The organism is Novosphingobium resinovorum, assembly GCF_001742225.1.
Taxonomy (GTDB): domain Bacteria; phylum Pseudomonadota; class Alphaproteobacteria; order Sphingomonadales; family Sphingomonadaceae; genus Novosphingobium; species Novosphingobium resinovorum_A.
This window is the reverse complement of record NZ_CP017076.1, coordinates 1,472,501-1,701,980: the sequence shown is the minus strand read 5'-3', so window position 1 is coordinate 1,701,980 and position 229,480 is coordinate 1,472,501. Positions and strand designations below refer to the sequence as shown.

The following is a 229,480-nucleotide window of genomic DNA, read 5'->3' as shown; positions in this document are numbered from 1 at the left end:
GGAGAGATCGTCTCACCCTTGGTGTAGGAATCCTTGCCGAAGGCGACGTATTCCCATTCCGGCCGCTGGGTGCTGACGCGCGTGTTGCCCGAATAGACGTACTGGTCGGACTGCAGTTTGGTCTTCTGATACAGCACGCCCAGCATCATGTTGACCGGGCCGTCGTAGTTGGTCTGCGCGCGCAGTTCCTCCGAGAACGCCCACCACTTCTCACGCGAGCCGACGTAGATCTGCACGGCGCGCTGCTGGTAGTCGCTGTCGGTCAGCCAGCGGTTGTTCTGGTTCTGGTAGTTGGTGGCCGACGTCAGCGTGACATCGCCCAGGTTCCATTCCAGATTGTTGGTCGCCTGCCAGGAGCGGTACTTCGTGTAGAGTTCGCCATCTGCGCGCGCGAAGGGGAAGTTCGCAGCAATCTCGGTCGGCATCTGGTTGTGGTAGTATTTCCAGTCCCGCTTGCAGGGCACGCCGGGTTGCAGCGTGCTGAACCCGGTGGCGCAGGAGAACACGATGTTGTTCCAGGCGCCGTCGTTGGTGGTCGTCTCGTTGGCGGACACCTTGAAGGTGTTGGTGATGGTGTCGGTCGGCTCCCACTTGAGCGTGAGGCGGCCGACAAGTTCCTTCTCCTTGGGTCCGCGGCGGTCGCCCGGAGGCGCAACCAGGTTCTGTACCGGGCCGCCGGCCTGGTCGGTGACGGTGAAGGGCTGCGCCGTGGCGTAATTGCGCGAATAGCCGCCGAACATCTTCGATGCCCGCAGCGCCACGCGCAGCCCGAGCGTGTCGGTGAGCGGCGTGGAGATCATCTGCTCGATGTAGGGCCGCTTGGCCCGGAACTCGTAGCCCACACGGGTCGAGCCCTCGAAGCTGGAGCCGGGATCGGCGGTGGTGATCGAAATCACGCCCGCCGTCGCGTTCTTGCCGAAGAACAGCGCCTGCGGGCCTTTCAGCACCTCGATCCGCGACAGGTCGAAGAAGCCTTCGTTGAGGATGCGGCCGCTGGCGTAATAGATGCCGTCGACGATGATCGCGGTGGAGGATTCGATGCCCAGCGCGCTCGCCGGGGTGCCGATGCCGCGCAGCGAGATCTGCGCGCCCGAACCCGTCGTCGCGCGGCCGACCGTGAGGTTCGGCGTCGTCGCGGCGATGCGCTCGATGTTGGAGATGTCCTGACGGGCGATCTGCGCGGGCGAATAGGCGGTCACCGCGACGGGAATGTCCTGCAGCGATTCCGAACGCTTGCGCGCGGTGACGACGATTTCTTCGAGGCCGCCCGCAGCCGCCTGAGGGGCGGCGTCCTGAGCCATCGCGGGGCTGGCGAGGCCGATCGCGGAAGCCGACGCCATGAGCCCGGCTAGCAGGCAGGCGCGATGAAAGTTCGGTAGGTCCTTCATTCTCTTCTCCCCGTTCATCTCTTCGCTGCGAAGGATGACTTATTTAGAAAATCGAAGGCATGACCACAGCCCCCGGACATGCCGGAGTGCGCGGTTGAGCCAGTCTTCATCCCGTTCCCTGGAGCACCCGGCGATTCGTCGCCGTGGTGATCCAACCTCTTTTCTGCCCGGCTTTATGCGCAGGATGATTCGCCGTGACAATAAAAAAGTCGATCATGATTGCTTTTTTATGGCGCGCGCAAGCCCGCAACCCCGCCAAACCTGCGGGTTTCAGCGATAGGCCGCATTCAAAGTGCGGCCAGATAGCAACAATTGAGCTAGACTTATTACCCGTCGCTCGCCATGCTTCGGGTCATCGGCCGCGAGCGTGACCGCCTTCGTGCGGAGGCGCTGCGGCCCAACGACAATCATGGATGGAGAGGCGCCCGATGCCGGTCATGGCTGAGAGGATTTCCGTTGTGTCGCCCGTCGCGGGAGTGGAAGCGGCGATGAGTGAGGCTCTCGATTACGACGTCATCGTCATTGGCACCGGGGCGGCGGGGCTCAGCGCCGCGGCGCTTGCAGCACAGGGCGGCGCCAGCGTCCTGATGGTCGAGGCAGCCGACCGCACCGGCGGGTCTAGCGCCTTGTCCGGCGGCGTGTTCTACGCGGCGGGCACATCGCTCCAGCGCGAGGCCGGGCTGGAGGACGACACGGCCGAGGCGATGTTCCACTATTATATGACGCTCAACCAGTACAAGCTGGAGCCCGCGCTCGTGCGCACGCTTTGCGAACGCTCGGCCGAGGCGTTCGAGTGGCTGCGCGGGCTTGGCATCGGGTTCACGGTGGACAACCTCTATTCATCGGGTGTCGACAAGATTCGGCGCGGCCACCGTGCCACCGACGGCGGCGCGGGCATCGTCGAGGGCCTCGAAGGCTTCCTGTCCGGCAGGAACATCGACACCGTCCTCGATACCCGCGTCGAAACCCTGCTGGTCGAGAACGGCCGGGTCTGCGGCATCGTCGCCGACGGCGCGCCGGTGCTCAGCGCCGCAACGGTGATCGCCACCGGCGGCTTCGGCGCCAATCCCGAGATGCTGGCGCAACTCTATCCCGATGCCTCGCGTTACGGCGACCTCCACTGGTATATCGGCGCCCCTACCTGCCGGGGCGATGGCCTCGGCCTTGCCGCGCAAGTGGAGGGGCAGTTGAGCAAGGCCAATCGCGGCCTGCTCCTGATCACTCCGGGCTTCGTCAAGGACCTCGAAAGCTACCTCCCCGGCTGGCTGATGATGGTGAACCGCGACGGGCGCCGGTTCATCGACGAAACGATAGAATATTCGGTCCTCGCCGCCGTCCTCGACGAACAGCCGGGACGGGACTGCTTCGCGGTGTTCGACGAGGCATCGCGCCTCGCCTCGAAGACCACCAAATACCGGCCTGCCCCCAACTGGACGGCGGACCGGCTGCTGGACCATGTGGAGGCCGGAACGCTGATCAGCGCACCGACGCTGGAGGACCTTGCCGGGAAACTCGGCGTGCCCGCCGCCCGTCTTGCGACGACGGCAGAGCGCTACAATTCGCTGGTACAAATAGGGAACGACGAGGACTACTTCAAGCCCTCGGCGATGCTGCGGCCGGTCGCGCAAGGGCCGTTCTACGCCGCGCATATCCGCCCGGCCGTGATCTGCTGGACGGGCACCGGCATCCGTATCGACACCGAAGCCCGCGTGCTCGGCGCCGACGATCGCCCGGTGCCGGGCCTCTACGCCGCCGGGGAGACGACCGGCGGCATGTTCGGCCAATGCTACGCGGCGGGCGGCGCCTCGATCGGCAACGCGGTCGTCTTCGGCCGCATCGCCGGCGCCAACGCCGCGAAAGAGAAGGTGAACGCATGACCATGGGAGACAGGACCGTCGACGTCCTCATCGCCGGGACCGGCGCGGCGGGCCTCACCGCCGCCGTCACCGCGCGGCGCGCCGGGCTGGACGTTCTGGTGGTGGAGAAGGAAGCCGTCTTCGGCGGCACCACCGCGACCTCCGGCGGCGTGCTGTGGGTGCCCGGCAACCACCACTCCCCGGCCATGCAGCGCGCCACCGGCCAGAGCGATGACATCGCCAGCGCCCGCGCCTATCTGGTCGAGGAAACCGGCAACTACATCGAGCCCGACCGGGTCGAGGCCTATCTCGACACCGCGCCGCGCATGGTGCGCTTTCTCGAGGAAAACAGCCACGTCCGGTTCTACGGCATGGACTATCCCGACTATCATTCGGAGAGCGCGCATAGCTCCATCGTCCGCTCGATCGGCACCGTCGATTACGAGGCGCGCGAACTCGGGCCGCACCTGAAGAACCTCAAACAGCAATTGCCGCAGACGCTGTTCCTCGGCTTCGCCGTGGGTTCGGGCGTGGAGATGATCCAGTTCATGAAGGCTGGCCGATCGGTCAAGGCGCTGGGCTTCGTCGCGAAGAAACTGGCCCGGCACTTCGCCGACGTGCTGCGCTATGGCGAGGGGCAGCAGGTGGTGCGCGGGCGGGCGCTGGTGGCGCGGCTGGCGCGCACGTTGTTCGACCTCGACGTGCCGATCTGGCTGTCCTCCCCCGTTGCCGGGCTGACCCGCGCGGACGGGCGCGTCACCGGGGCCGAGATCGACACCCCGCAGGGCCGGGTGCGGATCACCGCACGCCGGGGCGTCGTCCTCGCCTGCGGGGGCTATCCCAACGACCCGGAGCGCCGCGCCGCCTCGTTCCCGGCACCTGCGAACAACCACGAGCAGCGCAACCCGACCAACCCCGGCAATACCGGCGACGGCATCCGCCTGGCCGAGAGCGTCGGCGGTGTCTTCAACGGCAATGTCGCCCATGCCGCGCCGTGGATGCCGGTCTCGGTGCTGCCGGGCTCGACGGACTTCACCGGCGTCTGGCCGCACCTGATCGACCGTCAGAAGCCCGGCTTCATCGCCGTGCGCCCGGATGGCCGCCGCTTCGGGGACGAGTCCAGCGCCTACCACGACCTCGTCCCCCAGATGACCCGCGCCAGCGAGGGCGACGCCAGCGCATGGTGCTGGCTGATCGGCGACGCGGCGGCGGTGAAGAAATGGGGCATCGGCATGGTCCGCCCCTTCCCCATTCCCCACGGCGAGCACTTGCGCAGCGGCTACCTCAAGCGCGCCGCGACGCTGCAGGAACTCGCCGCCCAGTGCGGCATCGACGCCGCCGCGCTGGAACGTACGGTCGCGACCTTCAACGCCAATGCCGAGGCCGGAGTGGACCCCGAGTTCGGACGCGGCGGGCGGGTCTACGACGTCTATCAGGGCGACCCGGAGCACCGGCCCAACACCTGCCTCGGCCCGCTGACCAAGGGGCCGTACTACGCCATCCGCATGGAGGCCGGGATCATCGGCACCTTCGCGGGGCTCAAGACCGACCGCCACGCCCGCGTCCTCGACGGCGAGGGCGCGCCGGTGCAGGGCCTCTACGCAGTGGGCAACGACCAGGCCAACGTCTTCGCCGGAGCCTATCCGGGCGCGGGGGCGACGATCGGCCCTGCCATGACCTTCGCCTATATCGCGGGCAGACACCTTGCGGGGCAGGCGGCGTAAATGGAGGAGTTCGATTTCATCGTCAGCGGCGCGGGCTCGGCAGGCTGCGTCGTCGCGGCGCGGCTCAGCGAGAACGGGCGTTACTCGGTGCTGCTGCTGGAGGCCGGGCCGGAGGACAAGGCGTTCTGGATCAGGCCGCCGATGGGTTACCCGATGCTGTTCGCCGATCCCAGGGTCAACTGGATGTTCGAGAGCGAGCCCGAGGCCGAACTCGGCGGCCGCCGCATGTACCAGCCTCGCGGCAAGGTGCTGGGCGGGACCAGTTCGATCAACGGCATGCTCTATATCCGGGGCAACGCGCGCGACTACGACGACTGGCGCCAGCGCGGCTGCGAGGGATGGAGCTTCGCCGACGTCCTGCCCTACTTCCGCAAAGCCGAGGACCAGCAGCGCGGGCCCAATGCCTATCACGGCGTCGGCGGGCCGCTGACGGTGTCCGACCAGCCTGGCCGCTCCGAGATCGCCGTCGCCATCGTCGAGGCGGCGCAGGAGGCGGGCATTCCCTACAACCCAGACTTCAACGGCGCGGAGCAGGAAGGCACCGGCTTCTTCCAGACGACCACCCGCAACAACCGGCGCTGGAATACCTCGCAGGCGTACCTCACCCCGGCGCGGGGGCGGGCCAACCTGAAGATCGAGACCGGCGCCCATGCTACCCGGGTGCTCGTCGAAGGGGGCCGCGCCACCGGGATCGAGTACCGCACCAAAGCGGGCCTGGTCACCGCGAAGGCGCGGCGCGAGGTGGTGGTCTGCGGCGGCGCCTTCGGGTCGCCGCAGCTTCTGCAGCTTTCCGGCATCGGCCCCGCCGCGCACTTGCGCGAAAGCGGCATCGCGCCGGTGCTCGACCTGCCGGGGGTCGGCGCCAACCTCATGGACCACTTCTACATCTCGCTGATGTTCCGCTGCACCCGGCCGATCACCATCAACGAACTGGCCAACAGCCCGCTGCGCAAGCTGAAGGCGGGGATCGACTACGTCCTGTTCAACAAGGGGCCGCTCGCCAGCAACGGCATCTATGCGGGCATCTTCACCCGCACCGACGAGCGGCAGGACCGGCCCAACCTGCAGGTCAACACCAACATCTGGACCGTCCAGAGCCGCACGGCGGCGGGCATGAAGGCCCACCCCTTCCCCGGCTTCACGATGAGCCCGGTCCACCTCAACCCGCGCGCAAGCGGCACGGTGCGGCTGCGCGGGCCGGACCCGCTGGCCGACCCGGTGATCCGCCAAAACTTCTTGACCGACCGCATCGACGTGGACGCGATGATTGCGGCGGTGAAGGTGGTGCGCGGCGTGGCCGCCCAGCCCGCGCTCGCGCCCTACAATGCTGGCGAGATATCGCCCGGCGCGGATGCCCGCAGCGACGCGGAGATCGAGGCTTACGTGCGCGCCGCCGCCATCGCCAACCTGCACCCGGTCGGTTCGTGCCGGATGGGTGTCAGCGCCGACGCGGTGGTCGATCCGCGCCTGCGCGTCCACGGCATCGCCGGGCTTCGCGTCGCCGACGCCTCGATCATGCCGAGCCTGCCGTCCGGCAACACCAACGCCCCCTCGATCATGATCGGCGAGAAGTGCGCCGACATGATCCTGGAAGACGCCCGATAAAAGAGGAGAGAGACATGCCGACACTGGAACAGCGCATCGCCCGGCTGGAAGCGGAATCGCAGATCCGCCAGCTCGTCGCCCGCTACTGCTTCACCATCGACGACCGCGACATCGACGGCATCCGCGCCCTCTTCGCGCCCGATGCGGTGCTGAAATCGGCGGACGGGGTGATGAACGCCACCGGCGTCGATGCGATCATGACGCAGTACGACGGGCGCTTCGACGTGCTCGGCCCGGGGCACCACTTCATGCACGACGTCCAGATCGACTTCGTCGACGACGGCTCGCAGGAAGCGACCGGCCGCGTGATCGGCCATGCGGAACTGTGGCGCGGTGGCAGGATGATGGTCACCGCCATCCGCTACGACGACAAATACCGCAACACCGACGCCGGCTGGAAGTTCGCCGAGCGGACGATCGGCTTCCTCTACTACGTGCCGATCGAGGAGTATCCCGGCATCCTCTCCACGCCCTTGCGCAACCACGCCTATCCCGAGCCCATGCCGGCGGATTTCCCCGAGCGCCTGCCGACGTGGATCGCCTACGAGAAATCACGCGGGAGGGGTTGAATCCTCCCCCTGGGGGAGGATGCGCGTGTCGTACGTCATCCCAGCGAAGGCTGGGACCGCTGGCCGCGCAAAGCCCAACCCTCTGCTAGGCGTCCTGACGACAGTTGGCCGTAACAGGCCAGCGGTCCCAGCCTTCGCTGGGATGACGGGGGGTGTGCTTGCAGTCAGCGCACGCAAAAACACCCGCTGGCGAGTGCGGGCCATTACGCCGGGGAACTCAACGCAACCGAAGTGAACATCGGGTCGGCGTCGGGAGCGTCCTCACCGGGACGCTGGGTTTTGTGTTCCGTGAAGCTCTGGCGAGCGGCCGGGTAACTCACGGTGCAGCCCGGCTCGACCTGTATTCCATCGGAAAGTCCCATGTGGCCGTCGTTAGGGTTCGCATCGTTATCGGCCGAAGGCTATCCGGGATGGCCGTCCCATGCCCAACGACGTGTCGAAGGATCGTATGGACGGCGTTTTCGGTAGCGCAGAGACAGTCCGGGTCTTCGAACGGACGCGTGGTTTGCGCGATCGCGGCTGAAACCGCATCCCGGCCCACGACGCCGACCCGATACACCTCTCCAGCGTGATCATCGCCGGATCGGATGCTGGGTCATATAACCTATTTGGCTATAAATGTCAACCTGCCTCATCCGATCATCGCCTCCACTTCCTCGCGGATGATCTTGCCGCTGGCGCTGCGGGGGAAGGCTTCCATCGCGATGAAGCGTACCGCCTTGGGCTGCTTGTATCCGGCCAGCGCATCGCGGCACATCTGCATCACCACCTGCTCGTCAAGCGAGGGATCGTTGCGCGCGATCACCGCCACCGGCACTTCGCCCCATTGCGGGTCCGGGCGGCGCACGACGATGGCATCGTTGACCCGCGCATCGGCGAACAGCACGCGCTCGATCTCGGCCGGGTAGATGTTCTCGCCGCCCGACTTGATCAGGTACTTCGAGCGGCCGACGAAGTCGTAGCCCGAAGGCGTCCGGCGGAACAGGTCGCCCATGTGGAACCAGCCTCCGGCGAAGCACTCGGCATTGGTGGCCTCGGCATTCCAGTAGCCGCTGAACAGCGTCGGCCCGCGCACGCAAGCCTCGCCGGTCGCGCCGTCGGGCACCTCGTTGCCGTCCGCACCCAGCAGGCGCAAGTCGCACAGCAGGCTCAGCCGCTTGGGGAAAGCCGAAGGCATCGTGCCGACCGGGATCAGATCGGCCGATAGCGGCGGCATTCCCGTCTCGGTCGCACCGAAGGAGTTGAGGTAAGGCGCGCCCAGCGCCCGGGTGATCGCCGCGATCGTGGCGGAGGGGACGAGATCCGCCATGCAGCCCGCCGCCTTGACCCCGCGCACCCTGGCATCCCGCGCCTCGAGCCGTTCGAGCAGCGGCTCGATCGTCGCGGGCACCAGCATCAGCCAGCCTATGGGAAATTCCTCAAGCGCATCAACCAGCGCATCGGCGTCGAAACCGTCGACGATGATCCCGGTGCCGCCGCACATCAGCGTCGCCAGCAGGTGCTCGGTCCCGCCCATGTGGAACATCGGCGCCCACGAGACGTAGGCGTCGGTCATCGCCATGCCCATGTCGAGCCGCATGGCGCACATCCGCGCGACTTCGGCGCGGTGGCTGATCACGGCAGCCTTGGGCAGCCCCGTCGTGCCGCTGGTGTAGATGATGAGCAGGCCGTCTTCCGGTTCGGCCACGCTGGCGGTCTCTCCCGCCGCGCCGAGACGATCGATGGCGGCGAAGGGACGACCGTTCGTCACTGTCTCCCCCAGGGCCAGATGGCGGGGCGAGGCGACCAGCAGGGACGGGTCCACCAGTTCGACGCAGTGGCGCATCTCGGCATCGGAGAGCCGCCAGTTGAGGCAGGCCGCGATCAGCCCCAGCTTCGCGCAGGCAAGCTGGACGGCGGTGTACTCGAAGCGGTTTTCCGACAGGATCGCCACGCGCTGCCCGCGCACGAGCCCGCGCGCGGCAAAATCGGCGGCCACCGCATCGACGCAGGCAAGCACCTCGGCATAGCCGAGGCGCATCCCGCCCTGCACGATCGCCAGCGCCTGGGGGGTCGCCCGCGCGCGCATGGCGACAAGGTCATAGACGCTGGCTGCGAAAGCCTTCTCCATCATCGCTGTCTCTCCCGTCCGTTTCTATTCTTGCCCTGAGCACGACGTTGTCCGGTGCGACCACGAGTTCCGCGTCGCAGGTGTCCTGGTCCCAGGTCCCGCGCGCCAGCACGCCGTCGCCCGCCAGCACGTTGCCCAGCAGCGCCGCCTCGATCGAGCATATCTCCCGGTCGGGCCGCGCTTCCATCACCATGTTGAGCAGATAGGCGAGGTTCGTCGGCCCCGGATTGACCGTGCGCGGGCCGAAGCCCAGCGCCTCGGCCGCGGCGGGGTCGACGTGGATCGCATTGTCGTCGCCCAGCGCCTCGCACCACAGCGCCATCGCCTCGGCGGGCACGGCGCCAAGTTCCCACGCGCTCATGCGGGTGCCTGCACGGCCGGTCCGGGCGCGGGCATGATCGTGGTGAGGCTGACCCGCGCGTGCGGCCGCCCAGCGGCGCTGACCGTCATGCCCAGGGTCAGGTGGTCGGCCGCGCCGAACCTGCGGCTTGCCTTGCGCTCCAGCGAGACGACGCGGGCGGCCACGTCGTACCCGGTATCGACCGTCAGCGGCGCGTCGTAGTCGATCCGGCAGCGACCCAGCACCGCCCCCTCGTCGAACGCGAGGCCGAGCGCACGGCACACGTCGCCCACCCGCGCACCCATGCCGCCCAGCGCCGCGACGAAGGCGAAGACGGGGTGCGCCTCCTTGGCCCGGCGCTGCGGCGCTGCGCAGGAGCGCCGGATCGCATCGTCGAGCCCGGCAGACAGCAGGAAGCGCCCCGGCGGTATCGCGAAATGGTCCATGCCTCTCCCGGAATGGCTGCTTGGTAAGTCCGCGCCCACGTGTTGCATGTCGCGCGATTGGGCGTAAAGCTGACCTCGGGCTTCGCCGGAGTCAACCGCAATCGAGGCCAGTAATGAGGATGGTTCAATTATTATGGCGAACCCGGTGAAGACCACGGAGGCCGAACCCCTCGCTTGGCGGCGTCGCAAGGACTATCGCCCGCAGGAAATCCTCGCCGCCGCGCGCCGGCTGATCGAGGAGGAAGGCACCACAGCCACCTCGATGGCGCGGATCGCCAAGCTGGCGGGCGTGTCCGAGGCTACGGTCTACAAATACTACGACAGCAAGCAGGAACTGGTGAACCAGGTGCTGGTCGACTGGGCGACGCCTTTCGTCGAGCGCCTGATCGCAGAGCTGCGGCACATCACCGACCTGCGTTCGCAGCTGACGCTGATCGCCGCGCGCTTCATGCGCTCGATCGAGGAGACGCCGCGCTTCCACCGCGTGTTCTACCAGGAACTGCGCTGGGCGGACTATCGCGGGTCGGCGCTGCACAAGCTCAACCACGTCTTCGCGCATAGCGTGGTCGAGGCGGTGCAGCAGGCGCAGCACGAGGGCAAAGTCCGCGCCGACGTCGATCCGGTGATGATCCGCGACATGATGTTCGGCGGGCTGGAGCACGTCGCCATGCGCACCAGCTTCATCGGCCGCCCGCTCGACATCGACGCGGAGGCGAAGCGGTATGTCGACGTGCTGCTCTGCGGCGTGCTGTCCGAGCCGGGCGAACCGCGCGGACCGTCGGAAACGGAGCGGCTGTCGGCGCTGATCGACCGGATGGAAGCGGCGCTGAAAGACCCGTCGTCCCGGACCTGATCCGGGACCGCTGGCCGTCTTTAGGAAACGGTCGCCGGCAAGGCGCCCTGATGCGAGGTGGGCTGTTCACGGCCAGCGGTCCCGGATCAAGTCCGGGATGACGAAATGCGCGCAACTGACGTCCGTATAATTATAAAAGACGTTCATGAATGTCTTTTTTTATCGACCGGATTGCGCTACCGATCAGGTTGGCGAGGCCGGAACCCACCGGCCCGCACGGCGTGGGAGAGCGCGATCCAGTGAGACGACCCGGCGCGGACGAACCGACGATGCAGGCGCTCAAGAGCGCCCAGACCCGCGCGCGGCTGATCGACGCGACGATCCGGGTGCTCGTCCGCAGCGGCTATTCGCGCACCACGACGCCGCAGGTGGCGATCGAGGCCGGGCTGTCACGCGGCGCGATGCTGCACCACTTCGACAACGGCGTATCGCTCATCAAGGCGACCATCATGCACCTGCACGAGCGCCGCCTGCGCGCCTTCCGCCGCGCGGCGGAGCGCAGTGCGCTGGATCACGGAGCGATGGTGCGCACGTACTGGAAGCAGATCCAGAAGCCCGCCTTCATCGCCTTCCACGAACTGGCGGTGGCGGCACGTACCAGTCCCGACCTCGCCGCCGTGCTGATGCCGCTGCAGGTGGAGTTCCGCGAGCGGTTCAACCAGCTCGCCGTCCAGCTCTATCCCGAATGGCAGGCCAGCCCGGAGAAGTTCGCGCTGGCCATGGCGATCTCGCAGGCGACGATGGAAGGCATGGCGATCAACCTGCTGACGGGCGCCATGGACGCCGGGCTGGTGGAGCCGGTGCTCGAAGCGCTCGAAACCCAGCTCCACGCCCTCAGGCCGCAGGATCAGGCCGCATGAGCAAGACCCCAGCGAATGCCCCGCCGCAGCAGTTCGTGGAACACCGGGTAATTCCACGAGCAGCGCTGCGGATGGGGCCAGAACGGGCTTACCGGCAGCAGGTCGTAGTGACCCCGGCAATGGCCGAGCGTCAGGTAGAGGATCGCACCCTCGCCGACCTTGCGCTCGTAGAGCACGGGCACTTCCGCCTCGTCCCAGTCGGCATCGCGGAACTCGTCGCAGCGACCGGTGAAGCTGGTGTGCAGCAGCACGTCGATGTCTGCGGTGCGGTGCGTCAGGTAAAGCTCGTCCTCGACCCGGAAGTCGCGCAGCCCTTGCGTCATCTCGTGATCGCCCCGGGTGACGAAGACCTTGAACGGCGCGATCGGCGGATGGCCGGCGAAACGCGTGCCGAGCAGGCCGGTGAAGGTGGGCACCTCGTCCGGGGTATCGACCACGCCGTCCGCGCCGAAGCGCAGCACCGCGTTGGTCCCGTGCAGCGCCAGCCAGCGCCCACCGCGCGCCAGGAACGCCTCCAGCGCGGCGACTTCCTCGCCGCGCGTCGGCACCAGATCGCAGGTGTAGGTGATCAGCAGGTCCGCCGCCGCAAGGCTCGCCAGATCGGCGTAGTCGGAGGCCACCGAGGCGCGGATGCGCGGGGTTTCCGCCAGCAGTTTGAGCAATTCGAGGCGGGCATAATCGATGTCGTGGAACTTCCCCGCGGCGATCAGGTGGACCTTCATTCCGGCAAACTCCCCTCACGTGTGTGCGTGTATGCGCCCGAGCGTAAGGCTCGCCGCAGCCGCGTCCAAGCATCGAAATTCAGGCCGCAGCGCGGTCGCTTCATCATCGGAGAATACGAATGAGCGGTAAGGGCAAAGGCCCCCTCGCAGGTGTCAGGGTGCTCGATCTCACCAGCGTGCTGATGGGGCCTTACGCGACGCAGATCTTCGCCGATCTGGGCGCGGACGTGATCAAGGTGGAGAGCCCCTCGGGCGACACCACGCGCTTCATCCCGCCGGGGCCGGACGCCTCGCGCGGGGCGATGTTCCTCAACGTCAATCGCGGCAAGCGCTCGATCGTGCTCGACCTCAAGCAGGGCGAGGCGCGCGCCGCGCTGCTGAAGATGGCGGAAAGCGCCGACGTGTTCATCCACTCGATGCGTTCCAGCGCGATCGGGCGGCTCGGGCTGGACTATGCGGCGCTGAAGGCCGTGAACCCGAAGATCATCTACGCCAATCTCTACGGTTTCGCGCGGAGCGGCCCGTACCGCGACTATCCCGCCTACGACGACATCGTGCAGGCCGCCTCGGGCATCGTCGACCTGCAGGCGCGCCTCTCGGGCGGCGAGCCGACTTATGCCGCGACGGTGATCGCCGACAAGGTGGCGGGCCTCACCGGCGCCTACTCGGTGATCGCAGCGCTCTATGCGCGCGAGAAGACCGGGATCGGGCAGGAGATCGAGGTCCCGATGTTCGAGACGCTGGTGTCCTTCGCCATGGTCGAGCACTTGTGCGGCTCGCTCTTCGTGCCGCCCCAGGGGCCGCCCGAATACCCCCGCGCCACCTCGGAAGCGCGGCGCCCCTACCGCACGGCGGACGGCTACATCGGCGTGATGATCTACAACGACAAGCACTGGCGCGCCTTCTTCGATGCGCTGGGCAACCCGAAGTGGTCGCAGAACCCCATGTTCGCCTCGATGCGATCGCGCACGCAGAACATCGGCACCGTGCTGGCGAAGGTGGCCGAAGTGATCGAGACGCGAACGACCGAGGATTGGGTGGAGCTGTTCCGTCAGGCGCACATACCCGCCACCGCGATCAAGAGCCTGACCGACCTGCTCGACGATCCGCATCTGGTCGAAACCGGCTTCTGGCAGGAGCGCGAAACGCTCGAGGGCACGCTGCGCTTCCCCGGCATCCCCACGACCTTCTCCGAAACCCCCGGCGCCATCGGCGATCCCGGCCCGGCGCTGGGCGGCGAAAGCCTCGACGTCCTGCGCGAAGCGGGTTTCTCGGCCGAGGAGATCGCCGATCTCCAAGCGCGCGGCGCGGTAAGGACGGCGGCATGAGCCCCGAAACCCATTGGCGCACGGCGCTGGCGGAAGGTCGCCTGCTGCTCCAGCGCGCGCCGGACGGCAGCGCGGTATTCCCCCCGCGCCTCGCCGCGCCGGGCAGCGGCGGGCCGCTCGAATGGTTCGAAGCCTCCGGGCGCGGCCGGGTCTACACGCTCTCGTGGATCAACCGGAAGCCGCCCGCCGAGCCCTATCACGTCGCGCTGATAGACCTCGACGAAGGCGCGCGGCTGATGAGCCGGGTGGAGGGCGTGACGCCCGAAACGCTGGCCATCGGGATGCGTGTGGAAGCGTTCGTCGATCACGACGGGGATGCACCGCTGCTGCTGTTTCGGCCGGTGGAGGAGGCGTGATGGCCCACCCCGCTGTGGCCCACCCCGCTGCGACTAAGGCCTGCGGCCCAAGTCTCGCTCCCCTGCCGCAAGCGGGAGGGGGAGGACAGTACGACGAACGCCCTCCCGCAAGCGGGAGGGCCGTGAGGCTTGGCGGTTTACCGCCTAGCCGGACGGGGTGGGCACAGCGCCACTCCCCAAACCTCAAGGCATACGCATGACCGACACCTTCCCTCGCGCCCGCACCGCCATCGCCGGCCTCGCCACCTTCGGCATCGGCGAGACGCCCGGATACAGTTCGATGGAACTGACCGCGCAGGCCGCCCTCCTCGCCGTCGCCGATGCCGGGCTGACGCTGGCTGACGTCGATGCGCTGTTCATCTGCCAGCCCGATGACTTCTTCGCAGGGCTCTCCTTCGCCGAATACCTCGGCCTGCAGCCGCGCTATACCGACAACAACCGTACCGGCGGCTCGGCCTTCATGAGCCACATGGCAGTGGCGGCGATGATGCTGGAGGCGGGCTACATCGACTGCGCGCTGATCGCCTACGGCTCCAACCAGCGCAGCAACGGCGGCAAGCTGGCGACGAAGATCACCAATAATCAGTGGGATGCGCCTTATGCGCCCATATTCCCGCTAACCGGCTATGCGCTGGCGGCAGCGCGTCACATGCACGAATACGGCACCACCCGCGAAGACCTCGCCGCCGTGGCGCTGGCCGCAAGGGCCTGGGCGCAGACCAACCCCGAGGCTTTCGCCAAAGGCCCGCTCACACTGGAGGAGTGCCTCTCCGCCCGCATGATCAGCACCCCGATCTCGGTGCGCGACTGCTGCCTCGTCACCGACGGCGCCGCGGCGATCGTGATGACCCGCACGTCCCGCGCCCGCGATCTTGCGAAACCGGCCGTGCCGCTGCTGGGCGCGGCTGCTGCGACGTGGTGGAACTCGATCGCGCAGGCCAAGGACGTGACCGTCACCGCCGCCAGGGAGTCCGGCGCGCGGGCGATGGCGATGGCGGGGGTCAGCCCTTCCGACATCCGCACGGCGCAGCTTTACGACGCGTTCACGATCAACACGATCCTGTTCCTCGAGGACCTCGGTTTCTGCCCCAAGGGCGAAGGCGGCCGCTTCGTCAGCAGCGGCGCCATCGCACCGGGCGGCAGTCTGCCGGTGAACACCAACGGCGGCGGCCTCTCGTGCTGCCACCCGGGGATGTACGGCCTCTTCGCGGTGATCGAGGCCGCGCGCCAGATCCGGGGCGAGGCGGCGAACCAGCTTTCCGGCGTGGACGTGGCGCTGGCGCACGGCAACGGCGGCACCCTGTCGAGTCAGGCGACGGTGGTGCTGGGAAGCCTGGCTACCTTATAAGTCGGAATGCGTCGTCGTCCCGGACTTGATCCGGGACCGCTGGCAATTCTTGAGGCGAATGCTGGCCGTGAGCCGCCCTGACGCTAGGTGGGCTGTTCACGGCCAGCGGTCCCGGATCAAGTCCGGGACGACGGTTCACTGCAGCGCCAGCACCCGCCGATAGCCCTTGAGCGCGCGGCCCACGAAGAACGCCGAAACCCCCGCCGCAACCGCGCACGTCACCGAAAGCGAAAGCCCAACGCTGCGCTCGTCGGCGAAGACATGATCGGTCAGCAGCGCCACGATCGTCGGCGCGGCGCCAAGCCCCATGACGCTCGCCACGAAGACGTAGACCGACGAGGAAATCCCCCGCATCCGGTTCGGCGTCGCCATCTGCAGGCCCGAAGACGCCAGCGCCTGCGGGAGCGAATAGGTGAAGCTCGCAAGCGTCGCCACCACCATCGCGAATTCGTAACTGGGCGCGAAGGCGAGCGCGAGCGAGATCGGGATCAGCGCCAGCGCGGCGAAGAACGGCACCCGCATCAGCGCGTCGATCCGCCCGCGCCGCTGCAACCAGCCCGCGATCACCGGCCCCGCCAGCACGCCGATCGAGCCGGTGACGAGCACCGCCACGCCGTACTGCACGCCCACCGTGGCCGCGCTCGCCCCGAAACGGCGCATCAGCATCGCCGGCATCCACGCCGGGAAGGCGTAGAGCACGATCACCAGCGAGGCCATGCCCGCATAGAAGTTGCCGTAGAAATCGCGGCGCTCCGCGAACGTGCGCCAGACTTGCGCGAACGGCATGCGCTGGCCGCTGTCCTGCGCCGCCAGCTTGCGGGCAGGCTCGCGGATGCGCAGCATGAGCAACAGGATCGCGAAGCCCGGCAGTCCGGCGACGAGGAACACCACCTGCCACGGCTGCAGCGCGCCCAGATAGGGCACCGCACCGAGGTCCCAGCCCTGCGCCGCCTCCAGCAGCAGCCCGCCGAATATCAGGGCGAGGCCGCCGCCGATATACGGCCCCATCAGGAAGATGCTGAAGGCACGCGGGATCATGCGCGTCGGGAAGCTGTCGGCGATGATCGACCATGCGGCGGGCGTCAGGCTGGCCTCCGCACCGCCCACGGCGGCGCGAGCGAAGAACAGCTGCCAGTATCCGCGCGCGAGGCCGCACAGGCCGGTGCCCAGGCTCCACAGGCCGATGCCGCCGATCAGGAGGCGGCGCCTGCTGCCGGTATCCGCCAGTCTCCCGAACAGCGGGCTGAACAGGATATACGCGGTCGTGAACGCCAGCCCCTGCAACAGGCTGAGCCGCGTGTCGGACAGCCCGAAATCCGCCTTCAAGGGCGCCACCAGCAGGTTGAGCACCTGTCGATCGATAAAGCTGACGGTATAGGCCAGCGTGAGCACGAAGATCAGATACCACGCGGCCGCACTCGGCGCGGACTCGGTATCGACCGGGAGCGGTGCTGCCTGCTCCCCGGGTTCGGCCAGGGCGATCGCTGCGCCGCTCATGCCCCCGCTCATGACCCTATCCATTCTTCGATCATCGGCCGGATCGGCTCGCCCACGAGTTCCAGCACCGGGCCGTCGCCGCGCGCCATATAGGCCATCTGGCCGTAGCGATGCTTGGGGGACGCGCCTGCCGCGATGAGGCGCCAGCCCTCCGTCAGCAGCGCTTCCACCTCCGCGCCGACATCGTCCACCCAGGCCCCGACATGCGCGGGCGAAACCGCGCGCAAGGCCTCGTAGGCGCCACCGGGCACCATCTGGATCAGTTCGATATGGATCGGCCCCTGCCGCGAATAAGTGACGGTAAGATGCGCCTCGGACCAGCCCGCATCAGGCAACCAGACCCGCAAAGGATCGAACTTGCGGACAGGACACCAATTTACTCCAAGTCCACACCCCAATTCGTCCATGGATCTATGGATATCTTCTACTATCAATCCATGATGATGCAGTTTTTCGAAAGATTTCAATTTATCCTCATCCCATATTATCGATCAGCTTATATGCTGCCGTGATTCGAAAAGCGGATAACACCACCTGAAATTGGCGGATGACTTTGGGAGAATAACGCAATGACCGGACTGATCGTGGAACACCGCGGCGCCGTGTGCCTGCTGACGATCGACCGCGAGGACGCGCGAAACGCGCTCGACGCGGCAACCTCGCGGGCGATGGACGAGGCGATCTCGGCGGCCGAGGCGGACCCGGCGGTCGGCGCGATCATCGTCACCGGCACCGGCAACCGCGCCTTCTGCGCCGGCATGGACCTCAAGGAAGCTGAGCGCATCGGCGCCGGTCACGGGTTGATCCCCGGCCGCGGCTTCGGCGGCATCACCGAGCGCCGCCGCACCAAGCCGCTGATCGCCGCGATCAACGGCACCGCCGTCGCGGGCGGATTCGAGATCATGATGGCCTGCGACATGGTCTTCGCCGCCGACCACGCGCTGATGGGCGTGAGCGAAGTGAAGCGCGGCCTCTTCGCCTTCGCGGGCGGCATCCAGCGCCTTGCCGCACAAGTCCCCCGCGCCACGGCGCTGGCGATGATCATGACCGGCGAACTGCTCCCCGCCCGCCGCCTCTACGACCTTGGCGTCGTCACCGAAGTCGTGCCCGGCGACCGCCTGCTGGACCGCGCGCTGGAGGTTACGCAGGCGATGCTGGCGAACAGTTGGCAGGCGATCGCCAACGGGCGCGAACTCTACGAGCTTTCCACCGGCATGGACACCGCACAGGCGCTCGCGGTGGGCAATGCCTGGGGCAAGGCCACGCTCGCCAGCGCCGACAGCCGCGAAGGCATCGCCGCCTATGCACAGAAGCGCGATGCGCAGTTCGGCCAGCGCTGACGCGTCCGCTCGTCGAGATGGTGAAATTACAATCACTGTTGACTGTTTTATCGTGCAGGAGGTAGGATCGCAAGCATCACATCGGCAGAATCAAACATTCATGTCTGTTTTTTGATTCTGCTGCGGCCCACTCCGCCCAACCGGAGTGCAAGGCAAGGGAGAGAAGGCCGATGCTCGATCTGGTCGCAGATCAAAGCCCCGAGAACGATTTCGCGCGGATGGACTACGAGCGGGATCGCAAGGGGCCGCCCGAGGGCTTTCCCAAGCTGCCCGACATTCCCGGCAGCCGCTATACCGACCCCGAATTCCTGCAACTCGAAAAGGAGATGATGTGGGACAAGGCGTGGCTCTATGCGGGCCACACCGATCAGGTGCCAAATCCGGGCTCCTGGTTCCTGACCCGCAATTCGGGCGTGCCGATCATCGTCGCGCGCAACCTACAGGGCGAGGTCAAGGCGTTCTACAACACCTGCCAGCATCGCGGCGCCCCCCTCGTCACCGAGGAATCGGGCGAAGGGCGCGGCTTCGTCTGCGGCTATCACGGCTGGAGCTATACCCTCGACGGCAAGCTGACGGCGGTGCGCGACAAGCGCGACTTCGTCGATTTCGACATGTCCTGCCGCTCGCTGGTACAGGTGCGCTGCGAACTGCTGGGCTCGCTGATCTTCATCAACCGCGATCCCGATGCGCAGCCGCTGATGGAACACATCGGCCCGATGGCGGAGCAGCTGGAGCAGTTCGAGCTTGAGAAGCTGCGCCTCGTCGACAGCCGCAGCTACGAGGTGGACTGCAACGTCAAGGTCCTGCTCGACGCCTTCCTCGAGGTCTACCACATCAAGTCGATCCACGTGAACACGGTGGACCGCTTCCTCGATCACCGCGCGATGATCATCACGCTCTGGCCGAACGGCCACAGCCGCATGGCGACGCCGAACCGGCGCCCCGACTGGGTCGATCCCGGCACCGTGGGCATGCCGGAAATCGCATCGATCACCGAGTTCCCGGCCAAGAACAACGTCAGCTACCAGATCTACCCCAACTTCATCATGCCCCCTGCCCCCACCGGCATCCCGATTCTGCAGTTCTGGCCGATCGGCACGAAGCGCACGCGCGTGGTGTCCAGCTGGCTGGCACCGGACCACGATCCCGAGAACCCGCACCCGCTCTGGCCCACGCGCCTGAGCAACTGGGAGCGTATTCTCTACGAGGACCTGCAATACGCGCCGCAAATCCAGGAATCGCTGGAAAGCCCGGGCTTCAGGGCGATGCCGCTCAACTATCAGGAGCGCCGCATCTATCACTGGCACGAGGAACTCGACCGCCGCATCGGCCTCAACCGGGTGCCGGAGCACACGCGCGTCGAGCAGGTGCTGGGCGACTGGGTACAGCGGGACTGACTTTGCCCCGCTCCCACGCGGGACGAGAAAACAGGATAACGGGAGAACACGCATGGCCGATCTGGCAGGAAAGGTCGCCGTCGTCGTCGGCGCGGCCAACCGGGACAACATGGCGCAAGTGATCGCGCGCCGCCTTGCCGCCGATGGCGCGACGGTGATCGTCGCCGGGCGCAAGGCGGAGGAACTGGAACGCCTCGCCACCGAGATCGGCGGGCTGGCGGTGACCGGCTGCGATCTCACCAGCGAGGAAGACCTCGCCCGCCTCGGCGACACCGCGAAGGCGACTTACGGCGGCATCGACATCGCCGTGAACGCCACCGGCTGGGGTCTGCTCAAACCCTTCCTCGACACCACCAAGGCCGAGATCGAGAAGATGACCGCGCTGCAGTTCACCGGCGCGATCCTGTTCTATCAGGCGATGCTGCGGGTGATGCGCGACGGCGGCTCGCTGATCCAGATCAGTTCCGCCACCGCCTCGATCATGCTGGAGGACCATGCCGCCTACATGGGCACCAAGGCGGGCGCCGACCACGTGATCCGCTGTGTGGCCAACGAATTCGGCCATCGCGGCATCCGCGCCAACTCGGTCGCGCCCGGCTTCACGGCCACGCCGATGACCGAGAAAGCGGCGAAGAATACGGCGATCACCGATACCTTCGCCAGGGAATATCCCCTGGGCCGCGTCGGCACCAGCGAGGACATCGCCGAAGCCGTCTCGTGGCTGGCGGGCGACGCCTGCTTCATGAGCGGGCAGGTGCTGCAGGTGAACGGCGGCCTGACCCTGCGCCGCAATCCCACCAACGCCGAGATCGTCTCGGCCGTGAAAGCCGCCAGATCCGCAGTGGGTCAGTCCGCCGTGGGTCAGGCGGCATGATCCGGGGCGTCCACCACCTCGCCATCTCGACGCCGGACCTCGAACGGTTCGTCGATCACTACCAGCGCTGGTTCGGCTTCGAGCGCGCCGGCAAGGAGGGCGGCTGGCAGCCCGGCAACGCCCGCATCGACACGATGGTCGGCCTCACGGACAGCAGCGCCCGCTACGAGATGATCCGGCTGGGCAACCTGCATATCGAAGTCTTCGAATATACCAGCAATGATCCGCAGGTGGTCCATCCGCGCATGTGCGACCGGGGCATCACCCATATCTGCCTCTACTGCGACGACGTCTTCGCCGAATACGAGCGGCTCACCGCGCTGGGCATGGAGTTCAACTGCGAGCCCGGCGGCTCGGCGGCGACCCGTGCCACTTACGGCAAGGACTGCGACGGCAACGTGGTGGAACTGCTGCAGATCGTCGATCCGGACTGCGGGTTCGGGTTCGAAAAACTGGCGGTAACTGAGGCTGCGGCGTGATCGCCACGTCGTCCCGGACTTGATCCGGGACCGCTGGCGGTCTTTAGATCAGTGCTGGCAGAGGGGGCTTCGACAAGCTCAGCTGAGACCCTTCGACAAGCTCAGGGTGAGCGGAGGTCGTGTAATAACCTATAATTCCGCTCAGGCTGAGCCTGTCGAAGCCCCCGCGTCACACGCCCACGGTCCCCGAACAAGTCCGGGACGACGAAATTGGATGCACTGCTTGCCCGATACCAATCCCTACATCGATGACCCGGAACTCGAACGCCGCCTCGCCTATGCTTTCGAGAAAATCGCCCCCGACCACTACCGCGTGGCGCCGGTCCCGAGCGATCTCCTGCGCCTCTACGGCGGCATGGCGCTGTCGCAATGCCTTGCCGCCGCGCGACTGACGGTGCCGCAGGACAAGGTCGCGCACAGCCTCCACGCCTATTTTCTCCAGCCCGGCCTGATCGACCGTCCGGTGGAATTCGCCGTAACGCGCGAAAGCGATGGGCGCACGTTCGCCAACCGCACCGTACGCATGACGCAGGACGGCGCGCCGATCCTCAACCTGATGGCCTCCTTCAAGGCGCCCGAGCCTTCCGGCCGCCACGGCTTCCCGATGCCCGACGTGCCGGAGCCCGAAGGCTTGACCAGCCTCGCCGAACTGGTGGCGCAATACGGCGATCGCCTGCCCGAACGCCACCGTCCCTTCTGGCGTCGCCGCCAGCAGATCGACTGGCGCCCGATCGGCATGTTCCCGTTCGACGAGCGCGACGTTCGCCCGGCGACGCGCAGCTTCTGGTTCCGCCTGAACGACACGATCGACGGCCCGCTCGACGTCCACCAGCGCCTGCTCGCCTATGCCTCGGACCTGCACATCTTCCACACGGCGCTGGGGCCGCTGGGCATCGGCTGGGCCAACGACTTCCTGCAGAGCAGCAGCCTCGACCACGCGATCTGGTTTCATGATGACTTCCGCGTGGACGAATGGATGCTCTACGCGATGGACAGCCCCGCCGCGACCGACGCGCTGGCGCTCGGCCGGGGCAACATCTTCCGCCGCGACGGCACCCTCGTCGCCACCGTCAGCCAGCAGGGCCTCGCGCGGATGCTAGACCAGAAACGCGAAGGAAAGTTGTGACCGAGCTGTTCACTCCCGCAAAACCGCACCGCACCTTCGAGGATCTGGAACTCGGCGAGTTCCGCCGCTCCTCCTCGCGCACGGTGACGCAGGAAGAAATGCTGGAGTTCGCACGCAAGTACGATCCGCAATGGTTCCACACCGACCCGGAAAGCGCCGCGCAGTCGGTCTTCGGCGAAGTGGTGGCGAGCGGCATCCACGTCCTCGCGCTGTGGCGGCAGATGGACCACGAGATAAACTGGGACATCGACTGGGTCTGCGGCGTGGGCTGGGACGAACTGCGCCTGAAGCGCGCGATCCGGGCCGGGGACACGATCCACGTCACCAGCGAGATCGTGAGCCTCGAACCCTCCAAGACCCGCACCGATCGCGGCACGGCGATGACACGCTACGCCGTCGTGCTGGAAGACGGGACCGAGGCGGTGACGTTCACCAGCATCAACCTGGTGTACACGCGCGGCGCGAGGGAGCGGATGGCCGGCACCGCGCGCTAGAAACGCGGGTGCCGGGCCACCCCCTCATGGCTCTGTAACCGAGGGGGCTTCGACAAGCTCAGCCTGAGCGGTGTGGAGAGCAGTTTTTCAGGTCCCGCTCAGGCTGAGCTTGTCGAAGCCCCCTCCGCCACCTACCGCCGCTGATCGAACCGCCGCCCGAGCATGGCCCCGGCGATATTGACCTTCTGGATATCGATCGCCCCGCCCGCGATGCCCCAACCCCACGAGTCCCGCAGGCGGCGCTCCATCGGGAACTCCTTCGAGTAGCCGTAAGCCCCCATCAGCTGCATCGCATCGCCCGTCACCTCGCGCGCGATGGTGTTGGCGAAGCACTTGCCGGTGGAGCTGTGCAGCACCGAAGGCAGGCCATCCTCGGCCAGCGAGGCGGCGCGCCAGATCAGCAGGCGGGCGGCCTCGATCTTCATCTGCATCTCGGCGAGCTTGATCTGCACCGCCTGGAATTCGGCGATGGGCTTGCCGAACTGCTTGCGCTCCTGAACGTAGACGCTGACGTCCTCCAGCGCGCCCGAGGCCTGCGCCAGCGACATCGTGGCATTGCCGCAGCGTTCGAGGTCGAAGGCTTCCATCAGCTTCTTGAAGCCGCCGCCGGCCTGCACGATGATATTGTCGAGCGGCACTTCGCAATCGTCGAAATTGATGTCCGACGACGGCACGCCGCGGAACCCCATCAGCTCCTCGTTCGGGCCGAACGAGATGCCCGGCGCGTCCTTTTCCACCAGCACCGCACCGATGCCCTTGGCGCCCGGATCGTCCGAAAGACGGCAGTAGACGACATAGGCGTCCGAGTGGCCGCCGCCCGAGCACCAGCGCTTGGTGCCGTTGATGATGAGCTTGTCGCCCTTGACCACGCCCTTGGTCTTGAGGTCGGTCAGCGCGCTGCCCGCGTCCGGTTCGGACATGGAGACCGCCACCACCATGTCACCCGAGCAGACGGCGGGAACCACGCGCTTCTTCAGCGTGTCGGACGCAAAGTGCTCGATCGCGCGCACCGGTCCGACCGAGCTTTCGAAGATCGGAAAGCCGACCGCCGAGGAAATCTTGCCGAATTCCTCCAGCACGATCAGCGCCTCGATGTTGCCGAGGCCGAGGCCACCGAGATCGCTCGACACGTTGATGCCCAGGAAGCCCATCTCGGCATAGCGCTTGACCAGTGCGCGGCTCGGCGGCTTGTTGTCGCGCTCCAGCTCGGCAGCGATGGCGGGCAGTTCGGCGCGGGCGAAGGTGCGGGCGGCTTCCTGCAGTTGGAGCTGGTCTTCGGTCAGCTTGAAGTTCATCGTTTCTTTTCCGTCAGAGCAAATGGGGCTGTTCGATGAGGTTCGCGAGCGCGGCCATGAAGCGGCCGCCGTCGGCCCCGTCGATCGCGCGGTGGTCGCACGAGAGCGAAAGGTGCAGCACCGGCACGATGCGGATCGCGCCGTCGTCGTCGATGGGCTCGGGTCGGGCAGTGCCGACCGCCAGTATCGCGCCCTGCGGCGGATTGATGATGGCGTCGAACTGTTCGACCCCGAACCCGCCGAGGTTGGAAAGCGAGAAGCTGCCGCCGGTGAATTCCTCCGGCTTCAGCTTGCCGCTGCGGGCGCGCTGGGCCAAGCCCTTCATCACCGCGCCGATTGCGGCCACCGAAAGGTCGTCGGCCCCGAAGACGATCGGGGTGACGAGGCCCTTGTCGGTCGCCACCGCCACCGCAACATCGGCCGAACCGAAGCGGTGGATGTCGTTGCCGTGGACCTGCACGTTGACGGCCGGGATTTCCATCAATGCCAGAGCGCAGGCCTTGACGATGAAGTCGTTGACGCTGGGCTTGTCCGGGCCGAGCGAGGCGCGCAGGGCCAGCAGCCGGTCAGCGCGGACGCGGCGGCGCACGTAGAAGTGCGGGATCTGCTGCTTGGCCTCGGTCAGCCTGCGCGCGATGGTCCGGCGCATCGAGGACATCGGCATGACATCGACATTGCCCGATGCCGGACGCGGTGCGGGCGCTGCTGCGACAGGTGCCGGGGCCGCGCTGGCGGGCGCGGGTGTCGGGGCGGCCTGCTGGACGATCGCCAGCACGTCGTCACGCCGCACTTTGCCGCGCGCGCCGGAGCCCTTGATCGTGGCGAGGTCCAACCCGTGCAGCGCGCCGAGACGCCGCGCGACGGGGGTGGAGAGGACCGGGCTGTCCGGCGTCGCCGCGAACACGCCGACAAGCTGCGGCTTCGCTTCGGGCCGCGCGGCCTGATGCACGTCCTGCGCGAAGATGCGGCGGCCCCTGCCAGTGCCGGTGACGGTGGCGAGATCGACGCCGAGGCGCTGCGCCTCCGCCAGCGCGGCGGGGCTGATGGCAAGGCCCTCGGGGACCGGCGGTGCAGCGGGCTTTTCCGGTTCGACGGCAGGCGCGGCCGGGGCCGGACCTGACGCATCGTCTCCGTCCGGGCCGAAGCCGCTCTCGGACGGCCTGAACGCCGCGATCACCGCGTCGATCTCGGCCGCGCTGGCTTCGCCACCGTCGCTCAGCACCGCCAGCAGCGCGCCGACCGGATAAGTCTGCCCGGCTTCGGCAAGGATACGCACGAAGCGGCCGTCCTTGTCCGCCTCGATCTCGTTGGTGATCTTGTCGGTCTCGACGAGCGTGAGCACGGCGCCGCGTTCGAACGGGGCATTCTCGGCCACCATCCAGTCGGCGATCGTGCCTTCGGCCATTTCGATGCCCCACTTGGGCATCGTGAAGGGCGTGAGCTTTGCCATGTGCCCTCCCCTCAGCGGAAGGCGAGGACGCGGCGAACCGCTTCCTCGATCTTCTGCGGCGAAGGCACCCAGGCACGCTCCAGATTGCGGGCGAAGGGGATCGGGCTATGCGGCGCGGTCACCATCGCGGGCGGGGCTTTCAGGCTCGTGAAGGCGCGCTCGGTCACCATCGCGGCGATATCGGCCGCCAGGCTGCAACGCGGCGGGCTTTCGTCCACCACGACGAGGCGGCCGGTCTGCTCCACCGATTCCAGGATCGCGTCCTCGTCGAGCGGACTGGTGGTGCGCAGGTCCAGCAGGTCGATACCGACGCCGTCCTTCGCCACTGCATCCGCCGCTTTTTCGGAAAAGTTCACCATGCGCCCGCAGGCGACCACGGTGACGTCGCCACCCTCGCGCACCACGCGCGCTTCGCCGAAGCGCTGGCGGTGGTCGCCCTCGGGCACTTCGCCCTTCACGCCGTAAAGCGTCTTGTGTTCGAAGAACATCACCGGATCGTCGCCGCGCAGGGCTTCGGTCAGCAGGCCCTTGGCGTCGGCCGGGGTGGTGGGCAGCACCACCTTGAGGCCGGGCATCGCCGTCAGCATCGCATAGACCGACTGGCTGTGCTGCGCCGCCGTCTGCATCCCGGCGCCATAGACCAGCCGCACCACGGCGGGGCACTTGGTCTTGCCGCCGAACATGTAGCGGAACTTGGCCATCTGGTTCCAGATCTGGTCGAGGCTGACGCCCACGAAGTCCGCGAACATCAGTTCAGCCACCGGCCGCTTGCCCGAAAGCGCCGCGCCCGCCGCCGCGCCGATGATGGCGCTTTCGCTGATGGGCGTGTCGATCACGCGCTCGGGGCCGAATTTCTTCCAGAGGCCCGGGCTGGTGCCCCAGATGCCGCCGATCGCCTCGGGGCCGCCGGCGGTGCCGTTGCCGCCCACCACGTCCTCGCCCAGCAGAATGATGTCGGAATCGCGTTCCATTTCCGCGTTCAGCGTCGAGACGATTGCCTCGCGGATGTTCATGATGGCCATTCGCTGGTCCTCAGTAATATTCGACGTAGACGTCGTCGGCGACGGTGGCGGGATCGGGCTGCTCGTCGGCACGCGCCTCGGCCACGGCTTCCTCGATCAGGGCGAGCACTTCGGCGTCGACCGCATCGAGATCCTCATCGGTCAGCAGCGCGGCGCCGGTCACGCGCGCGCGGAAGGCCCTGAGGCAGTCCCGCTCGGCACGGATGCGATCGAGTTCGCCCTTGCCGCGATAGCGCTGCGGATCGCCTTCGAAGTGGCCGTAGTAGCGCTCGGTATCCAGCTCGATCGCGGCGGGGCCGTTACCGGCGCGGACATATTCGAGCAGCTCGGTGAAGGCCGCATAAGTCTCGAAGAAGTCGCAGCCATTGGCCCGCCAGGCCTTCATCCCGAAGCCCTCGGCACGGCTGGCGATGTCCTTGCTGGTGCCCACGGCGTAGGCATCGCCGGTATGCTCGGAATAGTGGTTGTTCTCGAAGACGAAGATCGCCGGAACCTTGGTAACGACGGCCAGGTTCATCGCCTCGAAAGTGGTGCCCTGGTTGCAGGCGCCGTCGCCCGAGAAAGTCACGCCCACCCTGCCCTTGCCGTCGATGCGCGCGGCGATCGCGGCGCCCACCGCCTGCGGTGCACCGCCGCCGACGATGCCGTTGGCGCCCAGCATCCCGACGTCGAGGTCGGCGATGTGCATCGAGCCCGCGCGGCCCTTGCAGAGCCCTCCGGCGCGGCCGTAGATCTCCTTCATCATGCCCTTCACGTCGCAACCCTTGGCGATGCAGTGGCCATGGCCGCGATGGGTGGAGACGATCTTGTCGTCCACGGTCAGCTGATCGCAGATGCCCACGGCAACCGCTTCCTGCCCGGCGTAGAGGTGCGTGAAGCCGCCGATCTCGCCGGTCTTGATCTCTTCGTGCAGGCGTTCCTCGAATTCGCGGATGGTCTTCATCCGGCGATAGGCGCCCAGCAGTTCGTCGCGGTTCAGTTGCATCGCCGCTGCTCCCGTTGGTGTTCTTAAATCGTCGTCCCGAACTTGATCCGGGACCGGTGGCTGTCTTTAGGCGCGCTCTGCCGAGGGTTGGGTGACGCTCGGCCAGCGGTCCCGGATCAAGTCCGGGACGACGTCCTTGTCACAAGTCATCCGGCCCCTTCCCGTGCGTGTAGATGTAGTCGTCCAGCACCTTGTGGAAGTGGCGGATGCGCAGTTCCTGATCGCCGATGTGCAGGCCGGGGAAGAAGTCCGACTGCATGCCCGTCTGCACCGTCGGCAGGTTGAAGGCATCCTGATCGAGCACCTGACCGATGGTCTTGTCGCCGTGTTTGAAGCGCTGATGGCGGACCCGCTCCGGCCATTCCTCACCCTCGGGGACGAGGCCGAACATCCAGATGTCGTAGTACATCTTGTTCGGGTCGGTGGCGTGCGGGCGCTGACGGAACAGCATGACGTCGTCCGCGTGGACGTTCACCGACACGTTCGGGAAGATCGTGTAGTGGTAGTCGTCGGTCAGTTGCTCGTCATTGAGTTCGGAATAGTCCTTGCCCTGCGCCGCGCCATGCTCGCGCTTGAACAGTTGCACGTCGCGGCGGATGTCGGAGACGCGGCCTTCGTATTCTGCCGGGTCCATCCCCGCATGCACCATGATCTCGTGGATCGCGGGCGGGATCTGGCTCGGCATCGCCACACGCGGGGATATCGCCGCGAAGGGGATCAGGTAGCGGTTGTGCTTGCCGTAGCAGTCGATCTGGACGTTGACGTCGTCGAGATACCACTTGAGCTGCGGGTGGATGCCCTGGACGTGGTAAGTCTCGCTGAAGGCATCGACCGAAGTTTTCCAGTTGCAGTCCCACTCGACGGTGATGTCGCGCATCCACGCCATCCGCTCGGGATGATAGGGTTCGAGGTGGCGCTTCAGCGGATCGATGAAGTCGTCGAACGGCTCGACCTTCGGATCGAGCGAGAACCATACGAAGCTGTTCCACTCGACACAGGGCAGCGGCGTCAGCTTCATGCCGTCCGGGCCGCCCTGCACGAAGGTGCACAAGTCCGGGATATGCTCGAGCTTGCCGTCGAGGCCGTAAGTCCAGTGGTGATACATGCACTGGAACTTCTCGGCATTGCCGCGCCCCTCGGGACGCAGGCGGTTGCCGCGATGGAGGCACAGGTTCGGGAAGGCGCGGATCGAGCCGTCGGCCTGACGCACGATCAGCACGGATTCCTTGCCGATATCAGTGCAGATATAGTCGCCCGGTTCCTTCAGGTCGTCGGAGCGGCCGCCGAGCAGCCACACCTTGGTCCAGACGCGCTCCCACTCCAGCTTCATGAAATCGGGCGAGTAGTAGCGCGCGGCCGGGATTATGTCGGTGCCCAGCTCCGGATCGGGCGCACGCTCCGTCGGGGTGCCGTTGCCCACGGACTCGGGATCGACGCGAAACACGTCGACGACGCGCTTGACGTCCATCGACGCCCGGTCCCAGCCCATGACATGCGGCTTCATCAGAAGTGCGTCCTGTTGGTGAAGCCCCCGTCGACGACGAGGTGCGACCCGTTGCACCAGCTGGCAGCGTCGCTGGCGAGGAAGGCGATGGCCTTGGCCACTTCCTCCGGTCGGCCGAGGCGGCCCGAAGGCTGCTGGCGAAGCTGGGAAGCGTAGAACTTCTCCATCGTGCCCTTGATCATGTCCCAGTTGCCGCCCTCGAACTCGATCGGACCAGGGGAGACGACGTTGACGCGGATGCCGTTCTTGCCGTGCCACAGCGCCAGCTGCTTGCCCCAGGTGACGAGGCTGGCCTTCATCGCGTTGTAGGCCTGCGGACCGCCCATCGCCTCGCCCACCGAAGTCGAGCCGAGCAGGACGATTGCGCCGCGCTGCTGCTCGGTCATCTTTTCGATCACGCCCTCGACCGCGCGGACCACGCCCATCACGTCGGTCTCGAAGGCGTTGTACCAATACTTCTCGCTGCCCATGCCGCCGCCGGCCGAGGTGAACGGCACGAGGATATCGACGCCGTCGAGCGCTTCGATCGCCCAGTCGATCCAGGCCTTGTATTCCTCGGGCTGCTTGGCGTTGACGGCCTTGCCGACGACTTTGGTGCCGTACTTCGAGAGGTTGGCGACGGCGTCCTTGACGCTATCCTCGCTGCGCGCGGTGAGCGCGATGTCGCAGCCCTCGCGCGCCAGGACTTCGGCCACCGAGTAGCCGATGCCGCGCGCCGCGCCGACGAGGATCGCCTTCTTGCCCGCCAGTCCCAGATCCATTCGCTTCTTCCTTGTTCCGTATGGCCGCGGAGTCGGAGTGCGGCCTTGAAGTCTTGAGAGGACTGTAAGCCCCTCGCCCCGGACGATGCAATAAAAAAGACAATCACGACTGCCTTTTTTATTGCGATAGCTATGCCCCTCTCCCCAACGTCATTGCGAGGCGGCGAAGCCGACGAAGCAATCCAGGGCCGCGTAACCCGCCTTGGATTGCTTCGCTGCGCTCGCAATGACGAGCGGTGGGCTAACGCCCTTCGTCAAACCGCCTGCAACTCCGCGATCAGCCCTTCGCGCAGGCGGAACTTCTGGATCTTGGAGGTCGACATCGGCCACTCCGCGACGAAGCGCACATGACGCGGGATCTTGAAGCTGGCGATGCGGCCCTTGCAGTGGTCGATCAGTTGCTGCTCGCTGGCGCTCTCGCCCTCGGCGAGTTCGACGAAGGCGGCAGGGACTTCGGCGTAGCGGTCGTCCGGCAGGCTGACGACCTGCGCCAGCTTCACCGCCGGATGAGTCTGCAGCATGGCCTCGATCTCCGCCGCCGCGACGTTCTCGCCGCCGACTTTGAGCATGTCCTTGGTGCGGCCATGGAACATGACGTTGCCGTCCGCGTCGATCGAGCCGATGTCGCCGGAGAAGAACCAGCCGCCCCGGATGGCCTCGGCGGTCTTTTCGGGGGCGTTGTAGTAGCCCTTGAGGATGTTCGGGCCGCCCAGCACGATCTCGCCCTGCTCTCCCGGCCCGCAATCCTCGCCGGTTTCTGGATCGACGATGCGGACATTCCACTCGTCGAGCGGCACCCCGCAGCGGCCGGTGCGCACGTCATAGCTGTCGGAAAGACGGCTGGTGGAGACGGTGCCCGCGCCTTCCGTCAGCCCGTACGTGCCGACCTGGATGGTGTGCGGCATGGCCTCGGCGACCGCCAGTTTGATCCATTCGGGCTGGACCGCGAAGTTGGAGTTCATCACCCGCAGCTTCGACAGGTCGGTATCCTTGAAGGTCGGGTGGGTGATGAGGTCCTGCATGATCGTGACGAAGCTGGGATAGGCGATCGTCGCGCCCTCCTTGCCCAGCATCGCCAGCCCCACCCCGGCATCGAAGCGCGGGATCGTCATGTAGACGCCGCCAAGGTCGAGGATCATCGTCATCGGCAGGATGCCGGCGATGTGGAAGATCGGCAGCGGCGACCAGACCTTGTCCTCGCCGGTGCATTCGTAGCGCACACCGAGATTGCGGCTGTTCGCCACTTGCGCGCGGTGGCTGATCATCGCGCCCTTGGGATTGGCCGTGGTGCCCGAAGTATAGAGGATCATCGCCGTATCCTGCGGCGAGACGGCGTCGATCCGCGCATCCACTTCGGCCTCGGGCGTCTCCAGCCCCGCCCCCAGCGCCGCGCGGGCGGAAACAAGGTAAGGCGCGCACCGGTCGTCCAGGCACACGATGCTGCGCAGGCGGGGCGCCTCGGGCAAGGCAAGCGCCCAGGGATCCTCCGCCTGCGTCAGCGAGGGCAGCGCCGCTTCGAGACGCGCGCTGAAATCGAGACCGTCGGCGACTTTGCCGATGGTAATGATCGTCACGAGATCGGCGTCGGCGGCGACGAAGCCCAGTTCGCTCGCCTGATACCGCGCGTTGACCGGCACCGCGACGGCGCCCGTCATAGTGATGCCGTAGAACGCTGTGATGAAGTCCACGCAAGTCGGCAGCAGCAGACCGACGTTGTCGCCGGGCTTCACGCCCATCGCCACGAACGCCCGCGCCCAGTTGCGCGCCGCCTCGTTCAGTTCGGTATACGTCAGCCGCCGGTCCGGCAGTACGATCGCATCGCGGTCCCCGAACTTGCCTGCCGAGGATCGCACCATCTCGCCCATAGTCAGGATTGGCCTATCGCCCATTCCCGCTCTCCCATGTCCTGTGCTCTTATCAGATCGCGCGGCAAAGCGCCCGATCATGCGAACTGTGTTTGACGCCAGCTTATCAAGCGGCGGGAAAAATACAATCAGTCATGTCTGTTTTGTTTACAGGGGTGGCAAGGTGATGCCAGCGGGGCGATATCCGCAGGAATGGCCGCGATCCGGGGCCTTCGGGTGCTTGCCTAACGGGCGGTCCAGAGCGTAAGCGGATTGAATCCGCAATCACTGCCGACAGCATTTTCCAGGCGAATCACATGGCTCTTTCGCGCACGCGCACCACCCGCACTGCAAAGCCCGCCGCTCCCAAGGCGTCTCCCGCAAAGAATGGCGGCACGACCCTGCAGGCGACCAAGGCGGCACAGACGCGGGGGCGGCTGATCGAGGCGACGGTGCGCTGCCTCGTCAAGCACGGCTACGCCAACACCACGACGCCGCGCGTGGCCGAGGAGGCGGGCCTGTCTCGCGGAGCGATGATGCATCACTTCGAGAACGGCGCCGCGCTCATCAAGGCGACGATCATCGAACTGCACGAAAAGCGCCTGCGCGCTTTCCGCCGCGCCGCCGAGAAGCCGGAGGAGCACGACGTCGATACGCTGGTGGAAGTCTACTGGGCGCAGGTCCAGAAACCCGCGTTCATCGCCTTCCACGAACTTGCCGTGGCGGCGCGCACCGACAAGGACCTCGGCGCGATCCTCTTCCCGCTGCAGGAGGAATTCCGCGAACGCTTCAACGCGCAGGCTGATGCTCTTTTCCCCGAATGGCGCGATGCTCCGGCCCAGTTCGACATGGCCATGAACCTGTCCCAGACGATCCTCGAAGGCATGGCCATCGCGGTGCAAACCGGCGCGATGGACAAGGCCAAGGTCCCGGCCATGCTGACCCATCTTGAGAACCAGATCCGCGCGCTGATGCCGTGGCACAAGGGCGTCGCCGTCTCGTAAAAACAATCTTGTTTGTCTTTTTGATCGCCCGCCGCTACCGTGGTGGCGGGCAGAGGATCAACGCGGCGTAAGTCGGCCTCTGTCCCGATTCGTGAGGACAAGAGATTTGAACGCGCCCAGCAACTACACCGCGAAAGTGTTCCGCCCCGAAGACGATGGCCCGGACCGTCCGGCGCGCGGCCTTGACGAAGAGGCGCTGCGCCAGCAGTCCACGATCTACCGTGACGACATGCTCGCCGGGCAGACAGTGCTGATCACGGGCGCGGGCAGCGGCATGGGCAAGGCGGCGGCGTTCCTGGCGGCCAGGCTGGGCGCCAACGTCGCGATCTGCGGGCGCGACCTGGACAAGCTGCAGACCACCGTGGACCTCGTGCGCGAAGAGGTCGGCAACGAAGTCCTCGCCGTATCGACCAACATCCGCGATCCCGAAGGCGTCGAGGCGCTGATCGGCACGGTCCATGACCACTTCGGCGGGCTCGATACGCTGGTCAACAACGCGGGCGGGCAGTTCCCGCAGGACGCCATAGACTTCACCCGCAAGGGCTGGCTGGCGGTGATCGACACCAACCTCAACGGGACATGGTGGATGATGCAGGAAGCCGCCAAGCGCTGGCGCGAGGACGGCAAGCCGGGCAACATCGTCAACATCGTCGCCAACGTCGAGCGCGGCATGCCGCAGGCGGCGCACACCTGCGCGGCGCGCGCGGGGGTGATCTACCTGTCCAAGACGCTTGCCACCGAGTGGTCGCAGTGGAACATCCGCGTCAACTGCATCGGCCCCGGCGTGATCGAGACCGAGGGCTTCCGCATGTACCCGGAGGAAGCGCTCAAGCGCTTCCACAAGGCCAACCCGATGCGGATGCGCGGCAACGCCTGGGACGTGGCCGAGGCGATCGCCTACCTGGCCTCCCCGGCGGCGCGGTTCATCAATGGCGACCTCATCATCATGGACGGCGGGCAGGCCCAGTGGGGCGTTATCTGGCCCGCCGGAATGCCGGAATATTTCAGCGAGGACGGGGCGGCGTAGCCCTGCTCCCTCTTCCCGTCATCCCCGCGAAGGCGGGGACCCAACTGATGAGCGTGCAACAGGCACCGTCAGGAGATGGGTTCCCGCCTTCACGGGAATGACTGCTCTGTTTTTAGAAAACAACGGATGGAGAGAGACATGGGCCGGGTTGAAGGCAAAGTCGCGCTGGTCACCGGCGGCGGCTCGGGGCTGGGAGCGGCGGACTGCGAGGCGCTCGCCCGTGAAGGCGCCACCGTGGTCGTCACCGACGTGAAGCTGGAGACCGCGCTCGCCGTAGCCGACCGCATCGGTGGCGGCGCGCTGGCGATGGCGCTCGACGTGGCGGACGAAGGGCAGTGGATCGCCGTCATGCAGGAGATCGAGGCGCGCTTCGGCAGACTCGACGTGCTGGTGAACAACGCAGGCGTGGTGCTCAGCGCCGATGTCGAGGATACCACGCTCGAACAGTTCCGCTGGGTCAGCGCGATCATGACCGACGGCGTGTTCCTGGGCTGCAAGCATGCGATTCCGCTGATGAACAAGGGGAGCGGCGGCTCCATCGTCAACATGAGTTCGACCGGCGCCCTGCTCGGCTATCCGATCTTCTTCGCTTATTCCGCCGCCAAGGGCGCGGTGCGGGCGATGACCAAGTCGGTCGCGGTGATGTGCCAGGAAAAGGGCTACAAGATCCGCTGCAACTCGGTGCATCCCGGCGCGATCGAGACGCCGATGGTGCAGACCGCCGAAGGCCGCCTCGACAAGCCGAAGGAAATCCCGGACGGCGTCCTGCCTCCCGGCACGCCGGGCCATCCCAAGGACGTGGCGGCGCTGGTGCTGTTCCTCGCCTCGGACGAATCCCGCTTCATCACCGGCGCGGAGCTTGTCATCGACAACGGCGTGACGATCAGGCCGTTCTGACCGGTCAGAGCAGGAGCGGCTGCCCTTCCTCCATCGCCAGCAGCCAGGCTTTCGCCTCGATGCCGCCGGCGAAACCGGTGAGGTTGCCGCTCTTGCCGATTACCCGGTGGCACGGCGCGATGATCGAGATCGGATTGCGCCCGTTCGCCGCGCCGACCGCGCGGCTTGCACCCGGAGTGCCGAACCCGCGCGCGATCTCGCCATAGCTTCGCGTTTCGCCGAAGGGAATTTCCAGCAGCGCGGCCCAGACCTTGCGCTGGAACTCCGTGCCCCGGAAATCCAGCGGCAGGTCAAACACGCGTCGCCCGTCCGCGAAGTATTCGCGCAGCTGTGTCTGCGTGGCCGCTAGAACCGGATGTTCTTCGTCGATCAGCGGACCAAGGGGAACCCGGTCCGGCCGATCATTCTCCCACAACACCGCGACCAGCCCGGCGTCGCCGCCCACCAGCGTGAGTTCGCCCACCGGCGACGGCATCGTGCGGCGATAGAGAGGCTGTTCCATCCGCGCCTCCTTGCCGCCGCGGCGCCGGGTGTCAATCCGTCAGAGGATCATAACCGGAACATTTGTGCTATCTAACCTTTCAGCCAACGGTCCAGTTCGACGTGGAAATGCCTCAGCCGGGCTTCCTGCTCGCCCCAGAGCGGGCCACGGAATCCCCGCGAACGCGCGCCCGCCTGAACGATCGGCAGCAGGTCGGAGTCCTGATCCAGAACCTCGCCCATACCCGGCGGTTCGCCGAGCCCGGTATGGACCACCTCGGGCCGCGTCGCGCCCGTCACGTCGACCTCCGCGCCCAGCCCCATCCAGCCCGGCGCACCGTAGCCAGGGGCATCGACGTGGCGATAGAGGATGGTGGTTTCGTAGGTGAACTGCTCCGGATCGCCGGCGTGCGGCTTGAAGCGATGGAGGAACACCGCTTCGGGGTGGCAGCCGATCTGGGTATTGGGAAATATCCCGAAGATCGTCGCATCGGTCAGTTGCGCATCGGAGAAGTGCGAGTAGTCCAGCCCGATCCGCGCCGCCCTTTCGCGCTTGGCATGGGCCACCGCGGCGCGGCTTTCCATGGCGGTGCCGGTAAAGCTGCCGGGATCGACGCCCGCGTCGGCCAGCAGCATGGCGATGCCGGGATTGATCCTCTCCTGATCCGGGAAGTGCGAGTTGGGCTGGGCCATCGGCACGAACTGGCGAGAAAGGCCGTGCGGGAAGAGGTCGATGTGCGTACGGTCGTCAATCACCCCCATCGTTTGCGGATGGATCGCGTGGAGGTGATAGCTCTCGTAGAAAGCGTCGATCCCGCCCTTCCAGTTCGCCGCCCAGTCCGACCGGCGATGCTGGACGACGTGCATCCGGTCCATGCCGTAAGTCTCCAGCATCGGCAGGATCGGTGCGAGGAACTCGGCCAGCGGCCGCGCGCCCTCGTCCATGTTGATGAACACGAGGCCCGCCGCTTCCTCCGCGCGAACCGAGGTCAGGTCGGTGCCATGGCAGAGCACTTCGGGACGGAAGGTCTCGGCGTCGGTCACCTTCTGGTTGTGCCCGTCGATCCCATAACGCCACGAGTGAAACGGACAGGTGAAACTGTCCTGGCTGCCCATCTCTCCGGTGACGAGGCGGCTGCCCCGGTGCGGGCACACGTTGTAGTGCGCCGCGACCGAGCCGTCCGCCTGCCGCACGACGATGAAACTCTCTGGTCCGGTATCGAACTTCACCCAGTCGCCGGGCTCGGGAATATCGCTGGACGGCGCGGCGAGCAGCCAGGTGCGGGCGAAGACCTCATCCCATTCGCGGGCGAAGAATTCGGGCGAGGTGTAGCGCGCGGGATCAGGCCGCTCGGTGCCGTTGTCGATCGCCGGGGCGGGCTGGTCGAACGGATGATCGGAGCCCTTGTGGACGGTCCAGCTGCGCGGATCGTAGTTCATGCGCCTGCCTCCATCCGGCGGTCGAGTTCGGCGTGGAAGTGGCGCAGGCGGCCTTCCTGCTCGCTCCACAGCGGCCCCCGGAAACCACGCGAGCGGGCGCCCGCCTGCACGATGGGCAGGAGATCAGAGTCCTGGTCCAGCACTTCGCCAAGCCCCGGCGGCTCGCCGAGGCCCGTGTGGACGATCTCGGGCCGGGTGGCGCCGGAAAGGTCGGTGTCCTCGCCCAGCCCCATCCACGCCGGAGCGCTGTAACCGGGCGCGTCGACGTGGCGATAGAGGATACAGGTGTCGTACGTGAACTGGTTCGGATCGCTGGCATGCGGCAGGAAGCGATGGAGGAAGATCGCCTCCGGATGGCAGCCGATCTGGGCATTGGGGAACAGACCATAGACCACGGAATCGCTGAGCTGGCTGTCGCTGAACCGCTCATAGCCGAGCCCGAGGTCTGCCGAACGGCGGCGCTTGGCCTGCTGCACCGCGCGGCGGGTCTCGGCGGCGGTGCCGTCGTACGTCTCGGGATCGATCCCGGCGTCGCGCAGCATCGACTGGATGCCGGGGTTCACCGTCTCCTGATCCCCATAGCGCGCGGCGGGCTGCGCGAAGGGCACGAACTGGCGTGAGAGGCCGCCCGGCCAGAGGTCGATCTGGGTGCGGTCGTCCATCAGGCACTGCGTCTGCGGGTGGACGGCATGGAGGTGGTAGATCTCGGCGAAGGCATCCACCCCGCCCTTCCAGTTCGCGCCCCAGTCGGAGCGGCGGTGCTGCACCACGTACATCCGATCGATGTCGTAGAGTTCCAGATGCGGCAGGATCGGCGCCAGCCATTGCTTCAGCGGCTCGACCTGCGGGTCCATGCAGATGAACACCAGCCCCACCGCCACCTCGCAGCGTACCGAAGTGAGATTGCGGTCATGGCACAGGACTTCGGGCCGGAACGTCTCCGGATCGGTCACCGCGACGTTGCGGCCCTCGAGGTCGAACTTCCACGAATGGAACGGGCAGGTGAAGCGGTCGAGCGAGCCGAAGTCCGAGGTCACGAGGCGGCTGCCACGGTGAGGGCAGACGTTGTAGTGCGCATGGATCGCGCCGTCGTCGCCGCGCACGACGATAAAACTCTCGGGACCGACATCGAAAGTGAAGAAGTCCCCCGACTCCGGAATGTCGGATGCAGGCCCGGCCAGCAGCCAGCTCCTGGCGAAGACCTTCTCCCACTCCTCGCGCATGAAGGCGCGGTCGTGGTAGCGGCGCGGGTCGGGTCGCCCGGTGCCGTTGTCGATCGCGGGCGACACCCGCGCGTTGAACGGATGCGGCGTGCCGACATGGATGTTCCAGTCGTCGAAATCGAGCTTCATCATGGTCATCCCTCTCCTCTGGGATCCACCGGGCGGCCGTCTCTCATGTCCGACTCACCCTCGGGGTGGACATTCAGTAGAAAACAGTCATGAATGTTTTTCAAGAAGGATCGCGATCACCCGTGCCGACCGGACGCGGGAACGCGGCATAGCGGGAGAGTGACGGAGATGAGCCGCATCTATGGCAGGATTTTCCAGATCGCCTACGTCGTCCCCGACATCGACGAAGCGGTCGAGCACTGGACGAAATCGATGGGAGTCGGACCGTTCTACGACTTCCCGATCCCCCTTCCCTTCGAGGAACTTTCCGTCGCCGACAGCCCTGCATCGCTGGACGAACCGATCTTCGGCGGCGTCTCGATCAGCTACAGCGGCGACACGATGATCGAACTGATCCAGCCCGGCGCGGCGCCGTCCACCTACCGCGATTTCCTGGAAAGCGGCAAAAGCGGCGTGCATCACTACGGCACCTGGATCGATGACTACGAGGCCACGCTGGCACAGGCACGGGCGGACGGCGTGCCCGTGCTGCTGGAAGGCCGCCTGCCGCTGTCGCGCTTCGCCTATCTCGATACCGCGCGCAACGGCCTCAGCCCTCTGATCGAGGTAATCGCACCGCTGCCGCCGATGGTCGAGTTGTTTGCCATGATCAAGGACGCGGCGGCAGCCTGGGACGGCAGCGATCCGCGCCGCTCGATCTGAAAAGCCCTTGCGAAAATGGCCCAAGGCATATCCGTAACGGATATGGTCCGATTTGAAGTTTCCTCGAGAAACCCCATATCGGGCTCATGACGGAAGAATCCTCCCGATTGAGCAGGCGTATGCTCATGGCCGGAAGCGCGGCCGTTGGAATCGGCGCGCTGGCGCAGTCCACCTCGAGATCGCTCGGGCCGTTGGCGCCGCCAGCGCCCGTGCGTATTCCGGCACCGCCGAAGCTGGTCGAAGCGCGTCCCGCCGCTCCGCGTTCGGCATTCTCCACCGTCGATCCCAAACTGCTGCGCAAGGCGCTCGCCTCGCTCGATCGGCATTCGAAGCTGATCAAGGCCCACGACCGGATCGCCATCGTCGATTTTTCCGCGCCGTCCTCCGAGATGCGCCTGCATTTCCTCGACGTGATCGACGGCAAGGCGTCGAAGCTGCTGGTCGCCCACGGTTCGGGTTCGGACCCTCATCATACGGGCTTCCTCGAGCGGTTCTCCAATGCCTTCGGTTCCAATGCATCCAGCGAAGGCGCCTTCCTCACCGATGACTACTATGTCGGCAAGCATGGCCGGTCACAGCGCCTGATCGGGCTCGATGCGACCAACAACAATGCGCTGGACCGCGCGGTCGTGGTCCATAGCGCGTGGTATGCGAATGACGACATGATCCGCGCGCACGGCAAGCTCGGGCGCAGCCAGGGCTGTTTCGCGGTGGGTGAGAACAAGCTCGACGATGTCTTCCGGTTTCTCGGCAAGGGACGGATGATCTACGCCGGACGGGCTTGAGCCGGGCGGCTTGACTGGCCTATGGGCCAAGCCCCGTCCTCTCCTGCCGAGAATGCCATGCCTCCCGTGAAAGACCTCGCCCAACTTGGCCAGCGCGTCGCCGCCACCCATGGCTGGGCCACCGCCAAGGCATTCAAGGCTTACGCATGGACCGAGGCCGACCAGGCGCGCATCGCGGCAACGGCCGCCGACCTGCTCAAGGTCTTCCCGAGGCAAGCCGGTTCGGGAATGCTGCTGAGCACGGCACTTGCGGTGCAACTCGAACGCCGTCTTGACGCACCCGTCGTCCTGGTAGCCGGTACGCTGAGCATCGACGGCATGCCGGTTCAGGGCGACCGCCGGCCTTTTGATGGCCCGCAAATCTTCGGAGAAGTCGGGGGTGAGCCCGCATGGAACGGCCATTTGTGGATCATGGTCGGCGCCCATGTCGTGGACGTCGCCATCTTCGGGCTCGCGCGCTCCGCCGACTGCCGCCCCGAACTCGCCCGCCATGTCCATTCGGTGTTTGGGCCGGACAAGGGCCTCTACGCCGACGAGTGGCGCCGATCGCGGCGCGTCGGTCTCGAATACGAGCCGCAATATGTGCTGAGCCCGGAAGACGTCGATCGACTGATGACCGCCGCCTATCGCCTCATGTCCGGCGACTGACGCAGTGCCCGCTCCGATCCTCTACAGCTTCCGCCGCTGCCCTTATGCCATGCGGGCGAGGCTCGCGGTGATCGTGAGCGAGACGCGCTGCGAACTGCGGGAAGTCAAGCTCTCCGCCAAGCCAGAGGCGATGCTCGCCATATCGCCGAAAGGCACGGTTCCGGTGATGGTCGTGCCGGAGGGCGAAGTCATCGACCAGAGCATCGACATCATGCGCCGGGTGCTGGGCGCAAACGATCCCGAAGGCTGGCTTGAGCGCGACGATCCCGCGCTCATCGCCGTCAACGACGGACCGTTCAAGCACGACCTCGACCGCTACAAGTACCCCGAGCGTCACGGCGGAGACCCCTTGCGGCACCGCGCCGGGGGCCTCGATTTCCTGCGCGAACTGGATGTTCGGCTCGACCGTACCGCAAACCTCTCTGGCGCATCGCGCGGACTGGCCGACGCAGCGGTCATGCCTTTCGTCCGACAGTTCGCAGCGGTCGATGCGGACTGGTTCGCCGAAAATGCCCCGCTCAACGTGCGGGACTGGCTCGCTCGCCATCTCGCGTCCCCATTGTTCGAGGCTGCAATGGTTCGCGTACCGCCCTGGACGCCTGAAACCCCGCCGGTGATGTTCCCGGCCTGAGGCAACGTTTGCCGCGTTCGGACTTTGTCTCTCAAAAGGCAGGCGACGTCAGGAGACAGACCGAAGGCATGGATCAGGCCAGCGAAACCTCCGACAGCGCGCCCGGTCGCACGCGTCACAACCGGCTGCAGCTTCGCATCCTCGCAGGCTTCGTGCTCGGGCTCGGCTCGGGGCTGCTGACCTACACGCTTGCGCCCGATGCCGCTTGGATCGCACCCCTCGTCGAATATGTGACGATGCCGATCGGGCAGATTTTCCTGCGCCTGCTGTTCATGCTGGTGCTGCCGCTGCTGTTCTCGGCGCTGGTCATCGGCATTGCCGAGATGGGCGAGATCCGCGCGCTGCGAAAGGTCGGCGTGGCTACGCTGGTCTATACGCTGATCGTCTCGGGGATCGCGGTCGCCATCAGCCTCGCCCTCGTGAACATCCTCAGGCCAGGCGAGGGGGTGGACCGGCAGGCAGCGCAGGAACTGCTTGCCAGGGGCGCGGATTCGGCGGGGAGCATCCTGCAGACTTCCGCGAAATCGACCACCGGCGTCGATGCTGTGCTGGCGCTGGTGCCTTCCAACGTAATCACCGCGATGAGCGAGAACGACATCCTCGCCGTCATGTTCTTCGCGCTGTTCTTCGGCATCGGCCTCCTGCTGGTGCAGAGCCCGCGCACAGAGACGCTCAAGGATGCCATCGAAGGCGTCTTCGAGGTTGCGATGAAACTGATCGGCATCGTCATCCAGCTCGCGCCGATCGCGATCTTCTGCTTCATGTTCAATCTCTCGGCGCAGTTCGGATGGGACCTGCTGGGCAAGCTCGCGGCCTTCGCGGGGGTCGTGCTGCTGGCGCTGGGCCTGCAGATGTTTGGCGTCTACCCCCTGCTCCTCGCCTTCATTGCGCGCAGGAATCCGATCGCCTTCTTCCGCTCGACCCGCGAAGTCAGCCTGTTGGCGTTCTCGACCGCGAGTTCCAACGCCACTCTGCCCACCTCGCTGCGCGTCGCAGACGAGGAACTCCGCCTTCCCAACAAGGTGGCGCGCTTCGTGCTGACGATCGGGGCTACCGCCAACCAGAACGGCACCGCCATGTTCGAGGGCGTGACCGTGCTGTTCCTCGCACAGTTCTTTGGCGTGGACCTGAGCCTGGGGCAGCAGCTTTACGTGATGGTCATCTGCATCCTGGCCGGGATCGGAACTGCGGGCGTTCCTGCAGGATCGCTTCCCGTGGTCGCCCTGATCCTGGGCAGCGTCGGGGTGCCGCCCGAAGGCATCGGCCTCATCATCGGCGTCGATCGCTTCCTCGATATGTGCCGCACGACCCTCAACGTCATCGGTGACCTCGTATGCGCCACCGTGATTTCGGCCGTGAGCGCTCCCGACAGAGCGGCGCCTGTTCGAACGCGGACGACCTAGCTGGGGCCGCAAGTTAGGCTAGAAGGTTTCGCACCTATCTCGAGCCCAAGGCGGTGACGGCGTGCCTATCAGGCTGCGGCTCGCCCTTGCCGTGCCGCCGCTGCCCGCCAGCGCCGGTAGCCGAGCACGGCAAGAGCGACCATCGCGGCGTAGAGCCCCGCCGTCAGCCACAAGTCCTTGAACGCGAACATGCCGACGTAGAGCACGTCCACCGCGATCCACAGCAGCCAGCTGGCCGACTGCCGCCGCGCCGTCCAGTACTGGGCGACGAGGCTGAAGCTGCTCAGCCCCGCGTCCATCCACGGCAAGGCGGCGTCCGTGTAGCGACTGGCGAGCCAGCCTATGGCAGCGGCACCGACCGCCCCGGCGCCGAGACCCGCCGCAGCGCCCAAGGGTGACAGCGGCTTGACGACGATGTCTCCGCTATCCGCCTTGCCCCGTGTCCATGCGGCCCAGCCATAGAGGATAGCGGCGCCGAACAACGCTTGCAGCACCATGTCGGAATAGAGGCGCACGTCGAGGAAAACCTTGAAATACAAGGCGCAGGCCAGCAGGTTGACCGGCCAGCACAGCATCCAGCGGCGGGCGGTGAACCAGATGCCGAGGAAGCTGACGACGACGGCGACAATCTCCAGTATCGACATCAGGCTGCGTCCTCCAACCGGCTCAGGAAATCGCGTCCCGGGGGGGACAGGAACCACTCGGCGTGGCCGATGAGATAGTCCTGCCACGCAAGATCGGCCTGACCGCGATCGGCGAGGATTCCTGCGAAATAATCGACTTCCGACAGGGCGAATTCGACATGCACCAGCGGCAACAGGCGGGCGATCGTATGAACATCCGCACCGGTCAGCGGGAGGACCGTCCGGTAGCCCGCGATCAATGCCCGAGCCGCCTGCGGATCGCCCGCATTTCCGCCGATTTCCAGCCAGGGAATGGCCGTTCGCTCGATCGCCGTGGCGAGGTCGTGGATAGCGCAAGTACGGGTCGCCAGACCGAAATCTATAACGGCACTCACAGTGCCCCTAACGGACCATAAGAGGTTGGAAGGGTGCCAGTCGTTGTGCGTCCATAGGGTAGGCCGACCCTTGATCCGGTCCACAATTCCCTCGCCCAGCGCATCGAACAGTCGAGCCAGTTCACGGCGCCATGACTTGCCATCGAGGTAGGCGTCGAGAGCCGGCCGTGCTGCCAAATAAGCCTCGGCCGACGCGAGCGGGTCGGACGAAGGCACGATGGTGAAGCTGGCGACCAGCGGACGATCATCTCGCGCCTCGGCTGCGAAATCCCGCGAAGCCGCATGCAGCCGGGCCAGCGCGACGCCAGCCTCGAAAGCATGATCATGCGAGAGGAAGGGCGTCCACGACTGCCGCTCGCGGTAGAGATCGATGCCCGGCGCCCGGCGATGGAGTTCGTATGTCCATTCCCCCTGCGCCACCGCTCCGCCGCCGTCCGACGTCACCATGACATCGGGCACGCTCAGCCCTTTCGCCCGCAGATGTGCCATGAAGGCGTGCTCCTCGCCCAGCGCGGCGGGGGAGCGCACCGCGCGGTGGTGGCGCTTGAGGAACAGCGTTTCCCCGCCCGCTTCCACCAGCGTCGCGGCCGAGAACGGACGAGGGGAATGCCAGCGCAGCGCTTCCACTCGCCCGACTTGCGGGAAGTGTGCGAGAACGCCTTCCGCCTCGGCCTCCGTTATCGCGGGCCAGACGGGCGCCTCAAGCTCCGTGCCCATCCCGTGCACGAGATGGTTCGCCCGAGACACCGCGCCGCTCATGTCAGAACGCGCGCGACAGCGTCGCCACCACCGCCCGGCCGCCGCCGATGTAATAAGCGGGCGCAGAACCGGAGATCACCGTCCCGTTACGCCCAACGGTGTCCTGCGCGTTGCTGCTGACCGAGTACACGCCCGAAAGCACGCGCGGATTGGTCACGTTGATCGCGTTGACCCGCAAGTCCATGCGCTGCGCATCGATCAGCCCGGCCAGATGCACACCGATCGCCAGGTCGAGCGTCGCATAGCCCTTGATGCTCTCGTCGTTCATGAACGACGAATATTGCCGCCCGACGTACTTGAGCGCGGTGCTGCCGAACAGGCGCCCGTCGTCATAGGTGCTGCCCACGGCGAACTGGAATTCGGGGCTCGACACCGCGCGCTTGCCCTTCGTCGGCAGATAGTCGCCACCGATGGCCAGATCGTCGTCCTGCCGCGTGTGCAGATATTCGCCCGAGGCGTAGATGCTCACGCCCTTGGCCGGGCGATAGTCGATCTCGGCGTCGAGGCCGTAGCTGGTCTGACTGCCGCCATTGACCGTAGAATTGACCAGCGCCCCGCCGCTATTGATCACCGTCGCCACCTGCCGGTTGCGGAAGTGGTAATGGAACGCGGTCAGCGAAAATGACAGGCTCGGCCCGATATAGCGATAACCCAGTTCCTCGGAGACCGAGTACTCGTTCTTGAGGTTCGAAGTCCCCTGCTGCACCACCTCGCCGCCATAGTAGCTGTTGTAGAGCGCGAACTCGTTAGGCGTGCGGAAGTTCGTGGTCACGTTGGCGAACAGCTGCTGCCGCTCGTCCAGCTTGTAGTGCACCGACGCGCGCGGAAGCGCCGCGAAGCTGTCGGTATGCACCTTGTCCTGCGGCCCCGGCAGATGGTTGCGGCCATTGCGCAGCAAATCCACGCCCTTGAAGCCCACATCGACGGTCAGGCGCGGCGTGACGGTCACGCTGTCGGCGACGAAGAAGCCCTTGGTCACCGTGACCGTACGCGCGTTCTCGTAAGCGAGCAGGCGGCCGTCCGCAGTGCGGATCGCCTTGCTCGGATAGCCCCACTTGTCGAAGGGTTGCCCGTCCGCACCGATCGAGGTGTAGGTCTGCTGCACGCGGTCCGTGCCGTAGTCGAACCAGAGCCCCGCCGTGATCGTGTGCGCGCCGGCCTCCAGCGTCAGCTTGCTGACGTTGCCGGTCCGCATCTGCTTGCCGGTCCAGTTCCCCATCACCGTGGCGAGGCCGTCCACCGCCCCCGGCAGTTCCACCGGCTGCGTCAGTTCCTCGGTGCCGAGGTAATTGCCGGTCGTGGTCAACTGCGTCCCGTAAGGCGCATTGCCGTAGCCGAACTGGAGATACGTGGTGCTGTCGAGCGTCAGGCCGCTGCCGAAGTTCAGATGCACCGGCGCGGAGGTGTAGAGGTTACGGAACGGCGCGCGGTAGAGGCGCCAGTACCCGGTATCGCCCTCGGTATACTTCGCGCTGTAATTGAAACCGCGACCGTAAGCGCGCCAGTCGGCCAGCGACGGCGCCGGATAGCCCGAAGTCTCGGCCTCGTTGAACGACAGGGCCAGACTGGCCCGGTTGCCCTCGCCCCATTCAGCGAGCAACTTGGCGTCGATATGCTGGCGCTTGTCGAAGCCCGGCCCCCGCCAGTTGTCGGCGCGGTTGTTGGAGTACGACACGAAGGCCTTGAGCCCGGTATTGCCGATCTCGCCAGTATCGAAGCGCGCGAAAACGCGCCGTTCGTCGAACGAACCGACCGACAGGTTGACCAGTCCGCCCATCCGCTCCTTGGGATCGTCCAGCGTCAGCGACAGCAGACCTCCCGCCGCCGCGACGACCGGCGCGTCGATGTCCGCTCCGCCCTGCACGAGCCTGACCTGACGCACGTTCTCGGCATCGGCGAACTGCGAGGGATAGGCGTTGTAATAGCCGATGTCGTTCTGCGGCGCCCCTTCCATCAGCACGCCGATCTGGTCCTGCCCCAGCCCGCGCAGTGTCAGGCTGGAACTGGCCGAGAGCCCGTAAGGGTCGCTCATCGATACATTGGCGCCGGGCAGCAGGTTCACCAGCTGGAAGGCGTTGAACGTCGGTGCCTGCTTGACGATGAACTCGGACGAGATCGCGCTGACCGCCTTGGGTTCGGTCTGGTCGGGCAGCAGGCCCTCGGGGTCGGCATGACCGATGACCTGGATCGGCGAGGCATCGGCCTCGTCAGCCAGCGCCGGAGCCGCCGCGAACGCCGCCGTAAATAGGGCCGGGAATGCCAGCGCCGCGCCACAAAGATACGAAAAATTGCCCGTCATAGTCTCGCGTCCACTCCACTCGGAGGGATAACGGACCTGCCGCCAGCCCTCCCTACGCCGGTGTCAACCGGATCAGGTTCAGCGGGTCGTGGTCTGCTGACCACCTCTCAGCCGCGCATGAGCGGCCCCCCGGGGATGGAGCGCGCCTTAGGCGCTTCGATGCGAAGTGGGAAGCGATATTATTACAGGTTCGGGTCAGTAATCGCCCTGTTCGACGACGAGGTCATAAGCATCGCCCCGGTAGTAACAGTTGGTCGCCTCGACCAGACGGCCATCGGGCAGGAACGCGCGGCGCTCGATGGCAAGGCACGGATCGCCGGCCGAGATACCGAGCATTGCGGCATGTTCCGGGCTGAATCCCACCGAGCGCAGCCGCTGCAGCGCGCGCACCGGCCGGTGACCCTCCGCATCGAGGGCGGCATAGAGCGAATCCCCGACCACCTCGGGCGAGGGCAGCGCCCAGCCCGGGACGACGGCATGTTCGATCGCCATCGTCTCGCCGTCGGCGCAGCGGATGCGGTTGAAGCGCAGGATTCGCGAGCCCGGCGAGAGGCCGAGCAGCATCGCCTCGTCCGGCGTCACCACGCCTTCGGAGCGGTCGATCCACACGTTGGTCGGCTTGCGTCCGCGCGCGGCCATGTCCTCGGAGAAGGAGGTCATGATCGAGAAGCTCTTTTCCACGCGCTGGCCCTGATCGGATGCGCGCGGCGCGGCGACGAAGGTGCCCGCACCCTGCCGCCGCTCGAGCATGCCTTCGTCGACCAGGCCATCGACCGCCTTGCGGACGGTGACGCGCGAGACGCCGTATTCCTCCACCAGTTCGCGCTCGGTCGGCAGGGCCGCCCCCACCGCGATCCGGTGCTTTTCGATAGCGTCACGGATCAGCCGCTGGAGACGCATGTAGCGGGGGCCGGTCTCGCTGTCGCGAAGCGGGCCGATCTTGTCCACGGCTGCCATAGTTCTCCTCTATGTCCCGGCGATACGCCGGGAAAGGGATCGGGACAACACCAATATCATTAGTATCGCATTGGTATTGAAAATACTTGCCCTGCCGTCCTCGCCTCAGCTCGGCGAGCGCCAGCGCTCCACTGCGGCGGGCTCGAACAGGAGATGCCAGCGCGTGCCCACCAACGCGCCGCACCGCAGCCCATGGCCTGCCAGCGCTTCAAGGTCCGGTTTCGCGGAGGCATCTACGAGAAGACGCCCGTGCGTGGCCCATATCGCCGCGTCGGGGCCGATTGCCTTGCGCACATCCGCAGGCAGTCGGGCAGGATCGAACGCCTCGGTCCCATCCGCCTCGACTTTCGGCGAAGGCGCGGCGGCGGCAGGAGCCCTTGCCCCGCCGTGCGCCGCAGCGCGGATCTCGTCCGCCACCGCGTCCGCGATCGGGCCGAGCACAACCTGCAGGCCATGCGCCGAAGGCCGGATGATGCCCTTGGCGCCCAGCGCCCGCAGTTCCGCCTCATCGATCAAGCCCTGCTCCGCGACGACAAGGCGCAGGCGCGTGGTGCATGCGCCGATCTCGCGCAGGTTTTCCATGCCGCCAAGCGCGTCGAGGAAAGCCAGCCCCCGCTCCCCGGCGGGACGCTCGCGCCGCTCGGCCATGCCTGCGACTGCTTCTCGGCCCGGGGTCTTGAGGTCGAAACGCAGGATTACCCAGCGAAACACTCCGTAATAGACCGCGAAGTAAGCCAGGCCGACCGGCAACAGCAGCAGAGGCTTCTGCGCCTTGCCGAAGTTGAGCACGTAATCGAACAGCCCGGCGGAAAACCCGAAGCCGAGATGGACGTCCAGCGCCGACATCAACGCCATCGACACGCCCGTCAGCACCGCATGGACCACGAAGAGCACGGGCGCGAGGAACATGAAGCTGAACTCGATCGGCTCGGTCACCCCGGTCAGGAACGAGGTCGCAGCCAGGCTCAGCAGCATGCCTCCGGTCGCCTTGCGCCGCTCCGGCAGGGCCGAGCGGTACATCGCGAGGCAGGCCGCGGGCAGGCCGAACATCATGACCGGGAAGAAGCCCGTCATGAATGCGCCCGCGTCCGGGTCGCCCGCGAAGAAGCGCCGCAGGTCGCCGGTCGTGCCGTGATAATCGCCCAGCACGAACCACGCGACATTGTTGATGATGTGGTGCAGGCCCGTGACCAGCAGCAGGCGGTTGAGCAGGCCGTAAACGAAGAGGCCCCACTCGCCGCTGGCCAGCGCAAGACGGCTTATCCCGTCGATGCCGCTGTTCACGGTGGGGAACGCCGCGCCTACGATCCCGGCGATGACGACACCCACGGTCCCGCTGACGATCGGCACGAAGCGCCGCCCGCCGAAGAACGCCAGATATTCAGGCGCGCGGAAATTATGGAACCGGTTGTACGCGCTCCCCCCGACGATGCCCGAGACGATCCCGATCGGCACCGAGAGGCGCGCGATCTGCGACTGGCTCCAGGCCGCCGTGACGGCCGCCTGCAGGTTCGCAGCCACGCCGGCGGTAACCTCCGGCGGGATCGCCAGCAGCGCCCGCGCACCCTCGCTGGCGACAAGGAAGCACACGGCTCCCGCCAGCGGCGCGGCGCCATTGCCGTCCCGCGCGAAGCCGGTCGCGACGCCGATCGCGAACAGCAGGCCAAGGTTGGCGAACATGGCATTGCCCGCCGCGCTCACGAACTCCAGCCCCAGCAGGTCCGGCTGGCCCAGGCGCAGCAGCAGCGCCGCTACCGGCAGCACCGCGATCGGCAGCATCAGTGCGCGGCCGAGGCCCTGCAGCCTCTGGCCCAGCGATCTCGTCCAGCCCCTCACAGTCCCACCTCCCTGAGCATTTCAAGCGCCAGCGCGCGAACCTCGGCCGCGCTCGCCGCCTCCAGAGCCGCGCGTGCCAGCGCTGCGCATCCCGCATCCGTCACTGCAGCCAGCGTTGCCTTGATTTCGGCCACCTGCCCCGGCGCGGCGGACAGTTCCCCGACGCCGAGGCCGACCAGCAGCGGCACCGCCAGCGGGTCGGAGGCCAGGCCGCCGCACACCCCGACCCACTTGCCGACGCGGCTCCCGCCGGCGCAAGTCTGAGCGACAAGGCGCAGCACCGCCGGGTCCAGCCCGTCGAGCCCATCCGCAACCGCCGGGTTTCCGCGATCCATGGCTAGCGTATATTGCGTAAGGTCGTTCGTTCCGATCGACAGGAAATCACACTCCGCTGCGAGCAGATCGGCCATGACTGCGGCGGCGGGTGTCTCCACCATCACACCCAGTTGCGGGACAGCGACGCCGAGCCTCTCGGCCTCCGCGATCAGGACCTGGCGGACCGCGCGCAATTCCTCCACGCGGGCGATCATCGGCACCATGATGCGGATATCGCCCGATGAGGCCGCGCGCAGGATGGCCCGCAACTGCGTCGAAAGCACTTCCGGCCGCGCCAGCCCGATACGGATGCCGCGCAGCCCCAGCGCCGGATTTTCCTCCGCAGCGATGGGCAGGTACGGCGCAGGCTTGTCGCCGCCGATGTCGAGCAAGCGCACGATCAGCGGCCGCCCTTCCAGCGCCCTCGCGATCCCGCCGTAGCACGCCGCCTGCTCATCCTCGTCAGGCGCATCCGCGCGGTCGAGGAACAGGAACTCCGTCCTCAGCAGCCCGCAGCCCTCCGCCCCCTGCGCCAGCGCGGGCGCGACGTCGCCCAGGCTGCCAAGGTTCGCGAAGACCTCGATCCGGGTGCCGTCGGCCGTGGCGCCCTGACGCCCGGCCGCAGCCAATGCCGCGGCCCGGCGAGCCTCGCGCGAGGCCGCCGCCGCGCGGGCCTCGGTCACCCGCTCTGCGACAGGGTCGATCTCGAGCGTGCCGGCCTCCACATCGAGCACGACGGTGGTTCCGTCCGCAATGCCCAGCACCCCGCCGCCGAGCGCCACCAGTGCGGGCAGCCCCCGGCTCGCGGCGATGATCGCGACGTGCGAAGTCGGTCCCCCGCGCGCGGTCGCGAGCCCCACGACACCGCCGGGCTCAAGCGCCGCCACTTGCGAGGGCAACAGATCGTCCGCGACCAGAATGGCACCGGCAGGTGCCACCATCGCAGGAGGCTCGGTGCCCAGGAGTTGCCACTGCACCCGCAAGTCGAGGTCGATGAAATCCGCCGCGCGTTCGGCGAAACGGGTATCCCCGGTGGCGCGCAGTGCCCCCGCTTCGGCATGGAGCACGCGCCGCCAGGCCATGCCCGCGCTCACGCCGCCTGCGATCAACGCCTGTGCCGCTCCGGTCAGTTCCGGATCGTCGAGCAGCGCCAGATGGGCACCGAGTATCGCTTCTTCCTCGCCCTGCGCGGCGCCCGGCCTTCCAAGCGCGATCCGGACCGCGACAAGGGCATTGCGCAGCCGCGCGGTCTCCATTTCGGGACCGCCGCCGATTTCGTCGATCGCCGGCTCGGCCTGGACCGGCCGCCAGACCGGGCCGACCGCGATGCCCGGCGATGCCGCGACGCCGCGCAGGGCCGCTCCCGGCAAGGGCACAGGAATATCGGCGACGGAAACCGGCGCGACCGGTTCTCCGACGGATGCTTTGACCGGCCCTTCGACGGGAAACGGCGCGCCCTCGCCCATGCCGCTCTCGATCATCCGCGCAAGTTCGCCGAGCACAACCGCCGCATCCTCGCCGGTCGCCAGCAAGGTCACCGTGTCCCCATGGCGCACTGCCAGGCGCAGCATCGCCGTCGGGCTGGCGAGGGAGGCCTCGCGCCCTCCGGCAGCAACGCGAACCTCGGCGCCGTATCCGCGCACGACCTCTGCCAACCTCGCGCAAGGGCGCGCATGGAGGCCATGCGCGAGCGGCACCCGCACTTCGCGGCAAAGCTGTTCTTCCAGGGCCGCGGCGGGTCCGATGGACCGATCCGCGGTCACCGCCCCGTCACGAACGAGCAGGGCCATCGGATCGCCTGCCTCGACCGTACCGAACGGCGCAATCCACTCGATCACATACCCGGCCGGTTCGGTGACCAGCAGCGGGGTGACAAGACTGCGCGCCTTGCCGACGACCTCGTCGAGCGCCACGCGCAATAGCGGCTGTCCCTGGCCGACATGCTCGCCGATCCGGACCAGCGGCGTAAAACCGGCACCGCCGAGGCGCACGGTATCGAGCCCGAAATGCAGAAGCAGTTCCACGCCTTCGGGCAGGCGTAGCGTGACAGCGTGTCCCGCCTCATGGAAGCCGATCACTTCCCCGGCGGCCGGTGCGTGGAGCACTTCGCCCAGCGGGTCGATCGCCACGCCCTCTCCCAGCATGCCTCCTGCGAAGACCGGGTCGGGAACCTCTTCCAGCGGGCAGAGCCAACCGGAAAGCGGTGCACTGAGGGAAATGGACGGCATCTCGGTTCCCGGGAAATTAGACGATCGAAAAGGAAATCAGGCGAAGCGGCGGCCGCCGATCCAGGTCTGCGTCGGCCTGAGTGCACTGTCGAGCAGCGCGAAGTCGGCACGGTAGCCCGGCTCCAGCGAGCCGTAGTCACCGCCTAGCCCAAGAAATGCGGCAGGCGTGGCAGCAGCCATACGCGCCGCGACCGGCACGGCGATTCCGGTCATCGCGACGATGTTGCGGACGGCGCCCGCCATGTCGAGACCCGACCCGGCGAGCGTCCCGGCCGCATCGGTGCAGATGCCGTCGCGCACGAAAATCTCGTGCCCATCGAGGTGGAACGGCGCGCCTTCGTTGCCGACACCGGGCATGGCGTCGGTGACCAGCATGACGCGTTCCGGCGACTTCGCCTTGAGCGTGAGGCGCAGGACCGAAGGCAGGACATGCACGCCATCGGCGATCACCCCGCACCAGACCGCATCGTCATCGAACGCCGCGCCGATCAGGCCCGGCGCGCGGTGGTGCAGCGGCGCCATCGCGTTGAACAGGTGGGTGACGCCGGTGATACCGTGCGCGAAGCCGCTCGCGGCCTGTTCGGCGGTCGCGTCCGAATGCCCGGCGCTGAGGATAACCCCCGCCGCCGCCAGCTTCGCCAGATCGGTGGGATCGGCCAGTTCTGGCGCGAGCGTGACCATCACCCGGCCTTTGCGGGGGGCCGTGAGCAATGCCATCGTCTCCTCGCCCAGCGGGATCAGTCGCTCTTCGGCATGGATGCCCTTGCGGCGCGGATTGATGAACGGGCCTTCGACGTGAATGCCCACGACACCGGGGACGCCAGCCACGATCGCCTCGTCCACTGCGTCAAGGCCGCGCGCGATGACGGAGGGCTCCGCGCTGATCAGCGTGGGCAGGAAAGCGGTCGTGCCGTAGCGCACATGGGCCGCGCCGATCGCGGCGATGCCCTCGGGCGTAGGCGTGTCGTTGAAGAGTACCCCGCCGCCGCCGTTGACCTGGGCGTCGATGAAGCCGGGCAGCAGCCAGCCCTGTTCGAGATCGATGCTCTCGTCGGCCTGCCCCTGACCGAAGGCGTCGATCGCGACGATGCGATCGCCTTCGATAGTGATGCGCGCTTCGGAAAGTACCGCGTCGGGCACCGGAATGTGACCATTGAAGACATGGAGAATCATCATCGCGTGCGCGTCACCTTGGCGAGATAGGGCGGGCGGTCGGGATCGTTCCCGCGCGCGAGGGACAAGGCATTGGCCATGCGATAGAAAGACGCGATCGTCGCGAGCGGCGCAAGCTCCGCGCGTAGCGGCAGGGCCGGGAGGTGATGAACGCCTTCCTGCCCCTCATCCCGTTCGGAGGCCAGCCAGACGCGGGCACCGCGCGCCGCGAATTCACCGCAGAGCGTGCGAACGTCGTCTCCGGCGCTGTCGGGACCGGCGAAGGCGATCACCGGGAAACCCTCGCGCACAACCGCCATAGGCCCGTGCCGCACTTCGGCCGAGCTGAACGCCTCGGCGTGGAGGCCGGACGTTTCCTTGAACTTGAGCGCCGCCTCCTGCGCGACGGCAAGGCCATAGCCGCGCCCGATCACGAAGAGATTCGCGGCATCGCGCAGGCCTTCGCCCAAAGCGGACCAGTCCAGTGCGAAAGCGTCGTCCAGTGCGGCGGGAAGTGCGGCAAGATCCGCCTCGAATCCCGCGTCGCCGCTCCAGGCCGCCACGATCGCGGCGATACCCGCAAGGGAAGTGATGTAGGACTTGGTCGCCGCGACCGAACGCTCGGGTCCGGCGCAAAGCGGCAGGACGACGTCCGCCATCGCCGCCAGCGGCGACTCCTCGTCGTTGACCAGCGCCACCACGAGCGCGCCTGCCGCCTGCTGACGCTCGACGGTCGCCAGCATGTCGGGGCTGCGGCCCGACTGCGAGATCGCAAGGCAGAGCGCCCGCCCCGCCGAAGAGGCGACCTGCGCGTCGTAAAGCGATACCGTGGAAAACGCCGCAGATGTGGTGGGCACGCCGAGCAGCGTCTCCACAAGATACTTGGCGTAAGTCGCGGCATGGTCGGAGGAACCGCGTGCGCAGGTCACCAGCAGCGCGGGCGGATCGGCACGCAGCCTCTCGCCCAGCAGCGCGAGCGCCGCGCGATTGCGCGACAAAAAGCGCGATACCGCAGCCGCTGCCTCGGCAGCTTCGGCATGCATGAGCGTGACGCGGGGCTCGCCGCCCTGGCTTTCGGGCGATTCCATTTCGGAACCAGGGCTGGCGTATGCTGTCACGTTCGATGTTTCCTAGTTGGCGCGCGCCGATGCGAATCGGGAAATGTCGCGAACGAATGCCGCAACGACATTGGCATCATATGGCGCAAAATTCATAACACAATGGTATTTTAAAGGTATTTAAATACCAACGAATCGTATGACCTGCGATGGGCGACATCCAGGGCGGCGGGCGGCTTCATCCTGCCTCAAGCTTCATGAAAACAGCAGAATTTCCACCACTTCGGTGACTTGCAGAGACGGATTGCGAGAACATCGCCGAACTGAGCGATCGATTCCGAGGCTGCCAATGATTGCAAACGGAAGCAATACCAAAATATTCACTTTCGTCTTCAAATGGACTTGACTTGCTTCAACGTCTTTGTGACATCATTGGGTAACAAATCAAAAAATGTTCGCAGGAGGTGCGGAGGGTCCACCGGGCTTTTCCGTTCCCAGAAACACGTCTCAGGGGGTAGTCATGACAAGTTCAGAACGCGTTATCGATCCGATTGCACGGCGCCTCGCCAAGGCCGCCCTGCTCCTTTCCAGCTGCGCACCGGCACTGCTGGTGCCGACCGGCCCGGCCATGGCCCAGGAAGCCGCCGCGCCCGCAGAGGGCGATGCCGCCGACATCGTCGTCACCGGCTTCCGCAGCAGCCTTGCCAACGCCCTCGACGCCAAGCGCAACGATGTGCGCGTGACCGATGGCATCTCCGCCGAGGACATCGGCAAGTTCCCCGCCGAAAACATCACCGAGGCAATTCAGCGCATCTCCGGCGTCCAGATGTCCAACATCAACGGTCGCGGCGCGACGATCAGCATCCGCGGCCTTGGCCCGCAGTATGCGATGACCACGATCAACGGCCAGACCTTCAAGAGCGCCGACTTCACCGACGGTTTCCGCTACGATATCATCCAGACCGAACTCGCCAATGCGATCGAGGTCATCAAGTCGCCTACGGCGGCGATGGACACCGGTGGTCTTTCGGGCACGGTCAACATCTCCACGCCCAAGCCGCTGGACTACAAGGACCGCCAGATCATCCTGTCGGTGAAGGGCCAGAACTCCGAATATGCGGGCGGCAAGATCACGCCCAAGATCAGCGGCAGCTACGTCGACCAGTTCGCCGACGGCACCATCGGCGTCTACGCCAACCTGGGCTACCAGAAGCTGCGCGACCGCGCCGACTACATGTGGATGGACCGCTGGGCCACCACCACCGTCGATGGCGCGACCGTGCAGCTCCCGCGCCGTCCGCGCTACCGCCGCATCGACCGCGACACCGAGCGGCTGATGGCCAGCGGCGGCCTGCAGTGGAAGCCGTCCGACCGCTTCGAGATGAACGCGACGGCGATCTACGCGCGTGACAAGACCGACTACGACCTCAACCAGCAGGTCTTCCTGTTCGACACCTCGCGCATCACCGTGAACGAAGTGAACAACGGCGTCGCCACCAACGTGACCGCCACGAACTTCACCATGGAGAACAACCGCCAGCACGAGGACCGCGACCTCACCAGCCAGGGCTACACCCTTGGCGCCAAGTGGAACGACGGCACCGGCTGGGTCGCCAGCACCACGCTGAACTACACCAAGGGCACGACCTATCAGGACGAGCGCGCGGCGATCGTCGGCATCAACATCCCGAGCGCATCGATCGATTTCACCGATCCGAGCAACGTCAACTTCACCGTCGGCACGGACCTTACCGATCCGGGCCTGTACCAGCGCAGTTCGCTGCTGCGTAACGAGTACCCCAACGGTGCTACCCGCCGCATGAACTCGTCGGAGAAGTCGGCGCAGTTCGACCTCAGCCGCGAGGTCACCTTCGGGCCGATCTCGAAGCTGAGCGCGGGCGTGAAGTATCGCCACGAAACCTTCAGCCGCTACGTCTCGCGCCACGACATGGTGGCGCTCGCCAATGCGCCGAGCGCGACCAGCAGCGTCTTCCCGGACATGACGACGACCTACTACCCGGTCTCCGGCTTCCTCAACGGCGCCTCGGGCATTCCGACCTCGTGGATCGGCCCGGACCTCAACGCCTACGAAAAGGCGCTCGCCGCCGCCGGGATCGTCGTCCCCGACATCTTCGCGCCGGAAGCGAGCTACAACGTCGATCGCTACATGCCCTCGGTCTACGCGATGGCGGACATCGACACGACCATCGCGGGCATGCCGCTGCGCGGCAACGTCGGCCTGCGTTACGAGCACACCAAGCAGAAGGTGCTCGGCAACGTCACCGAGCCACGCACCGACGGCTACGAGGAAGTGCAGCAGAAGATCGGCGAGTACACGCTCACCCAGAAGTACGGCAACTTCCTGCCCAGCCTGAGCCTTGTGGCCGAGCCGGCCAACGACCTGCAGGTCCGCTTCGCCGCCGCCAAGGTCCTGGTGCGTCCGTTCATGGACTCGCGCACCTCGATGGCGCAGACGACCTCGACTTCGGCGAACACCGATCCGGTCGGCACCAATACGGTCACCGTCGATCTCGGCCAGGCCGGCCTCAAGCCGCTGACCGCCAAGCAGCTCGATCTGGGCGTCGAGTGGTACTACGACCACGGCAACGCGCTCTCGATCAACGGCTTCTACAAGTGGATCAAGAACGGTACGTATTCGTCGCTGGTCTGCCCGACCTCGTTCGACGGCACGGCGCTGTCGAGCAACGCGGGCGGTGAGTGCGTCGATACCTCGGGCAACATCTACGACATCACCCAGACGCTCAACGACCCCAGCACGATCCGCGTGAAGGGCTTCGAGGTCAGCTGGACGCAGTCGTTTGACCGGTTCCTGCCGGTGGACGGCTTCGGCATCATGGCGAACTTCACGCGCGTCTACCCGCAAAAGGTCGCGATCGGCACCGGCTACACCATCCGCAACCTGTCGAAGGTGACCTGGAACCTCGTGCCCTACTGGGAGAACGAGCACTTCAACATCCGCGCGGCGATCAACCACCGCAGCGGCTACGAGCAAAACAGCGCTGACAGCTTCTTCGCCTATGCCGGCCACGTCGTGAAGGCGCGCACGCAGGTCGACATCAGCGGCGGCTATTCGCCCAACGAATGGCTGAGCTTCTCGGCCGGTGTCATCAACCTCAACAACAGCCGCGAGGAAGCGTACTACACCGACTCCTCGATCTGGCAGGAGAGCAGCTTCTACGGCCGCAGCTTCTACCTTTCGGCGACGCTGAAACTCTGACATCGCCATGACGACAAGGTGCGTGCCCGGGTCTGTGCCGGGCACGCACCAACCTGTTCAAGACTGTTGCAAGGACTACCCCCGATGACCGCGATCCGCATCCCGCGTCCGTTCAAGAAGGGGAGCCTGCGATGGGCGGGCACCGCCCTGCTGCTGGCCACCGCCGCGCAGCCTTTCGCGGTCGCTGCGAAAGACAATGCTTTCACCGTTTCCCCGGCCCCCTCTCCTCCGGCCGGTGAACAGCCCGGCGTCGATTCCGCCGCCGCCGCGCTGGCCCGCTTCGGCATTCCGGCCGACAGGCTCTCCCTCAGTCTGAAGCCGGATGCCGGGGCGGCGCACTACCGCGTGCGCATCCGCGGCGGACATATCGAGGCCGAAGGCACCTCCCCCGTCGCGCTGGTGCGCGGTGTCGCCACCACGCTGGAAAAGCTGGGACGCTTGCACGTCAGCTGGGAAGGCCGCCGCCTGGGCGCGCTGGACGCCCTGCCGGACATGGACACCGGCGAAGTCGCCTCACCCTTCGCGCTGCGCGCCTACCTGAACACCTGCACGTACGGCTACACCACCCCCTGGTGGGGCTGGGATCGCTGGGAGCAGGAGATCGACTGGATGGCCGCGCACGGCGTCGATACGCCGCTGGCGATGGAAGGCCAGGAATACGTCTGGCGCGAACTCTGGCGCGAAAGCGGCCTGAGCGAGACCGCGATCGCCGAGGGCCTCTCCGCCGCGCCGTTCCTGCCGTGGCAGCGCATGGGCAACCTTGCAGGCTACCGCGCGCCGCTGTCGTCGGGCTGGATCGAGAAGAAGCACCAGCTCCAGCTGCGCATCCTCGCGCGCATGCGTGCGCTGGGCATGAAGCCGGTGCTGCCCGCTTTCGCCGGATACGTGCCCGAGGCATTCGCCAAGGCGCATCCCAAGGCCCGCATCTACAAGATGCGCGCGTGGGAGGGCTTCCCGCCGACCTATTGGCTCGACCCGTCGGACCCGCTGTTCACGCAGTTGGCCGCGCGGTTCGTGACGCTTTACAACCGCACGTATGGCGAGGGTGAATACTACCTTGCCGATGCCTTCAACGAGATGATCCCCCCGATCGCCGAGGACGGCAGCGACGCCGCTGCCGCCGAGTACGGGGACTCCATCGCCAACACCGCCGCCACCCGCGCGGCGGCATTGCCGCCCGCAGTGCGCGATGCGCGCCTTGCTGCGTATGGCGAGCGGCTTTACGGCTCGATCACCGCCGCCGCGCCCAAGGCCACATGGGTGATGCAGGGCTGGCTGTTCGGCGCCGACAAGGCGTTCTGGACGCCCGAGGCGATCGCCGCCTTCCTCAGCCGCGTACCCGACGACCGCATGCTGATCCTCGACATCGGCAACGACCGCTACCCCGGCATCTGGCAGAAGACCGACGCCTTCGACGGCAAGGCGTGGACTTATGGCTACGTCCACAATTACGGCGGCAGCAACCCCGTCTACGGCGACCTCGAGTTCTACCGCCGCGACATGGCCGCGCTTCACGCCGATCCGCGCAAGGGCCGCCTGACCGGCTTCGGCCTGTTCCCCGAAGGCCTGCACAGCAACTCGGTAGTCTACGACTACGCCTACGACCTCGCATGGGGCGAGCCCGACCGTCCGCTTGCCGACTGGCTGGGCGAGCACCTCAAGGCCCGCTATGGCGAAGCATCCCCGGCGCTGGTGAAGGCGTGGGAACAGGCGGCTGCGGGCGCCTATCGCACCCGGTACTGGGAGCCCCGCTGGTGGCAGCAGCACGCGGGCGCCTACCTGTTCTTCAAGCGCCCCATGGCGGAAGGCGCGGACTATCCCGAAGCGCCCGGCGACCCCGCCAAGCTGCGCGAGGGGATCACCGCACTGCTGGCCGCCGCGCCCGGCAAGCCGTCAAAGCTGCTCACATACGACATCGTCGATCTGACCCGGCATTACGCCAGCCGCGAACTCGACCATCTGCTCAAGGCGACGCTAGCGGCGTACCGGGACGGCAAGCTGGCCGAAGGCGACCGGACACGCGTCCGAATGGGCACGCTGGCACGGCGGATCGACCTCCTCGCGGGCAACCAGCAGGAAACGCTCGGCTCGTGGATCGCCGATGCACGCACTTATGGCGACACCCCCGCCGAGAAGGCCCGCTTCGAGGAGGAGGCCAAGGCCATCGTCACCGTCTGGGGCGGCGAAGGCCACTTGTCCGACTACGCCTCGCGTGCATGGCAGGGCCTCTATTCCGGCTACTACCTGCCGCGCTGGGAGAGCTTCCTCACCGCCCAGCGCGCTGCGGCCGCCGGCGGCAAACCACTCGACGAGCCCGCCACCCTCGGCGCGATTCGCGCATGGGAACAGCAGTGGATCGCAGACGGACGCCTGTGGAAGCGCAAAAGCCCGAAGGACCCGATCAGGCTTGTCCGTGACATCCTGAACGAGACCCAGCCGTGACCGCCGCCAAGCCGCAGCGCTTCGCCTCGCTCGACGTATTCCGGGGCGTCACAATCTTCCTGATGATCCTCGTCAACACGGCGGGTCCGGGCGCCCCCGCGTTCACCCAGCTGGTCCACGCCAAGTGGATCGGCTTCACGCTAGCCGATCTCGTGTTCCCGAGTTTCCTCTTCGCGATGGGCAACGCGATGAGCTTCGCCATGCGCAAGCCGATCGCCACCGGACCGTACCTCGCGAACCTCGCAAGGCGCGGGATGATCATCTTTGCGCTCGGCTTCCTGATGTACTGGTATCCCTTCGTCCAGCATGACGCGGACGGCTGGAGCCTAGCGCCCTTCGCGCTTACCCGGGTCCCCGGCGTGCTGCAGCGTCTGGCTCTGTGCTACGTTCTCGCCGGACTTCTGGTCCGCTGGCTGGACTGGAAAAAGCTGGTGCTCGCCTGCGTCGCCCTGTTGCTGGGCTACTGGGCGATCCTGCTGGCATTCAGCCTGCCCGGCGAGGCCTATTCCAAGACCGGCAATGCCGGGACCCTGCTGGACCTGTACCTTCTGCCCAAGGAGCATCTCTACAAGAAGGATGGCGGCTTCGACCCGGAGGGCTTCCTGGGCACCCTGCCCGCGACCGTCAACGTGATCGCCGGTTACCTCGCCGGTCTCGCCATCCTGCGCGCCGGTTCGCTCGAAAGGACGTTGCGGGCACTCTCGGTAGCCGGACTGGCGCTCATCGTGGCTGCTCTCGCCTGGAGCCCGTGGTTCCCGATCGCGAAGAAGCTGTGGACCGGCCCGTTCGTGCTGCTGACCGTGGGGCTGGCGCTGATCCTGCTGGCGCTCGCAAGCTGGCTGTTCGAGGTCAGGGGCGTACAGCGCGGCAGGCGCTTCTTCACGATCCTCGGCCGCAATCCGCTGGCGATCTACCTGTTTTCCGAACTCTTCGTGATCACCCTGAACCTCGTGCGAATTCCCGGCTACGGCGGGCTCTACGACTGGATCGGCATTGCCCTCTTCCAGTCCATCGTCCCCGGAGCAATCGGTTCGCTGCTATGCGCTCTGGCCTACACCATGGTCTGCTGGGCCGTTGGCTGGGCGCTCGACCGCAAGGGGCTGATCCTCAGGGCCTGAGCGCCGCCAGATCGCGCGCTACCCGCCTGAGCGCGGGCAGGTAGCGGGAGTGCAGGTCCGCCATCGACACCCGGTCCGCCTGCGTGCCGATGTTGACGGCGGCGATCACGCGGCCGTCGACGATCACCGGCACCGCCACCGATCGCAGCCCGCGCTCCAGTTCCTGATCCATGATCGCGTAGCCCTCCTGCGCGACGTGATCGAGTATCTCCAGCAAGGCCGAGGGTTCCGTCACCGTCCGGTCGGTGCGCGCGGTCAAGTCCGTCCGCCGCAGGTATGCCTGCTGCGTGGGCCTATCGAGGCCTGCCAGCATCACCCGCCCCATCGAGGTGCAGTAAAGCGGCAGGCGGCTGCCCACCCGCAGCGCGATCGACATGATCCGCGACACTTCGGCGCGCGCTACATAGTAGACCTCGTCCTCCTCGATCACACCGAGCGAGCAGGATTCGTGCAGATCGTCGCGCAACTGGTCGAGCAGCGGCTGCGCCCGCATCGCCAGGCTGCTTGACGAAAGGTACGCGAAGCCCAGCGCCAGCACCTTGGGCCGCAGCGCGTAGAGCGTCCCGTCCTGCACCGCGTAGCCGAGCCTGACGAGCGTATGCAGGCAGCGCTTCACCGCCGGGCGACTCAGCCCCGTCAAGCGCGCCGCCTGTGCGATCGTCATCGGCCGTTCGCTGTCCGCAAAACACCGCAGCACCGCCAATCCCCGCGCCAGCGAGGTCATGAACTCGGGATCGCCTTTCGCGTCCAACTGCCCGAAATCCTGCATGTGTCCACCTGAATGACCGATTACCGGACAATATCACGTTTACCGGTTGACGCAATCCGCCCGCAGGCAGACACGCAGGATCAACGTTCAACATAAAGCCTTTGGAGAGTCGGATGATCGACAAGGCCATCGACGGCGCCGCTGCGGCCGTCGCGGATATTCATGACGGCGCATCGGTGATGATCGGCGGTTTCGGCACCGCCGGCATGCCCGACGAACTGATCGACGCGCTGATCGCGCGCGGGGTGGGCGACCTCACCATCATCAACAACAACGCGGGCAACGGCGAGCACGGCGTCGCCGCGCTGATCCGCGAAGGGCGGGTGCGCAAGATCGTCTGCTCGTTCCCGCGCCAGTCGGATTCGCACCATTTCGACGCCGCCTACCGCGCCGGAAAGATCGAACTGGAACTGGTTCCGCAAGGCAATCTGGCGGCGCGCATCCAGGCTGCGGGCTCCGGCCTCGGCGCGATCTTCACGCCGACCGGCTACGGCACGCTGCTGGCCGAAGGCAAGGAAGTGCGCGAGATCGACGGCAGGCACTACGTGCTCGAATACCCGATCCAGGCCGACTTCGCGCTGATCAAGGCGCACAAGGGCGACCGCTGGGGCAACCTCGTGTTCCGCAAGACCGCGCGCAATTTCGGGCCGATCATGGCGATGGCGGCGAAGACCACCATCGCGCAGGTTTCGCAGATCGTGCCGCTGGGTGACATCGACCCCGAAGTGGTGGTGACGCCGGGCATCTTCGTGCAGCGCGTCGTCGCCATCGCGCCCGCCGCAATCGCCGTAGCGGCTTGAAAGGAGAGGATAATATGAACCGCCTTAACCGCGACCAGATGGCCGCCCGCGTCGCCCGCGACATTCCCGAAGGTGCCTACGTCAACCTCGGCATCGGCCTGCCCACCAAGGTCGCCAACTACCTCCCTGCGGAGCGCGAAATCTTCCTGCAGAGCGAGAACGGCCTGCTCGGAATGGGGCCTGCGCCCGCTCCGGGAGAGGAAGACTGGGAGCTGATTAATGCCGGAAAACAGGCAGTTACTCTGCTTACCGGCGGCTGCTACTTCCACCATGCGGACAGCTTCGCGATGATGCGCGGCGGGCATCTGGACATCTGCGTGCTCGGCGCTTTCCAGGTTTCCGTGCACGGCGACCTCGCCAACTGGCACACCGGCGAGCCCGATGCGATCCCGGCGGTCGGCGGGGCGATGGACCTTGCCATCGGCGCCAAGCAAACCTTTGTGATGATGGAACTTCTGACCAAGCAGGGCGAGAGCAAGCTGGTCGAGAACTGCACCTACCCCCTGACCGGACTCGGCTGCGTGTCGCGGGTCTACACCGACCTTGCGGTGTTCGACCTCGGCCCTTCCGGCGCGAGCGTGGTGGAGATGGTCGAGGGCCTCGAAATCGAGGAACTGCGCCGGATCACCGGCCTCGATCTGGCCTTCGCCAAAGATGCCGAGCCCGTCTGAGCAGGCGGCACCCAACGATACCATAACGGCACCTAACATACCCCCAAGGGGGGCAAAGGACTATCCCGACATGACCGAAGCCTTCATCTGCGACGCCGTACGCACGCCCATCGGTCGCTACGGCGGCGGCCTCTCGAAAGTGCGCGCCGACGACCTCGGCGCCGTGCCGATGCGCGCGCTGATCGCGCGCAATCCCTCGCTCGACCCGGCCGCGATCGAAGAGGTCTTCTACGGCTGCGCCAACCAGTCGGGCGAAGACAACCGCAACGTCGCGCGCATGAGCCTGCTGCTGGCGGGCCTGCCGCACACCGTCCCCGGCGTCACCCTCAACCGCCTGTGCGCTTCGGGCCTCGAAGCGGTCGGCACTGCGGCGCGGGCGATCCGTAACGACGAGATGGCGCTCGCCATCGCGGGCGGCGTCGAGAACATGACGCGCGCGCCCTTCGTCATGGGCAAGTCCGACGGTGCCTTCGGCCGCGCGCAGAAGCTGGAAGACACGACGATGGGCTGGCGCTTCGTCAACCCGGCGCTCGATGCGCTCTACGGCACCGAGACGATGCCGCGCACCGGCGAAAACGTTGCCGAGGACTTCGGCATCAGCCGCGCCGACCAGGACGCCTTCGCCCTGCGCAGCCAGCAGCGCGCCGCCGCGGCGCAGGCGAGCGGCTTCTTCGCGGAGGAAATCGTCCCCGTCACCGTGCCGGGGAAGAAGCGCGGCGAGACGCTGGAGGTGTCGATCGACGAACATCCCCGCGCCGACACCACGATCGAGACGCTGGCCAAGCTGAAGCCCTTGTTTGGTCCCGAAGGCACCGTCACGGCAGGCAATGCGTCCGGCATCAACGACGGCGCGGCGGCGATGTTCGTCGCCAGCGAGGCGGCGGCCAGGGCACATGGGCTGACGCCGCGCGCGCGTATCCTCGGCATGGCGTCCGTCGGCGTCGAGCCGCGCGTCATGGGGATCGGCCCCCTGCCCGCGACGCTTAAGCTGATGGAGCGGCTTGGCCTGACCATCGGCGACTTCGACGCGATCGAGTTGAACGAGGCCTTCGCCAGCCAGGGCCTTGCAGTCATGCGCGGGCTTGGCCTGCCCGACGATGCGCCGCACGTGAACCCCAACGGCGGCGCCATCGCACTGGGTCATCCGCTGGGCATGTCGGGCGCGCGCATCGCCATGAGCCTCGTGCACCAGCTGGAGAAGACCGGCGGCAGGCGCGGCCTCGCAACGCTGTGCATCGGTGTCGGCATGGGACTGGCGCTGGCGGTCGAGAGGGTCTGACGCCGCTCGGCCGGCCCGCCCGCGTATCCTCGATGATCGCCCGGGCGGCCTGCCTGTCCCTTGACCGATGTGGACAGGCGATGCAGCCATAGCCGCAGAGGCGGATCGCTTACGCCGGACGCCTCCGATCACCGCACGCTGCCGGCGGTGCGAAGGACCTGCCGATGCCGCTGATCGCCGATGCCGAGTTTTCGAAGCTCAACATTCCGCTGCTGCGCCATTTCCCGGAACTGGTGCAATCCCTCGGCGGCGATGTCGGCGAACTGCTGCCACTGGTCGGAATGGCAGCAAAGGACTTTCGCGACGACGCTGCGGAGCTGACTTATCCGCAGGCGATCCGGTTACTGGCGCTTGCCGCAGATCGCCTGAACTGTCCCGATTTCGGAATGCGGCTGGCGTTGCGGCAACGCGGCGGCGCGATTTTCGGGCCGCTGGGCAATACCATGCGCAATTCGAAGACATTCGGAGACGCCCTGCGCTTCGCCAGTGCCCATACGAACGCTCACAGCCGCGCCGCGCGTGTGTGGCTGCGACCCGAGCCTGAAGAGGGCACCATCTTTGCCGGGCACGAACTGCTTCTCGAAACCAGCCGCGACCGTATTCAGGCCATCGAACAGATTCTGCTGGTCGGCCATCTCGAGGCGATGGAGATGACCGGCGACTATGCCCGCGCGCGCAGTATCCATTTTCGGCATGAACCCGTGTCGCGACCGGCCGAATATCGCCGCTACTTCGGCTGCGACGTGCACTTCGGCGAGCCCGCAGACGGGATCACGTTCTCCGACCGGGACCTTGCCACCCCGGTGCTCACCCAGAACGCGCAGGTCCGCAGCGATCTGGTCGCCTACATCGAGAGGACTTTCCCGAAGCAGCGTCCACCCGTGGACGCCGAAGTGCGCGGGCTGATCCTGCGCAAGCTGACCCGGGACGACTGCGGCAGTGCCGAAATCGCCCGCACCCTCGCCATTCATCACCGGACCCTGCGTCGGCGACTGAAGCAGGAGGGCACCAGCTTCCAGGCGGTCAAGGACGATGTCCGCCGCGATCTGGCGCTGTACTACCTGCAGCAGACCGGTATCGATTTCCGCGGCATTTCCGAGAAGCTGGGGTTCGCGGAACAGGCAGTATTCTCCCGCAGCTGCAGGCGCTGGTTCGGCCAGTCGCCCACGCAGTTGCGCAGCCTACGCGCATCCGTCTCCAACATATCACCGTCATTACCGTGAAGTGGGAACCCATCTCCTGACGGCGCCTGTTGCACGATCGTCAGATGGGTCCCCGCCTTCGCGGGGATGACGAAGCAGGGTCAGGTGACGATGCCTTCACCCGTATCGATCACGCCCGCACCGCGATCTCGTACTGCTCGATATAGTCGCGAAAGTGCTCGCGGACGCCTTCGCGGCTGAGGCCGAATTCGGCCAGGTCATATTCGTGCTTGCCGTGCTTGCCCTTGGGGTTTGCAGCCAGGTAGGCTTCCATGGCTGCGCGGGCTTGCGGCGTGAAAGGCTCGTCGAACCTTTCGTAGATGCCCTGCGCCGTGGCGAGCGGGTCGCGCACCAGATCGCGATACTGCACGTCGAAGATCGCATCGTGCCCGTGCTTCGCACGAAAGGCGTTCGACCGCGCGATCATCAGGTCGAACGTCTCCAACAGATTCTCTCCGATGGCCCGAAGATCGACCTGATCGCTGTACATCCGCCGCACTTCCTTGACGAGGCTGCAGGCCGAGCCCAGCACTTCGACCGGATCGCGGTGCGTCATGACCAGTTGCGCGTCAGGAAACTCGGCCGTCAGGGCATCGAGGAACAACGGGTGCCAGGGGTTCTTGAGCGTCCAGCGCCCCGGGGCATTGGCCTGAAGCAGCTGCAGCAGCCGCTTTTCGTAGCGGAAGGCGGGCGCGTAGTCGGCCTCGTCCAGGAACCAGCGGTGGTAGCCCGGAATGTCCGCCTGGGAATCGTAGAGCTGCGCGCAGAACGACGGCGCCATGGCGAACTGGCACTCGGTCGGGCTGTCGGCCTCCTCGTAATGGATCGCGGCGATCTGCGGCGCGTACTTCAGCCCCTGCAGCGTTCGCGTCTGGCAGGCATCGTGACGGGGACCGGCGTGAAGTTCCTGCACCAGCGGCGGCGGCACCGAATCGAACGCTTCCCAGCGCAGGAACGCGCGGCGCGCCGGGTCGGCTTCCAGCAGGTTGATCGCCAGCGTGGTGCCGGTACGCGGAAGGCCGAAGACAAACAGCGGCTTCTCGACCGGGCGCTCCAGAAGTTCGGGGTGGCGCGCCAGCCAGTCCTCCACGCGCATCCGGTTCGCCATCGCGGCCACCAGTGCATCGACCGATCGCGCCATGCCCGCTTCGGTGAATCTGGCTTCGTCCTCGTAGGACTTCAGCAACACGCCAAGCCCTTCGAGGATCGCGGGATCGCCGAAGTCGCTCAATCCGGTCCGTTCGCTTGCCGCTGCGACGATGTCCTGCGCCTGCATGTCTTCTCCCTCATCCCGTGCCGCGTCATCGCGCGGCGTTCGGAGGGGATCATGAAGACATGGGGCACACTTTAGAAGCTACCCGCCGATCACCTTGGCGATATCGGGCGATCAGACCGAAAGGATCAGGGAATCGTCGCTGCGCGGGGGCGTACCGTCGTAGGAGGGCAGAGGCTCGAAGTGCTCGTTCAGCAGTTCCATCGACGAGAGGCCCGCCAGCTTGAACTGGCCGAGACCCGGCTCCTCGTCGCTGCGGCGTGCCTTCGCGGGGTTCATGGCACTGACGACAAGATCGCCGTGCCTTTCGAACAGCATGTGCGGGGCAAGCGTGATCGTGTTGCCGTTGTAACGCGCCGTCACGAACTTTCGCGTGGCTATGGCTTCCATCAGGGTGAGTCGTGGATCAGTCATCGGCACCGCAAATTGCACGGGTTGCCCAAAATGAAAAGCAAGGTTGCAACCGAAAACTCGCAGGACGGGCTTTCGGAAGGCCCCACGCGAACGGCTTGCAAATCGTGCGCGCAGCGAATAATCCCCCGCCCGTCCCTCCGAAAAGGGGGACACGATCGCGTTGGTGCCTTCCGAAAGGGGCTTAAAAGGGAACGCGGTGAGAGGGGCTACCCCTCGAAGCCGAGGCTGTCCCTGCAACTGTAAGCGGTGAGCGCGATGCATATCGCGGCAGGCCAATGTGCCCTGCCGCAGCCACTGGGCCGGACGCTAACTCCTGCGAGGCCTGGGAAGGCCGTGCATCGCGTGACGACCCGTAAGCCAGGAGACCTGCCAGCGTCCGGTCGCTCTTGCCTTGGTCCAGGGGATGGCCGCGGCACGGTGTACTCCGTCTGAGCGACGAACTTGCGGCCAGGCCGCAACGGTGGGTTTCGCCGGTCGCTCGTTCGCGCCCGGATTCCGCCGCTGCACCCGTGCGGGGGGACACCCCTCTCGCGGGAACCTGTCCGTTCGACTGGGAAACGCAACGGGGGTTACAACATGAATACGAGATCGCTTCTTTCCGGCCTGATCGCTTCGGGCGCGTCATTCTGCATGCTTGGCATGTCCGCGACTTCGGCGCAGGCGCAGGAAGCCGCCGAGACGGCGCCGGAGAATGCCAATAACACGGATGCGGGCAATATCGTCGTCACCGCGCGCAAGGCGGGTGTCCTGCAACTCGGCCAGCAGGCCGACGCCTCCAGCCGCCTCGGCCTCACGCCGATGCAGACGCCGGCCAGCGTCGACGTCATCACCAGGGAGATGATCCGCAGCCTGGGCGACCGCACCGTGGTTGCCGCAGCCGCGCGCGCGCCGGGGCTCATCAACAACAGCTCGGCCTTCGGTTACTCGCTGAGTTCGCGCGGGTTCACCGGCTACACCTCGGTGATGCAGCTCTACGACGGGATGCGCGTCTACACGACGACCACGCAGACCTTCCCCGCCGACCCGTGGATGGCCGAGCGGATCGAGGTCCTGCGCGGTGCGGCCTCGGTCCTCTATGGAGAGGGCGGCATCGGCGGCGCGATCAACGTCGTGCGCAAGAAGCCCAATACCGAGCAGTTCGAAGGCGAGGTCCGTCTCAGCGGCGGTTCATTCGATACTTATGCGGCGGCGGGCGGGATCGGCGGGCCGATCGGAGACAGGCTCTCGTACCGCGTCGATCTCAGCTACAACCGTTCGGACGGGTGGATGGAGCGCGGGCAATCGCGCAGTCTTGCGCTTTCGGCGGCGCTGCGCTGGCAGGCGCGCGACGACCTCGTGCTGACGCTGACGCACGACCGCGCCGACCTCGACCCGACGATCTGGTACGGCACTCCGCTGCGAGACGGCAAACTGGTGCGCGAAATCCGCAAGAAGAACTACAACATCGCCGACCGCTCGCTGCGTTTCGACGATGCCTGGACCCAGGCCAAGGCCGAATGGACACCGGCCGAGGGGGTGACGATCACCAACGTCGCCTACTACCTCACCGGCTTCAAGCACTGGCGCAATGCCGAGGGCTATGCCTGGTCCGGCGACCAGATCCGCCGCTCGAGCTATCTGGAGATTGTCTACAAGACGAAACAGTGGGGCGACCGCTTCAACGCGGTGTTCGATCATACGCTGCTTGGCATGGACCACCGCCTGAGCCTGGGCGGCGAGTACAACACCGGCTCGCTGCTGCGCACCGACAGTTCGCCCAACAGCCGCTTCGACCTCGTCGATCCTTACGACTATACGCCGGGCACGTTCCTCGACGGCACATTCGGCACCCGCTACAAGTACAAGACCGATGTGCAGCAATGGGCGCTGTTCGGCGAAAGCCGGCTCTCGCTGTCCGACCGGCTCTCGCTGGTGACGGGGCTGCGCTACGATCGCCCGAAGACCGAGCGGCACGATGCCCTCGATCCGGCGGCGGACTACACCGCCCGCTATCCGAGCACCAGCTGGCGCACGGGGCTGGTCTACAACCCCAGCGACACGATCTCGCTCTATGCGCAGTATTCGGCGGCGGCGGACCCGGTGACGGCGTTCCTCACGGCGACGCTGGCGCAGACCACCTTCGACGTTTCCACCGGGCGCCAGTGGGAGGCCGGGGTCAAGGCGACCTTCCTGGACGGACGCGGCGAGTTCACGCTGTCAGGCTATCGCATCGTCAAGAAGAAGATCCTGACCCGATCCGCCAACGATCCCACCGTGTCGGTGCAGGTCGGACAGCAATCTTCCTACGGCGTCGAGGCCTCGTTCGGACTGGCGGTGACGAAGGACTTCAGCGTGCTCGCCAACGGCACGATCCTGAACGCGCGGTACGACGACTTCGACGAACTGGTCGGCACCGCGCTGGTCAGCCGGGACGGCAACATGCCCATCGGCGTCGCGGAAAAGGCGGCCAACCTGTGGCTGTCATGGCGGCCGGTGCAGCCGCTGCATCTGGACGCGGGCCTGCGGTATGTCGGCAAGCGATACTCCGACGCCGCCAATACCCGGCGCATCCCGGCCTATACGCTGGTCGATGCTTCGGCCCGCTACGACCTTGCCGAGAAGACGAGCGTGACGCTCAACTTGCGCAACGTCTTCGACAGGATCTACGTCCAGAACAGCTACTCCACCTCGCAGTGGGTCCTGGGTGAGCCGCGCAGCGTCGCGGTCACCTTCGAGCAGCGGTTCTGACCGTGGCGGGGAGGCCGAAACCAGGGCGAGAGCCGAACTGGCGCGCCATCGCCGCGCGCGTGTTGGCGGCCACCGTCGGCGCCTACGCGCTGTGCTACGCGTGGATCGGCGCAGCCGTACGCGTGCTGCCGATGGACGGCGTTGACGCCAACATCCTCGCCACCTGCCTTGCCTTCATGGTGTTCGTCGCGGTGATCCTGCGGGCCTTCGCGGTCCGCAGCGTCACGCGCATCTGGTGCGAACTGCTCCTGGGCACGGCGCTGCCCATGGGCCTGCTGCTGGGGCTGGGGCGGTGAAGGACACCCTGCGCCAGTCGATGGGCTGGCTTCATACCTGGTGCGGGCTGCTGCTGGGCTGGGTGCTGTTCGGCGTCCTGCTGACGGGATCGCTGGCGGTGTTCTACACCGAGATCAATCTCTGGACGACGCCCGAACTGCGCTCTCCCGTCACCATCGACCGCACCCATGCGGTGCGAATGGGCCGCGCGTACCTCACCCGCGTCGCGCCCGATGCACGGCAGTGGCGCATCGTCATCCCCACCCCGCGCGAGCCGGTGCTCCGCCTCGTCTGGACCGACCGCGCGGGCAAGGCCACCACGCACCGGCTCGACCCGCAGACCGGCGCCCGCATCCCGCGCGACATGGACGCGGGGTTCTTCTTCATGCGCTATCACTACACGCTGGGGATCGATCGCAAGTCCAGCCAGCTGGGCTTCCTGATCGTCGGTGCGGCGGGCCTCGCCATGCTCGCCGCCTCGATCAGCGGCGTGATCATCCACAAGCGGATATTCCGGGATTTCTTTACCTTCCGCGCCGGGGCCTCGCGCCAGCGGGCGTGGATGGACGCGCACAACGTGCTCTCCGTGCTGCCGCTGCCGTTCCACGTCATGATGGCCTATACCGGCCTCGTCCTGATCTATTACGCCTACATTCCCGCCGGGGTCGCCATGCTGAACGGCGGCGATGTGAAAGCCTACCAGACCGCCGCCGCGCAATCGCTCTACATCGACCGCGGCATCGACGGCGACCGGCCGCCGGGCGCGCCCCGCCGCACCGTCGATCTGGCCGCGCTGTTGCCCCGCGCCGAACGGGCATGGGGCGGCGGACCTGCCGTGAACATCTATGTCAGCCAGCCCGACCGCGCCGATGCCGTGGTCGAGATCTGGCGCCAGCGCGACGACCGCATCGCCAACTTCCCCGACCGCGTGGACTTCGCAGGCTCCGACGGCAAGCTGCTGCGCGTGCTGGTGAAGCGCTCACCCGCAAGGGAGACGCAGGCGTTCCTTGCCGGGCTGCACTTCATCGAGTGGGGCGGCGCGGCCGCGCGGTGGCTCTATTTCCTCACCGGCCTTGCCAGCGCCGCGATGGTCGCGGCAGGACTGATCCTGTTCACCGAAAAGCGCGCCCGCAAGACGATGTCGCCGTTTCAGGCCATGGCGAGCCGGATCACCGTCGCCGCCGTAGCCGGTAACGTGATCGCCTGCGCGGCCTATCTCCACGGCGAACGGCTGCTGGCCCCGGGCATGGATGACAGGCGCGCCATGGCGGCCTCGGTCTACTTCCTGGCCTGGCTGGCATCCCTGATCCATGCCGGTCTACGCCCCTGGGGCCGGGCATGGGGCGAACAACTGCAGCTCGCCGCCCTGCTGTGCCTGTCGCTCCCGGTAACGAGCGCGCTGGCGAACCTCCCGCTCACGACGACGCTGCCGAGGGGCGACTGGATACGGGCCGGAGCGGACCTCACCGCTACCGCAATCGGCATCGTCCTGTGGATCGCGGCCGCGAGGGTGACGCGCCGTATGAACGCGCAGGTGAACCCATGATCGCGGCAACGTTCCTTTCGCTGCTGCTGGTTGCGGCGGGATTTCACGCGATCCGGCGGGCGAAGTCGCAGGACCGCGCCCACGCATGGCGGACAGGCGGCGCCATATTGCTCGCGCTGGCTTGCGCCGCATCGATGGCGGGCGCCGAGACCGCCCTCATCGGCGCGATGCTATGGCTGTTCTGCGTGCTGCCGCTGGCCGCGCTGCCCGAGATATTCGGCAGGCGAAACGGCAGGTAGCGCTCGCCGGATCCCCCCTGCTCAAACAACTTGCACGTGCAACCATATTAGTTTAGGCATGAAGCAATTCAGGAGAGACATCCATGCGTATTGCGTGCCTCGGCGGCGGACCTGCCGGTATCTACTTCGCGATCTCGATGAAGCTGCGCGACCCTGCGCATGAGGTCCACGTCTTCGAACGCAACCGCGAGGGCGACACCTTCGGCTGGGGCGTGGTGTTCTCCGACCAGACATTGGTGAACCTGCAGGCGAACGACCCGGTCAGCGCCGCCACCATCGTCGACAGCTTCGCGCACTGGGACGACGTGGACGTCACCGTGGGCGAGAACACCGTCAGTTCCTCCGGCCACGGCTTCATCGGCATCGGCCGCAAGCACCTGCTGCAGATACTGCAGGCCCGCGCGGGCGAGCTGGGCGTCGTGATGCACTTCGAGACGCAGTTCGACGCGGACCTGTCGCAGTTCGCGGACTTCGACCTGATCGTGGCGGCGGACGGCATCAATTCGATGGTGCGCACCGCCAACGAAGAGAAGTTCGGCGTCGATATCCAGACAAAGACCAACAAGTTCTCCTGGCTGGGCACCACCAAGCTGTTCGATGCCTTCGCCTTCATCTTCGAGAAGACTCACGCAGGCTGGATCTGGGCGCACGCCTACCGCTTCGACGAGACGCATTCGACCTTCATCGTCGAATGCTCGCCCGAAACGTGGACCGGCCTTGGCCTCGACGCCATGGAGCAGGCCGATTCGATCGCGCTCTGCGAGACAATCTTCGCGCGCCATCTGGACGGCCACCCGCTGATCTCCAACGCCACGCACTTGCGCGGTTCGGCAGCATGGATCAACTTCCGCCGCGTGATCTGCAAGCAGTGGTCGTTCGACAACGTCGTGCTGCTTGGGGATGCCGCGCACACCGCGCACTTCTCGATCGGTTCGGGCACCAAGCTGGCGCTGGAAGACGCGATCAAGTTGGCGCAAGTGCTGGACCGCCCCGGCATCACGGGGCGCGAGGAACTGGCCGCCGCACTCGCCGAATATCAGGAGGAGCGCCATGTCGAGGTGCTCAAGATCCAGAACTCGGCGCGCAATTCGACCGAGTGGTTCGAGACGCTGGACCGCTACCTCGGCTTCGACCTGCCGCAGTTCGCCTATTCGCTGATGACCCGCTCGCAGCGCGTCAGCCACGAGAACCTGCGCCTGCGCGACGCCGCCTGGCTCGAAGGGCTGGAACGCTGGTTCTGGGCGGGCAACGAAGGGCGCAACGTGCCGGTGCAGCCGATGTTCACGCCTTATACCCTGCGCGGGATGACGGTGCCCAACCGGGTGGTGATCCCGGCGATGTTGACTTATTCCGCCGATGCGGACGGCTACGCCAACGACTTCCACTCGGTCCACTACGGTTCGCGCGCGCTGGGCGGTGCCGGTCTGGTGGTCACGGAAATGCTGGCCGTGGCGCCCGAGGGCCGCACCACCCCCGCCTGCCCCGGCCTGTGGCATGACGGTCAGGCCGAGCGCTGGACCGCCTTCAACCAGTTCGCGCACCAGCACTCGGCGGCGAAGACCTGCGCGCAGATCGGCCATGCCGGTGCCCGAGCCGCGTGTCAGGTGCCCGGTGAAGGTGTGGGCTACGACGTGCCGATGGACGCGCCGTGGCCGATCGTCTCCGCCAGCGCGCAGGCGTGGCGCAAGGGCGGCACGGTCCCGCAGGCATTGGACGCGAAGGGCATGGACCGGATCGTCCAGCAATTCGTCGCGACCGCCATGCTGGCCGACAAGGCCGGCTTCGACATGCTCGAAGTGCAGGCGGGCCACGGCAACCTGCTCTCGGCCTTCATCACCCCGGTAATGAACGCACGTGACGACGTCTTCGGCGGCTCCCTTGAAAACCGCATGCGTTTCCCGCTGCGCGTGATCGAGGCCGTGCGCGCCGCATGGCCGCAGGACAAGCCGCTGGCGGTACGCATCTCGGCCAACGACTGGGTCGGCGAAGCGGGCGTGACCCCTGCCGAGGCGGTCGAGATCGCGAAGCTGCTGCGCGCGGCGGGCGTGGACATCGTCGACGTTTCCGCCGGTGAGACCGCGCCCGAAGGCCGCCCGGTCTATGGCCGCATGTTCCAGACCCCGTTCGCCGATCAGATCCGCAACGAGGCAGGTGTGCCGACGATCGCGGTGGGCAACATCGCCGATGCCGATCAGGTCAACTCGATCCTGACGGCGGGCCGCGCCGATCTCGTCGCGCTGGGCCGCACGCACCTGTTCGACCCGGTGTGGACGCTGCGCGCGGCGGCCTCGGCCGGGTATGAGGAACAGCCGATCCCCGCGCCCTACAAACTGGGCCAGCAGATGGCGATGCGCGCCGCGAAACAGGCGGAGGGCGCACGAGCCTGACCCTCGCGCCCCGCGGCCGGGGCTTCGACAAGCTCAGCCTGAGCGGAATTGGGAGGTTCATTCCAACCCCGCTCACCCTGAGCCTGTCGAAGGGTCTGCTTCAACGCAGGGTTGCTTGCCCGAAAGAAACTTTATGCCTGCAGGAATCGACATAATCGCATCCCCCGCTATGGAACCTCCTGGAGAACGAGGAGCCTTGGCGACGATGGAAAAGACGATTCCCGGCAGCATCGCGCCGTCCGGCACGCTCGACTTGCGCGTCTGGGTGCGCCTGCTCGACTGCGCGAAGATCATCGAGAAGCGCCTGCGCCGCAATTTCGAGGACCAGTTCTCCACCACCCTGCCCCGTTTCGACATCCTCGCGACGCTCGACCGCGCGCCGGACGGCCTGCGCATGGGCGAACTGTCGCGCGCGCTGCTGGTGTCGAACGGCAACGTCACCGCGATCGTGCGCCAGTTACAGGAACAGGGCCTCGTCTCTTCGTACACCGACCCGGAAGACGCCCGCTCCGCCATCGTCTCGCTCACGCCGAACGGCCGCGTCCAGTTCGCCGTACTGGCAGAGGCCCACCACGGCTGGGTGCGCGAAGCCCTCGCCGACTTTCCCGAGGACAGCCAGCGCCAGCTTCTGACCCTGCTGACCCAGCTCAAGACTTCCATTCTCTAGGACCTCTCGCCGATGCCTTTCACCACCTCCACGCAAGTGCGCTTCGCGCATGTCGACCCAGCGGGGATCGTCTTCTACCCCCGCTACTTCGAGATGCTGAACGGCGCGGTGGAAGACTGGTTCGCGCAGGACCTCGGCATGGACTTCGCATCCATGCATCTGGAACACCACATCGGCGTGCCGACGGTGAAGCTGGACGTCGAATTCGTCTCGCCCAGCCGCCTCGGCGACCGGCTGGACATGACCATCACCGCCAAGCGGCTTGGTCGTACCAGCTGCGGGATCGAAGTCGTGTTCGCCGGTGAAGGCCGCGACCGCCTGCGCGCGCAAGTGGTGCTGGTATGCATGGACCTGAACGACCACCGCCCGGTCGAATGGCCCGCCCACGTGCGCGAAAGGATCGAGGCGGGGCTGGTTCCGGCCTGACCCACGCACAATTCCACTGGTTCATGGAGGCTTAAGCGGCGATAGGCTTCTCGTTCGCACTTATCGCCCAGGATCCACGACCAATGCAATCGACGCCGCCCCAGTGGGCCACGACCGTTCCCACTGGCACCGCGACGCCTGTTGCCGCGATCACTCCGGCGCTCGTGGAACTGCGCCGCTCCGGCCCGGCGATCCGGCCGCAGGTCTGGGGCGCGATGCTGCTGAGCCTTGCCGTCCTGACCGTGCTGATGCACCGGGCGCAACTCGTCATCGATCCGTGGCAGGCGGGCAATCGGCCATTCTACGCCGCCGGGCTGCTCGCCCTGCTCGCGCGCTTCGTCCTGCCCCGAACCAGTTGGCGCCATGCGCTGCCGCTCGCGCATTTCAGCGAGTACGCCGCGATCTTCACGATGATCTCGCTGATGGGCGCGACCGCCAGCTACCCGGTGGCGGCCCTGACCAGCGGCTATGCCGACTCGCGGTTGCAGGCGATCGACGTGGCCATGGGGTTCGACTGGGTGAGCCTCTACCGCCTCGTCGCCGCGCATCCGGTGCTGCAGGCGGTGGGCACGGTGGTCTATCGCAGCATTTACGTCACCCCCGTAGTGCTGCTGTGGTGCGCGGCGCGGGGCGAGCGGCATGACGAGGCCTATCGCTTCATCGCCGGGTTCTGGCTGGCCACCATCATCACCCTGCTGCTGTTCAGCCTGATGCCCGCCATCGGCCCGTTTTCCTACCTGTGGCATGCTGCGATCCCCTACATGCCCGAAAGCGAGCAGTGGCAGGAGGGCCTGATCCCGGCGCTGCGGGCCTATCAGGTCCATATTGTCGACCTTGGCCATTTGCGCGGCATCGTCTCGGCGCCGAGCTTCCACACGGCGGCGGCGGTGCTCTACATCGCGGCGGGCTGGCGCATTCCAGCGCTGCGCTGGTGGATCGTCGGGCTCAACGCCGGGATGCTGCTGTCCACGCCGGTCGAGGGTACGCATTACCTTGTGGACATGGTGTTCGGCGCGGGTGTTGCAGGGATCGCCCTGTCGCTGATGGCCTGCCACCCGCGGCTGACAGCCTAGGCTGCGTGGACAAATTCGGACAGTGAGCAAGCGCCCCTTGTAGGTCACTCAGTATCAGATGAGTCCGCTCCGAAAGCAGTCGTGGCGGCGGCTTCGCGCCTTGGTTTGCGCCGAATGCGGCCGAGTTCATCCAATACTCTCACCCTCTTCAAGGGGAGCCCCATATAGTCGGTGGTGGAACGATGGCCGTTCTGGTCTGAGACAGTGAGGAATACCCGAGGTTCAAGAGCATTTGCATCAAACACCGCTGACAGGCTTTCAAAGTCTGCGACTTGCGCCCCATTCTGCTGGCAGAATTTTGGCAACACTTCCGCAAATCGAGCAGCCGCCGCTTTCAGATTGTCCGAAGCCTCGCCTCGGACGATACAGCCGCGAAGGAAATCCACCTCGATCACGCCGTTGGATGACGATGCGGCTTCACTGAAAACGTCCATCGGGTGATAGCCGATCACCAAGCCTAAGCCACTGGCCATTGAATCAGCGAGGTTATGCCCAATTGCACAGAGGCGATCATGTTTCATGCCAAGATAGTGTCAGGTTTACTGTCCGCTTACCACATGGTTGCGTATCAAAGCGGACCGACAAGAAACCACCCTTTTTCGCCATTCCGGGCGGCGAGCGCTGCGCTCTATAGCCGTCCGTCCGGTGCTCGCCGCTCGGGAAGAAATGCAGCCTGACCGGACACGCCCCATTGCAGCCTTTCAACTTCTACAGCAGCATGCCGATCAGCAGACGATATGGAACGATGATATGTGGTGGAAACTCGGCATCCTTGTAGTGTTGACCGCAGGGCTGATCTTCTCTGTGATTCCCGTTCGCACTCACGCGGTTTTGTACGATCCTGCTGATCCTCAACCGGCGCCGACATTGTGGACCATGGTGTCGAATATGTATCTCACAGCCCGAACGGTGGCTGTAATTGTCGGCATCCTTACGGCAGCGGTGGCGGTCGGTTTTTGGATTATGCGTTCCGCTTAAGGCTTGCCTTTGATTGTGAGCAGACAGACAGCTTACCACCCTTAGCGGCTATCCCCCCGGTTCGTCATTGCGAGCGCAGCGAAGCAATCCAGGGCAGTCTTGAGCCGCCCTGGATTGCTTCGCTGCGCTCGCAATGACGAATTTGGTGAATTGCGGTAGATGGCCGCAACCCACCCTTATCGTCATTCCCGCGAAGGCGGGAACCCATCTCCTGACGGTTCCTGTTGCACCGACATCAGCTGGGTCCCCGCTTTCGCGGGGATGACGAGGATATAGCTAAGGGCGCTTATGCTCCGGATCACCGCTCGCAACGGCGACCGACCATGAAAAAACGGGGGCCTTCGAAAAGGCCCCCGCTTGAAAGTCAGGGAGGATGTTCTCCCCTTTCGGGAAGTTCTTGAAATCAGGCCTTGATGACCGAGTGGGTCAGCGAGCCGATCTTCTCGACGGTCGCTGTGATCACGTCGCCCGGCCAGACCCACTCCTGCGGGTCCATGCCCGCGCCGACGCCCGCCGGGGTGCCGGTGGCGATGATGTCGCCCGGCTCAAGGGTGATGCCCTTCGAGATGTCGGCGACCAGTTCGTCGACCTTGAACAGCATGAAGGCGGTGTTGCTCGACTGCTTGGTCACGCCGTTGACGGTGAGCGAGAGGTCGAGGGTCTGCGGATCGCCCAGCTCGTCGGCGGTGACCACGACCGGGCCCATCGGTGCGAAAGTGTCTTGGCCCTTGGAGTAGATCCACTGGCCGGCACGGCGGCAGTCGCGCGCGCTCATGTCGATGCAGACGGTATAGCCGAACACGTAGTTCAGCGCGTCCTCACGGGCGACGCCCTTGGCGCGGGTGCCGATGATGGCGGCGAGTTCGACTTCCCAGTCGAGCTGCTGGGTGATCTCGCCGTTGTGGCGGATCGGCTCGCCCGGAGCGATCACCGAGGTCGGCGGCTTGGAGAAGATCACCGGCTGGCGCGGCAGTTCGGGCGAGGTGTCGAGCGACTTGGCGCTCTCGGAGACGTGCTCGGTGTAGTTGAGGCCGATACCGAAGATGTTCTTGCGCGGACGCGGGATCGGCGCGAGCAGGATGACGTTGGCGAAGGGTATCGCGGTGCCGAGCGGGAACAGGCCCTCGGCCTGCTCGATCAGCTTGGAGGCGATCGCCACGGCCTGCGGGCCGAGGTCGATGAACTCCAGCATCGTCGCGGGGAAGGGAACGCCCATTTCCTCGCCGAACAGTTCGAGGTCGAGCACGAGATCGCCGCCGAAGCCGGAGACGAGAGCGCCGAGCCGGGCTTCGGCTTCGACATTGGCACGGTAAGTAACGAGACGCATTGGGCTATTCCCCCGAAGGTTATCGTGTTGAGTTGAAAATCAGGTCAGGATCGGCTGGTGGCCGCCGTTTTCCGCCAGCGCTTCCTCACGGTAGAGGCCAAGCGCGCGCATCACGGGCAGGTCGTTGAAGGTGAACAGGCACGCATCCTCGCTGTCCGAGGCGTTCGCGTGCTCGTGGTACATCCAGGCGGGAACCACGAAGATGTCGCGTTCCTGCCAGTCGAAGCGCTGGCCGTTGATAATCGACCAGCCCTTCCCCTTGGCGCACTGGTAGACGAAGCTGCCGGTCTGGCGGTGGGCTTTCGTCCGCTCGCCGGGGCGCAGCAGCTGCATGGAGGCGCCGATCGTCTGCATCACCGGACCGCCGGTATGCGGATTGACGTATTCCATCATCACACCGTCGAAGGGCGACCCGTCGGTGACTCGTGCGTATTTCGTCAGCGCCTCGTAGGTGGGCGCCCATTCGTATTTGAACAGCGGCGAATAGGGCTTGGACCAGGCCATGCCTGCCGGGCGCAGGCCGGTGCCCGCCCAGGTCGCGGTGGAATCGTCGACCGGGTAGGAGACCGCCTGCTGCAGATCGGGGTGAACCTCGTAGAAGTTGGCTTCCAGCGCGTTCATCAGCGGAATGTCGAGACCGTCCTGCCAGATACAGGGGGTGCCGCCCTCGGCGACGCCATGTTCGTGCCAGGTGCCGTTGGGGGTGAGCACGAAGTCGTTCGCGCCCAGCGTCATCTTGTGCCCGTCGACATTGGTGAAGGCCCCTTCGCCCTCCATGATGAAGCGCAGCGCGGAGGCGGAATGGCGGTGGCTGGAGGCGAGTTCGCCCGGCCCCATCACCTGCAGGCCCGAGTAGAGCCAGCCCACGGCGGCGACCACGTCGGCGCGGCCCGGGTTCTCCAGATAGACGACGCGGCGCCCCGCCTGCTCCGGTGTGACGAGGTCGAGCGCCTTCATCACGTCGTCGCGCAGGTCCTTGTAGCGCCACAGATACGGCACCGAGGTGGAGATCGGTTCCCACGGTTCGATCTTGTTCGCCACGGTCCACAGCGCGCCGGTGCCCAGCTGCTTCAGGCGCTCATAATAGGCCACCAGTTCGGGGGTATCCGCCACGTTCGCGCGGCCGATCATTTCCTCACGGTACTGGTCGTAGCTCTGATCGGCCATGGGTGCCTCCATCTGCGAGATATTACAGACCTAAAATAATTTGAATAAAGTGTCAAATGCAACTATTGTCGCTTATGTGAACCGCAGATTCCCTGTGCTTTTCCAAAGGAGCGCCGCATGTCCGCATCGTTTAAGGCAGCCCCCTTCAAGGCCGCCGTCATCCAGGCCGCATCGATCCCGACCGATTCTCTCGCCGCCGCCGAAAAGGCCGCTGGTCTGATCCGCAAGGCAGCCGCAGGCGGCGCGGCCTTGATGGTGTTTCCCGAGGCGTTCCTCGGCGGCTATCCCAAGGGCGCCTCGTTCGGCACGCCGGTCGGCATGCGCAAGCCCCAGGGGCGCGAGGACTTCCGCGCCTATCACGAAGCCGCGATCGACCTGGACGGCCCTGAAGTGGACCTGCTCGCCGAAGCCACCGCCGAGACCGGCGCCTTCGTCGTCATCGGCGTGATCGAGCGCGACGGCGGCACCGTCTACTGCACCGCGCTGTTCTTCGACGGCGACAAGGGCCTCGTCGGCAAGCACCGCAAGCTGATGCCGACCGGTGCGGAACGCCTGATCTGGGGCTTCGGCGACGGCTCAACGCTGCCGGTCTTCGACACGCCCTTCGGCAAGGTCGGCGCGGTGATCTGCTGGGAAAACTACATGCCGATGATGCGCATGGCGATGTACGACCAGGGCATCTCCATCTACTGCGCCCCCACCGCCGACGACCGCGATGCCTGGCCCTCGACCATGCAGCACATCGCACTGGAGGGCCGCTGCTTCGTGCTTTCCGCCTGCCAGCATGTGACGCGCGGCGCCTATCCGGCCGATTACGACTGCGCGCTGGGCGACGATCCCGAGACGGTGCTGCTGCGCGGCGGCTCGATGATCGTGGATCCGCTGGGCACGGTGCTTGCGGGACCGGACTATTCGGCCGAAACGATCCTCTATGCCGATATCGAACCGGCGCAGGTGGTGCGCGGCAAGTACGACTTCGACGTCGTCGGCCACTACGCCCGCCCGGACGTGTTCGAACTGAAGGTCAACGTCGCACCGCGCCGCGCGGTCACCCGTTCGGGGGAATAAGCCAAGTGGAATTCGATTTCTCCAAAGTGTCCGGCCCCGATCGCTACAAGCTGATGGGCTCCAGCATCACCCCGCGCCCGATCGCGTGGGTGACGACGGTGTCGGGCGCGGGGCTGCGTAATGCCGCGCCCTACAGCTTCTTCAACATGATGAGCGCCGAGCCGCCGCTGATCGTGCTGGGCATGATGCGCCGCCCCGACGGCACGCACAAGGACAGCGCCGCCAACATCCTCGAAACCGGGGAGTTCGTGGTGAACCTCGTCTCCGAGGCCGACAGTGCGGCGATGAACTTCACTTGCATCGATGGCCCGCCCGAATTCGACGAACTGGCGGCAGCGGGTATCCCGACCCTGCCCTCCAGCGTGATCGGCGCCCCGCGCATCGCGACCGCGCCGGTGGCGATGGAGTGCCGTCTCTACGAGGCCGTCGAAACGGAGAAGACCACCATCGCGCTGGGCGAAGTGCTGCGCTTCCACATCGACGACGCCTTCATCGATGCCGAGAAGCTGCATGTCGATACGCTGGCGATGAACCTCGTCGCGCGCGTTCACGGCGCGGGCTGGTATGCGCGCACCACGGACCTGTTCCAGATGACCCGCCCCACCTTCGCGCAGTGGAACGCGGAGAAGGCCGAGTCCTGACGGTACGGGGATGGCCTGCCGCCTTCGCGGCAGGCCACTCGCATCAGGCGGCGGGCACGTCGACCCAGGCATTGGTGTCCGCCGACCGGATCACTGCGTCGATGATGCGGGCCGAGCGCAGACCGTCGGCGAACGTCGGCAGGCCGGCAGGTGCCTCCCCGCGCACGGCAGCGTACGTGTCCGCAACGAAGTTCTCGAAGCACTGAGCATAACCCTGCGCATGGCCCGGCGGCAGGCTGGAAAGACGGCGCGCGTCGGCCGCGCCCGCGCCCGGACTACGGAACAGTGTTTCGGCTGAATCCTCGGTACCGAGCCAGACCGTCTCGGGGTTCTCCTGATCGAAGACGGCGGACTTGTGCGCGCCGTCGAACTCGAACCACAGGCGGTTCTTGCGCCCCGCCGAGACCTGCGAGATCACGGCGCTGCCCAGCACGCCGGACGCCGTGCGGAACAGGATGGTCGCGGCGTCCTCGGTATCGACCTTCACCAGCGGCCCGGTGGCCGCCCCGCCCGAGAAACTGGCCTGCGACACTGCGGGACGCTCCGGCACGGTGATCGTCATCGCCGCCATGACCGAGGCGATGCGCTCGCCGGTCACGAATTCCATGAGGTCGCACCAGTGCGAGCCGATGTCGGCGAAGGCCCGGCTGCGCCCGCCCTTCGATGCATCGACACGCCAGCTGGTCGCGTTCGGCGAGAGCAGCCAGTCCTGCAGATAGCTGCCGTGCAGCAATTGCCACGCGCCGAACTCGCCCGCCTCGCGCCGCGCGCGAATTTCGCGCACCAGCGGATGGAAACGGTAGACGAAGGGCACGGTGGCGATCCTGCCCGCTTCGGCCGCGAGGGTGTGGAGATGCAGCGCCTCTTCGGTGTCGACGGCGAGCGGCTTCTCGCAGATCACGTGGGCACCGGCCGCCAGCGCCGCCTCGACATGCGTGGCGTGCAGGCTGTTGGGGCTGCAGACGTGGACGATATCGAGGCCGAGCCCCGCCAGTTCCTCCAGCGAGCCGATGGCCAGCGTGCCCCACTGCGCCGCCGCTTCCGCGGACCGTGCGCGAGAGGACGCCATGACGCCGACCAGTTCGACACCAGCCAGCAGCGCCGCGCGGCGGTGAATCTCGCCGATCATTCCGGCACCCAGGATCGCGACACGCAAGGGCTTGCGGACGGAAACGTTCAACGGACTCTCCTGTTCTCGGTCGTGCACCCACCGGATGCGGGGCCGCACCTCTAGCCTTGTCAGCGCTGTCGGGAAACCGGTTTGCAGCCTTGCCCGCAAGATAGATTCGGCACGCAACAGTTCGGGCCGGGACCCGACTCCCCCGGAACCATCGAGGCTGCGCCTGCAGCCCGCACCGGCGGATTTCCGGGCCTGAAGGCAACCTGAACAATGTCGCTTTTAGCTATTGCAATGAATTCGCAGTAGCAATATGTGCGGTGCACAATCGAGATCACCCTCGGGGAGCACCATACCAATGTACCTTCATCCCTCTTGCCTGCGGGCAGGAACGAGCACGCTTGCCCTTGTTCTGACAACCATCGCCGCGCCCGCTTTCGCCGACGAGGCCGCCGACGGTGCGCCGCAGGACGTCAGTTCCTCGGAAATCACCGTGCTCGGCGCGCGCAGCAAGGATTACAAGGTCGACCAGTTGACCACCGCCACGCGCACCGGCACCAGCATCATGGACGTGCCGCAGTCGATCCAGTTCGTGCCGCGCGACGTCATCGACGATCAGCAGATCCTCGACCTCACCAGCGCGCTGCGCAACGTCAGCGGCATCCAGGCGGGCACCGACGCGGGCAACCGGTCGGAGAGCTTCACCATCCGCGGCTTCCGCTCTTCGTACTACGCCATCGATTCGATCATGCTCAGCCCGGCGATCGAGACCAACGATAGCTACCGCGACCTTGCCAACGTGGAGCGCATCGAAGTGCTCAAGGGTCCGGCCTCTGTGCTCTACGGGCGCGGCGATCCGGGCGGCCTGATCAACATCGTCACCAAGCAGCCGCGCTTCGAGCGGGGGATGAACTTCTCCGTGCAGGGCGGCAGCAACGACTTCATGCGCGGGCAGGTGGACGTGACCGGTCCGGTTGATGCCGCCAAGACGCTGGCCGTGCGCTTCATCGCCGCCGCGCAGACCGGCGACACCTTCCGCGACGTGTTCCAGCCCTATCGCCGCCAGTTCCTGTCCGGCTCGGTGCTGTGGCAGCCGACCGACCGCACCCGCGTCATCGCCAGCCTGACGTATGCGCACCAGAAGAACCAGACCGATCGCGGCATCGTCGCCACCACCGACGCCGACGGCGATCTCGTCGTCAACCTCCCGCGCGAGCGGTTCCTGGGCGAAGCCTGGGCGACCACCGAATCCAGCCGCTACGAGTTCAACTACCGCATCGAGCATGAACTGGCCGACTGGCTGACGGTCCGCCAGATCGGCCACTACGACGAGGGCAAGCTCGACCTGTTCGGCATCAATTACGGCACGTCCGTCGCCGTCAATGCCATCACCGGCGCGCGCACCGTCACCCGCACCGCCGTCGAGCAGCACGAGAACAATCACAACTACGATGCGCAGGCCGACATGGTCGCGCGCTTCTCCACCGGAGGGATCGGGCACACGGTCGTGTTCGGCGGCGAGTATGTGAAGTCCTACCGCTTCCGTACCTTCGCGCGGGCCACGCTGGCCCGCATCGACATCGACAACCCCGAATACGGCGCGCAGCCGGGCACGTTCGTCCTTGCCGCCGACCGCGAGGTGAAGTCCAAGTCGCTGTCCGGCTACCTGCAGGACCAGATCGACATCGGCGAGCATGTCAACCTGCTTGCCGGCGTGCGCTACGACCATGCCCAGCAGTCGGACCACGGCTCCACCCAGTATGCCTCGGACGACAAGGCATGGTCGCCGCGCGTGGGCGTGGTGTTCAAGCCGGTGCCGAACGTCTCGCTGTTCGCCGACTTCACCCGCTCGTTCCAGTCCAAGCCCGAACCGACCATCGACGGCAAGCCGATCGATCCGGAAAAGGGCAAGCAGTACGAGGCCGGCATCAAGGCCGAACTGTTCGGCGGCCGCCTTGCCTCCACGCTGTCGGTCTACCAGCTGACGCGTGAGAACGTGACGCAGCAGGACCCCAACAACGTCGGCTACAACATCAACGCGGGCGTCCAGCGTTCGCAGGGTGTCGAGTTCGACATGTCCGGCGCGATCACGCCGAGCGTCAAGGTCATCGCCAACGGCGCCTATACCGACGCCACCGTGCGCTCCTCCACCGACTACGCCAAGGGCAACAAGCTGATCGGCGTGCCCAAGTGGAGCGGCAGCCTGTGGGTGACGCTGGAGCCGGTGGACGGCCCGCTGAGCCGCTTCGGCCTCGGCGGCGGCGTGGTTGCGGCGAGCAACCGCATGGGCAATCTGGAGAACACCTTCTCGGTCGGCGGCTACACCCGCTTCGACAGCAGCCTGTGGTACAAGCTGGCCGACAAGGTGCGCCTGACGGTGAACGTCAAGAACATCACCAATCAGTATTATATCGCCAGCACCGTCTCCCGCGCGCAGATCACGCCGGGCGAGGGCCGCAGCTTCCTCGTCGGCCTGAGCGGAGGGTTCTGACGATGACCAAGGCATTCGCCGCCGCGCTGCTGGCGCTGGCCATCGGCACGGCTCCCGCCCCGGCGTTGGCGGCGGATGCCGGCAAGGTGCTGTTCCTGATGCGCGCCGATCCCCCCGGCGGTTCGGCCGACCCGGCGGTCAAGGCGCGGCTGGAGGCGATGGGCTACGCCGTCACCACCAGCGAAGGGCTGGACGGCGCGCCGGACCCTTGCGGGTTCGACCTTGTCGTCATGTCCTCGACGGTGCGCTCCAACCAGTTCACCGCCAACCGCCCCATGATCGCGCGCTGGCGCGACATGGGCGTGCCGCTGGTGACCTGGGAGAACGACCTTCTCGACGACTTGTGGATGACCGGGCTGCGCCGCGACACCGACTTCGGCGAACTGGAGACCGGCCACTACTTCTGGCTGGTGCGCGCGCCGCATCCGATGGCGGCGGGCATTCCGGCGGGCCTTGGCGCCTGGACCGAGGCGCGCACGCCCGCAGGCTGGGGCAAGCCCGGGCTCGGCGCCGACGTCATCATGACCTGGCCGGGCGAACCGGACAAGGCGACACTGTTCGGCTACGAGGCGGGCGCGACGATGGACCACGACCACCTCGCGCCCGCGCGCCGGGTGTTCATCGGCATGGAGAACAACAGCTTCACCCGCATGACCGATACCGGCCGCAAGCTGTTCGACGCCGCGATCATATGGGCGCGCGCGGGCGCGAAAGTGTGCAAGGTGAAGAAGTGAGGCGCGCGCTTGGCTTCGCGCTGGCAGCCGCCCTGCTCGCGGGCTCCGCATCGGCGCAGGACAGCGGGCCGATCCCCGAGGCGCAGCCGCTGCTGGCGCGCTACGTGCTGGCGGACGGTGGCCTTGCCATTGGCGGTGGCCCGGAAACGGATGCCGTCGCAGCGGCAGCCAGCGGCCTGTCCCCCCGCATCGTCGGCCCTGCCGGAGCGATGCCGCTGCTGACGCAAGGCACCATCGCGCTCGCCGTGATCCCGCGCGAGATGACCGTGATCGAGCGCGCCGCCGTGCGCCGCTTTTCCGGCGGCCTGCCGCTGGCGGTGCCAGTGATGCAGGGGCTCTACCTTTACGCGCGCTGCGACAAGGACGGCGCCATCGATGAGCGGGTGAAGCCGGTGCTGCAGGCGCTGTTCTCGGACCACGGACAGACGCGGCTGAAGGCGGTACTGGCGATGTACAAGCCGCTCGATGCCGCCGCGCTGACCGATGCGCGGGAACGGATCGCAAGGCTGCACGGGATCACGATCCCGCGGCGTGAGGCGGGCTACGTCGCCCCGGACGGCAGCCTGTCGATCATCGGCAGCGATACGCTGACGACGATCATGCCCGACATGCTCGCCGCCTATGCGCGTCACGCGCCCAAGGTGCGCTTCACCGCCGACTTGCGCGGCTCCTCCACCGCGATGCCTGCGCTGACGGCCGGAACCACGATCTTCGCGCCGATGGGCCGTGAGCTGTGGGAGAACGACCTCGACGGCTTCCGGCAGGTGAAGGGCTACGATCCGGTGCGCATCCGCATCGCCTATGCCGGCCACGGTCCCCGCGCGAACGGCAAGACGCCGCCGGCGATCTACGTCAACGCGCGCAACCCGCTTGCCGGACTATCGATGGCGCAAGTGAAGCGCGTCTTCGCGGCCGGAGCACCGGGCGGCGACATTGCCGACTGGTCGAATCTGGGCGCCGCGGCAGGCGCGATCCACGTCTACGGTGCGCGCGACGATGGCGGGTTCGGCTCGGCCATGCGCGCCTCGAAGCTGGACGGACTTCCCTTCAGCGCCCGCTACCAAGCGATGCCGAGCGGCAAGGCGATCCTCGCCGCCGTCGCGGCGGACCCTCGCGGCATCGGCTATGCGACATGGATCGACGCGGGCGAAGCACCGGAAGGCGTGCGCGTCCTGCCGCTGTCCGCACGCGACGGCGGCCCTTACGTCCTGCCTCAAGCGGGCAAGGACCGGGGCGCATGGCCGATCTCGTACTTCCTCAACATCTATGTCGACAAGGCGCCGGGCAGGCAGATCGACCCGGCGGCCAAGGGCCTGCTGCGCTTCCTGCTCTCGAACGAGGGGCAGGCGATCATCGCCCGCCACGGCGAAGAGGACGACGGCTACGTCCCCCTGAACGGCGCCGACCTGAAAGCCATGCGCGATCTCGTCGAGACTTTCTGACCGAGACGAAGCCACCACCCCCCTCGTGGTGGCTTCGTCATCGGGCTCCATAACCGCCGGAAAGGTTACAGAGCGTAGTTCAGGCCCACCACCACGCTATGCGTGCGGAATGCGCCTTCGATGGCATTGGCGGTGGTCGTCTGCAGGAACGCGTCGGACACATTGAGATAGCGATAGCGCAGTGTCGCATCGAGCCGGTCCGACAAGGCATAGCGCACGCCGGCCACGGCCTGCCAGGCGAAGCGCACCTTGTTCTCGTAGGCGAAGGTGCTGCTCTCGTCCGCCTCCAGCTTCCAGCGGTACTGGTTGATCCGCGCCACGCCAATGCCGCCGCCCGCCTCCAGCGACCAGCGCGAGCCGGTGGCGATATCGGCCAGACCGTTGAGCAGGATCGACTGGATGCGGGTGGTGCCGGAAGGATCGTCGTAGATCCCGGCGGAGCGGGCCACCGGATCGACCGCGATGCGCGTCGAATTCAGCGCAACCCGGTCGAGATCGAACTGCTGGCGCGCCAGTTCGAGTTCGGTGCGCAGGAAGCCGAAGTCATAGCCCAGCCTCCCGGCGAGTTCCCATCCGGTCTTGTACGAGGTCTTCAGGCCACTACGATCCACACCCAGCGCGGGGTTCACGCGGGCGCGGATATCGAAGCTGCCGTCGTTGATCTTCGTGCCGCCCGCCGCCGCGCCGATGTAGAAGCCGCCGGTTCCGGAGCCTTCGCTCCACTCGGAATCGCGCCGCTCGATCGGCCCGGTGGAGGCCGTCAGGTTCAGGCTGAACGTGCGTGGCGCACCCGCCGACAAGGAGACGCCGCCCGAGCCCGGCACCCAGTACTGCTCATTGGTGATGTTCTGGACATTGCCCGAAACCGTGACCGAGCGCCCCTCGATCGGCAGTTCATAGGAGATGCCCGCATCGCCGACGGTCACCGGCTTGTAGATGAAGGTATTCGTCACCTGCCCGTAAGCCTTGCCCGAATAGCGCACGCCGCCGAACGCCGAGAAGCCGGGCAGGAACGCGGGCGAATATTCGACGAAGCCCGAGGTCTGGAACGCGGTAGCGCCCGGCACCTTCTTGCCGACCAGCGCCGCGCTCGATGCCTTGGTCTGCACCGCGTCGAGATAGGCGGCGCCGAACTTCAGCAGCACTTCGGGCGTCGCCTGCCAGTGCGCGTCGAACTCGATACCCTGGAACCGCCGCTCGCCGTCGCGCACCCAGTAGCTTGTCGTGTCGAGGAACTCGGACGGCACCTTGGTGCGGAACGCCGCGAGCGTCGCGCCCCAGGTGCCGCGATCGACCTTGATGCCCGCCTCGTACTGCGTGCTCTTGATCGGGCCGAAGCTCTCGCCATAGTTCAGCGCATTGGCGGGGGCCTGCGTGCCGCGCTGCAGGGCCTGCACGTAGGAAACATAAGCTCGGACGCCATGTGCTACGTCGTAGCTGAGCGCGGCGACGGGAGTGAAGCTGTTCTCGCGGTAGTTCGTATCCGCCAGCACCGGCTCGTAATTGCGCTCGGTATAGAAGGTGTAGCGGCCGCCCAGCATCAGTTCGGCATTACCCAGCTTCAGCGTATCGCTGAGGAACAGGCCGCGCTGGCGGATTTCCTGATAGCGGAACCAGTCGGGCGGGCGCTGGAACTGGCGGCCCGTCACCACCTGCCCGTCGGCGCGGGTGTAGGAAGCGAAAGCCCAGTCGGGCACGTTGTTCGCGTAGATGTTGCCGGTCAGGTTGAAGTCGTACGACACCGTTGGCACCCGCGTGGCCGTGTACGGATTGTAGTCGTAGTCGTAATCGACGTCCAAGTAATCAAACCCGGCGACCACGGCATGCTCGATCGCGCCGGTATGGAAAGTGCCGTCGATCGACAACTGCCCGACATGATACGTGAACTTGCGGTTCATCCCCAGCACGCCGACGCGATAATCGCCCGCATTGTTGGTGATCTGCGCGGTATTGCCGGTGAACCGCTCGTCCAGCGCCGAATAGCGCAGCGCGGCGGAAATCTTCCAGTCAGGCGCGATCTGGTAGTTCAGGCGGCCGGTCACCTGATTGATGTCGTTGAACTTGTGCGTGGATTTCGAGGCGAGGTTGAAATCCGCCCCGCTCATCGTCGCCAGCGACGTGACCCCGGTGGTGAAGCTGACGGTGTTCGATTGCCCCGCCTGCCATGTGCGCTGGTAATAGCCGTCGACGCTCCACGTCAGGTCGGGCGTGATCTCGCCCTGCAGCCACAACTGCGCGAAAGTATTCTTGTTGTAGGCGCCGTTGTAGAGCGTGCCCTGTTCTTCCACCGCGTTGAGGCGGAATGCGGTGGAACCCGTCTCGGTCAGCGGCCCGCCGATATCGACGTGCGCGCGCCAGATGCTGGAACTGCGCAAGGAGAACCCGGCGGTGGCGACCAGTTGGTCGGTCGGCTTCTTCGAGATGAAGTTCACCACGCCCGAAGGCGAGGCATAGCCGTAGACGAAGCCGCCCGCGCCTTTCAGCACCTGGATCTGCTCGACCGCCTCGATCGGGTGGTCCTGAAACCAGTAGGGGAAGGCCAGCCCGTCATACTTGTAGCCGTTGGTGAGGTCCACCGCCTGCCCGCGAATGCTGAAGGTATTGCCCGATGCCAGCCCCGAATTGTTGGAGCGTACGGATGGATCGTAATTGAACGCGGCGTCGATCGTCGTCGCGGCGATGCGGTTGATCTGGTCGGTATCGGCGGCGGAAACCGAGAACGGCGTCTCCAGAATGGTGCGCGTGCCGAGCGGCCCGGCCTCTACCACCGAGCCGCGCGAGCGCGTCCCTTCGACGAGGATTTCCGCCGCCGCATCGCTGCTGTCCGCGCCTTCCGCTTCGTCTGCCGCGAAGGCGGGCGTCGCCGTCCCCCCTACCGCCAGTGCGAGCATGCAGCCCAGAGCCTGCCTGCTGCTGCCCGATCCCAAGGCATGGCCCTTATGGCGTGCCGATTTGCGCATTGTTCACCCCTGTATATGCGTCGGGCGCACCGCTCCGGCCCCCGGAACGGAAGCTGCGGGAGCGGCGAAATCCGGCCCGACCTGTCGTTTTTCGAAAAAGGATATCCCCGAGGTCAGGGTGCATCCGGCGCGCACGCTGTCGCAGCGTGCAGGGCCTTTTCAGCATGTCTCACCAGCATGGCATTCATATCGGCGTTTTGATGTCAAATAGCCGCCGAGGCCTGACCTGGTAAGCGATGGGTATGGGCGGCCTGTCGATCAGACAAATTGGAAGTCGCAGCCCTCGCTTGAGAATTGGTCATACTGATCGCGTCCGTTTAGCGCCGCGAATATCGCTATGGGAAACCCTCGTTATTCGCGGGTGTCCACGTCGATTACGCTCGGCCCATCATCATCGACGAACGGGTACAATCTCATGAGCGAACGGCAGCTTCATCTTGGCGCGATACTTACCGGCGTAGGCAACGATCAGTACAACTGGCGCCATCCCGACGTGCCGGGCGATGCCAGCGTCGACATCGACTGGTACATCACCAACGCGAAACTCGCCGAGGACGCCAAGTTCGACCTGGTGTTCATCGTCGATTCCCCGTTCATCACGCCTGACACCTCGCCGCACTTCCTCAACCGGCTGGAGCCGCTGACGCTGCTTTCCGCCGTCGCCGGGCACACCTCGCGCATCGGCCTCGTCGGCACGCTGACGACGAGCTACTGGGAGCCCTATAACGTGGCGCGCCAGTTCGGTTCGCTCGACCACATCAGCCGGGGCCGCGCGGGCTGGAACGTGGTGACCACCGGACTCGAAGGCGCCGCACGCAACTATGGCCGGGAGGAGCACTTCGACCACGCCGTGCGCTACGAACGCGCGCAGGAATTCGTCGAGGTCGTGCAGGGCCTATGGGACAGCTACGAAGATGACGCCTTCCCGCGCGACAAGCAATCGGGCCTGTTCCTGCACAAGGACAAGCAGCACCGCCTCGACCACAAGGGCCGCCATTTCGCGGTGGCCGGGCCGCTGGCCCTCACCCGCTCACGGCAGGGCCAGCCGGTGATCTTCCAGGCGGGCGACAGCGACGAAGGCCGCAACCTGGGCGCGCACATCGCCGAAGCCACGTTCGCCGCCTCCCCTGATTTCGCGTCGGGCCAGCAGTACTACGCCGACCTCAAGGCGCGCGCCGCCGCGCTCGGCCGCGATGCGGACGCGATCAAGGTGCTCCCCGGCCTGTTCCCGCTGATCGCCGAGACGGATGAGGAAGCCCACCGCATCGAGCGCGAGCGCGCGGAGAACCTCGATATCGACAAGCTGCTCGTCCAGCTCGGCCGCGCGTTCAACTACCACGACTTCAGCCAGTACGATCTGGACGCACCGTTCCCCGATCTCACCGGCGTCACGCTCAACAGCTACAAGGGCGCGGCCGAGCGGATCATCCGCACCGCGCGCGAGGAGAAGCTGACCTTGCGGCAGGCGGCCCAGCGCGGCCAGAACCCAGGCGGCAAGGGCTTTGTCGGTTCGCCCGAGACGATCGCGAACGAAATCGAGCGCTGGTTCACCGGCCGCGCGGCGGACGGCTTCAACATCGTCGTCGGTGCACCGGACGAGTTCGCGCTTTTCCGCGAACGGGTCGTGCCGATCCTGCAGAGCCGCGGCCTGTTCCGCACCGAATACGCGCACGGCACCCTACGCGGCCACCTCGGCCTGCCGGTCCCGGAGCACCGCCACGCCGCCGCCTCGCTCGCAGTCGCCGCAGAGTGACCCCGCGCGCCTGACGAAAGCGCACGGAAAGTGACGGGGCCTTATCCCCTGAACGCCTTGCGCGCCTTCGAGGCGGTGGCGCGCAACCGCAGCTTCGCGCTCGCCGCGCGGGAACTGCAGGTGACACCCTCCGCCGTCGGCCAGCTGGTCGCGCGGCTGGAGAGGGATTTGGGGACAGAGCTGTTCGCCCGGCCCCGACGCGGGCCGGGCGACCTGTCGCTCACCCCGCGCGCGGCGCGGGCGCTGCCGGATCTGCAGGAGGGGTTCGCCAGCCTGTCGAGGGCGGTGACGTATCTGGAAAGGGGTGGTTGAGGACCGCCTTCAACCCGCTCCCCACCTCGTCATTGCGAGCGCAGCGAAGCAATCCAGGGCGGTGTAACTCTGCCCTGGATTGCTTCGCTGCGCTCGCAATGACGAATTTCATGAGAGGCAGGATACGCCCCAAAGCTGACGTAGCGCTTTGCCCACCCCTGCCCCCTCCCGCAAGCGGGAGGGCCGGGAGGCTTGAGAGCGAAGCGAACTAGCCGGACGGGGTGGGCCAGCGCAACGTCCGCTCCCCACCCGTCCAAGCCATTTGGCGACGGCAAGCCGCTGCTCGGAAGCAGAATGACCGCCTTACAAAGATTTAGCTCGGAAAGCGGTCCAGCGGCAGACGCCCCTTCCCGGTCGTTCAGCAGCCAATTTTACGCTCGCAAGTGCAGACCGGCAGGTTCCCGTTCTGAATGCCATGGACTGGCCGATTCCGAAATGACGGCTTCGTGGAAAGCGATTCGGGCAAGTTGCCAAAGCGCCGGGCGCGAGGATATCCGGAGGTCAGTGTAAGTGCAGTGCCTGAAACGCTACCTGCGCCCTTCCAGCATCACCATGACCCCGATGATAAGGGCGCGCATCCCCAGCTCGAAGTCGATTTCCAGCGCGCTGGGTTCACTTTGATCCGGCACGCCGCCTTCCTCTCGCACAATGGCAAAAACGGTATCTGCAAGCGCGATGCAATGCAGCGCGATCGTAGATAGCAGCCAACGGGCATTATCGAGAGAAATCTCGTATTTCGAGGAAACTGCTTCGTGGTGAGCGTATATTTTCGCCATCATCGCAGGGGTAGTTGCCTTTTGCCGGACCAGAAACCAGGCAAGACCGGGATGCGACCTCACCAGATCCCGCAGCGACTGGCTGAATCGCAGCAGATATGCCTCAAGCGTTTCCTCGTCGGCCGGAGGCAGCGACCAGCTCCCGAACATCTCCTCGGCCACCAGCACCCTGAGCGCCTCGATGCTGGGGACATGCTTGTATAGGGCCTTGTGGCTTATCCCCAGGCGCGACGCGACGCCGACGAATGTCAGGTCAGACAGTCCCATCTCGATCCCGATGGCCGCGATACGCTCGCGCGTGATGCTCGGCGGGCGTCCGCGCCGTGGACGCAAGGGTTCAGGCGTCATTGCGGACATATTGCGACCGACTCGCAAAAGATTGCTGGACTATCTGGCGCATTTAATTAGGTAATACCCATGGTACTAATTATTCGGATACCGGAGTTTGCATGATGCGCCCAGGAGTTCAAGCTGGAGCAGAGACGGAGAATGCCGACCGTAAACTGCGGGAAGCAGAGCATGATCGCGGCTTGCAACAGGTGTCGGCAACCGTGGTGTCGGCGGTTCGGCCGAGCCTAAGCCTGTTGCGGATCAAAGCCCGGTTGGAAACTGATGAACTGGCGGCGGAATGGTCCCTGCCTAATGTCGCGTTTCGCATCCTGCTCGGTTCTGATCAGGCATCGCGCATATATACCGTCCGCCGATACGATCCCGAGACTGCCCTGTTCGATTTCGATATCGTTCAGCATCCGCATGACAGCCCCATGATGGAATGGGGAGCGAGCCTGAAAATCGGCGACAGTTTTACGATCGTCGGTCCGCGCCAGCATCTGATTATTCCTCAGGCGAATGGGCGACGCGTGGCGCTGTTTTTGGATGCTTCGGGAATACCGGCATTGTTTGCGCTGATGCAACAATGGCCGGAAGGTCTGGCGGGCGAAGGATGGATTTTGACCGACGATTCTGCCGCATTCGCCGAACTGCCGGCCATTCCCGGCCTGGTTCTGCACAGGATTGGCAACCGCGCCGGACGCTCTGGCACAGCCTTGCTTGAGAGGGCCGAAGCGCTTCACGACCCCGCTGCGCACATTCTATGGGGCGCCGGCGAGCGCAGTGAGATGCGGGCCATCCGGCAGTATTTCCTGTCCGCCGGGTTGGAAAAGCGGGATGTCGCCGTCTCTGGCTATTGGAAGCGCGGAGTCAGCAACAGCGAAATCGATCTGCGGCGACGCGAAAGCTATGAAAGACTGATCGCGCAAGGCGGTACACTGGCCGATTTCGATGATCTCGCCGTCGAGATCTGAGCCCCGGCCGCGATCAGAATTTACGCCCTCCAATCATGGCGCGCCCTCGCCAACAAGGCGTGACCCGAGCTTCCGGCCTTGAAACCAACCCACTCTCCCTTTGCCTTGTATGAAGAACATCTCGGTAAGCTGGTCTTGTACGCCCGGCAGGTGTCGGGCGAAGTTCGAGGCGCGGAGGATATCGTTCACGATGCCTGGCTGCTGATGGAGCGCAAGGCCGAGAACGCCATTATTCATGAACCTGTGGGATATGTCAGGCGCGTCATCCGCAACCTGATTTTCGAACGGAACCGGCGTCGCCGCGAAACATCGTTAGCTCCTGAAGACATGCCCGATATCGTCGACGAGCGCCCCTCCGTCGAAGCCCAGATCATGGGCCGGGAAGCAATGCAGCTTGTGCTCGATGCGATCGAGGCCATGCCGGATCGCCAGAAGATAGCGATCCGCCTCTATCATTTTGAAGGCCTCAGGCTCAAGGATGTCGCGGCACAGCTTGGCCTCTCTCTGTCCTATACCCAAAATCTGATCGCGCAGGGCATGGAAATCTGCGACCGGCAAAGGCGTTTAGGGCTCTAACATCGAGCGCGTTCAATAAAGTTCAGGAAAAATCGTGCTCACAATCATCTATTCATCATGGACACCGCTTCATGGCCATCATCGGCCGGCCAGCACCTGATGGAGAGCGACAAGACGCCTGAGCGACAGGCGGCAGACTGGTTCATCGCGCTGCGTGAAGAACCTGATGACGTATCGTTGGCCACGCGTTTCGAGCATTGGCTTATGGCCAGTTCGGCACATGCTGCTGCGTGGAAGGAAATGGGCGAAACAGCCCGACTGCTTGGCGCGGTGTCGCAGCATGCAGCCACCCTGCCCCTTCCTACGCTCAAAGGCGGCAGACGGCGGGCGGCGGCACACTTCGTTGGCAGGCATTACGGGAAGGCTGCCATGGCCATGGCAGCCTCTGTTGCCGGCCTTATCCTTGCCGGCCCCGCCATGGTCACCCGGATGGAAGCCGATCATGTCACCGGTTCGGGTGAGGTGAAATCCGTGCAACTGTCTGACGGCTCTAACATTGAACTGGGGCCTGATAGCGCGGTTGCCATCGATTATCGTGCGGGCCAGCGCACTGTCAGGCTGCTGGCCGGACGAGCGATGTTTGAGGTTCGTCACGATCCACACAGAGTGTTTCGCGTGGCAGCGGGAGACGTATCAACCCGCGTCCTCGGCACAGGATTTGAAGTGCGCAAAATTAAGCGTGGGGCAACGGTGGCCGTGCTGCATGGCCGCGTGGCCGTAGATAGCCAGACCGGCAATGCCTTATTGCAGGCAGGTGATTGGGTCAGTGTCGATGGCACGGAGGGCATCACCCATGGGCATCAGATACCCCAGTTGACGGGTTCCTGGAGCCGACGATCCATCATTCTTCAGAATCGTACGATTGAAGACGCCATTGATGAACTGCGTCCCTGGTTCAACGGACGGATCATTTTAGCGGATCGCGATCTGCGTCAGCGAACTGTAACTGGCGTCTACGATGCCCGTCGCCCCGCTCGCAGCCTCAGCCTCATGGTTTCCCCTTATGGCGGGGCGGTGCAGCAAATTACGCCCTGGCTGCTCATCGTGACCAGACAATGGTGAAAATAAATCATTATTTGTCAATACAATAAGGAATTTTCTGAATTATTTTGTTTGGCACACAGGAAAATCGCCTTCCTGAGTCATCCTCCTTCTGAACACGCAATTGCGTCGCAATTGCATGTCAACTCAGGTGGAGATTTCATATGATCGGCGGAAATTGGACCGGGCAACGCCCGGCGTTTTTCAGCGCGTTGCTCTTGAGCACCTCGGCGATTGCCGGAATGATGATGTCGGCCCCGGCAATGGCCCAATCCAGTGCGCAGCGAGCATTCGATGTTCCGTCAATGCCTCTGGGCGAGGCGCTGGCGATCTTCAGTCAGCAATCCGGGCTTCAGGTAACCGGACAGGGGCCGTTGATCGAAGGTCGAAACAGTTCTGCACTGTCCGGCTCCTACAGTCCGGCAGAAGCGCTCAGCCGCCTGCTCACCGGATCTGGCTTGACCTTCCGCTTCGAAGGCAGCGACGCAGTCCGCCTGGAAGGGGCGCCCGTTGCAGCGGACGGAGCGGTCCAGCTCGGCCCGGTCAGGGTCGAGGGTAATGGTGCAGGCACCCCAGGCAGCACTTCCGAGCCCTACGCGGGCGGGCAGGTAGCGACCGGTGGGCGTGCAGGGTTTCTGGGCAACCGGGATTTCATGGAAACACCGTTCAGCGTCGCGGCTTATACCGAGAAATATATCAGCGACCGGCAAGCGCAGGATATCACCGCAGTCATTGCCGCGACTGATCCGGCCGTGTTCAGCAACGGCATCACGGGAACCTATAGCGAAAACTATTCAATTCGCGGTTTCAGCACCAGCAGCGGCGACATGACTTTTGGCGGTCTGTTCGGAATGGCGCCCTATTACCGTACCACGCCGGAAATGTTCGAGCGGATCGAGGTGCTGAAGGGGCCGTCGGCGCTGTTGAACGGTATGCCGCCGGGCGGCTCCGTCGGCGGAACGGTGAATCTGGTGCCCAAACGCGCGACTGATGACCCGCTGAACCGGGTGACCACCACCTACATGTCGGATTCTCAGTTCGGCGGGCATATCGATTTTGGGCGCCGCTTTGGCAAGGACAAGCAATTCGGAATTCGCTTCAACGGCGTGTACCGGAATGGCAACGGTGCCGTAAAAGATCAGGACAAGAGAAGCGAGCTGGCCTCGCTGGCGCTGGACTATCGCGGCGATCGCGTCCGTCTTTCGGCAGACCTTTACATCAGTGACGACCGGGTGGATGGCGTGACGCGAGGCATCGGCCTTGCGACCGGCGTGGCAGTACCAGCGCCGCCCAGTCCCAAGACGCTGCTGAACCCCGACTGGTCTTTTGTCCACAACAAGGACAAGGGCGCGGTCGTCCGCGGCGAAGTTGACGTCACCGATCGGGTCACGGCGTATGCGGCATTCGGCAAGAGCGAAACCGACTACATGTATAGCGGCGCCATGAGTGCACAGGTGCTAAACGCGGCAGGCGACTTCGAGACGATCATGGGCCAGCTGCGGTTCAACATCAAGAAAACATCCGGTGAGGCGGGCGTAAAGGGCGACTTCAGAACCGGCGGCATCGGCCACAAGCTAGTGGTAAATGCTACGCTTTATTCGGATGAAGAGCTGGATCATGGCCGGAGGTCGGTGCCCGGTGCAAACTGGACAACCAATATCTACAACCCCGCCTGGGGATCGGCCGTTCCACTGGTTTGGCCTGCGACCCTTCATACAGAAACGCGGCTGTTGACCTTTGGTGTTGCCGACACGCTGAGCATGATCGATGATAGGGTCCAGCTGACGCTGGGCCTGCGCCGTCAGGAAGTGCGCACCGATAATTTCAGCCTCACCACTGGCCTGCCGACCCGCTATGATGCAGGCGCAACGTCGCCCGCCGTAGCGCTGCTGGTCAGGGCCACCGGTAACCTGTCCTTTTACGGCAACTACATTCAGGGCCTGAGCAAAGGACAGACCGCGCCGACAACAGCCGCGAATGCCGGCGAACTGTTCCCGCCCTACAAGACGAAACAGAAGGAGATCGGCGCGAAGCTAGACCTTGGCGGCTTTGCCAATACGCTCAGCCTGTATGAGATCGAGCGGCCGAACAGCTATACTGATCTCGTCACCAACATCTTCTCCTTTGGCGGCGAACAGCGCAACCGCGGCGTGGAATGGAGCTTCTTTGGCGCGCCCATGCGGAGCCTTCGCCTGATGGGCGGCGTCACCTATGTCGAGGCGAAGGTGACAAAGGCCACGACCAACCAGGGCAAACAGCCGACAGGTGTACCGGCGTGGCGCGGCAAGATCGGCGTGGAATGGGACCTGCCCGCATTGGAGGCGTTGACACTGACCGCCAATGCCAATTCCGTATCAAAGCAATATATCAACGCGGCCAACAGCCTGAAAATCGACGGCTATACGATATTCGACCTCGGTGCCCGTTTTGCGACGAAGGTTGCAAGCCAGCCGGTAACCGTTCGCGGCACCGTCACCAATGTCACGAACAAGGCCTATTGGGGCATGCCGCTTCTCTCGACCTTGGGGCTGGGTGCCCCGCGCACCTTCCTGCTCTCCATCTCGACTGACTTCTGACGCGACGGTGAAGGCGGGCTGCGACATCTGCCTGCCTGCGCCCGCCTCACGAAACTTACATGAGCACCATCGACATGACAGATGCGCCCGGCTCGACAAGAGCCGTCGCCAGAATACTGCGCCCGATCCGCTGGCGCCTCCTGTTCGCCGCCATATTGGCCGCTGCCGGGGGCGCACTCGTCCTGGTGCCATTAGCGGGTATCGCCGAGATCGGCAGGCTGGTGCTGGGGGAGCAAGGCGCCGCAGCGGCGGCTCAAGCTCGACTGTGGCACATCGTCGCCGTCAGCCTGGCATCGCTGTTCATGGGGCTGATGCTGGTGCTGGCGGCGGAATTCGCCGCGCATCTGGCGGACAACCGTCTGACACACGGGCTGCGAATGGCGGCGGCGCAACGTCTGTCGCAGGTTCCGCTCGGTTGGTTCACCGCGCGGGCATCGGGCGATGTGAAGCAGGCGATGCAGGACGATATCGGCACGCTGCATGAACTGACCGCGCATTTCTTTACCACGGCGGGTCGGACCATAGGAGCGATGATCGCGGCGGCGGCATACCTGTTCGCGACTGACTGGCGCATGGCGATCATCGCCCTGCTGCCGTTTCCCGCCTTTCATATGGTCTTCGGTGCGGCCAAGAAGGCGATCGGAACTGAAAATATGAACCGCTTCGTCGCTGGACAGGCGCGGATCGAAAATGCGGTGGTGGAATTCGTCAACGGCATTCCGGTGGTCAAGGCCTTTGGCACGACCGGCAAGGCCCATCAGGGCTATCGTTCGGCGGTCGACGCCTTTCTGTCAGTCTTTCTCGACTTCACCCGTCCATTGGTGGCGCCGCTGGCCAACGCCAATGCGCTTATCGCGCCGGTCGCGGTGCTGGGGGTGATCCTGTGCTTTGGCACGGCGTTCACCGCGCTGGGTTGGATAAGGCCGATCGACATACTGCCCTTTGCCCTGGTCGCGCCGGGCATCTCCGCGCCGATGATGCTGCTGGGCTTCATCATGCACGCCGTCGCCAATGCCACCGGCGCGGCGCAGCGCGTGCAGGCGCTGCTCGACACGCCCGTCCTGCCGCAACCAGTGGGTAAAAGTGCGTGCCCCGATGGGATTGAAATCCGGCTGCATGATGTCAGCTACAGTTATGACGGCGTGACACCGGTCCTGTCCGGCATCGACCTGACGCTGCGCCCCGGCACGGTGACCGCCATCGTTGGCGCTTCGGGGTCGGGCAAATCGACGCTGGCGCGCCTGCTGCTGCGCTTCTTCGATCCGACACAGGGCCATATCACGCTGGGCGGCGTCGATCTTCGCGCCGTGCAGAGCCAGACGCTTTACCGGCATGTCGGCTTCGTCCTCCAGGACGTTCGGCTGATCCATGCCAGCATCACAGCCAATATCGCGCTGGGCCGCCCGTCAGCCACCGCCGAAGAGGTGGCAGCAGCCGCCCGTATCGCCAATATTCACGATCGCATAATGGCGTTGCCCCGTGGCTACCAATCCGTTGTCGGAGAGGATGCGCGCCTGTCGGGCGGAGAGCAGCAGCGCATCAGCATTGCCCGGGCCATGCTGATCGATCCACCAGTGCTGGTCCTCGACGAAGCTACGGCCGCCGCCGACGCCCGCAACGAAGCGGACATTCAGGAGGCGCTGGCCCGCGCCGCCGAGGGGCGGACCCTGCTTGTGATCGCGCACAGGCTCGACACGATCCGGGAGGCCGATGCCATCGTCGTGCTGGACCGTGGGCGCATTGCCGAACGGGGAACCCATGCCGCGCTCCTGCGGCAAGACGGCCTCTATGTTCGGCTATGGGCGATGGCAGGCAGCGATGGCGCCAGAGGCGCTACCGATCTGGACACCAAAACATGCTGAAACCCTTTCTCCACCTGATCAGCCCGGACCGGACAGCCTTCTGGCGATACGCGGCAATGGCTGCGGGATATGGCTTGCTCAGCGGCGTCGTCATCGTCGCGCAGGTGCCGATCTTCATCTGGCTGTTCCTGGGCGACATGCAGCGCGCTGCGCTATGGCTGCTCGCGATGATCGCGGGATGCATCGCCTGCTGGGCCTGTCGGCGCGCGGTGGACAAGGCGGGCGTCGGCGTGGGCCTTGCTGTGCTGGGCGAGGCGCGGCAACGGATCGGCGACCATGTCGCCCGCCTGCCGATCGGCTGGTTCACGCCCGAGAACACCGCACGGCTGTCCCATGTCATCACCCATGGCATGACGGAGGTGGCGCAGCTTCCCGCTCACGTCTTCACCCCCGTGCTCAGCGGAGCGGTAACGCCGGTCGTGGTCGTCGGGGCGCTCACCGCGCTCGACTGGCGGATGGGACTGATCGCATTGGTCGCGCTCCCTTTGGCGACCGTCATGTTTCTGCTTGCCGGGTGCCTTGGGCGCGATGCCGATCGGGCGTTCCACGCGCGGGCGTCCGAGACCGGACAACGCGCCGTCGAGTTCGCGCAGGCGCAGTCGGTTCTGCGCGCCTTCAACGGCAACGGCGATGCCACCCGCTTTCTGGAACAGGCGATCGACCGGCAGGCACGGAGCGCCTACCGGCTCATCCTGCGCTCCGTCGCGTCGGTCGTGCTGAACAGCTGGATGGTGCAGGCGGTCTTCGCTGCCTTGCTCGTCGCGGCGGCGTTCTGGCTGCATGACGACCTGATGGCCGGGGTTGATGCCCGATCGACCGTAGCGGTGATCCTGTCACTGCTGATGGCGGCACGCTTCATCGAGCCGCTGCTGGACGTCGCCGGTTATGGCGAGGCGCTGCGTGCCGCGCGCGGCCATCTCGAAGCGGTCGAGGCAATCCTTGCGGTCACGCCATTGCCGGAACCTGTAAGCCCTGAACTGCCTGTCGATGCCTCGGTCGAGTTGTGCGACGTGGCCTTCCGCTACGCACCGGACCAGCCGGCCGTGATCGACGGTGTCAGCCTGCGGATCGAGCCCGGGCAGATGGTGGCGCTGGTCGGTGCATCCGGTTCGGGCAAGACCACGATCATGAAGCTGGTATCCCGCTTCTTCGATGTCGAGCACGGTTCCGTGCGGATCGGCGGTGTCGATGTCCGAAACATGAGCAGCGAGGCGCTGGCGGGGCAGATCAGCCAGATCTTCCAGGACAGCTACCTGTTTCGCGGCAGCATCGCGGACAATATCCGCATCGGCTGCCCGAAGGCACAGGACGATGCGGTGCGGGATTTCGCCGGCAAAGCGGGCATAGCCGAGATGATCGCCCGCCTTCCCGACGGGCTCGATACGCCGGTGGGCGAAGGCGGGGTACGCCTGTCCGGCGGGGAGCGTCAGCGCATTGCCATCGCCCGCGCCCTTATCAAGGACGCACCGATCCTGTTGATCGACGAGGCGACCGCCGCGCTGGATGCGGAGAATCAGGCCGCCATCGCGTCCACGCTCACTCGGCTGCGCGGACGGCGAACGCTGATCGTGATTGCGCACCAACTCTCCACCATCGCGCAGGCCGATCGCATCGTCGTGCTCGACGAGGGCCGGATCGCACAGCACGGGACACATGCCGAACTGGTGAACGAGCCCGGCCTCTATGCCGATTTCCTCGCCCGGCGAAAAGCCGCAAAGGGGTGGACATTCCATGCCCGGCACAGTGGCTGATCGCCTGCTCCTTACACGCGGCAGCGCCATGGCCCTGTTCGCCGGGCTGTGCTGCGCGTCGATTCTGACCGGGACGGCATCGCCCGACTGGCTGACATTCATCGCCAGCCGTCTGCCCCGCCTGATCTCGGTGGCGCTGACCGGCATCGGCCTGTCGGTATGCGGGGTGATCCTGCAACAGATCGTGCGTAACCGCTTCGTTGAACCGGCTACCTCCGGCGGAATGGATGCCGCAAAGCTGGGGCTGCTGATCGCGCTGACCATGGCGCCGGCGGCACCCCCGCTGGGCCGGATGGGCTTTGCCTTCGCCTTCAGCCTTGTCGCCAATCTGGGCTTCGTCGCGATTGTGCGACGCATGCCCCGGCACGGCGCCGTGCTGGTGCCGGTCATCGGCCTGATCTATGGCGCGGTACTGAGCGCGGTGGCCGAATTCTACGCCTATCGGCACAATATGCTGCAAAGCATGGCGGGATGGCTGCTGGGAGATTTCTCCCGCATCGTACAGGGCCGGTACGAGATCGTCTATCTCATCCTGCCGATCGTCGCGCTCGCCTATTTCTATGCGCATCGTTTCACGATGCTGGGCCTGGGCGAGCACATGGCGACCAGCCTTGGCCTCAACCATCGCGCCACGGCGGCGATTGGCCTGCTGCTGGTGGCGGTGACGATTTCCGCGACGATCGTTACCGTGGGCGCCATTCCTTTTGTCGGGCTGGTCGTGCCCAATCTGGTGGCGTTGCGCCATGGCGAAAATCTGGCGCGCACGCTTCCCATCGTAGCCCTTTCAGGCGCGTCGATGCTGCTGGCATGCGACATTGTCGGGCGGCTGATCCTGTTTCCGTATGAAGTGCCGATTGGCCTGACGGCCGGGGCCGTGGGCGGCGTGCTGTTCCTGCTGCTGATCCTGCGGTGGCGGCGATGAACCGCCTTTTGCGCTATCATCTGGCATGGATCGCCCTGGCCGGGCTGGCGGGGTTCTTCCTGTTGTTCCGGTCCGGCCTCGACCTCGACTATATCATTCCGGGCCGCCTGACCCGGCTTGCCGCCATCGCGATCGGGGGTAGCGCGATCGCCTGTTCCGCGATCCTGTTCCAGACCATCGTCGGCAACCGTATCCTGACGCCCGCCGTCATGGGCTATGAGGCAGTGTACCTGCTGTTCCAGTCTTTGCTGGTGCTGGTCGCTGGCACGCAGGGCCTGGCCGTGCTGGGCGCGACCGGCAATTTCATCCTCTCCATACTGCTGATGCTCGCCTACTCCTGGATGCTGCATCGCCGCCTGCTGGGCGCGATGCGCGGAGATGTGCATTTCCTTCTGCTTCTGGGGCTGGTGCTGGGCATCGTCATCGGCACGTTCACCCAGTTCCTGCAATATGCCGCCAGCCCCGGCGAGTTCTCCATGCTTCAGGGGCTTAGCTACACCAGCTTCAACCGCGCAGGGCCTGACCGGATCGCGCTGGCCGCCATGGCCGTAGTCCCGGCCGGCCTGTTGCTGCTGAAACTGTCGCCCATTCTCGATGTCATCGCGTTGGGGCGCGATCAGGCCATCGCGCTCGGCGTGGACTATCGCCGCCATCTGCGGCTGCACCTGGGACTGGTGGCACTGCTGGTCGCCGTCTCCACCAGCCTGATCGGACCATCGGCCTTCACGGGAATCTTCATCGCCAACATGAGCTACACGATCGCCCGAAGCGCGCGGCATCGCGTCACCCTGCCGCTGGGCTGCGCCATCGCCATCAGCCTGTTCCTGATGGCCCAGATGGCGGTCGAACATCTGTTCAACTACCGCACCACGGTCGGCATTCTCGCCAACCTCCTGTGCGGTGGCTGTTTTCTGGCCCTGGTCGCGCACCGCCGGAGGCTCGCATGATCCGGGTCGAGAATGTCCGCAAGGACTATGGCGACAAGCCTGCTGCGCGACATAGACATTGCGATCCCCACCGGAAAACTGACGGCGCTGATCGGGCCTAATGGCGCGGGCAAGACCAGCCTGCTGATGCTGATCGCACGCCTGCTGGACCCAACGCAGGGACGCATCCTGATCGACGGCCGGCCGATCGCAGGCATTCCCGTGCGCGACTATGCCCGGCGCGTTGCTACACTACGCCAGTCGCCAGATTTCAATCTGCGCCTGACGGTCGAGGAACTGGTCGGTTTTGGACGTTTCCCCCACAGCCGTGGCGCCATGACGGCTACCGACCAAGCGGCGGTAAGCGACGCCCTGGCTTTCCTTTCGATTGAGCACCTCCGTGGGTCCCATGTTGACGAACTGAGCGGCGGCCAGCGCCAGATGGCCTTTCTGGCGATGACGATCGCGCAGCAGACCGAATGCCTGCTGCTCGACGAACCGCTCAACAATCTCGACATGAAACATAGCGTAGCGATCATGCGCGCCCTGCGTCGGCTCTGCGACGAACAGGGCCGCACCATCGTGCTGGTGATTCACGACATCAACTTCGCCGCCGCCCATGCCGATCACATGATCGCGATCAGGAACGGACACCTGCATTCCTCCGGCGCCGTCGCGGACATGGTGACGCCAGCCAATCTACGCAGTCTCTACGACTTGGATTTCGAGGTCGTGCACACACTTCGCGGTATTTTCTGCAACTATTTCAACCCCTCGGGAGACACGGCATGATCCGCATTCACCGCCACGCCATGGTCGCGGCCATGGCGCTGCTTATCCAGTCATGCAACGGTACGGCAGCCAGCAAAGGACAGGACGCAGCGGCGACCGACGCCGGTCCGATTTCCGTAAAGCACGGCCTTGGAACAACCATTATCCCGCATCGTCCGACTCGGGTCGCCGCGCTGGACATGAACGAGATCGACATGCTCGACCAGTTGGGCATCCCGGTAAGCGGCATGCCCAAGGATTTCGTGCCGCCCTTTCTGGCCGGTCATGCCGATGATGCAAAGGTCGAAGATCTCGGCAGCATCGTGCAGCCCAATCTGGAACGGGTCCATGCCATGCGCCCCGACCTGATCCTCATCACCCCGCTGCAAGCCAACCATTATCCGGAGCTTTCCCAGATCGCGCCGACTGTGCAGTTCGATGTCAATTTCAAGCATAGCGGGGCCGACCATATTCGTGTCGTGCAGGATCATCTCGCCACGCTGGGCCGCATCTTCGGCAAGGAGGATCTCGCCCGGCAGAAGTCCGCCGAACTTGGTGCAGCCGCCGCGAAACTACGCGCGATCACGGAAAAGCGTCCGGAGCGTGCCCTGATCCTGATGCATAATCAGGGCGCCTTCGCATCCCTGGGCGTCAATTCCCGCTATGGTTTCATATTCCAGGCGCTGGGTGTGAAATCCGCGAGCCCGGCGGTCGAGGCGGGACTGCACGGTCAGCCGGTTTCGAGCGAGTTCATCCGCGCCGCCGACCCTGATATTCTTTATATCATCGACAGGACGGCGGTGATGGAACATCGCTCCGCAATCAATGCCGACAGTGTCGACAATCCCTTGCTGCGGCAGACAAAGGCCTGGAAAAATGGTCATGTCGTCTTCGTCGATCCGCAGGCTTGGTATGTCATGGCAGCCAGCCCGACTTCGCTCAAAACGATGATGGCGGATGTCCTGCGCGGCTACGGCAAGCCATGAGCAGGACCGCCGGCGTCGTCTGGATGGCACGCGAACGCCCCATGGAAGGCGGGATGCCGATAGGGAGTGAGGCTCCGATCACGGTGCCCTCCAGTTCGCGCTATTCCGATCAGCCAATGTCGCTAGGCACTAGGCTTTTCGGCGTGGGCGGGGTGGCTCTGGTCGCTATGGCAATCGCAGGTGGCGCGCTATTCACATGGACGGTGTTCCATGTGTCGAAAGAGCCGACCCATCTTACCGTGTTCGACGTGGCAGCGCCCGCAACACCGCCCGAACCTGTGAACGAGAAGTCGCCCGAACCGGAAAAAGTACAAAAGGATCGAGCCGAGCCGGTCCCCGACCGGCCCATCATCCCGCCGCCGCAAATCCAGATTCCCAATTCCAGCCCGCTGCCGGTTCTGCTCATGAAGCCTGTCATTGATCCTGCCCCACCTGTGAAAGAGACGAGCGCACCGGAAACCAAGCCTGAACCGCCTGCTTCACAACCCAGCAGTACCAAACCCACCTGGGAAGGGCTGGTCCTCGGCGCGCTCAACAAGGCAAAGCGTTACCCGCGCGAAGCTTCGCTGCGGCGGCAGCAGGGTGTACCCTATATCCGCTTCGTCATGGACCGTGAGGGCAAGGTGCTGTCCTCCCGGATAGAGCGCTCGTCGGGCTTCCGTCCGCTTGATGACGAGGCCGTCTCGCTGCCCGGGCGGGCACAGCCACTGCCCAAGCCGCCTGCGGAGGTGAAAGGCGAAAGCATCGAACTGGTCGTCCCTGTCGAGTTCTTCATCAAGTGACGGGAGCCAGGCCATGATTGTTTCGACCCTGCCCGTCCGGCGCAGAACCCGAGCCGAACGTACTGTGCTCACCTATCTGCGCGGCCATGCTCACACGCGTCTGACCCGAGACCTTGACATACACTTCCGTCGACTTCGTCAGATCGCGGCACGTGTCGGCTTCGACATCATGCCGGCTGGCAGTTCTTATGTCACTCAGAGTGAACTGACGCTACTATGCTGGATAGCAGCCGCTACTGCCCGAACCGATCCATGACGGCATGATCTGCGGGGCTCCCCGCAGTTGCAGCGTGACGCTGCGTCCCGACGCGGCTGCGCTGATCCTCACGAAGGATCGCGCCAACTCAGGCGATAGGTCACCAGAAAGCCGTCGTGGTCCGACAACACCGGGCCGTTGGGGCCACCGTCGAACAGGGCCTCGACCCGGATCGGGGTGATGCCCACGCCCTGCCCGCTCTCGAAGAACTGCAGGTCCTGCGTGTCCACCCACGGCTCGTCGCCATCCCAGGACATGCGCACGTCGCAGCCCGAGTTCGGCTCCATGCAGGCCCGGTGCACCAGTTCCATCGGCTGGTAGCGGGTGAAGTTCTCCCACCGCCCCTGCGAATGGCGCATGTTGAAATCGCCGCCGAAGACGATCGGGAAGCGATCGTCGTGGTTCTGCTCGATGAAGTGCGACGCCTCGTTCGCCTGCCGGGCGTGCGCCTCCAGATTGCGGAACAGCGGCGCGCGCGAGGCTCCGCGCGAATTCATGTGGGTATCGAACAGGTCCACCGGCACCGGCACGCCGGGCACCGCGATGCGCGCCTGCATCACGCCCTTGTTGGCAAGACAGTCGATCCCTGCGCAGGACCGCCGCCCATAGGCCTGGTGCCGCGTGAGCAGCACCGGATAGGACGATGCCACCACCAGTCCGCTCCCCGTCATCCGCATGCCGATCTCCCCGCGCCGCCAGTCCGCGCGGCCCGGCAGCTTGTCGCGGAACATCGTGGCATGCGGGGCGAGGCGCGTGGGTCCGTGGACGATGGCGGGATAGCCGGTCGCGAGGATCGCCTTCTTGGCGGCGCCGCTGAACACCTCCTGGAACATCACCACGTCCGGCGCCTTCCCCGCCGCGCGCAAGGCGGCAAGGTGCTCGCCAATGCGCCGCAGGTCGCCCTCACGCCCCGAACGCGCGGGCCAGCCCAGCCCCTCGACATTGTAGGTCAGCACCGAGAGCGTGGTGGTACGGGTCACCCCGTCGGCCGCCAGCTCCACGCGCGGGGCGGGGGCCTGCGCGGCTGTCATGTGGCGCAGCGGCGGCGCCGTGCCGCAACCGCTGAAGAGAATGAGGCAGAGCGCCGCCAGCACATGCCTTGTGGTCATCGTCAATGAGGCTCCGGTGAGCGTGAGGAAAAGTCAGCCTTGGGTGGATGGCAGGGTCAGCACCACCAGCAGGCCCGGCCCGTCCGGGCGGTCCTCCAGCCGGATCGTGCCGCCGAGCAGCGTCATCGCCTTGCTCGCGATCGAAAGGCCGAGGCCGCTGCCCGAACTTGCCGAACCGCCGTGCTCGAAACGCAGCAGCAGCCGCTCACGCTCGGCGGCGGGCACGCCCGGACCGCGATCCCCAATGGTGACGATGAGCCGGTCTCCGCCGCGCACGATGGCGATGTCGAGATGGCCCCCGCCGCGCGCGTGCCGCAGCGCATTGCCGATCACCGCCGACAACGCGATCTGCAGCAGCGAAGCATCGCAGCGCCAGCGCACGATATGGTCGGGGATCACGCTCGCCTCGATCGCGTCGGCAGGCAGTTCGATCAGCGCATCGGCGACGACTTCGGCCACCAGCGCATGAACGTCCACCGATCGCGCCGCCACCGAGGTGGCATTGAGCCGCGCCAGCGTCAGCATCCCGTCGACCAGGTGGTTGGTGCGATCGACCATCGCCAGCAGACGCACCACGTCCTCGCCCAGCGCGGCGGGCGCAAGGCGGCGCAGGACTTGCGCCTGTGCACGGATCGCGGCCAGCGGCGTGCGCAGTTCGTGCGCCACGTCGTCGGTGAAGGCCTGCTCCAGTTCATAGGCGTTCTCCAGCCGGGCGAACAGCTTGTTGAGCGCCTCGATCAGCGGCTCCACATCGCGCGGCCATTCCTCGGGCTCCAGCGGCTGCAGGTCCGACAGCGAGCGTGCGCCCAGCGTCGAGGCCAGCCGCTCGACCTGCGACAGACTCTTGCGCAGCGTCCACCACAGCACCAGCATCGCCGCCAGCAGCAGCCCCAGCATCGGCAGCGCCAGTTCGCCGCTCAGCCGCGCGATCGAGAATTCGCGCATCGCCCCGCGCTCGGCTACGACGATCAGCAGGCGCGGATCGCGGCCGCGCATGCCGTAGCTGCGCCAGGCACCGCCCAGCGCCTGGAAATCGTGCAGGCCGGGCCGACGCGGCACCGCCGAGACCGGCGCTCCCCAACCCGACTGCGCGACCGGCCGGCCTTCCCAGAAGACGGTGAACATGCACGAATCGTAGGATGCCTGGAACGCCTGCGTCTCCTGCGTGGAGAGCAGCGGATCGCCGTCGACGCCAACCAGCCGGTCGTGCCGCACCAGAACGCCCGCAGCCAGATCGTCCTGCATCATCATGTAGAGCAGGCGCGAGGCGTTCACCAGCTGGGCGTCCGAAGCCCGCTCCACTTCGCGCAGGGCGACCGAGTAGAGCACCCCGCCGATCGCCAGCCCGGTCAGCGCCAGCAGCAGCAGCACCCGCCGGTACAGCTTCATCGAGAGCGAGGAGCGCCGCCTCTTCATGCGTCCTGCCCGCCCACCATGTAGCCGAGGCCGCGCGCGGTGCGGATGAAGTCCTTCCCGAACTTGCGGCGCAGGGCGGAAACCGCGACTTCGACGGTGTTCGATTCGGCCCAGTTGTCCTGATCGTACAACTCGGCCTCGAGATCGGCCTTCGACACGAAGCGGCGGCTGCGGCGCATCAGCAGCGCGAGCACGCGGAACTCCTTGGCGGTCAGCGGCACGTCCTGTCCGTCCAGCGCGGCGACATGGCCAGTGAAGTCCAGCGTAACACGGCCGACCTCGATGCTGTCGTTCTGCCGCCCGTCGCGGCGGCGCAGCTGCGAGCGGATCCGCGCGGCCAGTTCCTCAAGGTCCACCGGCTTGACCACGTAGTCATCCGCGCCCGCGTCCAGCCCGGCGACGCGCTGCTGGGTGCGGTCGAACGCGGTGACGATGATCACCGGCGTCGCGTCGTGCGCGTCGCGCAGATCGCGCAGCACCTCCAGCCCCGAGCCGTGCGGCAGGCCGATGTCGAGCAGGATCACGTCGTAATCGTTGCTGCGCGCGGCAGCGAACACATCATCCCCGCGCGTGAAGAGATCGACCACGTAGCCTTCCAGCTCCAGCGCCCGCCGGATTGCCGGGCCAAGGTCGGCATCATCTTCCGCAAGCAGCAGGCGGGGCAACGCGAAAGCTCCGGCAGGGAGGAGGGAAAGGCGTAGAAACCGCCCGAATTCGGTTCCGGACTACGCCGGGAATCGGGGCTCGTCAAATCGCACGCAAGCCGAATTACAACGCGCCGCGCGCATCAGCTTCGCATCAGGTTGGGAGACTAGAGGCCCGATCCCGGGCCGCGTTGCAGGCACCGGACCACGAGGGTGCCCCAGACTTAGCGCAACATGGCTACAGAACTATGACGATCCATACCTCACCTGACCGAATTACCATTTTCTCTCCTTTCGATGCGACGCTCGGGCGGGGCGCGGCGCAGCGACGGGGCGCGCTGGCGCCGTGCGTGGCGCTGATCGGATGCGACGGGTCGGGCAAGTCCACCCTCGCCCGCGACCTGACCGCGCTGCTCGGCCGCGAAGGGCCGACGCGCTCGATGTACCTCGGGCTCGGCACCGGCGACCTCGGCCGCCGGATCGGGCGCATCCCGCTCGTCGGCGCACTGGCCGAGAGGTTCCTGACCGGCAAGGCCGACAAGGCCCACGCCGCGCCGGACAAGCGCCTGCCGGGACTGGCGACGGCGCTGGCGATGTTCGGTTTCTCGCTGGCGCGCAGGCGGCGGTTCGAAAGAGTGCTCGCCTTCCGGCGGCGCGGCATCCGGGTGGTGACCGACCGCTATCCGCAGGCCGAACTGGCGGGCGGGTTCGACGGTCCGGGCCTGGCGTGGACGCGCCGGGGATCGGCTTTGGTCGAGCGCCTCGCCGCACGCGAACGGCAGCTCTACGAGGACATGGCGGCCTATCGCCCGACGCTGGTGATCCGCCTCAACATCGATGTCGAGACGGCGCTGGGCCGCAAGTCGGACCACACCCGCGCGCCGCTGGAACGAAAACTGGCGGTGATGCCGACGCTCAAGTTCGGCGGCGCGCATATCGTCGACGTGGACGCGACGCGGCCTTATCCCGAAGTGCTCGCCACCGTGCTCGCGCTGATCCAGGTCGAGGCACCGGCGGCATGACCCGGGTTCCTCCGCTGATCGCCGTGATCGGCTGCGACGGCTCGGGCAAGTCCACGCTGACGCAGGAACTGCAGGCATGGCTGGGGCAGCGACAACCCACCGTGACTTGCCACCTAGGCAAGCAGTCCGGCAACATCGGCCGCGTGATCGCGCGGCTACCGCTGCTGGGCGGCAGGCTCGACAAGTCGATCCACGCGAAGGCGCGCAAGGCGCAGGGCGAAAAAGGCCCGGGGCTTGGCGCGGCACTGGTGATCTACGCCTTCTCGCTGCGCCGCCTGCTCCGCTTCCACCGGATGATGCGGCTGCGCGGCGAAGGCCGCACGATCATCGCCGACCGCTTTCCGCAGCTGGAGATCCCCGGCCCAATGGACGGCCCCGGCCTTGCCGCAGCGCGCCCCGGCGGCCTCGTCGGCATGCTGGCGGCATCGGAGCGGCGCATGTTCGAGACGATGACGCAGCAATCGCCCGACCTCGTGCTCCGGCTCAACGTCTCGCTCGACGTCGCCGCCACGCGCAAGCCGGACCACCGCTTCACCTCGCTGGCGCGCAAGATCGCCGACGTGCCGCGCCTGCGCTTCGGCACCGCGCCGGTCGTCGAACTGGACGCCGAAGCGCCGCTGGAACAGGTGATCTCCCGCGCCAAGGTGGCGGTGAACGCGCTGCTGATCGCACACGAAGGCGGCCTCCCTTTCGTCGGAGCCGCAGCATAGAACAATGGCAAGCCTACCCATGAAACGCTGGTTCTCGGACGGGGTGTTCCGCACCATCGTTCGCAATGCGTCCTACCTCGCTTCGGGCAAGATCGGCGGCGCGCTGCTCGGCCTGATCGCGCTCGCCTGCGCAGGGCGCGGCATGACGCCCGCGCTGTTCGGCACGCTCGTGCTCATCCACTCCTACGCCAATGGCGTGGGCGCGGTGGTCAAGTTCCAGACCTGGCAGTTCATCGTGCGCTATGGTGCGCCCGCGCTCGAGCGCGGCGATACCGCAACCTTGCGCGACGTCACCGGATTTGCGGTCGGCCTCGATCTCGCCAGCGGACTGATCGGCCTTGCGGGGGGCCTGTTGCTGCTGCCCCATGCCGCCGGATGGTTCGGCATCGGCGCCGAGAACCTGAACATGGCGATGCTCTACTGCACGCTGATCCCGACGATGACGGCGGCGACCCCCACCGGCATTCTCAGGGTGTTCGACAGGTTCGACCAGATCGCGCTGCAACAGTTGGTGACCCCGCTTGTGCGCGCGTTCGGTGCCGCTTTGTCCTACCTGTGCGGCTTCGGCTTCACCGGTTTCGTGCTGACCTGGTACATCGCCGACTTGTCCGGCGACTTGTGCCTGTGGGCACTCTCCATCCGCGAACTGCGCCGTCGCCGGATGACCGACGCACTGCGGCCCGGCCTGTTCGGCCCGGCACGGCGCCTGTCCGGCGCCTGGGGCTTCGTGTGGACCACCAATGTCGCGCACTCGATCTGGGCGGCATGGGGGCCGGTCAGCAACCTCGTCGTCGGCGCCCTGCTCACCCCCGCCGCCGCAGGCCTGTTCAAGATCGCCGCGACGTTCTTCGATTCCGCCAGCAAGCCCGCCGAACTCCTCTCGCGCAGCTTCTATCCCGAGATCATGCGGCTTGACCCCAGTAGCCGCCACCCGTGGCAGCTGGCCGTGCGCAGCGCGCTGATTTCCGGCGCGATCGCCGTGGTGGTCCTGCTGATCGTGTCGATCGGCGGCGAACCGGTGATCGACCTCGTGTTCGGCAAGCGCTATGTCGAGGCTTACGACCTGCTCCAGCTCATGACCGCGTCGCTGGTCGTGGCGATGGCGGCTTTCCCACTGGAATCGCTGCTTTACATGGCCGGGCGCGAACGCTCCGCGTTGGTGGCGGAAGGTACGGCGGCGTTGGGCTATGCGGTGCTGCTGGTCGTGCTGATCCACCTGTTCGGACTGTGGGGCGCGGGTCTGGCCTACGTTGCCGGGGTGTGCCTCAAGACCGCGTTCATGCTGGTGCCGACGCTGTCGGCCTATCGCGGCCGTCACGCTCTGCCGCACGGCGGGCAAGCGGAGGCGGCGGCATGAGCACCCTTGCCCCGTACCCCCCCGAAATTCTCGACGCCCTGTTCGAGGCCGTAGAGATGGACGACGTCGTCGACCCCGTGGTCAGCCTGCCCGACCCGATCCCCGTCGCTTGCGGAGAGGCTGACATGCGCCGCTGCCTGGACTTGTGCGTACAATTCTGGCGCGAAGGCGCGAACCGGGCGGACTTGCGCGCGCTGACCGCCACGCTGCTGCTGACCGGCGATCTGCCGTCCGACGCGCGGCGGCGCTACAAGCTGATCCGCGCACGCTACAAGCACTTGCGCTTCGCCCTCGTCCTCTACGGCAGGAACCACCGCGCCCCGCTGCTGTTCCGCGCGACGGTGGCGGTGATGGGACACCTGCAAGACTCCTACCGCAACGGGCGCCGAACGGCGGTGCTGGGCTATGCGCTGCTGCTGCGGATGCTGCTGATGCGCTCCGTGTGGATCGCCGTACAGCGCGAAGTCGCGGGTGTGCGGCTGGACGGCGCCGACGGGTTCCTGCGCTTCCGCCGCGCCGAAGTCGGCCGCCTCAGGCTATGGCTGGGCGAGGGGCTGGGCGAGGGGCTGGGCGAGGCCAAGCTGACCGCGCACCGCTTCCACGCCATGCGCAAGATCATCAGCCGTCAGGTCTCGTTCTACGACACCATGCGCACGCTGGAACCCGACGAGAGAATATTCCGCATGTCTCGCTTCCTCAGCGCGATCAATGGGCTGATGGGCAGCCTTCACGACGATCTGGTCGAGGAATCGGTCGCCGGGCGCAATGACTACCACCGCGACGAATTCCGCGTGCCCCAAGACATCCGCGACCGCCTGAGCAGCCTGACTCGGGCCTACCCAAACTGATCCTGCCCCGGGCAACACCACCGGTGGGGCCGAGAGGAATCTCGCAAAATCGAAGCTAGGGGAAGCTGGAGATTTTGCATGAAGAAGTCGAAGTTCATGCGGAAGTCGATCGTATTCGCGCTGCGGCAGGCTCAAATCCTTGACGGATGTGCTAATCCGGGCAGGCATGGCGGCCCTTGTTCAATGGCTTGTCCTCGCGGTCACCAGACGGCGCGGCCAAGGCAGCGGTTAACGTTACACCACATGTCCTTTCGGTCTCCGACCGAAAATCATGCTGACAATCTCGATGTCCCCGATTGCCGCGAGGCCCCGCGCTGGTCTATGCGCGGGGTCATGCACTTTCACCGAAAATCGGGCTGAGGCGGCATGCCGCGCGTAGTCGACCATGACGAGCGCCGACTGCAGATCGCCCAGGTCGTGGACCAGTTGGTCTACGAACAGGGGGTGCAGGCCGTCACGATCCGCGAAGTCGCCTCCCGCGTTGGATACAGCACAACGGTCGTTTCGCACTATTTCAGCAGCAAGCTGGAAATGCTGGTCTTCACCCATCAGGTCGCGCGCCGGATGGCCGAGGGGCTGATCGACGAGGCTGTCCGCACCAACCGCCCCCTGCTTGAGACGCTGGAAGAGCTGCTGCCGACCACCGAGGAGCGCTGGCGCAACTGGCACACCTGGTTCGCCTTCTGGGGCATGGCACCGGCCGAACCCGATGTGACACGCGAATGGCGCGAAGGCACCAGCAACGCGCACCATTTGTTCCTGCGCCTTATCAAGAGCGCCCAGGACGCGGGGCAATTTCCCGAGGCCGTCGACTGCGTTCTGGCCGCGACCCGCATCCAGATTCTCGTCAACGGGATAGCTTCGCTCGTGTCGCAGGATCGGGCCGGTTGGCCGCCCGAGCGCCAGAAGCAGACCCTGCGCGACCTGCTCCAGAGCGTTTTCCCTCTCCACTGAGGGCGCTTCACCACTCTCCCGTCTGAGCGCCGCTGCGGCGTCCTTACCGGCGTGCGCCGCCTCGCCAAAGTGCGAGGTGCGGCCGCCGATTCTTTATGCAAATTCGTTGTACAACAAAACGACATAAAGATGTCTGCCGGGTATCGGCAGGCAAACGTGGAGAATTGAGGCGCGGCAAAATCACCCGAAAATCGGGAGCGCGCTTTGGGAGAGGGGAGAAAATGGTCAGTTTCTTGTATACCCGCACGGCCGCGTGCGCGATTGCCGCCTGCCTGGTCACCACCGGTCTGCTCACCGCTGCGCCGGTTCGCGCACAGGATAGTTCCGCCGACACCACGCCCCATGAAGGGCTTCAGGAAATCGTCGTGACCGCGCAGAAGCGGTCCGAGAATATCCAGTCGGTCCCGATTGCGGTCACCGCCGTCACCGGCGAGGCGATCGAGAACCTCAAGGCGGTCGATCTAAAGGGCCTGCAGGGGACCATCCCCAACCTCCAGATCAACAACTTCACCAACACGCCCAACAGCGCGGTCTTCACCATCCGCGGCATCGGTGTCGTCGAGCCCGATCCGTTCGCCGGCAACACCGTATCGATCGTACAGGACGGCGTTCCGCAATACTTCTCGATGGGCGCGCTGCTCGATCTGTTCGACGTTGATCGGATCGAAGTGCTGCGCGGCCCGCAGGGCACTCTGTTCGGGGCCAATACCACGGGCGGCGTCGTCAACGTGATGACGCGCCAGCCCACCGGCGAATTCGGCGTTCGCGGCGAGGTCACCTACGGCAACTGGAACCGCATGGACATCAAGGCCGCCGTGGATGCGCCAATCATCGACGGCATTCTCGCGGGCAAGATTTCCGCGATGCACACGCAGCGCGACGGTTTCTATACCAACATCGTAGACGGCTCCGACATGGGTCACCGCAACGTCACCGTGCTGCGCGCCTATTTGCGCTACACGCCCACCGACGACGTCGACGTGACGCTGAGCGGCGAATATGGCCGCGCGCGCAACGGATCGCCGGTTATCGTCAACGGCTCGACCGGGCCGGACTACGCGATTTTCGTCCCCGCCGGGACGATGACGACCAACCAAGTCCTGCCGATGTACGCATCGCCCTGCGCTTCCGATGCGACACCTTGCCGTGCGCCGAGCAAATACTACAGCGCGCGGGACTTCGGCCCCGACCTCAGCAACATGGACAATTACCGCGCCACGCTGACCGCCAACATCAGCAACACGCCCCTGGGCGATATCACCGCGATCACCGGCTACAAGAGCTTCCATCTGGAGGAGTTTACCGACAACGACGCCGTCGTCGGCCTGGGCATCGACACCTTCCGCGGCACCCGGGGCTGGCAGTTCAGCCAGGAGCTGCGCACCGCCGCCGATCTCACGGACGCGATCAAGCTGCAGGCGGGCGGCTTCTACATGAAGACGCACTACGACCACTTCAACAGTGTCCGGCTCGAAGCCTTCGCGCCGGGGCTGCGCCAGAACCTGCCGCAGGATCAGGACAACTGGTCGGGCTCGCTGTTCGCGCAGACTTACGTGGACCTGACCGACCAGCTGCGCGTGCAGGCCGGCATCCGCTACACCCACGAGACCACCGAGATGGTTGCCGGGACGGACAACTACTACAACCCCGACGGCATCGGCCTTTACTGCACGCACGAAGGCAGCTGCGGTGACGTCCTGCTCGGCGGCTTCCGCGCCCGCGGCAAACAGTCTTGGGACAATATCGGCTGGAAGCTGGGCATCGACTACAAGGTCACGCCCGACACGCTGGTTTACGCCTCGTGGGCGCGCGGGTTCAAGTCGGGCGGTTTCGTCGGCCGTCTGGGCCAGGCGTCGGACATCGGCCCGTTCAACCCGGAAAAGGTCGATACCTTCGAGGCGGGCGTGAAGACCGACCTGTTCGACCGCCGCCTGCGCCTCAATCTCGCGGGCTTCTACACCAACTACCGCGACATGCAGGTGGCGCAGAACTACATCCTGCCCGACGGCACGACGATCGGCACCTCGATTTTCAACGCGGCCAAGGCCGAGATCAAGGGCTTTGAACTTGAAGCGACCGCCCTGCCCTTCGATGGACTGACTCTCACCGGTTCGCTCGCCTACCTCGATGCCAAGTACAAGACGTTCGATTTCCTCGACCCGGGCGGCGCGATCGTCGATCTCAGCGGGCGGCCGCTGCAGAACTCGCCCAAGTGGTCGGCATCTGCGGGGGCGACATATGAAACCGCCGTCGGTAGCGGCAAGGCGCGGGCCAACGTTCTTTATACGTACACCGACACCAAGCTGCTGCAGGGGCTGCAAGGGCAACCACTCGTCCACATCCAGCCCACGCATTTCGTCAATGCGACCATCGGCTGGTCGCCCGATGACGGCCGGTGGACGCTGGAAGCCTGGGTGCGCAACCTTGCCAACAATCACTACGTCGAAGCGGTCACGAACAACCCCGGCCTGTTCAACCAGGTCTCCTACACCTCGCCGCGCGAGTACGGCGTGACCTTCAAGTTCGACCTGTGAAGCGTCTCGCGGAGCAGGGGTGCGCGACATGACCGTGTGCGCGCAATGGGACTATGTCATCATCGGTGCCGGGTCGGCAGGTTCGGTGCTGTCCGAGCGCTTGTCCCGCAATCCCGCGCACCGCGTGCTTCTGGTGGAGGCCGGCGGCGAGAACGCCTCGCTGCTGGTCGACATGCCCAAGGGGATCGCCAAGCTGGTCAACAGCCCTGAACATATCTGGGCTTACCAGATGGCCGATCGGCGCTACCCGGAAAGCCAGGTGCCCGAAGTGTGGATCCGGGGACGCGGCCTTGGCGGGTCGTCGGCGATCAACGGCATGATCTGGAGCCGGGGCGAAGCGCACGACTACGACGACTGGGCCGCCATGGGCTGCACAGGCTGGAACGCTGCCACCATGACCGAAGCGTATCGGGCGCTGGAGGACCACGCACTCGGCGGCAGTGATCTGCGGGGTGCAGGCGGTCCGGTGCGGATTACGCCGGGCGACATCCGCTATCCCCTGACCGACGCGATCATCGCCGCCGGCAAGGCGATGGGGCTCACCGAAACCGAAGACCTCAACGCGACGCCCGGCGACCGGATCGGCTACTACAGCCACAACATCCGCAGGGGCCGGCGCGAAAGCGGCGGGAGGGTGTTCGTGTCGCAGGCGCGCAAGCGCAAGAACTTCGAGCACAGGCTGCACACGCTGGCCCGGCGGGTGATCATCGAGAACGGCCGCGTGACCGGCGTGGAACTCCAGCGGGACGGCCGACCACCCTGGGTCGAGCAGGTCCGTGGCGAAGTCATCGTATGCTGCGGCACGATCGAAAGCCCGCTGCTGCTCGAACGCTCGGGCATCGGCAGCGGCGCCCGCCTGAAAGCCGCCGGCCTTGCCCCGCTCGTCGAAAGTCCGGCGGTGGGCGAGAAGATGCGCGAGCACTTGTCCTACGCGATGCCTTACCGGATGACGAAACCGGCCGGGATCAGCCAACGATACCACGGTATCGGGCTGGTCGGCTCAGTGCTGCGCTACGTCTTCAGCCGCAGCGGCGTGATGGCCAACGGGCCGTGGGAAGTGGGCGCGTTCTGCAACGTCGCGCATCCGCAGGGGCGAACCGATCTGCAGCTCTACCTTGGCGGCTATGCGTTCGCGCTCAGCGAGGACAATCACCCGGTTCCACTGGGCAAGGTCGATCGCCAGCCGGGGATCTCCGTCTATGGGCAGCTTCTTCAGCTGACCAGCGAAGGCAGCGTGCACGCCGCCTCGCCCAATCCGCAGGGTAGGCCGGTGATCCACGCCAACTGGCTCGACACCGAATACGACCGCAAGGCCGCGATCGCGAGCGTGCGCTACATGCGCCGCTTTATGGCCCAGCCCGCACTTTCCGGTGTGATGGGGGCCGAGCTGCTCCCCGGAGAACACGTCCAGAGCGACGACGCCATTCTGGAAAGTTTCCGCCGCCTGTCCACCAGCGGCCTGCACGGCACCGGCACCTGCCACATGGGCGGCGACGCCGGTTCCGTGGTGGACCCGCAGTTGCGGGTGCGCGGCGTCGTCGGGCTACGCGTGGCCGACTGCTCGATCATGCCCGCGCTCGTATCGGGCAACACCAACGCGCCGGCCATGGCGGTTGGCTGGCGCGCCGCCGACATCCTGCTTGCACAATGACCCGGCGCCCCGCCGGACAACGGAGAGACGACATGATTGATGGCATCGAATACCTGATCGAGAAGAATGCTCTGGAAGAGGTCGTCACCGGCTACTGCGTGGCGGTCGACAAGCTCGACGACCTCGACTTCATGATGACCCACTTCACCTCGGACGCCGTGCTCGACCTCACCGGTCTGCATCTGCCGCGCTTCGAGGGGCACGAGCAGATCCGGGGTTTCTACGCCCAGGTCTTCGAGGACATGTCGCACCACATGCACGTCCTCTCCAACTTCCGCGTCGTGAAGCTGAGCGGGAACGATGCGCAAGTCTACGCCTACATCAATGGAATGGGGCGCTCGAAGACCGGTATCGATGTGCAGGTCTACGTCTATTACGACCTCGACCTGCGCAAGGAGAATGGCACTTGGCGGATCAGCCGCTTCTACGAAGCGCCGCAGCTGCTGATGCCGGAATCGGTAACGCAGGTTCACAAGAAGGACTGAAGGAACGCCGCAAAGCGCCCTGCCCGGTAACCCGGCATGGCGTTTTGCAAGGCCGACAGAGGAACCCTGGAGACGATCGATGGCAGATGTTTCGGAAGTGAAGACCAGCCTGGCCGAACGGGACGGATTTGCGGAGCGGTTCTTCCGCGACGGTGTCCTGATCGTGGAGAACGCCTTCTCGGAAGCGGACATGGCCCTGATCGAGGCAGCCTGGCAGGGCAACTTCGACAACCCCAGCGCGCTCGCCCAGCACCTCTATGCAGAGAGCGGCGGCACGTTCATCCAGTCGGTCGAGGATTCGAGCACCAAACCGACCTTCGCCGCGATGTTCCGCGATACGCCCGTGATCGATATCGCCCGCGACGTGTTCGGGTCGGGCGGCGTCTGGTACTTCCACGACCAGCTCTTCTTCAAGCAGGGCGCCATCGACAAGCCGGTGCGTCGCACGCCCTGGCACCAGGATACGCCCTACCACCCGATCGACGGCAGCAAGTTCGTGGTGTTCTGGATTCCCCTGCAGGACATCGCATCGGAATACGCGCTCGAGGTGGTGCGCGGCTCGCACAACGAGACGCTCTACAATGGCTCGTACTTCGACCCGAGTGACGACACCCTGCCAGTCTATGACGAGAAGGAAATGCCACGCCTCCCAGACGTCGAGGGCAATCGCGACGCCTGGGACATCGTGACCTGCGGAATGCGGCGCGGAGACGTGCTGATCTTCCATCCCAGTTGCCTGCACGGTGGCGGCTACACCGCAGCCGGCACCACTCGCCGCAGCCTGTCACTGCGGATGCTGGGCGACGACATCGTTCATGTGGCCCGCCCCGCACCCGCTGCGGATTCACCGACCGCGAACAACATCGGTGACGACGAGGAAGAACTCGTGGCCCGCATCAAGAAGCTGCCGCTTGGCACCCCGGCAAGCGCATTTGGATTGACGCAGTTGGCATAATAGCAGCGCAGGTGCCCCGGCTCTGTTGCTGGTTAGAAAGGGCCAGTAGCACCTGCGCTTCTCGACAATGAGGTTCTCCCACTGATCTCCACCCTTTTCGGACTCGACGATCTCGCGCGCGATCTGCAGCGCCTTTCGTATCGCGACTGGGATGGTGCCCCCAGTTCGGCGAGTACGCTGCACATCATGTTGGCCAGTTGTGTGCGCTGCTTGATCAAAAGGTTACGCACGCGGTGCAGCGACGGCGCCGCCTTCTGTTCGCGCGCCCAGTGATGCGAGGTCCCGCAGGCCTCAGCGCCTATCGGGCACGGCGGCAGTTTCTCGAAGAACGACAGCATCTGCGATCGCCGCTGCGCCTTGCGAATTACGACCTCACCGCTCGCGCTGATACCGTGAACCTGAAAAGCGTTCTTGGCCAAATCCAGGCCGATCGTGCTAATCTCCATGGCCGGACGCTACTCAGCTTGTGTTGCCTCCACCCGTTGAACCCACCAGATATACCGGACATTCCAAGCTCTGGTAGCTGATGTCGATTGCCGCCAACGAAGCACGAATTGCTTCCTGAAACCGGCCATTCGTTCAGGCCCGGCGCTGGGGATAGCTAAGTCCTGGTTGGCCGTTCGTCGCCTGGTCTAACAATGGTACTTATAGGCCCGTGCCGGTTCCTTATCGAACCAAAAGCTGGGTCGTGCTCGGATTTCGTTCAGTTTTCACTGTCGTATAACTTGGATGCATGGATCGGACGTAAAATATGCATTGGACGACTTTCAGTCGTGGCAGGTATCCCTTTTTTTGCAACAAGGGAGATAAAGATGCCGCTCAGATTAAAGCGCTTGCTAGCGCTGTCCGCTCTGACGGCGGTGCACGCGAATGCCGAGCCCGTACGCACCATATTGCCGGTGCCACCTGTCCCGTTTAACGGCACGATCAGCGAGAGTGTGCTCGATTCCACGCCTACGCCGGCGGAACCGGTCCTCGCACCCGACAATGCACCCAATGTGCTGGTGTTCATGAGCGACGACACGGGCTTCGCGATGAGCAGTGCATTCGGTGGCCCAGTACCAACTCCAAATATCGATCGTCTGGCGGCCCAGGGGCAGCGCTACAATCGCTTCCATACCACCGGAATTTGTTCGCCGAGCCGCGCCGCCCTCCTGACCGGACGCAATCACCATAATGCGGGCAACGGTTACCTTTCGGAGATGTCGGCGGGCTTTCCTGGGTATGCCGGGACGATCTCGCGAGAGACGGCCACGATCGCCCAAGTGTTGCGTCTTAACGGTTACAGCACCGCGATGTTCGGCAAGCACCATAACACGACCTCGCCGGAAAAAAGCGCCGCTGGTCCGTTCGACAACTGGCCGACGGGCCTCGGCTTTGAATACTTCTACGGCTTCATGGGCGGCGACACCGACCAGTTCGATCCGGTCATCTATCGAGGGACGGATATGGTCGAACCTGACGAGGGCAACGGCAGGATGGTGGATCGTCGTCTTGCCGACGACATGATCAACTGGGTGCACAACCAGAAGGCCGCAGCGCCCGACAAGCCGTTCTTCGTCTATTATGCTCCAGGATCGATGCACGCGCCGCATCAAGCACCCACCGAATATATAGCGCGCTTCAAGGGCCGTTTTGACAAGGGCTGGGACGTTGTACGCCAAGAGACATTCCGCCGTCAGCTCGCCGAAGGGATCATTCCGCGAGGTACTCGGCTGACGCCGCGGCCGGAAGGCATTCCCGCCTGGGATTCGCTGACGCCGGATAAAAAGGCTTTCGCCGCGCGAACGATGGAAGTCGCGGCGGCGCAATTGGTCTATCAGGATGAGCAGATCGGCCGAGTTCTGGACGAGTTACAGCGGATGGGAGAGCTCAAGAACACGCTCGTAACGCTCATGCAGGGTGACAATGGCGCCAGCGGCGAGGCAGGGCCCGATGGGACGATCAATGAGCTGCGCTCCATGGGCCGTCACGACGAGGACGAGATGTGGGTGCTCGCCAACACCGACAAGCTCGGCGGGCCAATGACCTACCAGAGCTATCCTGTGGGCTGGGCCTGGGCGATGAGTTCACCGCTTCGCTGGACAAAGCAGTTCGCCTCCATGCTCGGCGGCATCCGCAACGACATGATCATGTCCTGGCCGGGACATGTGCAGCATCCCGGAAGTGTCTGCGCCGAGTTCGGCCACCTGGTCGACATCGCGCCCACGGTACTCGACGCGGCCAGCTTGCCCGCGCCCGAAGTGGTCCTGGGCGCTCGTCAGAAGCCGATGGACGGAAGAACGCTGTTACCCAGCCTGGCGAGTTGCGAAGCCAACCGGCCTCGCACCCAGTATTTCGAGATCGGTGGCAAGATCGGCCTGTATCACGACGGCTGGTTCCTCAGCGGCGAAGACGGCCGGCCTTCGTGGGAAAACCTACCGCCCACAGGTGAACGGCCGAAAATGGACTGGACGCTCTACGATCTGTCGAAGGACTTCTCCCAATCTACCGACCTGTCGACCAAAGAACCGCAACGCATGGCCGAGATGATGGCTTTGTGGAAACAGGAGGCGACGCGCAACAACGTCTTCCCACTCGATCATCGTTTCGCCACAGGACGCGCCATTCGCGGCACCGTTGGGCCAGCGGGCAAGCATTTCGACTATTGGGGCAAGAACATAAGCATGCCGGCTCTGGGCGGCTCGCCCTGCTTGGCGGCGCGGTCGTTCACCATCAATGCTGATTTGGTGCTGGACCGGCCTGCGGCATCCGGCGCGATCGTCGCCTGGGGCAGCCGGTTCGGCGGCTGGAGTCTCTATCTCGATCAGGGGCATCCGGTTTTCGTCTTCGCGCGATCGACCGATCCCAAAGAAATCACTGATGTCCGGGCCAGCGCGAAGCTACCGCAGGGCAAGGTCAGCCTGCGCCTGCGCTTTGCCGCGCAGGCCCCGGGCAAGGGCGCCGAAGTGGTGCTGAGCTCCGGCGGCCAGGAACTCCCACGCGCGCAGGTTCCAGTGAACGTGCTCATGCCGTCCGGCACGGGCGAAATGTTCGATATCGGGCGTGACCTCGGGGTGCCGGTGACGGACTACCGCACGCCGCATGGAGCGATTGAGGGCGATGTCCCGCATGTCACCATCGATCTCGACTGACCCGGTCCAAGGATGATCCATCTCCCGACGGCGTCTTCGCCATGGCCTCAGATCGTTTCTATCCAGGGGAAGCTCCGGTCCGGCACGTTCGCCGCGTTCGTAGCAGCGACAGGTCACGTCACATTTGCGCAGATCGCGTGCGATCCGCGTATGCGGCCCAAACTGGCACTACCGGGATTCGCCGTGTTCGAAATGAGCGTGGCGCCGGTCGATACCTCGATGCCGACCTGGTGGGACTTTCGTATCGCGTGGACTGGCGCGCGCCGTTTGGGCCGGGCAGTTCCATCGCGGGGCTGGAGTATCCTCCGGCGGCGCGATGATGGCGAACTATTGGCGGGGCACATCGGTTTCCGTTGCGTGCGAAGAGGCTCCACGTCGCTTCCCGGATGATAGCCGGATGTCTGTCCAACGTGCTTCCGTTTCGCGGGTGGAGCGCCTCTATCGTCAGAATGATATGCGGGCGCCGGCCAGTACCCGTCGCCCCGAATAGGAATAGCTGCTCGGCAGTTCGGTCAGGAACTGCGCGACCTCGGCAGCCCCCAGTATGTTGACCGCCTCCACCGCCAGCGACACATTATCTGTAAGCTTGACCGAGGCACTCCCATCAAGCGTCCCGAAAGCTTTCGCGCGAACGCCCATGGTGGGCCCTTCGGATGCTGTGGAGAGATAACTGCCACGCCACGCATAGGACAGGCGGATGCCGAGCGGCCCTTTCTCGTAGTATCCTGTGACGTTGAAGTTGTTGCGCGACGCGGCTGTCAGCTTCTGAGGATCGGAGTTGTCGATGAAGGTGTAGTTGGCAGACACGCCGAGCCCATCCAATGGGCTCGGCAGGAAAGTGAAGGCCTGCTGGTAATAGAGTTCGAACCCTTTCAGCTTCACACCGCTGGCATTGGCCGGACTGTTGACCGTGAAACGCAGATCGCGGCTGGACAACAATCCGTCCGATCCGATTACCTGCACGGGAATGACCTGGCTCGTCGAAGTGCTGCGTATCAGCGAACCGAGATCCTTGTAGAAACCGGATACGCCGAAAACTGAACCTCGCCCGAAATACCATTCCGCCGTCAGGTCGGCATTATCTGACAGGAATGGATCGAGGAACGGATTTTTGCGGGTGATCGTGAGGGTGAGTCCGTTCACGGTCGTCGTTGGCGCGATGTCGGAAAGGTTGGGACGCGCGAGCGTGCGCGATAGCGCCAACCGGAATTGCAACTTGTCAGTGGCCTCGTAGCGAAGGTTCAGACTTGGCAACAGCTGCGTGTAGCTACGCCGCACCGTGACGGGAGCGGCCGGAGGCACGCGAGTTACCGAGCCGGCGGTGAAATCGATCGTAATGGCGCTGAGATCTGGGCTGACGCCGACCGAGTTCTGATTGGTGCGCACCAGGCGTGCGCCGATATTGCCGGTCAGCTTGCCGAAAGCGAAGTCAGCGCGCGCATAGCCCGCGATCGTTTCCTCTTTCACATCGGTGATCCCGGTAGGATCGTTGGTGTAGATGCCAGCGGCAATCAGATCGGCGGCGCTCTGTTTAAGGATGAAGGCGTCGGGATCGGAGACGAGCAACTGGGTCGGAAAACTCGCCGCCCCTCCATAGCTGCCAAGAAATTGGCCACTGCCCGCAGATACGATATGCATGAGCGGTCCGGCGCTGAACGAGCCCGGCAGTACCCCCGCAGGCAATCCGCCATAGAGCCCCGATATGCCCGCTGGCAGCACCGTAAGCCGGCGGTTGCCCTGGTAGCGGCTCCTGTCGGAATAGCGCCCGCCTATCGCCAGGCGGATCAATCCGCGATCACCGAAATGCCGGATGATATCGACCTTGGCATCGTACTGGCGGTCGGTGCTTTCGTTGCGGAACAGCCCGTTGACACTAGCAATACGGTAGTTTGCCGGGTCTTGCGACGCCGCGAGACTACTGCCGACGAAGCCTGCACTCGGCAGCTCGTCGCCGGGATCACTGGCGAAGTAGCCTTGGCCGATGAAGGTGGTCGCAAGCGCGATATTGCTCGTTGTCTGGCGCGACGAGGATCGACTGCCAGAGAACTCCACTCTGATGCGATCCTTTTCCCACTCGCCGCCGGCAACGATGTCGGAAATCGTGCCAATACTGTCTTCCACCCGCCCATTGGCTCGGATGTCGAGTTGCGCGAGTTCGATGTCGCTGACGGTGGGAATACCGTCATAGGGTGAAGTTATCGTCGCGGAGCTTAAGAGACCACGGGAGTTGGCGACGAACCAGTTGTTCTCGCTACGCTCTGAATGGACCTTGAGCCGTGTGTAAAGCACGTCCGCATAGAGCTTCAGATCGTCCGTGACACGATATTCCACCGAGCCGATGGCGCCGATCCGTTCGCGACTTTCCTGTGACAGCGAAAAATTTGGCACCCCTGGAATACGCACGCCGAGCTGTGGTTCGATTACGCCATTGCCGTTGAGATCCGTCGGCTGCGTGCCCGATCCCAGGCCCGTTCCTTCGGTCGGATAGTTGTAGACTGAAGCGAACGCGTGGGTTTCAGGGCGGCGCTTTGAGTATGAAATCCCGGCCGTGATCCCCAGGCGATCCCCGCCGAAAGTATCTGCGTAAAGCAATGACGCTCGGGGCGCGGCCTTGCCTGACGTGTCAGAATATTCGGCCTGGACTGACCCCGCCACGACACGTTTGCCGATTTCGAGCGCATGCGGTGTGCGAATATTGACAGTGCCGGAAAGTCCGCCTTCCTCGAGATCGGCGGTCGGCGCCTTGTATACTTCCAGCGCCCTAACAAATTCGGGAGCGAGGATCGAAAAATCGAAAGCGCGGCTGGCCGTCGCTTCAGCGCCGACGAGCGCATTCGCTACACTGCGGCCGTTGAGATTGACCTGAGTGAAAACCGCCGGCAGGCCACGGATGTTGACAGACTGACCTTCGCCGCGCGAACGGTTGATTTGGACACCTGAAATGCGCTGCACGGATTCCGCGATGTTAACGTCGGGATATCGGCCGATGTCCTCGGCACTGATGGCATCCACCACCGTGTCGGCATTCCGCTTGATGCTCACGGCATTGGCCAGGCTGGAGCGAATACCCTGAACCACGATCTCGTCCGAAGCTCCGTCCGCTGCCGTGCCGGCCGTTTGAGCGGCCGCTGCGGGTATGAAGGCCAACAACGCTAATGACATTGCGGTGCAGTGCCCTGCTCGGCGGGGTAACTCGGATAGTCCCGACAACCCTTCAAGATTCTCGATTAAGGAGTTTTCTTTGACCGCAGACATCGCCTAAACCCCAAACTCAACTGATTTTGTAGAGTTTGGGGTTTATGGGCAGAAGGCAGCGTCTTTCCAATGCATTCTTGATGCGGGTTTTATAACTGATGGTAATGCGTGTTGATCTAAGAGCCTGATCAGAAAATAAGTTGAGTGGTATCAGCAGGTTAGCTTGACGCTTTGGCCTGTCATTGATTCATGGGTTTCGCCAAAAACTACCATGGATTCAACGATGTGGACCGATACCACTCGCGCCCTTCATGCGCGAAGAGGGCTAGCTTTGCCAAGCGATTTGACGGATGCCGAGTGGGCGCTGCTGGAGCCATTGCTTCCACCTGCGTCTCGTGTCGGACGGCCCCGCAAATGGCCATTACGACGCATCGTCGAGGCAATTCTGTACCTACTGCGCGGAGGCCTGCCATGGCGGATGCTGCCGCCTTGCTTTCCGCCGGTGTCGAGCGTGCGGCATTGGTTCTACTTGTGGCGAGACAACGGGCTGTGGCTGACGATAAACCACACCTTGTTGATGATGGCCCGAGAAGCTGATGGGCGAGAGGCTTCTCCCAGCGCTGGCGTGATCGACAGCCAGTCGGTCAAGACGACCGAAAGCGGTGGCCTGTGCGGTTACGATGCAGCGAAGAAGATCAAAGGACGCAAACGGCACATCCTGACCGACACCGATGGAAATCTTGTCCATGCCGTTGTGCACGCCGCCGACATTCAGGACCGGGACGGGGCACCGCTGGTCCTTGGAGAAATCGTCAGGCGCTTCCCCTGGCTGCGTCACGTGTTTGCAGACGGCGGCTATGCCGGAAACAAGCTCAGGGAGGCCCTGCGCCGGATCGGAAAGTGGACCGTCGAAATCATCAAACGGTCCGATACTGCCAAGGGCTTCGAGGTCTTGCCGCGACGATGGGTCGTCGAAAGAACGTTCGCATGGCTGAGCCGCAACCGGCGTCTGGCAAAGGACTTCGAGGAAACCATCGCGTCCGCCACAGCTTGGCTCTTTATCGCATCCATCCAGCTATATGCTCGCCGCATCGCAAGGCCCTGATTGCCACGCCCGCAATTTTGAATCAGACACTAAACATGCTCGAGCATCTCGTGGCTGTCGCCGATGCGGAAAGTTTTTCCAAAGCAGGGCAAAAACTTAATCTAACTCAGCCAGCCCTCAGCCGCAGCGTGGCTGAAAGTGAAAGGCGATTGGGGGTAAAGATTTTCGATCGTCGAAGAAATGGGATTAGTCCGACGCCCTCGGGCACTGCAATCATTGCTGAAGCCCGGCGACTGCTGCAGCATGCGCTGAGTTTCGAACATAGCCTTTACCTGTTCGCTCGTGGTGAACTGGGTCAAGTAAGCTTTGCAATGGCCCCGATTGTCGCCAGCATAGCCTTGGCTCCGCTGACGACTGCCATGTTGGCGAAGTCACCGCGAATAGAGTTGCACCCATCAATAAATGTGTCGGACAAGGCGATCAACGACCTTCGATCCGATCTTATCGATGTCGCATTCTTGCCGATGTCGAAGTCAAATCCAAACATAGATGATTTAGAAATCGAATTTCTGTTTGATCTTTCTATATCCGTATTAGTTCGGGCTGGCCATCCGCTTGCAAGCGATTGCACGAATCTGGAAGATATTTGGCATTACAAGGTGGCATCCGGTACTGGGGTGGATTTTCCGCCGATCAATGCAGGATCGATAGTTTGCAGCAATTTTGACATACTAAAAAAAATTACTATGGATAGCGATGTAGTATGGTTCTCCTCGGATATGCTCGCTGAAGCAGAGCTGGCTTCGGGAAAACTCGTCAAGCTGTGCAAAATTGAGCCGGCCTGGCACTGTGCAATCGTGCATAAGCGAGGGCAGCTATCACCATCTGTCGAGACGCTAATTTCCGAGGTAAAAGCTCTATTTCTGCCAGCCGAAAGCCTGTGAGCTTGCGGGTAGGCTCTGGGCAGGAGATGTTAGTCGGGGGCGGCAGTTCAAATGAACGACGGTTCGCTTACACGATATAGGTTTCAAGTCCGGACCGTCGCCGAGGCCCAACTTTCCTGACGTTATGCGGTCTACGAACTCGCCCAAAATTATGTCCGCTTTCGGAAAGCTGGGAAAGGACTTTGAGCGGCAAGGATGGGCCGATTTCGTGGGATACGGCTACCAACCCAAAGGCACCTTGCTGAACTGCGGCGGCAGCAACATCGGTTATACCGGGAGGGGTTGATGTAAACGGGCTACCGTTCAACTGAGAGATGGCCGCAAACTGTGCCTAACTCAGTTCACGGTTACCGAGGCCGGGTTGCTGCCGCGATCATCTCGCGCGCGGTGCCGCGCCTGCAACTGTGCCAGATAATCACGCAGCAGCGGCACCCGGCGCGGACGAAAGCTCGTGCCGTTCACCCGGATATCGGCCATCCGATCGGTTCGGAACATCCGGAAATCTTCGCGCAGGCAGCACCAGCTCAGAGCGGTCACGCAGGTTTCGGTGTAGAACAGCGCAAGCGGCAGGATCGTCCTGTCGCTCATCGCGCCATCGCCATCGACATAGCGGATATCGACCGCCTGCTCCTGCCAGCATGCCGCCCGCAACGGTGCCAGATCGAGCGGCGCGGCATAGCGCGGCTCCGGGCGGAAAACTTGCGCGATCGCGTGGAGCAACTGCCGTTCGCGCTCGTCGGGCAGGGTCGCGGCGATTTTCGCAAGAACCGAATCGGCTGCCCGCGCCAGCGCCGGATCGCCCCAGGCGCGCACTTCGGCGAGCCCTAGCGCGAGCACTTCGATCTCGTCCCGGTCGAGCATTTGCGGTGGCAGCGCCGGATCTTCCAGAAGGCGATAGCCATAGCCGCGTGCGCCTTCGATCCGTGCACCGGCACTGCGCAGCGCATCGATGTCCCGGTAGAGGGAGCGCGGCGATACGCCCGTTTCTTCCGCCAGCCGCGCCGCCGTGAGCGGCCCCGCCATGGTGCGCATCGCGTGGAGCAGTCGAAGGAGACGATCGGATCGCGGCATGGCCTACTGACGGAAAATGGCAGTTGGGCCCCGCTATGCAAGAGGTGGCCGGCGAAAGCGAGTGCCGCCGTAGATCCAGGAGTTCAAGCAATGACCTTTGCCGTTACCACCCATCTCAATTTCCGGGGCCAGGCCCGCGCAGCCCTCGACTTCTACCAGCATGTCTTCGGCGGGGAACAGACTGTGATGACTTATGGCGCCATGGGGCAGGCCCAGCTTGCCGGGTCGCCCGATCACGTCATCTGGGGCCAGGTCGCCGCCCAGGACGGCTTCCGCATCATGGCGTTCGACGTGCAGGCGGGGCACGACCACGATGCCGGCACCAACGCCTTCTACGTCTCGTTGCGCGGGACGTCGGCGGACGCAGTCCGGCAGCGGTGGGAGGCGCTGGCCGAGGGCGCGGCGATCCTTCAGCCGATCGGCCCTTCGGCCTGGTCGCCGCTGTATGGCATGCTGGCCGACAAGTTCGGCATCACCTGGATCGTCGACGTCGACCCGCGCTCCTGAGGGCGACCGCCGTCCTTCTCACGCCTTGCGCCGCGTCGGCCGCAATGTCGCCCCGATTTACGATCACCTTCTAAGTGGTCACTTCGCCAAGCGCTGCCCGAATGTAGCGGCGAAGGCATCGTAGCGGCAGGGGTCCTTGGCGCAGCCGGGTAAACGCAGCGGCGTGAGCGAGACCTGCGCGCCCAGCCCCCGCAGCGCCTGGGGCGATTGGGTGCGGTAGGATGCGCGCACGTAGCGCAGGCCCGAGCGTGCATCGCGCAGGCGCTCGATGAGGATCGCACCGCCGGGGGGTACGTCGTTCGTGGCACACCCCTCGCCGCACAAGTCGACGCCCAGCGTAACGGCCAGCGCGGTCACGTTGGTGTCGTGGCCCATCAACAGTTCGAAAGCGGGGCCGTGGTCGAGCGTGTCGAGGATGCGCCGCCCCAGCGCGCTGGCCTGATGGGCCGCCATGTAGGGCGGCCGGGTGTAGACGGTGAACAGGTCCGCATGCAGACGGCCCAGCCGCTGCAATCCTGCCGCATCGATCCGGCCCCAGCCGACCTGCTGGACGGGCATGCCTTCCAGATACTGCAGCAGCAGCACTTGGGCGATGCCCGAGGCGCTGCGGATCGGGCCGGAAAGCGCGATATCGCGATCCCGCGCGGCGATGGCGGGCGCGGCCGGGGGCAGGCAATCGGCCTCGCCGCAACCCAGCACGCGGTTGAGCAGGGCGAGTTCCTTGCGGTCACGCGCGGCAAGCCGGGCCATGCCGCCGGTCGAGCGGTTGATATCGGCCACGGCCGCATCGGCATCGAACGCGGTCGCTTTCGCGCGCAAGGGCTCGAAGATCGGATCGGCCTGCGGTTCTTCTAGATGCGAGATCTTGATGGCGCACTGCGGCGCAAATCCGCGGAGATAGGCCGCTGCGCTGGCGATCACGCGCGGCGAGGCGTTGGCGACGATCGACACCGACCCGGCCTTCGGGCAACCGGCTGCATCCAGCAGGCCGCGCGACGCAAGCAGGCGACGGTCGCTTTCGGCGACGATCTCCAGCGCCCGTTTGCCGTGCGGCGTGACGACGCTTTGCGCGACGGGCCAGACCGGCCAGGGCCGATCGGTGCGCGTGCCTTCGGGTACTTCACCGTTCAGCGGCGCGCGGATGCCGTGGCGCATGACCAGTACCGCTCGCTCCGTCACCAGATCGCCCGGCGTAGTGGGCGCAGCGTGAGCCGCCGCCGGGATCAGCAGCGCCAGCCCGGCGAGGAGGGCGCGCATGGTCATCTCAGGGCTTTACGACGCACGGTCCGGCCACGCGCACGGGACTGCAGCCCGCCATCGCGCCGTTCGGCAGGGTGACGGTAAAGCGCAGGCCCAGCGGGTCGGGCGCACCAGGATAATAGTCGGTGCTGACCGCCTGCGCGCCGCTTTCGATCGCCGCGCGGGTCTTGGTGAAATCGTGGGTGCGCGCTTCGACGGTGTTGGCGTCGGTGCGGGTGCGCACGATCACGCCGGCCTTCACCCATTCGCGGATCTTCGCGCCATCGACGAGCGGGTCCTGCACGATCTGGATCGCGCTTTCCGGCTCGCCATCGGGATACCATCCGAACATCGCGCGTCCCCGCAGCGAGGGATGGCCGGCGCGGTACACGTCCGAAACCGCCTTGCGCACGTCGAACAGCACGTAGATCCGCCCGCGCGCCCTCTTCAGCGTGGGCCAGCCCTTCGTTTTCACCGCCCCGGCGAGCGTGGGAGCGTCGCCGCGCACTTCGTCGGGGGTGATCAGCCGCTTGTCCGGCAGCGCCTTGCGGATTTCCGCGTCCAGCGCATCGAGCAGGCGCGCATCGTCGAGCGGCAGCGGCTGCGTGATCTCGTGCGTGTTCGCGGTATCGGCGGCGTTGAGAGTCAGCATGATCGGCAGGTGGCCGGGGTGCGCCCGCGACCACGCGTTCACTTCGGTCAGGCAGACGACCAGGGTGGGGCACACGACGCGATAGTCGACGTCGGGAATGTGCAGCACCTTGTAGCCGGGCTTGCGCATCGCGGCCTCGTCGAAGCCCTCCTGCTTTGCGCGGGCCCGCTCGGCCGGGGAGAGCAGCGCCTCGCCCTTGGGGGCGGCGTAGCGGCCGCCCTCGGGATCGGCGAAGATGTCGATCTCCAGCTGACGCACGCCGGCATCGAGTTGGGCGGACAGCGGCAGGTGGTAGTAGTCCAGCGCCTCGGCCATCTTCGGATCGCGGCGGCGCAGTTCCGCCATCACGGCTGCGGGAATCCGTGTCTTGAAGCTGTTGTGCGAGCCGACGACCTGGATGTCGTTCATGCGCAGCGGCCCGGGAGCCGCCGCGTCCTTCGCCGATACCGGGGAGGCCATCGCCCCCCCGAGCATCAGCGCCCCGAGAACCGCAGCGCGCAGCATCAGAATTCCGCCCGCGCGCCGAACAGGATCGTGCGGCCGTAGTCGTTGATGTCGCCGTAGCGGATCGGCAGGTCGTTGTAGGTGTACTGGCGTGCCTTGGCGATGTTGATTGCCTCGAGGCTGAGCGTGACGTTGCTGGTCAGGCGATAAGCGATCGACCCGTCGAGCGAGCCGAACGAGGCGGTGTAGGTCGGTGCCTGCGTGGTGCTGCCGGTGCCCGACAGATAACGGTCGCGCCAGACGTAGGACAGGCGGGTCGAGATCGGGCCCTTCTCGAAGAAGCCGACCACGTTGAAGCTGTTCTTCGACAGGCCGATCATCTCGTCCTTGATAACGCGCGAACCGGCGGTGTAGTTCGCCTTGACCGAGGTGCGGGTGTACGACGCCTGGAAGCCCAGACCGTCGAACGGCTGCGGCAGGAAGGTGAATACCTGCTGGTAGGCCGCCTCGAAGCCGTAGACCTTGGCGTTGCCGCCGTTGACCTGCGTGCTCAGCTGCACCGTGCCGCGGCCCGGAATGTCGATCGGCACGTTCTGCTGGGTGATGTAGTCGTCCATCGCCTTGTAGAACACCGCGCCGGTGAGCGAGCCGGACTTGTTGAAGTACCACTCCAGCGACCCGTCGAACTGGGTGGCGAGGAACGGCACGAGGTCCGGGTTGCCGCCGCTGGCGGTCGGCGCGTCGGTCGAGATGGTGATGCGCGGGGCGCTGTCGGTCACGTTCGGACGGGTCAGCACGCGGCTGGCGCTGAGGCGACCGACGAGAGACGGCGTCGGTTCGGCGCGCAGGTTGAAGCTGGGCAGGACGTTGTTGAACGTCTTGTGATACTTGACCGGGGTAATCGCGTTGCCGCTGCGCAAGTTGCCGCCCGCGACCTGGTCGGTGTGGACGTAGCGCACGCCGATATTGCCGGTGACCGGCACCGAGCCCAGCGAGAAGTCGTAGTCGGCGCGGGCGTAGGCGCTCAGGATCTTCTCGGTGGTGCGGAACGAGGCGGCGAGGTCCGCCGGGGTCAGCGCCGAGTTCTCGACCGTGGGGGTGAAGAAGGCGTCGAGATAGGCGCTCGTCACCGGCACCAGGAAGTTACGCGGGATGTTGCCGCCCAGGCCCTGTAGATAGTCGTCGAAGGGCAGCTGTTCATAGGCACCCGAACCTAGGCTCGACAGCGGGGTGCCGGCCACCGGGTTGACAATGAAATCGCGGCGCGAATAGTCGCGCTTGCGGAACTGGTACTCGCCGCCGACCGCCAGCTTGGAGATGAAGCCCTCGAAATCGTGGGCGACATCGGCGCGGGTGTAGAAGTTCCAGTCCTTGCTGTTCTTGGGCGCGATGTTGAACTGGTAAAGCTGGTAATTGGCCGGATTGGTGGGATCGACCGTGGTATTGAAGTCCGGTACTTCCTTGTAGCCACGCGTTGCATCGTAGGTCAGCGGGGCGAAGAACATGGCGCGGCTGCGCACGGTACCGACGTCGTAGCTGGGGTGATAGCTGTGCGCGTAGGACCAGTTGACGGTGCCGGCGACATGCCAGGCATCATGATCCCATGTCTGGCGCAGGCCGACGTTGAACAGGTCGTGGCAGTTGAGGCTGTACTCGCGTGAGGCCATGAAGCGCACGTCGTTGATCGTCGCCTTCACCACGGTATCGCCATCGAGTACGACGCTGCCCGGTACGATGGTGGGACGGTGGCCGGCGACGCTGCTGTCGTCGGGATAGATGTCGAGACCGTATTCGTCGTAAGCCACGTCGAGGCGGGTGGCGAGGACGTTCAGCGTCGTCGTCATTTCCGGGTTCGGGCGCCACTGCATCGACAGCATGCCCGAGATGCGCTCGCGCTTTTCCGTCTCGACCGTCGCGCGGGTACGCGTGGGCAGGTAGAGACCGGTCTGGCCCAGCTGCGAGGCGAAGCGGTCCTTGTACCAGCCAGCGTTGTACCAGCGGTCGTTGCGCACGTCCTTGGCCCAGTACTGGCCGCCGACGAGGATGCCGAAGGTGTCGTCGTTGTTGACCCAGCTGGTGATCACGGTGGCGTTCGGCTTCACCTTGCCGGTCTGCTCGGTATACGTGCCGCGCACGTTGAGCGTTGTCTTGGTGCCGACGTCGAACGGCTCGAAGGTCTTGACGTTGATGTTGCCGCCCAGCGCGCCTTCGGTCATGTCGCCGGTGGGCGTCTTGATGACGTCGATGCTGGAGGTGAACTCGGCTGGCAGCATCTCGAAGCGGAACTGGCGACCGGCGGCGCCGCCGTTCTCGATCACTTCGTTCACCGCCACCGGGCTGCCGTTCAGCAGGGTGTTCTGGAACTGCGGGCCAAGGCCGCGCACGCTGACATTCAGGCCCTCGCCACGCGGACGGGTGATCGCGACGCCGGTGACCAGCTGCAGCGCCTCGGCGACGTTCTGGGTGGGGAACTTGCCGATGTCGGTCGAGTTGATCGAATCGACCTGGTACGATGCGGTGCGCTTCGCCTCTGTCGCGGCGCGCAGGCTGCGGGCGTAGCTGCCGGTGACGACGATGTCCTCGCCGTTGACGCCAGCCTCGGCATCCGGCTCGGTTTGGGCGGATGCGGGAAGTGCGATGGCCGCGAACAGGATGGCCGACGTCGACGACGCCAAGACCCGCTTGGTGATACGCATGTGAGATGTGCCCCGAAGTGATTTTTATGTTGGGCGCCCACTAGAAACCACGCATGACGTTTCGCCGTCAAAGCCGTGACGGTTCGATGACCTCTGCAATTTTATGGAAATATATTTCGATGTGTAGCGTCGTGGCGCCAACCTTGGTTCGACAGGGCAAATGCTGAATGACAAAAATATGGAGCAGTTCGATGAGTTGCTTCCCCTCTGAATGTGGATTTTCTCCGGGTCTAAATCAGCATCCTAAAAGCCCTTCGCCGACATGTGAGTTGAAGTGGGGCGAATCCGCTATTCTCTCACCGATCGTCGGAAGAAGGCTTGTGGTCGACACCTGTCGGGATTGCGGACCGTCCGCACCTAGGAATCGAAAATTGACGGCTAAGCGGCCGATAAGGGTCGGGTGCGATGGGGCGGGCCTTGGGACAGGCCGTGTAAAAACGAGACGGGGGAGCGGTCCATAATTTTGAAGGTGGGCGCTGTAGGTTGAGCATTGACGCTTAGGTCTGGATTGCGCCGATCAGTGGCTGGACGCCGAGGATGGCGATCAGCCTTTTGAAGGTATAGGCGAGGATGTTAAGGCTGATCTCCGTTCTCACGCCCTTGAGTGTCTTCATTTGGAAGTGTGTCGAGCCCATCCAGGCTTTCAATGTGCCGAACGGATGCTCGAAAGTCTGTCTGCGGATCCGCATTGCCTCTGGCGCACGATCAAGCGCCGCTCCATCACCTCGACGACCGCCTCATGCCCTTCATCCATCCCCGGACCCTGCCATGGTCAGCCTTCTGCCCCCTTTCAGAGAAGCTGGGTTGATAGCTCGGCCATCCCTTTTGAAGCTCCGCTTCAATCGCCTTGAACCGTGCCAGAACGGCGGCGAGGGCCTGCTCCATTCTGGCTTGATCCGTCACCGGGGGGAGCGCGGTCCGCAAGTCGGCGATCAAGTCGGCGATTTCCAATTCTGGTGTCACCAGCACGCCGGTCAGGTAGCCGTCCATCTCCAGTGGCGGGAGGAGAGCGGGATCCTAGACGAGAGGTGTGAACAGAGCGGAGTGAGGTTGTGACGTGTTCATGCAGCCTCAGCCGTCTCGCGTGGGTCCTGCCAGCGCCATGGCAGCAGTGCATCGATCCGTTTGATTGGGTGATTGCCAATGCGCGCAATGACGTCGGTGGACCAGGCTTCGGGCTCAACACCGTTCAGGCGGCACGCTTCGGCAAGCGAGTAAAATAGCGCCGAGGCATCCCCGCCCTTGGTGGACCCGACGAACATCCAGTTGCGGCGCCCCAGAGCAACGCCGCGCAGGGCAGTCGACACCGGAGGAAAGCATTTTGGTAGAAGTCGCCACGCACACCTGCTCGCGGCTATATACAACATCGCATTGAGGACTTCGCGCCTGTCTGCCGTTCGAGGTCGGCCTCCGCGCCTTGCTGGAGGCACGAATGGCGCTGCCAACGCCCACTCAACATCGGTCAAATCCGATGGATATCGCAGTCCCTCCCGGCTATGCTTGCGGCGGGCGGTACCAGTCCATGTCACCATTCACTTCATCTCTTCGCAAAGAGGCGTGAATCACAACATGCTGGTATTGCTCAACAACTTTCGGATGAGGCTCTTATTTAACGAAGCTCATTTCGGTTCTAGGTGACTAGCGGCGAATTGATCGCACCGGTCGCGATTGCGCCGCCGATTCTGAAACCGCCAAACATGCGCTCGATGCGGTAGCGCCACTTGTGGGTTGCCCGGCCATGCTCAATCGTGATCCGGCGCATTGATCGGCCATGTTTGAAGGCCTGCCGCACTTTCCGGTCCATACCTCCCACACAACCAAAAGGGGCCCGTACCTTCCGGCGCGGGCCCCTTGAGGCTGTCATCGAGGTCCGGCGACGCTTACTTGAAACGAATGCCGATGCCGCCCATCACGCGCTGACGGCTGCTATTGCCGTGATAGTTTGAATATACGTACTGTGCACTCGCATAAACCGGAAGGCGTCCTTGCGTCAGAGAGAATTCGACGCCGCCGCCGACTTGATAGCCGTCAGCGCGGTAGTGATCGTACACGAGTGTATTGCCTACGGGTCCTTCAATGCGCTTGCGTTGTTCGCCGTTTACGTAGCCGGCCTTACCAAAGATCAAAACGTCCGGAGTGGCTAGAAAGCCGGCTCGTACAGCAGCGCCCCATTCTTCAAACGCCTTATGGTCGATACTGTTTCCATTGGCGAGCGCCGTGGTGTTCTCGTTGCCCTTACCGGGCTTCCAGAAACTGCCTTCCGCACCGATCACGACGCGCTCACCCAAAGTGCCGTCGAAGCCGATTGTACCACCATAACCAAACTTGTCGTTGTGGTTACCCTCCGACTGAAAGCGGTCACCGCCAAAGTTACCTTCAAGGCGGATGCCGCGAAAGCTAGTGCCGTTTTCGGCCACGATCGGCGCATTCGTCGAAGCGTCGACGCCTGCATCCTGAGCCATTGCCGACGTGGACGCGATTCCCGCAGCAACAGCGACTGCAAGGGAGAGCGGCTTGAAAGTCATGGAAGTATCCTCTGGAGTGTCATTCGAATGGCAAAAGATGGAAAAGCCCATCAAGTTTCCGAGGACCGCGGCAATCGGTTGAAACTACGAAAGCATGTGACCAAATTGCAACACTGATGCGACCGCTCATGATGTATCAACGGGAAAAAAATGCCGCTCGATCATATGATCAATGAGCGCACTCCAGCGAGGATTTCGCCGTGTAAGCTGAGCCGTTTACGGGTATCACAACCGATTGCTCCTGCGTTGAAAGACATCGGGAGATTCGTGAGCTGTGTGCGAATTGATAGTCTCACCGATGAAAAATACCTGCAGGGTCAATACCGGTTCTCGCCAAACGCACGAGATACGTTAGGCAAGGCCAACTGGCTGCTAATGTGCACTTCTGCACTATCGGATGAGTTGTACCAAGCCCCAAAAGGCATTCTTTGTAATCGTTCACATGGGAAAAATCACCATTCCATATGCACTTGAAAATGAATACCTCCCTTATGATGGTTAATAAAGGGGGAACCTATGATTCGACTTGCTGAAAATGCACCGGTGCTGACAAGGCGTGAAGCCGAAGTCGTCCGCCTCGTCGCTGACGGCTACTCGGCAAAAGAGGCAGCATTAAATCTTAAGATCGCGCCGTGCACGGTTGAACGGCATATCGAGAATGTCCGGCTGAAAACGCGGGCGCGTAACCGAGCACATATGATCGCGCACGTCGTATTTGGCGGTCTGATCTAAAAGTAATCGGCCGGAACTTTCAGGACTTCGGGAAACCAGTCGTCGAAAGCGGGCCGAGAATAGCACGAATTTAGAAGCCCGCATTCTCAATCGCGCAACCCATACGATGTCCGGTCTCTGTAGACCGAGGCGATGGAATGCGCGCGGTCTTTCACCCGGCTGTAGGCGAGTCGCCAATTCGGATTTCCAGCGCGATCTTGGCGAGGAGCGTGCTGGCGCATGGCCTCGATGCAGTCGGCGTAGATAGCTTGTCGGTCGTGAACAATGCGATGTTCGTTTCGGCGACGGGTAGATTGCGTCCGATGTGCCGTGAGGGGTTTATCGAACTGGTACGCTGCTTTCAGGCAGCGGCCATTTTGGGCAGGGCTGGGGATAGCCAGGCGGCGATGAGGGCGCGCAAAATCGCAGTCAGCCATGCGACGAGCAACCTGAGATAGTGCCCCGCGGCGACCAGGATGGCGTTGATGGCATCGCCGGTGGCACCGGCGAGGTGATTGCGCTCGAGCAGGCCATCGGACTTGGTGTGACCGATGATCGGTTCGATGGCATTTTGTCGCCTGAGCTCGCGCTTGATCGTGGGTGAGGTGATCCCGCGAGTGTGGGCGATATAGACCCTGGCCTGCCCGCCATGCTGGTGCCCTTTGTAGCCGCGATCGACATAAGCCCGCTCAACGGTGACGCCGGTCAGGCGCTCGACTTGCTCGATCTGCCCGGACAGGGTGTGGCCATCATAGGGGTTGCCGGGCAACGCCTGCATGCCGACGATGAACTGGCCACCGGCGGTGCGGGCGTTTGTCACCGCGATCGAGGTCTTTACCCCGAACTCGTAGCGGGTCCGCGCCTTGCCCTTGGCGATGCATTCCACCTCGGGCGCGTGCAGGGCATAAAGCTTGTCTGTGCTGCCAGCCTTCTGGGTGAGGATCTTCGCCACCCGCTCGCGGACGACGGCAAAGGCGGCCTCGAGTTCCTCATTTCCGGCGATTTTGCAGCCGATATCGCGGTCGAGCCGGCCCAGACAGGTGCGAAGTTTGCGCACCCAACGCATCGCCTGCTTGTGACCGCGCCCGTTGATCAGCCAGGAGACATTGCGCCGAGCCTGGCGGCCCACCCGCAGGAATGACTGGCGCAGCTTGATGCCGTGCTTGCGGGCAATCCGGTTCAGCCACTCGATGCCTCGTAGCAGCAGGTGGCTGTCGGTGGGATGGGCAATCGCATTGGTCTGTACAGTCGTATCCACCGTCACCCACTCGCAGGCCTGCGGCGGCATTGCCCTGGTTTCCATCGCCACGCGCAGCGTCTCGGCGAGCAGAAGTTCCAGCTTGTCGGCCCCGATCCGGTTCCGCCAGCGCGTCATCGACGAACGATCCAGTGGCAGCTTGTGGCGGAAGTGCTGCTCGCCGCAAAAGAATTGGTGGTACGGGTTCTCGACCCAGCGGGCGCAGACGGCTTCGTCCGACAGGCCCTCCATGTGCTTGAGCAGGTGCAGGCCTGCCATTAGCCGCGTCGACATGGCCAGCCTGCTCCAACTGAGACGATCAGGCTCGCCTACGTTGAGAGCGGGAACAGAATCGGATTTGGCGTGAACCATGAAGCGAGCGTGTCGGTGAAAGTTATGACCATGACATGACGGATTGGTTGCTAAGGGTCGGGAGCCGACACCGCGTAAGCGTCATCTATCCTCACACTTGTTTCCGATCCGGACATTCCGCAATCGGCCAGTCCAAGGCATCCAGAATGAGGAAGCTGCCGGTCCGCACCTGAGAGCGTAAAAATGGGTGCTAAATGACCGACAAGGGTCGGCTGCGATGGGAAGGCTTGGGACATTTCAGCCATTCGCGAGCATACTCGGAAGCCGTGGGTTTCGGTCTAAGCGGACGTTCGCGGATCCGTGGCAATCGAGTTGGCTTGCGGAAGGTAACGGCGTCCTTAGAACGGCAAGTGAGCCGGAGTTACTGGATCGATTTTCAACAGCAGGTTTTAAGAATGCCCGAAATCATTCCGGCTAACGTCCCGGTCGACATCTACATCGCGAAGGCCCTTGGCCAAGTGGCGGACCTTCCAACGCCGGTCATTGCTATCGTGCCCGTGCACGACAACTGGAACGATTACGGGAGAAACTTCTTCGCGCGTCTTCACATCCGCGCGGAGGGTGTAGAGCCGATAGAGATTCGCATGCGGCTGATGTTCGAGGGTGTAAATCGGAGCGAGTTCGAGTTTACCCGGCTGCTCAATGAGCACGGCGATGTGTTTCTGATCGATGTGGTCGAAACACCGTTCGCGTCGCTGCTCGTCGACGTCGAGCACTATCAACAGGTGATCGGCGCGCTAGGCTTCGAGGTCGGCGTTAGTGCGCTCCGCAAGCTCCACGACGCAACCGTTGCGCGAACGGAAGGGGTAGATCAAGCGCTCCTCGACCTGATCGATGGCGAGGAGTTTCACTTCGGAGCGCTGAGGAACGGAGGAGCCTATGACTCGCTCCGACGGGGGAGCCGCTTCTTCCGGCCAGACATTCCGGCCCCGGTTGAGGATGCTGCGATCAACTTCGTCTTCTCTGCCCACGTGCGCAGCGCTGACAACCTTTACACCCTGCCTTTCCGTTTCCACCGAGATGGCATCTTCCGCGACAGAGCCTCTGTCCTCATCGGAAGAAATGGGGTCGGCAAAACCCAACTGCTCAAGGCGATCGTCGACGGTCTGCATTCGAACCATGCGGCCGGCTTCCTCCGCCCTCACTTCCTACCCGCGTTCCGACCCTCGCGGGTTATTGTCTTCTCATCTGTGCCTACCGACCCGTTCCCCCGCTGGATTGGACCATGGCACGGCATCGACTATGAATATTTCGCGGTGAACGCATCCGGCGAGGAAGGTGCCGATCCGCTGCTCGTCGCACTTGTAGCCTGCAAGAAGTCGGAGGATCGGAAGGGATTCGGCGAGAACCGGGACATGTCGCGTCTGGACGTGGTCGAGGCCGCGCTCGACGCGATCGGACTGTGGGACCGGCTGCACCTTCCGCTACGCCCCAGGCGCCCGGGTGACGAGCTTCCACACGTCATCGAACCGGGAAATCAGAGCTACTTCCCGATCGGTAGGCGGCTCAGCGAGCAGAACACCATCCGGCTCATTCAGCAGATCGACTGGAACCGTCCGGCAATCGTCCTCGACGAGCAGATGGAACCTCGCCGATTGAGCAGCGGCGAATACGCAATGCTGCGCTTTGCCGCCCAATCGGCGGCGGCGATCGAACAGGGCAGTCTCCTGTTGCTCGATGAACCTGAGACCCACCTACATCCAAACTTCGTGTCCGACCTAATGGATATCTTGGACAACCTGCTGCAATCGACGAAATCAATCGCGCTGATCGCTACGCACTCAGCGTACGTGGTACGCGAGACTCCGCGCGTTCGGGTGAACATCCTAACGCTGGAAGGCCGTGAGATTCGAATCGACACACCGCGCATGCAGACGTTCGGCGCGACGATCGACAGCATCTCGCAATTCGTTTTTGGCGATACCAGCATCTCGCACCGATACCAGAAGACGCTCTCGGACTGGGCCGACGGCACTGGCCGGCATCTAGGACTTGACGGCGTGATCGAGGAGTATGGAGCCGAACTCAATTCGGAAAGTCTGTCTTTCATCGCGCGCAGGCTCGCCCAACCCCCAACAGCGGAGCCCGCCCCGGAAGAGCCGCAGGCGTTTTGAACGATGCAACATCTTTCCATGCCGGCCACCGCAGCCGAGGACGAAGCGGTCGTGAGAAAGCTCGCCAAGAAGGCTGAGTGGAAGCCGCATGAGACTGACTGGCTCACCGCCTACCAGACATACCGCGCGAACAGCGGCAGCCCCTTCGCCGTCAACGCTCATGATTTTGGTCCTGGCGTCGGCAAGCGACAATATGACCTCTATGACAGTCGCAAGGGCTCCGGCGATCTGAAGCGAATGCGTCAGAAGGCAGGTCTGAAGTCATGCCCGGTCTGCGGATCGCCGGTGACCGGCGACCTCGACCACTATCTGCCCCGCGACATGTATCGCGAGTTCTCGATCATGCGGGCCAACCTTGTTCCCGCATGCCGGCATTGCAATTCCGGCGTGAAGGGCACGACTGTCCATGGAGGGAATCCGCGTCGCTTCATTCATCCGTATTTTGACACCTGGGCGGCCGATGCTCTCTGGGACGTCGAGATCGTCCCTCCCTACAACGCAGCGACGTTCAGGCCTCGCGTCATGGCTGGACTTCCGGCGCCGAGGGATCAGATCGTCGCCTTTCACCTCGACAACGTGCTTGGCACGCAATTTCACCTCTCGATGGCGACTGATTGGTCGACCCTCCCCGGCCAGATAAAGCTGCGGGACCCCATCCTCAGTCTCCAGAGCGTCACGGATCAGATCGGCCTCGAACTGCGCGTTGCTCTGATGTCCAGGGGCGTCAACAGCTGGCAGGCTGCGTTGATGCGCGGGATTTTGGCAGAACCGGCAGCGATTGCGCACCTCCTTCAGGAAGCTATCGTAGCCCTGCTGCCATAGGCAGCTCTTCGGCGGGGTTTGAGATCACCCCCCATCGCCCCCTGACAGCGGCCCACAGGCCATGTGAACTCGGTAGCCGGAAATAAATATACGTCAGCCTCTGGCATATTCGGCGGGGCGAACGAGCAGCAGAGAATAAGGCTAGTTGCTGCTCAGCAGCTTTAAGGCAGGCGAACGGAGGGGTTTGGAGAAAGCGGTTGTTCGCACCACTGCCGACGCATAGCGTATATTGGTCGGCTGCCGATGGTCTCCTTGAAAGGAGAAGCCCGGCAGCATCACGCCGCCGGGCCTCACTGGTTCAAGCCGCCTGAGGCAGCGCCTGTTCGGCTTCGGCGGGGGCGGCTTCAGCCCCTTCCGTCGCCTCGGCCCCGGCTTCCTCCTCATCGCAAAGCGCGGCCAGACGTGCGGCCCGTTCGGCGCTGCCGACCCCGCCCCGTGCCGTGTAGGCGCTCGCCGGGAAGGCCATCCAGCGCGGCACCCAGCTCTCGCGCTTCCGCCTGCCATTGGTCCCGGTCAGGCAGCCACGGATGATGCCCCGCTGGACCTTGCTCGTCGCCTTGGCGTTTTCCGCAGCGACCTGATTACCCGCAACCTCGACCAGCAGATGGCCCATCACCTCACGATCGCGCACCGCATCGAGCATGGCAACGCCCATGTGCTGGCCCAGCAATTCGATGATGCCTGTTCCGACGTCCAGCGTTTCGCTCATGACCACCGCAAGGACGCGCATGACATCGGCATCGTCCATGGCGATCAGCCGCTGAACCAGACCGCAAATGCCCTTCCCATCGGCATCGCCGCCGGCGACTGTGGCCGTCTCGGCATCCAGGCCAAGCAGGGCCAGAACCTCGCGTCGCCGGGCATCGAACAGACTTCCGACAGGCAGCCCTCGACGCTCTCGGCCACCGCATCAGTGGGTGACTTCTGAGGTTCGATCCGCACCGTCCACAGCCCCGAACCCATGATGACATGCGCCACCATCACCCGCAGCGACAGGCCGGTATCCTCGACCAGCTTGGCCCGGACGGCAGCATGCCTGCTGGATTCTGCCGCCTGCGCGCTTGAGACCCCATGCCGATCGGATACGTTCGATCACCTCGTCGATATGGACAGGTCCCTCGATCCGGACGGCTTCCTCGACGAGCGCGGCGAGAACCCCGACGGCGGTTTCGTGCAATTCGCCGTCGTGGAATGCCGGACGAGAGATAACGGCCTCTATATAGAGGTTGGCACTTGCCGCCTCAGCGACTTCATCCGCGCAGATGATGCCCATTTCGGTTAAGTCCTCGCGCTCGACGCTGTAGATCTCGAACCGTGCGGACCGGTTGGCCTCTGCACCGGCATCGGCGTCATGCTCGGCTTTGGCCGCTTCGATCTTGGTGACGATGGCATCGATCTGCTCGTTGGGGCGATAGAACCAGTCGGTGCTCCACAGCCGATGGATCGTCCATCCGTGGCTCTCGAGCACGGATTGACGCAAGCGGTCACGCTCGCGCGCGGAGCGCGCATCATGATAGGCGGCGCCATCACATTCAATGCCGAGAAGGTAACGCCCAGGGGGTTCCGCGTCAGCGACGGCAAGGTCAATGAAGAAGCCGTTCCGATCCGCCCAGGCTCAGACTGCCGCTCTTTCGGCCGGAGTCCGCGACGCCGACCGCGTCCATAGCGCCGCACCCGATCAAATGCCAAAAATGCGCGCGAACCGTCCACGCGGCAGTGTGAAGCCGCGCAGCATGGCGATCGCGTTGCAGAGCAGGTCGCTGATCTGAGATCAGTCCAACAAGGGAGCGACGCGTGCTCGCAGGATGGTGCTCGGGTTAAAGGTGACGACGCGCCTCGCGCCTACAACCGCCTCCTTGCCAGTCTTCGGGTTGCGTCCGACCCGCGGCCCCTTATCGTTCAGCAGGAACGTGCCGAAGCCGGCAATCTTCACGTTCTCGCCACGTTCGAGAGCAGCGGCCATCTCCTCAATGATCGCATCGACCATGTGATTGGCCTTGGTGGAAGATATCCCTATGTTTTTTTTGATCGCTTCGGCGATCGCGGCACGAGTGAGGCTCTTGTACTCTTGATGCACGGGGATCTCCTTCGGCGCGACGAGAACGCGCCAGCAGATCGATAGCATACCGCTAGTAAACGATTTTTCCACAAGGGAGATGGGTGCGCCGGTCCCCTGCAAGCCGCCGCACCCGGGCGGCTCGGTAGCGATGAATGCGCGGGGATCAACGCACTTGTGAACGCAGCGCCGCTATATGCGGCCGGTCCATCAATATCATTCGTTTGCAGCTCGGCGGAATGGGGTGGCCGCCGGGGCGAGCGCGGCGGGTTTCCTCCCGCCGCCGCGCCCGTGACCCATGGTCAGGCTGGGCTTTAGAACTTTTCGGAGCCAGAAGGTGCTGAGCAATTCTCCGCAGTTGAGCTAGTTCCCTTCGCCCAAACGAAGATGGATGGAGAATCGATCGAAGGGCGGTAGATCTCGCTTTCAATCAACGGTGGGCCCGCTTTGCTCGGCCAAGGCACATAGCCTTGCCTGCACTTAATCATCCGCACCTCGTTGCTGCCATCCCAGATCACGCTCATTCCATGGCAGGGACCGTCATGGAGCTGGACGGACTTGCGGAACACGATCATCTCCTCTGACTATGATTTAAAGACCGATTTTCAAACTCTTCGGCTTACCTTTGTTCCCGAGCTGCGGCTACGGCAGTCCGGCGAGGCCCGCTTCAACCATCGCTTTCCAGACCTCGGACGCCTTCTCGGAAAACTGGCCTTCATACCTGTCGGAAAAGCCGCCGATGGCTCCTCCCGCCTCCCATTACCTCGGTGGGGTAGAGGATCGCGGCCAGAGCCACGCGCGCCTTGGGAAGGAAGTCCTCCCACATCGGCCGCCCCTGATACATTGTATTCTCCGGGAAGCCGTTCTGGCTGCAGAGCGCGCGGACGATCCGCTCGAGGACAGTTTTCATGCGGTACCTATCTGCGAGAGGTACGCCACCATTTCTTCGATGCGAGCCGCTAATTCGAGCACCGCAGTGGCGGCAGTTCCCGACATAGTGCGAGCCATCCTATTCCGGCTTTATGTGACAATGGCTGTTGAATAGGCACCAAATCCTGCGGATCATTGCGCTGCCCCTCTCGGCGGCCTTCACTCTGATGACCGTGACGAGCGCGATAGCATAACAACGGATGTTACTTTGTCTAGGGCTATGTGCTGCGGCGTGACTTACAGTGTCGGCGCGCTACGATGCCAGCATCACGGCTTGCGGCGTCGCATTAGGTGAGCTGTTGGCAACATTTTCCGGAACCTCGTTGCTTAGGGGATCGCCGGAATGAATTGCCCGGCGCTATGATCATGAGGGAATGAGATATTCTCATTTCCGGACCACCGGCAATCCTGTATCGTCCGCTCGCGACTTGAGGGTTTGCTGTAACCCGAACCTTGGCCCGGCCTCTCCAGAGCGCCGGGCCTTTTCGCAGCATCAGTCGGCGGGTGCCTTCTCGGTTGCTCCCTGATCTGGACCAGGACGTTCCAACACCCTTGTGCTGAGCCCCATGATCGCCATGGCCAGAAGAAACATGATGATCAATCCGCCGACGATGTAACGCAGGTTGTTCGGCTTTCCGCCTTCGTGGCCGCCAGCTGGCGTGATGGTGTCCTGGTCGCGGTTGGGCAATGTCATCTCCGGGAATACGCACTGTAAAAAGGCGAAGTGGCCCGGCCGCATACCGGTGGGAGAGAGCATGCCGGGCCACAGGTGCAGGAACACCTGATGCGCTCAAGCCGCAGAAACTGAATTCGTTCCAATCTCAAGTTCGCCCGCCAAATGTCCGCGCTGGCGCATTTGCATTTCCATCAAGATCGCTGATCTGAAATGCCCGTTGAGGTCTGCTTCACCCCAGGATCTACCTGAGATGGAGATTGACAGGAGACACGGGCACCGCCTCCTCCTGCATCTGCCATGATGAAGGCTTCTAGCATCGGTGCAAGGCGCGCACCTCCCATCACAGTTCAGACAGTGCTCATCGCCGTGCACACGCCCATCCGCTTCAGCATTGCCGGCTGCCCGGGATCGATTGGCGCACTTCGACGTTCGCAGTGAGGCTGGAGCAGCGAGGTGTAACATGGAAGCGAATTCGGAAATGACCGAATGGCTGCGGAGCAGAGATCTGCTCGAGGCCAACGGCGACACCTCCAGTCTGCTCGATCTTGCCCAGCACGGAGACAAGGCCGATCGTGACTTCGCGCTGTCCCGCATCGCTGCCCTTGCTCAGGGTCGAGGAGCGACCACCGCGCGGCTGAAGAGCATGCCGCAGCTTTGGGATTAGCAAATGGCCTGGTGACAGACGTTTAACTGGTGCGTGCGAGCGCATGGTCATGCCGGCGGCGACAGCCTTTGAGCCCTCGCGCACGATCGCCTAGGCCAGCACGGTGGCGGTGGTAGTGCCGTCGCCCACCTTGTCGTTCTGCTTGTTCGTCACCTCGCGCAACATCTGCGCGCCCATATTCTCGATCCTGTCGGCAAGCTCGATTTCCTTGGCGACGGTGACGCCGTCCTTGGTGATCCGGGGAGCGCCGAAGCTCTTGTCGATGACGACGTTTCGGCCCTTGGGACCAACGTCACCTTCACGGCATTTGCCAGCGTATCGACACCGAAGCCTCGGAAGACGTCGTCGAACAGCCGGTTCATCTCGCGGTGGAGCGAGAGCAATGGGTGAGTATCATTGTCGCGGCCGCGCTCGGCGCTGACCTGGACGGGGAGCCGGTTTTCCTGCCGGCTCTAGGGAATGAGATCACGAAAAGCCATGATGGTCATCTCCTTTTCTGGCTGGAAGAGGCACGGCCTGCCGGCCCGCTTGAAACGGCGCCGGCAGACCTCTTGAACCGGGATCAGGCCGCTTCGCGGACCTCATCCCTGGGCGCCTCGATCTGATCCGGGGCAGCGTTGCTACCGTTGATCTCGATCCGGCGCGGCTTCATTGCCTCGGGGACAACGCGCTTGAGCGCGATGCTCAGTAGGCCGTTCTCGAAACGGGCATCCCCGGCTTCCACGAAGTCGGCAAGCTGGAAGCGCCGCTCGAATGCGCGTGTGGCAATGCCGCGATGCAGATACTCGCCCTGATCGTTGTCTTCGGCACGCTTACCGGTGACGGTGAGCAGGTTCTGCTGAGCCACCACCTCGATGTCCTCGGGGCGGAAGCCAGCAACCGCCAGCGTAATGCGATAGCTGTCGTCACCTTCTTTCAGAATGTCGAAGGGCGGATAGCCATCTTCATCGCGTGCGCCTGCCTCGAGCAGGTTGAACAAGCGGTCGAAGCCGACCGTCGAACGCCGATAAGGCGTAAAGTCGAATGCAGTTCTCATTTCCAAATCCTCCAAAGAAGCGATCTGGACATGAGTTGCGCCAGTACAGGAGAGCTGGCGCCCTCGATGTCCACCGGACCCGAACAGCGGCGCCCGGCAAGTGAGACTTGGGAAGGGAATTTTTGCAGTTCAAGATCTCCCTACGCGCAAATGACGAGTTTTCTGCTCCCTTCGCTCCCGCCTGATATTTGCCGCAATTGGCAACGTGATGGCTGGCAACCGGCGTCCATTCGCCTGAGTTTCGCCGTCACCGTTTCTAGCGGGATCAATGTGAGGAGATTCGACGACGCTTCAGCGCGACACTCCATCCACCGTAGGAGATTAAAGCGTCGCCACCACCCGTTGAACCCACACCCAGCCCCGGTCATAATGCCGCGGCATTAAGCCAGAACCGAGGCCCCAAGTTCGACTTAAGCGATCAAGGCGTCCTAAACGAGCAGCGCCTCCCGTTCTTCGCCGCCAAACATCCGCGAAAAGCGATGCCTGATGCGGATTAAGAAATTTTAACCGTCGCATCCTAGACAAATATTAATGCAACCTCGCATAGCCCTGTTTCAAAATGGGGAGTGACTATGCGGGCTGTATTCAGCGCAATTCTGCTTTTAGTTCTTATAGCTTTCAGCGCGCAGGCTGACGCGGAGCAGGTTGCGGCCAATGCGCTGAACTGCCGGAGCACGCCAGTTGCCAACGCGCCGATTGTCGCAAAGCTCGCGCGCGGGCGGCACGTTCAAGTTAGCGAGGCAGGCGGCGGGTGGTCCCACATCGTCTCGCCGAACTGCTGGGTTGTCGCCCGTTTCCTTACATCGGAACAGTTAACGGATACGACGACGCGCACCAACTCGCACTACAATGCCCAGCGCCAGTCGTATGGCACCCCGAGCTACTTCTCCTCGTCCAAAAAGTACGGCTCGACGCGAAAAACTTCGCTCTCATCACGCAAGAAGAAAACGTCATCATCTCGACGCGGCCGATCCAGCGGATCATACGGCGGTAGTTGCCCCTGCAGCGGCGGTAACGTCTGCGTTGGTCCTCGCGGCGGACGCTACTGCATCACAAGCGGTGGCAATAAGCGATACGGCGTTTAAGGCCCATAGATATGTCGCTCCTCCTATTCGCCGCCGCCGCAGGTCTCTGCGTCGCCAATGTTCATGACGGCGACACCCTCACACTTTGCAACCGCGAAAAGGTGCGTATCGCCAACATCGATGCCCCCGAACTTAGGGATTCGCCGCGATGCGCACCTCAGCAGCGCCAGCGTTTCGCTGGATCCAGGAACCCGGCATGGTGCGACTACGGCGCCGGCGAACAAAGCCGCGAAGCTCTACGATCTCTCCTTGCAAACGGTCGCGTCACGATCGAGCGCCTTGGGCAAGACCGCTACGGCCGCACGCTGGCGCAGATCTATGTCGGTGATCAGGACGCCGGTGAATATCTGATCGCGCGTGGACTGGCGCGACCTTGGCGGAATTGAACCTTCCCAGGTTTCATCCTTGTAACTCGCCAACCGGCCCGATCGCGATCACCATCAAGTGTACTCATTGGAGGTGCGCATGGGCCAGTCCGTTTCTTTTGCAAGTGTCAGCGACGCTGACATCGCACGCGCTCTCGCGCACGTCCCCCAAGATGGCTGGCCTGCCGATGATGAGGACCTTGTTCGCCTGTTTGGGCGAATGCTGAGCGCGCTCGCTAAGGCCGCGCCACGCACTGCCGCCTGCAGCCCAAGCCACACTATTCTGCTGTTGCAAGATACGAAACCGTCGCCCTTGCGCTGAAAGTCCGGGGAATGCTTTTAAAAGAGCCTGGTGAATAGTAATCAAGTTACGTTGGCGCCGTTACCAAGGGGGTCTATTAGCGACTGTAACTGTGGCCGGTTTGCCCTGCAATTTTGCGTAGAGGCACGTTCGTGCACGCATCAGCGCCGCAAGGGCGCTGCTGCGAGGCGCACCCGCAAGGGGATGCGCTGGCGCGTTGGCAAGCGCCGCGCTGAGTAGCAACTAGACGTCGATCAGATCATCATCTTCGAATGCCACGGGCACAGGCTGCCGGCGGCGCTTCGGCTTGACCTTGCGTACATTCACCGACGCGGCGCTGATCATGTTCTTGATGTGGGCGGCGTAATGCTTCTGGATCATCTCGACGCTGGTGCGGCAGTTACGGGCAACCGCGTAGACATCGGCGCCTTCCATGAGCCGCAGACAGATATACGTGTGGCGCAGCGAGTAGGCGGTTCGGGCCTTGCCATCCCGGTCAAATTTCAGCTCCGCCCTCGCAAGCACGCCGTTGAACAGCTTCACATGATTGCCGGGGAAGACTTTGTCGGTCGGCTTCGGAAGCTGAGCCTCAGGCGCTTCAATCGCCTCATCAATTCCAGCCCGGCGCCTTCGCTGCGCCGCGCGGCGACTTTCCCCCTGCACGGGCCTCGGACGATTGAGCAGCCGCTCATAGGGTCGCACAGCATTGGGCATAGATTTGCAGAAGCCCACCCCCCGCTTACCGCGAACCTCGATTTCCAGGATCTGCTGTCCCGTCTCATCGTCGATGACGATCTCAACATCGCGGTGCTCAAGGTTGGAGGCTTCATCGGGCCTCAGGCCGGTGTTGGCCATAAACAGGACGTAGTCATGCACCTGCTGCGCGTTCCATTGAAAGTGCGCGTGGAACGGCTCCCTCGCATAGGCCCCGGTGGCCTTGTAGAGCTGCTTGTATTCGGCGGGACTGAACCAGGGCCGATGCTCCACCTTGCTCGAAGCGCGATAAGGACTGGAGATGTCGGGCAGGTGCGACAGCCAGCCATGGCTCACGGCGGTGCGCAGCACCTGGCGCAGCGTCACGATTTCGTTGTGAAGGGTTTTTCGGGCAGGCGCCTTGTCCGAGACCGGGCGATTGCTCTTCGAATGCGGATTGGCGATGCCCCGCGACGACATCCGGTGCACCCGGTATTCCTGCACTTTGCCGCCGGTGATCTCGGAAAGACCAAGGTCGCCAAAGAACGGCAGCAAATGCACGCGAAGGCGAATACCGTGTCCCTCGGTCCAGCGTTTGCTGCGCTGGCCCTCGGTGATGATCTCGTATTCACGCAGGAACTGAGCGGACGCTTCCTTGAAGGTCTTCTCGGTCTTGAGGATGCCGGCATGCAATTTGCCGCGCAGACCGAGATACCAATCTTCGGCAACTTGCTTGGCCAGCGATACGCTGTCGGTCCTGGTGGTGGCTCGGTGCTGCCTGCCACCAACCGATGCGGAGCAATGCCAGTTGCCGCCGTCGATGCGCCGGTAAACCTGGACCTTTCCACCTAAGATCTCGTGCCTCTGCATGACAAACCGCCACTGCTGCAAGGGGAGCCTGGGTGGGAATGTCTCACAAATCGCAAAGCTGCGCAAATGTGCTAGCGTTGTGCTAGGCACATCGAGCCTGTCGCCGATTTCAGCGGTGATCCTAAACTGTTGTTTTGATTGTAATTATTGGTTGCGGGGGCTGGATCTAATCTTCACTTGTTGCCCGAGCAAGTAAAGATGGTTGCGGGGACCGGCATCGATCACAACTTGCAATCGACGCCGGTAAAGATGGTTGCGGGAGGCTGCAACCACCATTACTTGCGACCTACTAACATCCATTTTCCTATCAACGCCAAATCCAACTCGGGGAGAATGGTTGCTAAAAATAGCAGCTTTCATTCCGTCCTATTCCGAACAGCAGCGTGAGTATCGGTTACACTACAATTCAACCGCCACGTCTTCCCGGCGAAAAATCCGGCACTGCGCGCCGAACGCGGTCAGCGCAGGTTCGTTTGTCATCTATCACCTCTGACCGACCTGGAACGGGACGCAGGACATCGCCATGCAACTGCGCCCTCAGTTCCAGCCAACGCGCCTTGAGAACCTGCCAGTTGTGATCGTCGTATGTGCCACTGACGACAACAGGGTGAACCCGAATGCGGGGCGGGAGACCATCACCATGATCCCTCCATTTCCGCCATTCGCGAAGCCAAAGACTGTTCTTGCGATCCACACGCCCAATCTGCTGCTCGACAATGCCGGGATTCCACTCCGCGTGCAGTAGAATCACTGTGCGACAGGCCTCATGCAGATTCAGGCCCTCACGCCCGACGCGGGATTGCGCGAGGAGCACCATCGGCCAACTGGACGACCGGTTGAATGCAGATTGCAGCATACGCCGCGTTTGCGGTGCGGTTGCACCTGACATCATCCTGGCGAAGTTGCCCTCGCGCCCGGAATAATCGTTCAGCCAGGCATCCAGCCGGGCTTTCTGCGTATCGTTGTTCTCTGCTTCATCATCGCCGGCAAGCTCCAGGAGCAGTTTTTCGAACAGCCCGAGCATTTCCCGCCCCGTCCAGGAAGCGCCCGCAACTTCCCGCCTGCCACCAAGTGCCTCGAGCAAAGCCCCGAATTGAAGGTCTTGTTTGCCGTCCTCATGGCGCAGAATCTCTGACAGAAATGCAGCAGCTCCTCCCTCCAGCGCAAGGTCTTCCAACTCCCGATGAAGCCGTGCGAGTTCAGCCCGTCGCTCGCTCGCCCACTCCTGATAGCGGGTTTTCAACATCACATCGATTTCGTCGACCCCACCCGCCACCGCAAGATCAGGATCTCTCATCGCCGCAATGACGGCTGCTATATTGCTTTCCCCGATCCCACTGGCAGGCCAGTGCTGTCCGTCTCGCAAACGACGCAGCATCTCACGCGCGTCCAGCAGTCTGGTCAGCACATTCATCGGCGTCAGGAACCTGCCGAAGACGAGCACTTTCTCGCCGGCCCGTGTATAGGCCTCGATTTGTCTCACTGCCGCCAGGATCGCAGGGTGGCTATAGATGTCGTTGCTCTCAGCGGTAAAAGCTTCCGTCCAAAACCCCGCCGGACCAACGAGGTTTGCATCTGTCATGCCAGAATGGCTGTCTTCCTCATCCTCTCCAAAGCCGAACCCATACCCCTGGGCAACGGCGAGCCTGACCCGTTTCACACGCGGATCATCCTGAGGGAGTAACGACAGCGCCTCAGCCGCACAAAAGCGGCGCAACCAGTCACGGGTAAAACCCTCTGCCTCCGGTGAAACCGGGATATCGGTGACCTCACGATAATCACCATGACTGTCTTTGAAGACGCAGAATTCGGGGTCACTTCGTTTGTCCCGGCGCAGGACGTGTGGTCGCAATGCTGCGTAGAACTGCCGGGCGGAGGTCTCGAATTCCCCGGTCAGCGTCTCGTCCAGTTCTTCGGTTTGAATCCGACGAACAACATCCACATAGCCGGTGATCCATTCCGTCAGCTCTGCGAGCGCAGTAATATCCTGATCATCATCGCGACCATTGAGTCGCTCCAGCGTGTCGATCCACTGGCTGGAGTCCAGCTCGACCGGGGTTGCGGTCATGCCCAGACGAAAAGGATCATCCGCTTCCCAGCTTACCGGGCCGAGAATGCGCGAAAGGCTTGAATCTGCGCCGCGCGCCTTGTGGGCTTCGTCAACGACTATGAGATCAAACTGACCCAGGCCATAGCCGATCAGCGGCAGGATCCTGTTCTTGTAATCGTCCGCCGAAAGCCATTTCTGATCGCCGTTAATGGCATCGCGCGGCAGTTCGTGGTCCAGAATCGTTTGGGCAATGTGCCGCGCCGCACGGCGACTGGCATATACATAGCCCACCTCACCCGAATGGAAATTTTCGCGCATGAAGTTGCGCCGTCGGCCGTCAATCAGGCGGGCGACGTTGGGTAAGAGTTCCCGGCGCCAGCCTCCAGCGGGGCCTTCTCCACGATTGGGAAACTGCATGTTCGCGAAGGAATGAGATATCATTATGATCTCTTCGGCGGCCCAGCCGTTCTCCGGCAACTCACGCTGCTTGCGGCGATCCGAAAGCCACTCCTTATGGCTGTGTAACCGTCTTGCGCTCCCCTCCGCATCGGTATCGTGCAAAAAACCGGAGATGAAACCATCATAGCTGCGCAGCGGCAGCAATGTCTTGTCGTCGGTGTTGAACCGTTTCAGTTCCTGTTGCCATTGTGCCCCAAGGCCCGCGGGCAGAACAATGGCGCTGCGCCCGCCCGCCTCCCGCACCGCTGCGATCAGCGCCGCCGCAATGCGGGTCTTGCCCATACCCACCTCATCAGCCAACAGGGCCGAGCGTTGGCCCGCCCGGATACGGCACGCTAGTTCTGTGACACTCGCCTTCTGGCCATGATCTAGCACGGTATCATCAGACGTCCCTGCGATACGATCCAGAATGCTCGCGACTTCGTTCCAGTCCACCATCACGCGGCCTCCCGTTCCCAGAGCGATGGGTAAGCGCTGAGCTCCCACGCGACGGACACTGCCAAAAGCGCATCTCTCAATAGGTCTGGCGAAACCCCTTCCGGGCGCATACGCGGATCTGCCAGAGCAGGCAGAGGATTTGCCCTGGCGTTCCGGAAGAACTCGAGCATCGTTTTTTCGCGAGACGCGATAGCGCAAAGTTTCTGTTGCAACTCCCGACACCACCTTTGCCAGTCCCGCGGGTCTAACCTTGCCTGTGTCTCACAAAGACGCACCAGAAGTTCCATCATCCTGCGAATGGGATAGGCAGCTGGCGGAGCTTCGGTGGTATCTGAGGCGTCGGTGAGCGGCTCTTCGCCTTCCTCACCCTCATCTTCGCTGTCAGCATCACCAGGCTCGGGAAATGATCCAAGGCTGGCAAGGATATCTTCGACCGACATATCGGAGGGGCGAGCGACAACAAGTGCGCCGGAAGAAATGACAGGCAGCCGCCAGCCGCCCTCCGCGAGGGTCACAATCGCTGGAGCCGGTGCAGGCCATGGACAAGGTGTCTGGGCCTGAGCCGCATCGACACCAATCACCATCACCGATTTGTCTTCGGGGGCCGAGAGCACCCCGTCTTGCCATATAAACCACGCAACTGGCGGCTGGGTTTCTGGCTCATCGGGGCGCACAAAGCCTTCCCCTTGCTGCAGGGCCTCGGGCGTCACCACATCAGTGAACTGGATCGGAAAAACAGCGGCGATACCGTTCCGCGTGTCTCTGCGTCGCGGCCATTTCAGTCCTCCCGGCAGATCGACGATCACACCTGCCTCAAGGTTTCCCCCGGCGCTTGCGGCACGCTCAAACCCGTTCATGCTCAGATTGCCGGATCCAAGATAAGCCCGTCCCGAGGCCTCGGTCTCGCCCGACGCCAGCACCACAAATTTTGCATGCAGGCACCCATCAGTTCCATGCAAGACAGAGCGCGGAGGGCGCAAGTTCCAGCCTGCGTCAATCAAGGCACCGGCCCGGGCAGCAAGCCCCTGACAGGAGGACGGGTTGAGAAACAGGTCGAGAGCCGCTGTTTTCGTCAGGGATTTCTCCTGCACCAATGCGCGGCGCAGTCGCTCTGGCAGGCCAGCAGCACCATCGCCGTCGCTCTCGAAATAGCCAGACCCGAGGATGAGACGGTCGGCCTTCTTTTTGGTACCCAGGCGCTCGACCACCTGAGGAAACAGCGCCTGATTGCGGCTGTCGATGAAGCGGGGACGCGCGGATGACGTGGGCAAGGCTGTGATCGCGGCCTCCAGCAGGGCGTCTGGCCGGTGCCCGTCAAAACTGCGTTCGATCAGGGCGCAATCTGCCCGCTCGCGCAGCCATCCAAACATCTCATGCGCAGCGCGGATATCGGCAATGTCCTGTGCGTCAGGCACAGCAGAGTCCAGATCGATCGACCAGATGAGAACGGCGGAGCAATATTCGGCCACGCTAGCGGCGGGATAGTCCTGCTGCGGGCGGCGTAAAAGTCGTCCACCTTGAAGCCTTTCTGCCAAGTCAGGGAGGTGTGGGGATCTACAGCGTGGAACTTTATCTTCAGGTCCGTTTGGCTTGCGCGGATGGCATGAGCCAACGGGCGGCGGCGAAGCGTTTCAATGTGTCGCGCGATACGGTGCGCAAGATGCTGTCGTTTTCATCGCCGCCGGGTTACCGGCGTCAGTCTGCACCGCAGCGCCCGAAGCTGGACGGGTTTGTGGGGATCATCGATGGATGGCTTGAGGGGGATCGCGGTGTCCCGCGCAAGCAGCGCCATACGGCGAAGCGGGTATTCGACCGTTTGCGCACCGAACATGGTTTTACCGGCGGCTATACGATCATCAAGGATTACATCCGGGAGCGCGAGCAACGCAGCCGGGAGATGTTCGTGCCGCTGGCGCACCCGGCGGGAGATGCGCAGGCCGATTTCGGGGAAGCGCTGGTGGAGATCGGCGGGGTGGAGCAAAAGGCTTACTTCTTCGCGCTCGATCTGCCGCACAGTGATGCCTGCTATGTGCGAGCCTATCCGGCGGCGGTGGCGGAGGCCTGGGTGGACGGACATGTCCATGCCTTCGCGTTCTTCGGCGCGGTGCCGCGCTCGATCGTCTATGACAACGATCGCTGCCTGGTGGCGAAGATCCTGCCAGACGGCACGCGCAAGCGTGCCACGCTGTTCAGCGCTTTCCTGTCGCATTACGTGATCCGCGACCGCTATGCCCGCCCGGGCAAGGGGAACGAGAAAGGCAATGTGGAAGGGCTGGTTGGTTACTGCCGCCGCAATTTCATGGTGCCGATCCCGAAGTTCCCGACCTGGGAGGCGTTCAACCTGTGGCTGGAGGAGCAATGCCGCAGGCGCCAGCAGGACAAGGTGCGCGGGGAGAGCGAGACGATCGGTGAGCGCTTGCAGCGCGATTTGGCGGCGATGCAGCCTCTGCCCGCTACACCCTTCGAGGCCTGCGATCAGACCGGGGGGCGGGTCTCCTCGCAATCCCTGGTGCGCTACAGGACCAACGATTATTCGGTTCCGGTGGCCTGGGGCCATCAGGAAGTCTGGATCAGGGCCTATGTCGATGCGGTGGTGATCGGATGCCGCAGCGAGGTCATCGCCCGTCACCCGCGTTGCCATGCCCGCGAGGAGGTTATCTTCGACCCGCTCCATTATCTCCCGCTGATTGAGCAGAAGATCAACGCATTCGACCAGGCGGCCCCTTTGCAGGGCTGGGACCTGCCCGAAGCGTTCGGGACGCTCCAGCGGTTGATGGAAGGGCGCATGCACAAACATGGCAGGCGCGAATATGTACAGGTGCTGCGCCTGCTGGAAACGTTCACCATCGCCGATCTCCAGGCGGCGGTGGAACAGGCCATCGACCTTGGCGCCATCGGCTTCGATGCCGTCAGGCACCTGGTCCTGTGCCGGGTCGAACGCGTGCCGCCCAGGCTGGACCTGGACGTCTATCCCTTCCTGCCACGCACGACGGTCGAGAAGACCTTTGCCAGAGCCTATATGAGCCTGCTGTCCGACAGGCAGGAGGCCGCATGAGCGATCAGGCACCGGAGATTCTTCTCGCTCACCATCTCAAGGCACTCAAGCTGCCTACGTGCCTGCGAGAGCATCACAAGCTCGCCCGGCAATGTGCCGCTGAAGGCGTCGATCATATCCGCTTCCTCGCCCGTCTCGTCGAGATGGAGATGATCGACAGGGAGCGTCGTATGGTCGAGCGGCGCATCAAGGCCGCGCGCTTCCCCGCCGTCAAAAGCCTCGACAGCTTCGACTTCGCCGCTATCCCCAGGCTCAACAAGATGCAGGTGCTCGAGATGGCGCGCTGCGAGTGGATCGAGCGGCGTGAGAACGCCATCGCTCTGGGGCCATCGGGCACCGGCAAGACGCACGTAGCTTTGGGGCTCGGGCTGGCAGCATGCCAGAAAGGACTGTCGGTGGGCTTCACCACTGCGGCGGCGCTGGTCAGCGAGATGATGGAGGCGCGCGACGAGCGGCGTCTCCTGCGCTTCCAGAAGCAGATGGCCGGATACAAGCTGCTCATCATTGACGAACTGGGCTTCGTACCGCTCTCCAAGACCGGTGCCGAACTGTTGTTCGAGCTGATCTCCCAGCGCTATGAGCGCGGCTCCACCTTGATCACCAGCAACCTGCCCTTCGACGAATGGACTGAAACCTTCGGATCCGAGCGCCTCACAGGCGCGCTCCTCGATCGTCTGACCCATCACGTCAGCATCCTCGAGATGAACGGCGAAAGCTATCGCCTCGCTCACAGCCGGGCCCGAAAGGCCAAAACCAGACCCTGAAAATCAAGCCAATGCCGGGGGGAGTGGCCTTCGGGCTACGCCCTCACGCCACTCCCCCCGGCATGTAACACCGTGGCCTGGTTTTACGCCGCCGAATGGCCGACTTTTGCTCCGCCGTTGACAACCAGAACAGGTCGATGCTGCGAGTAAGCGGATCCTGTGTCCAGTTCCCCGTGCTGACAGCGAGGCGAATGACATAGCCATCTCCGCCGCGCTTGCGAAAACCCAGAAACGCCACCTTGGCATGGAGAAGGTTGTAGCCGCGTCCCTCGAGGCGCATCCACATCCAGGCAAGTCCCGGAACGTCCGAGATCGCATTCATGGTTGGATGGATGAAGGCGGCCAGCACCGGGCGCGCCATCTCGCCTGTGAATGTTCGGCGGATCTGCCCCAGGACCTGCCGCGTCGCGGTGAAGCCGCACATAAGACCAAAGTCGCCATAACAATCTTCGGGCGGCATGAAGAGGGAGTAGAGCGTCGTGTTCTGCATCAGACGGCCTCCGATCCCGCGTCACGGCTGCCCGGGTTCACCTTTCCGGACAGCTCTGTCACCAGACAATGAAGATTGTGCAGCCGGAAAAGCTGCGGCGCGAAGGCCTCGTCCTGAGGGGGCCGGTTCTCGTCCTGGGTCTCCGAGCTGCCCCGCAACTCGCTCGCAGCCGGCCCGAGAAAAATGTGGCCTTCGCGCTGACAAATCACGGTAGAATCGCGCTCGGCCAGCCTCTGGATCAGCTGTTGATCGGACAGATGTCGGATTTCCGCAATAAATCTGCGGCTAGTCTCCTCATTGCCCTGATCGACAAGCGCGCCTTTTGCCGAGGCCAGATCTCGCAATTGTTTCAGCGGCTCGGCGGCGACTTCGGCTGCCTCCGCTTCTGACAGGCGCACAGGCTGATTATCGTCGCGAAGCTTCAGCAGGTGCTGTTCCAACTGGTCCAACACCGTCAACGCGGCATCGCGAATATCCATAAAAGCCGCTCCGGCGCGCAGATCCGACCAGTGATCCGGCGCAACCCCCGCCAATGCGGTTTCCTGGTCCAAATGCGTGGAACTGGGGCCCGTGCCGAGGCGCGCCAGCTCCCGGCGCCGGGTCGAGCCGGGATCATTTCCGTCGAGCAATCGGGCAAGGATCAGTTTACGCACCGCTTCCGGGACAGCCCCAACCGGGGAAAGCACTGCTAGGGCCTCCTTCAGGCCATGTGGCTGTCTGCCATGCGCCCAGGCACCAAGCAAACGGCGCGGTTCTTTCATCGCATTCAGCTCCAACAGCTCTCTGCCAGCGCTATGTATGCGGAACGCGCCGTAGCGGCTGCCCTGCACGAACCCGAGTGCGACCAGAGGCTGCACCATCGCCATGCGGATCGGCTGAACCACATAAGTTCCGCGACGCCTGAGATTGTGGAAACTGCTATCCTTCAAGCCCTGCATCTTCCTCGCCCCTCGCACGCGGCGATCCTGCGGGCCCGCGATGACTTCAAGCATGACGCGCGCTTCGACCGCGTTGCCGACAGGCAGTGCCGGCACACCAAGTTCCTCGGCGATAGAGATCGCCAGAACCGACCAAAGGATGGGCATGGGAAACCACATGCCGCCGATTCCGGGGACCGCCCGGTCATTGAAATGACGAACCGCCGCCGCAAGCCCAAGGTTCTGCTGGCGTCGTTGCGAAACCACGGTATCGGGCGCAAGTATTCCCCAGGGCATCAGTTAACTCTGGCCTGTGCGCAAGCTCCCGCTGACGCGCCCTCATCTGCCAGTTCCAGCCAACCGTGATCGACCCAGAACACCGCCACGCCCTGCAGCGGATGCTGCGGGTATAGTCCGGCCAACAGTCCGGCATAGCTGGAAAGCTGTGGCCAATAGGGGCCAAACCCGTCACCGCCGCCGCCGGATTTATGGTCGATCAGCATCGCGCCTGCCGGGCCGATGGCGAGAAGGTCGAGGGCACCGGGGATCTCTGCACCCTCGGGCGTGTGGCCAAGCACCGGAATCTCAGCGCGCAGATCCGTATAGCCCTGATCGGCAAGCCAGGCTTTCAGCGCCGTGGCGCGCTCGGCCACTAGCGCAAGAGTGGCGTCGTCAAGCCCGGTCGCGAGAGCCAAAGCCGGGGCCAGATCGGGCCGGGTCAGGTATGTGCGCAGCGCCAGATGCAGTGCTGTGCCGCGGTAGGCATCGTTCAGTGCCTTTGGCCAGGGTGCTCCGATGTTGATACGGCGGGACACGGGCGGTACCCCCGCACTACGGGTTTGCGAGGGCTGCAGCCGCCAGGGCGTTAGCGGTGTCACGGGCAACGGCGCAGCGGCACCGAATCGCAGCGCTGACGCTGCCGCACCGCCTGCGTACTCGGTAAATCCCGCCTCTTCAGGCAGTTGCGTGATCAGCGCCGGGCAATCCACGCCATTGATGCGCAGGCTGCCCGCCCCGATCTGCGGCGCGCAAGTATCGGACAGGATATGAAACAGGTTCGTAGCCTCGGGCGCGTCTTCTTCGCGGTCCTTCAGAAAACCCGGCCATTCCAGCACCAGCCGGTCACGGGCACGGGTCAGAGCGACATAGAGAAGGTTTTTCGCATTGGCTTCAAAATCGGCGCGACGGTCTTCGATGAAACGGCGGGTCGCCTCGGGCGCGGCAAAGCCGGGCGTGTGGATCAGGCTCGCGGACCCCAGCACCACCGCCATATCGTCGATGCGGTCCAAGGCATCGAAACGGGTCGCAGTGGCCCCCGCACGTTCCTCGATACCATAGTCGAACTCTGCGACGACAGTGATCGGCCATTCCCGCCCTTTGGAGGCATGCCAGGTGACGATCTCCACGGCCTCGGCGCTGTTGGCGGAAGGATCGGGATGACGGTCGAAATCGCGCTCGCCCCCACGGGCGTCGAGCCAGCCGAGAAAGACCTTGGCAGTCTCGCCGTGGAACCCCGAGGCGGATTTGAGATCGCGATGCGCGGCTTCGAACTCACCCGCCTCAGCCTCTAGCCGCAGAAGATCGGCGCGGGACTGGGCGGCATCGGGCTGACGTTCGGCCCAGAGACGCAGGTCGGCGGCATCCAGCACCAGATCAAGCCCCGCCCCCACTGGCGAGCGGGCCAGAATGTCCGAGAGCGCGGCCAGCAGCATCAGCACCGGGTCATCCACCAACCGCCCTTCGATCTGGGCGGATAGCGCCTCCTGCAAGGGCAGCGGGTCCGGGCCAAGCGTGCGCAAGAGCAGCCCGGCATGGATATCCGCCGGATTGGCGGCAAAGGCCAGCGCGGCGCGGGCGGCAACAATCACCGGGCTTTTCGCCCAGCCATCCTCGGCGATCCGCACCGGAACGCCGCGCGCGCGCAATTCCTCGGCATAGCGGGCGGCGGTGGTGTGGCGGCAGACCAAGAGCGCGATATCCGAAGGCCGCGCCGGCCGGACGGCCTTCGTGTGGCGGTCGGTGATGGTCTCAGTATCAGTCAGGATACGGGCGATGCGCTCGGCGATGTGTTCTGGGGGCTGCGAATACTTTTGTGAGCGCCGTCCCTGCGTAGCGTTCAGAACCTCGATCGCGGGAGCTGCGACCGCATCGCGGGTCGGCGCCAGCGGGTTATAGCCCTGCCCAAAGAGGCCAGCCCCCATCGCATTGACGAATTGCATGATGGCTGGGGTCGAGCGCCAGTTGCGGTCCAAAGGCTGGGTCGCATCGGGATTTGCCGCCGCCAGCGCTGTCGATAGGCGCGGATCGGCACCCTGAAACCCCATGATCGACTGTTTGACATCGCCCACCAGCAGTGTGCGCGGCGCGTGCTGGCCCAACTGCCATAAAAGCGCGAATTGCACGGGGTTGGTGTCCTGGAATTCGTCGATGATGACACAGTCGATCTCGTCCAGCACCGCTTGCCGCACGGCGAGGTCGGTGCGGAGCAGGTGCTCAGCCCCGGTGATCATGTCAGCAAAGTCGATCAGGCCGAGCGCCTTCTTGCGGGTCTCATAGGCCGCCATCACCTCTTGCGCGCAGGCGATCAGGCAGGACAGGTGCAGCTTAGCATCGGCCAGCGGGCCGGGATGGCAGGGCAGCACATCCGCCGCCGCCATGATCGCCGTGGCAAGGTCGTCATATCCCGCAGGCGTCTTGCTGGAGCGGTTAGAGATGAACAGGCTGCGCAGATCGTTCCAGACCTGCCAATCCCAATCCAGAAGATCGGGCGCGCGATCAACACGTTTGAAAAGCGCGAGGTTTTTCTCCAGCTTCTCGACATTGGTTTTGGCGGTGATCCCGGCCATGCCTCCCTCGGGAAAGGCTGCGATCATGACCTGCACGGCCGTCTGCAACGCGGTGGTCGCGGCGATAGGGTCATCCAGAACCGGCCCGTAAACCGCATCCAGCCGCGTCAGTGCCGGAGCGATCAGGCCAGCGTCGCGCCCCTTGTCCCCAAGGCCGCGCAAGAGGTCGATCATCGATAGCACCCGGGCGCGCAAACTGTCTTCGACCGTCTCGCCCTTCACGAAGTTCGGGGCGTAACCGAACCGCTCGGGCGCGGCCTTGATCGGGTCCAGCGCCTTGGCATGTGCCAGTGCCTGACGGATCAGCAGATCCCGCTCGGCATCGCCCAGATGACGCGGCTGCGGCGAGGCGCCAGCCGCCAGAGCATGTTCGGTCAAAAGCCGCAGGCCCAGTCCATGTATGGTCGAGACATAGGCGCGCTCGACCGCCATCGCCTCGGCGACCAGTCCATCGGCCAGAAGGCCGGCACGGATCCTTTCGCGCAACTCGCCAGCCGCGGCTTCGGTAAAGGTGACGGCAAGGATACGTTCGGGCCGGACAATGCCGCGTTTCACCCAATCGGACAGCTGGGTCTTGATGCGGTGGGTCTTGCCCGCGCCGGCACCCGCGGGAACGATGACCAGACCTTGATCTGCATTGACGGGGGCCATGGTCATTCCTCCTCGAGCGTGCGGATGAAGGCGGTGACCAGGGCCGAGCCATCGGTCAGCGCATAGGGGGTGAAGCCGGCTTCTTTCTTGAAGAAGGCCGCATCCTCAGAGGTGTTCAGCACGACCCGGCCTGCACCAAGTTCGGCCAAGCGTTCCGCCAGCTTGGCTACCGCCCCGGCATTCACCGCATCGCCCATGTCGCGAGCGGGCGAGCCCTCGGGCAAGACCAGACCCGAAGTCAGCAGCCCGCCATCATTCATCAGGTGATAGGCGACCGCCACCTTGCGGCCGATCAGCGGGTCCATGCCGTCACCCTCGCGCCGCATGGGCCGCGCTATCATATCGGCGTAAAGCCCTGCCTGCAGATCCCAGCCCGCCTCCATCCGCTGCCGCCGGCCCTTGGTGCCGCTTTTCTTGTGATCGATGATCAAGAGCGCACCATCAGGCAGTTCAAGGATCGCGTCGGCCTTGCCATGCAGATTGATGCCATGCGCCTCACCGGCCAGCCAGATTTCATTGCCGATGATCTTGGCATTGAGCGCCAGCAAGTGGTCGCGCCAGCGCAGGGCCGCCGCCATGATCTCACGCTCCAAACCGCGGCGCTCCATCTCCCATGACGGGCTGCGCAGATAGCCCGCGTGACGGGTGAGCGCGCGGTCATAGGCCTCGGGGATCAGTTCTGCCAGCGCCTCGGTTTCCGGGAACGGCTGATCCTTCAGGAAGACATGCTCAAAGACATCATGGGCGATATTGCCCCTTGCCATCACGTCGAGTTCTTCGGTCGACCAAGACATATCCTCGGCCCCAACCTCGGCCAGAAGCCAGGCGAGCGGGCTGACAAGCAGCGTCTCGAGCCGTGAGGGCGATTGCGGTTTGGCGGTGCCGTCATCGCGCCGACGAAGGGACAGAAGGTGATGCCCCGGGAAAGTAAGCTCCTCAGGCAATTCCGCGGGTTCCGACACCGGCATCAGATGGTGATACGCAATCGGCCATTCCGCAGGGCTCTGACGCGACAGATCGGTGATCAGATCGCTGGCATCCTCAACGCCCGCCACCGCCCGCGCCACCAGCGACAACCCGGCCGAAGGTTGCAAGCGCCCGCCCGCCAGATCGCGCCATGGGATGAGGAAGGTGACGCTGCCGGAAACCGCCTGAAGCTGTTGATCAAGTAACGCGAGGCTTTGCGCCAGCCCCTCGGCCCGACCGCGAAGGTGAACGCCGGTTCCCGCGTGTATCGCAGCGATCTCGCTGTCAAGAAACAGCGGATTGGCACGCGGGCGAGTTGGGTAAAGCCCGTCGGTGAAATCGCTGACGATCAGATGGCGGCATGGGCGCCACGGGCTTTCATGCGCGGACCAGAGGCTGACGCCTTCAAGATTGCGGTCGGGGTCCGCAACCATGGGCGGCGCGATCTGAATGCCACGCAGGATTATCTCCCAATCCGGCGTGCCTTCGCCGGGGGGGACAGTCAGCCGCGCGCGGACCTGATCGCCTTTTCCGATCCGCTCGCAGATCCGGTCCAGCAGGAATCGCAGCTGCGGCAAGCTGCCGGCCGAGGCGCGGATATCGTCCCACAGTTCCTTATGTGCGGGCGTGTCCGTGAGGATGGCGCCTCGGAAATCGCCACCCATGAGGCTTTCGGCAAGATCGCGTCCGGTCTGTGCCGCCCAGGGCATCAAAGGAGAAAGCGCGAGGCTCGCCAAGACCATAGCCGGAGTTGGCGGTCGCTTGGCCAGCGCCAGATGTAGCGCGGTCTCGCCAATGACATCTCGCTCGGGTAATTGGCCCGGAAGGCCCGAGAGCGGCACTCCCTGGGCTGAGAAAGCGCGCGCGATCTGGCGCAGATCATCGCCCGACAGCACGGCGATTTCACGGGCCGAAACGCCGGACTCAATCAGCGCCCGGGCTTGGGCGGCGGCGAAATCGGCGCAGGCGGCGGGATCGCGCAGACCATAGAACGCGAGGCTGTCATCCAGAACCCCGGCCTCGATATCCTGCGCTGAAACACCGCCCTGCAGCGCGTGCAGACGGCTGCCGATTGCGGCCCGGGGCGTATAGGCGCTTGCGGGAACAGTGCCGAACTCGTCCCGCAACCGGGCAAAAAGCGCCTGCAGCGCCGCAGGAGCTAGAGGATCCAGCGAACCTTCAACCACCGGCAACGAGCCCAGGAACGCCCCATGCGGCAGGGCCAGCACATGGGAAATCGGTGCCAGCCCCTCTGGCAGCGCATCCCCCAACCTTTGCCACAACGCGACCAGCGCCAAGAGATGCCGCTTGGCGCGGCTGTCTGGCAGGTGATCGACGTTCGGCACCTTCAGATCCGGCGTGGCCAGCACAAGATCCGTCAGCGCGGCGGTCACCGCCGAGATCGTCTCGACAGGCGCATTGGCAAGACTTTCGGCCCAGACCGGGTCAGGCGCCTCGGCAATGGCACGCCCCGGCGCCCATTCGGCAGAAATGGGGGCAAGGGACAATTCGGCAAGACCGGTATCGGTTAGGCGGTATTGCAGGCCGGAGCGCGGATCAATGACGAGGAAGGGGTAGTGCATGAATGGCCTGCAATCTGCTGATCAGGAAAACTGTAACGAGGATGAGGGCTTGGGCATCGAGGTCGACTTCTCGCTTCCCGCCGAGCGCGTAGCCGGACCTGCCCCGCCAACACGACCGACGAAGCTAAAGGTTCTCGACATAAGTCACGTAGAAACCACGGACCATCCGGTGCTCCTGCATCCGTTCTCCGAGCGAGAAACCGTTCATCTTGCGAGGCGTTGGCTGGAAAATATCCAATCCGCGATCCAGAACCATCTTCCAGCCGTTATCCGTCGTGATGTCGCGTGCATGGAGAGTGCCGCTCCCATCAAAGGCCCATGTGAAATCGACGCCCGTGCCTGTGCAGGCTTCAGCAATCCCGTCCAAGCACTCTCGCTGCTCCTGGATGTTCCCATCGTCCGGAGCCGTGACAAGATGCACAGCGATCTGATCTTCAGGCTGTTTACGCCGGATTAGCATCTCGATCAGTTCCATCACGTTGCGTGCCTGATGGAACTTCCGGATATAGGGGTCTGTGATGATAATCCGCGTCGCACCATCCGTCCAAGGACCAAAGATCTTGTCGAAACTGATGCCCTTGCGGTTTTCTGTGAAAACGACATGTCCGGGAGTTGGGGGTGAGTGCGGGGCAGCGGCAACGGCAGGTGCTGCGGAAGCAGCCACCGTTGAGACCGGTTCTGCCGTTACCAACCCAATCTCTCGTTGATTCACACCTTCACTTCCATCGTCGGTTGATCGACGGTGGTAGAACTGGGGGAACTCCTCTTCCTCCAGCGTGGCGACGGCGCGCTTTGCGCCATCCGATGCGATGTAATGGAAATCTGCTGCCTCAAAGGTGCTGTCGATCCGCAGGAGCTGATCCTTCACCCGCTTTCGGCATTCAATCGCAAAGCGCAGCAGTTCTTCAACTTCGGCTTCAGTCTCGCCTCCATTCGGGAAGATCAGCTTCAGCAGACCTGACATGGTCTTGTTGATCGCCGCACGGTCCCGGATATGGGTCTGAACCGGAATGGTGAAATAGCGATCTGGCCGGTGTGAGAAATCCTCCGCACGCAGATGGCGCAGGATTTCGGCCAGATAGTCGACGATGAACCCATAGCCAGATGTGAACATCTCACCCCGGATAATGTCGACCTCCCATCCGGGCAGATAGGCATGCAATCGATCAATAAAGGCGCTGTCGTGGAACTGCGGCGGCAGAGCTTCGAACAGGTCCGTATTTTTCAGCATCCAAGGCACGTTATGGTCCGTGTTGCCGACGAAGGCGAAGCTGGCCTCGGCGCCCATCGGATTTACACCACGAGAGAACTGCTTGTTTGCCATGTAGTTCTTCATGATATCGACAAGCGCCTTGTTGGCCGTCTTCTCGCGGCCGGCAAATTCGTCAAAGGCCACGACATCCCAAAAGCCGACCAATCCGATCCGGCCATTGGAATTGTTCACGAAAAGCTTGGGAACCGTGATTTCACCGCCCGAGATCAGCTGACCATGGGGTGAGAACTCGGAATAGATATGAGATTTTCCCGTCCCCTTGGGACCAAGCTCGATGAGGTTGTAGTTGCGCTCAACAAATGGCACCAGGCGCAACAGTTGCAAAAGCTTTGACCTGCGCCCGAACAGTGACGGATCAAAGCCGATGCTCTGCATCAGCAGATCGATCCATTCCTCGGTGGTGAACTTGTCCCGCGTCTCGCGATAGCCGTCATAGTCCACACGGGCGATCTGGATCGGCTTCAACGTGTCGATGATCCAGGGGGAGATCCGGCTGTCTTCCGAAAACTCGTACTGCACATCGGCGATGCACCAAATACCCGTAACCAGCAGTTTCGGGTGCGCCTTTACCGTGGCGCTGTCGATGGCAACCCGCTTGATACCGAGGTTTTCAAAGACCGCCTCATAGGCATCGGTCTTTTCATTCAGCGCCACGCTAACCTGATCGATGACCTTGTAGCGGCCACGCTCCTTGATCGTTGATTGTACCAACCCCGCTTCGGAACGATGGACGTAGTGCTTGCGCAGGATGTCCTTGACCGTTTCGATGCCTGTCGCAATCGAGGCTTCGTCATCGGTCGCGCAATACTGGCCGAGAAGGTATTCGAGCACATAGGTGGGGACAATGGCGTTCCCCTTCACGGCCTTCACCAGGTCCTTACGGACCACGAAACCGGCAAAATGCTCATTGATCTTGTCATCAAGGGTCGACATCGGCACCTCAGAAATCGAAATCTGTACTGATCCCGCGTTTCAGCAGCAGCGGCTGCGAAGCGTGATCTTCGAAATGGCTGGTCTTGCCGATGCGCGTTCGCAGCTTCAGGAAGACTGTCTGATTGTTATAGGCGTCTGCCGCCTTGGACAGCAGGAAGCTCCGCGACAGCTCGCGCTCGCGCGGGTTCTCAGACGTGAAATCGAATTCCAACTCGGCTTCGTCAGAGATGAGTGTTCCATCGTCAGCAAAGATGGCTGTATGCACCTGCCGGGGCTGTTGCTTGTCGGTCACTGGCTCCGCCTGAAAGAAGGTGACCTGGATCTGGCCCGTGGTGATCTGAGCGCGGGGTGGCGGAATGATCTGCACAGACACCTGCCCGACATCCTCCTTGCGCTGCTTGCCGACACGCAGAACCGGCAGGACAATCTCCTGCAGGCTCGCCCCGCCATGGACAAAGCGGCTGCCTGATCCTTTAACCCGCAGGCGGTTGATCGAGTTCGGGATCAGAATGTCCTGCTCACCTTCCAGCCCAAGCTGTGCGGCAGAGAACTTCTTCATGCCGCCACTGCTGTTAAGGCCCCGGCCGATCACGAAGCGCCGGTTTCGTGTAACAATCTCGCCTTCCGGCTCGCTCAGCGCGAAGCCGCTCTCTTCCAGAGCCTTGTGCTGCCACAGGAATCCGTGATCGGCGGTGATCAAGATGTTCGAGAAATTGGCCGAGGTCAGCTTCCGCACCAGCTTCACCAGATCCTCGATGGTAGTCTCTGCCGCGGCGGGGACATTTTCCTCCGTGGCGAGCTTGTCGCCAATTGCGTCGATCTGGTTGTGATACAGATAGAGGACATCATGATCCCGGAAGAGGTCTTTACCCTCCGATGATCCCAGATTCATGAAATCCTTCGCCGCGAGAACCTTTACCCGGTCTCCAGCCCGGCCCGCAGCCAGCGCCTTTTCACGAGCGGCGGCCCCCATGGTGCTTTCACCATCCAGCAGCACCAGATCATTGTCATCGCGAATCCCCAGTTGTCGGTGCGGCAAGAGTGCCGCCATGCCGAGCTGGGTGTAGCTCGGCAAAACCCCGATCATCGGCTTCAGTTCAGCATCGAACCGATTGAGCTTGCGGATCTCGCGCAGCGCCTCTTCGGCCACCTCATAGCGCAGCGCATCCGAGATGATGACAACGACCTTTTGATCCTTGCGCCGGTATTCAGCAGCCTGCCCCCGGTAGAAATCCACCTGACGTGGAAAGCCCGGGACCGCCCAGTCCGTGAGGCGAGCCACCTGATCCTGCCAGGCATCGTTCAACTTGAGCACGAAATTCGTGGTGTAGCGGTTCTCAACCGCCTCATAGAGCGCGGACAGCAGCCCCGACTGACCGCTTTTCTGCATGTGATAGATGAACTTGCGATAGAGCTGGTCCAGTCGAAACCAGCTTGCGGAATAGCGCTTCACACCATCGGACAGGCTGGTCATCGTCAGATCAGCCTCGGCTAGCGCCTGCTGAAACTCGGTCGCATAGCCAATGGCCTGATAGACATCCGCGTAACGGCTATACCAATGGCTCTGGCGGCGATCGCGTACCCATTTCAGCACATCTGTCGCCGACAGGCTCTGCCGGGCAAGCCCCTCAACGATGGCGACAACGATCCTCCGGTCCACTTCCTCGAAGTGATCATGCGGCATGAGGGTGCGAAAATCGCGGGAGGCCAGATTGTCCCTGATCTTCAGCACGTCCTGATAATCGCCCGACAGCTTCTCGAACGCTTCACCCCACCGGCGCGAGGCGCTCCAGCGGCGGAACATCAGCGCGGCATCGGTGTTCAGGGGGGCAGCTTCTCCCATGGCCCGCGCCCAAGCGCTGGAAAACAGCGTGATGGCGAAATCCTGAAAATCCGGCGCATCCGCCGCATAGCCATAACGCGCGGCCACGTCCTTCCAGAAGAACTCTGTCAGCCCGACCCGATCCATCAGCTTCAGCGCGTCATCACAGCCTTCGGCCAGTTCGGCCAGCAACGCCTCGATCACCGTATCGAGATCGCCATCCGCACCAGCGCAGACTGCCAGCATCTTGCGGCGGACATCATTGGCGCTTTGCGAAGGCCGCTCGCGCTCGATCGCGCGCAGGGCTTCCAGCCGCTTGCCGGAACGGTAGAATTCGGCGTGATCGCGCACAGCTGCTTCGTATTTTGCCGGAATACCCAGATCCGCCACCCAGATAGCCGCCTGATCGGCGCGAAAGACGGCGCTCGCCAGTTGCACATCCAGCAGCCAGTTCTCGGGCATCGGCGGCTCGGGGCCATCCTTGTAGAGCAGGAACCGCGCCTTCGGCTCCTGCCGCAGCACGCGGTATTTCAGGCCGAACTCGTTGTTGGCGATCTCCACCTTGGTCACGCCGGGCAGGTCCACCGCGTCGAACACCGTGCGCAGATCGCGGGCGGCGTCATACCAGAAGACAATGCGGTGCCCCTGATCCTCATAGAGCCGCATCAGGCCGGAGGTGATGCGGTCAGTCATCCGCAGCCTCCAGCCCCTTGATCGGCTTTAGGGCACCGGCGAACAGCGGGTAGTTGCGCTTCACCCCGTTATCCAGATCGATGGCGATCTTCTGCTGCGCCATCGGATAGACGGTTTCGCGTTCCCATTCGGTCAGCTCGGCGATCTGCTTGATGACCGTGGCCGTTTCCTTCTGCGCCTTTGTTTGCTGGGCGGGCGTAGCGGCAGGATCGACAGCCAGCTTTTCCAGCCGGGCGCGCTCGACTTCCAGCTTATGGATGAATTCGCGCACATATTGGTTCAGCACCACCGAGACGGTGTCGGGCCGGTAGCGGTGCATATAGATCAGCGCATTGAAACTGCCCTTGGGGCTGGAGAACATCCAGTAAATCGGGCGCTTCTTGTAGCGGCGCACGTGATAGTCGAAGAAATCCTTCGTGAACCAGCGGCGCAGATCCTTGCCGAGCGCGGCCTCAACAAAGGCGAGGTTTTCGCGGAACTTCGCCTCGCCAAAGGTGACGCGCAGGAAGTCGCGGGCGCGGGTAACGATGTCATCGGCAAACCAGTCAGCGTCCAGCACCGGGATGACATTGTCGCGGTCTGGCGCGAAGCTGGGTTGCGGCACGCGGGCCAGATACTCCTCGATCCCTTCGCCCTGGTTGGCGAGGATAAGGCCTGGCGCGTCGAGGCTATAGCGCCCGAACATGCAGCCCACGGCATAGTGGAGGAATTCGGCCACGGTATCCTCACGCAGCCGTGTCTCGCGCTCCTCTTCTGTGCCCTTTACCCCATAGCGATAGGCCGGGTTGCAGGTGAGGGTGATTTCCTCGATCGGCACCTCGGGCGTGAGTTCATCAGCCAAGCCATAGGCGTCGATGAAGATGCGGTTGTTTTCTTCCTCCAACCGCTGCATCTCGTCCGTCCTACCCTGCCAATGGGAGCGGAGGTTGGCATAGGTATTCGCCAGCGTTTCGTCCCGGTGCTCGGGCGATAGCAGCGGGAGCGCAGTGAAATCCCAAGAGGTTTCGTAGGCGTCCCAGTCAGATTTTGAAAGGCAAATGCACTTTTCAGCCGGCGCTAGATCGACTTCTTTTTTATTAACACTTGGCAGGGGTATGCGAGAAATATCGCCACTCTGGAAAGCCATGGTGGGATTAATAAAGGTCAGAGCGCGCTGAGGCACGTAGGAGTTCAGCAGCGCCGTAGAGTATGACGACCGAACACCACGCGACTTCGGGAAGGCCGACATGCCGTTAACATCAAAGACAAAACCAGTTGGACGGAAACGCGCGCAGAGAGGTATGCTTGAACTTGACGTGAGACTCCACGTAACCGCCTCTTTGAATTGGAAATCAAGGTTTTGTGGACGTGACCGAAGTTTTCCATTGCCGTCTTTGAAGTTTTTTATATCTGCTCCGTTGTTGAGCCAGTCGACGACGAGGAAGTGATTGCCGTACCACCGTCTGGCTTCGCCACCCTTACTGTAAGGATACCACTTAACTTTGCCATCGAAGCTATCATAGCCTATTTGTCGTACATCTAGGTTCCCAAAGCTCACCTCGTGCCACTGGCGTAGAAATCTTTCATTTTCTCCCGTAGCTATGCCTTGCTTGGCGTCAAACTCTTCCGAAAACTGCTTTTGCTCTCGAAAGAGCGTCAAAAGCTGGTCCTCCACCCAGTACGCAATCGGGGCCCCCGGAATGTTCATAAATTCACGAGCACCCCTTACGGTTAGCCTTTCGTTGTTAACTGGAAACTCTGTCGGAACCATCTGGCTATCTGTTTCGAAATATCGAACACAATTGAAAGTTGCGACAATATTCTTCTGCTGAAATGTCTGGATAATCTTTGCGTCCGTGCCAAAAGATATCCCCATAGAAGTTCCGCCTTTTCCGAGGTAAGGCATGTGGGTTATTCCAAGGATAGAATGTCTAGTAAGAATTTCCTTTCTCAACCCCTCATAAGAGGAGAGAAACATCCAAGATTCCATTGTAACAAGACCATTGTAGCCTGTCGACAAAGCCAGCCTGATGCTGCGCTCAATAAAGGAAGCAAACAAGTCTGTCTTGCTGATCGGATATGATTTATCGAGGAAGCCAGCCAAAACTCCGTTCAGATCGCTGCGCAACTTATAAGGCGGATTGGCCACCACCACATGATATTTCGGCGACAGCGCCTCGGCCATGCGCAGCACGGCCACGACACGCGCCCGCACCTCTTTCAACAGCAGGTCAGAACCGAAACCCCGCGCCTCCACCACCCGCAGCGCCTCGGCCGGATCGCGCAGCTTCGGCACGATCAGTGAGCCAAAGTTCTTGGCCTGCTCGAACTGCCCCAGCGTCTCGCGCAATTCATCGGTGAACAAATCCTTGCCCACCACGGCGGCCACGTCCTGCATCTCGGCAGGCGTGAAGCGCACATCCTGCAGCACGACGATGTCGGGCTTTGCCTCCATCCGCAGGAACCGCCGCCGTCCCAGCCTTGCCGCCGCCTTCATCGACAATGCAAAGGCCGCCAGCGCCCCGGCGCGGTCGTCAATCTCGATGCCCGTCAGGTTGTGCTGCAGGATCAGACCGGGAATTTCGGCCGCGTCATGGCCTTCCTCAGCATAGATTTCATACAGCAGGTCAAACGCATAGGTCAGCATATGGCCCGAGCCGCAAGCCGGATCGCAGATGCGGATATCCTCGGGCCGGTTGATCTTCAGGAAATCCGTTTCCGGCTCTTCCGGCGCGATGTAATAATCCATCTTCGCCGCCAGCTTCGACTGGGGCCGATTGAGCAGCCACAACCGCCCCAGAGAATTTTCCACCAGATAGCGGACGATCCAGTGCGGGGTGAACAGCTGCGTCGCGGCGGGGATATTTTCCGCCGTGATCTTCTGGTTCTTCTTCAGGCCAGCAAAGACCTGATCTTTCTTCTCGCTGATATAGAACTGGTAAAGCCAGCCGATAATCTCGACATCCTGGCAGGCAGCTTCCGTCATCACCTCGCGCAGGCGGGCAAGGATGCTGTCCGGCGACAGAAGATCATCCGGCATCAGCAGTTCGGTATAATCCTCGGCCCGGTCGAGCATATCGGCACGCTCGAACATATAGGGCATCGCGCCGTGCCATTCGTTGCAGGCATGGATCAGCAGCAGCCGATAGGCTTGGGCCTGTCCGTCATGGGCGGGGCGGGTGCCGTTCAGATATTCGGCGATCTCCGGTCGGACGCGATCCGGCAGGTTGCCAGCCATCGCCTCGGCCAGAATCTCGGGCCTGGTTGCCCCATCGGCAGGCGATACGACGCGCGGGTTGGACAGGCCCGTGACATCCATGAAGCGCAGTGCGGTGAAGCGGTTGAACCACGTATAGGCTGCTTGCTCGATCACATGGGCGCGGTTGTTGTTGGCAGCGACCTCCAGTTTCGCAATTGCCTTGGGGTGTTCGCGGCGGGCTGCTGCGCCCTCGGCCAGCACCATGTTCAGCCGGGCGGTGACCTGATCGATCAGCAGGTTGCGCGCGCTTTGCGCAAATTTCTTCAGGGCGTTGGTATCCATCAGACAATCACTTTCTTGCCCGCGCCGATCTCGGCCAGCAGGGTCTTTTTCATCTCATCAAGGTAGCGGGTCACATCGTCTTCATCTTCGAGATAGGCTTTCCCGATAGAGACAGTGATCGACTGGGCGTTGACATACTGGGGCTTTACCGGTGCCGGCGGCACATATGGCTTGGCCGGGGCTTCGGCCACGCCACCTGCAGGTTGGGGCTGCGGCGCGGGCGTCGGCGCAGGTGCAGGCGTCAGTTCGGCGATCCTCGTCAGCGTGTCGGCCAGAAGGTTGGAACGCACCTCTGTCGCCCGATGGCGCAAGGCCGGGATTAGGGTTTGCGAAGCCACGCTGGCTTTCTGCGCGGCAAGCTCATCGCGGATACGGGTCTGCTGCTCTGGCGGTAGCGCACGGAATTCCGAGGTCTGGGTGGTTTTCTCGGCCACTTCTTCAATCGCGGCGATGACGGCGTTGCGCTCTGCCAGAACCGTTTGTTCGATGCGCTCCTTCAGCGCGTAGAAATCCGCCTTCAGTTCCTGAATCGCGGTGCCCTTGAAGCACTGCGGATCGGCTAGCGCCTGACGCAGCGCATCGGCGGCAGAATCCTCGGCAAAGGTGACGTTCTGATCCTGCGCCGTCAGGAAAGCGCGCACCTCGTCATAGATGCCCTTCTGCGGTCCGGACATGAAGCTACGGATCTTGTCGAGGATATCCTCCTTGGCATCCAGCAGCTGATCTTCCTGCCCAACCGGGCCGGTAATGAACCAAGTCGCCGACTGATCACGCATGCTGTCGAGCAGAGTCCGCAGAGGATCGAGAGCTGCAATAAAGGGGTAGCCGGTCGACTGCCGGCCAAGACCCTCCAGTTCGCTAGTCAGCTTGCGCAACTGGGCCTGCCACTCCGACCCAAGGCTGCGCGCGTCATTTCCAGAGGCGGGCAGATCGAACAGTGCCTGAAACAGTTCGCGCGATTTGCGGATCTGGGCAGCAGTGAACTCGATCTGCGGGGAAAGCAGAATGTTGCCAAGGGCATGGCTGTTGCGCAGCCCCTGCACCAGCGCATCCCCTTCCAGCAAAGCACTGTCGGCCCGAGCCTCAAGCTTGCCGCGCGCGACAAGGCTCGCGGTCAGGCAGAGAACCGCGATGGCGGGCCAGCCATAAGGTTTTGCTCCGAACTTCTCGACCAAAGCCTTGACCGAGACCCGCGTCCCAAGGCGCATCTGAGCCTGAGCATGATTCAGCACGTCCTGCTCGGCTTCAGTCAGACCGCTGCCTTCGCCTCCGAAAAGCCCGCCATCGACGCGTCCGGCTCGCCCAAGATCTGCTTCGGTGTAAGTGGCACCGCGCAGGACAGGCAGGCTGGTATAGACCTTGTCGACCAGGACCTGGAAACCTTTGACCAGCCGATCCTGCGGATCTTCGCCGCCGATCTCCAGCTCGGCACCGCGCACGAAAAGGCGAGCATCCGCGATCAGGCCGCGCAGCCGCTGCACCAGTTCCTTTTCACGCCGTGTATTCTGGTCACGCTTTTCCGCAATGATACGATCACGACCGGGTTGGGCATCCCCGCTGGTGACCTGACGCGCAAATTTCACGGTCTGGAGCCAGAGGACGAGATCGCGCGTGAAGCGCACATCACGTCCCAGCAGGACAACCATCTCATCGCTTGCCATGCTGTTCGAGCGAACCACATCCGGCGCGTCGGAATCGTCGCTGAAGGGTGAGATGATGTTCACCGACAGCTCATGCTCCCGGTTCAGGCTGTGCCCGTCGAGCTTGCGGGTAAAAGCATAGTCCACACCCGTGCCAGCATGCTTGATCTTGCTGTGACGGAGGATCGCTCCAAACGCCAGTTCATCGAGCTGCCGTTCTATCTCGGCGGGATCGACGGCAATCGCCTTGATCTCGGCCTCGACGTCCTTTTCTTCATTGGTGAGGAATTCATAGACCTCGCCGTTGCGCTGGATCAGCGTCTGACGCTCCAGAAGCGACAGAGCCTCCTCGATATTGCGCCGCTGCTCGGTCTGGTCCGCCTCGAACCGGGACAACAGGAGGATCGATATGTTGCGGGCAGTCGGTTTGAATTCCTTGACGTATTTGACAAGGAACAACACCTTCAGCACCCGCACGGCAAAATCATCGCCAAGGTTCTTTTCAGCCAGTTGAATTGACTGCTGAACCGATGATTTCAGGGCGGTGCGAATCCCCTCAAACATTAGGTCAAAGGTCGCCAGCCCCCCAACCGGCGTGTCGGCCAGCTTTTTGGCCACCTCCTGAAACACCCCCAGCATAGAGCGTTCGCCGACCGAGCTGTGCTTGCCCTCAAACGCGTTATGCTGCGAGAGGCCCATGATCGCGCGCTGGAACAGGTCATACTGGTAGTTCGGGAACGGGTAGCTCGCGACGAACTGGTCTTTTCCGGAGAAGTTCCTGAACTTGAAGGAATTATCTCCAAAATCGAACAGGGTGCGCAGGTTGTTCTCCTCAGCATCGTAAAGATTGCCAAGGGTGATCTGACCAGCCTCGGTCTTAGCCAGAAGGCGGCGCTGGATGACTTCGGCCACATCCTGGGAATTCAGAGGCATCCGGTTGGCGAAGCGTGCCTGAATTTTCGAAAAGTCATTTTCTTGCTGTGCCGTTAGATCCCCGATAACCGAACCCATGTCCTGCTGGGCAGTGACAACAATCCAGGCCTGCCCCTTGCACTTAGTGTTCAGGCTTTCGGCAATGGTTTGCAGGTTCGTCATGAGCTTGACGTTGTCAGCGATATACTGCCCCACCTCATCGACGAAGAAATTCAGCCGGAACTTCGGTCCCTGCGCATCGATCCATGACTTCACCATATTGGCAAAATCTTCGATCGAGACCTTCGTATCCTTGCGATACTGACCAAGAATATCCTTGACCTCATCGCCCGTGACCTCGGCAAAGGCGGCGGCAATGTGCTTGCCTTCCATCAAAGCCTGTTCGCGCCCGCGCTCCCAAGGCTTTCCGGAAAACTGCGCAAAGGCCGCTTTGAAGGCATCGAGCTTGCCGCGGCTGTCGAGATCACGCTCGAACTGCGCGATATGCGGGAGCTTGCCATAATAGCCGCACATCTCGTCAAAGACCTTCTGGAAGACGGCCAGAAGTGCATCGACATCCGTCTTCGAGATCACATCCGCCTTCTGGTCTATATTGAACAAGACCGACCGGGACGGGATCGACACTGCCTTGCGCAAGGCCCCCGCCAGCATCGGGTTGCCCGCGAGCTTGCGCTCAAATATCTCGATGGCGTGCTCCCCCTCGACCTCGTCGTTCTCCAGCAGAAGAGCGAGCATCTTCAGCAGGTGAGACTTACCTGATCCGAAGAAGCCCGAAATCCACACGCCGTTCGCGGTATCGTAATTGTTGTAGGCGTCGAGGAATTGCTCCAGTCGGGCGCCGATCTCGTTGGTGATGACATATTCATCGAGCTCGGTCAGGAGGCTGGCCTTGTCGTCAGCCTTGATCACCCCATCGATCGAACGGTCGACCGGCTTGGCAAAGATATCACGCAGAAAAACAGCCATCGGTCAGACCTCGTAATTCATGATATTGAACGCACGGTAGTATTTGTCGTCATGGAGTACGCCGAACAATTCCAGCGATGCTCCTGTCGCCAGCGCGTGCGTGTATTTTCCCGGAAAGAACATGACCGTCGGGCGATCTTTCGCGGTGCTTTGCAGGTTGTTGAGTACGTTGTGCGACCGCAGGTAGGGGTAAACCTCGCCTACGCCTGACAGGAAGATCACGTCGTGCGGGACTTCTTCGATGCGCCGCGCAATCTCTGGAATAAGGTGCGCCTGCGGGTCCAGAACCCCCTGCAACAGTTCCTTGAGCTCCGCCTTTTCCGTTTCGGCTTCAACCTCAAGGATCTGCTCGAAGATACCCCGGTCTTCGAGGATCCTGATCGAAAGGTCATAGAGATCGATATCAAGTACGCGCACACCGGCGTGGCTCAGCCGGGCGATCAGATCCTCGCGATCCTCGCCCAGGCTCAGTCCGTCTTCGGCATCAAAAGCGCAGATAAAAAAGGGAACCTCGTTTCCCAGCCCTTGCTTTTGCAAGAACCGATCGCTGGAAACTACCCTGAATAGGTGCTCGGCGCGGGCGCGCCGATCAGTTTTCGTGCCCACCATTACCCCCCATTTCCGGGAAAGACCTGCAAGTCCGCCGGATTACTCTCCTCAATCAGCCGCTTCATGCGCCCCGATAACCAAATCGGCTGAATTCTACCCTCGACGCTTATCAAACCAACTTCACGTAGTATCCGAAACAAGACCTGACGCAATTTCGCGCAGGTTGAAGCTGAAAGAGCGGCGAGGCCGGGATCGCTTTCAGCCTTCTCCGCGAGAAAGCGGTCAAAAACCTCATGGCCCAGGTCGAGCCGCCATGATTGGTAGCGTTCGCTGATCACCTCGACTGCGAATTCGTGGACAAAACGATAGGTCCGGCAGACCGCCAGCCACATCATCGCCTGCTGCTCGGCGCGGTCAGCCTCTACCGACAGGTAATGACGTTCGGCATCGGAGAGATGGCCTATCCGGTCGTACACTTCACGAAGCGCGCGGGTTTGCGATGCCAGTTTGGGTAAGGATGACGCGCCCTGGGCCAGCAAACGCTCACGAGCAGATGCCCAGTTCTCACCGGGTTGATAAGCTTGAGCAATCACGATGCTCTCATTGAGCATCAGCCCGCCCACGCCAAAGGACATCCGATATTTCGCTGCGGCCACCATCATTTAGGTACCGCCCCGTTTGCTGTGTCAGCCTCATCGAACTCATGCTGCGCACGCTCAAGGGCGGCGGCAACCTCGTCTTCGTCAGCGGCAACGATATGCTGGGTCCGGGGATCACGCAGCCTAGCCCCATCAAGGAGTCCTAGCCGCTTGAGCACATAGAACAGCATGGCGTAGCGAACTGTCAGCACAGCGCGCCCGTCCGCCATGTTGTAATCCTTTGCGACCACCGCCTGCTGACCGACCGACAGATCAGGATGCGGCACAAGGGTGATATCGAAGGTTTCCTGCCACAGCCGGTCCTGTGCCGCAGCAGCACCTGGCTCGCCGAACTCGCCGAATCCAAGGACACGCGAGAGCAGGAAATCCTTGAAGCGCTCCGTCTCATGGCACCAGGCCCGCACATGCCAGCGCAGGCCATCAAAGCCGAAGGCATGCGGGGTAATCCGCCGCCATGCCGGATCGGGCCGATCGCGGTTCATGGATTGGTAGTGAAGATCCAGCGATCTTTCCTCCCGCACTGCCGCCAGAACTGAACGCAGAACTTCAGTATCGACCTTACGGCGCAAAGTCAGAGCGATATCCATGTCAGGCGGGGCAGCGAGCCAGTTCGCCCCCGCGTCGGCGAAACCTTCCGCCATCGATCGGAGCCGCATGAGATAGGCGTCCGGGTCAGGGTCTAGAAACACCGGCTGAAATTCCGGGCCGGCTACGTAGCGGCGAGCGCTTTTGTCATAGACCGCATTCTGCGGCGCACGCTCCTGATAATGGGTCAAGTCCTTTGACGCCTGCGGAACGGAGACGCCAAACGTATCGATCAGGTCAGAGCGATTGACACCCCCCTCCCAGAACAGGCGGAATTCGATGAACTCCAACCGCCTCTCGACACCCCATTTCAGCATTGCTCGTCCCGCCGCACTTGAAAGGATAAAAAGTATATGGGACACCTTGCGATGTCCGTATACTTTCTATTCTAACAAACCTCAAACTGTCAAGCCCGAGGAAGGCCGGATGCGCACCGTGTCACCGTGCACAAACACGGCGGGGCAAAAGCGCTATCGAAGTCGGTCAGCCTGGAGGTGGGCAGGGCCACGACATCTTCGATGCCGACACGGTCGATGTCGATTGCAGCCAATGCTACGGCGTGATCGTACAGTGCCGTCAAACCCTATTTTCGCCGGGCCAGCCCTGTCAGCGATCGTGCCAGGCTCAACAACCGCCGAGACGCCGGATTGTCGTTTTGCGCGGACCAGACCATGCTGAACGGCAGCACCTCATCCGCAAGTTCCCGGTAGGTGATCCCTGGAAACTGGGCCACGGTTGTTGCTTCGCTCGTCAGAGTGAGGCCGCGACCGAGAGCGACCAGCGATAGGATATTGTCGCGGCCGACCTGCTGAGACTGAATATCGAGGTGGCGGCCGAGACCCGCAAGGTGAGCAACCAAATAGTCGTGGATCTCCTGACCCGGCGCAACGTCACTCACAATGAACCGCTCGGAGACCAAATCGCCCCATCCAAGTTCCGGCTTGCCCGTCAAAGGGTGGTTATCGGGCAGCACCACGAAAACCTTCTCGCACCATAAATGCTCCGCCTCACAGCCATCCCATGCCGCGGTTCCCGTGATGAATGCGACGTCCAGACAAAGTTTCCGGACAGCCGCGATGTGCTCGGGCGGATTGCCGTCAATAAGGTCGACCTGCACGTTCGGGTGGCGCGTGCCGAAGGCACGCAACAGATCGAACAGAAATCCTGACGCAAGGGACGAAAATATCCCGACCTTGATCAGCCCTTGCTCTGCCCGGCCAACCGCCGCCACCTTGGTCACCCCAATGTCGATCTGGCGGAGAGCATGGCGAGCGTTGCGCAGGAATTCCCGCCCGGCAACGGTCAACCGCACCCCGCCAGCATGACGCATGAAAAGCGACGCCCCGAGTTCATCTTCGAGATCACGGATTCGTCGGCTGATGGAGGATTCCTGCACAGAAAGCGCGGCAGCAGCCTTGCGAAAACTCCCATAGTCGACGGCGGCAACAAAATATCGCAACTGGTTCAGCCGGACCGCAGATGTACCGGGTTTCCCCTTAACGACGTTTGTGAGGCTATCATCAGGCGAGGTCTGATTGTTCCCGATCACAGCCATGGTGCATCATCCGAAACAGCGTTCGGCTTCTGACGGGCACCCCGCCATCATCAACGCGAAAATCGATCTGTGTGCGTTCATCAGCTCTCCGCACATCCTCAAACTAAACGACGTTCAGTTACCGAATGCTGCTTCTTGACTTCCGTCCCGTCAACGAAAAAAGTAAATGTCGTTTAGTTTTCACGACAAGTTGCAACAGGCATCGGAATGGCCCGTCCCCGGAAAGAGCAAGAACTTGATATTGCTCGTCGTGCGATCGACGAAACGATCCGGCTGCTGTCAGAGCGTGGCGACCTCGACGTACCGTTGACTGCGGTCGCGCATGCCATCGGTTGCACAGCACCAGCGCTTTACGGCCATTTCCGCAACAAAAGCGCCTTGCTGCGCGCCGTTCGGGAAGAAGGGTTCAACCGGCTATACAGGGAAAAGCTGGCCATCTTCGAACAGATGCGCGGCAATCCATTCGGCTATTTGCGTGATGGCAGCTATGCCTATGTCCGCTTTGCCCTGGAAAACCCCACGCTATATCGGCTGATGTTCACACCGCCGCCGAAGCTCGGGGTCAGCGATGACCCGTGGTCGAGCGAAACCGGGAGCCAGATATTCAATCTGTTTCTGACGGGGCTTCGCTGCTCTCAGGAGGAAGGTTTTTTGCGCGGCATGGATCTGAGTCGCTACAGCTTCATGTTCTGGTCAACGGTACATGGTGCGGTAAGCCTCACCCTTCAGAACCGGGAAATGGATCAGCCCGCCAAATGGGACGCGACACGAGAGGCCGTCGATACGTTGATGGAAATCATCGCCGCGACGCGCAATGGCACGCGCGGCACCTCATGAGCGAGATCTTCGGGCGCTGGCAAAGCCCCGATCTGTCGCAATGAACCGCTCCAGCATCGGCACAATCAGCCTGACAGGATCGGCAGCGGGCTGGCCGGTTTCGCGAGCCAGCACTTCGGCATAGGCGGCAAGATCGCGGTGCAGCGGCCCCGGCAGTTCCACCGCCACCTTCACGGGTTTGTCTTCGATGAGAGGCCCGAGCTTCAGCTTCGTCATGGTCAGTTCCTATAAGGTTCGAGTACGAGATCGCGGGTAACGATGACCCTGACCGGGTAGCCCGGCCGGATCGTCAGGGTCGGCGCGACCTGCAACTGGCGCTGGACGATCTGTTGTCCTGCCTGATTGATGGTATCCTGCGCTCCGTCGCGGATGGCCCGGATCAGACGATCCTCGTCGTCGGTCGCCAGTTCCGTGCCGATGCCGAGCAGCGTGGACAGCCCCGCCGCCTTCATGAGATCCCACCAGTGGTAATCAACGCCATCTTCCAGCCCGGCATAGCCGGAAGCGTCCGCACCGGGCTGGCGCTCCAGCACGATAGAGCGGCCGTTGGGCAGGATCAGGCGGTTCCAGACCAGCAGCACGCGGCGCTGACCGAACTGCACACCGGCGTCATACTGACCGATGATGCGCGTTCCCTGCGGGATTAGCAGCAGGCTGCCGGTCGGGCTGTCATAGACATTTTCCGTGACCTGCGCGGTGATCTGGCCGGGAAGGTCCGAGCGGATACCGGTAATCATCGCCGCCGGGATTACGGCCCCTGCCTGAAGGATGTAGGGCGAGGCTGGCGCCATGATCCGATCCATGGCAACGGTCTGCCGTTCCACCGGCCCATTCAGAAATGCCGTGTGGCGGTCCTGTGTTGCGGGCTGGCCACCAAGGTCAAGGCCAGCAAGGCCCGGCATATTGGAGCCAGGCGTCGTCGCCACTCTTGGCCCGGACTGGAAGAACACTGTACTGAGACGCGCAGCTTCTTCTTCGGCAAGCCGGCGCTCTTCGGCAGGATCGCGGGCAGGCGTCGCCATGGCGGGCGGCGTGACGGGCTGACCCCGGTTCTGGGCATCCAGGATCGGGCCACCGAGATCGCCCGGCAATGCCGGCCCCAGGACCGGCCCGGTATAATCCTTCGGCAGACCCGCCAGTCCATCTGCCGTGGCGCGATTCTCGGTCGAATAGAGTTCTTCACCGTTTCCGCTCATGTCGCGCGTCTGGAACGCATAGATCAGCGCCCCGCCGATACCGAGGAGCGCAACAGCCCCGGCACCGGCCAGCATCTTGCGCGACAGGCGCGTGACGCGCGGCGGCTCGGCACGCAGACGCATCGGCGTTGGGTTGGTGGTGGCCTCTTCACTCATGACGGTTGCTCCCCGGTTTTGGCGGGCTGGGCAGCTTGCCTTTGCTCGATGCGAACGATCCTGACCGTCTGCTGCTGCTTGCCGCTACCAAGACGCAGCTCAGCCGCTCCGAACAGCCGATCGACGATCAAGATGTTCTGGTGAACACGGGAATTGACGATCTGGGTCTCGCCCTTGGAACCGATGACGAAGATCGGCGGCATCTCTCCCTGCACGATGCCGCGCGGGAAAACGACATAGACACGGCGGCCATCGTCGAAGACGGAAATCGGCCGCCATGGCGGCGTATCTCCGGTCAGGCCGTAACGATAGTTGCGTGCCGCCTCGACCGGGATGATGGGTGCTGCGGGAACGGTCTGGCGCTGACCGGCAGGCAGCGCCGGATAAGACCAAGATACGGACGGCATATAGAGCGCCTCGCGGGCGCGCAGCTCGATCATATAGGTGCGTCGATCGGTCGTCACCACGAGATTGGTTGAGATGTCGGATCGGGATGGTTTGACGAGAATATGGACCCGGCGCGACGTACCGCTCCCGCTCTCGGTATCGCCAATGATCCAGCGAGCGGTGTCTCCCGCCGCGATCGGTCCCGCGCCGGTCAGGCTTTCGCCCGGCTCCAGCGCGATATTGGTGATCTGTCCTGGTGCTGCATAGACCTGATAGAGCGCGCCTTCCGACCAGGGATAGATCTGGATGGCGTTATAGTAACCCTCGCGGCGCGGTTCGACGCGGGCGGCGGCATTGGCGTTCTCGACCCGGCCTGCCGGTGTTCCCGCTGCGGTCCCACCACGCGCAACCGTCCAGGCTGGCGGCGTGTGAAGCGGTCGGGGCCGATCATCCGTAACGGTGGCCTGCACGGTCGGTAGAGCCGGAACATTGGCATCATAGCTGAACTGCGGCGTCTTGTTGGTGGCGCAGCCTGCCAGCATGGTGGCCGAGAGCATCAAAGCCGCGAGGGCGGGCTTACGGAAAACCGGCAAGGCGGAATTGCGGGGAAACGCGATGGTCATTGGCTCATCTCCCGCGACCATGAAATTGCATTGACGTAGATGCCGAGCGGATTGGCGCGCAGACGCTCGGCATCGCGCGGCGTCTGGATCACGATGGTCAGGATCGCGGTCCAGCGCTCGGTCCTGGAAAGCTGCCCGTTCTCATAGTGACGCTCGGTCCAGGCAACGCGGAAGCTGTCGTTCGAGGCGCGTATGACGCTGGAAACCTCGACTGCGATCTGCTGGCGGCCGACACGGGTGAACGGATCGTTGGCGCGGGCATAGTCGTTGAGCGCGGCCGCTCCCCTATCCGTGGTGAACTCATAGGCGCGCAGCCAGTTCTGGCGCACGATGATGGCGTCCGCCGGGATCGAGCGCGTCTGCTCGATGAAGCGGCCAAGATGGAAGGCGATCTGCGGATCGGTCGGACGGTAATCGGCCGTGGCTGAGGCGACGGTCTGGGCCTGGCCGAGATTATCGACCTGCACCACCCAGGGCACGACGGTCCCTCGCGCCGATTGCAGAACGAGCGCGGCAGCGAAGCCCGCCGAGAGGATCAGCGAGCCGAAGGCCATATAGCGCCAGTTCTTGGCCTGCGCGCGAGCCGTGCCAATACGCTCGTCCCATACTTGCGCGGCTTTCTGGTAAGGCGTCTCGGGTTCGGGCGATTTGCCGTAATGGGTCGCTGGACGTCTGATGATGTTCATGAGCGGTCACTTTCGGAAATGTTGACGGAAGAGCCGCCGCCGTGGCTGTCACCGGAGCGGACGGCATGGGCGGCCATGGTCGTGCCGTGATTGAGCGCCTGGCGGCGGTGCATCTGCTGCGCCCATGCAGGCGGTCCACCCGCCGGTGCGGAGGCGGGTGCGGCACCGGCCACGCTCGCACCACCAATGGTTCCCTGCGAGGACGATCCACCGGTGACGCCGAGCCCGGCGCGCGCGCCATCGGAGAAGCTGGATTTGACGTTTTCCGCTGCTTTCGAGGCCGTCCGTTTCAGGGGCGATGCGGCGGCGGAGCCTGCCGCGCGGGCAACACCGCCGAGGCCGGAGGCAACACCGGCAGCCCCTGACTGGCCGAGCGATCCGACACTATAGGCGGCGCTCGCCGCCCCTGCGGCAGCAGCACCGCCACGGACGGCAGCAGATCCACCCGACAGCGCCGCTGCCCCTCCCTTCGCGGCCATGCCTGCGGCAGCGCCGCCAGCAAGCATCATGCCGCCAGCGGCGAGACCGGTTCCAACTGCTGCACCTGCGCCAAGCTGCGGGCCGCCAGAAACCAGACCGGAAGCGATGCCGGGACCGAAGATGCCGAGGCCGAGAAGGGAAAGTGCGGCCAGCACGATCGCCATGGCGTCGTCGATGGTCGGCGTCACGCCGCCGAAACCGGCCGTAAACTGCGAGAACAATGTCGAGCCGATGCCGATGATGACGGCGAGCACCAGCACCTTGATGCCGGAGGAGACGACATTGCCAAGAACGCGCTCGGCCATGAAGGCGGTCTTGCCGAAGAGGCCGAAGGGAATAAGGACAAAGCCCGCCAGCGTGGTCAGCTTGAACTCGATCAGCGTGACGAAGAGCTGCACGGCGAGAATGAAGAAGGCCAGCAGTACCAGCGCCCAGGCGAACATCAGGCAAGCGATCTGGATGAAGTTCTCGAAAAACGACCAATAACCCATCATGTCCGAGATGGATTCGAGCAGCGGGCGACCGGCATCGAGGCCAGTCTGCGCCACCTTGCCGGGCCGCAGCAGATCGGCGGCGGAAAAGCTAGTGCCCGAACCTTTCAGGCCAAGACCAGCGAAGCTGTCGAAGATGATCTGGGCGAGATTGTTCCAGTTGCCGATCAGGTATGCGAAGACACCGACAAAAAGCGTCTTCTTGACGAGGCGTGCGATGATGTCGTCATCCGTACCCCAGGACCAGAAGAGTGCGGCCAGCGTCACGTCGATGACGATTAGCGTGGTGGCGATGAAGGCGACCTCGCCGCCAAGCAGGCCGAAGCCGCTGTCGATATAGCTGGTGAAGACGCCCAGGAAATTGTCGATGACGCCGGTGCCGCCCATGGTTCACTGCCCCCCGTTCTGATGCGGGGCGGCGGGCACCGGCGTCCGGCCGAGGAAACGGTCGCGGTTCTCGGCCCAGATGGCGAGGCAGCCGGGATCGTTCACGGCTGCCTCGCCAAGTTGCTGGCAGTGGCGCAGGCTCTGGCGCAGTGGATCGGCAGGCGCCTGAAGCGCCGGGGCCGGACGGGGCTGGGCTGGTTCGTCCTCGCGTGTCATTTCGATCACCGTCGCGGTGATGGCGATGGCCACGAATATGATCGCGCCCAGCCGGGCCAGCATCTTGCCGTCCATGTCGCGCCCCTCCTGTCCGGTCAGTTGTTGCCGTTGCCGAACATCCGGGCATTGCCGGGCTGATAGCCCGATCCCGGCGTCAGAAAGCGCTCGCGCTGGATGCGGCCTTGTTCGGCGGCGGTGGCACGCTCGGCTTCGATCAGGGCTTCGGAGCGACCATTGGCGGACATCAGCGCGATCAGGTCGGAAAGCTGCTGCGACTGGAGCGCGAGAAGCTGATTGCCCGCCTGTGTCGCCTGCAACGCGCCGGTGGCGTTCTGGCTCTGCCCGACAAGGGCGGACATTTCAGCGCGATTGGTGTCGATATTGCCAACGACACCGGCCTGCACGCGCATGGCGTCCTGCAAGCCGCCGACCGTATTCTGCCAACGGGACCGCGCATCGGCGACGAGCTGGGCGTCGGTCGCGGACAGCGAAACCTTGCCGTATTTCTGGTGGAACATTTGATCGACGTTCTGCACGTCGAAGGCAATGTTCTGCGCCTGGGCCAGAAGCTGCTGCGTGCGCTGGACATTCTGCTGCAAAGTCTGGAGCGAGGAATATGGCAGACTGGCGAGATTCTTCGCCTGATTGATGAGCATCTGCGCTTCATTCTGAAGCGAGGTGATCTGGTGGTTGATCTGCTCCAGCGTGCGTGCGGCAGTCAGAAGGTTCTGCGCATAGTTGGTCGGATCATAGACGATGCGGCCGAAGCCAAAAGCGTGAGCGGGGCTTGTCAGCATGGGCGACAGTGCAACAGGCATGGCGAGCGTCAGCGCCAGCACGGATGCACTGACATATCGGGAAACGGGGATACGGATCATGGCAGGGTCTCCTTTTCTTGGCTGTCATCTGGATGGATTTGATCTGGCGCGACCGGCCGAGCGGGCTCTGTCCGTTCGACAAGATTGGTGAGGTTCGGGATCAGATCGACGGCCCATTCGACGCCGCGATCGCGCAGCCAGGCCGCGAGAAAACCGTCCTGCCCATGCTCGGCGACGAGTTCGGCGATACGGGTCTGATCGGATTTGGATGATGCGGCGCAGAGCGCGAGACCGACTTCGCTAAGGCCAAGCTCGAACAGGCGATTGCCGCGCCGCGATTGGCAGTAGTAGTCCCGCTTGGGCGTGGCCCGCGCGAGGATCTCGATTTGCCGGTCATTGAGGCCGAAGCGGCGGTAGATTGCCGTGATCTGCGGCTCGATGGCGCGTTCATTCGGAAGAAGCAGCCGCGTCGGGCAGCTTTCGATGATGGCGGGCGCGATATTGCTGCCGTCAATGTCCGAGAGCGACTGCGTGGCGAAGATGACGGAAGCGTTCTTCTTCCTGAGTGTCTTCAGCCATTCGCGGAGTTGATTGGCGAACCCCTTATCATCGAGCGCCAGCCAGCCTTCGTCGATGATGAGCAGGGTTGGCCGACCGTCGAGCCGGTCGCCGATCCGATGAAACAGATAGGACAGGACGGCAGGCGCAGCCCCAGTGCCGACCAGCCCCTCGATCTCGAAGGCCTGTACATCGGCTGATCCGAGATGTTCGGCCTCGGCGTCGAGCAACCGGCCATAGGCGCCGCCAATGCAGTAAGGGCGCAACGCCTGTTTCAGATCGTTGGATTGCAGCAGCACGGCAAGGCCGGTGATGGTCCGTTCCCCCGCCGGGGCGGATGCCAGCGATGTCAGCGCCGTCCAGATGTGCTCCTTCACCTCCGGCGTGATGGTCATGCCTTCACGCATCAGGATCGCGGCGATCCAGTCAGCGGCCCATGACCGCTCATAGGCATCATCGATCCGCGCCAGCGGTTGCAGGGAAACGGAAACCTCCGATCCCTCGGTCAGCCCACCGCCGAGATCATGCCAGTCGCCACCCATGGCGAGCGCGGATGCCCGGATCGATCCCCCGAAATCGAAAGCGAAAATCTGGCTGCGATCATAGCGGCGAAATTGCAACGCCATCAGCGCCAGCAGCACGGACTTGCCCGCGCCGGTCGGGCCGACGACGAGGGTATGGCCCACGTCGCCGACATGAAGGGAAAGCCGGAACGGAGTCGAACCTTCGGTCTTGCCGTATAGCAAGGGGGGCGCTCCGAGATGTTCGTTCCGTTCCGGCCCCGCCCACACGGCCGATAGAGGGATCATGTGGGCGAGGTTGAGCGTCGAGACCGGCGGCTGCCGGACATTGGCGTAGGCATGTCCGGGGATCGAGCCTAGCCAGGCATCGACGGCATTGACGGTTTCCGACATGGCCGTGAAGTCACGGCCCTGAATGATCTTCTCGACCAGACGGAGCTTCTCGTCGGCGATACGGGGATCGGCGTCCCAGACGGTGACGGTTGCTGTGACATAGGCCATGCCGGCGACGTCAGCGCCCAGCTCCTGCAAGGCCATGTCGGCATCGAGTGCCTTGTTGGACGCATCGGTGTCCACCAGCGCCGATTGCTCGTTGGTCATCACCTCCTTGAGTATCGCGGCGATGGATTTTCTCTTGGCGAACCATTGACGGCGGATTTTGGTGAGGAGTTTCGTCGCGTCCGTCTTGTCCATCAGGATGGCGCGGGTGGACCAGCGATACGGGAACGCGAGCCGGTTCATCTCGTCGAGCAGGCCGGGCGTGGTCGCTGTCGGAAAGCCGATAATGGTCAGGACGCGCAGATGCTTGTCACCAAGGCGCGGTTCCAACCCGCCAGTCAGCGGCTGATCGGCCAGCAGCGCATCGAGGTGCATGGGCACTTCGGGCACGCGGACACGATGGCGGTTCGTGGAAATCGTGGAATGGAGATAGGTCAGCGTGCCCGCGTCATCGATCCAGTGGCATTCGGGCATGAAGCCGTCGAGCAGCGCCAGCACGCGGTCGGTGCGGTCGATGAAGCCGCGCATCAGCTCCCATGGATTGACGCCGGATTGCTCACGGCCCTCGTAGAGCCAGGTCTCGGCGCGAGCTGCATCTTCGGCGGGTGGCAGCCAGAGGAAGGTCAGGAAGTAGCGTGACACGAAATGCGTGCCCGCTTCCTCGAAGGCAGCTTTGCGCTCGGCATCGACCAGAGCGGAGGCCGGATCAGGAAATTGGCTGCCGGGATAGGTCGAGGCTTCGCTTCGTTGTGCCTCAACAAAGATCGACCAGCCGGAGCCGAGCCGGCGCACGGCGTTGTTGATACGCCCGGCGACCGCGACCAGTTCGGCGGCAACAGCGGAATCCAGATCCGGCCCGCGAAACTTTGCAGTCCTCTGGAAACTGCCGTCCTTGTTCAGCACGACGCCCGAGCCAACCAGCGCGGCCCAGGGCAGGAAATCCGCGAGGCGGGTAGCGGTACGGCGATATTCGGTGAGGTTCATCATGGCTGCGCCCTCACACCGACAGATGACCGGGTATGCGCAGATGCCTACGGCCCACCTCGACAAAAAGCGGATCGCGTTTGGCAGCCCATACCGCGAGGAAATGACCGACCGCCCAGATGGCGATGCCAACCAGCCAGAGACGAAGGCCGAGGCCGACGGCGCCGGCCAGCGTGCCGTTGACGATGGCAATCGAACGCGGTGCGCCGCCGAGCAGGATATGCTCGGTCAGCGCCCGGTGAACCGGGATGGAGAAGCCCGGCACCGCATCGAGCTGTTCAAACCCGCCCGCCATCAGATGAGCGCCCCGCCGCCGAACGAGAAGAACGACAGGAAGAAGCTCGACGCGGCGAAGGCGATGGACAGGCCGAAGACGATCTGGATCAGGCGGCGGAAGCCGCCGGAGGTATCGCCGAAGGCCAGCGCCAGGCCGGTGGCGATGATGACGATGACGGCGATGATCTTGGCGACAGGACCCTCGATCGACTGGAGAATTGATTGAAGCGGGGCTTCCCAGGGCATCGACGAGCCGGAGGCGTGCGCGGCGGGTGCCAGCATCAGGTTGATGGAAACAGTGGCAGCGGCGGTTGCCATGATGCGGCAGCCGCGTGAAATCGTGCGGATCATGAAGGGTTTCCTTTCGGGGTGGTTGCCAAAGTGATGGGATGCGTGATGGCGTAATCGCCGTCCGGCCCCAGCCCATCGACGCGGGCGAGTTCAACCAGCCGGCGGGAAGAGCCGCGTCCAGCAAGAACGGCGACGAGGTCGATTGTCTCGGCAATCAGGGCGCGCGGGACGGTGATGACGGCTTCCTGGATGAGCTGTTCGAGGCGTCGCAGCGCGCCAATGCCGGAACCGGCATGGATGGTGCCGATCCCGCCCGGATGGCCGGTGCCCCAGGCTTTAAGGAGGTCGAGAGCTTCGGACCCGCGCACCTCGCCGACCGGGATGCGATCCGGGCGCAGGCGCAGCGACGAACGCACCAGGTCGGAGAGGGTCGCCACGCCATCCTTGGTGCGCATCGCGACCAGATTGGGCGCGGCGCATTGCAGTTCGCGCGTGTCTTCAATGATCACGACGCGGTCCGAAGTCTTGGCGACTTCTGCCAGCAGCGCGTTGGTCAGCGTGGTTTTTCCGGTCGAGGTGCCGCCCGCGACAAGGATATTGGCGCGCGTAGCGACGTTCAGGCGCAGCACCTCGGCCTGAGCACTGGTCATGATCCCAGCGTTTACATAGTCGTCGAGCGTGAACACCGCGACGGCAGGCTTGCGGATGGCAAAGGTCGGCGCCGTGACGACAGGCGGCAGCAACCCTTCGAAGCGCTCTCCGGTCTCGGGCAGTTCAGCCGACACACGCGGATTGCGGGCATGAACCTCGGCGCCGACATGATGGGCGACCAGCCTGACGATCCGCTCGCCATCGGCAGCCGACAGCCTCTCCCCCGTATCGGCCAGCCCTTCGGAGAGCCGATCCACCCAGATGCGGCCATCGGGATTCAGCATCACCTCGACCACAGCTGGATCTTCCAGAAACCGGGCAATCGATGCACCGAGCGCGGTGCGCAGCATCCGCGCACCACGCGCAATCGTCTCGGGTTTCTGATGTGATGCGGTCATGGCGGCCCCATTCATGGCGGGACGCGCAAAAGACGGACCCCGGATTGGGGTCGATTAAAAGAACCTGATTTAGGGCCGTTTCAACAGATGTTTACGCGTGTGCGGGCATCGGCGGCGCAGGGCGGTAAATAGGATGGATCGAAAGTTCAGAGCTGGTTTCCATCCGCTTCGGACTGGCCTTGTGACGAAAGATCGTGAAGCGAATCCATATCCCGCGACAACTCTTTCAGGAACCTGTCGCCGGAAGCCAGGCGCTTGCCCAGCGTCTGCATGAAGCCTTCGAAGCGCTCGTTGCCCTTGATGCGCGCCGATTGTTTCGCGCTATCTGACAGCGGCGGCGTCATGGTGAGCCAGAATTGTACGAACAGCGAAAGCGTCTCGCCGAGGATGGCGACATCTTCGTCCAGCATATCGAACTGGCGGCCAAGCTTATCCAGGCGTCGCGACATTGCGGCTTCCAGCCGTTCGGTCGTGTCACCGGACAGGAAGGATGCTACCGCAGCCTCGATCACTGCGGATTTTGAAACATTGCGACGCAGCGCCAGACCCTCGACCTGCTTCAGCAGATCCGGGGAGAAGTAGACATTCATGCGGGTGCGACTCGTCATGCCTGTCTTCCTTCTCAAAGCTCGATGCCGTCATTTGGGTCGAGTGACGCCTGCCGCGCGACCATGCGCATCCGCTGACGCATGGCACGGGCTTTGGCGGCATCGACGTCGGGCTCATCATCGAGAAAATCGAACTCCTGCGATGGCGGCGGTGGCGGCGGGATGATTTCCTCATGCTCGGGAAGCTCCGGCTCACGACGGATACCGGCATTGGCAGGATCGTCGTCGGACGTGTTCGACGTGGGGCCGTGGCCGGCCGCGGCCGCAACAACACGGCTCGTCCAGTCGTCTGGCGCCGATGTTGCCATCTTCACCGACGGCTTGCGCAGATCGGGCGGCGGCAGCACCCGTTCCTGAAGCCGCGCATCGGCATAGTAGCGCGCCTTGGCGGCGCGGATGGGCGGCACACCCGCTACCATGACGATCTCGTCGGTTGGCGGAAGCTGCATGATCTCGCCCGGTGTCAGGAGCGGCCGCGCTGTTTCCTGCCGCGAAACCATGAGATGCCCGAGCCAGGGCGCGAGGCGATGACCGGCATAGTTGGTGGAATCGCGCATTTCTGTCGCCGTGCCGAGCGCGTCGCTAATCCGCTTGGCGGTGCGTTCATCGTTGGCAGCAAAGGCGACACGCACATGGCAGTTGTCGAGAATGGCGTTGTTCTGCCCATAGGCGCGCTCGATCTGGTTGAGCGACTGCGCGATCAGGAACGCTTTGAGGCCGTAGCCGGCCATGAAGGCGAGCGCCGATTCAAAGAAATCAAGCCGCCCGAGCGCGGGGAACTCGTCCAGCATCAACAGGAGACGATGGCGTTTTCCGGTGGTTTCCAGTTCCTCGGTCAGCCGCCGCCCGACCTGATTGAGGATCAGACGGATCAGCGGCTTGGTCCGGTTGATGTCCGAGGGCGGTACGACGAGGTAGAGGCTGACCGGTTCTTTTGCTCCGACCAGATCAGCAATGCGCCAGTCGCAGCGGGCCGTCACGCGGGCCACGACCGGATCTCGGTAGAGACCGAGAAAGGACATCGCCGTGGACAGCACGCCGGAGCGTTCGTTCTCGGACTTGTTAAGCAGTTCGCGTGCCGATGAGGCGATGACGGGATGCACACCGGCTTCGCCCAGATGCGGCGTGTCCATCATGGCGCGCAAGGTCGCCTCGACCGGACGGCGCGGATCGGACAGAAAGCTCGCGACCCCCGCCAGCGTCTTGTCCTTCTCGGCATAGAGAACATGCAGGATGGCGCCGACCAGTAGCGAATGGCTGGTCTTTTCCCAATGGTTGCGCTTGTCGAGACTGCCCTCGGGATCGACCAGAATATCCGCGATGTTCTGGACATCGCGGACTTCCCACTCCCCCTGACGGACTTCCAGCAGCGGGTTGTAAGCTGCGGAATGCACATTGGTCGGATCGAACAGCAGGACGCGGCCGTGATGGGACCGGAAGCCGGCCGTCAGATTCCAGTTCTCACCCTTGATGTCGTGCACGATGCAACTTCCCGGCCAGGTCAGCAGCGTCGGCACAACGAGACCGACGCCTTTGCCTGATCGGGTGGGCGCGAAACAAAGGACATGCTCGGGGCCGTCGTGCCGGAGATAGTCCTTGCTATGCCTGCCAAGGACCACGCCATCGGGACCGAGCAGTCCGGCAGCATGGATTTCCTTGTCCTCGGCCCATCGCGCAGAACCGTAGGTGGCGACGTTGCGCGCCTCGCGCGCCCGGATGATCGACATGAAAAAAGCGGCGGCGATAGCGAACAACGCCCCGGACGTGGCGATGAACGCGCCTTCGGTGAAAATACCGGGCGCATAGGCGTCATAGGAAAACCACCACCAGAAGAAGGCCGGAGGATAATAGACCGGCCATCCCGCAACATCGAACCATGGATTGCCGAGCTGGGGCTGAAAGCCAAGGCGGAAGGCCACCCATTGTGTCGAAGTCCAGACCATCACCAGGACAATGGTGAATACGACAATGATCTGGCCCCAGAGTATTCGGCCACCACGCATACAGGCTCCAATCGGCAAGAGAGTCGGAGCCGATCAAAGAATAGACGTTTTCGAAAGCGGCAACAGGAAAAGCAGGGGTGCCGTGTTGCCGGATACTATCGGCGGCACATCGGACAGGCCCTTTCAGATGCCGATGTCGACAGAACAATTTGCGAGGTGCCAGATCGGCAAAGGCTCAAATCCCGAGTCCTCGTGTTCGCCCCATTTGCCACGATACCGATCCACCCTGCACGATGCCCGCAACCTCGCGGCCGAGCTGGCGGTCGATCACTGGCCGCCATGGGACAAGAGTGAACTCGTGGCTCTTTTCGACAATGGCGAACTTGCCGCTCGATAGATGTGCGGTCCCGGTGAACTTGCCGCTGATATTTTCGCCATCGGCAGCCGCCCGGAACGGCAACGCCTTGCTCTCAGCCATCTCTGCACCGACGCGGGCCACTTCCCGTTCCCGCAGATTGGCGAGCAGGTTGCGCCGATAGAGAATGCGTCCATTCTGCTGCCGCGTGGCATCGCCCTGTGCGATATGATGCTCGCGGCGCTGGTCCATCGCCTCTCGTACCTGTTCCCCGAACCCTGCCGGGGTAATATCCGAGGCGTCCGACGTAACCAGTCGCCGGTCCAGCCAGGTCGCACCATCGGCGCCGATCTGCTTTTCCAGGTCGAAGGTCGAGACGACACGGATGCTGGCCTGCCGGTTGCGACCGGCATCATAGGCAGTGGCGCGGCTTTCGAAGTCTTCCGGGATGCGATACCGGTCGGCGTCGATCCGCTCGGCAATCCCGGCCCGGCGCAACGCCTCCAGCCGCCGGACATGGGCATCGACATAACCCTCGTAATCCCCGCCCGGCACACGCCCCTCGAACTTCGCCTGTTCGAGGTGGCGGCTCGGGCGATAAATGCCATTCTCCGAGATCGCAGCGATGGTGCGATCGGATGGGCGCTGTGCTGTATCGGCGGGACCGACCTCGATGATGCTGCCAATCCGGGCGTCTTCGACGCGGGCCGGATCAATGCCGGGAAGATGGTGTGTTCGCCCGTCGATGCCGTCGACCACGAGGGTCAGGTTCTCGCCCATCTCGTCGGTGAGATATTTGTCCACGACGCGGCCGGTGATGGGCGCCGCGGGTGCGGCATGGTGAAGCTGGAAGGTCATCGGATCACGTTCCTGCCCATCGGCCTTCAGCGCCTTGTGCATGTTGCGGATGATGTCACCGCGCTCACCGAGTTCACGCAGCGCCGGTTCCATCTTCGCGCCAAGCTCCCAGACGCCGGGTGCATGTTCCGTAGCCAGCCCCATCTTTTCCAGCTTGGCGAGACGGCGCAGGCGAAGTGTGCGGTTGAACTGGCGGCGTGCATCTGCCGGTTCGTGGCGCAGATCGAGGAACCTTTCGTCGGCTTCCTCGGTCATGGCGCGGTCGATGCGCGTGAAGCGGTCCTGATCGATTTCGGCAGACAGCTTGCGGCTCTGCTCGATCTCGGTCACGGGGCCGAGTTCCAGCGTGGTCAGTTCGCTCGCCCGCTCACGAATGCCATTGGCGAGATAGTCGCCATTGATGACCAGGTTCTCGCCCAGATCGTCCTTGCCCCGAACGATGACATGGACATGGGGATGGCCGGTATTGTGGTGATTGACAGCCACCCAATCGAGTTTCGTGCCAAGGTCGGCCTCGATGCGGCTCATCAGATCGCGGGTGTGTTCGGTGAGGTCGGAAAGATCGGCGGCATCTTCGGGCGAGACGATGAAGCGGAACTGGTGGCGGTCATCCTTGCCGCGTTCAAGGAACGCATCACCATCGGCGCGGTCCTCGGTGGCGGAATAAAGCTGACCACGCTCGCCATCACGTGAGGTTCCGTCGCGCTGGATGTAGCGCAGATGGGCAGCCCCTTTTCCATTCTTTCCCGCGCTCTGGACATAACGGGTTTTGACGACGACGCGGCGCACGCCGGCCGCACTGTGCCGCCAACCGCCCGACAGGGTTCGGGCGCGGACATAGGCCGCGCCACGGCCACGCTTGACGCCCGGACCTTTGCCAGCGCGCGATGCCTTCCCGCTCTTTCCGGCCGAACCCGATGAGGACGACGAGGACGTCCGTGATGCGAATGACGATGATCTACTAGGGCTGTTGCTAAGCTGACGCGCCAGCTTCTTCGCCTGCGTCAGAAAGCTCTTCGCCTTGCCTGCCTTCGGCACGTCCGACCTGATGCGGCCTGGCTTCGGGCGAAAGCGATTCTCGTCGTCGGCGCTCATGAGCCCATTCCCTGCCGTTTAGACACGGAAACGGCAGATATTAGGCTATAGTGCCGGTCAAAACCCAACAAAGCCAAGGCTTTGCGCCATATCGCGGCACCCGAGACCCAAAAGCAGGGTGCCGTGCGCCGCGCCCCAAAACAGTGTGCAGACAAGGGCTTGCCCAGAAACCGCCCCGACAGGGTGCCGGTTTCCTTTATCTTGCCCTCCGCCTTTCCTTCCCTTTTTGCCCTTCCTGCCGGGAATGCTGCCAGGCGCACCCAAGCCTGACTGCACACCGGAAATGGACCGAACGAGCGCGTAAACGCCATGCTCATGGCTTGTCGCCATCGCTCGCAAGGGCCACGAATATGCCGCTGTCCTGCGGCTCCTGAACGGCGGGATCGCGCAGAGAAGCGGTTGCGTGGATGTCGCTCGATGGCTGATTAACCGCCGCTGAAATGCCGCCGGCTTGCGCAACGAAGAGCGGGGCTTCGCGCCAATCCGGTGGCGGCGGCGGCACGATCGTCGGCACATCAGGCGCAGTCGCCCTGCCGAGAACAGGTGCGAGCGTGGCGACATAGGCGCGTGTTTCTGCGGGCAAAGTGCGACCTGTCGCCAGATGCTCGTCATAGCGACCGGGACCGGCATTGTAGGCGGCAAGCATGGCCGCGACATTGCCATAGCGGTCCCACATCTCCCGCAGATACGCCGTACCTGCGAGGATGTTGTCACGCGGATCGTAAGGATCGCGCCCGAGGCCATGGCGGCTGCGCAGGCCCGCCCAGGTATCGGGCATGACCTGCATCAGTCCCATCGCGCCCGCCGATGAAATGGCGCGCACATCGCCCGCGCTTTCCACACCCAGCACGGCCCGAATCCAGTGCTCTGGAATGCTGAAACGCTGTGACGCCTCTGCAATGAAAGCAGCATGGGGATGCGCGGTAACAGGCGCGGGTTGCGGCGTGACCTGCGCCATGGCCGGCATCGAGCCGCTGCCAGCCGACAGAAGGGCCGTGAAGAGAAGAAGGGCGCGGGATCGCATGATCTCAGTCCCGATCTTCGCGGGGCCGCGGGCGGCTCCAGTGCAGCGACCATGACGAGCCTGCATCGTCGTCGCGAAACAGATTGGCGCGGATCGGCTGCGGTAAGGCGGGATCGTCGAGCAGCACCGAGAGATATTCGCCAGCCTTTTCGCCGGTGCGTTTCCATGCAGCACCGACCTCCGGCCCGTCATGTTCAATGAAATGGACGCGATAGTCCGGCGCATTCTCCGCATCGGAATGTTCGGCGGGCACGATAACGAGATCGCGCTTCATGGTGAGCGTGACGAGCTGACCGGCGAAGCCGGATGCGTCACGCGCAAATTGACCGATCTGTGGCATGGTATGTCTCCTGTGTTTGTGGATTTGGCGTGGGTTCAATGCGTGGCCGCCCGCCATTCGTAGCGGCCATCGCCTTCCTCATCGGTCCAGAGCGGGAGCGCTCGCCCGATGACGGAACTGGCGAGAACAGGTCCGAAGTAACGGCCGTCGAGGCTGTCCCGGATGTCCCAATTCATCAGGAAGAGTTCGCCGTCGCGGATGATGCGGCAGCCCTGCCAGACCGGCAGATCGCGGCCCATGCGGTCGCGCTCCAGTGCGGCGCCCATCTCGACGTTATCGACGGTGATCGTCGCACCGCTGCGGCAGACGCGCTGTCCCGGCAAGCCGAGGACGCGTTTCAACAGCGGCACGCCCCGCCCGATATAGCCGCGCTCGACCATGAACTGCTCCAGCGGTTCGGGCGGCGCGATGACGACGAGTTCTGGAATTTCGAGCGTATCGGCGGGAGCAACCGTGTAGAAGCCGATGGGCGCGCTGGCAGTCGCGTTCCAGATCAGCCGGGTTGGCAGATCGGCAACCGCCGTGGCGACAAGCGTGCCGACGGCCAGCATGGACACGGCGAGGATATGACGGCGGCTCATGTCCAGATCCTCCGGCGGTTGAGCCACGCGGCATGGCGTTCCGGGGTGTAGGGGTTGGGTTCCTGACCGGCACTCAAGCGGTTGTGGACGTGCCGCCAATGGTCCGGCGCAACATCCGCCGGATCGATGCCAAGCGCGTCCACGGCATCAATCAGGGCCAGCACCCGCTGGACTTGTCGCCAGCCATCAATACGCAGCAGGATCTCGCAGCCAGGACGAACGAAGGGCACGGTCTGGTACGGTTCGCCGCGACCAACGGCGCGCAGGATGTCGAGCCGCGAGACGATGGTGCCGTAATCGTTGGAGGCCCAGCGGACGAAGGCAAAGATGCTTTCGGGCGCAAAACCGATCAGACTGCAGCGGCGGTCGATGATCTGCTCAAAGCTCTTGTGACCGAACCTGATCCAGCGCTCGACCTTCTTCTTCTGGAAGGTCAGTTCGACCAATGTGGTGAACGGAGCTGGTCCGCCCGGCCGCGGATGTTCATGCACTGCACACGCGGTCTTGCCGGTCATGGCTGATCTCCTTCGGTGGGTGGAAACTCGCGGACCAGCAGCTCGCGCAACATCACGGCGACCGTGACGCCGCGCCGGAAGGCAGCGACCTTGATGCGCCCGCGTAGCTCGGGCGTGATGTCGATGGTCAGGCGGGCGGTAAACGCATCGGCAGCCATCTTTCCTGTTACCGGTGTATCGGCAGCCCTGACCCAGCTATCGGGATTGCCGGGACGCGATGCGAAGCCGGATTTGGCGGGTGGACGTGTCATCGCACAATCCTCCCGAGCCCGAGGCTATCGATCTCGGCCACCAGGGCTGTGACCTCCAGTGCAGCCCGTTCGCCGCCATCGGTCTCTGAGACCAGTCGCCCGGTTTGTGCGGCTTCAGCGAAGGCGACGCGCTGGCCGATGGTCGTGGCCAGCAAGGGTGGATCGTGGTCCGCTAGTGTTTGGGCCGTTTCGCGGGCGATGATGGTGCGCGCACCGCATCGGTTCAGCAGAAAACGGGCGGCAAGCTCGGGACGATAGATGCGTGCTTCGCTCAGAAGCGCCAGCATCTCGGCCGAGGCCCAGCCGTCGAAGGGCGATGGCTGCACCGGGATCAGCGCCAGATCGGCTGCAAGCAGCGCAGAGCGCATCAGACCAGCGACACGGGGCGGACCATCAATGACGACATGATCCGCGTCACGCGCCAGTTCCGGCGCCTCCCTGTGCAGGGTATCGCGGGTAAGTCCGATGACGGTGAACAGCCTTGGCAGCCCTTCATCGCTGCGCCGCTCCGACCAGTCGAGTGCGGAGCCTTGCGGGTCGGCATCGATCAGGATGACGCGCTTGCCTTCCGCGGCCCAGGCTCCGGCGAGATGCAGCGCCAGCGTCGTCTTGCCCACGCCGCCTTTCTGATTGAGGAGCGCGACAATCATCGCCGTCCTCCCGGTTTGCCGAGAGGAAGTTCAGGCGTGCTTGTTGACGCGGGCGATCCTTGCTTTGGGGGTGTCAGCTTGCCTTTATGGGCACCCGATCTGAGGGCCGCACCAGCCTTCGCGATGAGCTTTTCCACATCGCGCTGCCGCTCTTCAAAGTTAGATTCTGTGTTAGACTCTAAGTTAAGGGCGCGATTTTCGCTTTTGTTACCGAAGGATAGGAGGTGTTTGGGTTCCCGATAGCACGAGCCTCCGGTTCCTGATGGCACGATAGTCCGGGTTCCCGATAGCACGAGACTATCCACAGGTTTTCCACAGGCCGGGACAGGCTCGAAAGCGAGCAGCATCCGGCCGCCGGTTTCGACCTCGGCGAACAGGGTGTAGCCGGGCAGTGGCTGGCGGCGGATAATGTCGCGCAGCTCGAAGGCGAAGCGCTTGAACGGCGACAGACTGCCCGATTTCTGGTGCAGGTGACGGAAGTCGAACCGCCAACCGTTTTTCTGCCGCCCACCATGCTTGCGCACCAGGCGATAGAGCCATCGATCCAACCCGCCGGTCAGATTGAAATAGGCCCGGTCGATGGTGAGGATCAGGGCGTCATCCAGAACCGCACTGTAGAACCAGTCGGGCACGATCATCTCGATGCCGTCCGGGCGGCCATTGGCATCGGTCCGCTCGTGCCATTCGTTGATCCACGAAAAACGATGTCGCCGTCCATTCGCGCGCTGGCGGATCGAGGTTGCAACCGTGGTCGATTGCAGCCGGTCCAGCGCCGCCTTCAGGCGCTGATAGTCCCTCAGGGAGGTTCCGCGCCCTGTGAATGTCAGGATTTCATAAGGCGTTGCCGCCATCAGGCGCGACGTGCGCAGACCGGCGTCCCGCGCTTCCACGATCTGGCTGGCCGCCCAGATCAGTATATCGGCGTCCCAGATCGTCGCCATACCGTGATCGGGAACAGCTTCGACACGGATCGAGACGTTGCCCAGCGCAAAGTCAATTGGGCGGATACGGTGCGATTTGGAAAGGGAAAAGAAAGGATAAGCCATGAGATCCTGCGCGTCTCGTGGCGCGAGTTCACCGGGAAGCGCCCGAAACAGATCGAGTTGCCCGCGTTCCGAGGCGGATGGGTGCTGCGCTGCCATAGAGGGCTGACCGCCGTGTTCAGCGCGTAATGCGCTTGGGCGAGGTGAATGCGGTCGGCGGCAGAGGTTTCGCCGGGAGAACCTGTCCGCGTGGGTCCGACGTGGAGGTAACCGATCCGCGTGCAACCCAGGCTGCGAGATCCTCGACCGAATAGACAACGCGGCCGCCGAGCTTGTGATAGGCAGGTCCCGTTCCGTAGGTTCTGTGCTTTTCCAGCGTGCGCGCGGACAGGCTGAGGAAATCGGCAGCTTCCTTGGTGCGCAGGTAGCGTGGCGGCAAGGCGGCGAGATCAGGTCGCATGGGGTGGCCTCCGTGGTTGTGCAGGATGCCGCTGACGATCAACGGCATGACATGCGCACGGTGGCGAAGGCGCGGCGGCAAGGGGGATGAGGAAGATCGAAGGGGTAGAATCCTCACCCTCGATCAGACGTCAGTGTCAGGGTTTGCGACGATGGCGCAAAAGGTCCTGATAACCGCCGTCGATCAGCGCGGCGGCAGATCGGACAAGGGCGATGACAGAGGCGCGCAAAGCCGATGTCTTCCACGGCTCAGCGCGAACGCGCGCCTCTCCGTAGATGGCGATGGCAATCTCACGATAGGTCGCGTGGTTGGCGTTTCCGTCGGCAGCTTGCATCATCAGGCGAAACCGCCGGCGCTGATACGGCGTCATCCTGGGGTCGCGGCGCGCGGGTTTCCCGGCCAGCATGTGCCAGAGCCTGAGAATGGCTTCGAGCCGATCCGGCAGATTTTCGTCAAGTGGCAGAATGATCGCCGGCTGCGAATTGGCATCGGTGTCGGCGAGGATCAGATATTGAACGCCGTCTCTGGCGTCACAGACACCATATACCCCCTCTGGTCCGCAGATGGCATCAGCAAGATCTACCGATAAGGCGGACGGAGAAGGCGGAAGAAAATCGGGCGCTGCCCCGAGCATCAGCATGTCCGGATTGGCAACAGGCGACCAGATGACCGGTTGGTCGAGCGCGGAAAAGCCGGGGTCTGCCGGGAAATCGCAACCCCCAGCGATGTTGGACGTGATCCGCAAGGGGAAGATGCCCGGCGCCTTGCGCTACAAGGTCATCGAAACAGGCCTGATAGGACGCGTTACGGCGCAGGCATTCCCAGGCGACGCCCTCAACGGGCAGCGCATCGTAGAATTCATACTGGTCCTGGTCTCGCCAGCGGGATGTATCCGGCTTCATTGCTCCGCTCCTGGTTGAAACTGCACAGGTGGAGCGTGAAAGAATTGCGGTGCCTCTACCGAGATGGAAGCCAGAACAAGGACATAGGGTGATGCTCTGAAGGCATCACTGGTGCGACGGCGGCGAGGTCAGGTCCGATCTGTCGGATGACGCAGCAGCTGACGATAGCCGCTCTGTGTCATCCAGCGCGCCCGTCCCAGATGGCTGTCATGGACCTGCCGGGCGCGTTCAGGTTCCCGAACAGGATCAATTCCGAACAAAACATTAACGACTTCGGCCCATTCCGCCCCATCATCGGCCGCATCGAGCAGCCGCATATAGAGCTTGATATGCGCGCGGTCATATTCGGTCAGCTCGTCGCTAACAGGCGCGATGTCGTCGAAGGGGGCGACCGCGGACGTCATGTCGATGGTCGCCACAAGCCACAGGCCGCAGCAGCGGATCGATGATGGCGCCTGCGCCGATCAGACGTCGCGGATCTGTCGGTGTCTCTTCTCGTCTTGGTCATGAACCAGCAACACTCCTTGCCCGCGATCCGTGGACAGGAGAACGATCCCTGCTGCTTCAAGCGCCCGGCGCACCTGATCCCGCGTTGTCTCATACACCTCCAGCCGGTTCTCGGACTCGAGGCGCTTCAGGGCAGTTAACGATATTCGGGCCTTGTCAGCGAGCGTCTCCTGCGTCCAACCCAGTAACGCGCGCGCGGCCCGCGACTGTCGAGCGGTGATCATGCATGATCACCTCCCATCGCGACCGGCGCGCATTCCAGAACTACGGCTATTTTAGTCGTTCTTGCTCAATCCGCCACATGAAATCGCTGAGGCACACCGTGAGGCGATTTGCGCAGCACAGCGTTCGATGTGCCCGATTCGCTGGCCATGGCTCGAAAGAGCAGCACTTCTTCCTTGGATTAGTTCGGCGTTGCTCCGCGATTGATTGAGCCCCAAACGATGCAGCCGACATCTGAATGATTCGTTTAGAGATCATATCCTTGACGTTCGCAATAGACCAGGATACGTATTCAGATCAAAGCGACAGAAATGATCCGTAAAGGCATCACATGAAGGCGGAAAAAGAAACACTGGGGCTGATCGGCGACCATTTTCGCCGCGCGCGTCTTGCAGCGGGGTTGACCCAGGAGCAGGTGGCCGATCTTGCGGGCATTTCGCGCCCGCGCTACCGCGACATCGAGACGGGGGCGGCGGCGGCGCGCACCACGACATTGATCAACATTGCCAGGGCGCTTGGGCTGGAAATGATGCTGGTCCCGCAGGCAATGGTGCCCGCCATCGAGGCGCTTTTGCGCCCCGAGGCCGAGGATGATCATCCGGCCTTCAGCCCGCAACCGGAGAGCGACGATGACAGCCGTCCGTACCGCTGAGACCATCACCGCGCTGGACGTGTTCCTGAACAGTGCGAAGGTTGGCACGATCGTCAGGACGCCGGGTGATTTCAACGCCTTCAGCCTTGATCCGGCATATCGCGCGACTGGAGGCCATCCGGTTCTGAGCCTATCCCTTCGCGCGGCATCAGGGGGCTTGCGCAAGGATCCGCGACCGGTCGCAGGCAGCCTGCCGCCCTTCTTTGCCAACCTGCTGCCCGAAGACCGGCTGCGCGAGGCGATGGAAAAGCACCATGCGGGTAATGTGCGGTCGGGGAATGATTTCGATCTCCTGGCCACCCTTGGTGCGGATTTGCCGGGGGCCGTTCGGGTGCTGCCCAGTGACGGTCAACCCGGCATCGGGGCGGCGCCAACCCAAGGACGGCCCAAGGCCCGCTTCTCGCTGGCAGGCGTGCAGATGAAGCTCTCGGTGATGAAGAACACCGGCAAGGGCGGCGGGCTGACCTTGCCGCTCGGGGATGACGAGGGCCAGTATATTGCGAAATTCCCCTCGACCGCCTTTCCGGGCGTGTCGGAGAACGAGTTCGCGAACCTCGCGCTTGCCGAAGCCATCGGCATGAATGTGCCCGAGCGGGAACTGGTCAGCCGAGACCAGTTCGAGGGCATTCCCGAAGAGTTTGAAACACTTGCCGAGGGGCTGGTCTTGCTCGTGCGGCGTTTTGATCGCGGGGCAGACGGGCAGCGCATCCATATCGAGGATTTCGCGCAGGTTTTCGGCCTGTACCCGGCGCGCAAATATGATGGCGCCGCCTCCCACGACATCGCCTCTGTGCTGAATGTTGCGATCTCGCCGTTCGCCGCGCTGGAGTTTGTCCGGCGGCTGACCTTCTCGGTGGTCATGGGCAATGGCGACATGCACCTCAAGAACTGGTCGCTGATCTATCCGGGCGACGGCGACACGCCCGCTCTAGCACCGATCTACGACATGCTTTCGACCGTGCCCTATATTCCGGCAGATGGGCTGGCGCTGTCTCTGGGCGGCGAGCGGGCCTTCAAGGGCTTGGCCCCGGCCCGCTGGAAGACGTTTGCCAATCGGGCAAGGCTTCCCGAGCCAGCCGTGCTCAAGGCCGTTGTCGAGACGGTGAAACGCATTGATACGAAATGGTGGACACTGCCGGAGCGCGAAGTGGTCCCGCCGCCCGTGCTGGAACGCATCGACGCCCATGTCAAAACCATCATCCCGATCCTAAGCGCCTGATCCGTGCTAGACACGACAGGGCGCGGTGGCGTGACGACTTTCCCGCGGACATGAGAAAGGCCCCGACCTTGCGGTCGGGGCCTTTGTGCCGCGCCTTAGTCGCCGCGGCGACCGTTGGGGCGGGACCAGATGAGGGAGAAGGTTTCGCCTTCTTCGTCATCGAAGAGGTTGGCGTAGATCGGAGCGTTGAAGCTCGGATCGTCCAGCTTGAGGCCCAGATAGTCGCGGCCCTCGTTGGAGCGCTTGGACCAGGCGGCGCCGATCTCGGCGCGGCCGACCAGAACCCGGTGACTGGGAGCGTTCTCGCCGGTGGCGCGCAGGTCGGGGATGATGCGCACGCCCTTGGCCTGGACGCTGAGGGTGACGATTTCGCCGGTGAATTCGTTCGAGCCGGTCTTCTTGAATGTGCCGATGGTTGCCATTTTAAGTCTCCGTTTTCCGTTTCCGAGCCCGCACCATTGCGGCCTCGATGGCGATCGACCGGCCGGAGACGAACGCTGGCGCACCCCAAAGGGGCTGGACAGCACAGGAGAAACTTTCTTGTTCCGCGCGGAATGTCGGCTTTGCCGGCAGGGGAAGAAAGTTGTGACGACGCTGTTGCGCTAGAGCGGTCGAAGCGCATCGCGCTGGTTTTCGGCCAGATCAGGCCATTGAAGAGGCCGTTTGGAGCGGTCGAGACACGGGGGTTGAACGGGGACGGTGGCAACCTCGAGGCTCCATCAGGATGACCAGACCGGCGCACCGGCTTGTCTGGTCCCCCGCGTTTCAGGCCGTGCACATCCTTTTCTCCGGCCTGTGCTATCGGCATTGCCCCAACCGGTTTTCGGTCAGTCCTCGAATGCTGGCACTGAACGTCCTGCGCTCCTATGGGCCGTGCCTGTGCCTCACGCTGATCAGAGATTTACACGCCATCTACCCGCCCGCCTCCTGACGAAGACGGCAGATGATCCGTATCCGCTTCTGGTCCTGCCTCAACGGGTCACTCCAGTTCAGGTGCGTGCAAGGTTCCCGTCCGCAGGGCCGGTTGCCGCCATGCCTGCAACGCGCAGGAATGCTGTCACGCCCACCGCGACCGCACCGACCACCGAGAAGATGATCTGCCAGGTCTCGGACGGCATCATGTGTTTGACGATCCCGAGCGTAGCGTAAAACCCGGCCGTGCCCGCCGGGGCGACGAAGGCCAAAGCGATCAGCAGCCGTGCCCAGATCGGACGAACCAGCATGAGCAGGCCCTGACCGACCGCCAGTGTCAGACCCGCAGCGATAAGACCGATGAGGATGCCGCCAGGCCAGCCAGCGCCCGTGCCATAGGCCCATATGCCTGCGTTCAGGCCGATAAAGAACGGCAGGGCGAAGACGGCGAGATTGAACAGCAGCCAGCACATGGTACCGATGGCTGCAATGGAAACGAGGATTCCGAGAACGATCATGGTGGTGTCTCCGTGCAAAAGGTTGGACGGTTGCGCCTTCCACCACCACCATGGCGCAATCACAGCATAGCAGCATTCCTCTCACCGCGCGAGAAGCGATGGCTTTCGAGGCCAGGCCTGTCCGAAAACTCGCAGTTTGAATGAGAAAGCTTATGCGTCTGGTGGACCAGTATCTGCTGCACCTCTACGATGACCATATCGTTGGGCGGAAGGATGCGGGTTAAAGTTTATGGCAGAAGTCGATTGGTCAGATCGGGCATTTTATGATGACGGCGAATGGGTGACATGGTCAGACATTGACGAACAGCTTCGTCACAAGGAATGGGGAGCGAAGTATCCAAACGCCATCCGATCAATGATCCCGTATTTTGAGGACCTGATCTCACTCGCTGAGAGCTACCATCTGGAGACGGGCCTGCATTTATCTGTGTATGGCGACATCGGTGAGCTGTTCGGTGCCATCACCTACGGCATCAAGTTGAACAAGACCTACGCGCAAGGTTCGGACGGCAGGCTCGAAAATGATCATGTCGAGATCAAAACCATCACTCCTTTCAAGAGCAAAGACGTGGTGATGGTGGATACATCAAGGCATTTCAGCAAGCTGCTCGTGGTCAAAATTAATGCGGAATTCCAGGTCTCCGGGCGAATGGTCAGCCGCAAGCAATTGCCAAAGCGCTCAGGCCGTTATGTCCGAATTCGTTGGGACGACCTGGCGCTATTGCAGTAGTGCTTATGCTGAACAGGCAGCGCTCACGCGCTGCCGGTCCCGAAGCGATAAACCGGGATACCCATCTTGCGAGCCTTGTCGGCCAGATTGTCCTGAATGCCCGTGCCGGGGAAGATGATGACCCCGATCGGCATGATGCCGAGCATCTGGTCGTTGCGCTTGAACGGCGCCGCCTTGGCATGTTTAGCCCAGTCAGGTTTGAAGGCGACCTGCGCGACTTTGCGATTGCTGGCCCAGGTGGCCGCAATGCGTTCCGCGCCCTTGGGCGATCCACCGTGCATCAGAACCATGTCCGGGTGCTTGGCATGGACCTGATCGAGCTTGGCCCAGATCGTCCGGTGATCAGTCGTGTCTCCGCCCGAGAAGGCGATCTTTGGCCCGGCGGGCAACAGCACCTCGTTGTCGGCCCGGCGTTTGGCGGCGATGAAGTCGCGGCTGTCGATCATGGCCGAGGTCATCTGGCGATGGTTGACCCGTGAACCGGAGCGTTGCGACCAGGGCGTTCCGGTGGTGCGCAGATAGATGTCGGCGGCGGCATCGCGGAAGGTTTCCATGCTGTCGCGGCGCTCGATCAGGCTTTGTCCCGCGCCGATCAGGGTTTCGAGCTGGACGGATTTGACCTCGCTGCCATCCTGTTCACGCTGGAGATGCTTCTGTGCCTGCTCGTTATCGTCGAGTTTGGTCTCGATCCGCTCGACGGCGCGGTGGAAGGTGTTGACGGTGGACCAGAGGATCTCGTCGAGGTCGAAATCGAGGCTGGTGTCGGCCATGGTGGAAATCAGGGCGTCGAAGATGTCTGAGACTGCGCCCTGGATGACGTGATCTTCGGGTGTGATCCGGGGATCGGCCTCGTCTTCGGAGGGGCGGTAGCCGTAGAGTTCGAGTTCTTCGATGGCATGGCCGGTCGGGGACGTGCTGTGATCGGGTTCGAAATCGTCGTGCGCGTACATGGGATGCTTCCGTCAGTTGGACCGCGACCGTCGCGGCCTTCATGGCGAGACACGCCCACGGGCGCTCCGGTCTGGCAGCACGAGCCTCTGGCGAGGGCCTTGATGGCAAAGCCCGGCTGATTTGTTTCGCGCTGTAAAGACGGGCTTGCCCGTCGACGGAAATCAGTCGGGCGCCGCCATTGCCTGACCGGAGCGTTTGTGGGCCGATCGCCCTCTTGGAAGGCCAAGGCGCGGTCCTCTGCTGATGACAGGATGCAGCCTATGCGCATGAGAAGATCGGAACGGCCCGATCACGGCCCCGTACCGGCTATGCACTTGAAGCCATGAAACGGCTGACGTCCTCGGGAGCGATTTGCACCCGGATCTCTGCTCGAACGGCACCCAGCCCATGCGTTGTGAGATCTTCGTTGAAGTCCCCCATCATGGGCGAGAGCGTGATGGCCTCGATCCCGGCATCAACCGCCCGGTCCACCAGACTATCGCGAGCGCTGTCACCTGCCGGATCGTTATCGCGGACAACATAGAGACGGCGCAGATGCGGCGGGAACTGGATGGCCGAGAGGTGCCCGGCCGAGAGTGCGGAAACCATCGGCATGGTGGGCAGAGCTTGACGCAGCGACAGGATGGTTTCGATACCTTCGCCTGCTGCCATGACATCCTGCGCATCCCCGAAACGAACCGCGTGTCCGAGCAGGTCGCCCATTGCCTTCCTCGGCGGATCGACAGGTGCTTTGCCGAAGCCGTCCGGGGCCAGCCATGTGCGGTGTGCGCCGGTAATCCTGCCATCGAGGTCGGTGACGACGGCAATCATTGCCGGCCAGGCTTGCGTCGGGCCATCGTCCTCGGGCCGCCAGTAGCAGTTGGGATGGAAGCGCAGATTTGCGGTTTGGCGTAAATCCGTAATGCCGCGTCCGCGCAAATACGCTTCTGCAATGCTGCCGATGAGCGGCTGTGTCATGCGCCAGAGTCGGCGTGCGGCCTCCGATGATCCCGATGGTGCTGGCGGGCGGAACTGACGGGATGGCGGCTGCGGTTCAGGATGCGGCAGGCTGAGGAAGCGCCGGGCTTCTTCGGCAACGTCTGTGAAATCGATCAGACCGAGCGAGTCCCGGATCACGTCTAGCAGATCGCCATATTCCCCCGTGGCCGAGTCCTGCCATTTACCGGCAATGCCTTTCACGCTGTCGTGCAACCGGACGAACATGGAGCGGCCCGCCGTGTTTCGGACATCGCCAACCTGCCAGTAATTGCCCTGTTTGCGGCCATTGGAGAGATAATGGCGGCACACCGCCTCGGCCTGTCGGCCGAGACGCTGCGCCAGTTCGGAAGCGTTGAGACGCGCCATTATGCGGCCTCCCGCTCACCGATGCGCTCAACCGGGAAGCGGTCAAGCAGTTTGCCGATGATCTCCGGCCCCGTTGCATCGACGGGCACGAAGAAGCGCAGTTTCCACGAGATGATCTCACTGAAGAGGCCATAGGCTCGCAGCCGGTCACGCATCGCATCGGTAAAGCCGGTCAGTTCGATCCGGTTGGCGCCCATGACGCGGACGCGGCGCAGTTGCAGCCCTTCGGCGAGATCAAGGATCGTGCGACCTTCGATCAGCGCGGCATAGGCGGCATCCGGTGTCAGGCTGTTGGTGACGCCACTGGTCGAAGCATTGGCGGCCCAGGCCGGCGATACCCGGCGACCGATGATGCGTTCGCCCTCGTCGGTCTGGAGCCGATAGACCCGGGCGGAGTCCTGAGGCAGGCGTTTCCAGATCGGCAGAAGTAGCCCTGTCACCATATGCAGGATGCTGTCGGTGAACTCCGGCACCTGGGCCAGTTCCGCCTTCCAGGCTGTGGTGAAGGCGGCACGGTCAGCCTCGATCCAATGGGTCTCGCCCATCGCCCGCACCGGAATGTTCATCGCTTCCATCGGCCGGATCAGCCGCACGCGCCTTTCGATCTCACCATCATCCAGCATGACGCTGGTGGTCGGGACCTGAACGGCAGCGCGACCGGATCGCTCGTTGATGAGCAATCTTGCGCGGGGATCATCCAGTTCCGCCAGGGCGGCATTGAGCGTAACCGGCTGATTGCGTTTGCGCTCGGTGAGCGTCAGGAGCCGGGTTTCCGCGCCGGTGCCCGGATGGGTGTGGATGACCTGCCGGTCTGTGACGATGAAGCTTTCGGCCTTCAGCGTCTCCAGCCCCATATCATAGGTGCCGGATGCGATTGCTCCGTCGATCCGTGCCTGCAGAAGCTGCTCGAAGGCCGAGAACAGGATGCCCTGCAATTCGATGGTCAGCGCCAGCAGGCGGTTGAGGAAGGTGGTGATCGGCGGCAGTTCGTCCTTCACACCGGTGCTGTCCATCAGCTTCAGGCCGGTGGCGGATTCAAACCGTTCGAGCGAGCATCCCTCGACCTTCCCGCGCACGATCAGCAGATAGAGCTGGCGCAGCGCATCGCGGGCATAGGCGGATTCCAGATTGTCCTCGGGACGGAACAGCCCCTGACCGCCTGTCTGGCGCTGGCCGCGTGTAATCGCGCCCAGCGTGTCGAGGCGGCGGGCGATGGTCGAAAGGAAGCGCTTCTCGGCTTTGACATCCGTGGCGATGGGCCGGAAGAGCGGCGGCTGCGCCTGATTGGTCCGGTTGGTGCGGCCCAGCCCCTGAATGGCGGCATCTGCCTTCCAGCCTGGCTCCAGCAGGTAATGCACGCGCAGCCGCTGGTTTCGCGCCGAGAGTTCGGCGTGATAGCTGCGCCCCGTGCCACCGGCATCCGAGAAGACCAGAATGCGCTTCTGATCATCCATGAAGGCCGAAGTCTCGGCAAGGTTGGCAGAAGGCGCACGGTTCTCGACGGCTAGGTGGGCCGCTGCTCCAATACCCTTGCGCACGATCCGGCGTGAGCGGCCCGTGACCTCCGCCACAATATCCGTGCCGAAGCGCTGCACGATCTGGTCGAGCGCTCCGGGGACAGGCGGAAGCGAACCCAGCTGCTCCAGCATCTCGTCGCGCCGCGCCACGGCTTCACGGCATTTCACCGGCTGACCATCGCGGAAGACGGGGCGTGACGACAGGTTGCCCTCGCCATCGGTGAAGGGTTCATAGAGCTGCACCGGGAAGGAATGCTGCAAATACGAGCCGACATACTCCCTCGGCGTGACATCGACGGAAATATCGTTCCATTCCTCGGTCGGGATCTCGGACAGCCGCCGTTCCATCAGGGCTTCGCCAGTCGAGACGATCTGGATGACGGCGGCATGGCCCGCTTCCAGATCGGCCTCGATGGACCGGATCAGGGTCGGGGTTTTCATGGAGGTCAGCAGATGGCCGAAGAAGCGCTGCTTCGTGCTTTCAAAGGCCGAACGGGCAGCAGACTTCGCCTGCCGGTTCAGCGTCCCCTCGCTGCCGGTGATGTTGGCGGCTTCCATCGCCGCGTCCAGATTCCCATGAATGACGGCGAAGGCGGCAGCATATGAGTCGTAGATGTGCCGCTGTTCGTCCGTGAGCTGATGCTCGATCAGTTCATATTCGACGCCATCATAGGAGAGTGAGCGGGCGGTATAGAGGCCGAGAGATCGCAGGTCGCGGGCCAGCACTTCCATGGCCGCAACGCCGCCAGCTTCGATCGCCTCGACGAACTCGGCACGCGTCTGGAACGGAAAATCCTCACCACCCCAGAGGCCGAGGCGCTGCGCATAGGCGAGATTGTGGACGGTGGTGGCGCCGGTTGCCGAGACATAAACCACGCGGGCGTCGGGCAGCGCATGTTGGAGCCGCAGGCCCGCACGTCCCTGCTGCGAAGCGGCGACATCGCCGCGTTCTCCATTTCCTCCACCGGCATTCTGCATGGAATGGCTCTCGTCGAATACAATGGCTCCATCGAAATCGGAGCCCAACCATTCGACGATCTGCTTGACGCGGGAAACCTTCTCGCCCCGGTCGTCGGAGCGTAGCGTGGCATAGGTGGTAAAAAGGATGCCTTCCGACAGCGTGATCGGCTTGCCTTGAGGGAAGCGTGACAGAGGCGTGACCAGCAGCCGTTCCATGCCGAGCGCCGACCAGTCGCGCTGCGCGTCCTCGATCAGCTTGTCGGATTTGGAGATCCAGATCGCCTTGCGCCGACCGCGAAGCCAGTTGTCGAGAATGATGGCGGCGGACTGGCGACCCTTGCCAGCGCCGGTTCCATCACCGAGCATGAAGCCCCGGCGAAAGCGGATCGATCCGGCAGCATCCTCGGGCGCGGCGCTCACATTGTCGAAATGCTCGTCCACGGTCCAGGCGCCGGCGAGATGATCGGCATGGGCTTCACCGGCATAGATCACCGTTTCAAGCTGGGCGTCCGACAGACGCGCGCAGATGTCGGGCGGCAGCATGGGCCGGTAGGAAGGCTTGGGCGGTGCGACCGAGGCCATGGCGGCGGATTGCACCAGCTTGGTCGGATGCGGCTGTGCACCAGCGATACGCAGCGATTGCAGCGCATATTCCTCATAGATCGCGTCGGACAGGCGAGCGCCTTCCGGTGACGTCCAGTCCACGGTCTCATAGGCGAGTTCGACGCCATCAGGATCATTGGCCGAAGCAGCGACAGATCGTGTAGCCGCCGAGCGAGCGAGATAGCCCCGCACGGTCTTCGGCGCGGTGGCCGAAGCGGAAACCACGATCTTCGGCAATGACACTGGCAGGCGCGGCGGAACCTGTTCCTCGATCCATCCGATCAGCGTGGCAACATCAGGCGCGATCCCCGGCGAAGCCGGCAAACTGGCGGGATCGTCGGCGGGCAGTTTGTCGATAACGGTCAGCCGCGTGTCGATCGTGGTGCCGTGCTTTGCATAGACCGCACCATCGACGGCAGCGCTGAACACCACGCGGCCACGGGCCTGCAAGCGGATGAAGGCGTCCCGCCATGCCGGAGCTTCGGGGCCAAAGCCAGCGCCGGTGATCGTCACCAACCGACCGCCGGGAGCAAGACGGGCCAGTGCCGCGGCAACATGGCGATAGGCCGCATCCGCGACACGCCCGCTGACATTGGCCATGACCGAGAATGGCGGGTTCATCAGCACCACGGACGGGACAGCATCCGGAGGCAGATGATCATCGATCTGGGCGGCGTCGAACCGGGTGACGGCAAAAGCCGGAAAGATCTGGGCAAGCAGATCGGCGCGGGTCTCGGCCAGTTCGTTGAGGATCAGCGAGCCGCCGATGGTCTGCGCCAGGATCGCCAGAAGGCCGGTGCCAGCGGACGGTTCCAGCACCCTGTCATCAGGTGTGATCGCGGCGGCTGTCAGAGCGGCAAGGCCGAGGGGGATCGGCGTCGAAAATTGCTGGAAGTTCTGGCTTTCCTCGGAACGCCGGGTCTGCGTGGGCAGCAGCCCCGCGATCTTTGCCAGCACGGAAATCCGTGCAGCCGGAGTTGCGGCTTTACGGAAAAGCGCCTTTCCGTATTTGCGTAAGAAAAGGACGGTAGCGACTTCGCACGCCTCATAGGCCAGCTTCCAGTCCCAGACGCCAGTAGCGTCGGATGCGCCGAAGGCCGTTTCCATCGCACCGCGCAAGGTGGCGGCATCGATGCGCTGACCGCGTTCGAGGTGGGGGAGCAAAAGATTGGCCGCAGCCAGGATCGCGGGCGCAACCGCCAGCGGCGTGCCCGGATCGGTCACGGGGAAAACCATGTTCATGTCGGGAACCTCAGGAGAGCGGGAAGGACAAGCCCGGATAGCGCTCTCTCTCGACCACCCGGACCTGACCAGTTCCGGCCCAACTCTGACTCTCGAAGCGCAGCATGAAAAAAGCGCCCCGACCGGACGGCGGGGCGCTTTTCAGTGTCATCTCAGGATCATCCGAAACGGCGACCGACCTCGGTGAAGGTGTATTCATTGGCGGCGATGGTTTCATCGACCACCTCGTCCGAGGACAGATAATCATATTCGCGTTCAAGCTGGCGGTAGAGCCAGCGGGCCAGATCGCGCAGCGCCTCGATGATCGTCTCCTCGGCATCGGCGGTCATGTCCTGCCAGGTCGGGCTGTCGCGCTCGACCGAGATCGACATGCAATATTCGTGATAGTAAAGGCCGCGATGGCTGGCATCGGCGCGAAGCTGATAGAAGTTGGGGCGCTGGATCGCCTGAAGGGCATCGGCGATGCGGTGCAGTTCGGTGTCCTGCGGGGCATATTCCCTGATCCGGCGCGGCGCATGTTTGCGGTAGGAATACCCGGCTTCAAAGCAGGCACCGTCACCTTGTGACCAGAAGCCCCGGAACCAGATGCAGGGTTCCTGCCGTGTGCCGCCGCCCATCAATCGGACGGTACGGGTCTTGAGGTTTAGCCCAAGGATTTCCGCAATGCGCTGGAAATCCTCATAGACGGCATCGTACCAGTCATAGTCGAAGCCGCCTTCGCGATACCAGACGCGGGCCTTGTCCTTTGCCACATCAGACAATTCGTTGAGGCGATAGACGGTGGTTTCGATGACCTCAGGCATAGGGGTCTCTCCCTTCCAGAACCGAGGAAAGCCAGCCATCGGTATAGATCCAGTCCACTGTCTCGCCGGTGGCGAGATCAAGGACATGCGCCCCACCACCAAATCCGTCGATGCGCGGTTTCGAGCAGCTGTTTGCGTACTGGAAACCCCACAATCCGCTCAGGCCAAATTCGGCAGCGCAGCGTTTGACAAACTGGACGACATGCTCGGGATCGCCGGTGACGTCATCGCGGATCCAGAGTTGCGTGCCGCCATGCTCTGGCTGGATGGAGAGCAGGAAGCCATCTGAGGGCGGATCCTCAGCGGCATTGTCATGCGCCAGAGCGTTGTAGAGATCGAGCGCGCGGGCGGCGTTTTCGGGGGTGCCTACGTCGAGGAGGCAGGAAAAGTGTGTGTAATAGTCGGCCATGACGGTCTCCGGACATGACATGGCCCGGCGTATGGCCGAGCCGAATGGGATGGAAAGGGTGAAGCTCAGGCGGCCTGCGGCAGGCGGAGCAGATCGGCCGAGGTTTCGCGCCAGAAGGGATCGACCAACCGGGTCTCCAGCGCAGCGGCGCGGTAACGCAGCCGTCTCGCATCACTGGGGTCCGAGGCCCGGAATGCCATACCGCGCAGGCGGCTGGCCTCGGTCACGATCCTGCGTGCCTCGGCATCGGATGCGACCGGTTGTTGCCAGAGGATAATGCCGGCGCGGATTTCACCGGCGAGGACCAGGCGCTGATCTCGGTCCTGAATGAGCATGATGTGCGGCTGAAAATACGGGAAGCTGTTCGGCCTCGTGCAAATATCGTCGCGCGATAGGCGCAGAGCCGCGACCTGTATGGCCTCTTCCGGTGACGGGCATTCCCCAAGCGGGGTCATGCGGTCGAAGCTGTTTGCCGCGTCACTGGCGTCATAGCTGGCGACGCCGAGGCACGAGATGCGCAGCGGCAGCTTTTGCGACCGATAAAGCGCGGGCAGAACATCGGCAGCCAGTATCTGACCGATCGGGCGGAAGGTTTCGGAACGTGCAAAGGTCATCGGAAGCACTCCATGACGGGCGCCGGTGAGCCTCTCTCTCCGACCCTCAACCCGTCACGGCCGAACGGCCCGCACTCTTCCTCTCTGACCGGGCTTGTTCCCGGTTCCGCTGCCGGCGATGGGGGACCATCGTGAGGCGCCGAAGGCCCGAAGCGCGGGCTGCCGCGCTCGGGCCGTCGGGGATGAGGCGCTTTCGCGCCTTACTCCCACGGGTCCAGCTCCAGCTTCACCATGTCGTCGTCGCCGTCGAACTCGGCGGCGGGGCAAGCGGCGTGGGTGCCATCTCCAGCCTGGAACACGACGATCTCGATCATCAGCGTGGCGGCGAGGCTGGCGGCGAAGGCGGTGGCATCTGCATAGGACATGGGTTCCGGCTCCTGTCTTTGGAGGCGGGGGACCATCCCCCGCGCGACAGGCGCCCGAAGTGTCTGACCGGATCTGCAATCACCCGAGGGCGTTCGGACTTTTTCCGAATCCCCGAAGGCGGCACGCTCGCGTAGGCCGACCCTTCACGGGTTGAATGTCAAAGAGACGGATCGGACCAAGGTTTGCGAATGGAAGCGGGGTGGTTTTTCGCATCTGACAGGATTCCGGATACCCATCGCAGATGCTCTGCCGCGCCAGCCTTGCCACCATGCTGGCATCAGGATGTGTTCCCTTCAGGCCGGATATGGTCGCCGCTTGTCCTGATGGGGATGGCGGATTGCATGGTGAAGCCGGATTGAACCCCTCCAGTGCAGACCTCCCATCCTCACGGCCCGACACCCTGCGATCGGGTCATCAGCTCCAAAGCCCATCGGCGATTTCGCGGGCAATCATCGCGCGCGCCTTCATCATCAGATCATCGCCTGAGGTATCGATATGACCGAAGAAACGGGCACGAACGCCATGAGCTGTCCATTCGGCATAGCGGCAATGTTCACGGGCATCGAGCCGGAAAACGCGCATGTCTTCGGCCCAATGGGGCTTTGGCTCCACAACAACGGTCATGCCGTCGCGGCTTTCCTCCCAGGGCAGTGTGCGCTCCGTCGGACGGTTTTCCCGATCCTGGGCAAAGATTTCGTCAATGTCGATGTTGGCAGACATGGAAAGTCTCCAAAGAAAAAGCCCGATCACGAGGACCGGGCGAGTTGCGGAAACGGAGGGTGGTAAACGGGGCGACCGAAGCCGCCCCGCATGAGTGCTATTCAGCAGCGACCATATGCTGTTCTTCCTCGTCGTCAGCCGGGTCGTCCTCGCCATCGCCGGAGAGGAAATCGGGCAGATCGTCGGCCTCCGCCGCAGCGCCCGATGCCGGATCGACTTCGATACACTCGTCCACCATGCGCAGCGGCTCAGGCAGCCAGCCGGAATCTGCCAGCAGACGTTCGGCTTCCTTGGCCATGTCGCCCTTCTTGAGGTGCCCGATCAGATCGGCGGCCCGATCTCCAGCCCCCTCGCGCACGGCTTCAAGGATACGCGGCTTGGTCACGCGGCCGAGATAATTGCCAACGGTCGGTCGCCAGCCCACGGCCACCATGTCGAGGCCGGTCGAACGAGCGAGCCGGTCAGCCTGCGACAGGCGGATGTCCAGTCCGTGCTGACTGACGCCCGCGCCGCTATAGGGGTTGGGCTTTTCATAGAGCGCGTTGACACCGTAGCTGACGCAATGGGCGAGCAGGTCCATGCGCGAACCTTCGTCCAGATCGGTCAGCCAATCCCAGAGGGCGGCATCGTCTGCCGGAACATGATCGCCCCAGCGTTCGTGCCGGTCTGCAATGGCCTTGGCCGACACGCTACCGCGCAGATCCTCGGCCTGTGCGGGCAGATGGACCTCCCGAACCTGTGCTTCCAGGCAACCGCGACTGGAATGCGGCATGAAGCAATCCATGACCAGCCGGTGCAGCAGTGCCGTCATGGCGACATTCGGGTTCACCGCCACCGCATCCCGCAGCGCCAGTGTGCGATGCGCCGTCAACTCGCTGACCAGACGATCGGGCAGCGGCTTGATAGTGTCGGCCTCGTCTTCCTCCTCAGTTTCGACCGGCTGGCCGCCCAGCGTGATAACGGCACGCATGTGGCTTACCTCCGGTTCGGCTCGCTGGATCACCTCGCCGGTTTCCGGATCAACGATCTCAGCCTCCGGTTCCGCAGGCGCTTCATCCTCGGCGCGAACATAGCCGCGTTCGATCAGCAATGCGCCATCGGCATCAATGCTGATGAAGACACCCGCCCTGCCAATCTGGTCCGGCTCGAAGGTCATCGGGCGACGCTCGAAGGTTTCCAACGCCTGTTCGATCTCACCGAGGCGGGTGTCAATCTCGTCAGGCAGTTCGTCGGCCTCGCCATATTCCGCTTCTAGCCGGTCATATTCGTCGCGCAATGCCTCGCGGGTGGCGCGTTCCTCTTCGGTCAGATCGACTGTGGTGCCGACAAGCTGGCGAAGACCATGATCGTGACCATAGGGAAAGGTGATGGCGACTTCGATCCATTTCCAGCCCTCGGCGGCGATGGCCTCAGCCTCGGCCTTGAGTTTTTCGCCCACCAGCCGGTCGAGCAGCACCGGATCTTGCAGCCAGCCGCCATTGTCCTGCTGGAAGAGATCGCGCAGCACGCAACCGCCAGCCTCTTCATAGGCTGCAATTCCGACAAAAGCCGCCCGCTTGTCGGCGGCGCGGACCGTGGTTTCGGTCAGCAGGCGTCGGATGTGGTAGGGTTCCTTCTGCCAGCCATCCCTGATCGCTTCCCAGACCTGCTCCTGACGGGCATGGTCAGAACTGACGCTGAAGGCCATGAGTTGTTCCAGCGTCATGCCGTCCTCGGCATAGACGTCGAGCAATGCCGGTGAGACGGAAACCAGACGCAGGCGCTGTTTCACCACCTTGGAGTCCACGAAGAAGGCGGCAGCGATTGTTTCCTCGGTCATGCCCTTTTCGCGCATGGCCTGGAAGGCGCGGAATTGGTCGAGTGGATGCAGCGGTGCGCGCTCGATATTCTCGGCGAGCGATACCTCGTCGATCAGCACATCGGCGCTGGCCTCCGACACCACGCACGGGACCGGCGCGATCTTGGCGAGGCGCTTCTGCTTGACCAGCAGTTCCAGCGCCCGGAAGCGGCGACCGCCCGCTGGCACCTCGAACATGCCGGTTTCCTTGCCCTCGGCATCCACGACCGGGCGGACATGCAGGGACTGGATCAGGCCGCGACGGGCGATAGACTCGGCCAGCTCCTCAACCGAGATCCCGGCCTTGACGCGCCGGACGTTGGACTGGCTGAGCACCAGTTTGTTGAAGGGAATGTCGCGCGAGGACGACAGGATGATCTTTTGAACGGCGGCGGCCATGTCAGTTACTCCATGACGGACGCCGGTGAGCCTCTCTCTCCGGCTATCAGCCCGTCACGAAGCGAAGCGCCACCCTCTTCCTCTGAAGAGAGCGACGCCAGCCGCAGAACCTGAAACACTGAAATCAGGCACTCCGGTTTTCTGTATCGACGGATGTACGGGAAAAGCTCGCGCCGACGCGGTAGAGCAGACGCTCGGCGGCGCGGATGCTGCCAGTCTCACGGGCGGCCTCGGCCCAGACCGAGATCGGGAAATCGCCGGTGAACAGCAGATCGCGCTCGATGACCATGCCAAATGGCAGCCGGACTGACTGCATCTCGCCAAGGCTCCACGAACCCAGTTCGGGATGGCCGAGATCCGCCAGGCCGAACATGATGTCGCCATCCTCATCCAGCTCGGTAGCGAGCCAGACGCCTTCACCGAGGGGATTGAAGAACTTCACGACCGGGATGTGATCTTGATCGCGCTGGCGACCATTGGCCAGCAGACGGTCTCGCTGTGCGCCGGTCAGGAGGATCATGCCGCAGCCCTCCGGTCGGTTTCGCTCGCATCCGGCTCCCCGGTGTCCTCGGCAGGCAGATACGACAGCAGCCAGTCCGCCGCCTTGCTGGCCTGCGAGGCCGCGCGGACAATGGCGCGGGAATCCTCGCGCATGACCTCCAGCCACGACCCGATATAATCGGCATGGCGGACGGTCGGCACGATCCCGAGCGCGGCGCAACTGAAAGCTGCAGCCTGTTCGGCAATCATCTCCTCGAAAGCGTATTTCTTCGAGCCGAACGAGCCGGTCAGATCGCGGTTGAGGCGGCTGTGATGGCCGCTGGCGTGCCCCAGCTCATGCAGGGCCGTCCTGTGCCAGTTGATCGGCTCGAAATAGGCTTGCGGAGGCGGCACCTGCACATAGTCGAGCGACGGCATATAGAAGGCGCGATTGCCGCCAATACGGAAGTCAATGCCGGTGGCCCGGATCAGCGCCTCGACCTGAGGTTCGATAAGGCCCGGCGGCGGTGGCGGCGCGACTGCCGTGATCTCATCGGGTAGGCCATCGCATTGCGCGGCGTTAAAGACCGTGAACCGCTTCAGGAACGGAATGGCATGCGCATCCTCACCCGTTTCGCGGGCACGGCGCTTCTCGTCCTCGGGGATGAAACGGTCGGCATAAACGACAGTCGTGCCACGCTCGCCCTTCCTGACATTGCCGCCAAGCGAAAGCGCCTGGCGGAACGTCAGCCACGCCTGAGCGGGGAAACCATGCTGGATGACAGCCCCCCAGAGGATGAGAATATTGATGCCGGAATAGGACCGGCCGGTTGAAGCATTTCTCGGCAGGCCCAGCGGGGCGGTATCAGGCGACGCACCCCAAGGCTGGACCCATGGCAACCGCCCTTGCTCCAGCTCGGCGATGATCTTGTTGGTGATGTCGTCGTAAAGGTTGCTGCGCGCGCCACCTTCCGCGAGGTTACGACCCTGTCTGGCCATCGGGATGATCTCCGCGACGGGTGCCGGAAGCCTCTCCTCCAGCTCTTAACCCGTCACGGAAAATCCGCCCGCACTCTCACTCTGAAGGGGGCGTTGCGGGGATCTCCCCGCAGAAGGGGTAGGAAGAGACCAAGGCTCGGCCGCAGGGGAAGGCTTTCCCCCTATTCGGTATGTTCCCCTGCGCTTTCTTGAAAACTGTCAGAAACTCGCGTACATTTCCAACAGGAGAACGACGATGACACGGCTGACCGAACAGATTCTTGCACATGCGACGGGACTTCCCGAAGGGATGCCCGTGTCCGCCAAGGGCCTGCTCCACCTCGGAAACCGGGCGGCCGTGGATCAGGCATTGTCGCGTCTGTCCGAGCGCGGGCAGCTCATCCGCGCCGGCCGTGGCGTCTATCTGCGCCCCATAGCCAGTCGGTTCGGCACGCGCGCACCGTCGGTCGAGCAGGCTGTCGAGGCCCTCGCGACCCAAAAAGGGGAGGTCATCGTCTCGAACGGCGCCGCCGCGGCGAACGCGCTTGGCTTGACGACGCAGGTGCCCGTCCGCTCGGTCTATCTGACCTCCGGACGCAGCCGAAAGATACACCTCGGCAAGCAGGTCGTCGAATTGCGGCACGCGCCGCGCTGGCAACTGGCCCTGGCCAACCGCCCCGCAGGCGAGGCCGTGCGGGCGCTGGCCTGGCTCGGCCCCGAAAAGGCGGAGGCCGCGCTCACGACCTTGAAGCGGAAGATGCCGCCTGGTGTGTTCGGCGAACTGGTCGCCGCCGCGCCGCAGCTTCCGACATGGCTCGCGCAGAGCGTCGGAAAGGCGGCCTATGGCTGACGTTTTCCTCCAGCTTTCGGCCGAGGATCGGCGTGACGCGTTGAGCGTCGTCGCCGACCGTTCGGGTCGCCCCACCCATCTTCTCGAAAAGGATGTGTGGGTGGTGTGGGCGCTGGCGACCCTCTACGCGGCACCGCTCGGCGAACATCTGTTGTTCAAGGGCGGGACGTCGCTGTCAAAAGCCTATCAGGTCATTCGCCGTTTTTCGGAGGATGTGGATCTGACCTACGACATTCGGGCGATTGCGCCCGATCTGGTCGGGGGCAATGGCGAGGGTCTGCCGAAGACACGAAGCGAGGAAAAGCGCTGGTCCAGCGAGGTCCGCCGGCGTTTGCCGGCCTGGGTCGCAGAGACGGTGCAGCCGGTAATCGCGAAGGCCCTGGCCGCTGAAGGGCTGGCGGCGGCCGTCCGCGTCGAGGATGAGAAGCTCTTCATCGACTATGAGGCGACCGCGGCCGGGTCCGGCTATGTGGCTCCAAGCGTCATGCTGGAGTTCGGCGCGCGCTCGACGGGCGAACCCTCGAGCCTGCGCGACGTCGTCTGCGACGCGGCCGGCCTGATCGACGGCCTGGTGTTTCCGACGGCGCGGCCGCGCGTCATGCACGCGGAGCGGACCTTCTGGGAGAAGGCGACCGCCATCCACGCCTTCTGCCTCCAGGAGCGGCTGCGCGGCGACCGCTTCGCGCGACATTGGCACGATGTTGTCCGACTGGACGAAGCCGGCTTCGCGGAAGCCGCTTTTGCCGATCGCGACCTGGCCAACGCTGTCGCCCGGCACAAGTCGATGTTCTTCGCAGAGAAGGCCGCCGACCGCACGCCGATCGACTATGCAGCGGCTGTCAGCGGCGGCTTGCAACTCGTGCCGGTCGGCGATGGCGCGAAGGCGTTGGAGGATGACTATGCCCGCATGGTTGAGGATGGACTGCTCTTCGACGACGAGGAGCCGTTCGAAGCGCTCATGGCGCGGTGCGCTGATATAGCCGCGCGCGCGAACAGAGCAGCCAAGTAAGAAACTGGGAGGACCGGGGGTATATGAGCGAAGTCGAAGAAGAGCGAAAATTCCAGTTTCTGCGGGACGGCGATGCCGAGCCATCTGAACTGGACTGGAACAAAGGGATCGAGAGCGCCCGCAAGGCGATTTCTGAGGCCATGAACGCCAAGAATATCGCATTCCTGCTCGGCGCCGGATGTTCTTCCCTGATGAAGGACAAAAAGGAACTCGGCATTGCGACCATGGCGCCGCTGGCCAAGGAGTTTTGCGGCGAAACCGTCGAGGCACGCGCGGCGGGATTCTACAGCGATCCGCCAACAGCCGGCGCTGTACCGGCGCCGTGGCTGCTGACCAAAGACGAACTCGACTATCTCGATGCGCTCGGGGTCGACCTGGCGAAGGATTACAGCCGTAACCTGGAACGCTTGATGGAGGTGCTGTTCGCGCAACGGTTCGTGCTGCGCCAGAGCGAGAATCCAGATCTTCACCCCTATCGCGCTGTTCTCGACGGCATCATCAAGAAGGTCCAGGACTTCCTATGGACCCGTGTCACCCAAGGGGCCTTCGCCACGGAGGGCGACACGACCGTGCGCGACCTCTACGAGCGTTTCTACAAGAAACTGGTCCTACGCGATCGGTCCTTGCCCCGGCCCTGGGTGTTCACGACCAACTACGATCATTTCAGCGAATTGGCGATGGATCGCCTGGGCATTCCCTATGCCAACGGTTTTTCCGGCGTCGTAGAACGCCGCTTCAACCCGGCGATCTTCCGCTATGCTCTGGCCGAGCAGCTCGACGTCGCCAGCCGCAAATGGACCGCCGTCGACGCCTTCGTCTATCTCTGCAAATTGCATGGTTCGGTCACTTGGACCGAGGACGATCATGGCCTGTTCCCGATCAAGGAGGTCTGGCCGCCGGAATCCTCAAACCAGATGCTGATCTATCCGACGCCGGCGAAGCAGAACTCTTCGCTCGGCTCGCCCTACGCAGACCTGTTCCGGGAATTTCAGTCCCGGATCGTGCGCGAGCAGAGCGTTCTCATCACGGCCGGCTACGCCTTCGGCGACGAGCACCTGAACAACATCATCTATCAGGCTCTGACGATCCCGACCTTCCGCTTGGTGATCTTTGCGGCGCCTGACACGGAGGGAGAGATCGCCAAGCTGCGGGCGCTGCGCGATCCGCGCATTTGGATCATTGGAGGCAATGGCCCTTCCGAGGGGACGAGGGCGCACTACTTCGACATGATCGTCGAGCATTTCATGCCCCAGCGCCCCAGCGACAGGATTGATGATGCCGTCCGCAAGGTGTTGTCGGAGCTGGCGCCGAAAAGGGACGATGAGACGAAGGATGGCGAGGCATGAGCCACGACGATCGCAAGCGCGCGATCGGCAAGGTGGTCTCGGTTGCGGCCGACCGCTTTGTCGTCGAGATGCACGTCGGCACCGATAACTTCACGGTCGTCGGCTTCGACGACGTGCATTATGTGGCGCGACTGGGATCATTTCTGATGATTCCGTCGCAGTCGGAATATGTCGTAGTCGAGGTTGTCGGCCTGCGTGAGCGCGACGCGAGCACGCCTTCCGAGCGGGGCGATTTCGACCGGGCCGGCTCCTCGAAATATCTGGACGTGGTGCCCGTCGGCATGTTGCCGATGCGCGGCGGCGCGTTCCGCTTCGGTGTGTCGGTTTTCCCGTCTCTGTATGCGGACGCACTGTATGCGCTGGATGGCGAGCTCGATCGCATCTTTGAGACCGAGGCCGCCGTTGAGCCGTCAGTCGGCCCGGATGGCGGCGCCTGCCAACCCGAAGGGGCCACGCGCTATCGGGTTCTACCGATCGGCAAGTCGGTGGTGTTCGAGGACTACGACGTCAAAGTTCGTCTGAACGAGTTCTTCGGCGGTCATGTCGCCGTCCTGGGCAATACCGGCAGCGGTAAATCCTGCACGGTCGCCTCGGTCTTGCAGTCCCTTTTCTGCAAGCCGAAGGAGCATCACGCCCGCGGCGCGACCTTCATCGTCTTCGACGTCAACGGCGAGTATCACGCCGCTCTGAGCGCTTCCGCGAAGGAGGGCGCGATCGGAGTCGAGCGTGTCGTCCTCGACGGTACGGCAGCGGGCTTCCGCTTGCCGCACTGGTTTCTGGAACTGGCGGAATGGGAGCTGTTGCTGCAAGCCAGCGAGCGCACCCAGGTGCCCATCCTGCGCATGGCGCTCGGGCTCTCGACCTTGTTCTCAAATGCGGGGGCCGCAGAACTCAACAGCGTCCGCAATCACATCCTCGCCAAGTGCATCACCCAGATTATGCGCGACGACTCGTCGAGCCCGTCCAAGCATGATCGGATCATTGGCATCCTCCAGCGCTTCAGCACGAACGAGATCAACGCGGCAAAAATCCGGCCATATATTGCGATCAACTTTGGCCAAATGGCCAACCCTGCGGGTCTGGATGCTTATCTGGTTGGCCCGAACGGTTTCGAGTTGGAGGATTTGAAGCTTCCAGCCTATCAAAACCTGCCATTCGACTTTGCGGCACTCGGCGATGCAATAGACCTCGCCATCCTGTATGCGGAGGCGCACGGTAATCGGCAAATCCGAGACTACTGCTCCCAGATGGTGACGCGCTTCCAGGCTCTGGAAGATCGCCCTGAGTATGAATTCCTCCGGCATGAGGCGGGCGGCGCGGCCGCCGACAATGGAGAGCTGGAGTTTCTCACTCGGCTGGTCGGCCTGACCGGCAAGGGAACCGGCCACACCAAGGCCAATCAGATCATCATCATCGACATGAATGACGTCGAGGACGAGGTGGTCGAACTGGTCAGCGCCGTGATCGCGCGGATGCTGTTTCGCCTGCTCCGGCGCGCCGATCCGCGCAATCGCTTTCCGATCCATCTTCTACTGGAAGAAGCGCACCGCTACATCTCGGCGACGCCATCCCGCTATGCAGTGGACGCGACCAAGATATTCGAGCGCATCGCCAAGGAAGGACGCAAATACGGCATGTTCGTGCTCTTGGCATCACAACGCCCGAGTGAGCTGTCCAAGACGGTTCTCAGCCAGTGCTCCAATTTCCTGGTTCACCGCATCCAGAACCCCGACGATCTTTCTCAGATTCGGCAGATGACGCCGTTCATCTCGGATTCGGTCCTGAAACGGTTACCGTCATTGCCTCGGCAGCACGCGCTGGTGTTCGGAACCTCGGTCAATCTCCCGACGACATTCAAGGTGCGGGAGGCATCACCGCGGCCGCGCAGCGACGATACCGCCGTGGTCGATTTGTGGTTCCACGAAGAAGGTCGAGCCGCCGGCATTCGACTCGCTCCGGTCGATACCGCTGGAGGGGAGCCGATGGCAGTAAACGAAGCGTCAGATGATGACATCTTCTGACCATCTGGAGACCCTGGCGCAGACGCTGGAGGCCACGGGAGACTACCGGGTCGTCCGGCGTCTCAAGCCGCGCCCTCGCATCGTTCCTCCGCCATGCACGCCGCTGCGCCTTGGCCTGGTGGTCGATGTGGAGACCACGGGGCTCGACCATCAGCGCGACGAGATCATCGAACTCGCCATGACACCATTCAACTATGGCTTGGATGGCACTATTTTCAGCGTGGGTGACAGCTTCCAAGGGCTGCGTCAGCCGAGCGAGCCTATCGCCCCGGAAATCACCGCGATCACGGGCATCACCAACGAGATGGTGGCCGGCCAGATTATTGATCCCGCAGCGGTAGCCACATTCGCAGCGCCGGCTTCGCTCGTCATCGCGCACAACGCGGCATTCGACCGCCGCTTCCTTGAACGATTCAGCGACGTGTTCTCGACGAAGCCGTGGGCATGCTCGCTCAGCCAGATCGATTGGGCAGCGGAGGGGTTCGAGGGCACGAAACTCGCCTATCTCGCTCAGGCCGCCGGCTTCTTCTACGACCGCCACCGCGCGATGTACGACTGTCTTGCTACGGTCGAGTTGCTGGCAATGTGGCTGCCCCGATCTGGCGCTACAGGTCTCAGCCGTCTCCTGGACGGCGCTCGTGCCGTTTCTTGGCGAATCTGGGCGGAGAACGCACCCTTTGACCTCAAGGATGTCCTCAAAGCGCGGGGATACCGCTGGAACGGCGATCCCGGCCCGCAGCCGCGCGCATGGTATATTGACGTTCCCGAGGCTCAGCTCGAGGCCGAGCTACGGTTCTTGAGAACGGAAATCTATCGGTATGAGGTCGATCCCCCGGTTAGGCGGATCGATGCCTATGATCGGTTTTCAGACCGGATCTGAGTACCGTCGAAGGCCGGGCTATTGCATTCCCTCCGGCACTTGCGCGCACTTCTTGGCAAGCATGGCGCAGACGAACCTGTGCCGTTTCGTCATGTCGGCGCGCTTTTCCACTACGTGGTGCCTAGCGGTCATGGTTCTTGCAGCTGGCATCCTGCAACGCGTGGTTCTGGAGGCGGAAGCGGATTTCCTTCGAGATCCTCGCCTTGCCGGTCACCGTCTTGAATGTCCGGCGTAGGTCCTTGCCTCAAATTTAGCAAGGAAGACGTCCACGAAACATTGGACCATTCACCTTCCAGCCTCACGGAGCGACGCAGCAATATCGCTGATCGAGCGAAACAGGACCAGTCCATCATCTCTGGCAGGCCCAAATCCTCGACGCTGCCAGAATTCGGCAGCCTCCCCGTCGACGGCGTTGACCATCAATGCCCGCCCACCGATCAGCGATGCGGCCTGAACGCAGCGTTGGAGGGCGTGCTTCACAAGGCCAGTCCCGATGCCCAACCCTGCCGAGCCGATATCGGTCGCGAGCTGGCCAAGCAGCATGCAGGGAATTGGATTAGGGGGCTGCCCCGTCCGGATGGAGCGCGGTAGCACCGATGGCACAACGGCTGTTGGTGCAAGGCCGTAATATCCCACCACACGCCCTGCCTCATGCACGACGAGAACGGCGGTAAAGCCCTTCTGCTGATTGGAGAGCGCGCGGGTTTTCAGCCAGCGGTCGAGCGTCGGCTTGCCACAGGTAAACTCAGAAACATCGTGGGCGGCGGAAAGCGGCTCGGGTCCTGAAAGCAGCAAGGGATTACCGCTTCGCCGCGTAGCCGGGCTCCCACGGCGCAGGCCGCTTCAGCACTTCAACCATCTCCGGAACAGGAGCGGCCGGGCGCGACAGCACATCCATGAACTGAGCAAAGCCTTCCGAGCTCATCCGGATCAGGCCCTGCTCCATGACGACCTCCTCGGCCGCGCGCACAGCGGCATCTCGCACGAAATCGGTGCGCGAACGGCCGCGCAAGCTGGCGGCACGATCGATCATGGCAACATCGGCCTCGGGCAGACGCATTGAGATCGGATATTCCTTGCGTTCGGCAGTGTTGGCCATGGCGATTCTCCTTGGTCGGAAGATGGCATCTTGTATCTCTAAATACAATACGATAAAGTCGCATCCACAAGCAACAGCTTCCGATGGGGTAGTATCGAGGCGAAAGATGACGGCGACAGCGATCGATTCCGACAGGTCATTTCACTATGCCACGGCACGCCAGACCACGCCGCCGCACGCCATGACACGCGTCGGCATACTGATCGCCGCCAAATGTTCGCCCGTAAATTCCATTGCTTATACCGGGCACGGGGCGAATGCTGTCAGTTATGACCTTGCGAGCCTCACAAAACACAGCAAAGATGACAGGAGCCGAGCGCGAAGCGCTGCTCGAATCTTTGCTGCTGGACGCGCCGGAGTTGACGTTTACGCCGCGCGGCAGTCCCGACCCTCGCCTTCTGCGTCTGGTCGGCATCCTGGCAAAGCAGGCGGCACGGGAATGCTTTGCCGAGGAAGTGAAGTTATCCAGGCAAAGGAGGAAGCGCACCTCCTGATGCGGATGGGAGCAATGTTTTGAAAGTCGCGATCTACGCCCGTTATTCTTCTGACAATCAACGCGACGCTTCCATTGCCGACCAACTTCGCATGTGCCGCCTCCATGCCGAAAAGCAAGGCTGGCACGTCATCGAAGAATATACCGACCACGCAATCTCCGGCGCTTCGCTGATCCGTCCGGGCATCCAGGCTCTGATGACCGACGCCATGGCCGGTCGCTTCGACGTGATCCTCTCAGAGGCTATGGATCGCCTCTCGCGTGATCAGGAAGACATCGCCGGAATCTTCAAACGCGTGTCCTATGCGGATGTGAAGATATTCACCCTGTCGGAGGGCGAGGTCAGCCATCTGCATGTCGGCCTCAAGGGCACAATGAATGCCCTCTTCCTCAAGGATCTTGCCGACAAGACCCGCCGCGGCCAGCGCGGCCGTGTCGAGGCTGGCAAATCGGGTGGCGGCAATTCCTATGGCTACGATGTGGTCAAGAAGCTGGATGCCAATGGCGAACCCATTCGCGGCGACCGCACCATCAACGAAGACCAGGCCGCCGTCGTTCGCCGCATTTTCCGCGACTACGCGGCCGGCAAGTCGGCCAAGACCATAGCCTTTGCACTGAACAAGGACGGCATTCCGGCCCCTTCGGGCGGCGACTGGGGTTTCAGCACGATCAACGGCAACCCGAAGCGTGGCAACGGCATCCTCAATAATGAGATGTATGTCGGCAAGATCGTCTGGAACCGGCAGCGCTTCGTAAAGGACCCGAACACCGGAAAGCGGCAGGCGCGCCCCAACCCAGAATCGGAATGGGTCATCCAGGAGACACCAGAGCTCCGGATCCTCGACGACGATCTCTGGAATGCTGTGAAGGCACGGCAGGAGAAGAACAAGCTCACCCGCGACGACAACGGCTGCACGGATGTCCGCACTGTCAATCATCGGCGGCGCCCAAAATACCTCTTCTCGGGCCTCACCAAATGTTCATGCTGTGGTGGCGGGTACTCCGCGATCTCGGCAACGCTGATCGGATGCTCTACAGCTCGCAATAAGGGCACCTGTAACAACCGCGTCAATATCCGTCGCGACGAGTTGGAATCACGCGTGCTGAATGCGCTGCGCACCCGACTCGTTGACCCTGAGCTATTTGCCCATTTCTGCGAGGTGTTCACGCAAGAGATGAACCGCCTACGAATGGAAAGCCGCGCCGGTATTGCCTCAGCGGAAGCCGAGATCGCGAAGATTGATCGGGAACTCGAAACCCTGCTCAACCTGATCCTTAAAGGCGGCGCTGCCGACGCTCTCAATGCGAAGATGGTGAGCTTGGAAAAGCGGAAGAAGGAACTGGAACTGTTCCTGGCCGAAGCTGACGAGCCGCCGGCCCTGTTGCACCCGAGCATGGCGCTGCAATACCGCAAGCGCATCCAGCAGCTCTACGACTCGCTTCAGGATGAAGAAGAGGGCAAGCGGGTAGAGGCAGCCGACACCATTCGCTCGTTGGTAGATCAGATCGTGCTGACGCCTGTTGAGGGCAAGGTGGAGATCGACGTTCAAGGCGATCTTGCTGGAATCCTTACGATTTCCGCACAAACGAAAAACCCCGCCTCGGGGGCGGGGTCTTCGCAAGTAAAGATGGTTGCGGGGGTAGGATTTGAACCTACGACCTTCAGGTTATGAGCCTGACGAGCTACCGGGCTGCTCCACCCCGCGTCACCATATGGGGCTGGTTTTCAGCCCG

General features: G+C 63.8%; 197 protein-coding genes, 1 tRNA gene, 6 pseudogenes and 2 riboswitches (1 of these 206 only partly in view). Of the genes and pseudogenes, 90 read left to right on the top strand and 114 right to left on the bottom strand.

Annotated features, from left to right (window positions below):
- Positions 1-1,388, bottom strand: the 5' portion of a protein-coding gene (locus BES08_RS24780; protein WP_036526556.1) for a TonB-dependent receptor. The gene continues 1,048 nt to the left of window position 1, outside the view; only the first 1,388 of its 2,436 coding nucleotides appear in the window; the start codon lies at positions 1,386-1,388; its stop codon lies off the left edge, out of view.
- Between the two features lie 488 nt (positions 1,389-1,876).
- Here BES08_RS24780 and BES08_RS24775 point away from each other — a divergent pair, with 488 nt between their 5' ends.
- Genes BES08_RS24775 through BES08_RS24760 form a run of 4 tightly spaced genes read left to right on the top strand, consistent with a single transcriptional unit; the run spans position 1,877 to position 7,142 of the window.
- Positions 1,877-3,265 carry an FAD-dependent oxidoreductase gene (locus tag BES08_RS24775; protein WP_036526678.1) on the top strand — a complete coding sequence of 463 codons (1,389 nt, stop codon included), beginning with the start codon at positions 1,877-1,879 and terminating at the stop codon, positions 3,263-3,265.
- Entirely contained in the window at positions 3,262-4,968 is a 1,707-nt protein-coding gene (locus tag BES08_RS24770) for an FAD-dependent oxidoreductase (RefSeq protein WP_036526558.1), read from the top strand. Before BES08_RS24775 ends, BES08_RS24770 begins: the two co-directional genes overlap by 4 nt.
- Complete coding sequence (locus tag BES08_RS24765; RefSeq protein ID WP_036526559.1) at positions 4,969-6,573, top strand: GMC family oxidoreductase; 1,605 nt, start codon at positions 4,969-4,971, stop codon at positions 6,571-6,573.
- A gap of 14 nt (positions 6,574-6,587) precedes the next feature.
- Positions 6,588-7,142 carry a nuclear transport factor 2 family protein gene (locus tag BES08_RS24760; protein ID WP_036526561.1) on the top strand — a complete coding sequence of 185 codons (555 nt, stop codon included), beginning with the start codon at positions 6,588-6,590 and terminating at the stop codon, positions 7,140-7,142.
- 631 nt (positions 7,143-7,773) lie between these two features.
- Here the strand turns inward: BES08_RS24760 and BES08_RS24755 are convergent.
- The 3 genes from BES08_RS24755 to BES08_RS24745 are packed head-to-tail and all read right to left on the bottom strand — an operon-like array spanning position 7,774 to position 10,038.
- On the bottom strand, positions 7,774-9,255 hold the full coding sequence (locus BES08_RS24755; RefSeq protein ID WP_036526563.1) for a class I adenylate-forming enzyme family protein: 1,482 nt from the start codon (positions 9,253-9,255) through the stop codon (positions 7,774-7,776).
- Positions 9,221-9,613 carry a hotdog family protein gene (locus tag BES08_RS24750; protein ID WP_051586885.1) on the bottom strand — a complete coding sequence of 131 codons (393 nt, stop codon included), beginning with the start codon at positions 9,611-9,613 and terminating at the stop codon, positions 9,221-9,223. Before BES08_RS24750 ends, BES08_RS24755 begins: the two co-directional genes overlap by 35 nt.
- Entirely contained in the window at positions 9,610-10,038 is a 429-nt protein-coding gene (locus BES08_RS24745; RefSeq protein WP_008829114.1) for a hypothetical protein, read from the bottom strand. Before BES08_RS24745 ends, BES08_RS24750 begins: the two co-directional genes overlap by 4 nt.
- Before the next feature lie 145 nt (positions 10,039-10,183).
- Here BES08_RS24745 and BES08_RS24740 point away from each other — a divergent pair, with 145 nt between their 5' ends.
- A complete protein-coding gene (locus BES08_RS24740) occupies positions 10,184-10,891 on the top strand; it encodes a TetR/AcrR family transcriptional regulator (RefSeq protein ID WP_162177390.1) in 708 nt (235 codons plus the stop codon).
- A gap of 149 nt (positions 10,892-11,040) precedes the next feature.
- Positions 11,041-11,751, top strand: coding sequence for a TetR/AcrR family transcriptional regulator (locus tag BES08_RS24735; protein WP_197524501.1), 711 nt, complete (start codon positions 11,041-11,043; stop codon positions 11,749-11,751).
- On the opposite strand, the gene BES08_RS24730 is transcribed toward BES08_RS24735, so the two are convergent.
- Positions 11,739-12,473 carry a ThuA domain-containing protein gene (locus BES08_RS24730; RefSeq protein ID WP_069709554.1) on the bottom strand — a complete coding sequence of 245 codons (735 nt, stop codon included), beginning with the start codon at positions 12,471-12,473 and terminating at the stop codon, positions 11,739-11,741. The two genes, BES08_RS24735 and BES08_RS24730, sit on opposite strands and share 13 nt — an antisense overlap.
- Positions 12,474-12,592: 119 nt before the next feature.
- Here BES08_RS24730 and BES08_RS24725 point away from each other — a divergent pair, with 119 nt between their 5' ends.
- The 3 genes from BES08_RS24725 (at position 12,593) to BES08_RS24715 (ending at position 15,505) form a co-directional block, all read left to right on the top strand.
- Positions 12,593-13,801 carry a CaiB/BaiF CoA transferase family protein gene (locus BES08_RS24725; RefSeq protein ID WP_036526567.1) on the top strand — a complete coding sequence of 403 codons (1,209 nt, stop codon included), beginning with the start codon at positions 12,593-12,595 and terminating at the stop codon, positions 13,799-13,801.
- Positions 13,798-14,157, top strand: a complete 360-nt coding sequence (locus BES08_RS24720; protein WP_036526569.1) for a Zn-ribbon domain-containing OB-fold protein — start codon at positions 13,798-13,800, stop codon at positions 14,155-14,157. Before BES08_RS24725 ends, BES08_RS24720 begins: the two co-directional genes overlap by 4 nt.
- 196 nt (positions 14,158-14,353) lie before the next feature.
- Complete coding sequence (locus BES08_RS24715) at positions 14,354-15,505, top strand: acetyl-CoA acetyltransferase (protein WP_008833078.1); 1,152 nt, start codon at positions 14,354-14,356, stop codon at positions 15,503-15,505.
- Between the two features lie 135 nt (positions 15,506-15,640).
- Here BES08_RS24715 and BES08_RS24710 read toward each other — a convergent pair whose 3' ends face one another.
- The gene (locus tag BES08_RS24710; protein WP_051586886.1) at positions 15,641-17,002 is read right to left on the bottom strand and encodes a spinster family MFS transporter; all 1,362 of its coding nucleotides are present in this window, start codon (positions 17,000-17,002) and stop codon (positions 15,641-15,643) included.
- 8 nt (positions 17,003-17,010) lie between these two features.
- Positions 17,011-17,436, bottom strand: coding sequence for a VOC family protein (locus BES08_RS24705; RefSeq protein ID WP_268957471.1), 426 nt, complete (start codon positions 17,434-17,436; stop codon positions 17,011-17,013).
- Positions 17,437-17,571: 135 nt separating this feature from the next.
- Here BES08_RS24705 and BES08_RS24700 point away from each other — a divergent pair, with 135 nt between their 5' ends.
- The 6 genes from BES08_RS24700 to BES08_RS24675 all read left to right on the top strand — a co-directional run bounded on the left by BES08_RS24700 (position 17,572) and on the right by BES08_RS24675 (position 22,712).
- The gene (locus BES08_RS24700; protein ID WP_051586888.1) at positions 17,572-18,342 is read left to right on the top strand and encodes an enoyl-CoA hydratase/isomerase family protein; all 771 of its coding nucleotides are present in this window, start codon (positions 17,572-17,574) and stop codon (positions 18,340-18,342) included.
- A 170-nt stretch (positions 18,343-18,512) separates the two neighbouring features.
- Positions 18,513-19,739, top strand: coding sequence for an aromatic ring-hydroxylating oxygenase subunit alpha (locus BES08_RS24695; protein WP_036526571.1), 1,227 nt, complete (start codon positions 18,513-18,515; stop codon positions 19,737-19,739).
- A gap of 52 nt (positions 19,740-19,791) precedes the next feature.
- Complete coding sequence (locus tag BES08_RS24690; protein ID WP_036526574.1) at positions 19,792-20,613, top strand: SDR family oxidoreductase; 822 nt, start codon at positions 19,792-19,794, stop codon at positions 20,611-20,613.
- Entirely contained in the window at positions 20,610-21,092 is a 483-nt protein-coding gene (locus BES08_RS24685; protein ID WP_036526576.1) for a VOC family protein, read from the top strand. Before BES08_RS24690 ends, BES08_RS24685 begins: the two co-directional genes overlap by 4 nt.
- Before the next feature lie 214 nt (positions 21,093-21,306).
- Complete coding sequence (locus tag BES08_RS24680) at positions 21,307-22,218, top strand: acyl-CoA thioesterase (RefSeq protein ID WP_036526577.1); 912 nt, start codon at positions 21,307-21,309, stop codon at positions 22,216-22,218.
- A complete protein-coding gene (locus BES08_RS24675) occupies positions 22,215-22,712 on the top strand; it encodes a MaoC/PaaZ C-terminal domain-containing protein (RefSeq protein ID WP_008830398.1) in 498 nt (165 codons plus the stop codon). The genes BES08_RS24680 and BES08_RS24675 overlap by 4 nt, the downstream gene beginning before the upstream one ends.
- A 131-nt stretch (positions 22,713-22,843) precedes the next feature.
- Here the strand turns inward: BES08_RS24675 and BES08_RS24670 are convergent, their stop codons facing one another.
- The 7 genes from BES08_RS24670 to BES08_RS24640 form a co-directional block, all read right to left on the bottom strand.
- On the bottom strand, positions 22,844-24,007 hold the full coding sequence (locus tag BES08_RS24670) for an acyl-CoA dehydrogenase family protein (protein WP_036526579.1): 1,164 nt from the start codon (positions 24,005-24,007) through the stop codon (positions 22,844-22,846).
- Positions 24,008-24,020: 13 nt separating this feature from the next.
- Positions 24,021-25,457 (bottom strand): dihydrolipoamide acetyltransferase family protein, encoded by a 1,437-nt coding sequence (locus BES08_RS24665; RefSeq protein WP_036526580.1) that lies wholly within the window; start codon positions 25,455-25,457, stop codon positions 24,021-24,023.
- Between the two features lie 11 nt (positions 25,458-25,468).
- The gene (locus BES08_RS24660) at positions 25,469-26,479 is read right to left on the bottom strand and encodes an alpha-ketoacid dehydrogenase subunit beta (protein WP_008830395.1); all 1,011 of its coding nucleotides are present in this window, start codon (positions 26,477-26,479) and stop codon (positions 25,469-25,471) included.
- 10 nt (positions 26,480-26,489) lie between these two features.
- Positions 26,490-27,464: a thiamine pyrophosphate-dependent dehydrogenase E1 component subunit alpha gene (locus BES08_RS24655; RefSeq protein ID WP_008830394.1), complete on the bottom strand. Its 975-nt coding sequence runs from the start codon at positions 27,462-27,464 to the stop codon at positions 26,490-26,492.
- 139 nt (positions 27,465-27,603) lie between these two features.
- Positions 27,604-28,968 (bottom strand): aromatic ring-hydroxylating oxygenase subunit alpha, encoded by a 1,365-nt coding sequence (locus BES08_RS24650; protein WP_008830393.1) that lies wholly within the window; start codon positions 28,966-28,968, stop codon positions 27,604-27,606.
- Complete coding sequence (locus BES08_RS24645) at positions 28,968-29,729, bottom strand: SDR family NAD(P)-dependent oxidoreductase (protein ID WP_008830392.1); 762 nt, start codon at positions 29,727-29,729, stop codon at positions 28,968-28,970. Before BES08_RS24645 ends, BES08_RS24650 begins: the two co-directional genes overlap by 1 nt.
- 254 nt (positions 29,730-29,983) lie before the next feature.
- On the bottom strand, positions 29,984-31,618 hold the full coding sequence (locus BES08_RS24640) for a class I adenylate-forming enzyme family protein (RefSeq protein WP_036526583.1): 1,635 nt from the start codon (positions 31,616-31,618) through the stop codon (positions 29,984-29,986).
- Positions 31,619-31,890: 272 nt separating this feature from the next.
- Between BES08_RS24640 and BES08_RS24635 the strand changes: the two genes are divergently transcribed.
- The 3 genes from BES08_RS24635 (at position 31,891) to BES08_RS24625 (ending at position 34,501) form a co-directional block, all read left to right on the top strand.
- On the top strand, positions 31,891-32,577 hold the full coding sequence (locus BES08_RS24635) for a TetR/AcrR family transcriptional regulator (protein WP_008830390.1): 687 nt from the start codon (positions 31,891-31,893) through the stop codon (positions 32,575-32,577).
- Between the two features lie 106 nt (positions 32,578-32,683).
- Complete coding sequence (locus tag BES08_RS24630; RefSeq protein WP_008830389.1) at positions 32,684-33,604, top strand: SDR family oxidoreductase; 921 nt, start codon at positions 32,684-32,686, stop codon at positions 33,602-33,604.
- Positions 33,605-33,742: 138 nt separating this feature from the next.
- Entirely contained in the window at positions 33,743-34,501 is a 759-nt protein-coding gene (locus BES08_RS24625) for an SDR family oxidoreductase (RefSeq protein ID WP_008830388.1), read from the top strand.
- 4 nt (positions 34,502-34,505) lie between these two features.
- Here the strand turns inward: BES08_RS24625 and BES08_RS24620 are convergent, their stop codons facing one another.
- From BES08_RS24620 to BES08_RS24610, 3 genes are all read right to left on the bottom strand, one after another.
- On the bottom strand, positions 34,506-35,003 hold the full coding sequence (locus BES08_RS24620; protein WP_008830387.1) for a methylated-DNA--[protein]-cysteine S-methyltransferase: 498 nt from the start codon (positions 35,001-35,003) through the stop codon (positions 34,506-34,508).
- A gap of 71 nt (positions 35,004-35,074) precedes the next feature.
- Entirely contained in the window at positions 35,075-36,421 is a 1,347-nt protein-coding gene (locus tag BES08_RS24615) for an aromatic ring-hydroxylating oxygenase subunit alpha (protein WP_036526587.1), read from the bottom strand.
- The gene (locus tag BES08_RS24610; protein WP_037519806.1) at positions 36,418-37,773 is read right to left on the bottom strand and encodes an aromatic ring-hydroxylating oxygenase subunit alpha; all 1,356 of its coding nucleotides are present in this window, start codon (positions 37,771-37,773) and stop codon (positions 36,418-36,420) included. Before BES08_RS24610 ends, BES08_RS24615 begins: the two co-directional genes overlap by 4 nt.
- Positions 37,774-37,941: 168 nt before the next feature.
- Here BES08_RS24610 and BES08_RS24605 point away from each other — a divergent pair, with 168 nt between their 5' ends.
- The 5 genes from BES08_RS24605 to BES08_RS24585 all read left to right on the top strand — a co-directional run bounded on the left by BES08_RS24605 (position 37,942) and on the right by BES08_RS24585 (position 41,942).
- Positions 37,942-38,475, top strand: a complete 534-nt coding sequence (locus BES08_RS24605; protein WP_008830741.1) for a VOC family protein — start codon at positions 37,942-37,944, stop codon at positions 38,473-38,475.
- Positions 38,476-38,594: 119 nt separating this feature from the next.
- Positions 38,595-39,260 carry a murein L,D-transpeptidase catalytic domain family protein gene (locus BES08_RS24600; RefSeq protein WP_008830742.1) on the top strand — a complete coding sequence of 222 codons (666 nt, stop codon included), beginning with the start codon at positions 38,595-38,597 and terminating at the stop codon, positions 39,258-39,260.
- A 57-nt stretch (positions 39,261-39,317) separates the two neighbouring features.
- Positions 39,318-39,908, top strand: coding sequence for a hypothetical protein (locus BES08_RS24595; RefSeq protein ID WP_008830743.1), 591 nt, complete (start codon positions 39,318-39,320; stop codon positions 39,906-39,908).
- 4 nt (positions 39,909-39,912) lie between these two features.
- On the top strand, positions 39,913-40,539 hold the full coding sequence (locus tag BES08_RS24590; protein WP_008830744.1) for a glutathione S-transferase: 627 nt from the start codon (positions 39,913-39,915) through the stop codon (positions 40,537-40,539).
- A gap of 68 nt (positions 40,540-40,607) precedes the next feature.
- Positions 40,608-41,942, top strand: a complete 1,335-nt coding sequence (locus BES08_RS24585; RefSeq protein WP_036526588.1) for a dicarboxylate/amino acid:cation symporter — start codon at positions 40,608-40,610, stop codon at positions 41,940-41,942.
- Positions 41,943-42,010: 68 nt separating this feature from the next.
- Here BES08_RS24585 and pnuC read toward each other — a convergent pair whose 3' ends face one another.
- From pnuC to BES08_RS24545, 8 genes are all read right to left on the bottom strand, one after another.
- A complete protein-coding gene (gene pnuC, locus BES08_RS24580; protein WP_008830746.1) occupies positions 42,011-42,586 on the bottom strand; it encodes a nicotinamide riboside transporter PnuC in 576 nt (191 codons plus the stop codon).
- Entirely contained in the window at positions 42,586-43,677 is a 1,092-nt protein-coding gene (locus tag BES08_RS24575; RefSeq protein WP_413783090.1) for a phosphotransferase enzyme family protein, read from the bottom strand. Before BES08_RS24575 ends, pnuC begins: the two co-directional genes overlap by 1 nt.
- 43 nt (positions 43,678-43,720) lie before the next feature.
- Positions 43,721-46,018, bottom strand: coding sequence for a TonB-dependent receptor (locus BES08_RS24570; protein ID WP_051586889.1), 2,298 nt, complete (start codon positions 46,016-46,018; stop codon positions 43,721-43,723).
- Positions 46,019-46,050: 32 nt separating this feature from the next.
- Positions 46,051-46,160, bottom strand: a riboswitch (TPP riboswitch).
- Between the two features lie 53 nt (positions 46,161-46,213).
- The gene (locus tag BES08_RS24565; RefSeq protein ID WP_008830749.1) at positions 46,214-46,975 is read right to left on the bottom strand and encodes a GntR family transcriptional regulator; all 762 of its coding nucleotides are present in this window, start codon (positions 46,973-46,975) and stop codon (positions 46,214-46,216) included.
- A gap of 105 nt (positions 46,976-47,080) precedes the next feature.
- Positions 47,081-48,811 carry an N-acetylglucosamine-specific PTS transporter subunit IIBC gene (gene nagE, locus BES08_RS24560; protein ID WP_008830750.1) on the bottom strand — a complete coding sequence of 577 codons (1,731 nt, stop codon included), beginning with the start codon at positions 48,809-48,811 and terminating at the stop codon, positions 47,081-47,083.
- On the bottom strand, positions 48,808-51,354 hold the full coding sequence (gene ptsP, locus BES08_RS24555; RefSeq protein ID WP_036526591.1) for a phosphoenolpyruvate--protein phosphotransferase: 2,547 nt from the start codon (positions 51,352-51,354) through the stop codon (positions 48,808-48,810). The genes nagE and ptsP overlap by 4 nt, the downstream gene beginning before the upstream one ends.
- A 36-nt stretch (positions 51,355-51,390) precedes the next feature.
- On the bottom strand, positions 51,391-52,530 hold the full coding sequence (nagA, locus tag BES08_RS24550) for an N-acetylglucosamine-6-phosphate deacetylase (RefSeq protein ID WP_008830752.1): 1,140 nt from the start codon (positions 52,528-52,530) through the stop codon (positions 51,391-51,393).
- Positions 52,527-53,594, bottom strand: a complete 1,068-nt coding sequence (locus BES08_RS24545; RefSeq protein WP_008830753.1) for an SIS domain-containing protein — start codon at positions 53,592-53,594, stop codon at positions 52,527-52,529. Before BES08_RS24545 ends, nagA begins: the two co-directional genes overlap by 4 nt.
- A 490-nt stretch (positions 53,595-54,084) precedes the next feature.
- On the opposite strand from BES08_RS24545, the gene BES08_RS24540 reads away from it, so the two are divergent.
- The 3 genes from BES08_RS24540 (at position 54,085) to BES08_RS24530 (ending at position 60,362) form a co-directional block, all read left to right on the top strand.
- Entirely contained in the window at positions 54,085-56,802 is a 2,718-nt protein-coding gene (locus tag BES08_RS24540) for a TonB-dependent receptor (protein WP_008830754.1), read from the top strand.
- An 84-nt stretch (positions 56,803-56,886) separates the two neighbouring features.
- Positions 56,887-59,244: an alpha-N-acetylglucosaminidase gene (locus BES08_RS24535; protein ID WP_081799034.1), complete on the top strand. Its 2,358-nt coding sequence runs from the start codon at positions 56,887-56,889 to the stop codon at positions 59,242-59,244.
- Positions 59,241-60,362 (top strand): acyltransferase family protein, encoded by a 1,122-nt coding sequence (locus BES08_RS24530; RefSeq protein WP_069709552.1) that lies wholly within the window; start codon positions 59,241-59,243, stop codon positions 60,360-60,362. The genes BES08_RS24535 and BES08_RS24530 overlap by 4 nt, the downstream gene beginning before the upstream one ends.
- Here the strand turns inward: BES08_RS24530 and BES08_RS24525 are convergent.
- Entirely contained in the window at positions 60,352-61,131 is a 780-nt protein-coding gene (locus BES08_RS24525; RefSeq protein ID WP_036526594.1) for an IclR family transcriptional regulator domain-containing protein, read from the bottom strand. The two genes, BES08_RS24530 and BES08_RS24525, sit on opposite strands and share 11 nt — an antisense overlap.
- A 113-nt stretch (positions 61,132-61,244) precedes the next feature.
- Here BES08_RS24525 and BES08_RS24520 point away from each other — a divergent pair, with 113 nt between their 5' ends.
- From BES08_RS24520 to BES08_RS24505, 4 genes are all read left to right on the top strand, one after another.
- Positions 61,245-61,931 (top strand): 3-oxoacid CoA-transferase subunit A, encoded by a 687-nt coding sequence (locus tag BES08_RS24520; RefSeq protein WP_008831925.1) that lies wholly within the window; start codon positions 61,245-61,247, stop codon positions 61,929-61,931.
- Between the two features lie 14 nt (positions 61,932-61,945).
- The gene (locus tag BES08_RS24515; RefSeq protein WP_008831924.1) at positions 61,946-62,602 is read left to right on the top strand and encodes a 3-oxoacid CoA-transferase subunit B; all 657 of its coding nucleotides are present in this window, start codon (positions 61,946-61,948) and stop codon (positions 62,600-62,602) included.
- Positions 62,603-62,672: 70 nt separating this feature from the next.
- Positions 62,673-63,881, top strand: coding sequence for a 3-oxoadipyl-CoA thiolase (gene pcaF, locus BES08_RS24510; RefSeq protein ID WP_008831923.1), 1,209 nt, complete (start codon positions 62,673-62,675; stop codon positions 63,879-63,881).
- A gap of 164 nt (positions 63,882-64,045) precedes the next feature.
- Positions 64,046-65,104 (top strand): AraC family transcriptional regulator, encoded by a 1,059-nt coding sequence (locus BES08_RS24505; protein WP_008831922.1) that lies wholly within the window; start codon positions 64,046-64,048, stop codon positions 65,102-65,104.
- A 109-nt stretch (positions 65,105-65,213) separates the two neighbouring features.
- On the opposite strand, the gene BES08_RS24500 is transcribed toward BES08_RS24505, so the two are convergent.
- Together BES08_RS24500 and BES08_RS24495 are read right to left on the bottom strand one after the other, a co-directional pair.
- Complete coding sequence (locus tag BES08_RS24500; protein WP_008831921.1) at positions 65,214-66,359, bottom strand: sulfotransferase family protein; 1,146 nt, start codon at positions 66,357-66,359, stop codon at positions 65,214-65,216.
- 111 nt (positions 66,360-66,470) lie between these two features.
- Positions 66,471-66,770, bottom strand: a complete 300-nt coding sequence (locus BES08_RS24495) for a hypothetical protein (protein ID WP_036526596.1) — start codon at positions 66,768-66,770, stop codon at positions 66,471-66,473.
- Between the two features lie 146 nt (positions 66,771-66,916).
- A riboswitch (cobalamin riboswitch) is annotated at positions 66,917-67,158 on the top strand.
- A 188-nt stretch (positions 67,159-67,346) separates the two neighbouring features.
- On the opposite strand from BES08_RS24495, the gene BES08_RS24490 reads away from it, so the two are divergent.
- The 8 genes from BES08_RS24490 to BES08_RS24455 all read left to right on the top strand — a co-directional run bounded on the left by BES08_RS24490 (position 67,347) and on the right by BES08_RS24455 (position 76,111).
- Entirely contained in the window at positions 67,347-69,497 is a 2,151-nt protein-coding gene (locus tag BES08_RS24490) for a TonB-dependent receptor (protein ID WP_051586890.1), read from the top strand.
- Positions 69,498-69,499: 2 nt separating this feature from the next.
- Positions 69,500-69,793, top strand: coding sequence for a hypothetical protein (locus BES08_RS24485; protein ID WP_069709551.1), 294 nt, complete (start codon positions 69,500-69,502; stop codon positions 69,791-69,793).
- Positions 69,790-71,319: a PepSY-associated TM helix domain-containing protein gene (locus BES08_RS24480; RefSeq protein WP_081799036.1), complete on the top strand. Its 1,530-nt coding sequence runs from the start codon at positions 69,790-69,792 to the stop codon at positions 71,317-71,319. Before BES08_RS24485 ends, BES08_RS24480 begins: the two co-directional genes overlap by 4 nt.
- The gene (locus tag BES08_RS24475) at positions 71,316-71,558 is read left to right on the top strand and encodes a hypothetical protein (RefSeq protein ID WP_036526598.1); all 243 of its coding nucleotides are present in this window, start codon (positions 71,316-71,318) and stop codon (positions 71,556-71,558) included. Before BES08_RS24480 ends, BES08_RS24475 begins: the two co-directional genes overlap by 4 nt.
- Positions 71,559-71,641: 83 nt before the next feature.
- Positions 71,642-73,945 carry a bifunctional salicylyl-CoA 5-hydroxylase/oxidoreductase gene (locus BES08_RS24470; protein WP_069709550.1) on the top strand — a complete coding sequence of 768 codons (2,304 nt, stop codon included), beginning with the start codon at positions 71,642-71,644 and terminating at the stop codon, positions 73,943-73,945.
- A gap of 205 nt (positions 73,946-74,150) precedes the next feature.
- Entirely contained in the window at positions 74,151-74,612 is a 462-nt protein-coding gene (locus BES08_RS24465) for a MarR family winged helix-turn-helix transcriptional regulator (protein ID WP_036526695.1), read from the top strand.
- 12 nt (positions 74,613-74,624) lie between these two features.
- Positions 74,625-75,038, top strand: coding sequence for an acyl-CoA thioesterase (locus BES08_RS24460; RefSeq protein ID WP_036526601.1), 414 nt, complete (start codon positions 74,625-74,627; stop codon positions 75,036-75,038).
- Positions 75,039-75,121: 83 nt separating this feature from the next.
- Positions 75,122-76,111: a phosphatase PAP2 family protein gene (locus tag BES08_RS24455; RefSeq protein ID WP_036526602.1), complete on the top strand. Its 990-nt coding sequence runs from the start codon at positions 75,122-75,124 to the stop codon at positions 76,109-76,111.
- A gap of 44 nt (positions 76,112-76,155) precedes the next feature.
- Here BES08_RS24455 and BES08_RS24450 read toward each other — a convergent pair whose 3' ends face one another.
- A complete protein-coding gene (locus tag BES08_RS24450) occupies positions 76,156-76,632 on the bottom strand; it encodes a hypothetical protein (RefSeq protein WP_155986204.1) in 477 nt (158 codons plus the stop codon).
- 40 nt (positions 76,633-76,672) lie between these two features.
- Between BES08_RS24450 and BES08_RS24445 the strand changes: the two genes are divergently transcribed.
- A complete protein-coding gene (locus tag BES08_RS24445; RefSeq protein WP_155986284.1) occupies positions 76,673-77,089 on the top strand; it encodes a hypothetical protein in 417 nt (138 codons plus the stop codon).
- Positions 77,090-77,492: 403 nt separating this feature from the next.
- On the opposite strand, the gene BES08_RS24440 is transcribed toward BES08_RS24445, so the two are convergent.
- Entirely contained in the window at positions 77,493-78,416 is a 924-nt protein-coding gene (locus tag BES08_RS24440; RefSeq protein ID WP_036526606.1) for a fumarylacetoacetate hydrolase family protein, read from the bottom strand.
- 39 nt (positions 78,417-78,455) lie between these two features.
- Positions 78,456-79,583, bottom strand: a complete 1,128-nt coding sequence (locus BES08_RS24435; protein WP_008832877.1) for a cupin domain-containing protein — start codon at positions 79,581-79,583, stop codon at positions 78,456-78,458.
- Between the two features lie 117 nt (positions 79,584-79,700).
- Here BES08_RS24435 and BES08_RS24430 point away from each other — a divergent pair, with 117 nt between their 5' ends.
- Positions 79,701-80,651: a carbon-nitrogen hydrolase family protein gene (locus tag BES08_RS24430; RefSeq protein ID WP_036526607.1), complete on the top strand. Its 951-nt coding sequence runs from the start codon at positions 79,701-79,703 to the stop codon at positions 80,649-80,651.
- Positions 80,652-80,656: 5 nt separating this feature from the next.
- Positions 80,657-81,292, top strand: a complete 636-nt coding sequence (locus BES08_RS24425) for a flavin reductase family protein (RefSeq protein ID WP_036526609.1) — start codon at positions 80,657-80,659, stop codon at positions 81,290-81,292.
- Between the two features lie 43 nt (positions 81,293-81,335).
- On the opposite strand, the gene BES08_RS24420 is transcribed toward BES08_RS24425, so the two are convergent.
- The gene (locus BES08_RS24420; protein ID WP_036526610.1) at positions 81,336-82,472 is read right to left on the bottom strand and encodes a Gfo/Idh/MocA family protein; all 1,137 of its coding nucleotides are present in this window, start codon (positions 82,470-82,472) and stop codon (positions 81,336-81,338) included.
- A 295-nt stretch (positions 82,473-82,767) separates the two neighbouring features.
- On the opposite strand from BES08_RS24420, the gene BES08_RS24415 reads away from it, so the two are divergent.
- Genes BES08_RS24415 through BES08_RS24405 form a run of 3 tightly spaced genes read left to right on the top strand, consistent with a single transcriptional unit; the run spans position 82,768 to position 87,076 of the window.
- The gene (locus BES08_RS24415; RefSeq protein ID WP_008832873.1) at positions 82,768-84,900 is read left to right on the top strand and encodes a TonB-dependent siderophore receptor; all 2,133 of its coding nucleotides are present in this window, start codon (positions 82,768-82,770) and stop codon (positions 84,898-84,900) included.
- Between the two features lie 2 nt (positions 84,901-84,902).
- Positions 84,903-85,634 (top strand): hypothetical protein, encoded by a 732-nt coding sequence (locus BES08_RS24410; protein ID WP_069709549.1) that lies wholly within the window; start codon positions 84,903-84,905, stop codon positions 85,632-85,634.
- Positions 85,631-87,076: a PstS family phosphate ABC transporter substrate-binding protein gene (locus BES08_RS24405; RefSeq protein WP_162177391.1), complete on the top strand. Its 1,446-nt coding sequence runs from the start codon at positions 85,631-85,633 to the stop codon at positions 87,074-87,076. Before BES08_RS24410 ends, BES08_RS24405 begins: the two co-directional genes overlap by 4 nt.
- A 65-nt stretch (positions 87,077-87,141) precedes the next feature.
- Here the strand turns inward: BES08_RS24405 and BES08_RS24400 are convergent, their stop codons facing one another.
- On the bottom strand, positions 87,142-90,036 hold the full coding sequence (locus tag BES08_RS24400) for a TonB-dependent siderophore receptor (RefSeq protein ID WP_081799038.1): 2,895 nt from the start codon (positions 90,034-90,036) through the stop codon (positions 87,142-87,144).
- Positions 90,037-90,451: 415 nt separating this feature from the next.
- Here BES08_RS24400 and BES08_RS24395 point away from each other — a divergent pair, with 415 nt between their 5' ends.
- Together BES08_RS24395 and BES08_RS34195 are read left to right on the top strand one after the other, a co-directional pair.
- Positions 90,452-91,789 (top strand): LLM class flavin-dependent oxidoreductase, encoded by a 1,338-nt coding sequence (locus BES08_RS24395; protein WP_036526614.1) that lies wholly within the window; start codon positions 90,452-90,454, stop codon positions 91,787-91,789.
- Between the two features lie 30 nt (positions 91,790-91,819).
- Entirely contained in the window at positions 91,820-92,101 is a 282-nt protein-coding gene (locus BES08_RS34195) for a LysR family transcriptional regulator (RefSeq protein ID WP_081799039.1), read from the top strand.
- Positions 92,102-92,628: 527 nt separating this feature from the next.
- On the opposite strand, the gene BES08_RS24385 is transcribed toward BES08_RS34195, so the two are convergent.
- Positions 92,629-93,225: a TetR/AcrR family transcriptional regulator gene (locus BES08_RS24385; protein ID WP_069709547.1), complete on the bottom strand. Its 597-nt coding sequence runs from the start codon at positions 93,223-93,225 to the stop codon at positions 92,629-92,631.
- A 101-nt stretch (positions 93,226-93,326) separates the two neighbouring features.
- On the opposite strand from BES08_RS24385, the gene BES08_RS24380 reads away from it, so the two are divergent.
- The 11 genes and pseudogenes from BES08_RS24380 to BES08_RS24330 all read left to right on the top strand — a co-directional run bounded on the left by BES08_RS24380 (position 93,327) and on the right by BES08_RS24330 (position 106,374).
- Complete coding sequence (locus tag BES08_RS24380) at positions 93,327-94,181, top strand: siderophore-interacting protein (protein ID WP_202902855.1); 855 nt, start codon at positions 93,327-93,329, stop codon at positions 94,179-94,181.
- Between the two features lie 78 nt (positions 94,182-94,259).
- Entirely contained in the window at positions 94,260-94,757 is a 498-nt protein-coding gene (locus BES08_RS24375) for an RNA polymerase sigma factor (protein WP_081799041.1), read from the top strand.
- A gap of 57 nt (positions 94,758-94,814) precedes the next feature.
- A complete protein-coding gene (locus tag BES08_RS24370) occupies positions 94,815-95,819 on the top strand; it encodes a FecR family protein (RefSeq protein ID WP_069709546.1) in 1,005 nt (334 codons plus the stop codon).
- Positions 95,820-95,962: 143 nt separating this feature from the next.
- Positions 95,963-98,374: a TonB-dependent receptor gene (locus tag BES08_RS24365; RefSeq protein ID WP_069709545.1), complete on the top strand. Its 2,412-nt coding sequence runs from the start codon at positions 95,963-95,965 to the stop codon at positions 98,372-98,374.
- Positions 98,375-98,433: 59 nt separating this feature from the next.
- Positions 98,434-100,236: an ABC transporter ATP-binding protein gene (locus BES08_RS24360; RefSeq protein WP_036526620.1), complete on the top strand. Its 1,803-nt coding sequence runs from the start codon at positions 98,434-98,436 to the stop codon at positions 100,234-100,236.
- Positions 100,230-101,987: an ABC transporter ATP-binding protein gene (locus BES08_RS24355; protein ID WP_069709544.1), complete on the top strand. Its 1,758-nt coding sequence runs from the start codon at positions 100,230-100,232 to the stop codon at positions 101,985-101,987. The genes BES08_RS24360 and BES08_RS24355 overlap by 7 nt, the downstream gene beginning before the upstream one ends.
- Positions 101,968-102,909 (top strand): ABC transporter permease, encoded by a 942-nt coding sequence (locus tag BES08_RS24350; RefSeq protein WP_197524500.1) that lies wholly within the window; start codon positions 101,968-101,970, stop codon positions 102,907-102,909. The genes BES08_RS24355 and BES08_RS24350 overlap by 20 nt, the downstream gene beginning before the upstream one ends.
- Positions 102,906-103,856 (top strand): iron chelate uptake ABC transporter family permease subunit, encoded by a 951-nt coding sequence (locus tag BES08_RS24345; RefSeq protein WP_036526708.1) that lies wholly within the window; start codon positions 102,906-102,908, stop codon positions 103,854-103,856. The genes BES08_RS24350 and BES08_RS24345 overlap by 4 nt, the downstream gene beginning before the upstream one ends.
- Positions 103,853-104,627 (top strand): annotated as a pseudogene (locus BES08_RS24340) (iron ABC transporter ATP-binding protein). The gene BES08_RS24345 and the pseudogene BES08_RS24340 overlap by 4 nt, the downstream one beginning before the upstream one ends.
- The gene (locus BES08_RS24335; RefSeq protein ID WP_036526624.1) at positions 104,624-105,592 is read left to right on the top strand and encodes a siderophore ABC transporter substrate-binding protein; all 969 of its coding nucleotides are present in this window, start codon (positions 104,624-104,626) and stop codon (positions 105,590-105,592) included. Before BES08_RS24340 ends, BES08_RS24335 begins: the two are co-directional and overlap by 4 nt.
- Positions 105,589-106,374 carry a TonB family protein gene (locus BES08_RS24330; RefSeq protein WP_081799043.1) on the top strand — a complete coding sequence of 262 codons (786 nt, stop codon included), beginning with the start codon at positions 105,589-105,591 and terminating at the stop codon, positions 106,372-106,374. The genes BES08_RS24335 and BES08_RS24330 overlap by 4 nt, the downstream gene beginning before the upstream one ends.
- Positions 106,375-106,698: 324 nt before the next feature.
- Here BES08_RS24330 and BES08_RS24325 read toward each other — a convergent pair whose 3' ends face one another.
- From BES08_RS24325 to BES08_RS24315, 3 genes are read right to left on the bottom strand one after another with little or no spacing between them, the layout of a single operon-like run.
- Complete coding sequence (locus BES08_RS24325) at positions 106,699-107,739, bottom strand: endonuclease/exonuclease/phosphatase family protein (RefSeq protein WP_036526626.1); 1,041 nt, start codon at positions 107,737-107,739, stop codon at positions 106,699-106,701.
- Positions 107,740-107,772: 33 nt separating this feature from the next.
- The gene (locus BES08_RS24320) at positions 107,773-109,155 is read right to left on the bottom strand and encodes a sensor histidine kinase (RefSeq protein ID WP_036526628.1); all 1,383 of its coding nucleotides are present in this window, start codon (positions 109,153-109,155) and stop codon (positions 107,773-107,775) included.
- Positions 109,152-109,820 (bottom strand): response regulator transcription factor, encoded by a 669-nt coding sequence (locus tag BES08_RS24315; RefSeq protein WP_008829971.1) that lies wholly within the window; start codon positions 109,818-109,820, stop codon positions 109,152-109,154. The genes BES08_RS24320 and BES08_RS24315 overlap by 4 nt, the downstream gene beginning before the upstream one ends.
- A 227-nt stretch (positions 109,821-110,047) precedes the next feature.
- Here BES08_RS24315 and BES08_RS24310 point away from each other — a divergent pair, with 227 nt between their 5' ends.
- The 9 genes from BES08_RS24310 (at position 110,048) to BES08_RS24270 (ending at position 120,315) form a co-directional block, all read left to right on the top strand.
- Positions 110,048-110,821 carry a nucleoside/nucleotide kinase family protein gene (locus BES08_RS24310; protein WP_231958354.1) on the top strand — a complete coding sequence of 258 codons (774 nt, stop codon included), beginning with the start codon at positions 110,048-110,050 and terminating at the stop codon, positions 110,819-110,821.
- Positions 110,818-111,531 carry a nucleoside/nucleotide kinase family protein gene (locus BES08_RS24305; RefSeq protein ID WP_036526629.1) on the top strand — a complete coding sequence of 238 codons (714 nt, stop codon included), beginning with the start codon at positions 110,818-110,820 and terminating at the stop codon, positions 111,529-111,531. Before BES08_RS24310 ends, BES08_RS24305 begins: the two co-directional genes overlap by 4 nt.
- Before the next feature lie 19 nt (positions 111,532-111,550).
- On the top strand, positions 111,551-112,888 hold the full coding sequence (locus BES08_RS24300) for a lipopolysaccharide biosynthesis protein (RefSeq protein WP_036526631.1): 1,338 nt from the start codon (positions 111,551-111,553) through the stop codon (positions 112,886-112,888).
- Positions 112,885-113,736 (top strand): hypothetical protein, encoded by an 852-nt coding sequence (locus BES08_RS24295; RefSeq protein WP_036526632.1) that lies wholly within the window; start codon positions 112,885-112,887, stop codon positions 113,734-113,736. The genes BES08_RS24300 and BES08_RS24295 overlap by 4 nt, the downstream gene beginning before the upstream one ends.
- Before the next feature lie 366 nt (positions 113,737-114,102).
- Positions 114,103-114,690: a TetR/AcrR family transcriptional regulator gene (locus BES08_RS24290; protein WP_051586896.1), complete on the top strand. Its 588-nt coding sequence runs from the start codon at positions 114,103-114,105 to the stop codon at positions 114,688-114,690.
- Positions 114,691-114,911: 221 nt separating this feature from the next.
- Positions 114,912-117,224, top strand: coding sequence for a TonB-dependent receptor (locus tag BES08_RS24285; RefSeq protein ID WP_036526634.1), 2,313 nt, complete (start codon positions 114,912-114,914; stop codon positions 117,222-117,224).
- Between the two features lie 28 nt (positions 117,225-117,252).
- Positions 117,253-118,875: a GMC family oxidoreductase gene (locus BES08_RS24280; protein ID WP_036526713.1), complete on the top strand. Its 1,623-nt coding sequence runs from the start codon at positions 117,253-117,255 to the stop codon at positions 118,873-118,875.
- 32 nt (positions 118,876-118,907) lie between these two features.
- Positions 118,908-119,360: a nuclear transport factor 2 family protein gene (locus BES08_RS24275; RefSeq protein ID WP_036526635.1), complete on the top strand. Its 453-nt coding sequence runs from the start codon at positions 118,908-118,910 to the stop codon at positions 119,358-119,360.
- A 79-nt stretch (positions 119,361-119,439) separates the two neighbouring features.
- Complete coding sequence (locus BES08_RS24270; protein WP_051586897.1) at positions 119,440-120,315, top strand: phytanoyl-CoA dioxygenase family protein; 876 nt, start codon at positions 119,440-119,442, stop codon at positions 120,313-120,315.
- 96 nt (positions 120,316-120,411) lie between these two features.
- Here the strand turns inward: BES08_RS24270 and BES08_RS34870 are convergent.
- Positions 120,412-120,761: pseudogene (locus tag BES08_RS34870) on the bottom strand (IS110 family transposase); the annotation flags it as partial.
- Positions 120,762-121,127: 366 nt separating this feature from the next.
- Here BES08_RS34870 and BES08_RS24265 point away from each other — a divergent pair.
- The gene (locus tag BES08_RS24265; protein ID WP_069709543.1) at positions 121,128-123,449 is read left to right on the top strand and encodes an arylsulfatase; all 2,322 of its coding nucleotides are present in this window, start codon (positions 121,128-121,130) and stop codon (positions 123,447-123,449) included.
- A 444-nt stretch (positions 123,450-123,893) separates the two neighbouring features.
- Here the strand turns inward: BES08_RS24265 and BES08_RS24260 are convergent, their stop codons facing one another.
- The gene (locus tag BES08_RS24260; RefSeq protein ID WP_081799046.1) at positions 123,894-126,704 is read right to left on the bottom strand and encodes a TonB-dependent receptor; all 2,811 of its coding nucleotides are present in this window, start codon (positions 126,702-126,704) and stop codon (positions 123,894-123,896) included.
- Positions 126,705-126,927: 223 nt separating this feature from the next.
- Here BES08_RS24260 and BES08_RS24255 point away from each other — a divergent pair, with 223 nt between their 5' ends.
- A complete protein-coding gene (locus BES08_RS24255; RefSeq protein ID WP_036526716.1) occupies positions 126,928-127,749 on the top strand; it encodes an IS5 family transposase in 822 nt (273 codons plus the stop codon).
- 35 nt (positions 127,750-127,784) lie between these two features.
- Positions 127,785-128,633, top strand: a complete 849-nt coding sequence (locus BES08_RS32095; protein WP_081799047.1) for a LysR family transcriptional regulator — start codon at positions 127,785-127,787, stop codon at positions 128,631-128,633.
- A 336-nt stretch (positions 128,634-128,969) separates the two neighbouring features.
- Here the strand turns inward: BES08_RS32095 and BES08_RS24245 are convergent, their stop codons facing one another.
- Positions 128,970-129,704: a helix-turn-helix transcriptional regulator gene (locus BES08_RS24245; RefSeq protein WP_051586899.1), complete on the bottom strand. Its 735-nt coding sequence runs from the start codon at positions 129,702-129,704 to the stop codon at positions 128,970-128,972.
- Between the two features lie 90 nt (positions 129,705-129,794).
- Between BES08_RS24245 and BES08_RS24240 the strand changes: the two genes are divergently transcribed.
- Entirely contained in the window at positions 129,795-130,211 is a 417-nt protein-coding gene (locus tag BES08_RS24240) for a VOC family protein (RefSeq protein WP_036526643.1), read from the top strand.
- Positions 130,212-130,289: 78 nt separating this feature from the next.
- Here the strand turns inward: BES08_RS24240 and BES08_RS24235 are convergent, their stop codons facing one another.
- The 8 genes and pseudogenes from BES08_RS24235 to BES08_RS24205 form a co-directional block, all read right to left on the bottom strand.
- The gene (locus BES08_RS24235) at positions 130,290-131,468 is read right to left on the bottom strand and encodes a histidine-type phosphatase (protein ID WP_197524499.1); all 1,179 of its coding nucleotides are present in this window, start codon (positions 131,466-131,468) and stop codon (positions 130,290-130,292) included.
- A 7-nt stretch (positions 131,469-131,475) separates the two neighbouring features.
- Entirely contained in the window at positions 131,476-132,606 is a 1,131-nt protein-coding gene (locus tag BES08_RS24230; RefSeq protein WP_231958353.1) for a Ca2+-dependent phosphoinositide-specific phospholipase C, read from the bottom strand.
- On the bottom strand, positions 132,606-135,242 hold the full coding sequence (locus BES08_RS24225) for a TonB-dependent receptor (RefSeq protein WP_069709540.1): 2,637 nt from the start codon (positions 135,240-135,242) through the stop codon (positions 132,606-132,608). Before BES08_RS24225 ends, BES08_RS24230 begins: the two co-directional genes overlap by 1 nt.
- Positions 135,243-135,739: 497 nt before the next feature.
- Positions 135,740-135,984: pseudogene (locus BES08_RS24220) on the bottom strand (IS5/IS1182 family transposase); the annotation flags it as partial.
- Positions 135,963-136,232, bottom strand: coding sequence for a UPF0149 family protein (locus BES08_RS24215; protein WP_036526650.1), 270 nt, complete (start codon positions 136,230-136,232; stop codon positions 135,963-135,965). The pseudogene BES08_RS24220 and the gene BES08_RS24215, both read right to left, overlap by 22 nt.
- Before the next feature lie 71 nt (positions 136,233-136,303).
- Positions 136,304-136,504, bottom strand: a complete 201-nt coding sequence (locus BES08_RS34185) for a transposase domain-containing protein (protein WP_231958373.1) — start codon at positions 136,502-136,504, stop codon at positions 136,304-136,306.
- Between the two features lie 27 nt (positions 136,505-136,531).
- Positions 136,532-136,774: pseudogene (locus BES08_RS34180) on the bottom strand (transposase); the annotation flags it as partial.
- Between the two features lie 348 nt (positions 136,775-137,122).
- Positions 137,123-137,767, bottom strand: a complete 645-nt coding sequence (locus tag BES08_RS24205; protein ID WP_036526652.1) for an outer membrane protein — start codon at positions 137,765-137,767, stop codon at positions 137,123-137,125.
- Positions 137,768-138,283: 516 nt separating this feature from the next.
- On the opposite strand from BES08_RS24205, the gene BES08_RS32085 reads away from it, so the two are divergent.
- Positions 138,284-138,499 carry a helix-turn-helix domain-containing protein gene (locus tag BES08_RS32085; protein ID WP_081799049.1) on the top strand — a complete coding sequence of 72 codons (216 nt, stop codon included), beginning with the start codon at positions 138,284-138,286 and terminating at the stop codon, positions 138,497-138,499.
- Between the two features lie 340 nt (positions 138,500-138,839).
- Here BES08_RS32085 and BES08_RS24200 read toward each other — a convergent pair whose 3' ends face one another.
- Entirely contained in the window at positions 138,840-140,009 is a 1,170-nt protein-coding gene (locus BES08_RS24200; RefSeq protein WP_197524498.1) for an IS5 family transposase, read from the bottom strand.
- A gap of 473 nt (positions 140,010-140,482) precedes the next feature.
- Between BES08_RS24200 and BES08_RS24195 the strand changes: the two genes are divergently transcribed.
- Positions 140,483-142,201, top strand: a complete 1,719-nt coding sequence (locus BES08_RS24195; protein ID WP_036526655.1) for an AAA family ATPase — start codon at positions 140,483-140,485, stop codon at positions 142,199-142,201.
- Between the two features lie 3 nt (positions 142,202-142,204).
- Entirely contained in the window at positions 142,205-143,023 is an 819-nt protein-coding gene (locus BES08_RS24190; protein WP_155986287.1) for an HNH endonuclease, read from the top strand.
- Between the two features lie 298 nt (positions 143,024-143,321).
- Here the strand turns inward: BES08_RS24190 and BES08_RS24185 are convergent, their stop codons facing one another.
- Positions 143,322-143,636 (bottom strand): hypothetical protein, encoded by a 315-nt coding sequence (locus tag BES08_RS24185; protein ID WP_051586902.1) that lies wholly within the window; start codon positions 143,634-143,636, stop codon positions 143,322-143,324.
- Here BES08_RS24185 and BES08_RS24180 point away from each other — a divergent pair.
- Positions 143,628-143,951, top strand: a complete 324-nt coding sequence (locus BES08_RS24180) for a hypothetical protein (RefSeq protein WP_051586903.1) — start codon at positions 143,628-143,630, stop codon at positions 143,949-143,951. The genes BES08_RS24185 and BES08_RS24180 overlap by 9 nt on opposite strands.
- Here the strand turns inward: BES08_RS24180 and BES08_RS24175 are convergent.
- On the bottom strand, positions 143,934-144,611 hold the full coding sequence (locus BES08_RS24175) for a DUF3320 domain-containing protein (RefSeq protein WP_081799052.1): 678 nt from the start codon (positions 144,609-144,611) through the stop codon (positions 143,934-143,936). The genes BES08_RS24180 and BES08_RS24175 overlap by 18 nt on opposite strands.
- Between BES08_RS24175 and BES08_RS24170 the strand changes: the two genes are divergently transcribed.
- Complete coding sequence (locus tag BES08_RS24170; protein ID WP_036526656.1) at positions 144,610-144,792, top strand: hypothetical protein; 183 nt, start codon at positions 144,610-144,612, stop codon at positions 144,790-144,792. The two genes, BES08_RS24175 and BES08_RS24170, sit on opposite strands and share 2 nt — an antisense overlap.
- A 2-nt stretch (positions 144,793-144,794) precedes the next feature.
- On the opposite strand, the gene BES08_RS24165 is transcribed toward BES08_RS24170, so the two are convergent.
- From BES08_RS24165 to BES08_RS24155, 3 genes are all read right to left on the bottom strand, one after another.
- The gene (locus BES08_RS24165) at positions 144,795-145,100 is read right to left on the bottom strand and encodes an integration host factor subunit alpha (protein ID WP_036526725.1); all 306 of its coding nucleotides are present in this window, start codon (positions 145,098-145,100) and stop codon (positions 144,795-144,797) included.
- 694 nt (positions 145,101-145,794) lie between these two features.
- Positions 145,795-145,989 carry a hypothetical protein gene (locus BES08_RS24160; protein WP_008831856.1) on the bottom strand — a complete coding sequence of 65 codons (195 nt, stop codon included), beginning with the start codon at positions 145,987-145,989 and terminating at the stop codon, positions 145,795-145,797.
- Between the two features lie 513 nt (positions 145,990-146,502).
- Positions 146,503-146,790: a hypothetical protein gene (locus BES08_RS24155; RefSeq protein WP_036526658.1), complete on the bottom strand. Its 288-nt coding sequence runs from the start codon at positions 146,788-146,790 to the stop codon at positions 146,503-146,505.
- 373 nt (positions 146,791-147,163) lie between these two features.
- On the opposite strand from BES08_RS24155, the gene BES08_RS24150 reads away from it, so the two are divergent.
- Positions 147,164-147,349: a hypothetical protein gene (locus BES08_RS24150; RefSeq protein ID WP_156799952.1), complete on the top strand. Its 186-nt coding sequence runs from the start codon at positions 147,164-147,166 to the stop codon at positions 147,347-147,349.
- 93 nt (positions 147,350-147,442) lie between these two features.
- Here the strand turns inward: BES08_RS24150 and BES08_RS32080 are convergent.
- Positions 147,443-147,711, bottom strand: a pseudogene (locus tag BES08_RS32080) (TCP-1/cpn60 chaperonin family protein); the annotation flags it as partial.
- A gap of 200 nt (positions 147,712-147,911) precedes the next feature.
- The gene (locus BES08_RS24145; RefSeq protein WP_036526662.1) at positions 147,912-148,385 is read right to left on the bottom strand and encodes an Hsp20 family protein; all 474 of its coding nucleotides are present in this window, start codon (positions 148,383-148,385) and stop codon (positions 147,912-147,914) included.
- 1,096 nt (positions 148,386-149,481) lie between these two features.
- On the opposite strand from BES08_RS24145, the gene BES08_RS24140 reads away from it, so the two are divergent.
- Positions 149,482-149,856, top strand: a complete 375-nt coding sequence (locus tag BES08_RS24140) for a thermonuclease family protein (RefSeq protein WP_069709538.1) — start codon at positions 149,482-149,484, stop codon at positions 149,854-149,856.
- 523 nt (positions 149,857-150,379) lie between these two features.
- Here BES08_RS24140 and BES08_RS24135 read toward each other — a convergent pair.
- The 3 genes from BES08_RS24135 to BES08_RS24125 all read right to left on the bottom strand — a co-directional run bounded on the left by BES08_RS24135 (position 150,380) and on the right by BES08_RS24125 (position 156,115).
- Positions 150,380-151,699 carry a site-specific integrase gene (locus BES08_RS24135; RefSeq protein ID WP_069709537.1) on the bottom strand — a complete coding sequence of 440 codons (1,320 nt, stop codon included), beginning with the start codon at positions 151,697-151,699 and terminating at the stop codon, positions 150,380-150,382.
- 406 nt (positions 151,700-152,105) lie between these two features.
- The gene (locus tag BES08_RS24130) at positions 152,106-154,646 is read right to left on the bottom strand and encodes a DEAD/DEAH box helicase family protein (protein ID WP_069709536.1); all 2,541 of its coding nucleotides are present in this window, start codon (positions 154,644-154,646) and stop codon (positions 152,106-152,108) included.
- Positions 154,646-156,115: a phospholipase D-like domain-containing protein gene (locus BES08_RS24125; protein WP_231958352.1), complete on the bottom strand. Its 1,470-nt coding sequence runs from the start codon at positions 156,113-156,115 to the stop codon at positions 154,646-154,648. Before BES08_RS24125 ends, BES08_RS24130 begins: the two co-directional genes overlap by 1 nt.
- A gap of 92 nt (positions 156,116-156,207) precedes the next feature.
- On the opposite strand from BES08_RS24125, the gene istA reads away from it, so the two are divergent.
- Positions 156,208-157,701 carry an IS21 family transposase gene (gene istA, locus BES08_RS24120; RefSeq protein ID WP_081799279.1) on the top strand — a complete coding sequence of 498 codons (1,494 nt, stop codon included), beginning with the start codon at positions 156,208-156,210 and terminating at the stop codon, positions 157,699-157,701.
- The gene (gene istB, locus BES08_RS24115) at positions 157,698-158,465 is read left to right on the top strand and encodes an IS21-like element ISSsp5 family helper ATPase IstB (RefSeq protein ID WP_036531279.1); all 768 of its coding nucleotides are present in this window, start codon (positions 157,698-157,700) and stop codon (positions 158,463-158,465) included. Before istA ends, istB begins: the two co-directional genes overlap by 4 nt.
- A 43-nt stretch (positions 158,466-158,508) precedes the next feature.
- Here istB and BES08_RS33105 read toward each other — a convergent pair whose 3' ends face one another.
- The 12 genes from BES08_RS33105 to BES08_RS24055 form a co-directional block, all read right to left on the bottom strand.
- Positions 158,509-158,955 carry a hypothetical protein gene (locus BES08_RS33105; protein WP_069709535.1) on the bottom strand — a complete coding sequence of 149 codons (447 nt, stop codon included), beginning with the start codon at positions 158,953-158,955 and terminating at the stop codon, positions 158,509-158,511.
- Positions 158,955-160,169: a hypothetical protein gene (locus tag BES08_RS24105; RefSeq protein ID WP_069709534.1), complete on the bottom strand. Its 1,215-nt coding sequence runs from the start codon at positions 160,167-160,169 to the stop codon at positions 158,955-158,957. The genes BES08_RS33105 and BES08_RS24105 overlap by 1 nt, the downstream gene beginning before the upstream one ends.
- Positions 160,169-163,369, bottom strand: a complete 3,201-nt coding sequence (locus BES08_RS24100; protein WP_258093370.1) for a UvrD-helicase domain-containing protein — start codon at positions 163,367-163,369, stop codon at positions 160,169-160,171. The genes BES08_RS24105 and BES08_RS24100 overlap by 1 nt, the downstream gene beginning before the upstream one ends.
- A 2-nt stretch (positions 163,370-163,371) precedes the next feature.
- Complete coding sequence (locus tag BES08_RS24095; protein ID WP_069709532.1) at positions 163,372-165,918, bottom strand: PD-(D/E)XK nuclease family protein; 2,547 nt, start codon at positions 165,916-165,918, stop codon at positions 163,372-163,374.
- Positions 165,919-166,042: 124 nt separating this feature from the next.
- On the bottom strand, positions 166,043-168,124 hold the full coding sequence (gene brxL, locus BES08_RS24090; protein ID WP_069709531.1) for a BREX system Lon protease-like protein BrxL: 2,082 nt from the start codon (positions 168,122-168,124) through the stop codon (positions 166,043-166,045).
- 7 nt (positions 168,125-168,131) lie between these two features.
- The gene (gene pglZ, locus BES08_RS24085) at positions 168,132-170,639 is read right to left on the bottom strand and encodes a BREX-1 system phosphatase PglZ type A (RefSeq protein WP_069709530.1); all 2,508 of its coding nucleotides are present in this window, start codon (positions 170,637-170,639) and stop codon (positions 168,132-168,134) included.
- Complete coding sequence (gene pglX / locus BES08_RS24080) at positions 170,632-174,159, bottom strand: BREX-1 system adenine-specific DNA-methyltransferase PglX (RefSeq protein WP_069709529.1); 3,528 nt, start codon at positions 174,157-174,159, stop codon at positions 170,632-170,634. Before pglX ends, pglZ begins: the two co-directional genes overlap by 8 nt.
- A complete protein-coding gene (gene brxC / locus BES08_RS24075) occupies positions 174,159-177,698 on the bottom strand; it encodes a BREX system P-loop protein BrxC (RefSeq protein ID WP_069709528.1) in 3,540 nt (1,179 codons plus the stop codon). The genes pglX and brxC overlap by 1 nt, the downstream gene beginning before the upstream one ends.
- Positions 177,699-177,701: 3 nt before the next feature.
- The gene (locus tag BES08_RS24070; protein ID WP_069709527.1) at positions 177,702-178,307 is read right to left on the bottom strand and encodes a DUF1788 domain-containing protein; all 606 of its coding nucleotides are present in this window, start codon (positions 178,305-178,307) and stop codon (positions 177,702-177,704) included.
- Positions 178,307-178,909, bottom strand: coding sequence for a DUF1819 family protein (locus BES08_RS24065; protein WP_069709526.1), 603 nt, complete (start codon positions 178,907-178,909; stop codon positions 178,307-178,309). Before BES08_RS24065 ends, BES08_RS24070 begins: the two co-directional genes overlap by 1 nt.
- On the bottom strand, positions 178,906-179,808 hold the full coding sequence (locus BES08_RS24060) for a BrxR family helix-turn-helix transcriptional regulator (RefSeq protein ID WP_069709525.1): 903 nt from the start codon (positions 179,806-179,808) through the stop codon (positions 178,906-178,908). Before BES08_RS24060 ends, BES08_RS24065 begins: the two co-directional genes overlap by 4 nt.
- Before the next feature lie 266 nt (positions 179,809-180,074).
- The gene (locus tag BES08_RS24055) at positions 180,075-181,046 is read right to left on the bottom strand and encodes a LysR family transcriptional regulator (RefSeq protein WP_069709524.1); all 972 of its coding nucleotides are present in this window, start codon (positions 181,044-181,046) and stop codon (positions 180,075-180,077) included.
- A 207-nt stretch (positions 181,047-181,253) separates the two neighbouring features.
- On the opposite strand from BES08_RS24055, the gene BES08_RS24050 reads away from it, so the two are divergent.
- A complete protein-coding gene (locus BES08_RS24050) occupies positions 181,254-181,883 on the top strand; it encodes a TetR/AcrR family transcriptional regulator (RefSeq protein ID WP_024899168.1) in 630 nt (209 codons plus the stop codon).
- On the opposite strand, the gene BES08_RS24045 is transcribed toward BES08_RS24050, so the two are convergent.
- The 26 genes from BES08_RS24045 to BES08_RS23920 form a co-directional block, all read right to left on the bottom strand.
- Positions 181,878-182,099, bottom strand: a complete 222-nt coding sequence (locus tag BES08_RS24045; protein WP_015740172.1) for a DUF2274 domain-containing protein — start codon at positions 182,097-182,099, stop codon at positions 181,878-181,880. The genes BES08_RS24050 and BES08_RS24045 overlap by 6 nt on opposite strands.
- A 2-nt stretch (positions 182,100-182,101) precedes the next feature.
- Positions 182,102-183,235 (bottom strand): TraB/TrbI/VirB10 family type IV secretion system protein, encoded by a 1,134-nt coding sequence (locus BES08_RS24040; RefSeq protein WP_069709523.1) that lies wholly within the window; start codon positions 183,233-183,235, stop codon positions 182,102-182,104.
- Positions 183,232-184,245 (bottom strand): P-type conjugative transfer protein TrbG, encoded by a 1,014-nt coding sequence (gene trbG, locus BES08_RS24035; RefSeq protein ID WP_015740170.1) that lies wholly within the window; start codon positions 184,243-184,245, stop codon positions 183,232-183,234. The genes BES08_RS24040 and trbG overlap by 4 nt, the downstream gene beginning before the upstream one ends.
- Positions 184,242-184,931, bottom strand: coding sequence for a conjugal transfer protein TrbF (gene trbF, locus BES08_RS24030; RefSeq protein ID WP_024899167.1), 690 nt, complete (start codon positions 184,929-184,931; stop codon positions 184,242-184,244). The genes trbG and trbF overlap by 4 nt, the downstream gene beginning before the upstream one ends.
- A complete protein-coding gene (trbL, locus tag BES08_RS24025; protein ID WP_069709522.1) occupies positions 184,928-186,289 on the bottom strand; it encodes a P-type conjugative transfer protein TrbL in 1,362 nt (453 codons plus the stop codon). The genes trbF and trbL overlap by 4 nt, the downstream gene beginning before the upstream one ends.
- A 3-nt stretch (positions 186,290-186,292) precedes the next feature.
- On the bottom strand, positions 186,293-186,580 hold the full coding sequence (trbK-alt, locus tag BES08_RS24020) for a putative entry exclusion protein TrbK-alt (protein WP_069709521.1): 288 nt from the start codon (positions 186,578-186,580) through the stop codon (positions 186,293-186,295).
- A 20-nt stretch (positions 186,581-186,600) separates the two neighbouring features.
- The gene (trbJ, locus tag BES08_RS24015) at positions 186,601-187,383 is read right to left on the bottom strand and encodes a P-type conjugative transfer protein TrbJ (protein WP_069709520.1); all 783 of its coding nucleotides are present in this window, start codon (positions 187,381-187,383) and stop codon (positions 186,601-186,603) included.
- Positions 187,380-189,887 (bottom strand): conjugal transfer protein TrbE, encoded by a 2,508-nt coding sequence (gene trbE / locus BES08_RS24010; protein ID WP_024899163.1) that lies wholly within the window; start codon positions 189,885-189,887, stop codon positions 187,380-187,382. The genes trbJ and trbE overlap by 4 nt, the downstream gene beginning before the upstream one ends.
- A gap of 10 nt (positions 189,888-189,897) precedes the next feature.
- The gene (locus BES08_RS24005) at positions 189,898-190,179 is read right to left on the bottom strand and encodes a VirB3 family type IV secretion system protein (protein WP_009450537.1); all 282 of its coding nucleotides are present in this window, start codon (positions 190,177-190,179) and stop codon (positions 189,898-189,900) included.
- Positions 190,179-190,511 carry a TrbC/VirB2 family type IV secretion system protein gene (locus tag BES08_RS24000; RefSeq protein ID WP_024899162.1) on the bottom strand — a complete coding sequence of 111 codons (333 nt, stop codon included), beginning with the start codon at positions 190,509-190,511 and terminating at the stop codon, positions 190,179-190,181. Before BES08_RS24000 ends, BES08_RS24005 begins: the two co-directional genes overlap by 1 nt.
- A complete protein-coding gene (gene trbB, locus BES08_RS23995) occupies positions 190,508-191,500 on the bottom strand; it encodes a P-type conjugative transfer ATPase TrbB (protein ID WP_024899161.1) in 993 nt (330 codons plus the stop codon). Before trbB ends, BES08_RS24000 begins: the two co-directional genes overlap by 4 nt.
- 146 nt (positions 191,501-191,646) lie before the next feature.
- Positions 191,647-192,108 carry a ribbon-helix-helix domain-containing protein gene (locus BES08_RS23990; RefSeq protein WP_009450541.1) on the bottom strand — a complete coding sequence of 154 codons (462 nt, stop codon included), beginning with the start codon at positions 192,106-192,108 and terminating at the stop codon, positions 191,647-191,649.
- Positions 192,109-192,122: 14 nt separating this feature from the next.
- On the bottom strand, positions 192,123-194,111 hold the full coding sequence (locus BES08_RS23985) for a conjugal transfer protein TraG (protein WP_024899160.1): 1,989 nt from the start codon (positions 194,109-194,111) through the stop codon (positions 192,123-192,125).
- A 175-nt stretch (positions 194,112-194,286) separates the two neighbouring features.
- On the bottom strand, positions 194,287-196,359 hold the full coding sequence (locus tag BES08_RS34770; protein ID WP_024899159.1) for a relaxase/mobilization nuclease domain-containing protein: 2,073 nt from the start codon (positions 196,357-196,359) through the stop codon (positions 194,287-194,289).
- A gap of 313 nt (positions 196,360-196,672) precedes the next feature.
- On the bottom strand, positions 196,673-197,383 hold the full coding sequence (locus BES08_RS23975) for a lytic transglycosylase domain-containing protein (protein WP_069709519.1): 711 nt from the start codon (positions 197,381-197,383) through the stop codon (positions 196,673-196,675).
- Positions 197,384-197,387: 4 nt separating this feature from the next.
- A complete protein-coding gene (locus BES08_RS23970) occupies positions 197,388-197,723 on the bottom strand; it encodes a DUF736 domain-containing protein (RefSeq protein ID WP_010336155.1) in 336 nt (111 codons plus the stop codon).
- Positions 197,724-197,758: 35 nt separating this feature from the next.
- Positions 197,759-198,304 carry a S26 family signal peptidase gene (locus tag BES08_RS23965; protein WP_015740155.1) on the bottom strand — a complete coding sequence of 182 codons (546 nt, stop codon included), beginning with the start codon at positions 198,302-198,304 and terminating at the stop codon, positions 197,759-197,761.
- On the bottom strand, positions 198,301-198,819 hold the full coding sequence (locus BES08_RS23960; protein WP_015740154.1) for a DUF2840 domain-containing protein: 519 nt from the start codon (positions 198,817-198,819) through the stop codon (positions 198,301-198,303). Before BES08_RS23960 ends, BES08_RS23965 begins: the two co-directional genes overlap by 4 nt.
- Positions 198,816-199,070, bottom strand: coding sequence for a hypothetical protein (locus BES08_RS23955; protein ID WP_069709518.1), 255 nt, complete (start codon positions 199,068-199,070; stop codon positions 198,816-198,818). The genes BES08_RS23960 and BES08_RS23955 overlap by 4 nt, the downstream gene beginning before the upstream one ends.
- Positions 199,067-199,720: a ParA family partition ATPase gene (parA, locus tag BES08_RS23950; RefSeq protein WP_066700619.1), complete on the bottom strand. Its 654-nt coding sequence runs from the start codon at positions 199,718-199,720 to the stop codon at positions 199,067-199,069. Before parA ends, BES08_RS23955 begins: the two co-directional genes overlap by 4 nt.
- Positions 199,717-200,862, bottom strand: coding sequence for a replication initiator protein A (locus BES08_RS23945; protein WP_024899156.1), 1,146 nt, complete (start codon positions 200,860-200,862; stop codon positions 199,717-199,719). Before BES08_RS23945 ends, parA begins: the two co-directional genes overlap by 4 nt.
- 19 nt (positions 200,863-200,881) lie before the next feature.
- A complete protein-coding gene (locus BES08_RS23940) occupies positions 200,882-201,163 on the bottom strand; it encodes a helix-turn-helix transcriptional regulator (protein WP_010336149.1) in 282 nt (93 codons plus the stop codon).
- A 136-nt stretch (positions 201,164-201,299) separates the two neighbouring features.
- Positions 201,300-201,797 (bottom strand): DUF2285 domain-containing protein, encoded by a 498-nt coding sequence (locus tag BES08_RS23935; protein ID WP_244430476.1) that lies wholly within the window; start codon positions 201,795-201,797, stop codon positions 201,300-201,302.
- A complete protein-coding gene (locus BES08_RS34170) occupies positions 201,733-202,065 on the bottom strand; it encodes a transcriptional regulator domain-containing protein (protein ID WP_231958351.1) in 333 nt (110 codons plus the stop codon). Before BES08_RS34170 ends, BES08_RS23935 begins: the two co-directional genes overlap by 65 nt.
- A 128-nt stretch (positions 202,066-202,193) precedes the next feature.
- A complete protein-coding gene (locus BES08_RS23925) occupies positions 202,194-202,469 on the bottom strand; it encodes a DNA -binding domain-containing protein (RefSeq protein WP_015740148.1) in 276 nt (91 codons plus the stop codon).
- 60 nt (positions 202,470-202,529) lie between these two features.
- Positions 202,530-202,796, bottom strand: a complete 267-nt coding sequence (locus BES08_RS23920; protein WP_024899154.1) for a helix-turn-helix domain-containing protein — start codon at positions 202,794-202,796, stop codon at positions 202,530-202,532.
- A gap of 329 nt (positions 202,797-203,125) precedes the next feature.
- Between BES08_RS23920 and BES08_RS23915 the strand changes: the two genes are divergently transcribed.
- Positions 203,126-203,446 (top strand): type II toxin-antitoxin system RelB family anti-toxin, encoded by a 321-nt coding sequence (locus BES08_RS23915; RefSeq protein ID WP_015740146.1) that lies wholly within the window; start codon positions 203,126-203,128, stop codon positions 203,444-203,446.
- Positions 203,424-204,665: a type II toxin-antitoxin system HipA family toxin gene (locus BES08_RS23910; RefSeq protein WP_024899153.1), complete on the top strand. Its 1,242-nt coding sequence runs from the start codon at positions 203,424-203,426 to the stop codon at positions 204,663-204,665. The genes BES08_RS23915 and BES08_RS23910 overlap by 23 nt, the downstream gene beginning before the upstream one ends.
- A gap of 95 nt (positions 204,666-204,760) precedes the next feature.
- Here the strand turns inward: BES08_RS23910 and BES08_RS23905 are convergent, their stop codons facing one another.
- Positions 204,761-205,087, bottom strand: a complete 327-nt coding sequence (locus tag BES08_RS23905) for a DUF736 domain-containing protein (protein WP_024899152.1) — start codon at positions 205,085-205,087, stop codon at positions 204,761-204,763.
- Positions 205,088-205,654: 567 nt separating this feature from the next.
- Positions 205,655-206,095: a hypothetical protein gene (locus tag BES08_RS23900; RefSeq protein ID WP_024899151.1), complete on the bottom strand. Its 441-nt coding sequence runs from the start codon at positions 206,093-206,095 to the stop codon at positions 205,655-205,657.
- A gap of 229 nt (positions 206,096-206,324) precedes the next feature.
- Between BES08_RS23900 and BES08_RS23895 the strand changes: the two genes are divergently transcribed.
- Complete coding sequence (locus BES08_RS23895) at positions 206,325-206,825, top strand: hypothetical protein (RefSeq protein WP_024899150.1); 501 nt, start codon at positions 206,325-206,327, stop codon at positions 206,823-206,825.
- A 23-nt stretch (positions 206,826-206,848) separates the two neighbouring features.
- Here the strand turns inward: BES08_RS23895 and BES08_RS23890 are convergent, their stop codons facing one another.
- The 11 genes from BES08_RS23890 to BES08_RS23845 form a co-directional block, all read right to left on the bottom strand.
- Positions 206,849-207,775: a DUF2493 domain-containing protein gene (locus BES08_RS23890; RefSeq protein ID WP_024899149.1), complete on the bottom strand. Its 927-nt coding sequence runs from the start codon at positions 207,773-207,775 to the stop codon at positions 206,849-206,851.
- Between the two features lie 307 nt (positions 207,776-208,082).
- Positions 208,083-209,120: a DUF7146 domain-containing protein gene (locus BES08_RS23885; RefSeq protein WP_069709517.1), complete on the bottom strand. Its 1,038-nt coding sequence runs from the start codon at positions 209,118-209,120 to the stop codon at positions 208,083-208,085.
- Positions 209,120-213,442, bottom strand: coding sequence for a bifunctional class I SAM-dependent methyltransferase/DEAD/DEAH box helicase (locus BES08_RS23880; protein ID WP_069709516.1), 4,323 nt, complete (start codon positions 213,440-213,442; stop codon positions 209,120-209,122). Before BES08_RS23880 ends, BES08_RS23885 begins: the two co-directional genes overlap by 1 nt.
- A gap of 158 nt (positions 213,443-213,600) precedes the next feature.
- Complete coding sequence (locus tag BES08_RS23875) at positions 213,601-214,245, bottom strand: DUF8835 domain-containing pootine (protein ID WP_069709515.1); 645 nt, start codon at positions 214,243-214,245, stop codon at positions 213,601-213,603.
- Complete coding sequence (locus tag BES08_RS23870) at positions 214,238-214,654, bottom strand: hypothetical protein (RefSeq protein WP_069709601.1); 417 nt, start codon at positions 214,652-214,654, stop codon at positions 214,238-214,240. Before BES08_RS23870 ends, BES08_RS23875 begins: the two co-directional genes overlap by 8 nt.
- Before the next feature lie 65 nt (positions 214,655-214,719).
- Positions 214,720-215,268 (bottom strand): hypothetical protein, encoded by a 549-nt coding sequence (locus BES08_RS23865; RefSeq protein WP_069709514.1) that lies wholly within the window; start codon positions 215,266-215,268, stop codon positions 214,720-214,722.
- Between the two features lie 200 nt (positions 215,269-215,468).
- A complete protein-coding gene (locus BES08_RS33095; RefSeq protein ID WP_164555315.1) occupies positions 215,469-215,633 on the bottom strand; it encodes a hypothetical protein in 165 nt (54 codons plus the stop codon).
- Between the two features lie 415 nt (positions 215,634-216,048).
- Positions 216,049-216,354, bottom strand: a complete 306-nt coding sequence (locus BES08_RS23860) for a hypothetical protein (RefSeq protein WP_069709513.1) — start codon at positions 216,352-216,354, stop codon at positions 216,049-216,051.
- A 97-nt stretch (positions 216,355-216,451) separates the two neighbouring features.
- A complete protein-coding gene (locus BES08_RS23855) occupies positions 216,452-218,590 on the bottom strand; it encodes a ParB/RepB/Spo0J family partition protein (RefSeq protein WP_069709512.1) in 2,139 nt (712 codons plus the stop codon).
- Positions 218,591-218,714: 124 nt separating this feature from the next.
- Positions 218,715-219,110 carry a DUF2958 domain-containing protein gene (locus BES08_RS23850; protein WP_069709511.1) on the bottom strand — a complete coding sequence of 132 codons (396 nt, stop codon included), beginning with the start codon at positions 219,108-219,110 and terminating at the stop codon, positions 218,715-218,717.
- Positions 219,107-220,069, bottom strand: a complete 963-nt coding sequence (locus tag BES08_RS23845) for an ArdC family protein (protein WP_069709510.1) — start codon at positions 220,067-220,069, stop codon at positions 219,107-219,109. The genes BES08_RS23850 and BES08_RS23845 overlap by 4 nt, the downstream gene beginning before the upstream one ends.
- A 235-nt stretch (positions 220,070-220,304) precedes the next feature.
- On the opposite strand from BES08_RS23845, the gene BES08_RS23840 reads away from it, so the two are divergent.
- From BES08_RS23840 to BES08_RS23820, 5 genes are read left to right on the top strand one after another with little or no spacing between them, the layout of a single operon-like run.
- Positions 220,305-220,898, top strand: coding sequence for a DUF6088 family protein (locus BES08_RS23840; RefSeq protein ID WP_069709509.1), 594 nt, complete (start codon positions 220,305-220,307; stop codon positions 220,896-220,898).
- Entirely contained in the window at positions 220,891-221,907 is a 1,017-nt protein-coding gene (locus tag BES08_RS23835; protein WP_069709508.1) for a nucleotidyl transferase AbiEii/AbiGii toxin family protein, read from the top strand. Before BES08_RS23840 ends, BES08_RS23835 begins: the two co-directional genes overlap by 8 nt.
- A 23-nt stretch (positions 221,908-221,930) precedes the next feature.
- The gene (locus tag BES08_RS23830; protein ID WP_069709507.1) at positions 221,931-223,253 is read left to right on the top strand and encodes an SIR2 family protein; all 1,323 of its coding nucleotides are present in this window, start codon (positions 221,931-221,933) and stop codon (positions 223,251-223,253) included.
- Positions 223,250-225,274, top strand: coding sequence for an ATP-binding protein (locus BES08_RS23825; RefSeq protein ID WP_069709506.1), 2,025 nt, complete (start codon positions 223,250-223,252; stop codon positions 225,272-225,274). Before BES08_RS23830 ends, BES08_RS23825 begins: the two co-directional genes overlap by 4 nt.
- Entirely contained in the window at positions 225,261-226,154 is an 894-nt protein-coding gene (locus tag BES08_RS23820; RefSeq protein ID WP_197524508.1) for a 3'-5' exonuclease, read from the top strand. The genes BES08_RS23825 and BES08_RS23820 overlap by 14 nt, the downstream gene beginning before the upstream one ends.
- 18 nt (positions 226,155-226,172) lie before the next feature.
- On the opposite strand, the pseudogene BES08_RS34765 reads toward BES08_RS23820, so the two are convergent.
- From BES08_RS34765 to BES08_RS23810, 3 genes and pseudogenes are all read right to left on the bottom strand, one after another.
- A pseudogene (locus BES08_RS34765) lies at positions 226,173-226,395 on the bottom strand (hypothetical protein); the annotation flags it as partial.
- Between the two features lie 44 nt (positions 226,396-226,439).
- Positions 226,440-226,949: a GNAT family N-acetyltransferase gene (locus tag BES08_RS23815; protein ID WP_069709504.1), complete on the bottom strand. Its 510-nt coding sequence runs from the start codon at positions 226,947-226,949 to the stop codon at positions 226,440-226,442.
- Positions 226,950-226,953: 4 nt separating this feature from the next.
- Positions 226,954-227,253, bottom strand: a complete 300-nt coding sequence (locus BES08_RS23810) for a type II toxin-antitoxin system TacA family antitoxin (protein WP_069709503.1) — start codon at positions 227,251-227,253, stop codon at positions 226,954-226,956.
- 302 nt (positions 227,254-227,555) lie between these two features.
- On the opposite strand from BES08_RS23810, the gene BES08_RS23805 reads away from it, so the two are divergent.
- Together BES08_RS23805 and BES08_RS23800 are read left to right on the top strand one after the other, a co-directional pair.
- Positions 227,556-227,747, top strand: a complete 192-nt coding sequence (locus BES08_RS23805) for a hypothetical protein (RefSeq protein ID WP_024707727.1) — start codon at positions 227,556-227,558, stop codon at positions 227,745-227,747.
- 19 nt (positions 227,748-227,766) lie between these two features.
- Entirely contained in the window at positions 227,767-229,419 is a 1,653-nt protein-coding gene (locus BES08_RS23800) for a recombinase family protein (protein WP_083274807.1), read from the top strand.
- On the opposite strand, the gene BES08_RS23795 is transcribed toward BES08_RS23800, so the two are convergent.
- A tRNA-Met gene (locus BES08_RS23795) sits at positions 229,376-229,452 on the bottom strand. The two genes, BES08_RS23800 and BES08_RS23795, sit on opposite strands and share 44 nt — an antisense overlap.
- Positions 229,453-229,480 lie beyond the last annotated feature (28 nt).

Excerpts from the sequence above, each read along its gene's own strand:
- BES08_RS24495 (WP_036526596.1), bottom strand. The coding sequence starts at position 66,770 with ATGACTGATCCACGACTCACCCTGATGGAAGCCATAGCCACGCGAAAG.
- BES08_RS24585 (WP_036526588.1), top strand. The coding sequence starts at position 40,608 with ATGGATCAGGCCAGCGAAACCTCCGACAGCGCGCCCGGTCGCACGCGT.
- BES08_RS24475 (WP_036526598.1), top strand. The coding sequence starts at position 71,316 with ATGATCGCGGCAACGTTCCTTTCGCTGCTGCTGGTTGCGGCGGGATTT.
- BES08_RS23940 (WP_010336149.1), bottom strand. The coding sequence starts at position 201,163 with ATGCGACCTGATCTCGCCGCCTTGCCGCCACGCTACCTGCGCACCAAG.
- trbB (WP_024899161.1), bottom strand. The coding sequence starts at position 191,500 with ATGACCGCATCACATCAGAAACCCGAGACGATTGCGCGTGGTGCGCGG.
- BES08_RS23810 (WP_069709503.1), bottom strand. The coding sequence starts at position 227,253 with ATGGCCAACACTGCCGAACGCAAGGAATATCCGATCTCAATGCGTCTG.
- BES08_RS23855 (WP_069709512.1), bottom strand. The coding sequence starts at position 218,590 with ATGGCCGCCGCCGTTCAAAAGATCATCCTGTCGTCCTCGCGCGACATT.
- BES08_RS32095 (WP_081799047.1), top strand. The coding sequence starts at position 127,785 with ATGCTCGAGCATCTCGTGGCTGTCGCCGATGCGGAAAGTTTTTCCAAA.
- BES08_RS24055 (WP_069709524.1), bottom strand. The coding sequence starts at position 181,046 with ATGGCTGTGATCGGGAACAATCAGACCTCGCCTGATGATAGCCTCACA.
- BES08_RS24415 (WP_008832873.1), top strand. The coding sequence starts at position 82,768 with ATGTACCTTCATCCCTCTTGCCTGCGGGCAGGAACGAGCACGCTTGCC.
- BES08_RS24325 (WP_036526626.1), bottom strand. The coding sequence starts at position 107,739 with ATGACCACAAGGCATGTGCTGGCGGCGCTCTGCCTCATTCTCTTCAGC.
- BES08_RS24240 (WP_036526643.1), top strand. The coding sequence starts at position 129,795 with ATGACCTTTGCCGTTACCACCCATCTCAATTTCCGGGGCCAGGCCCGC.
- BES08_RS24190 (WP_155986287.1), top strand. The coding sequence starts at position 142,205 with ATGCAACATCTTTCCATGCCGGCCACCGCAGCCGAGGACGAAGCGGTC.
- BES08_RS24665 (WP_036526580.1), bottom strand. The coding sequence starts at position 25,457 with ATGGCAAAGCTCACGCCCTTCACGATGCCCAAGTGGGGCATCGAAATG.
- BES08_RS24095 (WP_069709532.1), bottom strand. The coding sequence starts at position 165,918 with ATGCACTACCCCTTCCTCGTCATTGATCCGCGCTCCGGCCTGCAATAC.
- BES08_RS24065 (WP_069709526.1), bottom strand. The coding sequence starts at position 178,909 with ATGATGGTGGCCGCAGCGAAATATCGGATGTCCTTTGGCGTGGGCGGG.
- BES08_RS24300 (WP_036526631.1), top strand. The coding sequence starts at position 111,551 with ATGAAACGCTGGTTCTCGGACGGGGTGTTCCGCACCATCGTTCGCAAT.
- BES08_RS24060 (WP_069709525.1), bottom strand. The coding sequence starts at position 179,808 with ATGCTGAAATGGGGTGTCGAGAGGCGGTTGGAGTTCATCGAATTCCGC.
- BES08_RS24460 (WP_036526601.1), top strand. The coding sequence starts at position 74,625 with ATGCCTTTCACCACCTCCACGCAAGTGCGCTTCGCGCATGTCGACCCA.
- BES08_RS24370 (WP_069709546.1), top strand. The coding sequence starts at position 94,815 with ATGGACACCGCTTCATGGCCATCATCGGCCGGCCAGCACCTGATGGAG.
- trbF (WP_024899167.1), bottom strand. The coding sequence starts at position 184,931 with ATGAACATCATCAGACGTCCAGCGACCCATTACGGCAAATCGCCCGAA.
- BES08_RS24680 (WP_036526577.1), top strand. The coding sequence starts at position 21,307 with ATGCACTGCTTGCCCGATACCAATCCCTACATCGATGACCCGGAACTC.
- BES08_RS24350 (WP_197524500.1), top strand. The coding sequence starts at position 101,968 with ATGCCCGGCACAGTGGCTGATCGCCTGCTCCTTACACGCGGCAGCGCC.
- BES08_RS24225 (WP_069709540.1), bottom strand. The coding sequence starts at position 135,242 with ATGCGTATCACCAAGCGGGTCTTGGCGTCGTCGACGTCGGCCATCCTG.
- BES08_RS23970 (WP_010336155.1), bottom strand. The coding sequence starts at position 197,723 with ATGCCACAGATCGGTCAATTTGCGCGTGACGCATCCGGCTTCGCCGGT.
- BES08_RS24625 (WP_008830388.1), top strand. The coding sequence starts at position 33,743 with ATGGGCCGGGTTGAAGGCAAAGTCGCGCTGGTCACCGGCGGCGGCTCG.
- BES08_RS24355 (WP_069709544.1), top strand. The coding sequence starts at position 100,230 with ATGCTGAAACCCTTTCTCCACCTGATCAGCCCGGACCGGACAGCCTTC.
- trbE (WP_024899163.1), bottom strand. The coding sequence starts at position 189,887 with ATGATGAACCTCACCGAATATCGCCGTACCGCTACCCGCCTCGCGGAT.
- BES08_RS24760 (WP_036526561.1), top strand. The coding sequence starts at position 6,588 with ATGCCGACACTGGAACAGCGCATCGCCCGGCTGGAAGCGGAATCGCAG.
- BES08_RS24685 (WP_036526576.1), top strand. The coding sequence starts at position 20,610 with ATGATCCGGGGCGTCCACCACCTCGCCATCTCGACGCCGGACCTCGAA.
- BES08_RS24360 (WP_036526620.1), top strand. The coding sequence starts at position 98,434 with ATGAGCACCATCGACATGACAGATGCGCCCGGCTCGACAAGAGCCGTC.
- BES08_RS24105 (WP_069709534.1), bottom strand. The coding sequence starts at position 160,169 with ATGCCCTGGGGAATACTTGCGCCCGATACCGTGGTTTCGCAACGACGC.
- BES08_RS24245 (WP_051586899.1), bottom strand. The coding sequence starts at position 129,704 with ATGCCGCGATCCGATCGTCTCCTTCGACTGCTCCACGCGATGCGCACC.
- BES08_RS24140 (WP_069709538.1), top strand. The coding sequence starts at position 149,482 with ATGTCGCTCCTCCTATTCGCCGCCGCCGCAGGTCTCTGCGTCGCCAAT.
- BES08_RS23805 (WP_024707727.1), top strand. The coding sequence starts at position 227,556 with ATGACAGGAGCCGAGCGCGAAGCGCTGCTCGAATCTTTGCTGCTGGAC.
- BES08_RS23990 (WP_009450541.1), bottom strand. The coding sequence starts at position 192,108 with ATGACGAGTCGCACCCGCATGAATGTCTACTTCTCCCCGGATCTGCTG.
- BES08_RS23845 (WP_069709510.1), bottom strand. The coding sequence starts at position 220,069 with ATGGCCAGACAGGGTCGTAACCTCGCGGAAGGTGGCGCGCGCAGCAAC.
- BES08_RS24655 (WP_008830394.1), bottom strand. The coding sequence starts at position 27,464 with ATGCAACTGAACCGCGACGAACTGCTGGGCGCCTATCGCCGGATGAAG.
- BES08_RS23830 (WP_069709507.1), top strand. The coding sequence starts at position 221,931 with ATGAGCGAAGTCGAAGAAGAGCGAAAATTCCAGTTTCTGCGGGACGGC.
- BES08_RS24695 (WP_036526571.1), top strand. The coding sequence starts at position 18,513 with ATGCTCGATCTGGTCGCAGATCAAAGCCCCGAGAACGATTTCGCGCGG.
- BES08_RS24195 (WP_036526655.1), top strand. The coding sequence starts at position 140,483 with ATGCCCGAAATCATTCCGGCTAACGTCCCGGTCGACATCTACATCGCG.
- trbK-alt (WP_069709521.1), bottom strand. The coding sequence starts at position 186,580 with ATGGACGGCAAGATGCTGGCCCGGCTGGGCGCGATCATATTCGTGGCC.
- BES08_RS24600 (WP_008830742.1), top strand. The coding sequence starts at position 38,595 with ATGCTCATGGCCGGAAGCGCGGCCGTTGGAATCGGCGCGCTGGCGCAG.
- BES08_RS24290 (WP_051586896.1), top strand. The coding sequence starts at position 114,103 with ATGCCGCGCGTAGTCGACCATGACGAGCGCCGACTGCAGATCGCCCAG.
- BES08_RS24720 (WP_036526569.1), top strand. The coding sequence starts at position 13,798 with ATGAGCCCCGAAACCCATTGGCGCACGGCGCTGGCGGAAGGTCGCCTG.
- BES08_RS24235 (WP_197524499.1), bottom strand. The coding sequence starts at position 131,468 with ATGCGCGCCCTCCTCGCCGGGCTGGCGCTGCTGATCCCGGCGGCGGCT.
- pglX (WP_069709529.1), bottom strand. The coding sequence starts at position 174,159 with ATGGATACCAACGCCCTGAAGAAATTTGCGCAAAGCGCGCGCAACCTG.
- BES08_RS24520 (WP_008831925.1), top strand. The coding sequence starts at position 61,245 with ATGATCGACAAGGCCATCGACGGCGCCGCTGCGGCCGTCGCGGATATT.
- BES08_RS24635 (WP_008830390.1), top strand. The coding sequence starts at position 31,891 with ATGGCTCTTTCGCGCACGCGCACCACCCGCACTGCAAAGCCCGCCGCT.
- BES08_RS23840 (WP_069709509.1), top strand. The coding sequence starts at position 220,305 with ATGACACGGCTGACCGAACAGATTCTTGCACATGCGACGGGACTTCCC.
- BES08_RS24410 (WP_069709549.1), top strand. The coding sequence starts at position 84,903 with ATGACCAAGGCATTCGCCGCCGCGCTGCTGGCGCTGGCCATCGGCACG.
- BES08_RS24040 (WP_069709523.1), bottom strand. The coding sequence starts at position 183,235 with ATGAGTGAAGAGGCCACCACCAACCCAACGCCGATGCGTCTGCGTGCC.
- BES08_RS24755 (WP_036526563.1), bottom strand. The coding sequence starts at position 9,255 with ATGATGGAGAAGGCTTTCGCAGCCAGCGTCTATGACCTTGTCGCCATG.
- BES08_RS24575 (WP_413783090.1), bottom strand. The coding sequence starts at position 43,677 with ATGGGCACGGAGCTTGAGGCGCCCGTCTGGCCCGCGATAACGGAGGCC.
- BES08_RS24215 (WP_036526650.1), bottom strand. The coding sequence starts at position 136,232 with ATGGACGGCTACCTGACCGGCGTGCTGGTGACACCAGAATTGGAAATC.
- BES08_RS24180 (WP_051586903.1), top strand. The coding sequence starts at position 143,628 with ATGGCCCATCACCTCACGATCGCGCACCGCATCGAGCATGGCAACGCC.
- BES08_RS24320 (WP_036526628.1), bottom strand. The coding sequence starts at position 109,155 with ATGAAGAGGCGGCGCTCCTCGCTCTCGATGAAGCTGTACCGGCGGGTG.
- BES08_RS24385 (WP_069709547.1), bottom strand. The coding sequence starts at position 93,225 with ATGACGCCTGAACCCTTGCGTCCACGGCGCGGACGCCCGCCGAGCATC.
- BES08_RS24170 (WP_036526656.1), top strand. The coding sequence starts at position 144,610 with ATGAAGAAGCCGTTCCGATCCGCCCAGGCTCAGACTGCCGCTCTTTCG.
- BES08_RS24295 (WP_036526632.1), top strand. The coding sequence starts at position 112,885 with ATGAGCACCCTTGCCCCGTACCCCCCCGAAATTCTCGACGCCCTGTTC.
- BES08_RS24645 (WP_008830392.1), bottom strand. The coding sequence starts at position 29,729 with ATGGATCTGGGACTGGCGGGCAAGAAGGCGATCCTCGTCGGCGCGGCG.
- BES08_RS24640 (WP_036526583.1), bottom strand. The coding sequence starts at position 31,618 with ATGGGCGATAGGCCAATCCTGACTATGGGCGAGATGGTGCGATCCTCG.
- BES08_RS24395 (WP_036526614.1), top strand. The coding sequence starts at position 90,452 with ATGAGCGAACGGCAGCTTCATCTTGGCGCGATACTTACCGGCGTAGGC.
- BES08_RS24650 (WP_008830393.1), bottom strand. The coding sequence starts at position 28,968 with ATGAAGCCGCATGTCATGGGCTGGGACCGGGCGTCGATGGACGTCAAG.
- BES08_RS24275 (WP_036526635.1), top strand. The coding sequence starts at position 118,908 with ATGATTGATGGCATCGAATACCTGATCGAGAAGAATGCTCTGGAAGAG.
- BES08_RS24430 (WP_036526607.1), top strand. The coding sequence starts at position 79,701 with ATGTCCGCATCGTTTAAGGCAGCCCCCTTCAAGGCCGCCGTCATCCAG.
- BES08_RS23880 (WP_069709516.1), bottom strand. The coding sequence starts at position 213,442 with ATGAACATGGTTTTCCCCGTGACCGATCCGGGCACGCCGCTGGCGGTT.
- BES08_RS24135 (WP_069709537.1), bottom strand. The coding sequence starts at position 151,699 with ATGCAGAGGCACGAGATCTTAGGTGGAAAGGTCCAGGTTTACCGGCGC.
- BES08_RS23895 (WP_024899150.1), top strand. The coding sequence starts at position 206,325 with ATGGCAGAAGTCGATTGGTCAGATCGGGCATTTTATGATGACGGCGAA.
- BES08_RS23820 (WP_197524508.1), top strand. The coding sequence starts at position 225,261 with ATGACATCTTCTGACCATCTGGAGACCCTGGCGCAGACGCTGGAGGCC.
- BES08_RS24620 (WP_008830387.1), bottom strand. The coding sequence starts at position 35,003 with ATGGAACAGCCTCTCTATCGCCGCACGATGCCGTCGCCGGTGGGCGAA.
- BES08_RS24230 (WP_231958353.1), bottom strand. The coding sequence starts at position 132,606 with ATGCTGCGCGCTGCGGTTCTCGGGGCGCTGATGCTCGGGGGGGCGATG.
- BES08_RS24540 (WP_008830754.1), top strand. The coding sequence starts at position 54,085 with ATGACAAGTTCAGAACGCGTTATCGATCCGATTGCACGGCGCCTCGCC.
- BES08_RS24380 (WP_202902855.1), top strand. The coding sequence starts at position 93,327 with ATGATGCGCCCAGGAGTTCAAGCTGGAGCAGAGACGGAGAATGCCGAC.
- BES08_RS23960 (WP_015740154.1), bottom strand. The coding sequence starts at position 198,819 with ATGACCGGCAAGACCGCGTGTGCAGTGCATGAACATCCGCGGCCGGGC.
- istB (WP_036531279.1), top strand. The coding sequence starts at position 157,698 with ATGAGCGATCAGGCACCGGAGATTCTTCTCGCTCACCATCTCAAGGCA.
- BES08_RS32085 (WP_081799049.1), top strand. The coding sequence starts at position 138,284 with ATGATTCGACTTGCTGAAAATGCACCGGTGCTGACAAGGCGTGAAGCC.
- brxC (WP_069709528.1), bottom strand. The coding sequence starts at position 177,698 with ATGGCTGTTTTTCTGCGTGATATCTTTGCCAAGCCGGTCGACCGTTCG.
- BES08_RS23850 (WP_069709511.1), bottom strand. The coding sequence starts at position 219,110 with ATGATCCTCCTGACCGGCGCACAGCGAGACCGTCTGCTGGCCAATGGT.
- BES08_RS23890 (WP_024899149.1), bottom strand. The coding sequence starts at position 207,775 with ATGTACGCGCACGACGATTTCGAACCCGATCACAGCACGTCCCCGACC.
- BES08_RS24365 (WP_069709545.1), top strand. The coding sequence starts at position 95,963 with ATGATCGGCGGAAATTGGACCGGGCAACGCCCGGCGTTTTTCAGCGCG.
- BES08_RS24280 (WP_036526713.1), top strand. The coding sequence starts at position 117,253 with ATGACCGTGTGCGCGCAATGGGACTATGTCATCATCGGTGCCGGGTCG.
- BES08_RS23985 (WP_024899160.1), bottom strand. The coding sequence starts at position 194,111 with ATGCGTGGTGGCCGAATACTCTGGGGCCAGATCATTGTCGTATTCACC.
- BES08_RS23870 (WP_069709601.1), bottom strand. The coding sequence starts at position 214,654 with ATGGCCGACTATTACACACACTTTTCCTGCCTCCTCGACGTAGGCACC.
- pglZ (WP_069709530.1), bottom strand. The coding sequence starts at position 170,639 with ATGACTGACCGCATCACCTCCGGCCTGATGCGGCTCTATGAGGATCAG.
- BES08_RS24330 (WP_081799043.1), top strand. The coding sequence starts at position 105,589 with ATGAGCAGGACCGCCGGCGTCGTCTGGATGGCACGCGAACGCCCCATG.
- BES08_RS24750 (WP_051586885.1), bottom strand. The coding sequence starts at position 9,613 with ATGAGCGCGTGGGAACTTGGCGCCGTGCCCGCCGAGGCGATGGCGCTG.
- BES08_RS24470 (WP_069709550.1), top strand. The coding sequence starts at position 71,642 with ATGCGTATTGCGTGCCTCGGCGGCGGACCTGCCGGTATCTACTTCGCG.
- BES08_RS23875 (WP_069709515.1), bottom strand. The coding sequence starts at position 214,245 with ATGCCTGAGGTCATCGAAACCACCGTCTATCGCCTCAACGAATTGTCT.
- BES08_RS24515 (WP_008831924.1), top strand. The coding sequence starts at position 61,946 with ATGAACCGCCTTAACCGCGACCAGATGGCCGCCCGCGTCGCCCGCGAC.
- BES08_RS24570 (WP_051586889.1), bottom strand. The coding sequence starts at position 46,018 with ATGACGGGCAATTTTTCGTATCTTTGTGGCGCGGCGCTGGCATTCCCG.
- ptsP (WP_036526591.1), bottom strand. The coding sequence starts at position 51,354 with ATGCCGTCCATTTCCCTCAGTGCACCGCTTTCCGGTTGGCTCTGCCCG.
- BES08_RS24070 (WP_069709527.1), bottom strand. The coding sequence starts at position 178,307 with ATGGTGGGCACGAAAACTGATCGGCGCGCCCGCGCCGAGCACCTATTC.
- BES08_RS23955 (WP_069709518.1), bottom strand. The coding sequence starts at position 199,070 with ATGACACGTCCACCCGCCAAATCCGGCTTCGCATCGCGTCCCGGCAAT.
- BES08_RS33095 (WP_164555315.1), bottom strand. The coding sequence starts at position 215,633 with ATGTCCTATGCAGATGCCACCGCCTTCGCCGCCAGCCTCGCCGCCACG.
- BES08_RS23905 (WP_024899152.1), bottom strand. The coding sequence starts at position 205,087 with ATGGCAACCATCGGCACATTCAAGAAGACCGGCTCGAACGAATTCACC.
- trbL (WP_069709522.1), bottom strand. The coding sequence starts at position 186,289 with ATGGGCGGCACCGGCGTCATCGACAATTTCCTGGGCGTCTTCACCAGC.
- BES08_RS24185 (WP_051586902.1), bottom strand. The coding sequence starts at position 143,636 with ATGGGCCATCTGCTGGTCGAGGTTGCGGGTAATCAGGTCGCTGCGGAA.
- BES08_RS24200 (WP_197524498.1), bottom strand. The coding sequence starts at position 140,009 with ATGTCGACGCGGCTAATGGCAGGCCTGCACCTGCTCAAGCACATGGAG.
- BES08_RS24505 (WP_008831922.1), top strand. The coding sequence starts at position 64,046 with ATGCCGCTGATCGCCGATGCCGAGTTTTCGAAGCTCAACATTCCGCTG.
- brxL (WP_069709531.1), bottom strand. The coding sequence starts at position 168,124 with ATGTCGACCCTTGATGACAAGATCAATGAGCATTTTGCCGGTTTCGTG.
- BES08_RS24450 (WP_155986204.1), bottom strand. The coding sequence starts at position 76,632 with ATGAAACATGATCGCCTCTGTGCAATTGGGCATAACCTCGCTGATTCA.
- BES08_RS23900 (WP_024899151.1), bottom strand. The coding sequence starts at position 206,095 with ATGATCGTTCTCGGAATCCTCGTTTCCATTGCAGCCATCGGTACCATG.
- BES08_RS23860 (WP_069709513.1), bottom strand. The coding sequence starts at position 216,354 with ATGTCTGCCAACATCGACATTGACGAAATCTTTGCCCAGGATCGGGAA.
- BES08_RS34170 (WP_231958351.1), bottom strand. The coding sequence starts at position 202,065 with ATGAAGCCGGATACATCCCGCTGGCGAGACCAGGACCAGTATGAATTC.
- BES08_RS24605 (WP_008830741.1), top strand. The coding sequence starts at position 37,942 with ATGAGCCGCATCTATGGCAGGATTTTCCAGATCGCCTACGTCGTCCCC.
- BES08_RS23945 (WP_024899156.1), bottom strand. The coding sequence starts at position 200,862 with ATGGCAGCGCAGCACCCATCCGCCTCGGAACGCGGGCAACTCGATCTG.
- BES08_RS24435 (WP_008832877.1), bottom strand. The coding sequence starts at position 79,583 with ATGGCCGATCAGAGCTACGACCAGTACCGTGAGGAAATGATCGGCCGC.
- BES08_RS23825 (WP_069709506.1), top strand. The coding sequence starts at position 223,250 with ATGAGCCACGACGATCGCAAGCGCGCGATCGGCAAGGTGGTCTCGGTT.
- BES08_RS24765 (WP_036526559.1), top strand. The coding sequence starts at position 4,969 with ATGGAGGAGTTCGATTTCATCGTCAGCGGCGCGGGCTCGGCAGGCTGC.
- BES08_RS24455 (WP_036526602.1), top strand. The coding sequence starts at position 75,122 with ATGCAATCGACGCCGCCCCAGTGGGCCACGACCGTTCCCACTGGCACC.
- BES08_RS23935 (WP_244430476.1), bottom strand. The coding sequence starts at position 201,797 with ATGCTCGGGGCAGCGCCCGATTTTCTTCCGCCTTCTCCGTCCGCCTTA.
- BES08_RS24205 (WP_036526652.1), bottom strand. The coding sequence starts at position 137,767 with ATGACTTTCAAGCCGCTCTCCCTTGCAGTCGCTGTTGCTGCGGGAATC.
- BES08_RS23975 (WP_069709519.1), bottom strand. The coding sequence starts at position 197,383 with ATGCGATCCCGCGCCCTTCTTCTCTTCACGGCCCTTCTGTCGGCTGGC.
- BES08_RS24730 (WP_069709554.1), bottom strand. The coding sequence starts at position 12,473 with ATGAAGGTCCACCTGATCGCCGCGGGGAAGTTCCACGACATCGATTAT.
- BES08_RS23865 (WP_069709514.1), bottom strand. The coding sequence starts at position 215,268 with ATGACCTTTGCACGTTCCGAAACCTTCCGCCCGATCGGTCAGATACTG.
- BES08_RS24700 (WP_051586888.1), top strand. The coding sequence starts at position 17,572 with ATGACCGGACTGATCGTGGAACACCGCGGCGCCGTGTGCCTGCTGACG.
- BES08_RS24465 (WP_036526695.1), top strand. The coding sequence starts at position 74,151 with ATGGAAAAGACGATTCCCGGCAGCATCGCGCCGTCCGGCACGCTCGAC.
- BES08_RS23835 (WP_069709508.1), top strand. The coding sequence starts at position 220,891 with ATGGCTGACGTTTTCCTCCAGCTTTCGGCCGAGGATCGGCGTGACGCG.
- BES08_RS24160 (WP_008831856.1), bottom strand. The coding sequence starts at position 145,989 with ATGAAAACTGTCCTCGAGCGGATCGTCCGCGCGCTCTGCAGCCAGAAC.
- BES08_RS24770 (WP_036526558.1), top strand. The coding sequence starts at position 3,262 with ATGACCATGGGAGACAGGACCGTCGACGTCCTCATCGCCGGGACCGGC.
- BES08_RS24690 (WP_036526574.1), top strand. The coding sequence starts at position 19,792 with ATGGCCGATCTGGCAGGAAAGGTCGCCGTCGTCGTCGGCGCGGCCAAC.
- BES08_RS24050 (WP_024899168.1), top strand. The coding sequence starts at position 181,254 with ATGGCCCGTCCCCGGAAAGAGCAAGAACTTGATATTGCTCGTCGTGCG.
- BES08_RS24400 (WP_081799038.1), bottom strand. The coding sequence starts at position 90,036 with ATGCGCAAATCGGCACGCCATAAGGGCCATGCCTTGGGATCGGGCAGC.
- BES08_RS24100 (WP_258093370.1), bottom strand. The coding sequence starts at position 163,369 with ATGGCCCCCGTCAATGCAGATCAAGGTCTGGTCATCGTTCCCGCGGGT.
- BES08_RS24440 (WP_036526606.1), bottom strand. The coding sequence starts at position 78,416 with ATGCGTCTCGTTACTTACCGTGCCAATGTCGAAGCCGAAGCCCGGCTC.
- BES08_RS24285 (WP_036526634.1), top strand. The coding sequence starts at position 114,912 with ATGGTCAGTTTCTTGTATACCCGCACGGCCGCGTGCGCGATTGCCGCC.
- BES08_RS24270 (WP_051586897.1), top strand. The coding sequence starts at position 119,440 with ATGGCAGATGTTTCGGAAGTGAAGACCAGCCTGGCCGAACGGGACGGA.
- BES08_RS24260 (WP_081799046.1), bottom strand. The coding sequence starts at position 126,704 with ATGTCTGCGGTCAAAGAAAACTCCTTAATCGAGAATCTTGAAGGGTTG.
- BES08_RS23965 (WP_015740155.1), bottom strand. The coding sequence starts at position 198,304 with ATGAGCCGCCGTCATATCCTCGCCGTGTCCATGCTGGCCGTCGGCACG.
- BES08_RS24310 (WP_231958354.1), top strand. The coding sequence starts at position 110,048 with ATGACGATCCATACCTCACCTGACCGAATTACCATTTTCTCTCCTTTC.
- BES08_RS33105 (WP_069709535.1), bottom strand. The coding sequence starts at position 158,955 with ATGCAGAACACGACGCTCTACTCCCTCTTCATGCCGCCCGAAGATTGT.
- pnuC (WP_008830746.1), bottom strand. The coding sequence starts at position 42,586 with ATGTCGATACTGGAGATTGTCGCCGTCGTCGTCAGCTTCCTCGGCATC.
- BES08_RS24565 (WP_008830749.1), bottom strand. The coding sequence starts at position 46,975 with ATGGCAGCCGTGGACAAGATCGGCCCGCTTCGCGACAGCGAGACCGGC.
- BES08_RS24745 (WP_008829114.1), bottom strand. The coding sequence starts at position 10,038 with ATGGACCATTTCGCGATACCGCCGGGGCGCTTCCTGCTGTCTGCCGGG.
- BES08_RS24000 (WP_024899162.1), bottom strand. The coding sequence starts at position 190,511 with ATGATCCGCACGATTTCACGCGGCTGCCGCATCATGGCAACCGCCGCT.
- BES08_RS24150 (WP_156799952.1), top strand. The coding sequence starts at position 147,164 with ATGACCGAATGGCTGCGGAGCAGAGATCTGCTCGAGGCCAACGGCGAC.
- nagA (WP_008830752.1), bottom strand. The coding sequence starts at position 52,530 with ATGATGATTCTCCATGTCTTCAATGGTCACATTCCGGTGCCCGACGCG.
- BES08_RS24535 (WP_081799034.1), top strand. The coding sequence starts at position 56,887 with ATGACCGCGATCCGCATCCCGCGTCCGTTCAAGAAGGGGAGCCTGCGA.
- BES08_RS23885 (WP_069709517.1), bottom strand. The coding sequence starts at position 209,120 with ATGGCGCGTCTCAACGCTTCCGAACTGGCGCAGCGTCTCGGCCGACAG.
- BES08_RS24735 (WP_197524501.1), top strand. The coding sequence starts at position 11,041 with ATGTCTTTTTTTATCGACCGGATTGCGCTACCGATCAGGTTGGCGAGG.
- BES08_RS24005 (WP_009450537.1), bottom strand. The coding sequence starts at position 190,179 with ATGGCGGGCGGGTTTGAACAGCTCGATGCGGTGCCGGGCTTCTCCATC.
- BES08_RS23920 (WP_024899154.1), bottom strand. The coding sequence starts at position 202,796 with ATGATCACCGCTCGACAGTCGCGGGCCGCGCGCGCGTTACTGGGTTGG.
- BES08_RS24130 (WP_069709536.1), bottom strand. The coding sequence starts at position 154,646 with ATGGTGGACTGGAACGAAGTCGCGAGCATTCTGGATCGTATCGCAGGG.
- BES08_RS24710 (WP_051586886.1), bottom strand. The coding sequence starts at position 17,002 with ATGAGCGGCGCAGCGATCGCCCTGGCCGAACCCGGGGAGCAGGCAGCA.
- pcaF (WP_008831923.1), top strand. The coding sequence starts at position 62,673 with ATGACCGAAGCCTTCATCTGCGACGCCGTACGCACGCCCATCGGTCGC.
- trbG (WP_015740170.1), bottom strand. The coding sequence starts at position 184,245 with ATGACCATCGCGTTTCCCCGCAATTCCGCCTTGCCGGTTTTCCGTAAG.
- BES08_RS24145 (WP_036526662.1), bottom strand. The coding sequence starts at position 148,385 with ATGAGAACTGCATTCGACTTTACGCCTTATCGGCGTTCGACGGTCGGC.
- BES08_RS24715 (WP_008833078.1), top strand. The coding sequence starts at position 14,354 with ATGACCGACACCTTCCCTCGCGCCCGCACCGCCATCGCCGGCCTCGCC.
- BES08_RS23925 (WP_015740148.1), bottom strand. The coding sequence starts at position 202,469 with ATGACGTCCGCGGTCGCCCCCTTCGACGACATCGCGCCTGTTAGCGAC.
- BES08_RS24255 (WP_036526716.1), top strand. The coding sequence starts at position 126,928 with ATGTGGACCGATACCACTCGCGCCCTTCATGCGCGAAGAGGGCTAGCT.
- BES08_RS24500 (WP_008831921.1), bottom strand. The coding sequence starts at position 66,359 with ATGCAGGCGCAGGACATCGTCGCAGCGGCAAGCGAACGGACCGGATTG.
- BES08_RS24335 (WP_036526624.1), top strand. The coding sequence starts at position 104,624 with ATGATCCGCATTCACCGCCACGCCATGGTCGCGGCCATGGCGCTGCTT.
- BES08_RS24670 (WP_036526579.1), bottom strand. The coding sequence starts at position 24,007 with ATGAACTTCAAGCTGACCGAAGACCAGCTCCAACTGCAGGAAGCCGCC.
- BES08_RS24045 (WP_015740172.1), bottom strand. The coding sequence starts at position 182,099 with ATGACGAAGCTGAAGCTCGGGCCTCTCATCGAAGACAAACCCGTGAAG.
- BES08_RS24545 (WP_008830753.1), bottom strand. The coding sequence starts at position 53,594 with ATGGAATCGCCCGAAAGCCAGGGCGGCGAGCCCCGCGTCACGCTCATG.
- BES08_RS34185 (WP_231958373.1), bottom strand. The coding sequence starts at position 136,504 with ATGTTCGTCGGGTCCACCAAGGGCGGGGATGCCTCGGCGCTATTTTAC.
- BES08_RS24660 (WP_008830395.1), bottom strand. The coding sequence starts at position 26,479 with ATGGCCATCATGAACATCCGCGAGGCAATCGTCTCGACGCTGAACGCG.
- BES08_RS24610 (WP_037519806.1), bottom strand. The coding sequence starts at position 37,773 with ATGAAGCTCGATTTCGACGACTGGAACATCCATGTCGGCACGCCGCAT.
- BES08_RS24345 (WP_036526708.1), top strand. The coding sequence starts at position 102,906 with ATGAACCGCCTTTTGCGCTATCATCTGGCATGGATCGCCCTGGCCGGG.
- BES08_RS24775 (WP_036526678.1), top strand. The coding sequence starts at position 1,877 with ATGAGTGAGGCTCTCGATTACGACGTCATCGTCATTGGCACCGGGGCG.
- BES08_RS24525 (WP_036526594.1), bottom strand. The coding sequence starts at position 61,131 with ATGCAGGATTTCGGGCAGTTGGACGCGAAAGGCGATCCCGAGTTCATG.
- BES08_RS23915 (WP_015740146.1), top strand. The coding sequence starts at position 203,126 with ATGAAGGCGGAAAAAGAAACACTGGGGCTGATCGGCGACCATTTTCGC.
- BES08_RS24490 (WP_051586890.1), top strand. The coding sequence starts at position 67,347 with ATGAATACGAGATCGCTTCTTTCCGGCCTGATCGCTTCGGGCGCGTCA.
- trbJ (WP_069709520.1), bottom strand. The coding sequence starts at position 187,383 with ATGATCCGTATCCCCGTTTCCCGATATGTCAGTGCATCCGTGCTGGCG.
- BES08_RS23910 (WP_024899153.1), top strand. The coding sequence starts at position 203,424 with ATGACAGCCGTCCGTACCGCTGAGACCATCACCGCGCTGGACGTGTTC.
- BES08_RS24615 (WP_036526587.1), bottom strand. The coding sequence starts at position 36,421 with ATGAACTACGATCCGCGCAGCTGGACCGTCCACAAGGGCTCCGATCAT.
- parA (WP_066700619.1), bottom strand. The coding sequence starts at position 199,720 with ATGATTGTCGCGCTCCTCAATCAGAAAGGCGGCGTGGGCAAGACGACG.
- BES08_RS34770 (WP_024899159.1), bottom strand. The coding sequence starts at position 196,359 with ATGAGCGCCGACGACGAGAATCGCTTTCGCCCGAAGCCAGGCCGCATC.
- BES08_RS24595 (WP_008830743.1), top strand. The coding sequence starts at position 39,318 with ATGCCTCCCGTGAAAGACCTCGCCCAACTTGGCCAGCGCGTCGCCGCC.
- BES08_RS24305 (WP_036526629.1), top strand. The coding sequence starts at position 110,818 with ATGACCCGGGTTCCTCCGCTGATCGCCGTGATCGGCTGCGACGGCTCG.
- BES08_RS24725 (WP_036526567.1), top strand. The coding sequence starts at position 12,593 with ATGAGCGGTAAGGGCAAAGGCCCCCTCGCAGGTGTCAGGGTGCTCGAT.
- BES08_RS24265 (WP_069709543.1), top strand. The coding sequence starts at position 121,128 with ATGCCGCTCAGATTAAAGCGCTTGCTAGCGCTGTCCGCTCTGACGGCG.